This is a genomic window from Actinomadura sp. 6N118 (assembly GCF_044326415.1).
GTDB lineage: Bacteria > Actinomycetota > Actinomycetes > Streptosporangiales > Streptosporangiaceae > Spirillospora.
In genome coordinates, this window is record NZ_JBIRAZ010000006.1 from 115,344 (window position 1) to 334,232 (window position 218,889).

A 218,889-nucleotide genomic window follows, 5' to 3' on the forward strand; every position below is an offset into this window, starting at 1 on the left:
CGTCACGACCGTGACGTGTACGTGCGGCAACACCTTCGAGACCCGCAGCACCGCCGACAACGGCGTGATCCACGCCGACGTGTGCTCGAACTGCCACCCGTTCTACACGGGCAAGCAGAAGATCCTCGACACCGGTGGCCGCGTGGCCCGCTTCGAGCAGCGCTTCGGCAAGGGCAAGAAGGCCGACAGCAAGTAAGACCTCCGCTTTGCAGCGTTCGAGGCCGGCCCGGGGACCGAGGTCTCCGGGCCGCTCGAAGTTGACGAAGCGGCCGCCGCAGCGGCGGCCGGAGCCGCACCGCGGACACCGGAGCAGGGAAAAGACGTGAATCTCGACGATCTGATCAGCGAATACGCCGACATTGAGGGCAGGCTCTCCGACTCGGCCGTGCATGCCGACCAGGCCCTGGCGCGCCGACTGGGCAAGCGCTATGCCGAGTTGCGGCCGATCGTCGAGACGTACCGCGAGCTGGGCACCACCGAGGACGACCTGGCGACCGCGCGCGAGCTGGCCGGTGAGGACGAGACGTTCGCCGCCGAGGCCACCGAGCTGGAGAAGCGCCGCGAGGATCTCGAAGAACGGCTGCGCCACCTGCTGATCCCGCGTGATCCGTCCGATGACAAGGACGTGATCCTGGAGATCAAGGCGGGCGAGGGCGGCGAGGAGTCGGCGCTCTTCGCCGGCGATCTGCTGCGCATGTACCTGCGGTACGCCGAACGTGTCGGCTGGAAGACCGAGGTCATCGACGCGCACCTTTCCGACCTGGGCGGATACAAGGACGTCACCGTCGCCGTCAAGGCGAAGGCCTCCCAGGAGGAGGGGGTCTGGACGCGCCTCAAGTACGAGGGCGGCGTGCACCGCGTCCAGCGCGTGCCCGCCACCGAGTCGCAGGGCCGCATCCACACGAGCGCCGTCGGCGTCCTCGTCACCCCCGAGGCCGAGGAGGTCGACGTCCAGGTCGACCCCAACGACCTGCGCATCGACGTCTACCGGTCGTCCGGCCCGGGTGGCCAGAGCGTCAACACCACCGACTCGGCGGTCCGCATCACCCACGTGCCCAGCGGCGTGGTCGTCTCGTGCCAGAACGAGAAGAGCCAGCTCCAAAACAAGGAGCAGGCGCTGCGCATCCTGAGGTCCCGCCTGCTGGCGATGGCGCAGGAGGAGGCCGAGGCCGCCGCCTCCGCCGAGCGCAAGAGCCAGGTCCGCACGGTCGACCGCTCCGAGCGCGTGCGCACCTACAACTACCCCGAAAACCGGATCTCCGACCACCGGGTGGGCTACAAGGCGTACAACCTCGACCAGGTCCTCGACGGTGACCTTCACAACGTGACGCAGTCGCTGGTGGACGCTGACATGGAACGACGCCTGGCGGAGGCCCAGCAGTCGTCATGAACCTGCTGCTCGACGAGATCGCCCGGGCCACCGCGCGGCTGGCCGACGCCGGGGCCGCGTCTCCCCGTGCCGACGCCGAGGAGCTGGCTGCCGCCGTGCACGGCGTCAAGCGGGCGGAGCTGCACACCGTCTGCGACGGCGCGTTCGATGCCCGCTTCTGGGAGTACGTGGCGCGCCGGGAGGCCGGCGAGCCCCTCCAGCACATCACCGGGCGCGCCTTCTTCCGCTACCTGGAGCTCAAGGTAGGACCGGGCGTCTTCGTGCCCCGCCCCGAGACCGAGGTCATGGTCGGCTGGGCCCTTGACACCCTGCGCGACATGGACGTCCAGGATCCCCTGGTCGTCGACCTCGGTACGGGCTCGGCGGCGATCGCACTCTCCATCGCTCAGGAGTCTCCTCGCGCCCGTGTGCACGCGGTCGAGAAGGACCCGACCGCGTTCGTGCACGCCACCCGCAACATCGAGGACCTGGACGAACGAGGCCAGGTCCGCCTCCGCCTCGACGACTTCGGGGCCGCGTTGAACGAGCTGAACGGCACCGTCGACCTCGTTGTCAGCAATCCCCCGTACATCCCCATGAGCGAGTGGGAGTACGTGCCACGCGACGTCCGTGACCACGACCCCGCCGACGCGCTCTGGGGCGGCGGTGACGACGGCCTGGACGCCATCCGCGTGGTCGAGCAGACCGCCCGGCGACTCCTCCGTCCCGGCGGTTACGTCGCTGTCGAGCACAGCGACCTGCAGGGCAACGCCGTCTACTGGGTGTTCGCCGAAGAGCACGGCTGGCGCGACGTCCGCAACCGCCGCGACCTGACCAACCGGGACCGCTTCGTCACGGCCCGGCTGGGGACGGACTGATCCGTGGAAGGATGGCCATCGTGAGCCGACGTTATGACTGCTCCGAGCCGATGGAGCGCACCCGCGGGATCGCCGAGTCCGTCTCTGCCGTACGGCGTGGCGAGCTCATCGTGCTCCCCACGGACACCGTCTACGGCGTTGGTGCGGACGCCTTCACCCCGCCCGCCGTCACCGCCCTCCTGGACGCCAAGGGCCGTGGCCGGGAGATGCCGCCGCCCGTCCTCGTGGGCTCCGTACGCGCCGCGACCGCGCTCATCGAGGACCTCGGCACGTACGGCCAGGACCTGATCGACGAGTTCTGGCCCGGCGCGCTCACCCTCGTCTGCCGGGCCAACCAGAACCTCCTCTGGGACCTCGGCGAGACCAAGGGCACCGTCGCCGTCCGCATGCCCATGCACGAGCTCGCCGTCGAGCTCCTTAAGGAGACCGGCCCGCTCGCGGTCAGCAGCGCCAACGCCACCGGCAAGCCCGCCGCCCGCACGGTCGACGAGGCCGAGGAGATGCTCGGCGATACGGTCTCGGTCTACCTCGACGCGGGTCCCTCCGGCCACGCCGAGGCTTCTACGATCGTCGACCTGACAGGCTCCATCCCGCGACTCCTGCGCGCCGGCGCCATCCCCGAGGACAAAATCCGTTCCGTCGTAGGCGTCCTCCTCACCGACGAGGACGAAGACGAAGACCTCACGGCAGAGACGCCCGAAGAGGAGCCCGAGAAGCCGTCCCTGACCAAGGAGGAGCCCGAGAAGCCGTCCTTCACCAAGGACGAGCCCGCTCCCGCCGAGGAGCCCGGCCTTTCCCTCCGCAAGGACGACAACGCCTCCTGAGGCGGCTTTCCCTTCCTCTGACCTAGCCGTGGACGACCATCCTCGGTCATGTTGACCTGCGCTGGAGACGAGGGCTGATTGCATCCCTGCTCAGGGAGTTAGATGCGTGCGACGACGTATGAATCGCGCGCACGATCAGTGAGAAGTGCTCGCTGTGTCCCCGTGGCCAGCGGGTAGCAACCGATAGCGCCGTTATGGGTCGCTGGGCAATAGCGTCATGGGAGTGTCCATATGATCAATGGAAACGAAATGCCAGCGGACCTGGGCTAGCATTTAGGGGAGAACTCGTTGCGTGACAGGCGTTTTGTGCGGTGCGAAGGTGGGTCTTCATGGGCTACGTAGCCAAGTATGGGCGAACTCACCCTATCGTATTGATCGCCTCTAGTCTCGGGCCTCCTTTGTGGCTCCTATTTTTGGCCATAGACCCGCATGATCGCGGCGGTCAGTTCGTTGTGCCGCTGCTTTTGCTGTTTTCAGCCACCCCTGCCCTCATTGTAATGGCGATCATCTATATCGTACGGGCGCGTAGAAGTGCGGGCCATGCGTTGAGAGTGGATGCTGATGGCGTTTACTTCGGTGCACATGGGGAGGTCGGCCCGAGGCTGTTTCCTTGGGATGAAGTGAGCGCGCTGGTGCTGTTCACTCGACGAACCCTTGTGCTGCGGGGAATTGTGAGATGTATCGGCCTGCGCCTTCATCCATATTCTATGGATTCGCCTGAACGACATCTTGACGACTTGCGTAAAGCGTTGCGGCGCGAAGATCTTGAAGATGCTGAGTGTGCAGATATTCGACGACTGATCGATCAACTTTCTCAAGGTCGGCTTGAAATGGCCGTAAGTTGCTATGTGGAGGCACGTGGTTGGCGGTATCGCTCGGACGGATTGCGTCGTGCTTTTGAGACCTATGCCCCAGGTGTTCCGGTCGCTGTCTACTCGGACAAGGCATACTGGGATTTGGTTGGCTGGACAGCCGGCCGGGATAAGTTGGCCGAAATATTGGAGTCAGTCGAATTGCGGAAATGGCGTTAGCGGTAGCAGTCGAAGCAGCACCAATTGAGTCTTTTTACCTGTAGTGCGAGTGCTCGTCGATCACGGCGTGATCGCGGGTGGTGTCGGCCGGAATCGTGACGAAATCCTGGTGGGAGGGGTGATCATCACAACCTCCGCCATCCACACCAGGGGTTTCGCATGCTTGTGCATCGTGCTTCGCTATCGTTGTCGCCGCTCTCGGCCGCGTAAAGGGTCGGCAGCGGGATTCGGCGGCAGCGAACCGCTAACCATGGCCGTCAATGCCGGACACGAGGGTCTCGGTCACGTCGTACAGGTCGACGACGGGTCGACGGATGCGTACGCCGTTCAGCGAGGTGTAGGTGAGATGCCCCGGCTCGACCCATACGTTGATGTCCTCACCGGCAGGAACTGGGACGCTCACGAGTGAGACCCCCCTGCCATGGCGGTGAGAGACGTTCGCGATTCCACGTCCGGTCAGTGTGGAGGTCAGGTGCCTGGCGACGATGACCGGCGGGGCGGTCGTGCTGGCGTTGGGCCAAGGGCCGGGAAGGGAGAAGGCGCACCATACGACCTTCCCGCGAACGTCCTGGCCGCCCAACCAGGACCGTGTCGGGTGAGCGCCCCAGGCAGCGGCGAGCATGCCAACGATCCCGATGCCCTTCCCATGTTCGTCAAGCAGATCGCGGGGAGCGGTGTCCGGCCAGGAGGACCGACAGGTGTCGAACACCGACACCACGAGCTGCGGCGCCGGCGTGGCTCTGGCCCACACCCACAGCTCGAGCGTGCCGATCTGGACACCGGGGCCAGCGCCCAGCCCGTGGTTGAACGCATTCGTGGCGAGCTCGCTGGCGGCCAGGACCGCGTCACCGGCCGTGTCGCCTCTCAGGCCCAACGTCGTCAGGGCGATACCGAGGAGCGAACGAGCCACAGACGCGCAACTCGCGTCCGCAGGGAGCCGCCACGCACACATGCCGCCGAGCGTGATATCGGCGACACGCCCTATTGGCATTTGTCCGGACTGCGCGATCTGCGCCATTTTGGAATCATCCTCGCCGGTCAGAGGTTTTTCGCTTCGCGCCCCAGCTTGCGCTCCTTGACCTAGGCTTTTGTTGTTCCGATGGAACTTCGGAACTTCGCGAATGTGGAGGCGGTTCGATGAACATCAACGAATCTCCAGATCCACGGTCCTCAATGTGGGCGTGGATCGCCTACTCGCTGCGGTTCCATCGAATGCAGCGCGGCCTCACGGGAGACGCCGTGGGCAAGCTGCTCAACTGCGCACGCTCATCAATTTCCAGACTTGAGAACGGCGAGGCGAAGCTGGACGAGAAGCAGGCCGCCATCCTGGACGAGGCATGGAACACGGGCGGCCACTTCGGGATCATGGTCTGGTACGCCCGCCAGGGCCACGATCCGACGTGGTTCAAGAGCTTCACGGAGTTCGAGGCCCGTGCTTCGAGCATGAAGATCTACAGCGGCCAACTCATCCCCGCCCTGTTCCAGACGCCCGCGTACGCACGAGCACTTCTGATCGAAGGCCGTGAACCCGGCCTCGACCTCGACCTCGCAGTGAGCGCTCGGATGTCACGTCAGAGCATCTTGACCAGGAAGAGTCCACCCGACGTGTGGGTGTTGTTGGCCGAGACAGCCCTGGGTTGCCTGGTCGGAGGCGCAACCGTGATGCGTGAACAACTCGGCAAGCTCCTCGAATTCTCGGAACTACCGAACGTGTTCCTCCGCGTCGTTCCCAACTCGGCCGGCGCAAACCCCGGTCTCGACGGCTCATTCAAGATCATCAAAGTCAAGGAGGGCCAGGTCGGATACGTCGATGCCTTCCATGGAGGACGGCTGGTGGCCGACCCCGCAGAGGTTGAGAGGTTTGCAGTAAAGTTCGATCAGATCGGTACGGTCGCCCTCCCCATCGACGCCTCCCGAGCTCTGATCAAGCAACTGATGGAGACCTTGAAGTGACAACTCCGATGTGGCGTAAGAGCAGTCACTCCTCGGATGGGACCACTTCCCAGTGCGTAGAGGTTACCCAGCTCACAGGCACGATCGGCATACGAGACAGCAAGGACCCGGATAGCGGACACCTCGCCCTCTCGCCTGCGAGGTTCGCCGACCTTGTACGGCAGATCAAGGACGCGTCCTGAGCCGCAACACTACCCATACTTGCCTCGGGCTTTCATCAGCGCTGGGATGGCGTGGTCTGTATAGACAAGTAAAGCGTCTTCGAGCTGGAACGATAGGGCTTGTCGAGAGTCCTGGCCGTGCCAATCCAGAAGGCACTTTTCGCGTGAAAACTACAGCCCGGTATACCAAGGTAGGCGTGTCCGCGGACGGATTGCGGATCGTCGACCAGGCCGGGGCCGATCCTGCTGCTGGACGCGCTGCCTGACGGGACATGACTAGGCGCCTTCGGTCGGGCTGGAACGCTGGCGCAAGCCGCGGGCGCTGTCGGTGTTCAACACCTGTCGGTAGCAGTGGGCGGCGACGTTGGGATCATGGAGGCGATCAGGTGACGGCCAAGTGGCGTAAGAGTAGCCGCAGCGAAGGCAGCCAAGACGGCGCTTGCGTAGAGCTAGCCAACCTTGGCGCTGTCGTGGGCGTCAGGGCCTCCAAGGCCCCTGAGAGTGGACACCTGCCCCTGTCCACTGGGAGCTTCGCGGCTCTTGTGGCCCGCGTGAAGCGGGCAGAGCTGGATCTGTAGAGAACGAAATGAGCCCATGAGCCCCCGGCATGTGTGCGGGGGCTCTGCTATGTCTGGGGCGTAGACCAGTCGCCACCTCCCTCAATCCCCACGGATGGGGTCGAATGGGGCTCCAGAAGGCTCCAACAGGCCTGAGTCTCTGATTGACGAATCTAGCTCTCTACCTGCACAGACAGGTGCCATGCCGGATGATGCTGATCTAGTCAGCACTAGGCCGAAACTCCTGTTCGTTACCTTGCGATGTTCCAGCACCCGAGCTGCTCGGCCTGTTTCGCGTTGCCCGATGCGTTTGGCCATTTCGAGAAAACCTTCGTCGCCCTGAACACTGCCGGAGACGGTACGGAGACGGGGCGGAGGCGTTTCCACGACGGCGCGGAGACGTCCACGAGGTTGTCTTTCCTCTGGAAAGCAACCGCGAGATGAGAGGAATTTCTTGAGCTCCAGGATTCAGCATGCCTGCGGCGCAGCGGCGGCAATTATGGCTGTGACGACGATCGCGCTAGCTCCCGTTTCATCGGCAAGCACGTCCGACGCCTCACGACTCTCTCGAACCGAGGGAATCATCACCTCCACAGTCGTTGGAAAATCGACCGCGAATACCTCGGCGAGGCCATGGAAGGCTGGTTGTTACTTCAAGCCCGTTAAGCCCTTCCGGCTGCGGAAGGGAGGGCCATTGCACGGTCAAACCAAGATCACAGGATGCTTCGGCAAGCCGGACAACTGCAAGATGTATACCATCCTCCAGGACTGGAATCCGGGCACCAAGAAGTGGGTGAACAAGTCGGTCAAGCGTGAGGGCTGGCGCAACTGCAAGGTCAATCGGACGCAGACGGCCAAGTACAAGTGCAAACCGGATGTCCGCAAGCACTATTGGCGCAGTTGGTCGCTGGCGGTAATTCGCAAGAACGGGATTACCGGTACCGTAGGGAGTAAGGGAAGCCCGACCATCGGCGACTACTGCCGGTAGGAGTACCGGGGGCGGTGGGTTTTGATTCACCGACCCCGGGCGCGGTAGTCTCCTGTTGACCATCGCGAGTGGTTCTGGTCATATCCGCTGATGTGTCAGGACCCTCGGAGACGCGGGTGTGGGGTGTGGGATGATGGGGCAGGATGACGGAGTCTTCGGCACGGTAATCGTCGGGAAAGTCATCGCCGAGACGAACGGCTTTTTGCTCAGGTTGGACCGCGTCATGGTCAGCCCAACGGAGCTGACTTTGCGACTGAACCATCGGTGTGACGAGGATTTCGCCCCGGATCCGTTTATGGATGACTTCACGTTGACTCTCGCTGGAGGTGTCCGGATGGGATTTAAATATCCGGACGGGCGATCTGTTCACTTGGCAGGGGGAGAGGGTTTTCCTGGCCGGAGTGGCGCTCAGGGAGATGCGTCGGATCCCGAGTTCCTTGAACTGAGGGCAGAAGGGAACTTTTTGGCGGGATCTGCTGACTATTCGGTCAGACCGTTGCCGGAGGCGGGCGGAACTTTCTTTGTTGAATGGCGGCACCTACCTTCCGGTCGCGTGGAGTGGAGGGTCTCTGCCGAAATCATCGAAGCTGGCATGGCTGCTTTCACGAGACTTTCTGGGCTGAGCGATGGGGCATTCAGTGAATTCATCGGTGACTTGGGCGCGGTCGCCGCGCAGCTGGCCGATCGCGGTGCCGTCGTCGTCGGTCCCGAAGCGGGATACGACCCCCACGTGAGCGTGCCGGTCGCCAGCGGGGCGATCGACGTGCATCGGGTGACAGAGAGCGATGTCAGGAAGATCACCGACCTGCTGCACGACGCGTATCTGGTCGAGGTCAGTGGGAATCTAGACGCGACGATCATCATTCTCGGCGACGGCGACGAGGCGTCTGCCACGGTGCGTGCACTCGCGGCCTGGATGGGGACTCGTTAAGCAACTCCCTGCCGCGGCGCGGCGTGCCACAGCAGACCTCCAAGCAAGGCCTACGTCACGGTCTGCAGCAGCGTGAAGAAGCGCGGATACTGCGGCCGTTCAGGCTGCTTGAACACCTCCGCAACACCTCGTGCCAGTCGCCCTCGGAGCCAGCCCCCAGGCTCCGGGGGCGCCGTGCGTCCGCCCCGCCCGGCCGTCGGAGATTTCTTCAAATTTCTCGATTTCGGAAGCAGCAGGGGCGGGGCCTCGTGCATCTACTTTGCGTACGGGGTTCCAGAGGCCGGAGTGCTGCGGAGGAAACGATGTCGACGGGATGTCAGAGTGACGGGGGTTCACTGGAGCTCATGCCGTCCGTGCGGTGTCACCTCGACGGGTTCGAGGTGCCGTTGACGGAGGGGATGCGTTCTCTGGTCATCACGGTGGCGCTGGAGGGGGATGGGTTGCCCCGACGGGCGTTGCAGGTTCGGATGTGGCCTGACCTGGAGAGCTGCAGCGCGGCCAAGCGGCTGCGTCAGCTGCTCTGGCGGGTGAAGCGCGAGACGGGTGACCGGCTGCTTAACGCCGCGTCGGGATGTGTACGGCTGGCCGAGACGGTCTCAGTGGACCTGCGCTCGGCGGAACGTCGGGCACGGGGGATCGTCAACGGGGAGATATGCCCGTCCATCGACCCGGCCGAATGGTCCTTTCTCGGGGAGGAGCTCCTGTCCGGGTGGCCGGATGAGAGTGTGTGGGAGGCGCAGGACCGCTGGAATCGCCTCCGGCTGCTCGCGCTGGAACGGCTGGCGGAGCGGGCGCTGCAGGCGGGGGACTTCCCGGCCGCCATCGAGCTCGCGAGCGTGGCGGTGAGTGTGGACGAGTTCAACGAGGTGCCGCACCGGGTGATAGCCGCCGCTTATCTCGAGCGGGGGGATCTGGCGAGTTCCTGGCGGGTCTTCACCAAGTTCCAGCAGTTGCTCCGGCGGGAGATGGGGCTGGAGCCGAGCGCCTCGTTCCGCGATCTGGTCGGGCGGGGGCGAGTAGCGCGCAGTGCTTAGCTGCTCTCTGCCCGGCTTCTTTACCCCGGGTCATTAGCCATGTGTGGACATAACGCGACTTGGGGTGCGGCGACCCCTATGATCCCCACGTGGTCCGTGAGCCTGCCCGCCGTTCTCCGCTGGGCTTCCAAGACAGGCGCGGGCGCGTCGTTTCCTGCCTGGCGGTGGGGCCGCGGTGACGTCCGATGTCGTCGCGACGTCCGCCCTGGCAGCCCTTTACCGGGAACACCAGGTCGGGCTCATCCGCATGGCCGTGCTTCTCGTCGGTGACGAGGCGACGGCCGAGGACGTGGTCCAGGACGTCTTCCTGCGCATGCAGGACAAGGCGCCTCGGCTGGACGATGAGAAGAAGCTCCTGGCGTACGTCCGCGCCGCGGTGCTGAACGGCTGCCGGATGACCCTCCGGCGCCGCAAGAGGATGTGGCAGAGGACAGAGCCGCATCAACCGCCGGTATGGTCTGCCGAGTCGGCGGTGATACTCAGCGAAGACCGCCGTGAAGTGATGCGGGCGCTGTCGCGTCTGCCCCGCCGGCAACGCGAGGCGCTCGTTCTTCGTTTCTATCTTGAGCTCTCCGACGACGAGGTCTCCCAGGCGATGGGCATCCGGCCGGGAACCGTGCGTTCGACCATGACTCGGGCGCTCGCCGCGCTGGCTCGCGAGATGGGAGAGGAGGTCGGGGCATGAGCATCGAGGACAAGCTCCGCGACGCGCTGCAGGCCACTGCGAACACGGTGGACGACCAGGTGCACCGGCCTCTGCCCGAGCAGAGACCGCGGCCCTCGACGCTGAGACTCCGCCTCGTGCCCCTCGGCGCGGTTGCCGCCGTCCTGATCCTCCTCGTCGGATTCCTGACCGCACAGCGACTCTGGGACGATCCGGCGGAGCGCCTCCAGCGGACGCCGGTCATGCCCAAGTTCATCTTTGCGAGCACCGTAGACGGCGGTGACACTCCCAATGATTCGTCGTTCAGCCTGGAGGTCCGCGAATCGGCGACGGGGCGGCTTGTGGACCGGCATAAGGCGCCCAAGGGCTTTGAGTTCGACGGGGTGGCGGCTCTCAGCGACAACCGCACGTTCTACGTCACCTCGGGGCCGCAATCGGAGAAACCGTGCCGGACGACGATCCAGCGGGTGCGGGTCAGTGACGCCGGAAAGATCATCGGGATGGAACCGATCGCCAGCGGACCGGTCGCGGGCGTCGGGCCGGACAACGGAAACGGACCACTCGCCGTCACACCGAACGGCACGAAACTGGCATATGCCGTTCTGGACTGCAGCGCGAGGTCTAGCGAGGAGGCGGCGGGGGAAAGAGCGCGTATCGTGGTCGTTGATCTGGTGACCAACACGCAACGAGAATGGCATGATTCGGGGCAGGGAGATGGTGCGAGCCAACTTTCCTGGACGGCCGATGGAAGTCAGCTCTTCTTCGTGCGCCGGGTTCAGTCCAGGGACTCAAGCGTCAGATATACCGAAGAACTACGAAAGATCAAATCCTCCGTGTCTGGCGGGGCACAGTTGGCTGGTAACAGCAATCTCATCCAGACAGTGACGTCGCCTTCCGTCTACGTGTCCGCGTTGGCCAGTCCAGATGGCCGTTCTGTGCTCACCTCTGCAATGGAATTGCAGCTGGGAGCCGAGTCTGGAGGCCCGAACAGCGTTCCGGACCCGTCGAGTGAGGCCCAGGGCCCGGTGGAGCTGCTTGAACTCTCGGCTCAGGACGGCCGTATGCTGCGCCAGATCCGGTTGGCGAGCGCGTCGTGGCTGGAAATCTTCGCTTTCAAGAATGATGCTTCAGGCCTTTACCTGCTGACTAGCGGCGGGATCGTCGACCTGCACAAGGGAGGCCCGGCACATCCGCTGAAAGGCCTCGGCGGTGTCGCCGACTTCGACTGGTGACGACTTGACTCAGTAGACCCTCTGCCATCTGCCGCACTCGGTCTTGTAGCGCTTCTTTGGCGTCAGTCCGCATTCCCGGATGTACAGGTGGCTCGTATAGTCTGAAGTGAAGAATTGCTTTATTTTCTTCTTCTTGTAGACCGTGTAGTAATCCTTCTTGTAAGGAAGGTCCGCCGGTACACCGGAGCTCTTGAAGAAGTACACCTTGCTGGTGTGCTTTCCGCTGCCTTCGGTGGCTCGGAACTGAACGGCTGCAGCAAGGCCATTCTTTTTCAGATCCTGTAGCCAGCCCCTGATAGTGACTCTCTTCGAAGTACGCGTGTACGTGCCGCCTACCTTGATGCTCGTGTAGCTGGCCTTCGTCGCCCACTTGCGCCCGGCGGCGGCGTTCGCCTCGCTCGTAACGGCGCTGATCGTGCTGACGGAGACTGCGGTCACGGATGCGACGGTCGCGGCGGCGAGACGGCGGCGCATGGCGTTCCCTTCGATGCGAGCCTGGCGGAACGATCCGAACCTAGCACTCCCAAATGACAAGGGCCCGACCTCTGAGAGGCCAGGCCCTTGCATGGTCCGCGATGGGAGCGGGACAGGGATCAGAAGAGCTTCTTACCCTTGCCGTAGTAGAACTTTTTGGTCTTCGAGCTGCGGCCGCACTCCTGCACCCAAAGGTGGCTGCTGTAGCTGGAACTCGTCCGGATCGTGATCGTGCCCTCGCCGTCGAAGAAGTAGCGCGTGCCGTTCGGTCGGACGCCGACGATGTGGTGGCGTGACCAAGTAGCCCTCTTGCCCTCCTGGAAGAGGAATCGGACGCAGGCCGTGTAGTAGTTCGCCTTCGTGTCCTGCAGGTAGGCCTTCACATAGGTCTTGCCGCCGCTACGGGTGTAGGTGCCCCAGGCGTTGATCCTGGGGTAGGAGTTGATCGCCTTCCAGCTGCGCGCGGCTGCCGAGGCCGTGGGGGCGGCGGCCGTCGAGGCGGCCGTCGAGGCAGCGGAGTCCACCAGCTTGGCGGAGTCGGCCTGGGCGGGGGCGCTGATGGCGGCCATGCCGGCCATCAGGGTTCCGGCGGACAGAGCAACGGCTGCAAAACGCCGCATGAATCCCTCCATGCACTGAAATCTCGGAGATAAAGCCAGGTCAACGTAGCAGTCGCAGCAAGATCATTTTTATGGTCGGCTTAGGGGTTGACCAGGGGTGGTCGGCTGTGCGAACAAATCCCCCGCAATGGACGTCCAACAGTCTTGGGAGACGCCTGAGACTCGTGTGCCAAGTCTTCAGAGCGCCTGCCGAGGGGGCGTCGTCACTCCAAAAATCGGACAGAAGATGACAAATTTCCCGACGCTTGCTTGGGTTGTTTCAGTGGCGTGAAGTTGATCACATCTCCACCCTGGGATTGAGTCTGAGGGCTATCGAAGGGCTGATACGGGTCCATTCCGGCGTATGACGCGCGGAGAGCGGCGACACGGTTCGCTTGGTACATGGCCGAGAACGAGAAGGACGCGGGCTCCGAGCAGCAGGGCGAGAGCGGCTGGCTGGCGTGGTTCCGTGGGGCGTACGAAGCCCTCATCACGGTCGTGGTCGGCCTGGCCTTCTTCGTAGCGTTTGCGTACGCCAAAGGGGTGTTCTGAGCCATGGTCGCCAACGAAGAGAACGAGACGGACGACTTCTCGCTTGACGCGTTGTGGGTCGTGGCGGCCGTCCCCGCTGGCGCGGCGTGGGCTGCGTTGAAGTTCTCCGACCATGGTGTGTGGCGCTGGCTGGCCTTCGGCCTGGTCATCGTGGCGCTGAGCGTCGCGCTCTGGGGCGTGGCCGGGGCCGTACGACGGCGCCAGTGGAAGAAGCTCGCTGGCTTCTGGACGATCGGCGCCATCGTCGTGCTGGCCAAATGGCTGGTCTTCTAGCCCCTTTGACCGGGGCGTACGAGGCCGGCGTCGTAGGCGAAGATCGTGGCTTGGACGCGGTCGCGGAGGTCCAGCTTCGTGAGGATCGCGTTCACGTGGGTCTTGACGGTGGCGGTGCCGATGCCGAGCGTCGCGCCGACCTCGGTGTTGCTCAGTCCTTGGGCCACATGGAAGAGGACGTCGCGTTCGCGCTGGGTGAGCAGGTCGAGGCGGTCGTCCGCCGGTGAGGGCGGGGCGACGGTCCCGCTGACGAACGCGTCGATCAGGCGGCGGGTGACGGCGGGGGCGAGCATGGCCGCGCCCTCGGCGACCGTGCGGATGGCGTCGACGAGTTCCTGCGGGTCGCAGTCCTTGAGCAGGAAGCCGGACGCGCCCGCGCGGAGCGCGCCGTACACATACTCATCCCGGTGGAACGTGGTGAGCACCAGGATGCGGGCCGTCGCCTCCGGGCCGCCGGTGAGCTCACGGGTGGCGGTCAGCCCGTCCATGCCGGGCATGCGGATGTCCATGAGAACGACGTCGGGCCGCAGCTCGCGTACGGCACGCAGGGCCTCCGCGCCGTCCCCCGCCTGTCCGACCACCTCCAGGTCGGGCTCGCCGTCGATGATCGCGGTGAAGCCCGCGCGGACGACATGCTGGTCGTCCACCACCAGCACCCGGATGCTCACGTCTGTTCCTCCATCGCGTCCAGCAGCTCACGCATGTCGACGAGCGCCGCCCGTGCCTGTTCGGTGACGACCTCGAGGGCCGCCTGTGCGTCGGCGGCGGTGCCGGCGAGGCCCGCCTCGGCGGCGCGTACGAGCCGGGAGGTGTGGTCGAAGACCGTCCCGCGCAGTCCCATCGCGATGCGGTGGCGCTCCGCCAGCACCGCCTCGCCCGTACGGGCGGCCATGGTCTCCAGGGCGTTGATCTCCCAGCCCCTGCTCCGGGCGGCGACGGCCTTCCCCCAGGCCCAGAACGGCAGGAGCGTCAGCGCCGAGAACATGCCGCCCGCGACAAGCCCGAACATGAGCGCGAAGACGGCCGCGCCGGGCTCATCGGGCTCCGGATCCACCGCGAGCGCGGCTCCGATCGCCACTGCCCACGGGATGGGGCCGATGAGCACGGCGGGCCAGGTCGGTCTGCCCTTGCGGGCATAGCAGGCCACGGAATAGACCGCGATCAGCTCCGCCGGGAATCCCACCGCGAGCACACCCAGGAGCGGCTCGGACAGCCGTGCCGCGACCGCTGCCCAGATCGAGTCCACGACGACCAGGGCGATGAGCGTGCCGTACGGGTTGCGCCGCCGCCACCACAGCGGGAGCGCGCGGCCGAACAACGCCACCGTGATGAGCATCATCGCGCCGACCGACCAGCCTTGCACGATCGACTCTTCCTGGAGCGCGAAGGCCAGGATGGCCGGCGCTCCCACGCAGAACGCGATGGCGGTGGCATCGAGGACCTCCGGCCAGTCCAGGCCGCGCCGTGGCCCTGCCGGGGTGGTCGGCAGGATCGCGTCGACCGACCAGCCGCCCTTCGGGCACGGGCCCGCGTCGAGCGTGCCCCCGAGTCCGGCTGCCCGTTCCCGCATGCCGGTGATCCCGCGGTTGGTGCCGAGGACGGGCACGGCGCCGTCCTCACCGGGAGGGTCGTTCGCGACCGTCACCTCCAGGGCCGCCGAGGTGTAACGGGCCTCCACCCGCACCGGCGCGCCCGACGCGTACCGCATCGCGTTGGTCAGGGACTCCTGAACGATGCGGTACGCGGCGGTGGTGACCTCGGGGGGCAGCTTCCGCGGCCGGCCCTCGACCGTCAGCGAGACCGGGATGCCCAGCCGGGTCAGGCCGTGGCACAGCGGCGGGAGCAGCGACTTCAGCTCGCCGTCTCCGGCTTCAGGCCCCACGACGTCCACGAGCTTGCTCAGCGATTTGAGGACATCGCGGCCGGTCTCCGCGGCGACCGTCAGTGCTCCGGTGGTCAGTTCCGGATCGTCCAGGCGCGCGGCCGCGCCGCTGTGGACCACCACGGCGCTGAGATGGTGCCCGGCGACGTCGTGCAGGTCGCGGGCGAGCCGCTCGCGTTCTGCCTCCGCAGCCGCACGACGTTCCTGCTCGGCTTCGGCCAGCCGGGCGGTCAACTCCAGCCGCCGCGCCTTGCGCTGGCGCCGGATCTGCCCCAGCGCGGTGATCGCCACATAGAAGAGCACGTTCGCGAGCGTGTCCAACCACAGGTCCGTCCCGCCGTTCAGATGGGGGGCGGACGCCAGGCTGACCACGGCGCAGGCGGCGAAGCCGCCGATCATCGCGTGCCGGGGGCCCCGGTGCACCGCCAGCGAGTAGAGGGCGATCGCGTCGGTCACCCCGTCGACCAGCGTGTCCCCGGTGCCGACTGCCAGCTGGCCGATCCCGTTGATCAGCACCACCACCGCCAGCACCTGGACGGGGGCCACGCGCCGCCAGATCAGCGCGACGCACGAGCAGGCGACGGCGACGTTGAACACCATCCACTGCCGCTTGTCCAGGGGCTCTTCCAGCGCGATCAGGTAGGTGACGCCCAGTTGGAAGGCCGCAGTGATCGCGGGCACGGCGAAGTCCGCCACGCTCGGCCACCGCTGGACGCCCCCGTCAGTCCTCACGGGAATGACCTTATGGGGCCATTACCCAACTTTCAGCTAACTCCCAGGGCTCAGTCAGGAAGGCAGGGGGTGGCGCCGTCCAAGGTCATCCTGGGGCGTCGGTTGCCTTCGAGGCGGACTGTGAACGTGACGGCCGGGTTGTCGCGGGTCATGGCGAACGAGCGGTGCTCTCCCTTGCCGCGGGGTGGTTCGGCGAGGCGGTAGTCGCGGTCGCTGATCAGGCCGAGCATGATGCCGGTCGCCTGGTCGACGAGCACGACGGGGGACGGGCCGGGGCGGAGCGGGAGTTCGGCGCGCAACGTTCGCCGGGCTCGTCCATCCCCGCACGGGTCCGTCCGGTCGCTGAGCGTGCGGGGGCGGGCGCCCGGTCCGCTGAGGCGTTCGGCGCCGTCCCGCAGAACGTGGGAGGCGTCGGCTTCGAGGCGATCGGAGGATTCCGAGAGCGCGGGCCCCCAGGCGCAACCTGTGATCAGGGCGGTCCCGATGAATCCCCCGAGAAGGCCGAACCCGGCAGTGGACACGGCACGTAGCTTAGACGCAGAGTGCCGTTGCACTTCGCAGGGTAATCACTTCATTACGTCAAGCACGCGGCGACGGTGGGGACATGCCTGAGGTGCGTGGCTGGTTCCGGGGCCCGGTGGTCACCGCGGGGATGCTGCTGCTGACCACCGTTCTCGGCCTGCCCATGTTCGCTCTGCCCGCGCATGCCGCGCCTGAGCCGCCGCCGGTGGCCGAGAGCATTCCGACCTACGACGTGGTGCTCACGATCCGGTCCGACGGGCTGCTGCACGTCCGCGAGACCATCACCTACGACTTCGACCTGGGCGGCGAGCACGGGATCGTACGACGCGTCTCGTACCGCAAGAAGAACCGGCTGTTCGACATCCGCGACGTCCGCACCAGCTCCTCAACCGGCGCGCCGGCCCGTGCCCAGACCGCCAAGCTGCTGCACGACGTGCAGATCAACGTCGGTGATGACCGGCGCCGGGTGCGCGGGCGGCAGGCGTATGTGATCGAGTACGACGTGGCCTGGGCGTTCACGCCGTACGAGGGTCATGACGAGCTGCTGTGGGACGCGCTCGGCAGCGACTGGGACGTGCCGATCGGCGAGGCGGCCGTACGGGTGGAGGGGCCTGTCCCGCTCAAGCGCGTCAAGTGCCAGGCGGGGACGGCCGAGTCCGCCACCCGGTGCCTGCGCGATCGCGACGGCCCGTACGCGGTCGACTTCACGCAGAGCGGGCTGCGGCCGCGCGAGACCATGACCATCCGCGTCAGCCTGCCCAAGGGCGCGATCAAGGTGCCGCCGCCGCACTATGCCCGTCCGCACTGGCAGGGAACGTGGGTGGGCACCGCCGCGCTCGCGCTGGCGCTCGCCGCCGTCGTCCTGCTGGCACGCCGTCCGGCGCCGCGCCCGTACGCCGGGGAGACGCTGATGGCGGTGGGCACGGTGCTGATCGTCGCGGATCTCGCCGATGACATCATGGTCCGCGGTTTCTGGGCGTTCTCGCTGGGTGACGGGTGTCTGGCGGGCCTCGCGCTGGTGATCACCGGGGCCGCTGCCGTCGGAACGCGGCGATCTCGGACAACGGAACACGCAGCGGTGACCGGATTGGGAGATTAGAGTTGGTCGGAACGCCGTCAGGATGAACACATCGTCCCCGGTGTACTTCTGATTAACAGACGGCGACGGTGAGGGGAGGCGCAGGGCGTGCGCGAGTACCTGCTCACCATCCTGGTCGCCGCCCTCGTCACCTACCTGCTGACTCCGGCCGTGCGCAGCTTCGCCGTGTGGTTCGGCGCCCAGGCCGAGCCCCGCGACCGCGACGTCCACGTCATCCCGACGCCGCGGTTGGGCGGGCTGGCGATGTTCGGCGGCCTGGCGGCGGCGCTCGTGCTCGCCCACGGGCTGCCGGTCATGGGCCAGGTCCTGGCCAACGCCGACATCGGCACCGGCAAGGCGCTGCTGCTCTCAGGCGGGCTGATCGTGCTGGTCGGCATCGCCGACGACCGCTGGGGCGTGGACGCGCTGACCAAGTTCGCGGGCCAGGTCGCGGCGGCCGGCATCTTCGTCATGCAGGGCATCCAGCTCTACCAGCTGCCGCTGCCCTCCGGCGAGGCGATGTCGCTGCCTCCGGCGTACGGCGTGCCGCTGACCGTCTTCGTCGTGGTCGCCACGATCAACGCGGTGAACTTCATCGACGGCCTCGACGGGCTGGCCGCGGGCGTGGTGGGGATCGCCGCGATGGCGCTGTTCTCCTACGCCTACCTGCTCTCGTACACCAAGGGCCTGACCACGCTGGCCGGCTCGACCCTGACGGCGGCGGTGCTGGTCGGCGTCTGCGCGGGGTTCCTGCCGCACAACTTCAACCCGGCGCGGATCTTCATGGGCGACACCGGGTCGATGCTCATCGGCCTGCTGCTGAGCGCTGCGACGATCATGCTGACCGGAACGTTCGACCCCGCCGTCATCGGCGCCTACGCCCAGATGCCGTTCTGGGTGCCCATCCTGCTGGTGCCCGCGGTCGCGGCCGTGCCGTTCATCGACATGTTGCTCGCGGTCTGGCGCCGTACGAACCAGGGACACTCTCCGTTCGCCCCCGACAAACAACATCTCCATCACAGATTGCTGGAGCTCGGCCACTCGCACCGGCGCGCTGTCCTGATCATGTACTTCTGGGTCGCGCTGATCGCGTCCAGCCTGGTCGGGCTCTCGACCACCAACTCGGTGGCGCTCGTGTCCTCGGTCACCATCGTGGTCGCGATCGCGGGAGTCGTGGTGATGCTCGGCGTCCCGCGCATGCGCCGCCGCAACCCCCGTCACGCAGGCAGCCCGGCTCCCGCCCCCCGCCCCCGCCAACCCGTCTGACGGGGCGAACCCGTCTGACGGGCGGAGAAGCGGAAGGCGCGGCATCTCCACGGGAGACTGTGGGAGATGCCGCGCCCATGAGAGGCCTGCTGAGATGTCGTCGACGGCTAGCTCAGCGCCACTTCGAGTCGCACGAGGACCTCAGCTTGTTCCTGGTGCAGGCCTTGATGTAGAACTTCTTGACTCCCTTGGAGCTGAAGCTCCAACCCTCGGTCTTGCCAGGCTTGCTCTTGTCGATGCAGTCGAGAATCGACTCTCGGACGTACTTCTTGACGTAGCGGACCTTGATGCAGGCGGAGCGGTTGTCGCCCTTGAGGTCGTACATCTTCCCGGACGCCCAGACCTTGGAACCGCTCCAGCAGATACGCCCGGTGACCGAGGCGCCGGAGATCTTGCTCCACGTGTTCCGGCAGGCGGCGGTCGAAGCCTGTGGGTCGGCCGGAGCCTGCTGGACGGCGGGAGCCTGCTGGACGGCGGGAGCCGCCACCTGGGTTGTCAGGGCAGAGGCCGGAGAGCTGGTCAACGCTCCGATGGACAGCGCCGCACCGGCGCAGGCCGTCATCGCCGCGATTTTCGCCGCAGGAGCCATGATGGTCCTTTCCTGGGGGATCCGCCTGTCTGGGCGGGGGCTTCGTTGAGCCCGGCGCGAGCGAACCAGAGGGATGTCTCCAGGATGTCTTCGAGCTGTCTCCGGCGCCGGTCAGCGCAGGTGCCTGTCTCCGGCCAGGGGCTTTCCGGGGAACGACGTGATGACCTGGGCTACAGTCCGTGTGGGGAGAGTGACGAGCGCGATCGTCGATGCGTTACCTCTAGGGTAATTGCGGACGTTCTGGACGCTTGTGATACCTTTCACGAACCAGAAAGAACACTGAAAGTGACCAGCCGGAGCCCACATGCAGCCTTCCGACGCCCGGATTCTCCGCGGCGCCGCGATCCCGTCCGCCCTTGCGGGTGCCGTCGCCATCGTGGCCGGCCTCCTGCTCGGCGGAGCCAAGGGGGCGCTGGGTGCCGCAATCGCCACCGTCGTGGTGATCGCATTCTTCAGCATCAGTGTGGTGGCTGTCAGCTACGCATCCAAGATCTCCGCGCAGATGATGTTCGCTGCCGCCGTCTTCAGCTACATCTTCAAGATCCTCGGCATGTTCGTGCTGATCTCGGTCTTTGAGGATGTGACCGCCTGGAACAACAAGGCCTTCGCGTGGGCGGTGATCGCCCTGACCCTGGTGTGGATCAGCGCTGAGATCCGCCACACCCTCACGACCAAGACGCTCTATATCGACGAGCCCGCAGAGCCCGCCGACGGCCCGAAGGCCCCCGCTGACCGGAGTCCGTGATGGCCTCGTGGGCGGCGTTGGCACGAGTGGACTACTCCAATATGACCACGAGGGGGGTGGCCTGCTATGGTCCGTCCTGCGATGAGCGAGGAGGGGCATCGGCCCGATCCGGGGTCCGAGGATTCGGATCACCGCAACTTCGCCAACGCCGCCTGGTCCATTCCCAGCTACGTGCTGAGCGGAATGGCCGTCTACGGCGGCCTCGGCTGGTTGCTGGATCGCTGGCTGGGCACTTCGGCGCTGTTCCCCATCGGAGTTCTGGTGGGCCTCGGTCTCGCGCTCTACCTGGTCTACAACCGCTACGGGCGCTGACGCTCCCGCCTGCGGAGAAGACCACCACCGTCTTTGGAATCAAGTCGCGCCTCTCGGGCACGCACAAGCAAGCACCGACCGAACAGTTGGTCACTGACGAAGGGACTGCCGCGTGAGCGCGCCGCGCCTCCTCGCCGCCGAGGGTGAGACGTTCCAAGACCACGTCCCCGGGCTCAACATCTTCGACTGGCCGCCGCTGTTCGAGAACGGACCCGCGTGGCTCGACTGGCTGACGAAGCCGACCCTCATCGTCCTGCTGTCCGCCTTGGCGATCATCGTCTTCGCGTGGCGTGCGTTCCACGCGCCGCAGCTGGTGCCGAAGGGCGTACAGAACGTCGGAGAGGTCGCCTACCTCTTCGTTCGTGACCAGGTCGCCCGGCCCATGATCGGCGCGGACGGCGACCGGTGGATGCCGTTCCTCTTCTCCACCTTCTTCTTCATCCTCTTCATGAACGTGTCCGGCGTGATCCCGGTGCTGCAGTTGCCGGCCACGTCGCACATCGCGATCCCGATCGTCCTGGCCCTCGCGGTCTACGTGATGATGTTGTTCCTCAGCATCAAGAACCAGGGTCTGGTCGGCTACTTCAAGAACATGATGTTCCCGCCCGGCCTGCCGGGGCCGATCTACGTGATCCTCGCGCCGATCGAGCTGCTGTCCAACATCATCCTCCGGCCCTTCACCCACGCGGTCCGGCTCTTCGCCAACATGTTCGCCGGTCACCTGCTGATCGCCTTCTTCGCGAGCGTCGCATGGTGGTTCCTGGCCGAGAAGCTCACGGTCCTGGGCGCGGGCATCGGCATCGTCGGATTCCTGATGTCGATCATCATGACCGCGTTCGAGATCTTCGTGCAGAGCCTGCAGGCGTTCATCTTCACCCTGCTGGCCGCCTCGTACATCGGCGGCGCGCTGCACCCAGAGCACTGACCCGATCTTCAACTCCGCAACCACAAGCTCCGGTGGCCACAACCCCACCGGCCGACTGAGAAGGAAATCAGAATGGGCACTCTCGCTGCTGTCAACGGCGACCTTGGCTCCATCGCGTACGGTCTCGCCGCCATCGGCCCCGGCGTCGGTGTGGGCATCATCTTCGGTCAGGGCGTGCAGGCCATTGCCCGCCAGCCGGAGCTGACCAACGTGATCCGTCAGAACATGCTGCTGGGCTTCGCGCTCACCGAGGCGCTGGCCCTCATCGGTTTCGTTGTGGGCTTCGTCCACAGCGCCTGACCCTCCTGGCACTTTCCTGACAGGAAGGCGGAACTCTCATGTACAACCTCCTCGCCGCCACGGTGGCGCAGGAAGAGACGAAGTACGAGCCGCTGCTCCCCGAGACCGGTGAGCTGGTCGTCGGCACCATCGCCTTCGCCATCGTCCTGATCCTGGTCGGCAAGTTCCTGGTCCCCAAGATCCAGGAGACGCTCGCCGAGCGTTCCAACCAGATCGAGGGTGGGCTTAAGCGGGCCGAGGAGGCGCAGGCGGAGGCTCAGGCCACGCTGGACGACTACAAGGCCAAGCTGGCCGAGGCCCGGCACGAGGCGTCCCGGTTGCGCGAGGAGGCTCGCGAGCAGGGGGCGCAGATCGTCGCCGAGATGCGCGAGCAGGCGCAGGCCGAGTCGCGGCGCATCGTCGAGGCGGCGCAGTCGCAGATCGAGGCCGAGCGGCAGCAGGCGTTGCAGCAGCTCCGGGCCGAGGTCGGCACGCTGTCGGTCGAGCTGGCCGGCCGCGTCGTCGGCGAGTCCCTGGAGGACTCCGCCCGGCAGAGCCGCGTGGTCGACCGGTTCCTCGAGGAGCTTGAGGGCCGGGCTCGTACGCAGGAGCAGATCACATCATGACCATCACGGGAGCGGTGAGCAGGGCGTCGCTGGCGGAGGCCAGGGAGCGGCTGGAGGCGGTCATCCCTTCCGCCGACCTGTCCGTCCTCGGCGGCGACCTGTTCGCGGTGCTGAACCTGATCGACCGCGAGCACGGTCTGCGGCGGGCGGTGTCCGATCCGGCGCGGGACGGTGCCGACAAGGCGCGGTTCATCCAGGGGCTGCTGGAGGGCAAGGTCTCGCCGGCCGCTCTCGGGCTGGTCGCCGATGTCGTCCGGCTGCGGTGGTCGAAGCCGTCGGAGTTGTCCGACGGGATCGAGTTCCTCGCGGTCAACGCCGAGTCCGCCCGGGCCGAGGCCGACGGGCGGCTGGACGATCTGGAGGACGAGCTGTTCCGGTTCTCCCGGGTCGTCGAGGCCGAGCCGCAGCTGCGCGGCGCGCTCTCCGGGCCCGGACTGCCGGAGGACCGCAAGGAAGGGGTGGTGACCACGCTCCTGGAGGGCAAGGTCACCCCGTCCACGCTGACGCTGGTCACCGAGCTGGTGCTACGGCCGAGAGGACGTAGCCTGGAAGGCGGGCTTGCCGAATACGGCAAGCTCGTCGCGCAGCGCCGGGAGCGCCTGGTGGCACTCGTGCGCACGCCGGTGGAGCTGTCCGAGGCGCAGCGGACGAGGCTCGCCGCGGTCCTGGCGACCGCGTACGGCCACGAAGTACACCTGAACATCGAAATCGACCCCACGGCGATCGGCGGACTGTCGATCCAGATCGGGGACGAGATCATTGACGGCACGGTCGCCGGACGGCTGGATGATGTCCGGCGGCGGCTCGCGAGCTGAGGCGGGGTCTGGGGGTCGCCCCCAGATGAGTTGACGATGCCCGGAGCGGAGCGCCAGCGGAGTGACAAGCTTCGTCAGGCCGCTTGCGGGGGACTGGGGGTCGCACCCCAGATGAGAACAGAGCTGACCCCTAAGGGAGCAAGAGAGGAATCATGGCGGAGCTGACGATCCGTCCGGATGAGATCCGGAACGCGCTGGAGCGCTTCGTCCAGTCGTACGAGCCTGAGGCCGCCGCGCGCGAAGAGGTCGGCACCGTTGTCGATTCCGGCGACGGTATCGCCCACGTGGAGGGCCTGCCCTCCGCGATGGCCAACGAGCTCCTCGAATTCGAGGACGGCACCCGTGGCCTGGCTCTGAACCTGGACGCCCGTGAGATCGGTGCTGTTGTCCTGGGTGACTTCAGCACGATCGAGGAGGGCCAGAAGGTCCGCCGCACCGGCGAGGTCCTGTCGACCCCGGTCGGCGACGCCTTCCTCGGCCGTGTCGTGGACGCGCTGGGCAACCCGATCGACGGCAAGGGCGCGATCGAATCGACCGAACGGCGCGCGCTGGAGCTGCAGGCTCCGTCCGTCGTTCAGCGGCAGTCGGTCAAGGAGCCGCTGCAGACCGGCATCAAGGCCATCGACTCGATGACGCCGATCGGCCGGGGCCAGCGGCAGCTGATCATTGGTGACCGGCAGACCGGCAAGACCACGGTCTGCATCGACACGATCATCAACCAGAAGGAGGCCTGGCTCTCCGGCGACGAGCAGAAGCAGGTTCGCTGCATCTACGTCGCGATCGGCCAGAAGGGCTCCACGATCGCCAACGTGCGCCGCACCCTCGAAGAGGCCGGCGCGCTGGAGTACACCACGATCGTGGCGGCGCCCGCCTCCGAGCCCGCGGGCTACAAGTACATCGCTGCCTACACCGGGTCGGCGATCGGCCAGCACTGGATGTACCAGGGCAAGCACGTCCTGATCGTCTTCGACGACCTGTCGAAGCAGGCCGACGCCTACCGCGCCGTGTCGCTGCTGCTGCGCCGCCCGCCGGGCCGTGAGGCCTACCCGGGTGACGTCTTCTACCTGCACTCGCGGCTCCTGGAGCGTTGCGCGAAGCTGTCGGACGACTTGGGCGCCGGTTCGATGACGGGTCTGCCGATCATCGAGACCAAGGGCAACGACGTGTCGGCGTTCATCCCGACCAACGTCATCTCCATCACCGACGGCCAGTGCTTCCTGGAGACCGACCTGTTCAACCAGGGCGTCCGCCCGGCGATCAACGTCGGTATCTCCGTCTCCCGAGTCGGTGGCTCCGCGCAGGTCAAGGCGATGCGCAAGGTCGCCGGCACGCTGCGGCTGGCGCTGTCGCAGTACCGCGACCTGGAGGCGTTCGCCGCCTTCGCGTCCGACCTGGACGCGGCCTCCCGCGCCCAGCTGGACCGTGGTGCCCGCCTGGTCGAGCTGCTCAAGCAGCCGCAGTTCTCCCCGTTCCCGGTGGAGAAGCAGGTCGTCTCGGTGTGGGCCGGTACCACCGGTCAGCTCGACGACGTGCCGGTCGAGGACGTCCGCCGCTTCGAGACCGACTTCCTCGACTACATCGAGCGCAACGAGAGCGGCCTGCTCACCTCGATCCGCGAGACGGGCCAGCTCGACGACGACGGCCTGACCGCCCTCAAGGACGCCATGACGGAGTTCAAGAAGGGCTTTGAGACCAGCGGGGGCGACTTCCTCGGCGAGGACGAGTCGATCGAGCCGATCGACGAAGAGGACGTCGAGCAGGAAAAGATCACCCGCGTCACCAAGAAGGTCTGATCGGCGATGGCTGCACAACTTCGCCAACTCCGGCAGCAGATCAGGTCGGTGAAGTCGACTGCGAAGATCACCCGGGCCCAGGAGATGATCGCGACCTCGCGCATCGTCAAGGCCCAGAACGCGGTGGCGGCCTCCAAGCCGTACGCCGACCAGATCACGCAGGCGATCACCGCCCTGGTCAGCCACCATGTCAGCATCGATCACCCGCTGCTCAAGGAGCAGCCGGAGGACAAGCGGTCCGCCGTGCTCATCGTCACGAGCGACCGCGGGTTCTGCGGCGGCTACAACGCCAACGTCATCCGCGAGGCGGAGTCGCTGATCAAGGCACTGCGGGAGCAGGGCAAGGAGCCGCTGCCGTACCTGGTCGGCAACAAGGCCCTGACCTGGTACCGGTTCCGCGACCGCGGCATCGAGGCCGAGTGGACGGGCTTCAGCGACCGGCCGGCCTTCGCCGACGCGGAGCGGATCGGGCAGCGGCTGGCGGCCGACTTCCTCAAGACCGACGCCGAGGGCGGCGTCGGTGAGATCCACGTGGTCTACACCGAGTTCGTCTCGATGCTGACCCAGGCGGTGCAGGTCCGGCGGCTGCTGCCGCTCGACATCGAGGAGACCGCCAGAGAACAGGTCCCCCCGGCGTACGAGTTCGAGCCGACCGCCGAGACCGTGCTCGACCGGTTGCTGCCGGGCTACGTCGAGAGCCGCATTTACCACATGCTGCTCCAGTCGGCCGCGTCCGAGCACGCTTCGCGCCGCCGGGCGATGAAGTCGGCGACCGACAATGCCAATGAACTGATCGGGGTCTACACGCGCCAGATGAACCAGGCGCGGCAGGCGGCGATCACCCAGGAAATCAGCGAGATCGTCGGTGGCGCTGACGCGCTCGCCGATTCTGGCGGGGAGTAAGAATGACTGCACAGGTAGAAACGGCGACCGCCACCGGGCGCGTCGTCCGGATCATCGGCCCGGTCGTCGACGTGGAGTTCCCCGCCGACGCCATTCCGGGCATCTACAACGCGCTCAAGGCCGAGGTCACGCTCGGCGAGGACACCAAGACCCTGACGTTCGAGGTCGCTCAGGACCTCGGCGACAACATGATCCGCGCCATCTCGATGCAGCCGACCGACGGTCTGGTGCGCGGTGCTCCGGTCCTCGACACCGGCGGCCCGATCGCGGTGCCGGTCGGCGATGTGACCAAGGGCCACGTGTGGAACGCCCTCGGCGAGACCCTGGACGTTCCGACGGCCTCGCTCGAGGTCACCGAGCGCTGGGGCATCCACCGCAAGGCCCCGGCGTTCGACCAGCTGGAGTCGCGGACCGAGATGCTGGAGACCGGCATCAAGGTCATCGACCTGCTGTCCCCGTACGTCAAGGGCGGCAAGATCGGTCTGTTCGGCGGCGCGGGTGTGGGCAAGACCGTCCTCATCCAGGAGATGATCCGGCGCGTCGCCCGCAACTTCGGTGGCACCTCCTGCTTCGCCGGCGTCGGCGAGCGCACCCGTGAGGGCAACGACCTCTGGGTGGAGATGGACGAGGCGGACGTCCTCAAGGACACCGCGCTGGTCTTCGGCCAGATGGACGAGCCCCCGGGCACCCGTCTGCGGGTCGCGCTGTCGGCGCTGACCATGGCGGAGTACTTCCGGGACGTCCAGGGCCAGGACGTGATGTTGTTCATCGACAACATCTTCCGTTTCACCCAGGCCGGTTCCGAGGTCTCCACCCTGCTGGGCCGCATGCCGTCGGCGGTGGGCTACCAGCCCACCCTGGCCGACGAGATGGGTGTGCTGCAGGAGCGGATCACCTCGACCAAGGGTCACTCGATCACCTCGATGCAGGCGATCTACGTGCCCGCGGACGACATCACCGACCCGGCGCCGCACACCACGTTCGCGCACCTCGACGCGACCACGGTGCTCTCGCGTGCCATCTCCGAGAAGGGCATCTTCCCGGCGGTGGACCCGCTCGACTCCACCTCGCGGATCATGGACCCGCAGATCCTGGGTGCCGAGCACTACGCGGTCGCCCAGGAAGTGATCCGGATCCTGCAGAAGTACAAGGAGCTGCAGGACATCATCGCGATCCTCGGTATCGACGAGCTCTCCGAAGAGGACAAGGTCACCGTCAACCGGGCGCGGCGCATCGAGCGTTTCCTGTCGCACCCGATGTACGTGGCCGAGCAGTTCACCGGCCAGCCCGGTGTGACCGTGCCCAAGGACGAGACCGTCGCCTCCTTCAAGGCGATCGCCGAGGGCAAGTACGACCACATCCCGGAGCAGGCGTTCTTCATGTGCGGCGGCATCGAGGATGTCGAGAAGAAGGCCAAGGAGCTGGAGAAGTAGTCCGCTCCGGCGGGCCGGGCCCTGAACTCGCATCAGGCCCGGCCCGCCGGACCCGCTCCAGTATTCGGAGGATTGATACGTGGCAACCCTGAAGGTCAGCCTGGTCTCACCGGAGCGTGAGATCTGGTCCGACGAGGCCAAGATGGTGGTCGCCCAGACCATCGAGGGCCAGCTCGGCATCATGCCGGGTCACGCCCCGGTGCTGGGCATCCTGCTCGACGGCAGCGTGGTGAAGATCGAGCCCGCCGACGGCGGCGAGTGGATCAGAGCAGTGGTCGGCAGCGGCTTCTTCTCCGTTGCCGGTGACGAGGTATCGATCCTGGCCGAGCACGCCGAGCGGGGCAGTGAGATCGATGCCACGGCCGCCAGTCAGGACTTGGAGGCCGCCCGGGCAAGCGGTGGAGAAGGCTCGACGGCGGAACGGCGGGCCCGTGCGCGGCTGCGCGCGGCGGGCCTAGAGGCTTAGCCGGAACGGCGGGGGACTTGGGCGGGCACCTGGCACTGGACGTGGGCGGGGTGCTCGCCGCCGTCGTTCTCCTGGTCGCACTCCTGTTCGTCGCGATGTCGGTACGGCGATGGTTGTTCGTACGCGGCGGCGGCGCGGTGGAGTGCAGCCTGCGCGTGCTCGCGCAGGACGGCACCACGAGCGCCTGGCGGCTGGGCATCGGCCGCTACAAGGGCGATGTGCTCAACTGGCACCGCGTCTTCGGTTTCCGGCGCAGGCCCCGGCAGGTGATTCACCGCCGGGGCCTTGTCATAGCCGGGCGCCGCGTGCCCGAGGGGGAGGAGGCCGCCGGCCTGCTCCCGGACGTGACCGTCATCGAGGTACGGGACGGCGACCTGACCGCGGAACTGGCGATGAGCAGTTCCGCGCTGACCGGATTTCTCGCGTGGCTCGAAGCCGCGCCACCCGGCTTCCCGGTCGACCTCCCACAACACGAACCATAATTCGCGCGCCCGCGGCATTCGCGGGCGGTGGCGAGTCATTCACGGGCGACGAGTCATTCACGGGCGGTGCGTCATTCACGGGCGGCGACGAGCGCGACCGGTGACGGCCTGGTGGCCGACCATGAGGAAAGGACGCTCGCCGCCCCGGTCACCACGAACGACGCGACGGCCAGCAGCCCGAGCAGGCCCCACGGGACCGCCAGGACCTGCACCCCGCCAGGCCCCGGCCGGAATCCCGCCAGCGCGCCCGCGGCCACCACGGCGCCCAGGAACAGCCCGATGAACGTGACGGCCGCCGACTCGATCAGCGCCATCCGGACGACCTGAGTCCGGCTCAGCCCGGTCACGCGGGCGACCGCGAACTCGGTCCGCCGCTCGGCACCGGCGATCACCACCGCGTTGATGACGGCCACCGCCGCGTAGAGGCCGGACAGGCCCATCAGGACCGCCATGATCCCCATCATCCCGCGTTGCTGGACCGCGACCCTGTCATCGGCCCACTCCGCGACCGTCCGGACGCTGCCGATCCCGGCGGCCCGAATCCGTTCGCCGACATCCTGGGACGATTCCCCCTCCGCGACTTTGACCAGGGTTTCGGCCGGTGCGTTCGCGGTGAGCTCGGCGGGGATCAGATCGAGGGGCACCAGGAAGGTGTCGCCCCCGTTCTCCAGGGTCTCCGGGAGCCGGGCGACGATCCGCAGCCGCAGCGTCCGCCCGCCGATCCGGGCGGTCACGCTGTCGCCGCGTACGCCCTGAGCCGCCAGCCGAGGCCCGACCGCGACCGTGTAACCGCGCAGTCCGCCCAGCGACCCCGACCGCGGTACGAGGCGGTGCGTGCGCTGGTAGGCCGCGGGATCGATCGCTGAGATCCCCGAATGGTGCGTCCGCCGGTACGTCCGGTGTCCCACGCGGTGCCGGGACGTCACCGAGATCTCCACCGGCACCTGCGGGGAGGCGACGGCCACACCCTGGATCCGCGCGAGCCGGGCGGCGTCGGTGCCGGTCGAGCCGACGACCAGGTCCGCGTCCGTGATCCGCCGCAGGTCGGCTCCGGTGGCGCGGGCCAGCGAGCCGAGCGCGCCGCTGAGCCCGATGAGCAGCGCGACGAGCACGATGAGGGGCGCGGCGGTCGAGGCGTTGCGCCGTACCCCGTCCCGCAGGTTGGCCTGGGCGAGCTCGCCCAGCGGGGTGATCCGCAGGGCGGCACCGAACAGGCGCCCGACGAGCGGCACGGCCAGCGGGCTCAACCGGCTCAGCGCCACCGAGCCGAGCACCGAGACGGCCATCGCGATGAGCAGTGCGCCGAGCAGATCCGCGGACTGGCCCGCCGCCACCAGCAGGATCGTGAGAGCCAGCGCGCCCAGTCCGACGAGCCAGCGGCCCGCGGTCATCACCCGACCGGCCCCCGGCCCGTGCCGGACGGCGTCCAGGGGCCGGAGCCGCGCCGCGTTCCAGGAGGCGGTCAGCACGCCGAGGACGGCGACCCCGATCCCCACGCTCAGCGACACCGGCACGATCCCGAACGACCATCGTGCGGCGAAACCGCCGGGCAGCAGACCGATCTTCACCAGTGACCACGACTGGACCCACGTCGCGGGCAGCCCCAGAACGATGCCGAGCAGGCTGCCGGTCAGGCCGAGCAGCACCGCCTCCGACAGCAGCAGCCGGACCAGTTGCGACCTGCTCCCGCCGACCACCCGCAGCAACGCCAGTTCCCGGCGCCGCTGCGCCACCGTGAAGGCGAACGTGGAGCCCACGATGAAGACCGCGAGGAACACGGCGAGCGGCACGGCCATGCCCAGCAGGGTCGCGGCGCCCACGTACCCCTCCCGGATCTGCTCGGCCTCCTTGCCCGACACCCCGGGCGGGATCTCCGGCTCACCGGTGGACAGCAGCACCAGGATCGAGGACTGGACGAGGGCCACGCCCAGCGTCACGGTCAGGATGGCGCCGGCGAACAGCGGCCAGCGTTCGCGGAACGTGCTCAGCGACAGCCGCACCATCGGCTCAGCCCTCCAGCCGGGCGAGACGGTCGGCGACCTCCAGCGCGGACGGCCGGACGATCCTGTCGACGATCCGGCCGTCGGACAGGAACAGCACGGCATCCGCTTTGGCGGCGGCGCCCGGATCATGGGTGACCATGACGATGCACTGGCCGGCCTCGTCCACCATGCGGCGCAGCAGCCCGAGCACCGTCCGGGCCGAGCTCGAGTCCAGCGCTCCGGTCGGCTCGTCGGCGAAGAGCACGGCGGGCCGGGTGGCCATGGCCCGGGCGAGCGCCACGCGCTGTTGCTGGCCGCCGGACAGCTCGCGTGGCCGGTGCCGCACCCGGTCCGCCAGCCCCACCTCGGTGAGGACGGCGTGCACGTCCTGCCGCGATGCCCTGCTCCCTGCCAGCTTCAGCGGGAGGGCGACGTTCTGCTCGGCGGTGAGGGAACCGATGAGGTTGAAGTTCTGGAAGACGAAGCCCATCGTGCGCCGCCGCAGTGCGGTCAGGACGCCGTCGGATGCGGCGGTGATGTCCTTTCCGGCGAGCAGGACCCGTCCGGAGCTCACCCGGTCGAGACCGGCCGCGCAGTGCAGCAGGGTGGACTTTCCGGAGCCGGACGGCCCCATCACGGCTGTCCACGAACCGCCGGGGAACGTCACACTGACGTCGTCCAGCGCCCGGACGCGGGAGGTGCCCGAGCCGAACTCCTTGGTCACGCCGTGCAGCTCTGCCGAATGCCGGAGGGGATGAGGAGGAGTCGCGATCGCCATACCTCGCATCCCACTCCGTCGGGGGCCGCCCCGGCATCACGGTGGTCACCCGACTTCGGGTATGCCTGGCCCTACCCGAGGATCATGTCTGGGGCCCATTCCGGCACATCCGCGCTGGTAGGTAACGTACGCCTGTGCCGATCACCACCGGGACCGATCCTGGGACCGATCCCGCCCCCACGCCCGCGCGGGCTCCGCGGACCGCGTTGGAGGCGGCCCGGCGGCGGCGGTTCCCGCTGGGGTCCTGGCCGTGGCGGTCGGCGGCCTACCTCCTCACCGGCGGGCCGATGGCCCTGGTGGCCGCGCCGCTCCTCCTGCTCGGCCTGCCCTTGGTCATCGCGGCCTCCGGGGGCGGCCCGGCCCGCATCACGATCTTGATCGCGCTGGGGACCGTACTGCTCGCCGGCGCGGGACCGCTGGTCGCGATGCCTGTGGCGTCCTGGGAACGGCGGCGCCTCCGCCTGGTGGACGTACGGCCGATCCGTTCGGGACACCACAGGCCTCCAGCGCCCGGGGCGTGGGCCTGGCTCCGGACCCGTTATACCGAGCCCGCCACCTGGCGCGAGCTCGGTCACGCCCTCCTGCTGGCCACCGTGGCGCCCGTGCTGGCCTCCGTTCTGGCGCTGGCGCTGCTGGTCCTCGCCATGTTCCTGCTGAGCCCGCTGCTGGTGCTCGGGAGCGACCGCCCGCTGGCGCTGGGCGCGGGCAAGGCCGCCACGGTCGCGGAGACCGTCCCGTACGCGGCCGGCGCGGCCGTGGCGGTCGCCGTGTTGCCATACGGTCTCGCGTTGCTGGCGGGCGCCTGCGCGTCGGTCGCCCGTGTGCTCCTCCAGGGCGGCTCCAGCGAACGGCTGCGTACCGAGCTCGTCGAGGTGTCACGGTCCCGGGCCAGGCTCGTCGACGCCTTCGAGGCCGAACGCCGCCGCATCGAGCGCGATCTCCACGACGGCGCGCAGCAGAGCCTGCTGGGCCTCACCCTGCAGATCGGGCTGGCTCGACTGGACCTGCCGCCCGGCTCCGCGGCCGCGGAGAACCTCGACTCGGCGCACAGGCAGGCGAAACAGCTCATGGTGGAGCTGCGGGAGCTCATCCACGGCATTCACCCTCGGGTGTTGACGGACCGCGGCCTGCCCGCGGCCCTGGGAGAACTCGCCGACCAGTCGGCCCTTCCCGTGGCGGTCGAGGGCGAATTGCCCGGGCGGTTGCCGGCGCACGTGGAGGCGACGGCGTACTTCGTGGTCGCTGAAGCCCTCGCCAACGCCGCCAAGCACAGCGAGGCGACGCGTATCGGTGTGGGGGCGCGCTGGCGGGACGGCCTGCTCACCGTCGAGATCCAGGACGACGGGAAGGGCGGTGCCGACCCGGCCGGGGGCACCGGGCTGACCGGCCTCGCCGACCGGGTCGCCGTGATCGACGGCAGAATGCTGGTGTCGAGCCCACTGGGGGGACCGACGTTGCTACGCGTGGAGCTTCCGTGCACTCTGATCTGACCGCCCGGGTCGTACTGGCTGAGGACGGCGTCCTGCTGCGCGAGGGACTCGCCGGGCTGCTCGCGCGGTTCGGGTTCGAGGTGATCGCCGCCGTGGGCGACGCGGAGGCGCTCACGGCCGCCGTCGCCGAGCACGCCCCCGACCTGGTGGTCACCGACATCCGGATGCCGCCCGGCTTCACCGACGAGGGACTGCGTGCCGCGGTGGAGCTGCGCCGGACCGACCCGGAGCTGGCGGTGGTCGCGCTGAGCCAGTACGTGGAGCTCAGCTACGCCGCCGACCTGCTCGACTCGGGTGACGGACGGCGCGTGGGTTACCTGCTCAAGGACCGGGTGGTCGACATCGAGGACTTCATCCGCGCGCTGCGGGCGGTGCTGGACGGCGGCACGGTGGTGGACCCGCAGGTCGTACGCCAGCTGCTGCGCCGCCGCGGAGACCCCCTGTCGGCCCTCTCGCCGCGCGAGCACGAGGTGCTCGCGCTCATGGCCGAGGGCCGTTCCAACACCGCGATCGCCCAGGAGCTCGTGGTGTCCGACGCGACCGTGGGCAAGCACGTGGGCAGCATCCTGGCCAAGCTAGACCTGCCGCAGACGGACGACACGCACCGTCGGGTGCTCGCCGTCCTGGCCTTTTTGCGCGCCGAGTCCACCACCCGCTAGACCTGGGTCCGCTAGACCTGGGGCCGGGAGATCTGGGTCAGGCGGGGCGGATGCGGATCGTGCCGTCCTGGGTCGAGGCCTTGATCTTGCGCTGGGCGTGGGACTCATTGCGCAGGGTCGGGTCGATGTGGCGGCCGCCGGTGTCGGTGGAGAGGCTGATCGCGTACGGCTGCGTGCTCGGGACCGACAGCTCCACGGCGCCCGTGTCGGTGCGGGCGTCGACCGTGGCCGGCGGGGTGGTGAGCCGGATCCGGATGGCCCCGTCCTGCGTGCGCGCCACGAGCCGGTCCGCCTGCAGCCCGGCGGAGCCGATCGCCCCGGTGTCGGTGGTGAGTTCGGCGGTGGTGGCCTGCCCGGACACCTTGATCATCCCGTCGCTCGTCTTGGCGAACAGCGAGGTGGTCTTGACGTCGTCGACGGTGATCCTGCCGGTGTCGGTGGTCACGCGGACCGTGCCCCGGAGCCCGGCGACGTTGACGGCGCCGTCGTCGTTGTGGAGGTTGAGCGCCATGCCGCGCGGGACCTGGATGCGGTACGAGAGGCCGCAGCTGCTGAAGCCGATCACGTTGCCGTCGCACCGGGACCGCAGCTTGAGCGTGTTGCCCTCGGTGACGTGCTCCGGCTTGGGCTTGCGGCGCTCGCTCGACCAGGTCAGCCGCTCCACCACCTTCACGCCCGGTGAGTCGGAGCCGACGACCTCCACACTGCCGTTGTCGGACTTCAGATCGATCGTGGTGACTGCGCCGGTGACCGTGTACGACCGTTCCTCATGGTGCTTGGCGCCGTCGACATCGAGGCTGCAGCCGCTCAGTGCGGCGGCCGACACCACCGCGCCGGCTGCCAGCGCCGTACCCGTCATGGTCTTCACGTCGTCTCCCACCGCTCTTCGGACTCCCCGTACTGCCCAAAGCTTCGCTTGTGGAGCCGGGACCGGCCAGGAGGCAGCCGGGAGTCTTCATGGTGGGGTTAGCCCCACCCTGGGCTCAGCGTTCGCCGCCGGGCTTCCACAGGACGTCGCCGTGCTTTGCGTTGGCGACTCGGCAGAGGATGAACAGCAGGTCCGAGAGCCGGTTGAGGTAACGCGCGGTGAGCGGGTTGACGCCGCCCTCGACGTGCGCCTCCTCAGTCGCCGCGCCGTGGGCCTCGATCGCCGCCCAGGCGCAACGTTCGGCCCGCCGTGACACGGTGCGGGCGACGTGGAGCAGGGCGGCCCCGGGCGTGCCGCCGGGAAGGATGAAGCTGCGCAGCGGCTCCAGCTCCGCGTTGTGCTCGTCGCAGGCGGCTTCGAGGAAGTCGACGTACGAGGCGTCCACGCGCAGTGGTGGGTACGCGGGCTCCGCGACGACCGGGGCGCACAGGTCAGCGCCGACATCGAAGAGATCATTCTGGATCCGGGTCAGGAGTGCGACGAGCGGCTCGGGCAGGGAACCGAGGGCGAGCGCGGTGCCGATGGCGGCGTTGGCCTCCTCCACGTCGGCGTAGGCGGCCAGCCGCGGATCGGTCTTGCTGGTACGTGACGCGTCGCCGAGAGCGGTTGTGCCGTCGTCTCCGGTGCGGGTGTAGATGCGGGAGAGCACGACCGGGGTCTCCCTGTTCTTCGCCATGAGGGCCAGCCTACGACGGACATGCACAAAATGATGTTCGGTAGGGTTTCGCTTACTTTCTCGGGTGGGCATGACAGTTCGGAGGCGGCCGTGTACGACCACATCATCGTGGGGGCGGGCAGCGCGGGATGCGTGCTCGCCGCTCGGCTGAGCGAGGATCCCGGCACCAAGGTGTTGCTGCTGGAGGCCGGGCCGCCTGATGACGCCCCCGAGATCCACATCCCGGCCGCGGTCGGTTCGTTGATCAGGGGCCCGTACGACTGGAACTACGACACCGTCCCGCAGGAGCACGCCGCGGACCGCAGGGTCTACTGGCCGCGGGGCCGCACGCTGGGCGGCAGCTCGTCCACCAACGCGATGATCTACATCCGCGGGCACCGGTACGACTACGACACCTGGCGCGACTCGTACGGCTGCGACGGCTGGGGCTTCGACCAGCTGCTGCCGTACTTCCGGCGTGCCGAGGACCAGCAGCGCGGCGAGTCCGACCTCCACGGCGTCGGCGGCCCGCTCCGGGTCGAGGACCTTCGCTACAAGCACCCGCTCAGCCAGGCCTGGGTGCGGTCGGCCAAGGCGTACGGCCTGGCCGCCAACAACGACTTCAACGGCGCCGAGCAGGACGGCGTCGGCTTCTACCAGGTCACCCACAAGCGCGGGAAGCGCTGGTCGACTGCTGACGGCTACCTTCGCCCGGCGCTGTCCCGGCCCAATCTGAGCGTGGTGACCGACGCCCTCGTGACCCGTGTACTGATCGAGAACGGCCGCGCCACCGGCGTCGCCTACGAGGTCCGCGGCGAGACGGTCGAGGCGCGCGCCGAGGGCGAGGTCGTGCTCTCCGGCGGGGCGATCAACAGCCCGCAGCTGCTCATGGTGTCCGGCGTGGGCCCGGCCGACCACCTGCGTGAGCACGGCATCGACGTGCTTGTCGACGCGCCGGTCGGCCAGGGCCTGCAGGACCACGCGTTCGTGAACGTCATGTTCGCGACGCCCCGGCACAAGGCGCTGTGGGAGCTCGCGAACGCCCGCAACTTCGCGCTCTACCAGGCGCTGGGCCGCGGCCCGTACGCCTCGAACATCGCCGAGGCGGGCGGCTTCGTCCGCACCGTCGAGGGTCTGCCCGCCCCCGACCTGCAGTACCACGTGCTGCCGACCCCGTTCGTCAAGCAGGGCCTGGTCGAGTCGTCCAAGCGGGCTCTCTCGGTCTTCGTCACCACCCTCGCGGTCGCGAGCCGCGGCACGCTGACGCTCCGTTCGGCCAGCCCGTACGCCAAGCCCCTGATCGATCCGGCCTATCTCGCCGACAAGGCGGATCTGGACACCATGGTCGCGGGCGTCCGCCAGGCCCGGGAGATCGCCGCGACCGGCCCGCTGGCCGGGCTGGTCGGGGGCGAGTGGTCGCCGGGCGAGCAGGTCGACGACGACGCCTCGCTCCAGGAGTTCGTCCGCAAGGAGTGCGCCACCCTCTTCCACCCGACCAGCACGTGCGCGATGGGCGGTGGCGGCGCCGTGTGCGACCCCGAGCTCCGGGTACGCGGCGTCGAGGGACTGCGCGTCGTCGACGCCTCGGTCATGCCGGCCGTTCCGCGCGGGAACACCAACGCCCCCACCATCGCCATCGCAGAACGCGCCGCCGACCTGATCAGGGGCCGCGTCGCCCTCAGCTGAACCGGCGGCTGGCCCTCCTCACCCGGACCGGCGGCTCCACTCAGCGCTTGTAGTGCTTGCCGTGGAGCATGGTGACCATCTGGAGGATCCGCGCCATCTCCTTCTCGGTACGCGAGAACGAGGCGAGGTTGCCCGGGATGGCGAAGCGCTGGCGGGTGATGGCCTTGGCCCGGGCGAACTCACGGAGGCCGTCGGCGCCGTGGATGCGGCCGAAGCCCGACTCGCCGACGCCGCCGAAGGGCAGCGCGGCGACCTGGGCGAACGCGGCGAAGGCGTTGATGGAGGTCATGCCCGAACGCATCCGGCGGGCGACGTCCATCGCGCGGGCCTTGTTGCCGGAGAAGATCGTGCCGGCCAGGCCGTAGCTGGTCCCGTTGGCCTTCTCCAGCGCCTCTTCGAGGTCCTTGACCCTGTGCACGGTGATCGTGGGGCCGAAGGTCTCCTCGCACACCGCGGCGGAGTCATCGGGGACGTCGGTGAGCACGACGGGCTCGACATAGGGCTTGCGGACCGACGCGGCGCCTCCGACGACGGCCCTGCCGCCCTTGTCGAGGGCGTCCTTGATGTGCCGTTCGATGATGTCCAACTGGCCGGGCATCGTGATCGGCCCGTACGCGGCCTCGCGGTCGAAGCCGGGCCGCAGGTCCTTGGCCTTCTCGGTGAGCTTGCCGAGGAACGCGTCGTAGGCGGAGTCGACGACGTAGATGCGCTCGACGCCGATGCAGGTCTGCCCGGCATTGGACATCGCGCCCCACAGCGCGGCGTCGGCGGCGGCGTCGAGGTCGGCGTCCGCGTCCACGATGCAGGCGTCCTTGCCGCCGCACTCGGCGACGAGGGGAGTGAGGTTCTGCGCGCAGGCGGCCATGACCTTCTTGGCGGTACGGGCCGAACCGGTGAACGCGATCTTGTCGACGCCCGGGTGGGCGGCGAGTGCGCCGCCGGTCTGGCCGAGCCCGGTGATGGTCTGGAACACCGGGCGCTCGGGCACCACGGCCGCGAAGAGCTCGGCCAGCAGGACGCCGACGCCGGGGGTGAACTCCGACGGCTTGAAGACCACCGCGTTGCCGGCCGCGAGCGCGTACGCGATCGAGCCCATCGGCGTGAAGATCGGGTAGTTCCACGGGCCGATGACGCCGACCACCCCGAGCGGCTGGTACTCCAGCACGCACTTCTGGTTGATCGCGATCATGCCGGGGAAGACGTTGCGCGGGCCGAGCACCTTCTGCGCGTTGCGGGCGGCCCAGTCCAGATGCGTGATGGCCATGATCGTTTCGAGCTGGGCGTCCTGCACCGGCTTGCCGGTCTCCTGGTGGATGAGCTCGGCCATGCGGTTGAGGTTGCGGGTGAGGGAGCCCTTGACGTTGAGCAGCCGGAGCCGCCGTTCCTTCCAGCCGAGGGCCTGCCACCATTCGGCCGCGTCGCGGGCCTGCGCGACGATCTCGGCGACCGCCTTCTCGTCGTGGACGGGATGTTCGGCGACGACCTCGCCGGTCGCCGGGTTCAGCGACTCGAAGCTCGTGCTGCTCTCCGTGGCGACGGACATGAGGAACCTCCCGGGAACGGGCCGACTCGGCAAGCGCAGTAAGTATCCACTTGCAGCGGATACCGGCTAGTAAAGCACCTTATGCCCGCAGGTGGCGATGGTGTCTCAGACGTCCGGGATCCAGCTGCCGTGAAAGCCCGCCGGAACGCGGCGGGGCAGCCGCACCGAGGCGGTCCGGGAGAGATCGGACGCGTCGAGGACGAGCAGCTCGGAGCGGGTCCCGGCGAGGTCGGAGACGATCGACAGCAGCCAGCCCTCGTCCTCGGCTCGCGCGCCCTGGGCGGGGACGAAGACGGCCTCGCCGGGCGTCAGGTCCGGTCCGAGCTCGAGCGCCTCCGACGACCCGGTGCGCAGGTCGTACTTCACGATCGCGTCGTCGGCCGCCGTGTAGAGGAAGCGGTGCGGACGCCCCGTACGCGAGTCGTCGTGCGTCGGGAACTCCACGCCGCGATCGTCCAGCGTCTCCTCGGCGACCTTGCCGGACGCCGGGTCGAGCGTCCAGCGGTGCACCCGGGCATTGCCGGTGGACGCCGCAGCCTGCGCAGGTCCCGCTGTGGCCTGCGCAGGTCCCGCCGCGGCAGCGGTCTCCTGCCCGGGACCTCCGATGGTCGGCCAGAACGCGGTGAACTCCTCCGGCCGGTACCGGGCGGCGTCGAGCACCACCCGGCCCTGGGCGTCCTCGTGCGCGTTGCCGACGTGGAAGACGTAGCAGGGGTCCACGTCGAACCAGCGGACCGCGCCCGCCTGCGATCCGGTGTGCGTGTCGCGGGGCATCACACCGATCCGGGCGCCATACGTGTCGTCCCAGCGATAGGGCATGCCGCCGGTCACCAGCTCCAGGTCGAACACCACCGGCAGGTCGAGCCAGACCACGTGGTGTTCGGTGATGGCGAAGTCGTGCATCATCGTCGGGCCGGGCACCTCGATCTCCCGGCTCTCGACCAGGCGCCCGTCCGCCGACAGCCGGTGGTAGGTCAGGTACGGCGGCATGAAGCCGTACCCGAAGAACAACAGCTCGCCGGTGACCGGATCCTGCTTGGGATGCGCGGTCATCGCGCTGGTCAGCCGCCCGTCGAAGTCGCACGGCCCCACCGTCTCCAGCTCCGGCGTCAGCTCGTACGGGAACCCGACCTCGACCAGCGCGAGGATCTTGCCGGCGTGCGGGATGACGTGCGTGTTGGCCAGCACGGCCGTCCGGTCGATGGTCAGGTCGTCGGCGATGAACGGGGTGCCGTCGGTGAACGGGCGGGTGCGGACCCAGCGGTTGCGGTACCACTCGGCGCGGCCGTCCCGCAGCCGCACGCCGTGGACCATGCCGTGACCGGTGAACCAGTGGCTGGAGTCCTGGCCGGGCAGCGGGTTGGGCCCGTTCCGGAAGTAGCGGCCGGTGAGCTCGTCTGGCAGCGTGCCGGTGACCTCCAGGCCGATGGCGTCGATCTCGTCGGGCACAGGTGTCAGGTGTCCGGCCAGCCAGGCGGGCCTGGCGGCGGTCTGCTGCTCGGTCTGTCGCTTGGCCTGTTGTTCTGTCTGCTGCTTGGCCTGTTGCTCGGTCTGCTCGCTCACGCCGGCGCTCCCCGATCTTCCAGCCTCGACATGTCGAACGTAAGTAGGGCTGAAGCGACATGTCAAAGCTGGAAGCCCGATCAGCTGAAGGCGGGGGCGTGGTCGGTCGCCCACTCGGCGAACGTGCGGGCCTTGTGACCGGTGATCTGCTCGAACTCCGGATACACCTCCGCCGGGGTGTCCACGAAGTTCGCGAACATTCCCAGCATCGCGTCCGCGAAGGGCGCGGGGATGCCCTTGCCGAGCATCGCCTCGCGGGCGGCCTCGGGGGCGAGCTCCTCGTAACGCACAGGCTTGCCGATGGCCTCGCCGATGATCCGGGCCTGGTCGGCATGGGTGAGCGACTCGGGGCCGCTGAGCACCGGCTTGGCGCCGACGAGGTCATCGGTGAGGAAGGCCTGGGCCGCCGCTTCGGCGATGTCCCGTTCGTGCATCGGCGTCGTGTGCGCGCGGGCGTACGGGCCGCGCACCACTCCGTCCTCGCGGATCTGCCCGGCCCAGTCGAGCGTGTTGGCGGCGAACGCGCCGGGCCGGAGGAACGTCCATTCCAGGCCGGACGCCTCGATTTCGCGTTCACCCTCCAGGTGGTGCTGGCCGATCAGGTTGGCCGGGTCGTCCTCGCCCAGGCAGGACATCGACGACAACATCACGACGCGGCGGACGCCGTTCGCCTTGGCCTTGGCGAGCAATTCGCCGGGACCACTCCAGGACGTCGCCGGGTTGAAGAAGACCGCCTCGACGTCGTCCATGGGGGCCTCGTCGGCGCGGGCGACCTCGGCGCCGCTCGGCAGCTGGGCGGTGGCGGGGTCGCGGCTGAGCGCGCGGACCTTCTGGCCCGCAGTGAGCAACTCGGCGACGAGGTGCCGGCCGACGTTCCCGGTGGCACCGGTAATCAAGATCATCTGTTTCTCCTCAAGGTTGGACGGAGCCAAGCTTCAACCAATTGGATGAGATTGTCAAACAGTCGGTTGGATGAATACTTCACCCGTCCGGCTACCATGACGTCATGAAGGAGACGCCATGAAGGAGACGGCGAGGCGCCCGCGACGCGCGCCCGCACCAGGGGAGCGCAAGGTGGACGCCGAGCGCTCCCGGCGGCTGCTGCTCGACGCGGCGCTGGACGAGTTCGCCGCCAAGGGCTACGCGGGGGCCCGGGTGCAGGACATCGCCGATCGGGCCGGCGTCAACAAGCAGTTGATCAACTACTACTTCGGCGGCAAAGAGGGGCTCTACGACGAGCTGGGCCGGCAGTGGCTGGAGGAGGAGGCCGAGTTCAACAAGGCCGGGCTGCCGCTGGAGGAGCTGGTGATGCGCTACCTCCGGCCGACGCTGGACGATCCGCGCAGCTCACGGCTCCAGGCCTGGCGGAGCCTGACCGAGGATCCCGACGACATCGCCGACCCGGGCCGAGAGGACCTCTCCGACCTGGAACGCCGTCAGAAGTCAGGCGAGCTGGCCGAGGAGCTCGATCCGGCCACCGTCATGCTGGTCCTGCACGCGGCGGTTTCCGCGCCGGCCGTGATGGGGCTCACCGTTCGTCGGATCTACGGCCTGGATCCCGACTCACCCGAGTTCAAGGAACGGTACGAGGAGCAGCTCTGTCGCATCATCCGCCGCCTGGCAGCCGACCTCAAGCCGGAAAGCCCTGGAGCGTGACTCGCCCTAGCGGCGCCCTAGCCGGGCAACTCCACGGTGACCGTCGTGCCGCCGCCTGAGGCACCGCCGTTGGTGACGGTGACCGTGCCGTTGTGGCGTGCCGCCCGGCGGCGCAGGCCGACCAGTCCGAAGTGCTCGCCCGTCTCCGCGTCGGGCCCAGCGGCCGTGCCGGGGGAGAACCCGGTGCCGTCGTCGGTCACCGTCAGCCGCACCAGCGCGTCCTCGTAGACGAGCCGCACGGTGACCGAGGTCGCGGCTGCGTGCTTGCGCACGTTCGTCAGCGCCTCCTGCGCGGCACGCAGCAGCACGACGTCGAGGTCGGGCGCGAGCGTGCGCGGCGTCCCGTCGATCTCGTAGGACGCGGTGGCTCCGGTCTGCTCGCCGAACGTCCGCGTCAGGTGGCGCAGCGCCTCCGACACCGGGGCGGCGTCGAGCGCCACCGGAGGCCGCGCCGCGATCAGCGCCCGGGCCTCGGCGAGGTTCTCGCGCGCCGTCCGGATCGCGGGCTTGAAGATGGTCTCCCGCATCGGGTCGTCCGGATCGAGCCGCCGCTCCGAGGCCTGCAGCAACATCAGGATCGCGAGGAAGCCCTGGGCGAGGGTGTCGTGGATCTCGGCGGCGAGCCGGTCGCGTTCGGCGACGACCCCGGCGGCGTGCGACAGCCGTGCGACCTCGGCCTGACTGGCCTCCAGCCGATCGATCAGATCGGCGCGTTCCCGGCTCTGCACCAGGATCCGTTCGATCCAGAAGCCGATGAACAGCGCGAACGTGGTCGTGAGGACGCCCGTGGCGATGAGCCCCGGCACCATCTCGGCAGACTCCTGCCGGTCCATCAGGACCGTGGCGAGAGGGAGCAGATTGACGGCGACCACGGCGACCACGGCCCGCCGCAGCGGCAACAGCTGGAAGCAGTGCGGCACCAGGGCGAACGCCGCGAACCATGCCCCGTTCACCAGGAACGCGGCGGTGCCGTAGAGGCCCAGCATCGCGGTGATGTAGGCGTATCCCCGGGCCGTTCCCACGTTGTCGGCCTGGATGGGCTCCCGCGCGACCAGGAAGTAGAGCGGGAGGATCGCGGCCAGCAGCCCGGCCGACCACCAGCGTCCGGTGCCTTCTGGGATCCCGAACGCCACCAGCACGATCGTCGCGACCAGCACGACGACGGTGTAGATGTCCCAGACGGCCTGCAGCCGCTCCCAGACATGCCGGGTGTGCTGCTGAGAGGGAGTCACCCGGTCAGTATGTCCCGGCCGCCGGGGCGCCTGGCCACATCTCGATCAGCCGCGCCAGAACTGGAAGAGGTAATGCCCCAGCTGGATCGGGATCTGGTCGAACTCCAGCGACACCCGGAACGGGAATTCACCCAGCCCGAGCGCGTCGGTCACGTTGTAGATCACGTCGAAGAACGCCTCGTTGATCGGCCCGATCCAGAGCAGTGCGATCAGGGCCAGGAAGACGTAGCCGCCATAGGCGTTGGCCTGGTCCACCCAGCGCCGCGGCAGGTAGGGCTCGATGATCCCGAACCCGTCCAGGCCGGGGATCGGCAGCAGGTTGAGGATGGCGGCGGTGACCTGGAGGAACGCAAGGAAGGCCAGCGCCGACCAGAACACCCCATGGCCCTTGTCGGCGAAGTTCTTGAAGACGACCGCCAGCATGATCGCGAACAGCACGTTGGACAGCGGCCCGGCGGCCGAGATCAGGCTGTGCCTGATCCTGCCCGGGATCACGTGCCGGTCGATCCAGACCGCGCCGCCCGGCAAGCCGATGCCGCCGAGCAGGATGAACAGCACCGGGATGAGAAAGCTCAGCGTGACGTCGGCGTACTTGGTCGGGTTGAGCGTCAGGTAGCCGCGCGTGGCCACGCTGTGGTCGCCCGACCGGTAAGCCAGGTAGGCGTGGCCGAACTCATGCACGCACAGGGTCAGGATCCACGCGGCGATGACGAAGCCGAACACCGACAACCGTGCCGGGCGGTCCATGACGTTGCCGTACCGCCATGTCATGAGGCCGAACAGGATCGTCGCCCCAACGATCGCGAGGAACACCGGGCTCGGTGAGACCGCGGAGCGCCCCCGCATCTGGTGTACCGATCCCATACTTGGTCCCTCTCGTTCCCGCGTGCCGGCGCTCATGCCCACCACGTCATTTGCTCGATCTTGACGCTACCGTCAAACGGGTGTGGCCCGTGTCAAGCCCCAACGATCACGGGCACCACGTACGTCCGGAGGAAGTGGCGCGTGCTCTCGCCCGGCCGGTCGCGATCCATGACGATCAGTGACGTGATGATACGGAAGAGGAACTCCACCGTGCCCTCCACCTCGATGTCCGGCCGCAGGCGCCGTTCGCGCTGGGCCAGGTCGAAGTAAGGCCGTACGTAGTCGCAGCACAGGTTGAGCACGTGCTCTGCCGCGGCCGCCACCACCGCCTGCATGTGCCCTGCGGCCTCCGGTACCAGGAACTGCGCCACCGTCGGTTGCCCGCGGACGAACGCGACCGCGTCCATGGTGCCCTCGACGATCGCGTCGGGCACCGACTTCTCGTGCCGTAGCCGTTCGCTCAGCGCGTCCAGGAACCGGCCGAGATCTCGCAGCACCACGGCGAGGATGAGCTCGTCGCGGCCACCGGTGATGCTCCGGTAGACGGTCGCCCGCGACAGTCCGGCTGCGGCGGCGATGTCCTCGACCGTGGTCTTGGCCACACCGAACCTGCCGAAGCACTCCTCGGCAGCGTCGATGATCCGCTCACGCGTGGAGTCAGTGGTCGCCGGGGGCATGCCTGAAGATTATCCGGAGGCCCCGATCAGTCCAGCGTGTAGTCCAGAGTCCAGGAGTGGCCGCCGTCCGGCATGACCTCGATGGTGCCCTGGCCCTGGATGCCGGTGAGCTCGCCGGTGCCCGACGTCGCCACGATCTCCCAGCGCAGCCATTGGCCCTCCGCGCCGCCGCCCGCGCTTTGCTGGAGGACGAAGGTGCCCTCCCGGCCGTGCAGGATCGCCCGGACGGTCTCCAGTCCCACGTACGCGGCGGGGCCGGCCTGTGTCTCCACGGTCAGGAGCTCGGCCGTGCTGGTGCCCACCATGTCGCCGTGGAAGGTCTTGCCGACCTGGACGCGGGACAGCTTGGTGCCGTTCTCCTCTTGGTACGGCTTCTCCGCGTCCCAGCCGTCGATATCGAACGTGCCACCGGCGTGAAGGCTCATGGACGCCATTTTGCCGGACGAGCGCTGGACGATGGGCTCAGAAAAGTGTGCCCTCGTGCTCGATTCCGCGCAGCGCGTCATAGTCGAGCGTCACGCAGTCGATGCCGCGGTCGGTCGCCAGCACCCGGGCCTGGGGTTTGATCTCCTGCGCTGCGAAGATGCCCCGGACCGGCGCCAGATGCGGGTCGCGGTTGAGCAGCTCCAGGTAGCGGGTGAGCTGCTCGACGCCGTCGATCTCGCCGCGCCGTTTGATCTCGACCGCGACCGTGGCGCTGCCTGCGTCCCGGCAGAGGATGTCGACCGGGCCGATCGCGGTCGGGTACTCCCGCCGGATCAACGTCCAGCCGTCGCCGAGCGTGGTGATGTGCTCGGCGAGCAGTTCCTGGAGGTGTGCCTCCACACCGTCCTTCTGCAGGCCCGGGTCGAGCCCCAGCTCGTGGCTGGAGTCGTGCTGGATCTCCTCGATGGTGAGGATCAGCCGTTCGCCCGACTTGGTGTGCGTGACGGTCCAGCGCGCGATCGCGCCGTTCTCCTCGTGCGGCTCCTCACGCAGCGAGCACGGGGGGTTCATCCAGTTGAGGGGTTTGAAGGCGCGGTCGTCGGCGTGGATGCTCACGCTTCCGTCGGCCTTGATCAGGATCAGCCTGAGCGCCATCGGGAGATGGGCGGTCAGCTTTCCGGCATAGTCCACACTGCAGCGGGCGATTACGAGACGCACGGTGCACCACCTTAGTGAGCCCGCCGGCAACGCGTACCCCACCCGCCGGACTCCGCAACAATGATCGGCGTGACCGAGATCCGCACCGCGCGCCGGGAGGACGAGTCGGTGCTGGCCGACCTCGACCGCCGCACCTGGTCGCCGCTCCACGCCGTGCTGCCGGAACCCCCGCCCGGCAAGCCGTTCTTCGATGTCGCGCATCCGCCGGGGCAGCACCTGGTCGCCGAACGCGGTGGCCGCGTGGTCGGTTACGTCCGGCTTGTGCAGCCGGTCCCCGAGCCCTGCGGCGATCATGTGCGCCAGATCCAGGGCCTCGCCGTCGACACCGCCGAACGCGGCGCGGGCGTCGGCCGGGCGCTGATCGAGGCGGCGTGCGCCGAGGCCGCGCGCCAGGGCGCCCGGCGCATCACGCTCCGCGTCCTCGGCTGGAACTCCGCGGCCCAGCAGCTCTACGAGCGGGCCGGCTTCAAGATCGAAGGTGTGCTCCGCGAGGAGTTCCATCTCGACGGCCAGTACGTGGACGACATCCTCATGGCCCGCTCGCTCAGAGCCGGTGACCTCCCTGAGACGAGTCCGCCTCTTTAGACGAGTCCGCCGCTCTAAGACGAGTCCGCCTGCCTAAGACAAGTCCGCCTGGGGGCGACGTCGATCTAAGGCGGCAGAGCGCCGGAAGTAAGGCGACGTCCCAATGTGAGGATGGGGGCCTTAGGCCGAACCTTGAGGATGTCGGGCCAGGAAGAACGGCCCGCACCACAAGGAGGGGTCATGTTCCACCACGACATCATGGACTCGGTGATGCAGGAGCGCGCTCGGGACCTCCGGGCCCAGGCCAAAGCCGACCGTGACGCCACCATCGTTCGCCGGGCCCGCAAGTTCTGGGAGGACCGGACGCTGCGCGCGCCCTCCGGCCGTTCGCGCGAGATCCGCCTGGCGGCCGAGGGCCGCTGACCAGCTAGGATCTCCCAGGTGAGCGGGACATCGCTGGAGGCAGCCGTCGACCACGGGACCGTCGTGCTCGACGGAGGGCTTGCGACCCAGCTGGAGGCCCAGGGGCACGACCTGTCCGACCAGCTGTGGTCCGCTCGCCTCCTCGAGGACGCCCCCGAAGCGATCGTCGATGCCCATCTCGCGTTTTTCCGGGCGGGAGCCCAGGTGGCGACCACGGCCAGCTACCAGGCCACCTTCGAGGGGTTCGCCGCTCATGGGCATACCGCCGAGCAGACCGCCGAGTTGCTGCGCCGCAGCGTCACGCTGGCCGCGACCGCACGTGAGCGCCTACACGCCGAAGGGGACGGGCGCCCGCTGTGGATCGCCGCCTCGGTCGGCCCGTACGGTGCGATGCTGGCCGACGGGTCGGAGTATCGCGGGCGCTACGGGCGGTCGGTGGCCGAGCTGACCCGCTTCCACCGGCCGCGCCTGGAGGTGCTGGCCGAGGCGGGCGCGGACGTCCTCGCGCTGGAGACCGTGCCCGACATCGACGAGGCCACGGCCCTCATGGCGGCGATCGACGGACTGGGCAAGCCCGCCTGGTTGTCGTACACGATCGAGGGTGACCGCACCCGGGCGGGCCAGCCCCTCGACGAGGCGTTCTCCGTGCCCAAGGGCATCGACGCGATCATCGCGGTGGGCATCAACTGCAGCGCCCCCACCGACCTCACCGACGCGATACGGCTCGCCCACGACATCACCGGCAAGCCGGTGATCGTCTACCCCAACAGCGGTGAGGGCTGGGATCCGGTGGCCCGGTCCTGGACCGGCACCTCCGATTCCACCTTCGCGCCCGACCGGCTCCATGCATGGCTGTCAGCCGGGGCCGGTCTGGTGGGCGGCTGCTGCCGTGTGCGGCCCGCCGACATCGCCGCCCTCACCGACCTGATCCCAGCTGAGAGCTGAGGGCCAGGTACAGAGGGCGGGTTGTCAAGCCTGGAATTCTCGGAGAACCGGACCTAGCGTCACAAGTGGTATGTGTTCGTCACGGCTGGTGAAAGGAACACGCAATGTCCCTTGACGTGACTCCGGAGCTCCTCGACACGGCGCAGCGGGGCGAGATCGACGACGCGGCCTTCGTCGACTGCATCCGTACCTCACTCCCGTACGCCTGGGAGATGATCAGCGGCCTGGTGGCCCGGCTGCAGGTGGACGGCGGCGACTTCGCCGACAACCACACGCCCCCGCCGGACGAACAGGCGCGCGGCCAGCTGCTGAGGGTACTGGCGAGCGACTCCATGCGCGGGACCCTGGAGCGTTACTTCGGGATGAAGCTGGCATTCCAGAACTGCCATCGCGTCGCGGTCTTCCCGACAGGCGACTCCGAGGCCTACCGCCGGTTCGTCACCCCGCGCGAACAGATCCTCAACCAGTCGCCAGAGCTCCGCGACTGCTGAAGGTGCTGCGCCGGAGGGCGCGTGTCGCCCTCCGGCCGCTCGTTACTCGTCTCGTTCGTCGCCTCGCCTCGCCTCGTTCCTCGTCACCGCCTGGAGGTCGCGGCGCGCACTTTGGGAAGGACCTCGCTCCCCAGGCGGGCGATGTTGTCGAGGGTGGCCGTGCGGGAGCCGGCCGCCTCGACGTGAAGGATCATGTGCTCAATGCCCGTCTGCTCGGCCGTGGCAAGGATCGCCTCCACGCAGTCGTCCGGGGAGCCGATCGGGTGTTGCAGGTCGCACAACCGGCGTGCGTACGCAGCGGGATCTGGCCGGGGACGCGGACGGTCGTCCACCGCGACGTAAGCGTCCAGGCCCGGGCCGAGCCAGCGGGGCATCTCGCGCAGGAGCGTCTCGACGGCTTCGGCTCGCGAGTCGGCGACCTGGGCAAGGTGAGTGGAGATGTGCGGCGCGGGCTTGCCATAACGATCCACCGCCTTCGCCTTGTCGGCGTTGCCCACATGCATCCCCAGCAGCATGGGAAGGTCGCGTGCGGCGGCCAGCGCCTCGGTCGGGGGCGACGTACAGGCCACCGAGACCGGAGGAGGGACGGCCGTACGCGGGACGACCGGCACCTCGCGGAACTGGAACTGCTCACCTGACCAGCCGAGCCGGTCGGAGCGCAGCCAGGCGAGCAAGAGATCCAGTGACTCCGCGAAGCCGTTCTCGTAGCGGGGCAGGCCTGTGCCGAAGACCTCCAGTTCGCGCCACGGGCCGCCGCGTCCAACCCCCAGATAGAAGCGGCCACCGGAGACCAGGCTCAGGAGAGCGGCCTGTTCGGCGAGCGCCACGGGGTGCTGGCTGGAGAGGACGCTGACGGCCGTGCCGACGTGGATCCGGCTTGTACGGCCGAGGAGGACGCCGGCGAGGGTCGGTGCCGACGGGCAGACGCCGTACGGCATGAAGTGGTGTTCGGCGATCCACACGTCGTCGAAACCGGCCCGTTCTGCGGCGAGGGCGGCCTCGACGGTCCGGGACAGGGCGTCGGCGTCGGACTGGCCGGGGTAGCGGGTCGCGAGGAGGAAGATTCCGAAGCGCACATGGACGTCGTACCCGTGCTCGGGGCCCCGCGCGCCGCCGCGAAGCAAGGCGTGATGGGGAAATCGCGGGGGTCTGGGGGTCGCCCCCCAGTAGAAACAGTGCCACCTGCAATTCAGGAAAGCGGCTCTGGGAGACTGCCAGGCATGAGTGGTGGTTCGTTCAGCAGGGTCGGAGTCGTCGGACTGGGCACGATGGGCGCCGGCATCGCGGAGGTCCTCTCCCGCGGCGGCCTGGCCGTCGTCGGCATCGAGATCAACCAGGAGGCCCTCGACCGGGGGCGCGGCAACCTGGAGGGCTCGACGGGGCGCGCGGTGAAGCGCGGGAAGCTCACCGAGGAGGCACAGCGCGAGATCCTCGACCGGATCACGTTGTCCACCGACTTCGCGGACCTCGCCGAATGCGACCTGGTCATCGAGGCCGTGCCGGAGCGGCTGGACCTCAAGCGGCGCGTGTTCGAGCAGCTGGACCGGGTCTGCCGGGCCGACGCCGTGCTCGCCACCAACACCTCCTCGCTCTCGGTCACCGACATCGCGGTCACCACCAACCGGCCCGCCGCGATCGTCGGAGTGCACTTCTTCAACCCGGCGCCGGTCATGAGGCTGGTCGAGATCATCGGCACCGTTCTCACCGAGGACGGTGCCGTCGCGCGGGTCGCGGGCCTGGTGAGGAGCCTCGGCAAGACGCCGGTCACCATCGGCGACCGGGCCGGGTTCGTCGCCAACCGGCTGCTCTTCGGATACCTCAACCAGGCCGCGACCATGCTGGAGTCGGGGCACGCGACGCGCGACGACATCGACGCGGCCATGAAGACCGGCGGCGGCCTGCCGATGGGCCCGTTCACGCTCATGGACCTCATCGGGCTGGACACCTGCCTGGAGGTACTGGAGGCGATCTACCAGGAGTCGCGTGACCGGCGGCATGCGCCCGCCCCGGTGTTGCGTGAGCTGGTCACGGCCGGGTTGCTCGGCCGCAAGACCGGCCGCGGCTTCTACTCGTACGACAAGACGGCATCGGCATCCGCATCGGGTACCGAGACAGAGGCTCCGGCAGCCGAGGCACCACAGCCGGTCGTGGGCGTCGTGGGCTCCGGCACACTCGCCGTCGCGATCATCGCGGCCGCCGCGCGGGCGGGCAGCGAGGTCCGGTCCGAGTTGTCGGAGCTGGCCGGCTGCGAACTGATCATCGAGGCGGCGGCCGAGGACGTCGCCGTCAAACGATCGCTGTTCGCGGCGGTCGCCGACGTCGCCGCGCCGGGGGCGGTGCTGGCGACCACGGCCTCGACGGTGCCGGTCATCGACCTGGCCATGGCGACCGACCGGCCCGGTGACGTGGTCGGGCTGCACTTCCCCGAAGCCGGTGGCGGCCTGGTGGAGATAGCCGGAACGGTCGTGACCGCGCCGGGCGTCACCGACAAGGCGGCGACGCTGGCCGGGAGGCTCGGCCTGACGGCCGTCCGCTGCCGTGACCGCGCCGGGTTCATCGTGGACGCGCTGCGCTTCCCCTACCTGAACGACGCCGCGGCCATGCTGGAGGCCGGTTACGCCGACGCCGACTCCATCGACGCCGCGATGACGCTCGGATGCGGCTACCCGACCGGCCCGATCGCCGACCTGGACCGGCTCGGCCTCGAACGGGCCGTCGCGGTGTTGCGCGCCCTCCACGCCGAGAGCCGCGAGCCCGCCCTGGCGCCCGCGCCGCTCCTGGAGGAGCACGTCACCGCCGGACGCACCCTGCGCTGAGCCGTGACATGCCGATCCGCCAATATCCTGGTCATCATGAGCCCGCGTAAGAACCGCCGCCCCGCCCCCGGTCCCAAGCCGGAGGCGGGCGGCGGTTCCTACTGGGACCAGAGCACCGAGGAGGGGGCGGACGGCGACTGGATCGTCCGCACGATCGCCGGGGCCAACGCGGTGAAGGCGTACCGCTGCCCGGGCTGCGATCAGGAGATCCCGTCCGGGGTGGGCCATCTGGTCGTGTGGCCCGCCGACGAACGCGGCGGCGCGGACGACCGGAGGCACTGGCACCGCCCGTGCTGGAACGCCCGCGGGCGCCGGACCCCCAGGATCCAGCGGTCGCGCAACGCGCCCCGCTACTGACCCGGCACCCTTACCGACCCGACAGCGAGCGAACCCCTTTACCGACAGCGAGGAGACCAGGCGCATGGCGGAGATCAGGGCTGCGACGGTGCTGCCTGCCCGGCGGGAGGACATCACCCTCCACACTGCAGACGGGCTGGAGCTGGTGGGCGAGCTCGCGTTGCCCCCGGAGCGGCCGCCGGTGGCGACCCTGGTCTGCCTGCACCCCTTGCCCACGGCCGAGGGGATGATGGACAGCCACGTGCTGCGCAAGGCTTCGTTCCGGCTGCCCGCGTTGGCGGACGTGGCGGTCCTGCGGTTCAACACCCGGGGGACCACCTCGGCGAGGGGGACGAGTCAGGGCGAGTTCGGCGGGGGCGAGGCCGAGCGGTACGACGTCGCGGCGGCGATCGAGTACGCCGAGTTCCACGATCTGCCGCATCCGTGGTTGCTCGGCTGGTCGTTCGGAACGGAGCTGGCCTTGAAATGGGGCTGCGATCCGCTGGTCGAGGGCGCGATCCTGCTGTCGCCACCGCTCCACCGGGCTGGGGACGCGGACCTGGACGCCTGGGGCGCGGACGGGCGGCCGGTCGTGGCGCTGGTCCCGGAGTTCGACGACTATCTCCGGCCGGCCGAGGCACGGGAACGTTTCAAGCGGATCCCGCAGGCGGAGGTCGTCGCGGTGGACGGCGCGAAACACCTGTGGGTGGGCGAGCCCTATGTGCGCATTGTGCTCAACGAGATCGTGAAGCGGGTCGCACCCCAGGCCTCTCCGCTCCCCACCGAATGGGATGAATCGGACAACTAAACCGGGGCGGCCGGACACGGCCACTCCTCTCTGGGAATCGCGCCATCGGGGTGACGATTGCCTAGCCGCCGTGTGCACGGCGGTTTCGGGCTGATGACCCGGGGAGGTCTGCTCCGCCATGACCGTGCAGCTTTACGCCAGGGATGTGGGCTCCGGCACGCCGCTCGTACTGCTGCACGCCTTCCCGCTGTCCTCGGCGATGTGGCTCAACCAGCGGGAGGGGCTGGCCGGGCGCTTCCGTGTGGTCACCCCGGACCTGCGTGGATTCGGCGGGTCGGTACTGGGCGACGACGAGCCGTCGATCGACGAGATGGCCGACGATGTCGCCCGGTTGTTCCGGCGGCTCGGCATCGCACGGGCGGTGGTCGGCGGGTTGTCGATGGGCGGGTACGTGGCGATGGCACTGTGCCGCCGCCACCCTGACCTGGTCATGGGTGTGGTGCTGGCCGACACCCGGGCCGACGAGGACTCCCCGGAGATCCGCGCCACGCGGCTCGCGCAGGCGGAACGGCTGGAGAACGAGGGCACCGTGCAGGTGCTGCTGGACGACGTGCTCCCGCACCTCGTCGGCCCGACGACGTTCCGGCAACGCGCGCTGGTGTACGGGCGGGTGCGCGGTCTCGTCCAGGCCACCCCGGCGCGTGCGGCCGCGTGGGCGCAGCGTGCGATGGCCGCCCGCGGCGTGAGCTTCGAGACATTGCGCACACTCAAGGTGCCCGCGCTCGTCATCGTGGGCGCCGAGGACACGCTGGCCACCGAGGCGGACGCGCGCGCCATGGCCGACACGATCCCGAACGCCGAACTGCTGGTCATCGCGCGGGCCGGCCATCTGTGCCCGGTCGAACAGCCCGATCTCTTCAACCAGGCCGTCGCCGAGTTCACCGCCGCGATCGCCCGCATGACGAGCTGAGTAGCGATATCGGGATATCGCGGGGCCTGATCTCTAGTTCATGACATGTCTGATAGGACTCTTTAGGCATGTCCTGAATCAGGAGGCTCAATGAACACACACATAAAGGGCCGTCGCGGTGCCGTCGCGATCGCCACGCTGGCCGCCGCGGGCGTCGCCGTTCCGGTGGTCATCACCCAGACCGGGGGCGCAACCGCCGCCGAGCAGCGCGCCGCCGCCCCCGTGGCCGCCGTCGCGAAGGCACCCGCGTACGTCGAGTACCACGCCAAGTCCAAGGCCTATCACCTGGCGACCGGCAAGAAGCTCGCGGGCAGCGGCTACCGGCCGATCTCGCTGAACGTGTCGAACCGGGCGAACCCCAGGTACGCCGCGGTGTGGGTGAAGCGGTCGGGCCCGGCGTTCACCCAGGTCGTCGGCCAGTCGCGCGCGACGTTCCAGAAGTCGTTCAACAACCTGCGCAAGAAGGGCTACCAGCCGATCACCATCACGGGGACCGGCTCGGGCGCCTCGGGGATCTACGCGGGCATCTTCGAGAAGAAGAAGGGCGCCTTCTTCTCCTGGGGTGACCTGACCGCCGCCAAGCTCGCGCAGCACAACAAGTACGCGGTGAGCAAGGGCTTCATCCCGATCTCGATCGACGCGTACGGCACCGCGAAGGCGCCGCGCTACCTCGCGGTGTGGGTGGCCAACCCGCGCAAGGTGAAGTGGAGCGTGTCGCTCAACAAGAGCTTCGCGGCGCACGACAAGCTCTTCAAGGCGCAGGTCAAGAAGGGCTGGCGCCCGTCGTTCGTGGCGGTCGGCAGCGGCTACACCGCCATCTGGCGCAGCGACAAGATCGGCCCCTGGGTCGAGCAGACCGGCATGACCTCGGCGCTCCTCACGACCCGGCTCAAGCAGGCCAAGGCCAAGGGCTACTACCCGATCCAGATCGCGGGCGGCGGCACGGGTGCGTCCTCCCGCTACGCCGCCATCTGGCGCAAGTAGCAGGCCCTGCCTCGTGGCCCGGCGTCCCGCCGGGAGACCTGCGACCTCCGGTCACAGGGTCTCCTGGCGGGGCACCACCACCTCCCTGATGAGCAACGAGATCGAGGCGGCGGTCGGGATCGCCAGGAGCGCCCCGACGACGCCCAGCAGCGCGCCGCCGATGAGCGCCGCCACGATGGTCACCGCGGGCTGGACGTCGACCGTGCGCTTCATGACGCGCGGATAGACCAGGTAGTTCTCCACCTGCTGGTAGATGATGTAGAAGACGATGCAGATGATCACGTCGGTCAGGGACCCGGTGAGGAAGGCGACCAGGGTCACGACCACCGCGCCGATGGTGGCGCCGATCAGCGGGATGAGGTCGGTCACCGCGACGATCAGCGCGAGCGCGAGCGCGTACTTCAAGCCGAGGATTTCCAGGAAGACATAGGTCGTCAGGCCCGCGATGAACGCGATCGTGAACTGCCCGGCGACGTACCCGCCGATCCGGTCCAGGATCTCATCGCCCAGCAGCGCCACCCGGGCTCTTCGCGAGCGTGGCGCCAGCCGGTAGAAGAACGTCTTGATCTGCGGCAGCGAGCTCAGGAAGTAGAGCGTCAGGATCAGGATGGTCAGCGTCTGGAAGATGCCGTTGACCGCGACCTTGCCGATGCCGGTGGCCCAGGAGGTGAGCTGGTCCTGGAACCCCTCGCTGTTGACGGTCTTCTCGGCGCGGTCCAGCAGGCCGTAGCGCTTGTCCCACTCGGCGAGACGGTCGGTTTTCTGGAGCTTCTCCACGTACCCGGGGATGCTCTTCCGGAGCTCGGTGGTCTGTTCCGACACCGGTTGCACGAGCGAGGCGACGAACCCCGCAAAGAACAGGATCACGCCCAGGAAGACCATGGCGACCGCCAGGCCGCGCGACAGGCCGATCTTGCGGAGTCGCTCCACGGCCGGATTGAGACCGACCGCGAGGAACATCGCCACGACGATCATCACCAGTACCGACTTGGCGTTCAGCGCGGCGTTGAACAACTGCCAGGCGGTGATGACGCCGAGCGCAGCGATGAACCCGAACATGAACGGGTGCGCCTTGCCCAGCGGCTCTCCGGGCCGGCCGAACGGGAACCGGTGGTCGACGCCCGCCTCGATCTTGCGCTGTTCGACATCGAGCGCGGGGTCGGGAGCCGCCTCGGTGTCGCCCGGCACGGTGGTCTTCTCGATGACGGTCCGCTCGACCGTGGCGGGAACGCGTGCCGGCTCCGCGGCCGTGCCCTTGGTGCCGCCCTCACCCGTGGCGCTGTCCGCGCCCGTGCTGTCGGTGTCGCCGGCGCGGACGCCCCCTGCGCCGGCGGTGCCGTTGTCGCCGGGGCCATCGTCGTCGCGGGAGTGGTCATCGGCCGGGGAGGGCGAGGGCTCCGTACCGCCTGCGGCACCACCCGTAGCGCTGGACGTCTCGTCGTCGCCGGGTGACGGCGACGTGTCCTTCCGGGGGGTCTCCTCGGCCACGTCGTACTCCTTTTCCGTTCCCTGTCCGTAGCGGCCGGACCTTGCCGTTCATGGGCCCGCCCGCATCCGGTGCAGATGACGAAAAGCCTAGAGGTAGTTGCTACCTCTAGGCTTTTCCGCCTCGCACGGATTGAGTCAGATCGTGTTGGCCCGGCCCACACGGTCGGTGGCGGGTGCCGCTACTCCTGCCACCAGTCTTCGTCATCCTCGTTCTTCTTGCCCTGCGCGTTGCCCTGCGCGTTGCCCTGGCCGCCCTTGGCCGGCCCCGCCTTGGCAGCCGCGGCCTGCTTGGCCTGCTGCTGCGCCTGGCCGCCCTGCGGCTGCGCCTGCGCCTGCGCGGCGGGCTTGGCCTCCAGCGCGGGCTTCTCCGCGGTGGGAAGCTCCTCGATGCCGCCCATCGGCGGCTGCATGCCACCGATCAGCTGGCGCAGCTGGTTGAGGTGGCTGGTGATGCTGTCGCGCTGGCGCGTGAGCTCGTCCACCTGGCGCTGCGCGGAGGTGCGGACCCGGTCGGCCTCGGACTTGGTCTCGGCGAGCAGCTGCTCGGCCTGGGACTTGGCCTCGGCGATGACCTGGTCGCTGTTCTTGCGCGCGTTGGCCATGAGCTGCTTGGCGTGCGAGTCGGCCTCGCGCCGGGTCTGCTCGGCCTGCTGGGTCGCCTTGGCGGCCCGCTGCTCGGCGGACGCGGCCCGCTGCTCGGCCTCGGCGACGAGCTTCTGCGTGGCGGCCTGCGCGGCGGCGTGCCGTTCGGCGTCCTGGCGGTCGGCCTCCTCGCGGCGGGCGGCCAGCTGGATCTCGAACTCGGCCTCGGCCTGGGCGCGCTGGGCCTCGCTCTCCTCGAGGATGCGCTGGGCCTGCGCGCGCATCTCGTCGGCCTGCCGCTTGGCGGTGGTGAGGATCTCGTCGCGCTCGCGCTTGGTGGACGCCCGGAGCTGGGCGACCTCGCGCTCGGTCGTGGTGCGCAACTTGGCGATCTCACGCTCGGCGGCGGCGCGCTTCTCGGCGACCTCGTGGTCGGCGGTGGCGCGCAGCTTGGCGACCTCGCGCTCGGTCGTGGAGGTCAGCTCGTCCGACTCACGCCGGGCAGAGGTGCGCACCTCCTCGGCCTCACGTTCGGCGGCGTTGCGCATGTCGTCGCCCTCGCGCTGGGCGGTGGCGCGCAGCTCGGAGGCGTCGTTCTCGGCGGTGGCGCGGTGCTCGGCCGCGTCGACCTTGGCCGCCGCCTTGATCTCATTGGCCTCGGAGCGCGCCGCCTGGACGAGCTCGGTGGCCTGCTCCTCGGCGAGCCGCAGCAGCTGCTCGATGCGCGCGCCCAACCCGGAATAGGTGGGGCGTTCCTGCTCTTGGAGCTGCCGATGGGCGTCCGACAGCTCGCGCTGCAGCGCCTGGGTCGACTCACGGGACTGCCGGACCTCGTTGTCGAGCTGCTTGATGTGCTCGTCGACCTGGTGGCGGTCGTAGCCGCGTAGCACCACGTCGAACTCGCGCGGGGGCGTGTCTTCAAAGAAGTTGCTGAGCTGGGCGTCGATGTCGGACTGCATGTGGCTCAATCCTGATGTGACGGGGCTGCGGTTTTTTGGTTCCGGGGACCGGTTGATCGCCTGGCTGACGGGCGCGCGGCCCCAGACCTTCTACCGGCGAGTGAAGCGTACTCCGGTGGCTGCCGTGTTGGGGGCTCATCTTGACGCGCTGCGCACTTTGTCGTTTTTGTCAGCTTGCCCGTCGACACCCCAGGTGCGCACGTGTGCGGGCCCCAAAACCACCATTCGCGCAGGAACGGCTACAGAGCGGCGAGTCCTGCGACTCCCGGCGCGGGTGTGATTTCAAACACGTCACAATCTGCGCAACGGGGCCGAAGGGCCGCGATTACAAGATCACCTAGCTGCCTGGGGGATCTCGCGGCCCGTCACGGCACCCTTACGCCTTTTGGACGAGCTCAGTCAGGACGCCATGGCAGTCCTTCGGGTGCAGGAAGGTGATACGGGATCCCATCGAGCCCCGCCGCGGCTCCTCGTACAGCACCCGGACGCCCTTGCCGGCGATGCCGTCGGCCTCCTCCTGGACGTCGCCGTCGGCCCCGAACGCGATGTGGTGCACGCCCTCGCCGTTCTTGGCCAGCCACTTGGCCACCGTCGAGTCCTCCCGGATCGGCGTGATCAGCTGGATGTAGGAAGCCGCCCCGTCCGCCGTCTCATTGATCTTGAGCATCGCCTCGCGCACGCCCTGCTCCTCGTTCACCTCGAAGTGCACGTCGGTGAAGCCGTAGGTCTCCCTGTAGAACTCCACGGTCGCCTCCAGGTCGTGGCAGGCGATGCCGATGTGGTCGATGCGCGTCAGCATGGGTGTTCTCCCGGTCGAGGCGGCGGAATGAGATTCGGGTCGTCCTGGGTATCGTGGCAAATGTCGCCGCCGGACCCATGTGGAGGCCCCTGCCAATGAGCACCAACCCGTCCGTGATCGTCGCCGGAGCCCGCACGCCGATCGGCCGCCTGCTCGGCTCGCTCAAGGACCTGTCGGCCGCCGACCTCGGCGCCCATGCCATCGCGAACGCGCTGGAGCGCGCGGGGATCACGGGGGACCAGGTCGAGTACGTGATCATGGGCCAGGTGCTGCAGGCGGGCGCCGGGCAGATCCCGTCCCGGCAGGCCGCGGTCAAGGCCGGCATCCCGATGAGCGTTCCGTCGATCACCGTCAACAAGGTCTGCCTGTCCGGCCTGGACGCGATCGCGCTCGCCGACCAGCTGATCCGCGCGGGCGAGTTCGACATCGTGGTGGCGGGCGGCATGGAGTCGATGACCCAGGCGCCGCACCTGCTGCCCAAGTCGCGCGGCGGCTACAAGTACGGCTCGGTCGAGGTCCTCGACCACATGGCCCACGACGCGCTGACCGACGCCTTCGACGGCGTCTCGATGGGCGAGTCCACCGAGGGCCACAACGCCAAGCTCGGCATCTCCCGGGAGGACCAGGACGAGTTTTCCGCCCGCTCGCACCAGCGCGCCGCCGAAGCGATCAAGAACGGCGTCTTCGCGGACGAGATCGCCCCGGTCGAGATTCCGCAGCGGAAGGGCGACCCGATCGTCTTCGACACCGACGAGGGTGTGCGCGGCGACACCACCGCCAAGTCGCTCGCCAGGCTGCGGCCCGCGTTCTCCAAGGAGGGCACTATTACCGCCGGCTCGTCCTCGCAGATCTCCGACGGCGCCGCCGCGGTCGTCGTGATGTCCAAGAGCAAGGCCGAGGAGCTCGGCCTCACCTGGCTGGCCGAGATCGGCGCGCACGGCAACGTCGCGGGCCCCGACAACTCGCTCCAGTCGCAGCCGTCCAACGCGATCAACCACGCCCTCGGCAAGGCGGGGCTGACCGTTGACGACCTGGACCTCATCGAGATCAACGAGGCGTTCGCGTCGGTCGGCCTCCAGTCGATGAAAGATCTCGGCGTCGGCCCGGACAAGGTCAACGTCAACGGCGGCGCGATCGCGCTCGGCCACCCGGTCGGCATGTCCGGCGCCCGGATCGTGCTGCACCTCGCGTACGAGCTGAAGCGGCGCGGCGGAGGCCTGGGTGCGGCCGGCCTTTGTGGCGGCGGTGGTCAGGGAGATGCTCTGATCCTCCGCGTGCCGTAACCCTCCGCGTGCCGTGACACGGACGCCGTCCACGATCACTGGGTGGCGGGTTCCACCTTGACGGTCTTGAAGCCCAGTGACTTGAGCAGCTGCTCCATCATCTGCTTGGTGTTCTGGTCGGCCCGTCCGGGCAGGCCGCTCTCGTTGGCGGCGGTCTGGATCTTCTGGGCGGCCAGCACGTAGAGCTGCTGCTGGTTGTTGGGGTTGTTGCCGAAGAAGTCCCCGAAGCGGTTGATCAGGCCACGTTGCGCGGAGAACACGTAGCTCTTCTGGGTGTCGAGGTTGGTGGGCTCAAGTTGCGCCTTGGGCAGCCTGACCGTCACCGCCGTGCGATCGGCGTTCACGGTGAGCGCGCCGTTGGCGATCTTGCTGAAGTCGACATAGGCGTCGACCGTGCCGTGCCCGACGAACAGCGTCCGTGAGCCGCGCACCGCGCTCGGCAGGAACTTGGCGTCCTTCTCCAGGTCCACGATGACCTGGAAGTTGCCGCTGGCCGCCTCGTACCGCGAGAGGTCGCGGATCGACTGGAGCAGCACCGGGCCGCTGCGGTCCTTGGGCTTCTCGTCGAACGGGTTGATCCAGTCCGGGAGCATCCGCAGCGTCTGCTGCGCGAGCAGCACCAGCGCGATGGTCGCGACGATCAGCAGGAGCGAGACGCGCAGGCCACCGCCACGGCGGCCGGCGGGGGCGGGGGCCTTGGCCGGGGCGGCGGGGGTCGGCTCGGGCTTGGACTCGTTCCCACGGGTCTTTGCTTCGCGTTCGGATCGGGCCATGTAGGAGGCATGCCCGGCATTGCCCCCTCCTTACCTCACCGCGCGGTACCGGTGGTCATTCTGGATGTGATCAGGGTCATGGCCATGGCGGAAACACGGCCGGGGTACCGGTACGTTGGTCGACCGTGGACACCGTGCGCATCCTCCGGTACGTCTCGATCGCCGAGGCGACCTCGTTCCTGATCCTCCTGCTCTGCTCCGTGCTCAAGCGCACGGTGGAGTTCGAGGCGGGCGTGCAGATCATGGGGCCGATTCACGGGGTGCTGTTCCTCGCGTTCGTCGCCCTGGTCTTCATGGTCCGGGGGCCGCTCGGCTGGGACGTCAAGCGCACGGTCCTCGCGCTGATCGCGTCCGTCCTCCCGCTCGCCCCGTACTTCGTGGAGCGGAGCTGGCTCAGGGAGCCGGTGGCCGCGCACGGTAAGGCTTCTGCATGATCACGGCGGATCTGGGGGGTTCCGTCGTGGTCATGCAGGGGATGCTCGGAAGGCGCGCGCGGTCAGCGCGCAGCGGTGGTACGCGCTGAAGTTCGTACGCAGCCAGGCACGGCGCTGCTGCTCGGTCCAGGCGGCGAACACGCGGGCGCCCCGCAGGTCGGAGATGTCCGGCTGCTCGGTGCCCAGGAGCCAGGCGTCGACCATGGCCCGATACTCGGCCCCCCGCCGCCGCTGGGAGGAACAGGCCCGGGCGTCCACCAGCCCGTCCCGGATCTGCCGGACGACCTGGGCCTCATAGCCGGGGGTCAGACCGTCGAGATGGATGCGGGCCACGCCCTTCGACAGCCCGGCCGGTGCCGTGCCGGGACGCTGTTCGATCTTCGTGAACGCGCCGGGCGTCCCGTTCAGCCGGGCGGCCAGCGGCGTCGTGGCGGTCATCAACGCGGGCAGTGCGCCGCGCAGTGCCGGATGCACGCAGATCGTGAGCGGCCACTCGCGGCAGGACGGACTGATCGGCGCCGGGCCCACGGCGCGCCCGTCCGAGGCCTCCAAGCGGACCGTCGCCAGCACCGTCAGCGAGAGGGCTGCCAGCAGCGGCACGATCATCCAGAAACGCCGGTTCAGCCACCACACGTACGCCAGGATCAGCGCGGTGGTCAGCCCGGCCGACCACAACACCCCGTCGGCCAGCACCTGGCTGCGCAGCCCCATGAACAGCTCCACCTCGTTGAGCGCCGCCGGCGGTAGCAGGCTCCACCAGGAGGTGCTCGGCATCCGCACGGCCGCCCACAGCCAGGTCGCCACGACCACCACTGCGGCGGTGGCGCGCCGTGGCACGAGCCGCCCGGCCAGATAGCCGAAGACGACGTGCATGACCAAGGCCGTCCCACCCGCCAGGATCCCCATCATCTGCGCCCGGCCCGCCTGTTCGCGGAGCACGGTGTCGACGACCACCACGGCCGCGACCGTCCCGTACGCGGCCAGCGCCGCCGCAGAGAGCAGCGCCATGTCGACGAGCGCTCCGGTGGCGGGGGACCGGGGCGTCAGATCGCGCAGGTAGTCGAGGCGGCGTTCGCGCACCGCGGCCCAGGCCGCCAGCCCGGCCGCCAAAGGCCCCAGCACCCGCACCGTGTTGACCAGCGCGACCACCGTGTTGTCCCAGTAGGCGACGTCGGGCACCAGCGAGAGCCAGGCCGTCACCACACCGACGGCCGTGAGCAACGGCACCGCGACGAGCGGCGCCGTCCGGCGGGCCTCCACCCGGAGCACCCGCCCGAGCTCAGACACTGGCGCAGTATTTAATGTGCTTCTGTGGCCTCAGGTCCTCGCCTGGCGGCTCGGACCTGAACCACAAAAGCGGCGAGCGCGACATCGCTTCGCGATCTTCGCGGGGAACTTCGCCTCCGGCTCGTTCCCCGCTCAGCGCCGCGCGCTCGCGGTGCGGGCTGGGCGTTGCGAAGTCGAAAGTACTCCCGTCAGCGGGCGCCCCCACCCGCCTGTCCGTTGAACGTGCGGGCGCTGACCTGGTGGTGCGTTCGGTCAATCTGCCCCTGGCCAGGGTGAACACGCGGTCGCACCAGCCGGTGAGGGCTTGCGCGGTGGGAGCGGACACGAGGACTGTCGGCGCCAGCGCTCGGATGAGGGGGAGCAGCTCGCTCGCCTCGACGTCACTCACACCGTGCAGCGGATCGTCGAGCAGCACCAGCTCCGGCTCGTGCACGCACGTCGCCGCCAGGCCGGCGCGCAGCCGGACGTCCGGCGGCACCAGGCTCATTTCCGTCGATTCGGATTCGAGGAGATCGAGCCTTTTCAGGGCCGACCGGGTCGCATCGGAACGTACGCGTTTGTAATAGGCCGCGTAGGAGACGAACTCCCCGACCGTCAGGTTGTCCGCCGAGGTGAAATTGCCCGGCAGATAACCGATCCGAGCCCGCACCGTACGCAGGTCGGTGGTATTTCCAGTGTCGTATCCGAGAATCTTCAGTACGCCGACATGTGGCCGGCGCAATGTCGCGAACGTGGCCAGCAGAGTGGATTTACCGACACCAGGTGGACCGGCCAGGCCGGTCACGCCTTCGGAGACACCGAAGGCCACCGGGCGTAGGAGCCACCGCCCCCCGCGGCGGACACCCATCCCTCGGGCCACGATCGCGGATTGCTCCGCGATCACTATGAACCCCCCATTGTTGCGTCATGCGTCACGCGACAGGCGATGAACGCCGGTGACTTTTCCCCCGTCACCGCGGTGTTCGTCCCTGGCCATCCGATCGCCCTCCCCGGACCTTCGGACAGCACCCCCTTTTGCCGTCGCACCATGCATCGACATCGCGACTATAACCAGGCTTGGTGATCGCTGTCAGCAGTCTTTCTCCTCTTACGGCCGATGGTCTGAATCCTTTGCCCGTCCAGTGAAGGGGCGATTTCTTGGGAATATTCGGCTCTGTCCGGAAGCGGGCAGGGACACGCGCCGGACGCCGGGCGCTCCGCTGGGAGCGGACGAGAGTACGGTCGTGGCGCGTCATGAGGCAGGATGGACCCATGTCTTCTCGGGACTTTTCCTTGTACGGGGCCGTCGATCTCGGCGCCCGCCAGGCTGCCGCGAAGAAGCAGCAGGAACGCCGGGTGGCGGCCGAAGCGTCCCCGGGAACGGGTGCGGCCGGTGGCCCTTACGTCGTGGACGTCACCGACCAGACCTTCAACACCGAGGTGGTGGAACGGTCTCGGACCGCTCCGGTTCTGGTCGACTTCTGGGCCGAGTGGTGCGGGCCGTGCAAGCAGCTGAGCCCCATCCTCGAAAAGCTCGCCACCGAGGCGGCGGGCAAATGGGTGCTGGCCAAGGTCGACATCGACGCCAACCCGCAGCTCGGCGCCTACATGCAGCAGATGGGCATCCGCGGGATCCCGTTCGTCGCGGTCGTGGTGGCCGGGCAGCTCATGCCGTTCCTCAACGGCGCGGCACCCGAGGCGCAGGTCAGGCAGGCCATCGACCAGCTCTTCGAGGCGCTGCGGCAGGAGGGCATCCTGCCCGACGCCTCCGGCGCTCCCGAGGACGACGAGATGCCGGCACCCCAGGCGCAGCCCGAGGTCGACCCCGTGTACGCGGCCGCCGAGGAGGCGCTGAACAGCGGCGACCTCGACCGTGCCGCCACCGCGTTCCAACGGATCCTCGACACCGACCCGCGTGACGAGTACGCCAAGACCGGCCTGGCGCGCATCGAGCTGGGCCGCCGGATCGGCGACCTCGACGCGCAGAAGGCCATCGCCGAGGCGGACGCCGATCCCGCTGACGTGCTCGCGCAGACCCGCGCCGCCGATGTCGAGGTCGTGACGGGCGGAGTCGAGGCCGCGTTCGACCGGCTCATCGGCACCGTCAGGCGCACCGCCGGCGACGACCGCGACGTCGCCCGCAAACACCTGCTCAAGTTGTTCGAGATCCTGCCCTCGGACGACCCCCGCATCAGCAAGGCCCGCCGAGCCCTCCAATCAGCCCTCTTCTGACGTCGCGAAGGTAAAAGTCGCCTGAACGGGCATAAAAGTGGTGTGAGTGCTCGTGTGGTGACGATTTCGGCCACGTTCGGTGCCGGAGGAGGGTCGATCGGGCCCGCCGTCGCGGAGCGGCTGGGGTTGCCCTTCGTCGACCGCGCGATCCCGGTCACGGTGGCGGCTGAGATCGGCTGCACGCTGGAGGAGGCGCTGGCCCACGACGACCGGGCCGAGAGCGGGATCGGCCGGATCCTGGCCGGTGCGGCGCGGCTGCCCAACGTCACGCTCGGGGGCATGGACGTCTACCTGCCCGATCGCACGATCCTGCCCGAGGAGGAGTTCGTCGTCCGGACCGAGCAGGTGATCACCAGGGCGGCGGAGGCGGAGGGCGGCGTGCTCCTCGGCCGGGCCGGGGCGGTGGTGCTCAAGGACCGGGTGGACGCCCTGCACGTACGGCTTGACGCACGCAAAGAGCGACGCCTCGCGCGAGCCCGCGTGGAGCTGCTGCGGGGCACGTCCGGTGCGGCCGGGATTTCGGGTGAACCTCCAAACGAGCAGGGAACCGTCCGGAGCGGGACGTCCCAGCGCGATCTGGAGCGTATGCTCGACGACAATGACCGCGCCCGGGCGGCCTACGTGAAGCACTTCTACGGGGCTGATCCCGCCGATCCGCGGCTCTACCACCTCGTGATCGACAGCACGAGGCTTCCCGAGCCGGCCGTGGTGGACCTGATCGTCGCTGCGGCCCGGGTGGTCTGAGCCGCCCGGAGAGGCCGGGCGGCGGCCCCAATACAGGTCGTAGCAAGGGAGCCAGTGACGTGGCCAGCGTGCCCAGTGTGTCGTACTCCATCACCGTCCGGCTGGAGGTTCCGGCCGGCGGCAAGGCCGTCAGCCAGATCACCCATGTCGTCGAGAACGCCGGCGGCATCGTCACCGCTCTCGACGTCAACACCGCCGGGCACGAGACACTGCGCATCGACGTCACGATCGCGACGCGCGACACCGAGCACGCCGAGTCGATCTCGGCGGCGCTCGAGACGATCGACGACATCAGCATCCACAAGGTCAGCGACCGGACCTTCCTCATGCATCTCGGCGGCAAGATCGAGATGATGTCCAAGGTGCCGCTGCGCAACCGCGACGAGCTGTCCATGGCCTACACGCCCGGCGTCGCCCGGGTCTCGCTGGCGATCGCCCGCAACCCCGAGGACGTCCGGCGGCTGACCATCAAGCGCAACAGCGTCGCCGTGGTGACCGACGGCTCGGCCGTGCTCGGCCTGGGCAACATCGGCCCCGAGGCGGCGCTGCCGGTCATGGAGGGCAAGGCGGCGCTGTTCAAGCGGTTCGCCGGGATCGACGCCTGGCCGATCTGCCTGGACACCCAGGACACCGACGAGATCGTCCGTACCGTGCAGATCCTCGCCCCGGCGTTCGGCGGCATCAATCTCGAGGACATCTCGGCCCCGCGCTGCTTCGAGGTCGAGGCCCGGCTGCGCGACCTGCTGGACATCCCGGTGTTCCACGACGACCAGCACGGCACCGCCATCTGCGTGCTCGCCGCGCTGACCAACGCCCTGCGCGTGGTCGGCAAGGACATCGGCGACGTCCGCATCGCCATGTCCGGCGCGGGCGCCGCGGGCAGCGCCATCCTGCGGCTCCTCCTGCACGCGGGCGCCCGCGACGTGGTGGTGTGCGACTTCCACGGCGCCGTCCACCAGGGCCGCGAAGACCTGGACGACTCTCTTCGCTGGATCGCCGAGAACACCAACGCCGAGGGCTACGCGGGCGACCTCAAGGGCGCGGTCAAAGACGCCGACGTGTTCGTCGGCGTGTCCGCCCCCAACATTCTCACCGGCGACGACATCGCCACCATGAAGGACGACGCGATCGTCTTCGCGCTCGCCAACCCCGAGCCCGAGGTCTCGCCGGACGAGGCGCGCGAGCACGCCGCCGTGGTGGCCACCGGCCGCAGCGACTACCCCAACCAGATCAACAACGTGCTGGCGTTCCCCGGTGTCTTCCGCGGCCTGCTGGACGCGCAGGCCGACGGGGTCTCCCAGGAGATGTTGCTGGCCGCGGCCAAGGCCCTGGCCGAGGTCGTGACCGACGGCGAGCTCGGCCCCAACTACATCGTGCCGAGCGTCTTCCACCCGGACGTGAGCACCCGCGTCGCGGGCGCCGTTCGCGAAGCCGCCGGAGGCCGGCCGCGGACCGAGGCCTGATCACCGGTCCGAGGCCTGACCACCGTCCTGGTCACTTCTTTTCGAAGAGCTCCGCGCGGCGGCGGGGCCAGATGCCGCCGTACCAGAAGATGATGATCCCGGTGACCATGGCTGCGCCACCGGTGACGGCGCGGGCCCACAGGACGGTGTCGTCGGCTCCGGTGACCGGCAGGTTCTCGGGGGGCGGGGCGGCCTTGCAGTTGGCCTTGCGGGTCCTGACCAGCACCGAGTCGTTGTCATGGGTGACCTCGATGCGGGTGCTGCGGTCTTCGCGCAGCGTGATGGTGCTCTCCCGGGTCGCGCCGGCGGCGATGCGGCTCGGGATGGACGCCGAGCCGTCGTCGCGTTCGATCGCGTAGTCCTCGGCCTGCGAGCTGGTGTTGCGTACCGTGATCGTGACCTTGCGGCTCGGGCAGGAGGGCGTGCCGATGGTCGCGTTGAGCGGCCGTGCCGGGGGCGCGGACGTCGTCCGGGTCGGCGTCGGGGAGGGAGTGGTGCGGGTGGGGGTCGGCGGCGGCGTGCGCGTCGGGGTCGCGGTGCCGGTGCGCGTGGTGGCCGTCGGGCTCGGGCTGGTGCCCGTCGGCGATGGGCTCGTCGTCGACCCGGCCGGGGTGGTGGAGGCGTTGGAGTCCCCGGTGGTCTTGATGATGGCAGGGATCGCGATCAGCGCCCCGATGACGAAGAACACGGCTGCGATGACGACCCTGGGCAACTGCATCGCAGTTCCTTCCGTTCGCCGGTCTGCACCCGGTGTACCCCGGGGCTACCTAGATCATTTTTTAACGGAGAGACCGTATTCTGTCGATTTCCCCAGAGATAGGGATGCATAACAGGTTAACGAGCGGCGGTACGTGCCGCCGGAGGTATGAGCAACGCATCATGGAACCCATGGACGACGGGATCAGGGTCGGTCTCCTGCTGGTGGCGACGCCGCAGCTGGACGACCCCAACTTCAAGCGGAGCGTGGTGCTCGTGGTCGAGCACGACCTCGAAGGCGGCACGCTCGGAGTCGTCCTCAACCGGCCCACCGAGGTCCCCGTCGACCGCGTGCTGCCGCCCTGGGCCGAGCTTGTGACCGGGCCCTCCGTGGTCTTCCAGGGCGGTCCGGTGGCGCTCGACAACGCGCTCGCGCTCGCCCGGCTGCCGGGTGACGACGAGCCGCTCGGCTGGCGGGCCCTGGACGGCGACCCGTCGGTGGCGCGGGTCGGTCTGGTGGACCTGGACGCCCCGCCCGGGCTGCTCGCGCCCGAGCTCCTCCAGCTCCGTGTGTTCGCCGGATACGCGGGCTGGTCGGCTGGCCAGCTCCGGTCAGAGGTCGAGGACGGTGCCTGGTACCTCGTGCCGGCCGAGGCGGGCGACGTCTTCGCCGGAGACCCGGACCGCCTGTGGCAGGAGGTGCTCCGCCGCCAAGGCGGCGACCTGGCCTTCGTCTCGACTTTTCCCGAGGACCCGACGCTCAACTAAGGTGATGCTGTGAGTACGAAAATTCTTCCCGACAGCGATACACAGAGTGATGTCAAGCCGGATCTGTCGCACGGCGACGGTGATCACGAGCGGTTCGCGCACTATGTGAAGAAGGCCAAGATCACCGAGAGTGCCGTCAGCGGTACTCCGGTGGTGGCGCTGTGCGGCAAAATCTGGGTGCCCAACCGCGACCCGAAGAAGTTCCCGGTCTGCCCGGAGTGCAAGGAGATTTACGAGTCCATGAAGGCGGGCAAGGGCGCCGGGGACGAATAACCGCCGGGCGCGCGGGGGCACCACACTGTCATGATCTTGTAGCCGCCGATCCGGCGGCTACAAGGGCCGAGCGCGGCCCGCCCTGGGGTTGGCAGGCGGGCGGAGCCGCGAGGCGGCGTTACGGTTCTTGTACGGGGAGCCATGGGGCGGGGTATCGGGGTTTTGGCGTGCGCACTGTTGGTGACAGTGTGTGTCACGTCGAGTTCGGTAAGTGTTGGCACGGTGTCAGGAGCAGGTCGTTTAGAGCCGACACGGGGTCCTTCGGGGGAGCGTGCCTCAGCTGCCGCTGCTCTATGCGCGTCTGGCGGAGGATCGGCCAGACGCGCCCGGGGCGGGCCGGAGGGGGACCACGCGGATCTCGGGCGCGAGCAGGTGATGTCGATGCTGGCAGACCTGGACCGGACCCTGCGGGCGCGTTACGGGGTGGATGAGCGCACTCTGGACTCCACACGAATCTCCACACGCAGGCGGGCCGTGAGGATCGTGGTGCCGGTCCGGCTCCATGTCATCACGAACGGGAACCGGGGCCGGCTGAGCGCGGAGGTCGTCCGGCGGTTGATCGCCACGTTGAACGAGGCGTACGGCGGCAAGAAGGGCGGGGCCGACACCGGCGTCTCGTTCCGGCTGGAAAAGTATGGCGTCCGAGACAACGCGTTGTGGTTCCGCGCACCTGAGCGGTACGAGGCAGCGATGAAGAAGGCGCTGCGGCGGGGTGGTGCCGAGACCCTGAACCTCTACACCGCCGCGGTCGGCTCGGACATGCTCGGCTTTTCCACGTTCCCGCAGTGGTACCGCAAGGAGCCGCACAACGACGGAGTGGTGGTCGACTACCGCAGCGTGCCGGGCGGGTCGTTCCGGCACTTCAACTTCGGTTACACGGCCGTGCACGAGATCGGGCACTGGCTCGGGCTCTTCCACACGTTCGAGAACGCCTGCGACAACCCCGGCGACGGCGTCGCCGACACGCCGTTCGAGGCGGGGCCGACAGAAAAATGCCCGCTGCTCAGGGACACCTGCTGGCAGCTCGGGACCGACCCGGTTCACAACTTCATGAACTACGGGTGGGACGACTGCATGCGCGAGTTCACTCCTGGTCAGGGACTGCGCATCCGTGCAGCGTGGGCGGCGTTCCGAGCGCCGGGTCAGGAGAGTGAACGTCGGCACAGTGCGCGTACTGGGGCGCGTTCTGTCTCTGGGGCTCGGTAGCCTTCGATGACCGTGAGCACTTTTGCCGCATCGAGCATGCCCCCCGCCTTCCCCGAACGGGCCGCGTGGGGGACCGCGTCGTCCCTCCGCGCCTGGCAGCAGCAGGCGCTGGAGGCGTACTTCGGGCCGAGCGGGGAGGATCCCGGGCCGCGCGACTTCCTGGCGGTCGCGACGCCCGGCGCCGGTAAGACCACGTTCGCGCTGCGGCTCGCGCGTGAGCTCCTGGAGCGCCGGATCATCGCGGCCATCACCGTGGTGTGCCCCACCGAGCACCTCAAGCGGCAGTGGGCGGAGTCGGCGGCCCGCGTCGGCATCAAGATCGACCCCGAGTTCCAGAACGCGCAGGGCCGGGTCGGCAAGGACTTCCACGGCGTCGCCGTCACCTACGCGACCGTGGCCGCGCGGCCGGCGCTGCACCGCAACCGCACCGAGGCCCGCAAGACTCTGATCGTCTTCGACGAGGTGCACCACGCGGGCGACGGCCTGTCGTGGGGCGACGCGGTGCGCGAGGCGTTCGAGCCCGCGACCCGGCGGCTGGCGCTGTCCGGCACGCCCTTCCGCACCGACATCAACCCGATCCCGTTCGTGCAGTACGAGGAGGGGCCGGACGGCATCCGGCGCAGCCGCGCCGACTACACCTACGGCTACGGCCCGGCCCTGGCCGACGGCGTCGTCCGGCCGGTGATCTTCCTGGCCTACTCCGGCGAGATGCGCTGGCGCACCAGGGCGGGCGACGAGCTGGCCGCCACCCTCGGCGAGCCGCTCACGCAGGACCAGACGGCGCAGGCCTGGCGGGCCGCGCTCGACCCCAAGGGCAACTGGATCAAGCAGGTGCTGGCCGCCGCCGACCGGCGCCTCACCGAGCTGCGCCGGGCCATCCCGGACGCGGGCGGCCTGGTCATCGCGAGCGACCACGAGTCGGCGCGCGCCTACGCCAAGATGTTGCGCGAGGTCTGCGGCCAGGGCGCCACGATCGTGCTCTCCGACGACCCGACCGCGTCCAAGAAGATCAAGCAGTTCGGCGACTCCGAGGATCGCTGGATGGTCGCGGTCCGCATGGTCTCCGAGGGCGTCGACATCCCGCGGCTGGCGGTCGGCGTCTACGCCACCTCGACCAGCACGCCGCTGTTCTTCGCGCAGGCGGTCGGGCGTTTCGTGCGAGCCCGCAAGCGCGGCGAGACCGCGTCGGTGTTCCTGCCGTCGGTGCCGACCTTGATGGGCCACGCCAACGAGATGGAGACCGAGCGCGACCACGTCCTCGACCGCCCGGTCCGCGAGGACGGGCTGGACGACGAGCTGCTCGCCGAGGCCAACCGCAAGCAGGACAACCCGGACGTGGGGGAGGAGCTGCCGTTCGAGACGGTCGAGGCGTCCGCCACGTTCGACCGGGTTCTCTACGACGGCGGCGAGTTCGGCATGCAGGCCCAGCCGGGCTCCGCCGAGGAGGAGGAGTTCCTCGGCATCCCGGGCCTGCTGGAGCCCGAGCAGGTGACCGCGCTGCTGCGCAAGCGGCAGGCCGATCAGATCGCCAACGAACGCAAGCGCAAGACCGGCGATCCCCGGGAAGACCGCACGGCCGCTGAGGACATCGCCGCCCTGCGCAAGGAGCTCAACGGCCTGGTCGGCGCCTGGAACCACCGCACCGGCAAGCCGCACGGCGTCATCCACACCGAGCTACGGCAGAGCTGCGGCGGCCCGCCCATCGCGCAGGCCTCCGCCGACGACGTGCGCAAGCGCATCACCAAGATCCGCGAGTGGGCCGCCAAGCGCCGTTGACGCCTCAGGACCCGTGCGGACTGGCCTAGACCCGTGCGGACTGGCCTAGGGCCTTGGGGAGAGGCCGAGGGCCTTGACGATGAGTTCGGCGATCTCGTCGGGCGTGCCGGTGATGGGGACGTGGACGGCGATCTCGTCCGGCGTGGGCGGCTCCAGATCGCGAAACTGGCTGTCCAGCATCTCGGCCTGGAAGAAATGGCCCTTGCGTTCCCGCATGCGGCCCGCGATCAGGTCGCGGTCGCCGTCGAGGTAGGCGATGTGCACCTCGGGATGGCCGCCGGTCAGCAGGTCGCGGTACGAGCGCTTGAGCGCCGAGCAGGAGACCACGCCCGGGGTCCCCGATTCGAGGTGCCCACGGATCCATTCGGCGATCGCCTGGAGCCAGGGCATGCGGTCGGCGTCGTTCAGCGGGTGCCCGGAGCTCATCTTCTCGATGTTGGCGGGCGGGTGGAACGCGTCGGCGTCGGCGTACTCCCAGCCCAGAAGCTCCGCCACCTTGGTGCCGACGGTCGTCTTTCCGCTGCCGGAGACACCCATGACCACGACGACATGCGGCCCTGCGTTCGCCACGTGTTCCTCCTCTGCCTGACCGCTCGTCAGCTCTGATCGTCCGTCAGCTCTGGACGGACGTCACCTCTGGACGACACGCCCGTCAGCTCTGGACGACCGGCGTGCCCGTCAGTTCGACGCCTTCGGCGCGCAGCATGCTCAGGGCGCGCTCGGCGGTGTCCTTGGAGACCGCCGCGGTGAGGTCGAGCCGGACCGTGGTGCGCAGGCCGGCGTGCGCCGCGTCCACCGCCGTGGCCCGTACGCAGTGGTCGGTGGCGATGCCGACGATGTCGACCGCGTCAACATGGCGGCTGCGCAGCCAGTCGGCCAGCGGCGTCCCGTCGTCGGCCTGCCCTTCGAAGCCGCTGTAGGCGGCGGTCTCCCTGCCCTTGCTGAACACGGCCTCGATCGGGGCCAGCTTCAGGTTGGGGTGGAAGTCCGCGCCCGGCGTGCCGATGACGCAGTGCGGCGGCCAGCTGTCCACGTAGTCCGGGGCCTCGGAGAAGTGGTCACCGGGCTCCAGATGGAAGTCCCGGGTGGCCACGATGTGCGCGTAGGCGGACCGGTTCTCCGTGACGTAGTCGGAGATCGCGGTCGCCACGTCGGCGCCACCGCTCACCGCCAGCGAACCGCCCTCGCAGAAGTCGTTCTGCACGTCAACGATGATCAGAGCCTTGTCCATGACGCTCGCTCCTTGATCCGCTTCCCCGTACGTCCCCGGACACCAGGGACGCTAACCCGTCCGCCGGCCCTGCCCCTTATTGTCTCAGCGCCTGGGGCCCCCGTTGACGAACTCGGTCGCCAGCGCGGGCTCGCCCCGGGACAGCTGGAGCGCCGTGGTCGGGAGCTCCCGTACGGTGCGCAGGTGGCGTTCGCGGGCGGCCTCCAGCGGCTCGCGGCCCACGATCATGCCGTCCTGGACGAGCGGCACCTGCAGAACGCGGTCGCGGGCACCCGGCGCCGGCTCGCCCGTGGTGACGACCTCGGCGCACGCGGTGCCGTGCGCGTCGATGCGGCGCACCGCGGTCTTGCGGCCGCCGCGGGTGGGCTTGCCCGTCGAACGTTTGGCCACCGGGCGCATCGGGTCGGTGTCCGCCGGGCCGTCCGCGCGGGCGACCAGCTTGTAGACGAGCGAGGCGGTGGGCGCCCCCGATCCGGTGACGAGCGAGGTGCCGACCCCGTAGCCGTCCACCGGCGCGGCGGCGAGCGCCGCGATGCCGTACTCGTCCAGGTCGCCGGTGACCACCACGCGGGTGTCGTGGGCGCCCAGCGAGTCCAGCTGGGCCCGCACCTCCCGGGCCACCACGCCGAGGTCACCGCTGTCGATCCGTACCGCGCCGAGGCCGGGCCCGGCGAGCTCGACCGCCGTCTTGACGGCCCGTTCGACGTCGTAGGTGTCGACCAGCAGCGTGGTGCCCGCGCCGAGCGAGTCCAACTGCGCTCCGAAGGCGTGCCGCTCGCTGTCGTGGAGCAGTGTGAACGCGTGCGCGCTGGTCCCGGCGGTGGGCACGCCGTAGGAGCGGCCCGCCTCCAGATTGGAGGTGGTGGCGAATCCCGCGATGTACGCGGCGCGCGCGGCGGCGATGGCCGCCTTCTCGTGCGTGCGCCGGGAGCCCATCTCGATCAGGGGCCGGTCGTCGGCGGCCTGCGCCATGCGTGACGCGGCGGAGGCGATCGCGCAGTCGTGGTTGAGGATCGACAGGACGAGCGTCTCCAGGAGGACGGCCTCCGCGAATGTGCCTTCCACCACCAGAATCGGCGAGTTCGGGAAGTAACAGTCGCCTTCGGCGTAACCCCAGATGTTCCCGGAGAAGCGATACTCCTCCAGCCATTTCGCCGTCGGCTCGTCGACGATGCCACGGGAGGTCAGGAACTCCAGCGCGGGCGCGTCGAAGGTGAAGGCCTCGATAGCGTCCAGCAGCCGTCCCGTACCTGCCACGACGCCGTAGCGCCGCCCTGCCGGGAGTTGCCGGGCGAACACCTCGAAGACCGCTCGCCGGGTGGCCGTGCCGCTACGGAGCGCAGCCTGGAGCATGGTCAGCTCGTACTGATCAGTGAGCAGCGCGGTGCCGTAACCAAGGTCCACAAGTGGAACCCTAAGGCCCGGTGTGTGCACCATGGGACGTGTGGCCCGCCACACGCACCGGTGGACGGGGTGAATACCATCGGTGTCGTGGGCGGCCCGGCCCCGCGGAGAGGCTTCGCGGGGAGACGCTGTGGGGAAGAGGGGATACGCGGCGATGACTGCGCCTGCGCCGGTCGAGCTGGAACGGCCGGACGTCGAAGAGGACCTGAGCTCCGACCGGCCCTGGTTGGCGATCGTCTGGAACGACCCCATCAACCTGATGTCGTACGTGACGTACGTGTTCCAGACCGTCTTCGGCTATCCCAAGACCAAGGCCGAGAAGCTGATGCTGGACGTGCATCACAAGGGCCGTGCCGTCGTGGCCAACGGGACCCGCGAGGAGATGGAGCGCGACGTCGAGATCCTGCACTCCTACGGGCTGTGGGCCACAGTGAAGCGAGACGATTGAGTGAGTGACCGGGTGAACAGCAACCGGGTGAACAGCGAGTGAGCGCCGTCAAGAGGACCCGGAAGGGCGTCGTCCTGCGGCTGGAGCCGGAGGAGGCCGCGCTCGTGCGAGCGCTGATGGAGCAACTGCTGGAGCTCATCGGCGACCCGCCCGGCGGCGATGACGAACTGGCCGCGCTGGGCATCTCCGATGGCGCCAAGAAGCCGGACGACCCCGTGCTGGCACGGCTGTTCCCCGACGCGTACCGCGAAGACGGCGACGCGGCGGGGGAGTTCCGCCGCTACACCGAGATGGGCCTGCGCGACGGCAAGCGCGAGGCCGCCGGGACGGTGCTGTTGACGCTGGGCGCCATTGAGGGCGTCGCCGCCACCGGGGTGGACACCATCCTGGACGAGGACCAGGCGCAGGCCTGGCTGCGCGCGCTCAACGACGTGCGGCTGGCGCTCGGCACTCGGCTGGACATCTCCGAGGAGTGGTACGAGGAGGCCGCGGGGATGGACCCCAATGATCCCCGCATGGCGATGTTCGCCGCGTACGACTGGCTGACCATGCTGCAAGAAAGCCTCGTCCGAGCCGTGTTTTAGGCTTTCGCGGCGTTTTTAGGCTTCGCGGCCTCGGGGCTGGGGTGTCGCGGTGGTGGCCGCGTCCGGCCAGATCGAGTGGCGCGGTCCTTACACAATGTCGATGGTACGTCGCGTTCAGTGTTGATACGTTGACGGCGAGAGCTCGACGGGGGTGCTCTCCGGGGGTGCACGGGCCCGCCCGTGGCGGGCCGGAGACCTGCACGGGAGAGACGCGAATGCCTTCTTCAACCGCAGGCAAGACGGTCGGGACGATGGAGTTCGGCGACCATCTCTGCCTCTCGTACGACAACGCCGAGGAGCGCCTGGCGATCCTGCTCTCGTACGTCCGGGACGGGCTCGCCGCCGACCACAAGATCATCTACCTGTCCGACCAGGATCCGCCGGACAAGGTGCTCGGCTGGATGGGCACCGTGCCCGGGGCGGAGGGCCTCGATCTGGCCGGCGCGCTGGACGAGGGCCGGTTCGTGGTGCGGACCGCCGAGGAGGCCTACATGGCCACCGGCCGGTTCGACCCGGACGAGATCATCGCCCTGTTCGCCACCGAGATCGAGCTCGCCCTCGTCCAGGGCTACAAGGGCGTCCGGGTCACCGGCGAGGAGACGTTCTCGCTGCGCGGCTGGCCCGGCACCGAGCGGTTCGCCGAGTTCGAGCGGAAGATCGACGAGGTGTTCCGCACGTCGCAGGTCAACGCGATGGCCATCTGCCAGTACGACCGGCGCTGGTTCGACCAGGCCCATCTGGAGCAACTGGAGTCGTACCACGTCGACCGGGTCCGCGCCGACGACCTGCACGACGACGGGGTTCTGCGCGTCGCGCCCCTGTTCGCACCGCCGGGGCTGGCCCTGGCAGGTGTCATCGACGGCTCCTCCCGCCCGACGCTGACCCGCGCGCTGGACGGGTTGCCCGAGCAGGGCGGCACTCTGTGCCTGGACCTGTCGGAGGTCGAGTTCAGCGACACCGAGGGCCTCCGGCTCCTCGCCAGCGCACGCGAGACCCCCGCCGGGGCGCAGCGGCAGCTGCTGCTGCGCGGCGTGTCGCCCCGCATCGCCGGGGAATTGCACGAGCTCGGACTCGACGCGATGCCGGGCGTCTCGGTCGAGGAGAGCGCACAATAGGGGTCACACAAGTCTTACGCGGGAGAGAGCCAACCGTCTCTCTGGGAGGCTCCTGATGTCCTCCAGCTCCACCGCCGTCGGCGAGATGACGTTCGGCGATCATCTCTGCCTGCCGTATGACAACGACGCGGAACGTTATGCGGTGGTGCTCACCTACATCCGCGACGGCCTGCGCTCCCGGCACAAGATCGTGTATCTGGCGGGCGAACGGCGGCCGGACGAGACGCTCGCGCGCCTGATCCGGGCCGCATCCGACCCGGATCAGGCGGCTGTGCTGGCGGGCGCGGCCGAAACCGGACAGCTGGCGATACGGCCGCTCGCCGAGGTGACCGGCCGGTTCGATCCCGGCGAGTCGGTGGCCCTGCTCGGCATGGAGATCGAGCTGGCGCTCGCGCAGGGGTACGCCGGGGCGCGCATCACCGGCGAGACCTCGTTCCCCCTGCGCGGGCAGTTCGACGAGTTCGAGGACAAATGCCAGTGGACGTTCGGTGCGCCGGGCGTGCGGGCGATGGCCGTCTGCCAGTACGACCGGCGCTGGTTCGACGACGCGCAGCTGCGCCGGCTGGAGGCGCGCCATGACGGCCGCGTCGGGGTGAACGCCGTCTACGCCGATGACGTGCTGACCATCACGCCCCTTTACGCGCCTCCCGGCCTGCGTCTCGCGGGCGCGATCGACGAGTCGACGCTGTCCGCGTTGCGACGGGCGTTGCGCGAGGTCGGCGGGCGCGGTTCGCATCTGTGCCTCGACCTGTCGGCGTTGGAGTTCTGCGACATGGAGGGCCTGCGGGTCCTGACCGGCGCGAGCCAGAGCGGCACGGGGATGGAACGGCAGGTGGTGCTGCGCGGAGTGCCCGGCTATCTCGGGCTGATGATGCGGATCTCCGGCTGGGAGGGGATGCCCGGCGTCTTCGTTGAGGACGCGGCGCGATGAACGGCCTCCAGGGTTTTACGCCCGGCGCCGAGACCAGGAGCGAGCGCGGCATCCTGCTGCACCGGGCGCTGCTGTACGGGTCGGAGCGTGATTTCGCCGACGTCACCGTGCCGTACTTGCACGAGGGGGTGAAGGCCGGTGACGCCGTGGTGGTCATCACCTCGGCCGCCCGCACCGCGCTGCTGCGCGAGCAGCTGGGCGCCGAGCCGGCCGCGCGGATCGAGTTCATCGGCCAGGGTGACTGGTTCAAGGGCCCGATGCAGACGCTCGCCGACTACTACGACCGCACCCACCGGGACTGGTGGCCCCGCGGCCGGCTGCGGCTGCTGACCGAGCCGGTGTGGACGGGCCTCACGCCGCTGGAGGTCCGGGAGTGGAAACGGCACGAGGCGATCCTGAACGTGGCGTTCGCTGGCACCCCGAGCACGTTCGTGTGCGCCTACGACACGTCCGCGCTCGACGGGCACATCATCGTCGACGCGGCCCACACCCATCCCGAGCTCGTCGACCCCGAGGGCGTGCGGGCGAGCGAGCATTTCGTCGACCCGGCCGAGTTCTACGCCGGGTGCAACGCGCCGCCGCTGGCCCCGCCGCCCGCCGGTGCGGCGCGCCGCGCGTTCGCCAGCGGGGAACTGCCCGGCCTGCGCGCGTTCCTCAGCGTCGAGTCCATGCGGCTCGGGCTGCCCGAGGAGCAGGTCCTGCCGTTCGTGCTCGCGGTCAACGAGGTCGCCACCAACATCATCCGCCGCGGTGGCGGCCAGGGCGGGGTCTGGCTGTGGGCGGAGGGCGGCGAGCTGATCTGCGACGTCGCCGACCCCGGACGGCCGATGGAAGACCGTTTCCTCGGCTATCTGCGCCCGCGCCCGCACCAGCCGGGTGGTGCCGCGATGTGGGCCGTGCGGCTGCTCTGCCACATCGTGGAGATCCGTTCCGGCGAGCACGGCGTCCTCGTCCGCATGCACCTCAAACTGCCACGGCACCCGACCGGTGGCTCCTGACCCCTGGGCGCCGGGACGGGCGGCGCCTCCGGGTAGCCTTCGGGCATGCTGACGATCGAGCGTGCCCTGGTTGACAAGATCGTTGCGCATGCGCGCGCCGACCACCCCGACGAGGCCTGCGGTGTGATCGCCGGCGCGGCCGGGTCCGACCAGCCCACCCGGTACGTGGCCATGATGAACGCGGAGCGCTCGCCGACGTTCTACCGGTTCGACTCCCTGGAGCAGCTCAAGGTCTGGCGGGAGATGGACGACCGGGACGAGGAGCCGGTGGTGATCTACCACTCGCACACCGCGACCGAGGCCTACCCCTCGCGCACCGACATCTCCTACGCGTCCGAGCCCAACGCGCACTACGTGCTGGTCTCCACCCGCGACCCCGAGGAGATCGAGTTCCGCTCGTACCGCATCGTGGACGGCACGGTGACCGAGGAAGAGGTCAAGATCGTCGACGGCTACGCCTGAGGGACGGCAAGGTACCCCGCATGGGTACGGCCGAGGCGCGCTCGGAGAACCTCGCCGGGATCGGTAAACTGGTGGTCATGTGGACGATCGAGCAGCGGACGGGCGCGCGTAGGCGCCGTGACCCCGTTCTCGTGATGTCTCCCGTACAGAGCTTCCTGTTCGGGCATTCGCGCGCCGAAGTCGTCTACGACTGTCGCTGACGCGCCGACCCTGCCTGGAATTCCCCCACGCCCCGCCCTGTTGTGACGCCGTGGCGGACAAGCCCGTACGAACCCTAAGGAGACCATCGCGATGGCGATCGAAGTCCGGATCCCCACGATCCTGCGCACCCTCACCGACGGCGCCAAGGCCGTCGAAGGCAAGGGCGGCTCGCTGGACGAGCTCTTCGCCGACCTGGACGTCCGCCACCCCGGCCTGCGGGCGCGGCTCGTGGACGACAAGGGCCTGCGCAAGTTCGTCAACGTCTATCTGAACGACGAGGACGTGCGATTCCTCAGCGGCCTGGAGACCGAGGTCTCCGACGGTGACAACGTCACCATCCTCCCCGCCGTCGCCGGCGGCTGAGCCGGAACCCGTATCCATGCGTTTCGACTCGCTGCTGGACTCGCTCGGCCGCACCCCGCTGGTCGGCCTGCCCAGGTTGTCGCCCGGCCCCGAGGTACGGCTCTGGGCCAAGCTGGAAGACCGCAACCCCACCGGCTCGGTGAAGGACCGGCCCGCCTTCTTCATGATCGACAAAGCGGAGAAGGAGGGCCTCCTCACCCCCGGATGCACCATCCTGGAGCCCACCTCCGGCAACACCGGCATCTCGCTGGCCATGGTCGCCAAGCTGCGCGGCTACAAGATGATCTGCGTCATGCCGGAGAACACCTCCGAGGAGCGCCGCCAGCTGCTCCGGATGTGGGGTGCGGAGATCATCTCCTCACCGGCCGCCGGCGGTTCCAACGAGGCCGTCCGCGTGGCCAAGAAGCTGGCGGAGGACAACCCCGACTGGGTGATGCTCTACCAGTACGGCAACGAGGCGAACGCCCTCGCCCACTACGAGACCACCGGGCCGGAGATCCTCGCGGATCTGCCGACCGTGACGCACTTCGTGGCCGGCCTCGGGACGACCGGGACGCTCATGGGCGTCGGCCGCTACCTGCGCGAGCACAAGCCCGACGTCAAGATCGTCGCCGCCGAGCCGCGGTACGGCGAGCTGGTGTACGGGCTCCGCAACATCGATGAGGGCTTCATCCCGGAGCTCTACGACGACTCGGTGCTGACCACCCGGTTCTCGGTCGGCTCGGCGGACGCGCTCCGGCGCACCCGGGAGCTGCTGGAGCAGGAGGGGATCTTCGCCGGGATCTCCACCGGCGGGGCCCTGCACGCCGCGATCGGCATGGCCAACAAGGCGGTCAAGGCGGGCGAACGCGCCGACATCGCCTTCGTGGTCGCCGACGGCGGCTGGAAGTACCTGTCCACCGGCGCCTACGACGGCACCCTCGACGAGGCCGAGGAGCGCCTGGAAGGCCAGCTCTGGGCCTAGAAAGGCCAGCTCTGGGCCTCGCCCGTGCCTAGCCCACGCCTCGGCCGTGCCTGGCCGCGTCCTGGGGGTAGGGTTCGTACTCGAACGGGATTCTAGAAGGCGGGCGGTCCGGGAGGGCGCGGATGAGCAGGTTCGGCGAGGCGACCGCGGTTGAGCGGGTGGCTGATGGGCGCTACAACGTCGAACTCGACCAGGTGTTCGGGTACGCCGAGGCGCTCAACGGCGGCTATCTGATGGCCGTGCTGGCCCGGGCCGCCGTCGACGCCTCGCCGCACGAGCACCCCGTCTCGACGGCCGCCAGCTTCCTGCGGGTGGCCAAGGTGGGCCCCGCCGAGGTGCTGGTGGAGTCGCGCAAGACCGGCCGCACCGCCGCCATGTCCCGCGTGACGCTCGTCCAAGGCGGCGAGCCTGTCGTGGACGCGCTCATCACCACCGGAACGCTGGACTCCGGCCAGGAGCCGCACTGGACCGGGGAGGCGCCACCCGCGATGCCCTCGCCTGAGAAGTGCTCCACGTTCGACTCCGGCAAGGGTGACCGGGGCTTCGCCGACAACGTCGAGATGCTCTTCGACCCTGCCACGATGGGCTGGCTCGACGGCCGGCCGAGCGGGCGGCTGGAGGCGCGGGCATGGCTGCAGATTCCGGGTTACGAGAACGACGGGTACGCGCTCGCCCTCGCCGTGGACGCCCTGCCGCCCGTGGTCCTGAACGTGGGTGCCAAAGGCTGGGCGCCGACGGTCGAGCTGACTTGGCACATGCGCGCCGTCCCGCAGCCCGGCCGGCTGGCCGTGCACGGCGGCGGGCGGCTGGTGGCCGGCGGCTGGTTCGACGAGGAGGTCGAGGTCTGGGACTCGGCCGGGCGGCTCGTCGCCCAGAGCCGCCAGCTCGCCCGGGTGGGCCGCGGCCTGCCGGAATGAACGTGCGCTTGGTCACATAGGCCGTGGTGACCTGCCGCGTTTCGGGTATGTGACCATGTGATGTACAACGCATGACGCGTTGCCAGGTCGAGAGTTCGCTTAGCCTTGAGGACCATGTCAGACGCGCCGATCGGGATCTTCGACAGCGGGTTCGGCGGCCTCACCGTGGCCCGCGCCATCCTGGACCAGCTGCCGAACGAGCCGATCCTCTATCTCGGCGACTCGGGGCGCCAGCCGTACGGTCCGCGGCCCATCGCCCAGGTGCGCGCCTTCGCCCTGGAGATGCTGGACGAACTCGTCGCCGAAGGGGTGAAGATGCTCGTGATCGCGTGTAACAGCGCCAGTTCGGCGATGTTGCGCGACGCGCGCGAGCGCTACGACGTCCCCGTCATCGAGGTGATCCACCCGGCGACCCGGCGGGCCGCCCGTGCCACCCGCAACGGCCGGGTCGGCCTGATCGCGACCCAGGCGACCGTCACCAGCCGGGCCTACGAGGACGCCTTCACCGCGGCCCCGCACATCGAGCTCACCAGCGCCGCCTGCCCGCGCTTCGTCTCGTTCGTCGAGGAGGGCGTGACGATGGGCGACGAGGTGCTCGACGCCGCGCACGGCTACCTCAAGCCCATCATCGACCGCGGATGCGACACCCTCATCCTGGGCTGCACGCACTACCCATTGCTTACCGGCGTCATCTCGTATGTCGTCGGCGACGGAGTCACACTGGTCTCAAGTGCCGATGAGACAGCCAAGGACGTCTATCGAGTGCTGAACGACCAGGGGCTGGCCCGTGCGGAGGCGCATCCCCCTCCCGACCACCGGTTCCGCGCGACCGGTGATCCCACCGTGTTCGCCGACCACGGCCGCCGGTTCCTGGGGCCGGAGATCGGTCTGGTCGAGACGACGGCAGGAGGGGGCGGGGGCCATGGGGGCGGAATGCCGAGCAAGGCTCTGACCACCTGATCCTCGGGACACTGGAGGAGGAGTGAGCGTGCGGGTCACTGTGATCGGCTGTTCCGGCAGCTTTCCCGGACCGGAGAGCCCCGCGTCCTGTTATCTGATCCAGGCCGACGGCTTTTCCATGCTGCTCGACCTGGGCAGCGGCGCGCTCGGTTCGCTGCAGCGGTTCCACCCGCTGTACGGCATCGATGCGATCTGCCTGTCGCACCTGCATCCCGATCACTGCCATGACATGTGCGGTTACTGGGTGGCGCGGCGCTACCGGCCCGAGGGGATGGCGCCGCGGATCCCGGTGCACGGGCCCGCGGTCACCCCGCGCCGGATGGCCGAGGCGTACGACCTCCCGCCCGACCCCGGCATGTCCGAAGCGTTCGACTTCCAGGCCCTGCGCGCCGGTCCGTACGAAATCGGACCGTTCCGGGTGACGACCGCGCTGATGTCGCACCCGATCGAGGCGTACGGCTTCCGGATCGAGCACGAGGGCAAGGTGGTCGCCTACTCCGGCGACACAGGGGAGTCCGACGCGCTCGTCGAGCTGGCCCGCGACGCCGACCTCTTCCTGTGCGAGGCGTCCTTCCTCGACGCCCCCAACCTGCCGCCCGACCTGCATCTCACCGCCCGGGAGGCGGGCGAGCACGCCGCCCGTGCCGGCGCCGACAGGCTCGTGCTCACCCATCTCGTCCCTTGGAACGATGCCGACCAGTCGCTCGTCGAGGCCAAGGGCAGCGGCTTCGGCGGCACGATCGACCTCGCCCACGTCGGCGCCGTCTACGAGCTCTGATCCGCCCGGGCCCGCCAGATCAAGCCGGCCGGCTCGATAGGGTGAGAAGCATGGCTCGCCCTGACGATCGTGCACCTGACCAGCTCCGTCCCGTCCGCATCCAGCGCGGCTGGCTTGACCATGCCGAGGGATCGGTGCTCATCGAGTTCGGCGGCACCCGGGTGCTGTGCGCCGCGTCCGTCCAGGACTCGGTGCCCCGCTGGCGGCGCGACAGCGGGCTCGGCTGGGTGACCGCCGAGTACGCGATGTTGCCCCGCGCCACCCACACCCGTGGTGAACGCGAGTCGGTCAAGGGCCGGCTGGGCGGCCGTACCCACGAGATCTCCCGCCTCATCGGCCGGTCCCTGCGGGCCGCCATCGACTTCAAGGCCCTCGGCGAGAACACCGTCCAGCTCGACTGCGACGTGCTGCAGGCCGACGGCGGCACCCGTACCGCCGCGATCACCGGGGCGTACGTGGCGCTTGCCGACGCGGTGACCTGGATGCGCGAGAAGGGCCTGGTCAAGGGCGACCCGTTCGTCACCTCGATTGCCGCGATCAGTGTCGGCGTGGTCGACGGCGAGGCGCGGCTCGACCTCTGTTACGAGGAGGACGTGGCGGCGGAGACCGACATGAACGTCGTCTGCACGGGCGACGGCCGTTTCGTCGAGGTGCAGGGCACCGCCGAGGGCCAGCCGTTCGACCGGGCCGAGCTGGACGCGCTCGTCGACCTGGCCGCGGGCGGCTGCGCCGACCTGGCCCGCCTGCAGGCCGAAGCCCTCGGCGCATGACCAAGGTCATTCTCGCCACCCGCAACGCAGGGAAGATCGCCGAACTGCACCGCATTCTCGCGAGCGGCACCGCCGGGGGGTCAGGGGGGTCGTCCCCCCTAGGGCAGGGCATCGAGGTCGTCGGCCTCGACGCCCATCCGGACGCACCCGACGTGCCCGAGACCGAGCTCACCTTCGAGGGCAACGCGCTGCTCAAGGCGCGCGCGATCTGCGCGCACACCGGGCTTCCGGCGGTCGCCGACGACTCCGGCCTGTGCGTGGACGCGCTGAGCGGCATGCCCGGTGTGCTGTCGGCCCGCTGGTCGGGCCGGTTCGGCACGGCGTCCGGCGACAAGGACCGGGCCAACCTCGAACTGGTGCTGGACCAGCTCGCCGACGTCGACGACGAGCACCGGGGGGCCTACTTCGTCGCGGCGGCGGCGCTGGTGCTGCCCACCGGCGTCGAGCACTGCGTGGAAGGCCGGATGTACGGCCGGATCATCAGGGCGCCCCGCGGGTCCGGCGGCTTCGGCTATGACCCGATCTTCGTGCCGGACGGCGAGTCGCGTACCTCGGCGGAGCTGACGCCCGAGGAGAAGGACGCGATCAGCCATCGGGGCCGGGCGTTCCGCACGCTTGCCGACATTCTCCCGGAGGCGCTCGCAAATATCCCGGCCGGATGACAACCGCGCCGCCCTCGACTGGGGTTGAAGGGGTGTACGGATCTTCACCTCCCGAGGAGCGACATGATCGATAAGGGTCGTACCGGCCGTCGCCGCATGGCGATCGTGCTGGCCGGCGTTGGCGGCGGCGGGGCGCTGGCCGTCGGTATCTGGGCCTCCACCGCATCCGGATCGGCGACGTTGGCACCGGCGTCGGCGAAGGACAAGGCGGTGGCAACGGCGAAGCCGTCGCGCACCCCGGCTCTCCCGCCGCCCACCGTCGCCCCCTGCCCGCCCAGCGAAAGGCCCCCCACGGTCAACCCGCGGCCCGCGAAGCCGCGACCCGTGCCGCCGACCGCCAAGCCGCGGCCCGGGAAGCCGCGTCCGAGCGTGCCGCCCACGGCCAAGCCGCGTCCGCCGCGTCCGAGCGTGCCGCCCACGGCCAAGCCGCGTCCGCCGCGCCCGGTTCCGCCGCCGACCGCCAAGCCGCGTCCGCCGCGCCAGATCGTGCCGCCGACCGCGGAGCCGCGGCCCGGAAAGCCGCGTCCGAGTGCGCCGCCGGCGGTCTGCCTGCCCGGACGTCCCACGCCGGCCCCGCAGCCGCCCGGCATGCCGGCGCCGCAGCGGCCCGCTGAGACGGCGCCGCGGCCGCCCGGCGTGCCGGTGGACCCGCCTGGCGCGCCGGTGCCGGGGGAGACTGTCCCGGCGACGCCCAAGTCCGTGGAGTAGGTGCGGTCTGTCCACGCTGAGCGCTCAGGAGATCCGCGGGGTGGAGGTCACGTTCGAGGAGTTCGTGGCCGCCACCGCGGGTCGGCTGCTGCGTACCGCCGTCTTCCTCGTGTACGACCGGCACCTGGCCGAAGACCTGCTCCAGATCGCGTACGAACGGGTGGCGAAGCGGTGGAAACGGCTCGCCAAGGACAATCCCGAGGCGTACGCGCGCCGGGTGCTGGTCAACCTCGCCATCGACGAGAAGAAACGGCGGGCGAAACGTGGTGACCTGCCGGTCGGGTCACTGGCCGACGTCGAACGGCTCGCGCGGCCACCCGAGGCAGGCGGCGTCCCCGCCGGGGACCTCGATGAGGTGCTCAGGACATTGCCGGCCAAGCAACGGGCGGTCGTCGTGCTCCGCTACTGGTGCGATCTGAACGAGCAAGAGATCGCACAGACACTCGGGATCTCCCGGGGGACCGTCAAGAGTCACACCGCACGGGCGATGGCCGCGTTGCGAGCGCACATGGAGGAGGGCCGGGCCGATGGACGATGAGCTCGAGACCCTGCTGCGCCGCCATTACCGGCGCGCGGCCAACGACATCCACGCCTCCCGGGACCTGGTCGAACGTTCTCAGGCCGCCGGTCGGACGGCCGGCACGCCGGGACGCGGGTCATGGCTCCGCCGCTGGACGATTCCGGCCGTCGCGGCGGCGGTCACGGTGGCCGTGGTCGTGGCCGTGACGATGGCCCTGTGGCCAGCCCCGGAACGCACGCGCCCCGTCGCGCCTCCGCCCAGCCCGGTCACCAGCGACCGTCCGACGCCCGCCACCGAGCCACCCGTGCCGACCAGCAAGCCGGTGCCGGCACCGCCGGGCACGCGGGCGCCGGAGGTATACCCCGCCCCGCCGGGCGTACCTCGGTCTGCCCAGCCGAGCGGGATGCCCGGCCGGAAGCCCGGTGAAAAGGCCACCCCCAGACCGGACGGCTCGGCGCCCCCGCCGGCCACCCCGGACCCCTCAGCGGAGCCTTCGGAGCCTCGCTGATCGCGGATCAGGCGTTATGCTCTCGCACGATGTGGAAGAAGAAAGCCCCTCAAGCGCGCGTGCCCGTGCCGCCGAACTATCATCTCGTTCCCGCCACCACGTACGCGGCCGTGCTCCGGCTGCTCCACGACCGGAAGGTCATCCACGCGGTCAAGCGGGTCCGTGAGGACACCGGCCTCGGTCTCAAGGAGGCCAAGGACTACGTGGACGGTGTCCGCGACGGCCATATCCAGGCGCCAGGTCCGGCCGGGCCTGCTGGTCCTGCCGGGATGCCGCTCTCGGATCGGGTGCGGGCGTTCAAGGCCGCGGAGGACTTCGAGTCAGCGATCGCCGTCGTACGCGCCGAGACGGGCATGACCCGGGCCGAGGCCACGCGTTTCATCGACGCGCTGGAATGAGCGCCCTGTCGCTCAGTGTTCGCCGGTGATGCCGCTCATTGTTCGTCGCTGAGGCGCAGACCCGGCAGCATGTGCCAGCCCACCGTCTCCATCACCGTGCGGAACTGCGGTGACATCCGGTCGAGCACCAGCGGGCCGCGACCGGCACGGCGCGCGGCCACGTCGGCCAGCATGTTGATCGCGCCGAGGTCGATGAAGCCGAGGCCGGACAGATCGAGGTGGATCTCGCTCCCGTTGAGCGATGACACCAGCCTGGCGAGCACGTCGTCCAGGACCATGTGCCGGGACGCGTCCAGCTCCCCGATCAGTGCGAGCCCGGTCGGGTCGAAGGTGCGGACGATCCGCAGCACCGAGTCCTCGAACTCGGGATCGGGCACCACCACGATGGCGTGCGCCTGGTGCAGCGCGCCGAGCTCCTCGGGACTGCAGCGGCGGCGGTCGTATTCACAGATCGCGATGACGCTCGTGCTCGGGCCGATGGCGTGCTCGATGCGCTGCTCACTGCCCAGCAGCAGCTCAAGGCCGTTGGGCCGGCGCACCGCCCAGGTCATGTCGGCGGTCACCCGGATGGTGCCGTAACCCTCGTCCTCGGCACGCCGGATCTCTGCCGCGAGCGCGTCGAGCACCGTACGCGGCTGGTACGGCTGGCCGTTGAACGCGTCCAGCGCCACCAGGCTGAGCCGGCCCGGCGGCGGCGGGATCGGCACACCGGGAATCTTGGCGTGCGCAGTCTCGGCCAGGTAGATGACCTTGTCACCGGCGGCCAGCCCGGCACGCACGAAGGAGCCGACGACGTTCCGCTGCTCCTCGTCGTTGGCGAACGTGAGCAGGGCGTGGTCACCGGGCCGCAGTTCGCGGACCGGTCGGCGGACGGATACCAGGGTCTCCATAGCGCCTTCCCTCAGCCCCCACCCAGCCACCCTGTCAACGGACAAGCTGCGCTTGAGGGCCTTCCCTCACCCCCGCCCAGCCACCCTGTCAACGGAGAAGCCGCGCGTGAAACCCTCCACGGCGGTCTCTGCGTCGAGTTCCAGCCTACGTCCAGCGCGCCACGGCGTGTAGCGGGACCCTCACGGCCTTTTACCGGTATTTGAGACGGCCGCACGATGATGTCACCGTCGTACGTGCAGGCGGACGAACGTGCCGTCCCAGCCGGCCTTCAACTCCACGAGGTCAACCAGCAGCCGGACGGTCCACAGACCGAACCCACGCTGGAGCGCCGACTCCGGCGGGAGGAATCCGGTCAGCGGATCGGCGCGCCAGAACCCGTTGTCGGCGATCTCGCAGATGAGGTCGCGGTCGTCACTCCACATCCACAACCCCATCGGCGGGATGCCGTGCCGGACGGAGTTGGCCGCCACCTCGTTGACCGCGGTCACCAGAGTGCGCGCGGCGTTGGTGTCGAGCCCGTGCTGGACGGCGCGTTCCCCGACGAAGGCTCGGATGTCGTGCAGGTCGTCGCTCTCGATCGTCCGGTATTCCGCGTGGGGTGGCCGGACCAGCTGGATCAGGCTGTTGCAGTCGTTGCCGAAATCCACGGGCGTGACATAGGAATCGTTGTCCCGCGTTCCGCCGTCCTGCGCGAACTTCGGGTGGGTCCGGCGAGCATGCTCGATGATCTCGTGCGGCAGCACGGTCTGGTCGTACGGGCACAACGCCGACGCGCCGGAGTGCTTGAACGCCTCGTTGATGAGCGACTCGTACCGCGCCCACTCCCGGGTCTCGCGCGGAGACCGGCCATGCCAGACCGGCTCGGCCAGCGCCCGCACGGTGCGGGGCCGAGCGCCCTGGACGATGCCCTGGTAGTCGCGCAGCGTGCGGACGGGATGTTGGTAGAACTTCTCCGAGGGAAAGAAGCCCACGCCCTTGCCGTCGTCACCAAGCACATCGCGCACCGCGTTCATCCCGGTCTCCCGGACGACCACGACGACCTCTTCGTCCTGCTCCAACCCCTGGCGCAGCCACGGTACGGCGGTGTCCAGGAGTTGCTGGAGCTCGCCGTACATGAACGCCCTGTGCTCCAGTGTCATGAGGCCATTCCTCCCGCGTCGGGGAAGGGGCGTTTTTGGCCGGGGGCCAGGCCGGGCAGCCGCTGCCAGCCCACCATCCTGATCACGTTCTCCACGTCGTGCGGCAGATGGTCCAGCACGAGCCCGTCCTTGGTGGGCAGGCCGGTCGCGTGATGGGTCAGCAGATGGAGCCCACCGAGGTCGATGAAGCGCAGCCGCGAGAAGTCCAGATGGATCCGTCGCCGTTCGTAGGTGACCAGCGACAACTTCTCCGAGAACACCGCGTGCCGCGCGGCGTCCAGTTCGCCCTCGACCCGCAGACCGTGTGGCTCGAATGTGCGGACGATCCGCAGGATCCCGTCGTCGAATTCGGGATTCACTTCCACGAGGACCTCGTGAGTGTCGCGTAGGGCGACGAGCTCGTCCGGGGGACACGCGTGCTTGTCCACCTGGCAGATCGCCATCGCCATGGTGCTGGGCGAGACCGTCTCGCCGAACTGGTGCTCGCAGCCCAGCATCTGGGAGAGATCGGACCGGCCGGGCTCGTTGATCACCCAGCTGAAGTCCGTGGTGAGACGCACGGCGCGGAAGCCCTGGTCGAACGCCTCGTCGACCTCCCGCTCCAGCGTCCGCAACATCCGGTCAGGATCGAACCGCCCACGTCCGCCGAGACATGCGCGCTCGCGCGGAATGACCCGCAGTTGCCTGGTATCGGCGAAGGCGCACAACTCGAAACCGTGCCTCGGTCGCACACCGGGCAACCGGTCGGGAGGAGCATCCGTCACGTAGACGACCTTCTCCTCCGTGGCGAGCCCGTCGTACACGAAGTCCCCAATGATGTGTGCGCGTTCTTCTTCGCCGGAGAAAGCCAGCCACGCGTGATCGCCAGGTCGTATGGCGTTCACAGATCGTCGTGCGGCGGGGAACCAGCTGTCCATGGCCTGCCCATCAAGGTTGGCGTGGATCTGTCCAGCGTACGCCGCCGGATAAGATTTGGAAGCCCTTTGCACAGAGTCCCTTACGCAGCGTTCCACCCCCATGGTCACACCCCTACTACTGCGGGCACGCTCGGTAGGCCCAGCCGAAGGCGCACGGTCGTCCCGCCATTGCCCGTGCGGATTTGCACGATCGAACAGAGCAGCCGCACCGCCCACAGACCAAAGCGGCCAGGCCCGTCAGCCCGCGGTGGAAGCAGCCCGAAACCGGAATTCTCCGTCCAGAACCCGTCGTCCTTGACCTCGCACACGAGCTCTCCGGGCTCCATCCACATACGGAGGACGATCGGTGGCGCGCCATGCCGCAGCGCGTTGGTCACGACCTCGGTGACCGCGACCAGCAACCGCTGCAAGTCCTCTTCGGCGAGCGGAGTGCGCCGTGCGTAGTCCGTCACCCAGGCCCGCAGCCAGAACAGATCGGGCCGCACGATGTCGAGCCTCTCGGCCCTCGCGGGCGCATCGGGCAGCGCCTCCTGGTCGCACATGGCGCTGTAGGTCCACGGGTCGACATAACTCGGGTTGTCGAGCGCCTGATCGCCGCGCAGCGTCTCCGGATGGGTCCGCCGCGCGGCCGCGACGACTCCGGCGGGCAGCGTGCGCGCGTACGGGCACAGGATCGCGGCGCCGGTCTCCGCGAACGCCACGTTGACGATCGCCTCGACCCGCTGCCACTCCAGGACCTCCAGCGGCCCCCGCCCGGTCCAGGCCGGCTCGCCCAGCACCCGCAGCCGCCGCCCCTGCTCGCGCAGCCGGTCGGCGTCACCCAGGCAGTCGGCGAGCGTCCGCGACGGATGCGCGTACCACTGGTTGGCCTCGACGAACTCCACCTCGCCCGCCGCAGGCCCCAGCGCATCGCGCAGCACCACCTCGCTGCCGAGACTGGTGACCACCAGCACCCGGTCGCCCGCATCGATTCCCGCAGTGAGGAACGGCACGGCTCCGGCCAGGAAGTCGTCTACCCCATCGTAGGGAAGCACGCGATGGGAGAAGGTTTCGCTCACGGTGCCCCACCTGCGTCGTGATCACAGTGCCACCGCCCGCTCACGGATACGAACGGACGAACCCAGCGTAAGCCGACCGCTCGACCGTCGCCGAGAGCGTTTTTCAGATGATGATGAGTAACCCCGCCCTATCCGGCGATACGCCGGGAACGGCTGTTTCGTGAGTGCGGACGGGGGGACTCGAACCCCCACGGTGTCTCCACCAACAGGACCTAAACCTGCCGCGTATGCCTGATTTCGCCACGTCCGCCAGCTTTCGGGTGTCTTGCGCCCGAAGCCTTGCCCTTAGATCTTAGAGGCCGAGATCCATCGAGGATGGACGTCAGAGGTCGAGGTCGCGGCGGAGGCGGTCGACGTGGCCGGTGGCCTTCACGTTGTAGTACGCCTTCTCGATCTTGCCGTCGCCGTCGATGATGAAGGTGGAGCGGATGACGCCGACGACGAGCTTGCCGTAGAGCTTCTTCTCGCCGTACGCGCCGTAGGCCTGGAGGACCTTGGCCTCGGGGTCGGAGAGGAGGGGGAAGGTGAGGCCCTCCTTCTCGCGGAACTTGGCGAGCTTGGCGGGCTCGTCGGGGGAGACGCCCACGACGGCGACGCCTGCGGCGTCGAGGTCGGCGAGGTTGCTTTGGAAGTCGACCGACTCCTTGGTGCAGCCCGGGGTCATCGCGGCGGGGTAGAAGTAGAGGATCGCGCGGCGGCCACGCAGGGAAGCGAGGGCGACGGGGTTGCCGTCTGCGTCGGGAAGCTCGAACTCGGGGGCGACGTCGCCTGGCTGCAGCCGCTCAGACACGGGGATCCGCCTTTCGCTTGGAGGTCAGGTCCACCGTACCGGCTGGGGTAGGGCGGCGTTCGCGCGGCAGACCTGACAAGATATGCGGATCATGCGTTGCTGACGATGGGAACACGGCATGGCTGACAGGCGCGACCCGGAGGCGCTGGAGCGGGAGATCGAGCGCACCCGCCTGGAGCTCGCACGCACGATCGACGAGCTTGCGGACCGGGTCAGTCCGCGGAACGTGGCGGAGCGGGGCAAGGCGCGCCTCAAGGAGGAGGCCGAGCAGGTCGCCAAGACCGCCCGGTCGTTCCTCTACACGGAGGAGCCCAAGGACGGCGAGCCCGGGCAGATCAACCCCAAGGTCGTCGTGATCGGCGTGGGTGTGGCGCTCACCTTGACGGCTCTTGCCCTCGTGAAGCGGCGCAAGCGCCGCTGAACCGCTTGGCGAAGGCGCCGGACCGCGATCTGCGGCCGGCGCCTTTGCGCGTCCGGGCGAGGACGCGGACGACGTCCTGCAGCTCGCTCAGCTCGGCCTGGCAGGACGCGCACATGGGCAGGTGCGCGCGCAGGTCGGCGGCCTCTGGGCCGGTGAGTTGGCCCAGGGCGTACACGCCGAGATCGAGCTGGTAGCCACAGATTCCTTGCACATCCTTGGGTACGGGGCGCGCCCGTGTCTTCGTTCAGCTGAATTGAGGAAGGTGTGCGCGGTGCGCGGCGAGACCTTCGTCGAGGATTTTCTCCGCGGTTTTCTTGCTGGTCACGAAGGGGTGCGCCATCAGGGCCTGGAGGGCGAGCTGGCGGGATCCGGTCACGGCGGCGTCGGAGGCCAGCCGCTCGTATTCGTGGATCGACTGGGTGAGGCCGCGGACGGCGCGGGGGAGCGGACCCTGCGCGAGTGGAACGGGGCCCGCGGCGGTGAGGAGGGAGGGCACTTCGACGATCGCCTCGGGCGGGAGGGAGGAGATCGCGCCGTTGTTGGTGGTGTTGACGATGACCCGGCGGCTCTCGTTCCGGTGGAGCGTGCAGATCACGTCGATGGCGAACTCGCCGTGCTTGCCGCCGCCGCGTTCCCGGCTGGGGTCGGGGTCGGGCTTGGTGGACTCCTCGGCGATCTGGGCGAAGAACCTGGGCAGCATCGCCTGGATGTCTTCGGAACGCGTGGTGCCTTTGGCGCGGAGCTCTTCGACCACCTGGTCGTGGAAGAAGTAGTACTTGGAGTAGGAGTTGGGCAGGAAGCCGAGGGCCTTGGCGAGCTCGGCCATGCGGGAGGGATCGCGCCACGGGGTGGCTCCGCCGCCGGGGATCTCCAGGTCGCCGAGGAGTGCCGGGAGGTCGATCTCCTTGCCGTCCAGGCGTACGCGTTCGGCCCAGGTGGCGTGGTTGAGTCCGATCCAGTCGACTTCGAGGCGTTCGTAGGGGAGGCCCAGCAGCTGGGCCCACATCTCGGTGTCGCCTACGAACTGGTCGCAGAGTCCGATGATGCGGATGCCGGTGTTGCGGGTGACGGCGTCGGTGACGATGTTCGTCGGGTTGGTGTAGTTGACGATCCACGCGCTGGGTTCGGCGTGCGCGGCGATCTCCAGCAGGACGGGGATGGAACGGCAAGCCATCATGAACCCGCCAGGGCCTGCGGTTTCCTGCCCGACCACGCCGTGCTTGAGCGGGATCGACTCGTCGAGGTGGCGGGCCGCCATGCCGCCGGGCCGGAACGTGGTGAGGATGTAGGCGGCGCCGTCGAGGGCGGGCTTGAGGTCGGTGTGGGTCGTGATGGTGAACGTGGCGGGTTCTGTTGTGGCGGAGCGTGCTGTGAACATGTTGGTCGCGAGGCGCGCCATGAGAGCCAGGTTGCCGGCGTCGATGTCGTGGAAGGCGAGCTCGGCCCCGGCCAGGTCGTCCGCGCGGTGCAGCAGGCCGCGGATGACGCCGGGCATGTAACCGCTGCCGGCTCCGATGATCGCGATCTTCATGGTCACCTCAGTGTCAGCCTCGGTGTCGGTCTACCTCAGTGTCGGTCTATCTCAGTGTCGGCTCGGCGCGGGTCACGGAGTCGGGCCCGCGCTCCAGCTCGGCCTCGGGGATGTAGGGGACGATGAAGGCGTACCGTTCCAGGACCTCCGCGGGCACCTCGCCGGTCTCGCCGAACGCCGCGATCTCGCCCCAGCAGGGTGCGCCGAGGGAGCCGCTGTAGTGCCGGACGGACAGTCCCGCGCAGAGGTTGGCGAACGAGAGCCGCTGGCCGAGGGGCCAGCCCGCGAGCGTGCCGAAGACGAAGCCGGCGGCGAACACGTCGCCCGCCCCGGTCGGGTCGAGGGCGTCGACGGGCAGGGCGGGTGCGGCGGCGCGTTCACCCGTCGTGGAGTCGATGGCGATGGCGCCGCGCGAGCCCTGCTTGACGACGACGACCGGCACGCGCGCGGCCAGCGCCTCCAAGGCTGCCTCGGGGGTGCGGGTGCGGGTGTAGGCCATCGCCTCGACCGCGTTGGGCAGGAAGACGTCCACGTGCCGGAGCCGGTCGAGCACGTCGGTGGACCAGGTCTCGGTCGGGTCCCAGCCGAGGTCGGCGAAGACGAGCGCGCCCTTGTCGCGCATCGCGAGGGCCCAGTCCGGGACCGCCCGGTCGATGTCGATGAAGCAGGTGGCGGCCTTGGGGAGGTCACTGACCAGGTTGTCGGCGGGCATCGGCAGCGGCTTGGTGTAGGTGACCATGCTGCGGTCGGCCGCGTACGCCAGCGAGACGGTGACCGGCGTGGACCAGCCGTTGACCTTGCGGGACCAGCTCAGGTCGACGTCCTCCTGCTCGGACAGCGTGCGCCAGAGGTACGCGCCGAACATGTCGTCGCCGAACGCCGCCGCGAGGCCGGTGCGGAGGCCGAGGCGGCTCATCGCCACCGCGATGTTGGCGATGCCGCCGGGTGCCGAGCCGAGCCCGTCGGTGACCAGCTCGGTGCCGGGAGGCGGCAGGCCGGGCAGCCCGGTGAAGATCATGTCCATGAAGACCTGGCCGGTCAGGAAGACGTCCAGATGCCCGGTATCGAGACCGCGCAGGCCGGGCGGGACGCCGGGACCCCGTTCGGCGCAAGGATCTTCCAGCGACGGCTCCGGAGGCGCGCCCGGCGCTCCGGTCGTCCCGGCCGTCATGGTGCCTCCAGGTCTGATGCGGCGCCTGGCGCCTCCAGATCGGGTGCGGTGGCACGGAAGCGCGCCTCGACGGCGGCGCGGACGGTCTGGGTCTCGGGCTCCAGATCGATCGCCTCCGGCGCGCCGGCGTCGGCCGCTCCGCCGAATCCCGGCCCGGCCGCCATCACCGCGTACTCCTGGGCGCCGCGGTCCCGGCCCGGATCTGTGGTGAGGCCCTCGTCCGCCAGCTCCACCAGCCCGGTGAGCCGGGAGCCGAGCGCCTCGGCGTAGCTGCGGGCCCGGGACACGGCCTCGTGCGCCGCCTGCCGCGCGGCGTCCTTGTAGACCTGGCTGTCGCGGCGGAGCTCCCAGTAGGGCCCGTTCACGTAGGTACGTTCCAAGTCGCCCAGGCGCGTCACCAGCTCGCCCAGGACGGTGAAGTCGACGACCGTGATCTTGATCCAGACCGTGCCCTGGTAGGCCCGGATGTCGCCCTCCCGCCGCCGGTACTTCAGCAGCGGCGTGATCGAGAGCCCGCCCGTTTCGAGCTTCTCGATCGCTTCCCCGTATGACTTGACCAGGTCGAGGCAGTGCTGGTTGCGCTCGACGAGCCGGTCCAGCGCCTTGCGCCGGTCGCTCTCCTGGGTCTGCACATGCACGTGGAGACGTGCGATCTCCGGCTCGACCTCCAGCACGGCCTCGCCACGCACGCTGATCAACGGTGCGTCGGTCATAAGGGCCAACTTAACCGGTCCAGCTCCGATCCGGTCATTGTCGGACGAGGTTAGGACGGGGTCGAAATCATCACAGGAAGGTGCGGCCCTCGCCGCGGTAGGTGGGCACGGTGCGGATATGCCGTTCGCCCTCGATCAGGTGCAGCGCGTCGAAGCGTTCGCACAACTCACCGGCCTTGGTGTGGCGGAACCAGACACGGTCGCCGAGCCGCAGGAGGTCGGCGGAGTCGCCGAGGAGCGGCGTCTGCACCTCGCCGGCGCCCTCGTTCGAGTCGAACGAGAGTCCCGTGGGCAGGTACGGCTGCGGCAGGCGGATCTCGTCACCGGGCCCGGACGCCAGATAGCCGCCGCCCAGGCACGTCACGACCCCTGGGCCGGGGCGCCGCACGACGGGCAGCGCGAACAGCGCGGCCGGCCGGCCATGGAAGTTGGAGTAGTAGTCGAAGAGGTGCGGCTGGTAGAGCCCGGAGCCCGCCGCGACCTCGGTGACTGCGCGTTCGGCGGCGGTCTTCTCGACGCTGCCGGTGCCGCCGCCGTTGACGAATTCGAGGTCTGTCAGTTCGCGTACGGCCTTGACGATGGCGGCGCGGCGGCGGGCCAGTTCCAGGCGCGAGCGCTTCTGCATGGCACGGATCGTGCGGGCCATGGCGGGCTTGCCGGGCGGGACGTCGCCGACGCCCGCGATCTGCGACTCGTACGCCATGAGGCCGACGAGATCGAGCCCGGGACGCTTGAGCACCGACTCGGCCAGCCCGCGGACCTGGTCGGGGCTGTGCAGCGGCGATCGCCGCGCCCCGACCCTGATCTTGCCGCCGAGCGCCCAATAGGAGGCGTCGATGTCGATGCAGACCCGGATCGGGCGACCCTCGGCACATTCCTCGATCAGGTCGAGATGATCGGCCGAGTCGACCATGATGGTGATCGTCGCAGCCGCGTGGTCGTCCGCCGCAAGGGTGCGCAGAGCGGTCCGGTCGGCGGTGGGGTAGGCGACGAGGATGTCGTCGCTGAGCCCGTGCTCCGCCAGCCAGAGAGCCTCGGGCAGGGTGAACGCCATGATCCCGGCGAAGCCGTCCATCGCCAGGACCTCGTCCAGGAGCGCGCGGCACCGCACGGATTTGCTCGCCACCCGGATGGGCTTGCCCGCGGCGCGGCGGACGAGATCGGCGGCGTTGGCGCGGAACGCCTGGAGATCGACGACCGCGAAGGGCGCCTCGAGGTCGGCGGTGGCGGCGTCGTAGCGCTCTCGGAGGTTCATACCAGCCAGGTTGCCACAGAAAACGCTAGATGTGAAAGTTCTTCATGTCTGGATCTGGGGTCAATCTGAGGTCAGTGGTGGACTAGCCCTGCGGATGGGCCGCGAAGAAGTCCCAGAGCGTCCGGCTCGCCCCTGCGGGCCAGCTGTGCGTGCCTCCCAGGATCTTGCAGAACGTCACCTCGGCCCCGCGGGTTCCCTTGCCGGTAGAACTGCATTCTGCCCCGCCTTGGGCGCGAACGCCCTGGCGCATCTCGGGCAGCCTTCCGGCCTTGCGCCAGAAGTCCACGGCGTACGAGACCGGCGGGAATCCCCGGCTGTCGTTGAAGTCCCGGCGCCCACCCCCGTTGAACGGCACGCTCCGGTCGGCGGTCCCATGGAGGATCATCGCCGAGACCGGGCGGCCGGGCTCGCACGAGGTGACCAGGGCGCCCTCGACCACCCCGATCCCGGCCACCTTGTCCGGCCGTTCGCAGGCCATCCGGTACGCCATGCCCGCGCCGTTGGAGAACCCCGATACGTACACCCGCTTGGGATCGGCCAGCCCGGCGTCGGTCAGCTTGTCGATCAGCTTGCTCAGGAAGTCCACGTCCTTGATGTCGCCGAGCTTGGCGGCGCCGCAGCAGCCTCCGGCGTTCCACGTGGTCATGAAGCCGTTCGGGTAGGCGACCAGGAAGCCCTTGTCGTCCGAGACCTTGTCGAATCCGGTCAGGGCCCTGAAGCCGTTCATGTTGGAGAGCCCTCCGTGCAGCGCCAGGACGAGGGGCAGCGGCTTGGCCGGCTTGCCGTTCCGCCACTTGCCCTTGGTGAGCTTGGGCGGGACGTGGAGGAGGTACTCGCGGTGGCCGGGCGTGCCGACCTCCAGCTTCTGCTTGTGCGTGCCCGTGGCGGTCGGGATGCCCGCGACCTCTGCGGGCCGCTTGTCGTCGGCGGCCTTCGTGCCCTTGCCGCCGCCGCCCTCCTTGGTCTTCTCCGTGCAACCGGCGAGCACGAGGGTGGCCGCGAGTGCGAGGAGCAGGATTCGCCGCATGGGTGCGAATTTAACCTCTTATGTCAATCGCAAACTACCGGCCGGTAGCCGACGGGCCTGGGTCTGGCTCTGGATCTGGTTCGGCGGGGATGGCGATCAGGACCTCGTGCAGCGCCCGGACGACATGGGCCGGCAGCAGGCCCTGCACGATCAGGTCCTCGGTGGAGGCGAAGGGCCCCTTGCCCTTCCGTACGGCCACGATGAGCATCGCCTGGTGCGGGCCGACCCCGGGCAGGTCCGCCAGGACCTCCCGGGGGGCGTCGTTGACATCCACCAGCCCGCCGTCGTCGAACATGCGCGACAGGTCCGGCCGCCCGACCCGGAGCCGCCGCGCGATCTCGGGATGATCTCGGATGAGCCCCCGCGCCTGCTCGCGACGCGTTCGCCGCTCCACGAGTTCGATCAGAACGGGATCGATGCGCCCGAGGTCCGTCGCTCGTTCCGGATCAGACGGGCCGTCCGGGCCGGACGACATCAGTCCCACGATGTGCGCCGCGGAGCCGAACATCGCCACAAACCACGCGACCATCATCGGCACGTCCCAGGGCGACGCCGCCTCGGCGTCTGTGTGCAGCGCCACGGCTAGGAAGACCGCCTGTGCGGCGAGGTAACCGGCCGCCGCGAAGCCCAGCGGCACGCTGCGGCGGCGGGCGGCGAAGTAAGCGATCACGGCCCAGCCGATGGTCCCGCAGGTGATCACCGGTATCGAAGCCACGAGCAGCCTCAGCGGCCAGGAGGGCGAGTCGCGCCCCGTCCGGGGCGGCCCCGAGGGCGCTGTGGCGTCTCCGTCGACCGGAGGAGGCCACGAGGCCGACGTGGGTGGCGCGTGGGCGGGCGTGGGTGGCGCGTCGGCGGGCGCGGGCCTGGACACCGGACCTGAGGACGCCAGGCCGGGGGACGCCGGACCGGACGACGCCGGACCGGACGACGCCAGACTGGACGACGCGGGACTGGACGTGGACGCGGCAAGGCGGCCGAGGGCCGGGTCGGAACGCAGGATGCCGAGCTGCAGTTGCTGGAGCCGCTCGCCGGGTTCGACGCCGAACTCCTCGGTCAGGAACGTACGCGCGTCGCGGTAGGCGGCGAGCGCCTCCGCTTGCCGTCCGCAACGGTAGAGCGCGAGGATCAGCAGATATCGCAGCTGCTCGCGCAATGGGAAGTCGGCGACCAGGCGGGTGAGCTCCGGCACCAGTTCCGCGTGGCGTCCCAGTTCGAGTTCGATCTCGGCGCATGCCTCCAGCGCGGACGCCCGCTCGTCGCCGAGGTGGACGCGGGCCGTGTCGAAGACCGGCCCCTTGAGCCCAGCCAGGACGTCCTCCCGCCAGATCGCCAGCGCCGCGCGTAACTGGGCGGCGGCCTCCGCCGCGTTTCCGCCGTCGCGGACGGCCAGCGCGTGCCGGACCTGGCGCTGGAACACCTCGGCGTCCAGGCCGCCCGGATCCACCTTCAGCGCGTAGCCGGCCGGGGTCAGGGTGAGTAACTCACCCGGCGAACGCGGCGAACGGCCCGGTTCGAGCACCCGCCGCAGGCCGGCGACGTACTTCTGGACGACGTTGGCGCCGTTGTCGGGCGGGTCGTCTCCCCAGACGGCGTCCACGATCGCCGGGACCGAGACGGGACGTCCGGCGTTCACCAGCAAAACAGCCAGGACGGCGCGTTGCTTGCCCGGGCCCAGCTCCAGTTCGTCGTCGTCACGCCAGGCGCGCAGCCGTCCCAGGATCTCGAAGCGGAGCGACCCGGCGGCAGCGGAGCCCTCGGTCACGAACAACCCCCCTCAGCGGCCCGACCGCAGTCGTCCGGCAGCGCGGGCGCAGTGACCGCAGCATATCGACAGTGATTGCGCACAGGGGTCCAGGACGCTCACCGGTGACGGAAAGCGGCCAAAACGCGCACAGGTCAGCAACGCGCACAGGTCAGCAACAGGGGGAAGCGATGCGCACTAACAGGACGTTCAGGTCGGCACTGGTGGTGTCGGCGGCACTCGGGCTCACGCTCACCGCCACGGGGTGCAACTCGGACTCGAAGGACGGCAGCGGCTCGGTCCGCCCGGCGAGCCCGGCGACTTCGGTGAGCCCGGCCGGAAGCCCGGCGGCGCCCGCGAACGGCATCGAGAAGCAGAGCGCGCAGAAGATTCTCGCCGCCGCCCGCAAGGCGACGGCGTCCGCCGCCAGCCTTCGCATCAAGGGCCAGATCAAGGAGGGCGGCCAGACCATCGGCCTCGACTTCAGCTACTCCGGGAAGCAGGCGGCGATCGGCGAGCTCAGCATGGACGGCCAGCGGGTGGCTATGACCCGCATCGGGTCGGCCGTGTACGTCAAGCCTGACGACAAGTTCCTGCAGAAGATCGGCGGGAAGGGCGCCGTGCAGACGCTGAGCGGCAAGTACCTCAAGACCAAGCCCGGCGACAAGGACTTCGCCGACATCGTCACTTTCACCACCCTGCCCAAGGTCGTCACCGGGATCCTGACGGCCGAGGGAACTCCGGCCAAGGGGGAAGTGGCGCAGCTTGAGGGGCGCCCGGCGATCGCACTCACCGACAGCGGCAGCGACAGCGGCAAGCTCTACGTGTCCACCGTTGGCGAGCCCTACGCCCTTCGCCTCGACGGCGGCGCGGAGGGCCGGATCGACTTCCTCGACTACAGCAAGGCGGTCACCGTACAGGCCCCGCCCAGCAACCAGGTCGTGGACATCTCATCCCTGAAGGGGGCCGGAGGCTAGGCGGGTACTGCGACTACGGCGGGCCCGCCGACTCGACTAAGGCGGGCCCGCCGAGTCAACTAGGCCAAGCTCGCCGACCGCACCCGCTGAGCGCAGAGGGCGCCGATCACGAGCAGCCCGGTGATCGCGGCCACGACGCGTACGAGGCCGTCGGCGGAGGCCGGCGCGGCGAAGTACACGCTGCCCAGCCCCGCGACCGCCGTCACGCTCGCCAGGAGGGGGCCGGTGGAGTTGAGCGCGGACACCGCCGAGGCGAACCGCGTGTCCACCAGGGACGAGACCTGGGCGATCAGCGGGCTGTACCCGGCGGCGTGGCCTGCCCCGGCGATCGCGAGGATCGGTACGGAGACCAGTCCCGGCCACTCCGTGCGTGCGAGCAACGCGATCGTGGCCGCTCCGGCGCCGAACGCGACAGGTCCGAGCAGAGGAAGCACGTTCTGCAGGCGGGGGTGGAAACGGTTCCAGCTCAGGCTGAGCGAGCCGAATCCCACGGCATAGGGAACGAACGCCACCCCCGCCTCGAACGGGGTGAAGCGCAGCGCCGACTGCAGGTGCAGGGTCAGCGTGAGCAGGAAGACGGTGTAGCAGCCCATGATGATCCAGCAGGCGGCCAGACCCGGCTTCACTCCTACAGGCCGTAGCGCCTTCGGATCGAGAAGCGGCTGCCGCGCCTTCGACTCGTACCGGACGAAGGCCGTGAACAGGATGGCGCCACAGCAGAGTGAGATCCACGCCCATACGGGCCAGCCGTTGTCCGGGCCGAAGATGAGCGGTGCGGTGAACGCCGTCATGGCGACGGTCAGCACGGCCACACCGGCGAGATCCAGCCGGGGTGTGTCGTCCGATCGCGCCCCGAGCAGGACGCGCGGCCCGATCGCCAGCAGCACGACGCCGATCGGGATGTTGATGAGAAAGACGGGTCGCCAGCCGAGGCCGAAGAGGTCGGCGCCGACGACGAGCCCGCCGACGATCTGGCCGAGCGCGACGCCGAGCGCGAGCACCATGCTGTAGATGCCGATGGCTCTCCGCCGGGCCGCGCCCTCCCAGTGCAACTGGATGAGCGAGAAGACCTGCGGCATCAACAGCGCGGCTCCGACGGCTTGGGCGACCCGCGCGACCACCAGGATGGCGGCGTTCGGCGCCAGGCCGCAGAGCAGCGACGCCACGGTGAACCAGCCCAAGCCGAGCAGGAACGCTCGCCGGTGCCCAAGGATGTCGCCTAGCCGGGCGCAGGTCACCAGGAGCACCCCGGTTGTCAGGAGGTAGCCGGACACGATCAGCTGGATCGCCGCACCGCCCGCGTCGAGATCCGCCCGGATGGTCTGCGCCGACACCGAGACGATCGACCCGTCCATGGACGCCATCACCTGTCCGGCGAGCAGCACGGCCAGCATCGGACCCCGGCGCACCGTCGCGGTCGCAAGTGTGATCATGCCCCAGAGCATCACCAGGTCCGGAGCCCCGGGTCTTGAAGAAATATGCGGCCCGCCGGAATGTCAGTGTCACCCCGTAGGGTCACGCTCGTGCGTACTGCCCAGGTGGTGGCCCAGACCCCGCACTTCGTGATCCACACGGTCGAGTGTGCGGACGACCATGCCCGGTGGTCCAAGCCGGAGCTGACGGTCGCCACGCAGATCATCCTGGTCCGCCGGGGACGCTTCCGGGTCTCCTCCCGGGGCGGCGAGGTGATGGTCGACCCCACCGTCGGCTACCTGCACGGCCCTGGAGAGGAGGAACGCTTCTCCCATCCGGCAGGCGGCGACAGCTGCACGTCCATCACGTTCACCGCAGGCGCCCTGATCGACGACCTTTGGCCAGATCCCTTCGGCGGCTCGCCCATGTCACCGGCCGTGCTGGTGGACCCGCAGCTGGAGCTCGCTCACCGGCTGTTGCCGCGCTCTCTTGACGACCCTGGGTTCGGCGGCGCCGAGGCGGTGCTCGACCTGCTCACGCTGGCGCTCCGCGGCCGTGGAGGCGCCCCTCACCGGCACGGGCCCGGCCGTGCCGGTCTGGCCGAACGCGCCCGCGAGGCGATCGTCTCAGTCGAGCCGCAGGCGGCCGATCTGGTGGGCCTGGCCCGGCTGCTGGAGACCTCGCCGTCGCACTTGAGCCGGACGTTCCGGCACCACATCGGCATGACCGTGAGCCGCTACCGCAACCGCGTGCGCGTCAGCCACGCGCTGGCCGCCATCGAGGCCGGGGAGACCGACCTCGCCGCCCTCGCGTTCTCTCTTGGTTTCAGCGACCAGGCACACTTCAGCCGAGTCATGCGCGACGAGCTCGGTCACACCCCCGGTCGCGTCCGGACGCTGCTGGCCGCCTGAGCTGGCCTTGACTGGCCAGGTTGGCCGGCGAATCGAGCCCTACCATCGACTCATGCTCACACAACGGAGTGGAACGGAATCATTCGTTCCGATATTACCGGAGCAAATCATTCCGTTCAACGAGAGGTCGTAAATGTCTGAGATCAAGCCGTTCCGCATCGAGATCGCGCAGGCCGACGTGGACGATCTGACCAGCCGGCTCGCCCGCACCCGGTGGGCCGACGAGCTGCCCGCCGAGGAGGTCGCGGGCAAGGTCGAGGGCGTGCCGGCACCGCCCGGCTGGGAGTACGGCGTCCCGCTGTCGTACGTCCAGCGGCTGGTCGCGCGCTGGCGTGACGAGTTCGACTGGCGCGAGCAGGAGGCCAGGCTCAACGAGTACCCGCAGTTCACCACCGAGATCGACGGGCAGAACATCCACTTCGTGCACGTGCGGTCACCCGAGCCGGACGCGACCCCGCTGATCCTCACGCATGGCTGGCCCAACACCTTCGTGGAGTATCTGGGTCTGGTCGCCGAGCTCACCGACCCGCGCGCGCATGGGGGCGACCCGGCCGACGCGTTCCACGTCGTGATCCCGTCGATCCCGGGCTTCGGCTTCTCCGGCCCGACCAGGAGCCGTGGCTGGAACGCCGCGCGCACCGCCAAGGCCTGGGCCGAGTTGATGAGCCGCCTCGGCTACGAGCGGTACGGCGTGCACGGCAACGACGCGGGCGCCATCGTGGGGCCGCTGCTGGGCGAGGCCGACAAGGAGCACGTCGTCGGCGTACACGTCAACCAGATCTTCTCGTTCCCGCGTGGGGACGAGGGCGAGTTCGAGGGGCTCGCGCCGGAGGACTACCAGGCGCTCCAGTTCGGGCAGGCCTTCGTCGAGCACGCGATTCACGACAAGTCGCAGCAGGCGCAGCCGCAGACGCTCGCGCACGCCCTGTCCGACTCGCCTGCGGGCCAGCTCGCCTGGATCGGGCAGTTGTTCGGGGACGCCCTGGATCCCGACGACGTCCTGATCAACGCGTCGATCTACTGGTTCACCAACACCTCGGCCTCGTCGGCGCGGTTCTATTACGAGAACCACCACTCGGAGCTGCCGTCGGAGCCGACGACCGTTCCGATGGGGCTGGCCGCGTTCGCCTACGACTTCAAGGCGCCGCGCAAGTTCGCCGAGCGCGACCACTCCAACATCGTGCACTGGAACGAGTACGAGCGCGGCAGCCACTGGGCCGCGCACGACGCCCCCGACCTGCTCATCGGCGACCTCCGCGAGTTCTTCCACAAGCTCGGCTGAGAATGCCTGTCGCTGAGGCCCCCCGGTTTCGGAGGGCCTCAGTGGCGGTCAGGCGGTCTTGATGGTGCCGCCGTCGATGCGCACGTCGGTGCCGCTGATGCTCGCGGCCTGTGGTGAGGCCAGGTAGGTGACGAGTGAGGCGACCTCTGCGGGCTCGATGAGTCGGCCCGTCGTCATGCCGATGGAGCCGGGGAGTGCGGCGAGCAACTGCTCCTGTGTCAGCCCCATCGACTTGGCGAGCTCGGCCCCGTAGCCTGCGGGGTCCTCCCACATCGAGGTACGGACCACGCCGGGCGAGATGGTGTTGACCCGTACGCCCTGCGGCCCGAACTCCTCGCTGAGGGCCTTGCCGAACGCGGTGAGCGCGGCCTTGGCGGTCGTATACGTGACGGGCCCGGAGTGCGGCATGCGGGCACCGGCGGACGACACGTTCACGATGCTCCCGCCGCGTTCCAGCAGGCTCGGCAGGGCGGCGCGGGTGGTGCGGACCGCGCTGAGGAAGTTGAGGTCGAACGACTGCGTCCACTGCTCGTCGTCGAAGCCGAGGAAACCGTCGAGCTGGCCCTCGCCGCTGTCACCGCCGCCGACGTTGTTGACGAGCAGGTCGATGCCGCCGACCTCGCCCGCCGCGCGGGCGACGAGCTCCACCGGGCCTTCCGGTGTGGAGAGGTCGGCGGGCACACAGACTGCTCCGGTGGCCGTCAGCTCGGCCGTGACCGTGCGGGCGCCGGCCACGACGCGCATGCCCTCGCCGATCAGTGCGGTCACGATCGCCAGCCCGATGCCGCGGCTGGCCCCGGTGACGACGGCGGTCCGGCCCTTGAGTGCCATGTCCATGATCAATCCTCGCTATCTGCATCGTTGGCGATGCGGCGAATCTAATACTTGCAACAGTGCTGACGCAAGTAGCGAGGAAAAGGGGACGCTGCTGTAGGGTCTGACCATGAAAATCGGAGGGCGTGCGCTGCGGTCCGATGCGGAACGCACCGTTCGGACGATCCTCGAAGCGGCCGAACGGGTGCTCAGCAAAAACCCGGCGGCGAGCATGGAACAGATAGCCGAGGCCGCAGGCGTCGCCCGGACCACCGTCCACCGCCGGTTCGCGTCACGCGAGGCGCTGGTGGACGCGATGACGGCCTGGGCCACCGAGCAGTTCGCGGCGGCCGTGCACGCCGCGAATCCGGTGACGACCCCGCCCCTGGTCGCGCTCTACCAGGTCACGGCCAACGTGCTGCGGGTGAAGATCGACTGGGGCTTCGCCATGAGCCGGGCCCGGGAAGCAGACCCCGAGGTCGCCCGCGTGCACGCCGAGGCCCTCGAACGCTGCGACGAGATGTTCCGGCGAGCCCAGGAGTCCGGGCTGCTCCGCCCGGACGTCGATCTGACCTGGGCACGCCGCGTCTATTACGCGCTCATCCATGAGGCTGCGCAGGAACGCGACGAGGACGCCGACGCGCTCGCCACCCGCCTGGTGGACACCCTCCTGCGCGGCATCGGCAGCGCTGACCAGCGCCTCAGCTGAACTTCAAAGTTTCTTCACGCAGGCGGTCACACCGTTCCTCCGAGGTTCGTCAGTGCAGTGACCAACCAAAATGAAGGAGCGCAGTGATGGAAGCTCGCATGAAGAACCCCGCCTACGTTCTCCCCGACGCCCTCAAGGGCATCCAGAACATCTTCAAGGGCATCAACTCCAGCGGCCTGTCGCAGGAGATGCAGGAACTGGTCGGCTTGCGGGTCAGCCAGATCAACGGTTGCAGCGCCTGCGTCTACGCCCACGTGCAGAACCTCAACAAAGAGGGGACGAGCGCGGACAAGGTCGCCACGGTCGCAGCCTGGCAGGAGTCACCCTTCTTCGACGACGCCGAGCGCGCCGCCTTCGCCCTCGCCGAGGCCGCCACCCGTATCGCCGACCGTTCAGGTGAAGCCGTCCCGGACGACATCTGGGACGCCGCCGCCGACCACTTCGACGAGCAGGAGCTTTCGGCGGTCATCCTCGTGGTCGCGGTGACCAACATGTTCAACCGTTTGAACGCCACCATCAAGGAGCCCGCAGGCGTTGCCTGGTAGCCCGCCGCCCGGGTCCGCCCCTCGGCGGACCCGGCCGGAGGACTTGCCCGACCGCGCCGCGCCCGGTCCACCAGCCCCTCACACTCAATGATCCCCGGACGATCGGTGGGTACCGGGTGCTCGCTCGGTCGGCGCCGGCACTCCGCACGCGCGACGGGCCATCTGGGCCATGCTCAACCAGGTCGTTGGCGACTGAAGGAACGCGGAATCGCATACAGCGAGGCTCATCTCGGTGGTCGGCTGATCGAGGATCCCGAAGAGATGAGAAAGCTCGACGTGCGCTATGACCTAATACGTGCCAAGGCGCTCTCACAGGAGCAGTCCTTGGAGCTCATCACGGGTGTGAGGGAGCGGATGAGATGACGGTCGAGTGGCGTAAGAGCAGCCGAAGCGCAATCGGGGAAGATTCGAGCTGTGTTGAGCTGGCTCGCGTACACGACACCATGGCCGTTCGTGACAGCAAAGCGCCGAAGGGCGGCTACATCTCGATTGTGGCGGCGGACTGGCGGCGGTTCGTTGGTGCGGTGAAGGTGGATCGGTACGACCTTCGCTAAGGCAGCTCGACCAAGGTTTGCAGGGCTCCGATGAGGCGTGCCGTGTCTTGCTTGCCGAGGGGATCGAGGAAGCGGCGCTCCACGTCCTTGCGTGTTCGTTCGCCTTTGGCGAGTGTGGCTCTGCCCGTGTCCGTCAGCGTCACGATGTTTCTGCGGCGGTCGTGTGTGCTGCGGCGGCGCTGGAGGAACCCCTTCTCCTCCAGAGCGTCGACGAGCGTGACCATGGTGGTCGGGTCGACGCCTAGCTGGCCTGCCGCCTCCATCTGCGAGAGCGGCTCCGGACCTCCGAACAGCGCCAGCAGGGCGAGCTCGCGGCCGTCGATCCCGAGTGGGGTCAATGCTGCGGCTGACTCCTCGACGTGCCGGAGATACGCGTGCTTGAGGAGAAAACCGAGCCGGTCGGCGAACGCCGGTGGGGATGGATCCGAACGGAAAGTCTCTTTCTGATTGGCTGTGGACCTGAAGATCTCGACAAGGTCGTCCCAGGAGACATCGGGAGGCGACAGGTGGAAGTGTGCTCCGGGCGCCCATGCCTCGATCTCCGGAGTGCGGCCGGTGCACACGACGTGGACTGCATCGTCGATGGAGAGGCGCAGCGCGACGGCGCGGTGCGGGGGCTCCAGGTAGAGGCCCGCGAACTCGACGATCCGCGCGTCCAGGCGTGGGGTGGTGGCGAACGTGAGCGGCTTCTCCAGCCATGGCCGCAGCCCGTACCGGCGCCAGACCTCTAGGACGCTGGCCGGTGACAGGTCCAGTTCGCTTGCGAGCAGCCGGGACGAGCAGCGGGATCGGAGTGTGCGCAGGACGATCTCCACGTCGCTGACCGTTCGCGGACGGCCTGTGCGTTCCTGGTCGGCCAGCGCCGCGAGGCCACCCGCCCTGTAGCGGCCCCGCCACAGCCGGACGGTCGGCACGGATGTCGCCGTGCGTTCTGCGATCACTGTGTTGGGCAGGCCGGAGGCCGCCAGGAGCACGATCCTGGCGCGGCGCGCGGGCGTGCCGTCGCCGGGCGCGCCGGCCATCTCTTCGAGCCGGACACGATCTCCGTCCCGCAAGGGGAGGGGAGGCGAGACACGCATGGGTCGAGCATCGCAAATGGAAGAGGTTTTTTCCATCGAGAAATATGGTCGATCAGCGATTTAACCTGGCGGCATGCGAGTGACCTTTGGCGTGAAGACCACGCCCATGCATGTCGACTACGCCGACATTCTGCGTGTCTGGCAGGAGGCCGACGGGATTCCGCAGATCGAGGACGCGTGGTTGTGGGACCACGTGCTTCCCCTAGCCGGGCCGAGGAACGGACCGATCTACGAAGGCTGGACATTGCTCAGCGCGCTGGCCGCACAGACGAACCGCCTGCGCTTCGGGCTGCTGGTGACCAGTAACCGCATCCGGCAGCCCGCCGTTCTGGGCAAGATGGCCTCCACCCTGGATGTGATCTCCCAGGGTCGCCTCATCATGGGCATCGGCGTCGGCGGGACCCACCAGCCGTCAGGCAGCGGCGGGATCGCCGGTGAGAATCCCGCCATCGCCGAGTACGCCGCGTACGGGCTGAGTCTGGTCCCACCGGCAGAGGGGATCGCGCGCCTGGCCGAGACCGTCACGATCCTGAAGCGCATGTGGACCAAAGAGGTCTTCGACTTCGATGGTCGCCACTATTCGCTTAGCGGCACCCGCAACGAACCCAAGCCGGTGCAGAGGCCGGGCCCGCCCATTCTGATCGGCGGCTGGGGAACCAGAACCCTGCGGCTGGTCGCCGAGCACGCCGACATATGGAACATCCCCGGCCCGCCGCACAACAGCGTCGAGCATCTGGCCGAGCGCGCCCGGATACTCGACGCTCACTGTGCCGACCTCGGCCGTGATCCGCACGAGATCACGCGTTCGGTCCAGACGATCGTGTCGTTCGACGACACCCCCGCGGCCGTGACGACAGTGCTCGATCTCATCGACGCAGGCTTCGGGCACATCGTCCTGAGCCTGCGGCCGGGATACCCCAAGGGTGCCGCCCACCGCCTGGCCGACGAGATCATTGACCCGGTCCGTGCCTGCCTCGGCTAAGGGGACCTCCTGGCCGGGCTCGGCCGGGTGCTGCTGGAGCGGCTCATGCGTGCTCGGGGGCTGGCTCTGCGGTTGCCACCGCATCCTCCTCGGCCACGGGTGGCTTGAGGAAGGCGGTGGCCCAGGCGACCACGATGCCGAGCACGGCGATGATCAGGCCGGTGAGCACCGCGGCCGAGGCGGTGGAGCCGCCGATCGCCACGCCGCCGGCGACCGAGCCGAACGCGATGCCCATGTTGGCCGCGGAGGCGGGCAGCGACTGGGCCAGCGTGCCGCCCGGTCCGGCCAGGCTGATCACGCGGTACTGGAGTGAGGGCACCATGCCGAAGCCGAACACGCCATAGACCAGCAGCACCAGCGCCACGAGGAACGCCATCGAGCCGACGAGGTAGAGCGCGAGCAGGGAGCCCGCGAGACCGAGGGACGCGATGATCAGGGTGCGTGCGGCGTTCTGATCGGCGAAGCGGCCGCCGCCGAACGAGCCCACCGCCGTGGCCACGCCGTACGCCAGCAGGAACACGCTGATCATCACACCGGAGATGCCCGTGACGGTTTCCAGGAACGGCACGATGTAGGTCAATGCCGCGTACAGCGCCGCGAACACCAGGAAGGTCAGGAACAGCACGGCGAGCACCCGCGGCGCGAACGCGTGCCTGGCCTGGTCGCCCGCGCCGCCGCCGCTGCCGGGCGCGGAGGGGACCAGCGCCACCGTGGCGATGAGCGCGATCACGCTGAGGACGACGATCGCGGTGAACGAGCCACGCCAGCCGAGCGCTTGGCCGACCAGCGTGCCCAGCGGCACGCCCAGCGCGGCCGACACGGCGACCCCGGAGATGATGATGGAGATCGCCCGGCCTATGCGCTCCGGCGGGACGACCGAGAGGCCCGCGGCGAACGCGGCGGCGATGAACAGGCCCTGCACCGCGCCGGTGACGACGCGCGCCGTGAGGAACAGGGCATAGTCGGCGGTCAGGACCGCGACCAGGTTGCCCAGGATGAACAGGACGAGCGCGCCGACGAGGACGGTCCGCTTGTCCAGTTTGATCGTCAGTGCCGTCAGGATCGGGCCGCCGATGGCCAGCCCGAGCGCGTAAGCGGTCACCAGCGTGCCGGCCGTGGGGATGGAGATCCGGAGGTCGTCGGCAATCAGGTTCAGCACGCCGACAACGAGTAGTTCGGCGCTGCCCAGTACGAACATTCCTACGAACAATGTGGCCAGGACCAGGTTCGCCCTGCCCCGGCTCAGTGTCGCGCTCATATGAATCTTCCTTGCATGGGTGGATGGGCCGCTTGCCCGCGGCCTCTTGTCGACGGTTGGTTCAGGCGGCGAGCGCGGGCGCGAGACCGAATGCCGGTACCAGGCTCGGGTCGTGGAACGCCGTGATGCGGCTGATCCGGTCCCCGATCAGGGTCAGGACCTCGACGCCGTGCGCCTCGTACCGGCCGTCGCCAGCGCGCTTGTAGCCGACGAAGGCAGGCTGGCCGTTCGCGCGGGTGGTCACGATCCGCCACCGGTCCCTGCGCAGGACCCGGCCGGCCAGGAACCCGACGACGGCGTCGCGCCCGGTGAACCAGGTCGGGATCGGCGGCATCTCCAGCTCGACGTCGGCCCGCAGCAGGTTCACCAGCGCGCCGGGATCGGCCCGGGTGAACGCGTCGACATAGGCGTCGAGGAGCGTTCGCTGAGTTTCCTCGTCCGGCTCGGTCAGATCGTCCGCCACCGGCCCGGCCTCGGCCAGGCGCGCCCGGGCGCGGCGGAGGGCGCTGTCGACGGCGGTGGTCGTGGTGTCCAGTATCTCGGCGACCTCGGCCGCCCGGAACGCCAGGACGTCGCGCAACGTGAGCACAGCCCGCTGCCGCGCTGGCAGGAACTGGAGCGCAGCGATGAAGGCGAGCCGCACCCCGTTCCTCGCCGCCACGACCGTCGCCGGGTCGTCGGCGCCCAACAACCGGTCAGGCACCGGCTGAAGCCACGCCACCGACGGCTCGGAGAGAGCCACCGCCACCCGGTGATCGTCCGAGGGCGCGCCCAGCCCCGATGGAAGCGGCCGCCGGGAGCGCGTCTCCAACGCCGTCAGGCAGGTCATGGTGGCGATCTTGTAGAGCCACCGCCGCACCGAGGAGCGGCCCTCGAACCGGTCGAACGCGCGCCACGCCCGCAGGTAGGTCTCCTGCACCAGGTCCTCGGCATCATGGATCGAGCCCATCAGCCGGTAACAGTGCGCGAGCAGCTCAGGCCGGAACGGCTCAGCCAAGGCGGCGAACTCTGCGTTCGTTGGCATCGCGGCTTCTCCTGGGAGTCCGGTGAGGTTCACAGTAGGCGGCGGCTCAGCCGACCGGGCTCAGCCCGGCGACGCGGACCAGCACGTCCCGCGCGAGGGCTTCGTTGGTGACGACGGTGGTCTGGAAGGGATCGGACATTGGGCACTCCGGAGGAGATGGTCGTATCGGTCCGCATCAAGACCATCCGCCGGAGGAAAAACCGTCGCGACAAGGGCTGTGATGTGAGTCACAGACGCCGTGCGGCAGCTTCGACGTCAGACGCGGATGCGCATGAGGTCGTTGCCGACGATGACGCGGCCGTCGTAACCCTTGCGGGCCTTGTGCTTCCAGATGGCGTCGGGCACCAGGCGCTTGTCGCCCGGGGCCAGATGGTTGAGGACGAGCGTCTTGACGCCCGCTTGCTGGGCGAGGGCACCCACCTTGGTGACGTCGGTGTGGCTGTTCTGGTGGTGCTGGATCTGGCCGGGACTCAGGTTTCCAGCGAGCTTGACGATCTGCATGTCGATGACCTCGTGGACGAGCACGTCGGCGCCGCGGGCGAGGGTGACGATGTTCGGGGTGACGGTGGTGTCGCCGCTGAAGACGACCGACCCGTGGGCGGTGTCGAATCGGAAGGCGAACGACGGGAAGACCGGCGGGTGCCGGACGAGGATCGCGCTGACCCTCACCTGATCGTTTGACATCACGGTGAAGGGCCGCATGGCCGGTGCGAGGTCGCCTGTCGGGCTCGCGCCCACGTCGGGGAGCGCGATGTCGTGCGGGCGCACCAGCGTGCGGAGATCGGGCCAGCCTTCGTCGCGCATGCGCAGGTTGAGGTCGTAGGCGGTGGCGGCGATCTGCGCCTGGATCAGGTCGGTCAGGCCAGGTGTGGGGTTCTCGGGGTGGACGACGGGGACCTGGCGTCCGGGCGGGTACGGCGTGGGCAGCGCGCCCGCGCGGCCGGGTCCGTACACGTCGACCGGGTGGGTCATCGGCTTGATCCCGCCGAACCGCAGGAACGGCAGGGTGTACAGGTCGGCGATGTGGTCCGAGTGCAGGTGCGTGATGAAGATCGCGTCGAGGTTCTTGATGGCCAGCCCGGCGCGGTCGAACTGGTCGAACGCGCCGTGACCCAGGTCGATCAGGTGGACCCGCCCGTCGACGACCAGGGCGGAGGAGATCCCTGTCCGGCCCGCCATCGGCACGGGTCCGGCGGCGGTGCCGATGAGCACCAGTTCGGTGCCCTTGCCGAAGGTGGTGGCGCGGGCGGCGGGTGCGGCCGCGGCGCCGACCAGAGGCGTGGTCGCGGCGGCTGCGGCCAGGCGCAGCACCTGGCGTCGATCGGTGTGCGGGCGCTCGGGCATGGGCCTGCCTTTCCCGGAGGGAGAAGTTGATGAGATCATCAGTAATGATGAAGTCATCTGTCAAGGCGGCATGCTGCATCGCCCATCGCCCATCGCCCGTTGCCGCCAGCCGGGGGCCGGCTCAGCTGGCGGTGCGAAGCTTGACGCGGTCGAGCCCCGCGATGCGAGCCAGTCGCCGGTGCGAGTCGAGACGGGCGTCGCGGTCGTACGTGCTGGTGTGCACGAGGATCTCGTCCGCTCCCGTGCGTTCGATGAGGCCTTCGAGCTGCTCGGCGACCTCGTCCTCGGTGCCGTGGACATGGCCGCGCATGGAGTCCTCGAAGACGCGCCGTTCGCGATCGGTCATCTCGCGAGCGAGGATCTCGTCCGGCGGGGAGAGCGGCGGGAACTCGCCGCGCGTCCGGGAGTAGGCGTTCGACCAGGCCTCCGGGACGAGCAGCCGGCGCGCCTCCTCGGTGGAGTCGGCGATCGCCACGGTGCCGGACACGATGACGTACGGGATGCGGCCCTGGAAGTTCGCCCGGTATCTGCGGATCGCCTCGATCATCCGTTCCTCGCCACGCGCGGCTGCGATCACCAGCGGCAGCCCGAAGGCGGCGGCGAGGTCGGCGCCGGATCCGGTGGCCAGGATGTACGCGGGCACGCGCAGGTCGTCGGCGGGCCATGCGTGCACGCCCGGGTGGGCGTCCTGGTCACCGGAGAAATAGCCCAGCAACTCGGTCAGCTGATCCCCGAAGTGGTCGGCGTCGTCCTTGCCGTGCCCGAGCGCGCGCCGCACCCCGCCGGTGAAGCCGACCGATCGGCCCAAGCCCATGTCGATCCGCCCCGGATACAGCGCCTCCAGCACCCCGAACTGCTCCGCGACCACCAGCGGGCGGTGGTTGGGGAGCATCACGCCGCCGGTGCCGACCCGGATCCGCGAGGTGGCCGCCGCGACGGCAGCGGCGAGGACCGTGGGCGCCGAGCCTGCGACGCCGGGGACGCTGTGGTGCTCGGAGACCCAGAAGCGGTGGTAGCCGAACTCCTCTGCCTGTTGCGCGAACTCGACCGTGGCGCGCAGCGCCTCCGGATGGCCCTCGCCCACCCGCGTCCGTGACCGGTCGAGGATCGAGAACCGCGTCGAGCTCAGCGCTGAGGTCATGGTCATTTCAACGCCTCAGAGTCTCCGTCATTCCACCGGTGATGCAGGTCACGCCCTTCATTCGGGGTTGGTCAGGCGGGCCAGCACGACGCCGCCGAGGATGAGGCCGAGGGCGATCGTGCGGCCCACGGTGACCGGGTCCTTGTTGACGACGATGCCGAGGCCGATCGCGCCGACGGCGCCGATGCCGGTGAAGATGGCGTACGCGGTCCCGACCGGGAGGGTCTGCATCGAACGCGACAGAAAATAGACGGCGATCGCGGCGAGCACGAAGCAGAGGAGGGTCGGGAGGGGGCGGGTGAAGTTCTGTGTGGGTTTGATGCTCTGCGACCAGGCGATCTCGACCAGCCCGGCCAGCGCGAGGAAGACCCAGGCCATGTCAGTAGTCCTTTCCCAGGTCGTGCGCGGCTTGCAAGGCGGCGGAGAGGGATTCGTCGTGGGCGGTACGCAGATGGGCCAGGGCGGGGTCGAGACGTGAGTTGGCCAGTTCGGCGTTGATGAACGTGGTGTCCTCGACCGCGAAGTGACCGGCGAAGAAGTCGCGTAGGAAGCGCTCCTGGTAGTCGAACCTCGCCTTCGGCGCGCCGGGGGAGTAGGACCCGCCGCGCGCGGTGGCGACGACGAAGCGGCGGCCGGCCAGGGACATCTTGGGGAACGTCACCTGGTCGAGCCACGCCTTGAGGGAGGCGGGGATCGAGTAGTTGTACATCGGCGTCGCGATGAGGATGACGTCCGCCGCGACGAGCTCGTTCAGCAGCGGTTCGAGGACGGTCCAGGCCTCGGCCTGCGCGGGCGTCCGCACCGCCTCCTTGTAGCGGTCGATCTCGGTGATGGTGTTCGCCAGGACGTAGTCGCAGAGTTCGGTCCACGCCTCGCCGATGAACGGAACGGGGTCGAGAGCGAGATCGCGGTGCAGGTAGGTGCCGTCGGGGTGGGCGGCCCGCCAGGACGCGGCGAACGCCTCGCCCACCTCGCGGCTGATCGAACGGCGGCGGGCGCTGGCTTCCAGGTGCAGCAACGTGGCCATGGGACTCTCCTCGTTAAGTGGACGCCATGTCCGCTTGAACGATAGAGATAACCGGACATGCTGTCCAGTTATTCCGTTCTCGGCTACAGTCGCCGCATGGAGAGCCGAAGGGATCTGCTGGCGGAGGGGCCGGCCCGGCCCCGCGAGCGGGCGGACGCGGCGCGCAACCGCGCGAAGGTGCTGGCCGCGGCCGCCGAGCTGTTCGCCGCCCGGGATCCGCGCGAGGTCACGATGGATGACATCGCCAAGGCGGCGGGGGTCGGGCGCGGCACGCTCTACCGCCGCTATCCCGACACCGCCTCCATGGCCCGCGCGCTGCTCGACGAGCATGAACGCGAGCTCCAAGGGCGGCTCCTGAGAGGCGAGCCGCCGCTCGGACCGGGCGCCCCACCGGCCGAGCGGCTCGCCGCGTTCTTTGCCGCGATGGTCGAACTACTGGAGACCCACGCCCCGCTGGTGCTCGGCGCCGAGAGCGGGCGGCTGCGCTACTCCACCGGGGCGTACGGCTTCTGGAGCGCGCACGTACGCGCCCTCGTGGTGGAGGCGGGCATCGCCGAGCCCGAAGCGCTTGTGGACGTGCTGTTGGCGCCGCTCGCGTCAGAGTCGTACCTGCATCAGCGCGAGCAAGGACGCACGCCCCGGCAGATCACCGCTGCCCTGTCACATCTGGCACGCAGCGTCCTGACCAGCTGATCACCTACCGCACTGATCACTTGCTGCACAGGGCCTTGGTCGCGGTCTGCTGGATCGCGTCCCAGATCTTCGGAAAGCCCGGGCCGTAGAACTCGGGGAGCGTCACCGAGAGGCTGATGTGGCGGCGGCCGTCGGCCGAGTGCAGCGACTGCGTGGAGAACCCTTGGATACCGCCGTCCTTGCCCCACGCCGTCACTCCGCAGGACAGCCGGATCTTGCCCATGCCCAGCCCGTCTGCGGAACCGTCCGGGCTGGGGGTGGGCACGGTCGTCCGCATCTGAGCGAGCTGGGCGGGCGGCAGGAGCCTCCCGCCGAGCAGCGCGTCGAAGAAGCGGTTCAGGTCCCCGGTCGTCGAGACGATCTCGCCCGCCGCCCAACCCCAGGACGGGTTGAGCCGCGTGACGTCCACGGTCTTGGCCTGGCCATTGGAAACAAACCGCAGGTAGCCGTGCGCGTGTGGACCGCGAATCCCCGTCCGAGTGCCAGGCAGGTAGGTGTGCCGCAGCCCAAGCGGTTGCACGATGCGGCGACGGACTTCGGTGGCGTACGACCTGCCGGTCACCTTCTCGATGATGAGCCCGGCCAGCACGTAGTTGGTGTTGGAGTAATGCCAGTCGGTCCCCGGCGGGAAGTAAGGCGGCCGCTTGGTGCTCAGACGCACCAGATCCTTGGGCGCCCACGTCGCGTAGCGCACCTTGGCCAGGAAGGCGTCGCCGTCCATGGGGAGCGTCTCGGTGTCCTCCAGGTATTCGCGCAGCCCGGAGGTGTGGTTGAGGAGCTGGCGCACCGTGATGTGATCCCCGTTCGGGACCAGGCCGGGCAGATAACGTTCGATCGGAGCATCCAAGCCGACCTTCTTCTCCGCGACGAGCTGAAGGAGGACGGTCGCGGTGAACGTCTTGGTGGTGCTGCCGATGCGGAACCGCCCTTGCTCAGGGACGGGCTTCTGCTCACCGAGCCGCGCCGTGCCGGCGACGCCACGCCACCGTCCGTGCGGCCCGACCGCCTCGGCCTGCGCGCCGACCGCCCCCGCCGCCACGATGGCGTCCAGCGACCGTTGCAGATCCGACCGATGATCCACCGCCGCCGAACCCGGCACCGCTGGTGCGGCCAGGACCGCCGTCGCGACGGTGACTGCGACGAAAGCCGTTCGTACACGCATAGAAAATCCTCCAGAAATCGCACGAGCCGCTTGGGAACGAGTCCATCGGCCGTGCTCTTCTGGCACCTCCCGCGCTCGGGTGAACGGCCTAGCCCGAACGGGTGAAGGTGGCGCCCAATCCGTGAGGGCCCCCGCGAGCACGGCGTAAGCTCGTGGCCACCCCCAAAGGCCTGTACGTCCCGACTGCAGTGAAAGTGAAATCGTGACCGAATACGTGCTGACGCTCTCGTGCCCGGACCGGCCGGGCATCGTGGCCGCGGTGTCCGGGCTCCTGGCCGAGCGCGGGTGCAACATTCTCGAGAGCCAGCAGTTCAGCGACCTGGACACCGGCACGTTCTTCATGCGCGTGCAGTTCGCGGCGCTGGCCGGCACCGACGAGGACGCCTTGCGCGGCGCGTTCGGGGCACTCGCCCCCGAGCTCGGCCTGGAGTGGCGGCTGGACGCCACCTCCACCCGCGAACGTGTGCTGATCATGGTCTCGAAGGGCGGCCACTGCCTGAACGACCTGCTCTACCGGCAGCGTTCCGGCCTGCTCGCCATCGACATCGTCGCGGTCGTCTCCAACCACCCGGACCTGCGCCCGCTGACCCAGTCGTACGGCATCGACTACCACCACCTGCCCGTCGGCCCGGGCGGCAAGGCGGCGCAGGAGACCGAGGTGCTCACGCTGGTCGAGCACTACCGCGCCGACGTGGTGGTGCTGGCCCGCTACATGCAGATCCTCTCCGACGAGTTCTGCGCCAAGCTGCCCGGCCGTGTGATCAACATCCACCACTCGTTCCTGCCGAGCTTCAAGGGCGCCAAGCCCTACCACCAGGCGCACGCCCGCGGGGTGAAGGTGATCGGCGCGACCGCGCACTACGTCACCGCCGAGCTCGACGAGGGGCCGATCATCGAGCAGGAGATCGCCCGCGTCGACCACACCCAGAGCCCCGAGGACCTCATGGCCGTCGGCCGCGACATGGAGTGCCTCGCGCTGGCGCGCGCCGTACGCTGGCACGCCGAGCACCGCATCCTCCTCAACGGGTCGAAGACGGTCGTCTTCCGCTGATTTGGGGTCGGCGAGAGCCCTCCACTGGGCCCTAGGGCCCTGGGACGGGGCCGCCCTCCGTTCGTACCGTTCCTGCTGATCAGTCGGATATATGACGCCAGCAAGGAGCGAGTTCATGCGCAAGCCGGTGATGTTGATCGGTCTGTCCACTGCAGCGGTCGTGGGCGCGGGCGCCCTCGGCGTGGCGGCCTGGACGCCCCAGTCGTCGAACCTGGTCACGGCTTCGGGCGACGAGGTCGTCGTCTACGTGAGCCCGCCCGGCGAAGGCGCCGGAGGCGCGGCGGGTGCCGGTGGTACGGAGATGGCCGCCAAGTCGTCGGGAGGCGGCTCGTCGAAGGTGAACGTGACGTCGTTGGACGAGGCGGAGGAGGCTCTGCGCCAGAAGGGGGCGACCAAGGGCACCGTGCTGGTCAAGGGCGGCAGGTACAAGGGCCAGTCGTTCACCTGGAGCTACATGCCGGCCGGTGGGGAGTTCACGATCAAGCCCCAGCCGGGCACCGGGCGCCCGGTCTTCGATGGTGGCGGGCAGGACGGCTACTGGACCAGCGTGGCGGCGGGTGACGCGAAGCTGCACTTCCGCGGCATGACCGTCCGCAACTACGTCACCGGCGGGATCCACTTCGACGGCAGCAAGGGCGGGGGAGGGTTCTCCGGCGGCTCGGTCCGCAACATGATCTTTGAGCGCATGGGCACGATCGCACGCGGCGAGAGGGGTTACGCGGCGCTCCACCTCCAGAACGTCAAGAACATCGACATCGCGAACAACGACTTCTGGGACCTGCGCAACCGCTTGGACAAGGCGGCCAAGACCAATCCCGGCCAGGTCCACGGCATCTACTTCTCCGAGGGCGGCGGCAAGGGGAGCACGGTCTCCGGCAACACGTTCCACAAGATCACTGGGGACCCGGTACGGGCGAGTGACGGCGCGGGCGGGATCAGGGTGACCGGCAACACGTTCAAGAGCACCGGCTGGTACGGCGTCTTCACCTTCTGGCGCTTCCCCCGCGACCGCGACTGCAGCACGGGCAGCACGTTCTCCGGCAACACCTACGGCAACGGGCACCCGCGGCGCTCCCCAGCGACCGGCAAGATGCAGACAAAGAACTTCAAGGGCGCACCCACCAGGTCGGGCCAGGATTTCAAGGGGCTCGGCTGCAAGCCCGAGCCCATCCGTAACGGCAGCAACCGTTACGCACCCAACGCCGGCATCAGCATGGTCAACAAGGGCTGATCATCCAGGGTGTGTCTGCGGGCATGGCACCGCGCACCCGGCGCACGGGGTACGCCGGGTGCGCGGCCGTTCGGGCATGCGCGGTCGTTCGGGCCGCGCAGCTAGGAACGGGTGGCGGTCAGGGGACTCTGTCCGTCGGTGATGGTGTCGGCCGGCGGCGTGGTGGCCGCCGGTGGGTTGGCGTCGACGGGGGCCGTTTCGTCCACGAGGGTGGCCTCGTTGAACGGGTCCTCACCGGCGAGCACCACGCGGGCGCGTTCGGCGTCGAACTCCTTGGTCCAGGTACCGATCAGGACCGTCGCGACGGCGTTGCCGGCGAAGTTGGTCAGCGCCCGCGCCTCGGACATGAAGCGGTCGATGCCGACGATGAAGCCGACGCCGTCGACCAGTTCGGGCTTGTGCGACTGGAGGCCGCCCGCGAGCGTGGCCAGCCCGGCGCCGCTCACGCCCGCCGCGCCCTTGGACGCGATGATCATGAACAGCAGCAGCGGGATCTGGGCGCCGATCGACAGCGGGGCGTCCTGTGCGGACGCGATGAACAGCGTGGCCATGGTCAGGTAGATCGCGGTGCCGTCGAGGTTGAACGAGTAGCCGGTCGGGACGGTGATGCCGACCACCGGGCGGCTCACGCCCAGGTGCTCCATCTTCGCGATCAGGCGGGGCAGCGCCGTCTCGGAGGACGAGGTCGACAGGATCAGCAGGAACTCCCGGGCAAGGTAGCGCAGCAACGTCAGGATGTTGATCCGTGCGACGAGCCACAGCACCGTGCCGAGCACACCGAAGACGAACACCACGCAGGTCACATAGAAGCCCAGCATGATCACTGCGAGGCTGCGCAGAGCGTCCCAGCCGGTCTCGCCGACGACCGCGGCGATCGCGCCGAACGCGCCGACCGGCGCCGCCCACATGATCATCGCCAGGATCCGGAACACCCAGCGCTGGATCACTTCGACGCCGCGCCGGATCGGCTCACCGGCCGGGCCGAGCTTCTGGAGCGCGAACCCGGCGAGCAGCGCCACCAGCAGGGTCTGCAGGACCTCTCCCTCGGTGAGTGCAGACAACATCGAGGTCGGGATGATGCCGAGCACGAAGTCGGCCAGGCTCTCGGCGCCCTTGGCCTGCTCCTGCGCCTTGGCTGCGGACGCCGGGTCGAGGTGCATTCCCGCGCCGGGGTGCAGTAGGTTGCCCACGACAAGCCCGATGAGCAGGGCGAACGTGGACATCGCCGTGAAGTAGGTCAGTGCGATCACACCGACCTTGCCGACCTTCGCGGCCTTGGCCACCGAGCCGATGCCCAGGACGATCGTGCAGAAGATGATCGGCGAGATCATCATCTTGATCAGGTTGACGAAGCCGGTGCCGAGTGGCTTGAGCTCCTTGGCGAAGTCGGGGGCGACGAACCCGACGATGACGCCCAGCACGACCGCGACGATCACTGAGACGTAGAGGTAGTGCATTCGGTCCCGGCGTGGTGCCGGTTTGCCGTCGGTGTGGGGGGTGGACGCGGCGTGACCGTCCGTGTGCGGGCTGGATGCCACGGGGGGTCGCCTCCTTTGGGGGTCGGGGTGGGCTGTGGTGTTCCTGTCCGCGAATATCGAGGTTTCTGTGACCGGGGTCACCCTTGTGTACATTTCGTTCACGACCGAGATATGCAGGTAAAACCGAAGGTGAGCGCGGATGCGGTGGATATGGGCGCCAGTGCGGCACTGGCCGGTGCGGCACTGGAGCGTCGCCCGGCAGCTGCTGGTCCTGCAGGCGGTGGTGGTCGGCCTGCTGGTGGTCGCGGGCACCGTGCCCGCCTATGTGGACGCGCAGGACGCGGCCGGCGACAGGGCCCGGGAGACCGTTTCCGCCGTCGCCGCGACGGTCGCCGACGCCCCGAGCGTGCGCGCCGCGCTGGCCGCCCGGGATCCGAGCCGCACGCTCCAGCCGTTCGCCGAACGGGTCCGCGCCGACACCCGGGTCGACTTCATCACGATCATGAATCCGGCGGGCATCCGGTACACCCATCCTGACCCGGCCCGGATCGGGCAGCCGTTCATCGGCAACACGTCCACCGCGCTCGCCGGCCGCCCGTTCACCGAGACCTACACCGGCACCCTCGGGCCCTCCGTCCGGGCCGTCGTCCCCGTCTTCGAGGGCAAGCGCGTCGTCGGGCTGGTGGCGGTCGGCATCACGGTCCGCGCGATCACCTCTGAGCTGCGCGGGCGCCTGCTGTGGCTGGCCGCGATCGCCGTCGCCGTGCTGGCCGCCGGGATCGCCGGCAGCTACCTGGTGAGCGCGCGCCTGCGGCGGCAGACGCGGGGTGTCGCGCCGGACGAGCTCCGCCACATGTTCGACTACTACGAGGCGATCCTGCACGCGGTCCGGGAGGGCTTGGTGATCCTCGACAGGGACGGCCGGGTGGTCCTGTGCAACGACGCCGCCCGTGAACTGCTCGACCTGGATCCCGGCCCGGACGCCGATCCCGCCGGGACGCCCGCCGGCGCCCTCGGGATCCCGGCCGGGCTGGCGGACGCGCTGGTGTCGGCCGAGCCGAGGTCGGACGAGATCCATGTGAGCGACACGCGCGTCCTGGTGGTCAACACCGTGCCGGTGCGTTCGCGCGGGCGGGCGATGGGCACCGTGGCGACCCTGCGCGACCACACCGACCTGCAGGCGCTGATGGGCGAGCTCGACACCGTGCGCGGATTCGCCGAGTCGCTGCGCGCGCAGGCGCACGAAGCCGCCAACCGGCTGCACACGGTGGTGTCGCTGGTCGAGCTGGGCCGTACCGAGCAGGCCGTCGACTTCGCGACCGCGGAGCTGGCCACCGCCCAGGCGCTCACCGACCGGGTGGTCGGCGCGGTGAGCGAACCGGTGCTGGCGGCCCTCCTGCTGGGCAAGTCCGCCGAGGCGGCCGAACGGGGCGTCGAGCTGCGCATCACCGAGGACACCGCGATCGACGACACGCACGGGGCGATCGATCCGCGCGACCTGGTCACCGTGCTGGGCAACCTGATCGACAACGCCGTCGACGCGGCGGTGGCCGGGGACGGCCCGCCCCGCGTCGAGGTGAGCGCCCGTACCATGGGCACCGAGCTCGTGCTGCGGGTCGCCGACACCGGGCCCGGGATCGATCCCGATCTCGTTCCGGCGGCGTTCCGGCGCGGCTGGACCACCAAGCCGCCCGACGGGCCGGTCGGACACGGCCTCGGCCTCGCGCTGGTCGGCCGGGCGGTGCGGCGCTACGGCGGCGACATCGCGGTGGAACGGGACGTCGGCGCGGTGGTCACCGTTTCCCTTCCGATCAAGGCCCTGCCCATGAACGCCCTGCCCATCGGCCGCCCGGACGGTGAGTCATGATCCGCGTGCTGGTGGTGGAGGACGACGCGGTGGCCGCCGAGGCGCACCGGCGGTACGTGGAACGGGTCGCGGGCTTCGCGGTCGCCGGTGTGGTGCACTCGGGCGCCGACGCGCTGCGGTTCTGCGAGCAGCAGCGCGACGCGGTCGACCTCGTTCTCCTGGACTTCTACCTGCCGGACACGCACGGGCTCAAGGTCTGCCGGGCACTGCGGGCGGCCGGGGTACCGGTGGACGTGATCGCGGTGACGTCCGCGCGGGATCTGACGGTGATCAGGTCGGCCGTCTCAGTCGGGGTCGTCCAGTACCTGCTCAAGCCGTTCACCTTCGCCTCGCTCCGGGACAAGCTGGACAGCTACGCGCAGTTCAGGCACCGTGCGGGGCTGCCCGGCGAGGTGACCGGCCAGGCCGACGTGGACCGCATGCTGGCCGCGCTCCGCACCCCGGAGCTCCGTTCGCTGCCCAAGGGCATGAGCGGCGAGACGCTGCAGACGATCACCGAGGCGCTGACGAGCTCGGCCGAGGGGCTCTCCGCGGCGTCGGCGGCCTCGCTCACCGGGGTGTCCCGGGTGACCGCGCGCCGCTACCTGGAGTACCTCGCGGACAACGGCCTGGCGCAGCGCCGTCCGCACTACGGTCAGGTGGGGAGGCCTGAAGTCCGGTTCTATCCGTCGGCGGGCTGAGCACCGGCCAGGAGACCATCACCCCTGAGCTTGGGGAGGGCTTTGATGGTTATTGGTCTATCGGATCCACAAATCTCCTGGTCACTGGGCTACTGTCCGGAGTAACCGCTCTGCACGTCGAAGGGATGGGGGGCACCGCTTGAGAGAGACTCCAGAATCCGCCGGCTCCATGTCGGAGCCCTTCGACGCTCGGGGGGATATGACAGGCAACTACTCGGGCCCCTTCCACTAGCGGCCCGTCCCACTCGAAGGCCGTGGCACCCAGCGCCACGGCCCTCGAGCTTTTTTATGGGCCAGTGGGTTGTATTTTCCAACTTACTTCGATTACGGTCGGGCGTGGTGTAGTTAGTTGGTTTTTCAAACCCACTTGGGTTTCCACACCCACAAGGAGCAGTCATGCGGGACGCGGTGATCGTGGAGGCCGTGCGCACGCCGGTCGGCAAGGGCAAGCCGGGCGGGGCGCTGCATGCCGAGCATCCGGTGGACCTGCTGGCCCGGACGCTCCAGGCACTGGTCGAACGCAGCGGGATCGACCCCGCGCTGGTGGACGACGTGATCGGTGGCGTGGTGACCCAGGTGGGCGACCAGGCGATGAACCTCACGCGCTCGGCCGTGCTCGCCGCAGGGTTCCCCGAGAGCGTGCCCGCCACGACCGTCGACCGGCAGTGCGGCTCGTCCCAGCAGGCCGCGCACTTCGCCGCGCAGGGCGTGATCAGCGGCGCGTACGACGTCGTCATCGCGTGCGGTGTGGAGTCGATGTCGCGCGTGCCGATGGGGTCGGGCGTCCTGCCGGGCAGCGATCCGTTCGGCCCCGGCGTGCACGCCCGTTACCCGGAGGGCCTGGTCGGGCAGGGCATCAGCGCCGAGCTCATCGCCGCCCGCTGGAAGCTCTCCCGCACCGACCTCGACGCGTTCGCGTACGAGTCGCACCGGCGTGCCACCGCCGCCTGGGAGCGCGGCGAGTTCGACCGCGAGGTCGCCTGGACGGGCCAGCGCGACGAGACCGTGCGGCCGGGCACCTCGATGGAGGTCCTCGCCGGGCTCAAGCCCGCCTACTACCACCCGTCCTACGCGGAGCGTTTCCCGGAGATCGGGTGGCAGGTCACCGCGGGCAACGCGTCCCCGATCAACGACGGCGCCGCCGCCCTGCTCATCATGAGCTTCGACGCCGCCATCCGCCTGGGCCTGCGGCCGCGCGCCCGCTTCCACACGTTCGCCGTCGCCGGGGACGACCCGCTGCTCATGCTCACCGCGATCGTCCCGGCGACCGAGAAGGCTTTGGCCCGGGCAGGGCTGGCCCTTTCCGACATCGACCTCTTCGAGGTGAACGAGGCGTTCTCCCCGGTCGTCCTGGCCTGGCAGCACGAGACCGGCGCCGACCTCGACAAGGTGAACGTCCGGGGCGGCGCGATCGCCATCGGCCACCCCCTCGGCGCCAGCGGAGCCCGCATCATGACGACGCTCCTGCACACCATGGAGGACCGCGCCGCACGCTTCGGCCTCCAGACCATGTGCGAGGCCGGGGGCCTGGCCAACGCCACCGTCCTCGAACTCCTCTGACCCGACCCTCCACTGCGCGCGAGGTCGGTCGGAGAACCCAACCGACCTCGCCTAGGCTGGCTGCCATGCCCACCCACCCGTCGAAGCCCGCCCACGCATCGAAGAAGGACGCATCGAAGAAGGACGCGCAACCGCGTGAGTGTTCCGTCGCCGATGCCCTGCAGATCGTGGGTGAACGGTGGACGCTCCTGGTGATCCGCGAGTTGCTCTACGGCGTCCGCCGCTTCGACGGGATCGCGCGCAACACCGGGGCGTCCCGCGACATCCTCACGGCGCGGCTGCGCAAGCTGGAGGGCGCGGACATCATCCGCCGCGAGCTCTACAACGAGCATCCTGCCCGGTACGAGTACCACCTCACCCCGGCGGGGCGTGAGCTGAGCGATGTCCTGTCCGTGCTCATGAAGTGGGGGGACCGTCACGTCAACGCCGCGGATCCACCCGTCCGCTGGATCCACACGTGCGGCGAAGTGCTCGATCCGGTCGTCGTCTGCAGCCACTGCGGAAGGCCCGCTCGTGACGGCGGCACCCCGACCGGGCGCGGCGCGCTAGCTCAACTCACATAGCTGGCTCAACTCACATGAAAGGTGAACGTCACGTCCTGCGGAGAGCCCTTTGACTGCGGCAGTCCTTGGATGTGGACCGTAGCCTTGCCCGCCCGCACGGGGGCCACAGCCCACTCCGTGTAGCCCGGATCGACGATGTAGTTGACCTGGTTCAGCCGTACGGATCCACCGAGGACCCTCGGCTCCTGCCAGACCCACCCATGGCTCAGCCGGATGCTCAGCCCAGGCGAGCGAACGGTCACCTCCCGCCCGCTATCCCGCTCAGTAAGGACCGTGCTGTTAGGCGCAGAGGTGCCTGGTGCAGAGCTGCCCGGTGCGGAGCTGCCCGGTGCGGAGGTGGCGGGAGCCGGGGTAGTGGGAGCAGCGGTGGCGGGCGCCGAGGCGGCGGGCGCGGACTGGGGTGTGGTTGCGGTCTCGTCCCCGCCAGAACAGCCCAGAACGCCAGCGCAAGCGATGAGCAGTACTGCTGGAAGCGGGGACCGCATGGCGCCCAATGTAATCCCTGGACGAGATGACCACCACGCTCCGACCCGGCCGTCCTGATCCCCTCGCAATGCAAATGCCGTGGTTAAACATACCAAAATGGTATCGCTACCAATTGGCCGATGCCGGGATAAAAAAATGATCTTGGGTCTTGTATTCTCAAGAATGCCGCTCCTAGACTCGCCACAACCGGCAAGATCATCAACACGGCGAGAGGATGCATTCATGAATTACCGCCGTCTCAGCCTTGTGACCATGACGTCAATCGCGGTTGGTGCGGCCACCATCGTTCCGGCCGTTCAGGCCAGTGCGACGCCGGCCGCTCCCCATACGACAGCCAAGAGCTCCGCCAATAGCTCCGCCAAGAGCTCTGCCAAGGCCAGTGCAGATTCCACGGTCAGGATCCAGCAGAGGTCCAGCTCCAAGTGCAAGTCGCCCAAGGGCAAGAAGATCAACGTCTCCTACCAGCCGGGCTGGTTGAGCACCACGTTCTACTTCAACAACCACTGCAAGCAGAGGCGCGCATTCAAGGTCATGGGCGTCACCGGCCAGAAGCCTCCCAAATTCGGCACGGTTGCGTGTATTGCGGTGAACGCCAAGACGAAGGGGCGCAAGAAGGTCCGGCACCCCGGATACTCCGTCACGCACATCAAGTTCATCAAGAAGTGCTAGCGCACTGACGGGCTCGCCTGTCCGAACGCGCTCATGGCCGCCTTCAAGCAGTTGAAGGCGGCCATGTGGCGTCTATCCCGCGGTCAGCACTCGATGACGTTTACTGCAAGGCCGCCTCTTGAGGTCTCTTTGTATTTGTCGAGCATGTCGCGGCCGGTGTCGCGCATGGTCTTGATGGCCTTGTCCAGGGAGACGAAATGGCTGCCGTCGCCGCGGAGGGCTATGCGGGTGGCGCTGATGGCCTTGTTGGCGCCTACCGCGTTGCGTTCGATGCAGGGGATCTGTACCAGGCCGCCGATGGGGTCGCACGTCAGGCCCAGGTTGTGCTCGATGCCGATCTCGGCGGCGTTCTCCACCTGGGCAGGGGTGCCGCCCATGACCTCGGTGAGGCCGGCGGCGGCCATGGAGCAGGCGGAGCCCACTTCGCCCTGGCAGCCGACTTCGGCGCCTGAGATCGAGGCGTTCTGCTTGAAGAGGACGCCGATGGCGCCGGCGGTGAGGAGGAAGCGGACCACTCCTTCGTCGGACGCGCCGGGGACGAACTTCGCGTAGTAGTGCAGGACTGCGGGGATGATCCCGGCGGCGCCGTTGGTCGGGGCTGTGACGATCCGGCCTCCGGCGGCGTTCTCCTCGTTCACGGCCAGGGCGAAGAGGGTCACCCAGTCCATGACATGGAGGGGGTCGGAGGGTTCCTCGCAGGTGAGCTGGCGGTGCAGTTGGGGCGCGCGGCGGCGGACCTTGAGTCCGCCGGGCAGGAGACCCTCTTGGGTGCAGCCTCGGGTGACGCACTGCTGCATGACGCGCCAGAGAACGATGAGGTTCTGTTTGATTTCCTGCTCGGTGCGGCCGAAGGCCTTCTCGTTCTCCATCATGAGGGCGGAGATGGAGAGGCCTGTTTCGTGGCAGCGGTCCAGGAGCTCGACGGCGGTGTCGAACGGGTGGGGGAGGGCCGTGTCGTCAGACTTGATGCGGTCGGCGCCGGTGGCGTTCTCGTCCACGATGAAGCCGCCGCCGACCGAGTAGAAGACCTTGCTGCGGAGCTCGTGGCCGTCCTGGGAGTACGCGGTGAAGCGCATGCCGTTGGGATGGCCGGGGAGCGATTTCTTACGTTCGAAGATCAGGTGCTCGTTGACCACGAAGGGGATCTCATGGTGCTTGAAGAGGGTCAGGGTGCCGCTTTCGCGGATCGCCTTCAGGCGGGCGTCCACTGAGTCGACGTCTACCAGTTCGGGTTTGTCGCCCTCCAGGCCGAGGATGACGGCCTTGTCGCTGCCGTGGCCCTTGCCGGTGAGGCCCAGCGAGCCGTAGAGGGTGACGTGGACGGTCGCCGTCTTCTCCAGGATGCCGTCGCGGTCGAGGCCGCGGGCGAAGCGGTGGGCGGCGGCCATCGGGCCGCCGGTGTGCGAGGAGGACGGGCCGATCCCGATTTTGAAGAGGTCGAAAACGCTGATCGCCATGGGTGCCACCTCGTTGTAGCGGCTCCCCGCCGGGTGGCCCGGCGGGGAGTCTGCGCACTACAGGTTGGGATACAGCTACAGGTTGGGGTACAGGGGGTGCTTGCCTGCCAGCGCCTTGACGCGGGCCGACAGCACCTCGGAGTCGAACGACGGCTGGAGGGCCAGGGCGATGACGTCCGCCACTTCGCGGAAGTCGTCGGAACCGAAGCCCCGGGTGGCCAGCGCGGGTGTGCCGATGCGAAGACCCGAGGTCACCATCGGCGGGCGCGGGTCGTTCGGCACCGCGTTGCGGTTGACGGTGATGCCGATGGAGTGCAGGCGGTCTTCGGCGTCGCGGCCGGTCAGCTCGGATTCCACCAGGTCGACCAGGACGAGATGGACGTCGGTGCCGCCGGTGAGGACCTGCACGCCTGCCTTGGCCGAGTCTTCGGCGAGCAGGCGGTCGGCCAGGATCTTGGCGCCGTCGATGGTGCGCTGTTGACGGGCCTTGAACTCGGGTGAGCCGGCGAGCTTGAGGGCCACGGCCTTGGCTGCGATCACGTGCTCCAGCGGCCCGCCCTGCATGCCGGGGAAGACCGCGGAGTTGACCTTCTTGCCGTACTCCTCGCGGGCGAGGATCAGGCCGCCCCGGGGACCGCCGAGGGTCTTGTGGGTGGTGGTCGTCACGATGTCGGCATGCGGGACGGGCGACGGGTGCAGCCCGGCGGCGACGAGGCCGGCGAAGTGCGCCATGTCGACCATCAGGAGGGCGCCCACGGAGTCGGCGATCTCGCGGAAGGCCGGAAAGTCGAGCTGGCGGGGGTACGCGGACCAGCCTGCGACGATCATCTTGGGGCGGTGCTCGGCGGCCAGGGACGCGACCTCGTCCATGTCGACCAGGCCGTCCCCGGAACGCACGTGATAGGGCACCACGTTCAGGGTCTTGCCCGAGTAGTTGAGCCGCATGCCGTGCGTCAGGTGCCCGCCGTGCGCCAGGTCGAGGCCGAGGATCGTGTCGCCCTGCTGCAGCATCGCGAAGTAGACCGCGGTGTTGGCCTGCGCCCCGCTGTGCGGCTGGACGTTGGCGTGCTCGGCGCCGAACAGCTCCTTGGCCCGGTCGATGGCCAGCTGCTCGGTGACGTCGACGTATTCGCAACCGCCGTAGTAGCGCTTGCCGGGGTATCCCTCGGCGTACTTGTTGGTGAGAACGGAGCCCTGGGCTTCGAGGACGGAGACCGGGGCGAAGTTCTCCGAGGCGATCATCTCGAGGGTCGACTGCTGCCGGTGCAGCTCCTGGGCGACCGCCTCGGCGACCTCGGGGTCGACCGCTGCCAGCGGGTCGTTCAGGATGGTCATGCTCAGCTCTCCTCGATCAGCTTGGTGTAGGCCTCGGCGTCGAGCAGGTCGCCCGGCTCGTCGCTGACGCGGACCTTGAAGATCCAGCCCTCGCCGTACGGGTCGTCGTTGATGACCTTGGGCTCGTCGATCACGGCGGAGTTGATCGCGGTGATCTCGCCGCTGACGGGGGAGTATAGATCGCTGACCGACTTGGTCGACTCGACCTCGCCGCAGGCCTCGCCCGCCTCGACGGTGTCGCCCTCGCCGGAGCTCAGCTCCAGGTAGACGATCTCGCCGAGCGCGTCCGCGGCGTGCTGGGTGATGCCGACCGTGACGATGCCGGCCTCGCTCTCAAGGCCGGACACCCACTCGTGCTCTTCGCTGTAACGGAGCTGCTCCGGAACGCTCACGATGTTTCTTCTCCCAGATTCAGGTCTCAGTGAGGACTCGGGTCTACAGGTCTCAGGAACGCTTGTAGAACGGCAGGGTGACCACGTCGACAGGTTCCTGCCGGCCGCGGACGTCCACCGCGAGTTCGGTCTCCGTGACGCCGCTGTCGACGTACGCCATGGCGATCGGCTTGCCCAGTGTGGGTGACGGCGCCCCGCTCGTCACGACTCCGCACGGCGTGCCGTCGGACGTGACGACCTGGTAGCCCTTCCTGGGTGCTCGCCGGCCGCGCGCGACCAGCCCTACCAGCGTACGACCCGGAGGTGTCTGGGCCTGCGCGGCCAGGGCGGCCTTGCCGACGAAGTCGCCCGGCTTGTCCAGCTTGACGACTCGGCCGAGGCCCGCCTCGTACGGCGAGGTCTCGGCGGTCAGCTCGTTGCCGTACAGGGGCATGCCCGCCTCAAGCCGCAACGTGTCACGCGAGGAGAGCCCGCACGGAACGACCCCTTCGACCTCGGCCAGCGCCCGCCAGAGAGCGACGGCGTCCCCGGAGTCGACGAACAGCTCGAAGCCGTCCTCGCCGGTGTAGCCCGTCCGCGCGAGCAGCGCGTCGACCCCCGCCACCTTGGCCGCGAAGATCGCGTAGTACTTGAGCTCAGGCAGCGGCGCGTCGGTGAACCCGGCGAGGATCTCCTGCGCCTTGGGTCCCTGCAGGGCGATGAGGGCGTACGCGTCGGAACGGTCGTCGACCCGCGCCTCGAACCCCTCCGCCCGCTCGACCAGCGCGTCCCGGACCACCGCGACGTTGGCCGCGTTGGCAACGACCATCCACGTCTCGTCCGCCAGCCGGTAGACGATCAGGTCGTCGAGCACGCCGCCGTCCGGCGCGCAGATCATCGTGTAGCGCGCCTTGCCCACCGCCATCGGCGACAAGTTGCCGACGAGCGCGTGGTCCAGGGCGGCCCCGGCCTGGGGCCCGCTGAGGAAGATCTCGCCCATGTGGGAGAGATCGAAGAGCCCCGCGCCGGTGCGCACCGCGGCGTGCTCGGCCGTCTCGCTCGCGTACCGCAGCGGCATGAGGTAGCCGGCGAAGTCGACGAGGTTCGCCCCGAGGCCGGAATGGACGTCGAAGAGCGGCGTCTTCTTGGGGTTGGCGGACATTGGGTCGGCTCCTTGTTCGCGGGCGCGCGTGATCTCCATGGTCCCACTCGCGCACCGGGCTCGGCGGTGCCTCCCCCTCTGTCATCGGCGCCTGAGAGCTTCACCCCGAGGGGCTTTCACCTTCGGCGGGGGACCAGGGGTCCCCGCTTTCCAGAGGTCGCCTCGTCCGTGCGGTCCGTGGGCCTGAGAGGTTCCGGGGAGGATTTGCTCCTTCGGCGTCCCTGGCCGGCTGCCAGGGCACTCTCCCGCACGGGATCATCGGCTGCGCCCCAGGCTAGCAGCGCTTTATGTCCCGGACCACTGGTCAGACCGGGGTGACGTAGGCGCCAGAGATGCCGCCGTCCACCAGGAACTCCGAGGCGGTGATGAACGAGGCGTCGTCGGAGGCCAGGAAGGCCACGGAGGCGGCGATCTCGGTGGCTTCGGCGAAGCGTCCGGCAGGGATGTGGACCAGGCGGCGCTCGGCGCGTTCGGGGTCCTTCGCGAAGAGCTCCTGGAGAAGGGGAGTGTTGACAGGGCCCGGGCAGAGGGCGTTCACGCGGATGCCCTCACGGGCGAACTGGACGCCCAGCTCGCGCGACATGGCCAGCACGCCGCCCTTGGAGGCGGTGTAGGAGATCTGCGAGGTGGCCGCACCCATGACCGCCACGAACGAGGCGGTGTTGATGATCGAGCCCTTGCCCTGCTCGCGCATGTACGGGATCACGTGCTTGCAGCACAGGTAGACACTCGTGAGGTTGACGTCCTGGACGCGCTTCCAGGCGTCCAGGCCGGTCTCCAGGATCGAGTCGTCGTCCGGCGGGGAGATGCCGGCGTTGTTGAACGCGACGTCGATGCGCCCGTAGGCGTCGTGGGCCGCCTTGTAGAGCGCCTCCACCTCCGCCTCGGACGTGACGTCCACCTTGACGAAGAGGCCGTCGATCTCGGTCGCGGCGGCCTTCCCCGCGGCCTCGTCGAGGTCGGCGATCACGACCTTGGCGCCCTCCTCGGCGAAGCGCCGGGCGGTCGCCAGGCCGATCCCGCTGGCCCCGCCGGTCACGACGGCCACGCGGTCCTGCAAGCGCTGCATCTCTCTCCTCGGTCTATAGGGATTCAGGGTGGCGGTTCAGTCTGTGGCGATGAAGACGTTCTTGGTCTCGGTGAAGGAGTCCAGGGCGTCCGGGCCGAGCTCGCGGCCGAGGCCGGACTGCTTGAACCCGCCGAACGGGGTCCAGTAGCGGACGGCCGAGTGGGAGTTGACCGACAGGTTCCCGGCCTCGACGCCGCGGGCCATGCGGATGCCGCGGCCCAGGTCGCGCGTCCAGATCGAGCCCGCCAGGCCGTACGGGGTGTCGTTGGCGATCCGGACGGCGTCGGCCTCGTCGTCGAACGGGACGACGGTCACGACCGGCCCGAAGACCTCCTCGTGCCAGGCGGGGAGGGTGTCGTAGGCGGGCGTGGCCAGGACGGTGGGCGGGAACCAGAAGCCGGGGCCGCCGGGCGCCGTCCCCCGGAAGGCCACGGCGTCCTCGGGGACGTACGAGGTGACCTTGGTGCGGTGGGCTGCGCTGATGAGCGGGCCGACCTCGGTCTTCGGATCCCCCGGATCACCGACGACGACGTTCTGGACGGCGGGTTCGAGGAGCTCCATGAAGCGGTCGTAGGCGGTGCGTTCGACCAGGATGCGAGAACGCGCGCAGCAGTCCTGCCCCGCGTTGTCGAAGACGGCGTACGGCGCCGTGGCCGCGGCCTTCTCGAGGTCGGCGTCGGCGAAGACGATGTTGGCGTTCTTGCCGCCGAGCTCCAGCGTCACCCGCTTCACCTGGCGGCCGGCGGCCGCCATGATCTGCGTGCCGACGCGGGTGGAGCCGGTGAAGACGATCTTCTGGACGTCCGGATGCTCGACCAGCCGGGCCCCGGCGACCGGACCGGCGCCGGGCAGGATCTGGAGGACGCCCTCGGGGATGCCCGCCTCCAGAGCCAGCTCGCCGATCCGCCGGGCGGTCAGCGGGGTCAGCTCGGCGGGCTTGACGATGACGGCGTTGCCCGCCGCGAGGGCGGGCGCCATGCCCCACGCCAGGATCGGCATGGGGAAGTTCCACGGCACGATCACGCCGACGACGCCGAGCGGCTCGGCGAACGTCACGTCCAGGCCGCCCGGCACGGGGATCTGCCGCCCGAACTGCCGTTCCGGCGCCGCCGCGTAGTACGTGAGGACGTCGCGGACGTTGCCGGCCTCCCAGCGGGCCTGGCCGATCGGGTGTCCCGCGTTGGCGACCTCCAGCGCGGCGAGCTCGTCGACATGGGCGTCCACGGTGGCGGCGAAGGCACGAAGGAGCCGGGCCCGGTCGTCCGGTGCCACGGACCGCCACATCTGAAATGCCCGTTTGGCGCATTCCACAGTGGCGTCGGTCTCCGCGGCCGACGCCAGCCGCACGGTCTCGACGATCTTCTCGGTCGCCGGGTTGATCACATCGAAGTCGGTCATGGTCCCTCGGTCGCCCTCCCGATCAGCTGCTCGTCCCGATCACAGGCGTTCGAAGCCGCGGCGCAGCTCCCAGTCGGTGATCGCCCGGTCGTAGGCGTCCAGCTCGACCCGGGCGTAGTTGGCGTAGTGGTCGACGACCTCCTTGCCGAAGGCCTCCTGGGCCAGCGCGCTGCGGTTCCAGTCGTCGGCCGCGTGGCGCAGCGTCCCGACGACGGTCTCCGCCTCGCTGGCGTAGGCGTTCCCGGTGTACGCGTCCTCAAGCGGCAGCTCGTTCTCGATGCCGTGCAACCCGGCGGCGATCAACCCCGCGACCGCGAGGTAGGGATTGACGTCGCCGCCGGGAACACGGTTCTCGATGCGGAGGGACGGGCCGTGGCCGACGAGCCGGAGCGCGCAGGTGCGGTTGTCCACCCCCCACTTGATCGCCGTCGGCGCGAACGAGCCCGGCTGGTAGCGCTTGTAGGAGTTGATGTTCGGTGCGTACAGCAGGGTGAAGTCGCGCATGGCCGCCTGCTGGCCGGCGATGAAGTGCTCGCCGATCTTGGACAGCCCGTACGGGCCGTCGCCCGCCATCACCAGTTCCCCGTCCGTGCCCCTGATGGAGATGTGGATGTGGCAGGAGTTGCCCTCACGCTCGTCCGGCTTGGCCATGAACGTGATCGACATGCCCTCCTGCGCGGCGATCTCCTTCGCGCCGGTCTTGTAGAGCACATGGTTGTCGCACGTGGACAACGCGTCGGTGTAGCGGAACGCGATCTCGTGCTGCCCGAGGTTGCACTCGCCCTTGGCCGACTCCACGTACATCCCGGCGCCCGCCATGCCGTTACGGATCCGCCGTAGCAGCGGCTCGACCCGCGAGCCGCCGAGCAGCGAGTAGTCGACGTTGTACTGGTTGGCCGGGGTGAGGTCCTTGTACGACTTGCTCCAGGCTTGCTCGTACGAGTCCTGGTAGACGATGAACTCCAGCTCCGTGCCGATGTACGCGCCCCATCCCCGTTCGGCCAGCCGGTCGAGCTGGCGCCGCAGGATCTGCCGGGGCGAGGCGAGCACCGGGGCGCCGTCCTCCCAGACCAGGTCGGCGAAGACCAGCGCCGCGCCCTCCTGCCAGGGGACGCGCCGCAGCGTGCTCATGTCGGGCCGCATGACGAAGTCGCCGTAACCCCGGTCCCAGGACGACATGTCATAGCCGTCCACGGTGTTCATGTCGACGTCCACGGCCAGCAGGTAGTTGCACCCCTCCGAACCGTGCCCGGCGACCTCCTCCAGGAAGTAGCGCGCCGACAGGCGCTTGCCCTGGAGCCGGCCCTGCATGTCGGTGATCGCGATGATGACGGTGTCGATCTGGCCTGCCTCGGCCTCGACCCACAGTTGTTCCAGGCTGAGCGATGGGGGCACGGAGCCACCTTCCGTTAGTCGGCCAGCCGGCTAGCTGACTAACTGTCTAGCCGACGGACTTCAGATCTTCCTCGATGGCGGCGAGCTCCGCCGCGCTGCCCTGCACCTTCGGTCCCGTGAACCAGCGGCGCGCCGAGACCAGCCACCACACACCCGCCCCGCCCAGCACCACCAGGACGGCGAGAGGCGCGTAGTTGAAGGTGTCCTTGGTGATCGGGTTGACGGGCGGCAGCATGAACAACACCGAGATGAACACGACCCAGACCACCGCCACGATCCCGATCGGCCGTCCCCACTTGCCGAGGTGCCAGGGACCGCGCTGGAACCGGTCGCCTTGCAGCAGCCGCAGGAACGTCGGGATCACGTACGCGATGTACAGGCCGATCACCGCGACGGACGTGACGGCCAGATAGGCGGTCTTGTTCCAGATCGCCGGCAGCGCCAGCACCCACGCGCCGCCCGCCGCCAGCCAGATCGCGTTGGTGGGGGTACGGGTGCGCTTGTTGATGGCGTGCCAGATCCTCGAGAACGGCAGCGCGCCGTCCCGCGAGAACGCGTAGATCATCCGGGAGTTGGCGGTGACCGAGGCCATGCCGCAGAAGAACTGCGCCACGAACGAGACGAGGATCAGCAGCTTGCCGGTGGTCTCCCCGGTCGCCGCGACGAAGATCTCCGCCGGGCCGCCGGTCAGCGACTTGTCGTAGTCCTGGATCGCGAACGTCACGCCGAGCAGCAGGATCCAGCCGGCGACCACCGACACCAGCACCGAGTTGACGATGCCCTTGGGGCCGCTGCGCGCGGCGTCCCGGGTCTCCTCGGTCATGTGCGCGGACGCGTCGTACCCGGTCATCGTGTACTGGGCGAGCAGCAGGCCGATCAGCGCCGCGTACCCGCCGTACTGCCAGCCGGTGCCGTTGACGAACTCGGTGAACACGAATTCCGCCGACTGGTGCTTCGCCGGTTTGACCACCAGCACCCCGACGACGACCGCGACCCCGACGACGTGCCACCAGACGCTGACGTTGCCGAGCAGCGCCACCAGCTTCACGCCGAACTGGTTGATCAGCGCGTGGGCCGCCAGGATCACGGTGAAGAGGATGAACGTGTGCCCGAGCGACACCGAGTACCCGAACTGCAGGTCGAGCAGCGGGTTCAGGAACGCCGCCGAGCCGTAGACGATCGCCGCCGTGACCGCGACCTGGCCGATGAAGTTGAACCAGCCGGTGAACCACGACCACGCCGCGCTGTTGGACGGCGCCAGCTTGGCCGCCCAGTAGTAGAGGCCACCCGCCGTGGGATAGCTGGAGCACACCTCGGCCATGGCGAGCGCCACGAGGAGCGTCATGGCGCCGACGAACAGCCAGCCCCAGGTGATCACGACGGGCCCGCCGCCGGACAGGCCGATCGTGTACGAGGTCAGGCAGCCGCTGAGCACCGAGATGATGGTGAACGAGACCGCGAAGTTGGAGAAGCCGGACATCGAGCGGTTGAGCTCTTGGGCGTAGCCCAGCTCGTGCAGCCGCTTTTCGTCATCGGATAGGGAATCGGGCGTGGGCGAGGACGCCTTGTGCTCGTCGATGCTCACGAGCGCCTCCTAGCAGTCCGTACGAAGCCGTGCGGGGGATTGGGCTAATGTCAGACCATTAGTGGTTAAGAGCACGTTCGCGTCAAGACCTCTGACCACGCGAAACAGACATGTAACGTGGCTCCCGACGTTCGGGGGCGGCGGAGGGCGGCGATGCTGGGCGACACCGGGGAGTCCTCACCCGCACCGGGCGCCGTGGGGATCAGTGCCGTGTTCCGTCCCGTCCGGGCCGGGAACGCCTTCGAGGAGACCGTCGAGCGGCTGCTCCAGGTCATCAAGCTGGGCGTGGTCGGCCACGGCGAGCGGCTGCCCCCCGAACGTGAGCTCGCGCCACGGCTCGGCGTGAGCCGGGTGACGCTGCGGGAGGCGATCCGGGCGCTCCAGCAGGAGGGGTACGTGGAGTCGCGGCGCGGCCGCGCGGGCGGCACGTTCGTGACCTACCGGCCGCCCCGGCCACGCCGCGGTGATCTCGCCCGGGTCGCGGCCGGGCACGGCGAGCAGCTCACGGACGCGCTCACGTTCCGGATGGCGGTCGAGACCGGGGCCGCCATCCATCTCGCCTCCACCGGCCTGGAGCCCGCCCAGGCGGCTCGCCTGCGCGCGGCTCTGGAGGCGGTCAACACGGCGAACGAGGCGGACTACCGGCGGCTGGACACCCTCTTCCACCTCACGGTCGCCGACCTGACCGGCTCGGAGCTGCTGTCGGCCGCCTGCACCGACGCGCGGATGCGGGTCACCGACCTCCTCAACGCCATCCCGGTCCTGCAACGCAACATCGAGCACGCCGCCGGCCAGCACGCCGCGATCGTCGACGCCGTCCTGGCCGGCGACCCCGAAGCCGCACGCCGGGCCGTCGCCGAGCATCTGGAGGGCACCGCGGCCTTGCTCCGCGGCTTCCTCGCCTAACCTCAGCGGGCTCCATCGGGTGTTGTGCTCCGCGCCTTCTTGCCCAAGTTTGTGGGCCGCAAAGTGAACTCGTACGCGGTCGCCGTGCGTTTCCCATAACGTACGCTGAACGGGTCGTTGGAGATCACGAGCCGCCGGAAACTCACGAGGGGGACGCGCACGCATGGAGTGGCTGCTCTGGGTGGCAGGTGTGCTCGGGTTCTTCCTGTGCCTCATGGGGTCCATCGCGCTGCACGAGCTGGGGCACTTCACGTTCGCCAAGAAGTTCGGCGTGCGGACGACCCAGTTCATGGTCGGCTTCGGGCCGACGATGTGGTCCAGGACCAAGGGTGAGACCGAGTACGGGATCAAGTGGATCCCGCTGGGCGGCTACATCCGCATGATCGGGATGCTGCCGCCGCGCAAGGGCGACGCTCCCGGCCAGGTGCGCCAGATCAGCACTGGCCCGTGGCAGGGGCTGATTGAGTCCGCCCGCGGCGCCGCACTGGAGGAGGTCCGCCCCGGCGACGAGGACAGGGTCTTCTACGCCAAGAAATGGTGGCAGAAGCTCACCATCATGTTCGGCGGCCCGGCCATGAACCTGCTGCTCGCGGTGCTCTTCTTCGCGATCCTGATCATGGGCATCGGCCAGGAGAACCGCGTCGCCAGCCCCGTGGTCAGCGCGGTCAGCGAGTGCGTCGTCCCGGCCGCCCAGGCGACCGCGCAGTGCCCGGCGGGCGCCACGCCCACCCCGGCCGCCAAGGTCGGCATCAAGCCCAACGACCGCTTCGTCTCGTTCGCCGGTCAGAAGATCGAGAACTACCCGCAGTTGCAGACACTGATCCGCGACTCGGCCGGCAAGACCGTGCCGGTGGTGGTCGACCGCGGCGGCCAGCAGGTGTCCCTGCAGGTCCCGATCATCAAGAACCAGATGCCCGACCTCAAGGACGAGACCAAGACCGTCACGGTCGGGTTCCTCGGCATCACGCCGCTGCAGCAGTACACCTACGACCGGCAGGGGCCGGTCGCGGTGGCCGAGCAGTTCGGCTCGATGACGGCGCACACGGCCGGTGCGCTGGTGCGCATGCCGCAGAAGATGGTCGGCGTCTGGCACGCCGCGTTCGGCGACGAGAAGCGCGATCCCAACGGGCCGGTCGGCGTCGTCGGGGTCAGCCGCCTGGGCGGCGAGGTCGTCGCCGCCGAGTGGCCCACCAAGCGCAAGATCGCGATCTTCATCGGCCTGCTCGGTTCGATCAACCTCGCGATCGGGATGTTCAACCTGGTGCCGCTGCTGCCGCTGGACGGCGGCCATATGGCCGGGGCGCTGCTGGAGGGGTTGAAGAAGTTCTTCGCCAGGCTCTTCGGCCGCCCCGACCCCGGCTACGTCGACGTCGCGAAGGCACTGCCCCTGACGTACGTGATGGCCGCCATCATGATCGTCATGGGCGGACTGCTGATCTACGCCGACCTGGTCAATCCGATTAAGCTCACGGGCTAGCCGTCCGGCGGGCCGGCCAGCCGAGCCGTCCGGCCCTTCCTCAGGCTTCCACCGGCATCTCGCCGGTCTTGTGGAAGGCCCGCAGGCTCTCCAGGTACGGCCCGACGACCAGGCCCTTCTCCGCCAGCCAGGCGTCCGAGCCGTACGTGTGGGTGTAACGTTCGGCGCCGTCGCAGATCAGCGTGACCACGCTGCCGCGTTCGCCGCGCGCCAGCATCTCGGCGATGAGCCCGGCCACACCCCACATGTTGGTGCCGGTCGAGCCGCCCACGCTGCGCCCGGTGACCTCGCTCGTCCAGCGCATCGCCGCGATGGACGCCGCGTCCGGCACCTGGACCATCCGGTCGATCACGGTCGGCAGGAACGACGGCTCCACCCGTGGCCGCCCGATGCCCTCGATGCGCGAGCCCACGGCCGTCCGGGACCGGTCGTCGTCCGCGAACCCGCCGAAGAACGCCGAGCCCTCCGGATCGACCACGGCGACCCGGGTCTGGAAGCGCCGGTACCGCGCGTACCGCCCGATCGTGGCCGAGGTGCCGCCGGTGCCCGCGCCGACCACGATCCAGGACGGCTCGGGGAACCGTTCCAGCGACAGCTGCTCGAAGATCGACTCGGCGATGTTGTTGTTGCCGCGCCAGTCGGTGGCCCGCTCGGCGTAGGTGAACTGGTCCATGAAGTGCCCGTCGCACTCCTGCGCCAGCCGCCGCGACTCGTCGTAGATCGACGACGGGTCGTCCACCAGATGGCAGCGGCCGCCGTAGAACTCGATCAGCTCGATCTTCTCCGGGCTGGTCGTCGCCGGCATCACCGCGACGAACGGCAGCCCGACCAGCCGGGCGAAGTACGCCTCGCTGACCGCCGTCGAGCCGCTGGACGCCTCGATGACGGTCGTGCCGGCGTGGATCCAGCCGTTCGCCAGCCCGTACAGGAACAACGAGCGCGCCAGCCGGTGCTTCAGCGATCCGGTCGGGTGGACGGACTCGTCCTTGAGGTAGAGGTCGATGCCCCACTCCGGCGGCAGCGGGAACACGTGAAGGTGGGTGTCGGCGCTGCGGTTGGCGTCGGCCTCGACCTTGCGGATGGCCTCGGAGATCCACGCACGGCCCCCCGGATCGCAGCGGTCCACGATGCGGCTCATGTCCGGACTCTCCCTCGTTGTCCCCAGGTAACCCGAGATCGGGACCCTCTTAACGATATCCCCGCACGTCACAAGGCATGATGAGGGGACGGGGGTGTCATGTTCGAGTTGTTCACGCACCGGATCGTGGAGACGGGCAGGTTGCCGCTCTTCTCGTTCTTCACCGCGTTCATCGTGATGTTCGTCGTGACCAGGGTGAACGTGCGGCTGATCCGGGCCGAGATGCGCTGGTGGTTCAAGAACGTCCAGACCGGCGATATCCATATCCACCACGTCGTCTTCGGTGTGGTCCTGATGCTCGTCGGCGGTGTCGCGAGCATGGCCATTCCCGACGACTACGGGGGCTTTGACGTCGGCGCCGCGATCATCTTCGGCATGGGCTCCGCGCTCGTGCTGGACGAGTTCGCGTTGATCCTGCATCTCAGCGATGTCTACTGGACCGAGAAGGGTCGGGCCTCGGTGGACGCGGTCTTCGTCGCGATCGCGGTGACCGGGCTGCTCCTGCTCGGCATCCGGCCGCTCGGCTTCGAGGGGATCCAGCCCGACCCGGAGGAGGGTGGGATCAGCCATACCGGCCTGGTCATCATCTACTTCGTCACGCTGGCCGCCAACCTGGGCCTCGCGGTGGTCACGCTCCTCAAGGGCAAGATCTGGACCGGGCTGCTCGGGCTCTTCGTCCCGTTGATCCTCATCATCGGCGCGATCCGCCTGGCCCGCCCCGGCTCGCCCTGGGCCCGCTGGAGGTACGTGCCGGGCTCGCGCAAGGCGCGCCGCGCCCTGCGGCACGAGGAACGGTTCCGGCGTCCCCTCATCAGAGGGAAGATCTGGGTCCAGGAGTTCATCGCGGGACGCCATGATCTCGACCTTCGCCATCTCCGCAAGGGGGTGTCAGAAGCGCGCGGCGCGCGGTCACAACCAAGTGATCAGGTCCGTCAGTCACATGACGGCACCTGACGAAGGGGTTGCGACCGATGAACGACCGGCTGATCAACGACACCGGCTTCCTGGCCGAACGCTTCGAGGCCGACCGAGGGCACCTGCGGGCCGTGGCCTACCGCATGCTCGGCTCCCTCAGCGAGGCGGACGACGCGGTGCAGGAGGCGTGGCTGAGGCTCAGCCGTTCCGACGCGAGCCGGATCGACAACCTGTGCGGCTGGCTCACCACGGTCGTCGGCCGCGTGTGCCTGGACATGCTGCGTTCCCGCAACGCGCGGCGGGAGGATCCGCTGGACCAGCGCCTGCCGGATCCGATCGTGCGAGATCAGGAGGGCGCCGATCCCGAGCATGAGGTGTTGATCGCCGACTCCGTGGGCCTCGCGCTGCTGGTGGTCTTGGAGACGCTGGCCCCGGCCGAACGGCTCGCGTTCGTCCTGCATGACATGTTCGCGATGCCGTTCGAGGAGATCGCCCCCATCGTGGAACGCACCCCGGCCGCCACGCGCCAGCTCGCCAGCCGGGCCCGCCGCCGCGTCCAGGGCACCGCCCCGGCTCCCGATCCCGACCTCGCCCGCCAGCGCGAGGTCGTCGACGCCTTCCTCGCCGCGTCCCGGGGCGGCGACTTCGACGCGCTGGTCGCCGTCCTCGATCCGGACGTCGTGCTGCGTTCGGACGCGGGCAAGGGCGGCCGCATGACCGTCGTCCGCGGCGCCACGACGGTGGCCCGGGGCGCCATCACCTACGGCCGGATCGCGGATGCCGCCACGCCCGCGCTGGTGAACGGGGCCGCGGGCGTCGTCTCCACCGTGGGCGGCCGGCCGTTCTCCGTCCTGGCCTTCACCGTCACCGACGGGAAGATCGTCGAGCTGGACATCCTCGCCGACCCCGACCGGCTCAGCCGCCTGGACCTGCGCTTCCTCGGCACGTGAGCCAGATGATCAAATGAGACCGCCAGATCAGTCGATGACCGGGGCGATGGCCTTCACCGTGTCGATGGTGTCGGCCTCGGCGGCGGACTTGTCGGGACGGTAGCGGAGCACGCGGGCGAAGCGGAGGGCGATGCCGCCGGGATAGCGCGGGCTGTGCTGGACGCCGTCGAAGGCGATCTCGACCACCAGCTCAGGGCGGACGTGGACGGTCCAGGAGTCTTCGCTGACGGCCAGCTCCCGCAGCTTTTCGGTCTGCCAGGCGAGGAGCTTGTCGGTGAGGCCCTTGAACGTCTTGCCGAGCATCACGAAGCCGCCCGTCTCGGGGTCGCGGGCGCCCAGATGGAGGTTGGACAGCAGGCCCTGGCGTCGGCCGTGGCCCCATTCGACGGCCAGCACGACGAGGTCGAGGGTGTGCCGTGGCTTGACCTTGATCCAGCCTGCGCCGCGGCGGCCGGCGGTGTAGGGGGTGTCGAGCGACTTGACCACGACGCCCTCATGGCCCAGCGCGACGGACTCCTTGAAGAACTCGGTGGCCTCGCCGGGGGATGCCGTGACGACCCGGGGCATGCGGAGGTCTTCGGGGGCGACCCGGGCCAGCGCAGTGTGGCGCTCGGCGGACGGGGCGTCCAGCAGGTCGTCGCCGTCGAGGTGGAGGACGTCGAACAGGAAGACCGAGAGCGGCACGGAGCCGGTGCTGTGCGTGCGGGTCGCGGTGCGGGCCGCGGTGACCTGGAACGGGTGAGGGCGGCCGTCGGGCCGGAGCGCGATGAGCTCGCCGTCGAAGACCGCGGTCTGGACCGGGAGCGTGCGCATGGCCTCGACCACCTCGGGAAGACGGTCGGTGATCTCGTCGAGGGTGCGGGTGAAGACGCGGACGCCGCGACCGTCTGAGGCCGGGGTGACGTGGATCTGGGCGCGGATGCCGTCCATCTTCCACTCAACGGCGACCTCGTCCTTGAGCTTGTCGCCGTCTATGAGTTTGTCGAGGGCTTCCTCCATCGTGGGCGCGGCGGCGGCCAGCATCGGCTTGATGGGGCGGCCCACCTCCAGACCGAACATGCGGAGGGCGTCGACGCCGTCGGCCAGCGCGGCGGTGGCGACGGGGCCCAGGGCGCCGCGCAGCATCACCGCGCGCCGAACCTCAGTGGCCGGGACCTCCGCCGCGGCCGCGATCGCCTCGGCCATCACGCCGTCGAGGGCGCCTTGGCGCAGCTCGCCGGCCAGGAGGCGGATCAGGAAGTCCTGCTCGGCGTGGGTGGCGCGGGCGAGGAGGGCGGAGAGCAGCTCGCGGCGGCGGGCGACCGAGCCCTTGCCCGCCACGGCGCCGATGTCGGTGAACGCGGCGTCGATCTCGGGGACGTTCAGGGACGGGGTCGCCGCGGGCTCGGGCACCTCGCGCAGCGAGGCGTAACCGACGCCGATCTGGCGCTGGGGAAGGTCTCCGGACAGGTAGGCCACCACGATGGCGGCCTCGTCGGGACCGGCGGCGCGCAGGCACTCGGCGAGCAGCCCCACCTTGGTCTTGCGCCCCGACGTGCCGGCCACCGCGTCGGACGTACGAGCGATCTCCGCGAGCAGCACATCTCCCATTGTGTCTGTAAGGTCTGACACTTGCCGCTACCGGGGCCTCTGGCCAGAGGCACGTTCGCCCGATTACCTTTTCGGGCATAGGGGCCGTTGGGGCAGTTGTCGGGTGAGTAGGGAGCGGGGAGTGGGGCGTCCACGTCCGCCTGAGCCTTTCCAACGCGTCTATTCGGCGCCGGACCCGCCGGCGCGGGCGCGCCGCCCGCGGGTCGCCGCCGTGGTGACCGCGGTGGTGTCCTTCGCCATCGCCGCCGCCGTGGTGTTCGTGGTCGTGTCGGGCGGTGGCGAACGGGAGAAGGCCGGGCGGTCTCTGGCTCCCGCGCCCCCGGGCGGAGGGGGAACGGAGACCTCCGGGCCGCCGTCGCCCTCGGACACACCTTCGGAGAAGCCGTCCTCGCCGTCGCCGAGCCCCAGCGACGCAGGCGCGCCGCCGATCACCGCGTTGCCCGAGCCCTGCAGCACGGTCGGCCAGGGCACGGTCCGTCGTCTCATCCCTGGCGCGCGCCGCCAGGAGCAGAGCCGCAACAGCACCCTGACGACATGCACGTACGCCTCGACCGGGGCGGACTCGCGCTGGCTGCGGGTGGAGGCCCATCTCTACCCGCCGGACAAGTCCACGTCGCCGGTCGATGACGCGAAGGGCTACTACAACGCCCAATGGACCCAGGCGCAGAAGCCCACGCTCGAGCGGACGGTGAGCCTCAAGCGGAACTCCGGGCTCGGCGACGAGGCGTTCCGCTGGTTCAAGGTGGACAAGGGGCAGCCGACCGTCGTCGGACAGGTCACCGTGCGACTTCGCAATACGGTGATAGCCGTCAGTTACAGCGAATATGCCGAGAGTAAAAATGAAACGGATTCGCGTGAGCAAACGTGTCTCGCCAAAGCCACGGACGTCGCGCGAGAAGTGCTGGCCGGTATCAGTTGAATCATTTCTGACCGAATTCGGCCGAACGCGGGATAAGGGCTGTCATTCGCTCCTAAGGTGTTTCGGTATAGGGGAGGGCGGTACCGGCCCGCCCGGTGGGAGGGCGATGCCCGGTACGGTCGGCCCGTGGGGAGGAGGAGGTCGACGGCGTGTATGCGCAATTGGTAGGAGTGTCCTGGGTGTAGCAGTCCCCGGGGGCAAACCGGAGATCCTCAGAAGGCGGGCCGCAGGATGGACCATCACCCTGCGGCCTGCGGCGTTCTATTAGGTGTACCAATTGAATTGCCGTGGCCGACGCCGCGTGGCCATCGCCTAATGTGAAATCGGACGGCCAAGCGGACCTTGTCCGTCGATTGATGGGAGTTGATGGTGGAACCGGTTGCAGTTTGGTGGGCGACCCTGGGAGATGTGCGTCCTGTCCACACCGAGCTGCTCGACGCGGTCGAACGCGGGCGCCGGGAACGGTATCTGCGTGACGCCGACCGGAATCGCTTCACCCTGGGCGTCGCGATCACCCGGATCGCCGTGGGGAGGGCACGCGACCTCGCTCCAGAACACGTTCTCATCGACCGGGCGTGCGACGACTGCGGCAAGCCGCACGGGCGCCCGGTCATCGAAGGCGGCCCGCACGTCTCGGTCTCCCACTCCGGCGACCGGGTGGCGGTGGCGATCTCGCCCTACGGTCCGCTCGGCGTGGACGTCGAGGAGGCCGGGCGCCCGACGGAGTCCATCGCGGGGCACCTGCTTGCGCCCGCCGAGAAGGCCGACGCCGCGGCCGCCGGGATGAGCCCCGGCACGCTCGTCGCGTACTGGACGCGCAAGGAGGCCGCCCTCAAGGCGACCGGCGACGGCCTGCGGGTCGCACTCACGCACCTGCACATGTCGCCGCCCGCCGAGCCCCCGCGGCTGGTGGCCTGGGAAGGCAAACCGGACCTGCCCGGCCGCATGGCCATGCACACCCTCGACCCCGGCCCCGGCTACGCCGCCTGCCTCGCGCTCATCGACCATCCCGCCGATGTGCCGCTGGTCGAGCGCCCGGCCGCGGACATGCTCGCCTAGCTCCACCCGCTCAGGCCCCTCGACCCACACAGCCCACTGACCCACGCAGTCCGCTCGACCCGCTCAGCCGGCCAGCAGGCCAGCCTTGATCCAGATATTGCGGGCGGCGCCGTCCAGGTAGCCGACCTCCTTGAAGAACTCCGTGCACTTGCGGAACGACCACGCCATCGTGGCGCGGCGGTGCGGGCTGCGCAGGGCGACCCGGCGGGCGAACGCCGGGTCCAGCCCGACCGCCCGGTAGCAGGACGGGTGGATGACCTGGCTGCTCATCAGGCGGATGCCCTGCGCGAGGCCGTAGGCGGCGAGCCGCCGCTGCACCGCCGGGGCCCTGGCGACCAGCCGCTTGAGCTCCTCCCGCGCGTACTTGATGTGCCGGGCCTCCTCGATCACGTGGATCCGGGTGACCTGGCGGATCAGCGGCTGGATCTCCTCGTCCGGGAACGTCAGCCGCTGGAAGGCGTCGGTGAACTCCTCCACGGCGAGCACCCCGGCGAACATCGGCATCGGGTCGTACACCGCGTTCACGGCCTTGCCGATGGCGAACGGGATGCGGTGCACATGGTGGGTCTTCAGCCCGCAGGTCTTCACCATCTGCCCGAACATCTTCGAATGCCGGCATTCGTCGGCGACCTCGGTCAGCGCGTACGCGAAGTGCCCGCTGTCGTAACGGTTACGGTAGGCATGCTGGATCAGCCCCTGCATCAGCAGCAGCTCTGACCAGATCCCGAACGAGGCGATGCTGCACATCTCCCGTTTGCTGAGCTCCACCCGCTGCCGGTGCGTCAGCCTCTCCCAGAGCGGCGTCTCGTAGAGCGACACGAGCTGCGGCGGCATATAGAACCGGTCCGGATCCTGCGGGGCATCCCAATCCACGTCCACGTCGGGGTCGAACGAGTGTTTCCGGGAGGTCCTGAGGAGCCGGTCGGCGACCACCTCGCGGTCGGTCAGTTCGAGCGTGTGGTTCCCGTCCTTGCAGCGGATCTGCGCGGTACGGGGACGGTCGGTGACGGTTCCGGAGGTGGGCATGGAGGCCTCCTAACGGAGCGGTGCAGGTATCCGGGCTAGCAGGCGCAGCGAGGCGGGGGAGACGCGGGAGAGCGCGTGCAGCAGGTGGCTCTCGAAGTTGACGGGCACGAGCGGCTTGTTCTTCGCGATCGCCTCCACGATCCTCTCCGCCACCTTCTCCGGCGGGTAGCGGCGCATCTGGAGCGCCCGCTGGCCGCGTTCGCGCAGCCGCTCCTGCTCAGCCTCGTTCACGCCGACGAACGTGGCGTTGCGCACGATGTTGGTGTTGGCGAAGCCGGGGCACACGGCGGTGACGCCGATGCGCGATCCGGCGAGCTCGGCCCGCAGGCATTCGCTCAGCATCACCACGGCGGCCTTGGTCGTGCAGTACGCGGGCAGCTCGCGCGACGGGGTGAACCCGGCGGCCGAGGCGATGTTGACGATGTGCCCGCCCTTGTTGGGCTTGTCCGGCTTGTTGGGCAGGTTGTTGACGCGCTCCACCATCTGCTTGCCGAACAGCCGCGAGCCGTGGATCACGCCCCAGAGGTTGACGCCGACGATCCGTTCCCAGTCTTTGAGGCCGGTGTCGAGGAACGGGCCGGCCACGGCGATCCCGGCGTTGTTCACCACGATGTCCGGGACGCGGTGGGTGCTCCGCACTTCGTCGGCGAACGACTCCATCGCGCCGGCATCCGCGACGTCGACCTGGTAGGCGGTGCCGTCCGCGCCCAGCGACTTGGCCAGGACGATCGTGCGTTCGGCCGACTCCAGGTCGATGTCGGCCGCGATGACCTTCGCGCCGCGTTCAGCCAGGGCCAGCGTGGTGGCGCGGCCGAAGCCGCTGCCGGCCCCGGTCACGACGGCGAGCGCTCCGTCGAACTGCGCGATGGGCATGGGGTACCTCCCGGGGGATACGGATCTCAGCAAGATGCGGATCTCAGGAAAAGGTACTCAGGATGCCGCCTCCGCGGCGATCACGGCGTCCACCTCGGCCTTGCGATCGGCCTCCTCGGCGGCGAATCGTTCGGCGTCGAGCTTCTCGGCGATCTCCTCGTCCTGCCCCATCAGCGCTTCGAGGTCGCCCTTGGACATGTCCAGCACGCCCATGTCGTCGTAGGTCTGCTGGATGCGCTCGCTCCAGAGCCCGATGTCCTTGACGCAGGGCACGATGCGGCTGAACAGCAGGCTCTGGAACATCCGCATGTACGGGGAGTTCTCGACCATGTGGTCGACCTCCTTCGGGTCGATCCCGAAGTTGGTCCAGATCTCCCGGCCGCGGATGCGGTCGCGCATGAGGTAGCAGCCCTCGATGACGAACTCCTCGCGCTCCTTGAGTTCGGCGGCCGACAGCTGCTTGTAGTAGTCGCGCAGCGCCAGCCGCCCGAACGCGACGTGCCGCGCCTCGTCCTGCATCACGTACGCCAGGATCTGCTTGGGCAGCGGCTTCGTGGTGATGTCGCGGATGACGCCGAACGCGGCAAGCGCGAGCCCCTCGATCAGCACTTGCATGCCGAGGTACGGCATGTCCCAGCGCGAGTCGGTGAGCGTCTCGTTCAGCAGGTCCTGCAGCTTGGTGTTGATCGGGTAGACCATCCCGATCTTCTCCTGGAGGAAGCGCGAGAAGATCTCGACGTGCCGCGCCTCGTCCATCGTCTGGGTCGCCGAGTAGAACTTGGAGTCCAGATCGGGCACCGACTCCACGATCCGCGCGGCGGTGATCATCGCACCCTGCTCGCCGTGCACGAACTGGGAGAACTGCCATGAGACCGAGTGCCGTCGCAGCTCACCGATCTCCTCGGGGCTGAGCATGTCCCAGTATTTGGTGCCGTAGATGGCGAGCGACTGGTCGGGCACGCCGAGCGCGTTGTGCGGGTCGACCTCCAGGTCCCAGTCGATCCGCTTCTCCGAGTCCCACTGCTTGTCCTTGCCCTTCTGGTAGAGGGCCAGCAGCCGGTCCCGCGCGTCGTCGTACTCCCAGGTGAACCGGGCATCCCCGGTCATCGGAACCTGCCAGGTGGACTTGTCGACGGGCTCGGTGTAGAGGTCATGAGTCGACACGGGTACACCCTCCGCGTTGAGGTGCTGACGTACGTTGTACGTCAGACGTACGATGTACGTACCGTGTCACGAGCCACTTACAGGCGTCAACGGTGGGAAAGGGACGGGCCGATGGGCAGCAAAGTGAGTTCCGTCACTCCTGCGGAGGCCGTGCCCGGAGCGGCACGGCCGGTGCTGACGCGTGAGCGCATCGTGCGCGCCGCCGTCGAGCTGATCGAGCGCGACGGCGCGGACGCGCTCTCCATGCGGGGGGTGGCCGCAGAGCTCGGCGTCGCGGTGATGTCCCTCTACAACCACGTGCCCAACAAGGCGACCCTTTTCGAGGGCGTCGCGGAGCACGTGGTGGCCGGCATCGATCTCGCCGACGACCCGGACGAGCCGTTCACTGAACGGGCCCGCGCGCTCGTACGGGCCTTCCGCAAGGTCGCGCACGACTACCCGCGCAGCATGACGGTCGTGTTCACCCACAAGATCGACACTCCGGTGGGCCTGCGCCCCGCCGAGCGCGCGCTCGCCCTGGCCGACGCCGCGGGCTTCGACGGCGAGACGTCCGTCCGCATCATGCGCGCGCTGATGGCCTACGCCCTCGGTGCCCAGATGCGCGAGATCGGCCAGGCCAAGGCGCTCGACTACCAGCCCGCGGTGGCCGAGTCGCTGTCGCGCCTCGACCCGGACGAATTCCCGCACGTCATCGCGTTCGCCCCGGACTTGGCCCGGCACGACCCGGAGACCGACTTCGAGTTCGGCCTCGACATGCTCATCTACGCGCTGGACGCCCTGCACAAGGGGCTCATGGAGCGTACGGAGCTCACGGAACGTACGGACTGAGGCCCTGCCAGCAGAAGTCGGTCATGTGGCTCGCGGCCTCCTCGACGCTGAGCCGGTCCGGATGGCGTGCCCGCCACAGGGACAGCCGTTCGCAGCCGCCGATGATGATCTCGGTGAAGGCGTGCAGGGCCGCATCCGGCGCGTTCGGGGCGAACGACTTCAGCACGCCGGCGATGAGGGAGCTCTGCTGCTGCCGGGTCTCCTCGACCAGGTCGGCGCTCTCCGGCGGCACCGTCAACGGCTCGGAGAGCAACATCGTGAACGAGCCGCTGTGCGAGTCGACGAACTCGAAGTAGGCGAGCATCCCGCGCCGCAGGATGTCCTGGGGTGTGGTCGCACCCGCCATCGCCTTCTGCGTGACCTCGTAGAGCTCCGCCTTCGAACGGGCCATGGCCGCGTGGAACAGCCCGTCCTTGGAGCCGAAGTACTCGTACAACATCGGCTTGGAGACACCGCAGCGCTCGGCGATCTCGTCCATGGACGAGGCCCGGTAACCGCGGTCGGCGAACACCTGCTCGGCCACCTCGAGCATCTGCCGCTCCCGCTCGGCACGGGACATCCGGCGGCGGCGCGGTGTGGCGGTGCTCACAGCGGAATCCCCTCTGTTGGACCTATCGTCAGTAACCTACTCCCGGTAACTTACCCAGAGTAGGTCAGTGTGGGAGGGAAGCGCATGAGCGAACGGGCGGCGATCGTCATCATCGGCTCCGGATTCGCCGGGCTCGGCATGGCGATCCAACTGAAGAAGCACGGCTTTCACGACTTCGTCGTCCTGGAGAAGAGCGAGGCCCTCGGCGGTACCTGGCACGACAACACCTATCCCGGCTGTGCCTGCGACGTCCCATCCCACATGTACTCGTTCTCCTTCGAGCTCAACCCGGGCTGGTCGCGGATGTTCGCCCCGCAGCCGGAGATCCGCTCGTACATGGAGAAGACCGCGGACAAGTACCGCGTCCGCGAGCACATCCGCTTCAACAGCACTGTCGACGCGCTCGAATACGACGACGAGGCCAAGCGTTGGAACGTGACGCTCGCCGACGGCACCGTCTTCACGCCCAAGGCCGTCATCTCCGGGACCGGCGCGCTGCACGTCCCGTCGTACCCCGATCTGCCCGGCATGGAGACGTTCAAGGGCAAGGCCTTCCACTCCGCCGACTGGGACCACTCGTACGACCTCAGGGGCAAGCGCGTCGCCGTCATCGGCACCGGCGCGTCCGCGATCCAGTTCGTCCCGCAGATCGCCGAGCAGGTCGACGAACTCGTTCTCTTCCAGCGCACCCCGCCATGGATCCAGCCCAAGCCGGACCGCACGTTCCCCGCGCCCGTCCGCAAGGCGTTCGAGAAGGTGCCGGGCGCGGCGCGCGCGTTCCGCAGCGGCATCTACTGGACGCTGGAGGCCCGCGCCGTTGGCTTCACGATCGACCCGCGACTGTCGGGGCCGATGGAGAGGCTCGCCCGCTGGCACATCGAGCGGCAGATCTCCGACCCCGAGTTGCGTGCCAAGGTAACCCCGGACTACACCATCGGCTGCAAGCGAGTGCTGTTGTCGAACGACTACTATCCGGCGCTAGCCCGCCCCAATGTGGAGGTGGAGACCGCTGGCGTCGCCGAGGTACGCGAGCACTCGATCGTCACTGGGGACGGCCGGGAGTACGAGGTGGACGCCATCATCTACGGCACCGGCTTCAAGGTGACCGACGCGCTCAACGAGCAGACCATCGTCGGCCGGAACGGGCTGAAGATCCAGGAGCTCTGGGCGAACGGCATCGAGGCCTACAGGGGCACCAGCTATCCCGGCTTTCCCAACTTCTTCACGCTGCTGGGCCCCAACACCGGCCTGGGGCACAACTCGGTCGTCTTCATGATCGAGGTGCAGATCCAGCACGTGCTCAGCTGCCTCAAACTGCTCCAGGACACTGGCGGCGACGCCATCGAGCCCAAGCCCGCCGCGCTGCGTTCGTTCAACGACCGCATGCACAAGCGACTGCGCAAGGCGGTGTGGAGCGAGGGCGGCTGCCAGAGCTGGTACCTCGACGAGAACGGCGTCAACCGGACGCTCTGGCCTGGGCACACCTTCGAGTTCTGGGCGGGCTCGCGCAAGGCCAAGCCCGAGGACTACCTGATCACCAGATAGTCCCCGGGCTGTCATGAGGCCGGATGGCGAACGGCCTCAAGGCGCGGCGCTCAAGGACGAGCGATGGCTCAAGGACGAGCGATGCGGGGAGCCCGCAACGGCACCCACACCACCCGTACGGCGCGCTCACGCTTGGCAGGCCGCGTGGACTGCGAGGGTTGCGGCGGTAGAGCGCGCAGGCGGGCGGCGGTGAGCTTCTTGCCCTTCGGCAGCTTCACGCCGTCTGGGAGCTTCACGCCGTCGGGCAGCTTGGTTTTGTACGGCAGGAAGAGGACGCGCCGGGCCTGCCGACCAGCGGTCCGGCGCCGGTGAAGCAACTGCAGCCTGGCGAGGAGCAACGCCACAGAGGTCACCAACCCAGCGAGCCATCCAGCTTGCAGGGCGGCGAGGGTCGTCGCCTCGAAGGTCGGCTCGGCGCCCGCCCGCAGTGCGGCCATGGAGAGGATCGGCTGGGCGTCCGGGGCGATCTGCGGTGAGGCGACCGGCGGCAGCGCGACCTGGCTGGGCGGCAGGCTGAACGGGCTGTACCCGCCTCCTGGAGCCGAGCCGCCTGGGGATCCGGGCGAGCCGGGGCCGAGGCCGGGCGGCGGCGTGATGTTCTCCGGCGCGGTGACGACGACGGTGGCACGCGCGGACGTGCTCGCCGCCTTGTTGGCCGTCACGGTGGCCACGATCGTGATCACGCCGTGCTTGGCGGTCGCCGGGATCTTCACGGTGGCCAACGCGCCCATACCGGACGCGGTCACCGTGCCAAGGCTCTGCGACCCGGGACTGATGGAGACACCGGCGCCGGAGAGGCTCACCCTGGTGCCGCTGGCGTTCGCCTTGCTCGCCGTCACGCGGACCGTGGCGGTCACCGTGCCGCCGGGAGCCGCGACCGGGTAACTCATCGTCAACCCCGCCGACAGTTGAGGCGCGGGCGCCGGGTCAGGCTTGCCGGGTGGCTTGCCAGGAGGTTTGGTGGGCGAGTCTGTCGGAGGCTTGGAAGGCGGCGGTTTGGTGGGCGGATCCGTCGGGGGCTTGGTCGGCGGGTCCGAGGGCGGGTCAGTGGGGGGATCCGTCGGCGGCTTGGTCGGTGGATCCGTGGGCGGATCGGTCGGCGGGTCCGTCGGGGGATCGGTGGGTGGGTCGGACGGCGGGTCCGAGGGCGGATCTGAGGGCGGATTCGACGGCGGGTCGGACGGCGGATCGCTGGGAGCCGGATCCGAGACCGTTCCCGACGGGCTGGGCGTCGGCTCGGCGGCCACCGGGGCCGCCGAGCCCGCGGCCAGGATCGCTGCAGCGCCGAGCCCTGCCAGGACCGCGCCGCGTGCCGTGCGCAGGGGCACTTCCTCCACACCTCCGGACCAGGCAGAAATATCAAATAAAAGAAGCGTCTGATTTGATATCAACATGGACCGGAGGTGTTTATCAACCCTTGCCTGCAGAGTTCTTGCCGAAGGTGAAATCGCCGTTCTCGATGATCGATAAATTGTCATCGAGTGAGTGTTTCAGTGATCCTCCGGCTGGTCTTGGGGCTCGGGCTGGACGCGGTCCCGCAACCACATCGCACGCAGCACGATCTCGATCGCGAAGCGTGCGTCGGGGTCGGTGAGGCGGCCGCCCAGCTCCTTTTCGAGGCGCTTGATGCGGTGCCGGACGGTCTGCGGGTGGACGTGCAGTTCATCGGCCATTTCCGCGGCCGTTCCGCGGGTCGTGAGCCAGGTGTGCAGCGTCGCCACGAGCCGTTCTCGCTGGCCGTGTTCGAGGTCGTTCATCCCGCCGAGGTGCCGGCGCGCGAGCTGGTCGACCAGGGCGCAGTCGGAGAGCAGCCACAGCGTGACCATATGGTCTTCGCACGAGGTCACCGGCCCGTCGTCGAGCACTCCGGCCTCGATCAAGGTGAGCGCCTGCCGGGCCCATCGGAGTGAGTCCGCGGCGTGCTCCAGGGGCACGGTGAGCCCTGCCGCGACACCGCCGTCGGGGAACGCCTCGGCGAGCATCTTGCGGCGTTCGGCGGGCAGCGGCTCGGGCTGCCCGCCCGGGGCGCGGCCCGGGACGAGGAGCCGCGGCTCATCCGCGGTGAGATCGACCAGCACGTCGTCGTCGAGGGCCTCGCGTACGCAGCGCGCGCCGGGCGGGACGGTGACCAGCGTCACCTCGTCAGGCACGTTCCACTCAGTGAGCTCGGCGAGTTCGGCGATGGCGCGGCCTGCGCCCGGGCGCCTGGACAGGATCAGGTGCAGGAGCCGCCGGCGCTGGTCGTCCATCTCGGTCGGGCGCGCGTCCATGTAACCGGCGAGAGAGAGCGACGCCAACTCGTTCATGAAGCCGAACAGCGCGTCGGCGAGCTGCGCCATCACCGACGACGACAGGTCATGCCGTGCGGCGATGGCCATCAGGCGGCGCCAGGCCACCTGCGCACCGATCCGGTACGCGGCCTGAAGGCTGTCGAGGGAGCGGCCCTCATGCGCCTCGAAGCGGCCTAGACGGCGGTAGGTGTCGGCATGTCGGCCGGGATCGGGAGCGGCGTCCGCCACCCGCGCGACGAATTGGTCGAGAGCTCGTTCGACGCCGATCTGCAGGGCCGTCACGTACGGGCCCTGCATCGGCCGGTCGTATTCGGGGAGCGCTCGGGGGATCTCTTCGATGATCTCCTCGGCCAGGCTGGGCAACTCCGGCCGCAGGATGGTGAGGAGCCGCCGCGGGAGCGGCGGCGGCGCTGATTCCAGCGTCCCCGTCTCGAGCGTTCGGGGCATCGGTGGGCACCTCCAGGAAACACCGTCGGCACGGCCGGACCGAGACCTGGCGGGGTCACCCGGTCTCATGCGGCCGTGTGTCAGTACGGCATCTGGTCCCGGAAGGGACGCGCCGAGCGGGGGACCCCTGCGCGTCCCCCGAGCGCTGGTTGTGAGTTGGAGCACACTGACATTAAGTGGGATACCACCGCCAGAAGTTAAAGCAAACGTAAAATCGTCGCTCGTGATCACGGCGTGGCGGTCCGTAACGAGTGATCAGTCCTGGCGGGTACTCACTTTCGACAATCGCGAGTTGATAATCCACTGAGTCTACCCAAGCGCTTGTTCGCAACACCGTTCTCTGATGTCACTCGCCACGGTCGCCGGGGGTTCCGCGTCGTCCCAGGTGACGCCGCCTGTGCAGGCTGGCTGCCCGCAGAGTGACGTCCAAAGAGAAGCGTGTGTCCGGGTCGGCGAGACTCTCGCCGACGTAACTCTCCAGTTGCCGGAGCCGGTAGCGGACGGTCTGCGCGTGGACGTTCATCCGTTCGGCCAGCTCGACCGCGTTGCCGCGCGTGGTGACCCACTCGGCGAGCGTCTCGGTGAGCTTCCTGCGGTGGCCGTCCGACATGTCGTCGAACGGGGCCAGGTGCCGGCGGGTGAGCTCCTCGATCAGAGTGACGTCGGAGAGCAGCCACATCGTCATCAGATGTTGCTCGCAGGGGATCAGAGAGCCGTCCCGGATGATGCCCTCTTCGGCGAGCTCCAGCACCCGTCGCGCCCAGCGCAGCGAATGCGTCGCCTTGTCGAGCGGCATCGTGAGACCCAGCACCGAGCTGGCCTCAGACAGCGCCGCTTCCAGCATGCTCTTCCGGTTGCGGTTCAGCGGCCCGGGCACAAGGAGGCATGGCGCGGCGGCATCAAGATCGATCAGCACGTCGGCGTCCAGCGCGGAGAGCGTGCACGGCGCGTCCGGATGGATCGCCACCATCGTGACCTCTTCCGGCAGGGGCCACGACGCGGTCCGTGCCAGGTCCTCGATGGCCTCGGGCACGACCGCCGGCTGCTGCAGGATCAGATGCAGCAACTGCCGCCGATGCTCGCGGCGCCGCAGGTCGGCGTGCTCCATCGCCTGCCGGTGACCGTGCCGGGTCTGGGTGATGGCCTCGTCCATGTAGGTGAGCATCGACTCGACCATCGTGGTGACGATGACCGACGGAATCTTCTCCCGTTCGGCGATGGCCGCCGTCCTCCGCCAGGCGATGTGGAATGCGATCCGGTAGGCGGCCTGCATGTGGTCGAGACCGCGACCCTCCACGGCCTCGAAATGACCGAGCGCGCGGCAGGTCTCGTCCCGTTCGGTCGTCGGAACCGTCGGGTCGGCGATGCGCTCGATGTACGCGGTGAGGAGTTTCTCGGCGCCCAGCCGCAGGATCTGGTCGTACGCGGAGTTCTCGGGGCGGTCGTACTCCGGAATGGCGCGCCGGATCTCCTGCACGACCTCGTTGATGACGTCTTCGAGCTCCGCCCACATCAGCTGGGCGAACTGCGGCGGGACCTGCACGGGGTCGGGCTCCGCCGAACCGGGGAGCTCGAGCGCCTGCGTCATGAAACACACCTCTCCGCGTCGGGGCCGCTGAACGCGTACGACCGGTCACCAGGCCCTCGGCGGCGACCGGGCAGCAACGACGGTAGGGAGCGCGCCATGCGGGGGGAGCTCACACCCGAAACCGTGCACTGGAGCACGTGAAACATAGGTCTACTCGCGAGTTCTGACAAGGGTTTAGGCAGACATTACCCGCGAGTACTCGGATTCGGATAACACAAATGTTTGGCGGCGCTGAGTTAGTGATAACGACCCGCCATGGGTGCCTCTGAGCTGCAATTACTGTCCAGTACTCGTTGGCGACGAGTTCAGAAAGATCGAATGCTCAGCATTCGACAACGAGGAACTGCAGGTCAGGGCCGTTCGGCGAGAATCCTGCCGATTCCTATTGAGTGTTGTTGGTCTTGGTCGTAATGTCCTCGCGTACAGCCGGGCCGACCAGGAAGGGAGTCACGTGCTCAGAACAACCGGCACGCGGACCCTTCTGGCCGTCCTTGCTGCGATTACCTCACTCATGCTCGCGTTCCCCGCATTCGCCGGCGAGCCCGAGCCGACCCCGAGTGGCGAGCCCGAAGGCAAGTTGTCCATCAGCGTGTCGGCCACGGAAGCCAGCGCCAAAGCAGGCACACCGGTCGCCATCACCGCGACCCTCAGTGCCACCGGCGGAACAGTCACCAAGGCCCGCATCACCGGAGCCCGCGTGACCGGAGGCTCCGTCTCGGGCCAGTGCCGTACGGGCTGCACTCTCGGCAACCTGACCGATCCACAAACAGTCGCCTTCGTCGTCTCGGTCCCCTCGGACGCCCGCAAGGCCCGCGTTGTCACTCTCAGAGTGAGCGCTGCCTCGGCAACCGGCACGGTGTCCGACTCCACCTCGGTCAGCTTCGTCCCGAAGATCGTGAAGCTCCCAGGCAAGCCCGGCGAGCCGAAGTCGTATCCGACTCCGCCGAAGCCGCCGGTCAAGCTGCCATCGCCCAAGGCGCCCAAGACTCCGCTCCCGAACACGAGCCCACAGGCGCTCCCGTTCCAGCGGCTCCCCGGCAAGCAGGTGCAGCTACCGCAGGTCGCGCCCGGCCAAAACCCGCAGGTCGCACAGCAGATGAGCCTGGGCCCGACCGCCCACCTCACCGCCGGAACGGACGACGCCGTCGACGTGTTCGGCCTGCTCGCCAGCGCCCAAAGTGCCTGGCTCGCTGCACTCCTGGGCATGGTCGCCGCCGTCTTCATGCGCACCCGCCGAGCCCTGAAGCCCGCGACCGTCCCCGCCCTACGCCGCCGGCCGAAGCAGGCAAAGCAGTCGCGCGCACGGCGTGCTCCGAAGCCCCAGCTCCCGAGCCTCCCCAAGCGCCGCGAGCCTCGCTCCGGACCGCGCTCCTTCCTGGGCTTCTCCATCCGTCTTCGCTGATCACAGCGCTTATCGGCATAGGGCCTTACGGATGCCCTAAAAGGGTCCAGGTGGCCCTATCCACACGTGACTACCCTCCGGTGTTTACCAGTTCGTTATCTGTGTTACTCGCCAGTACTCGTTCTCGTACGTTTTCGCGTCGATCGAACACTTAACTTGTGACAAAGCGCGAGAACATCGCCTGGTTTTCCCCTTGGTTTCTGTCAAATAGGTATTGCTGAGGGGGGCTACTCGGCCGTAACGTACGAGCCGTACCACCGCATCCGTGGGTGCTCACCTGGACAAGGGTGGTCCCAGGTGAGAAGGCACCCCATGCCTCCGGCACGGCGGCCCGAGAAAGCCGCCCGCCGGAGTGAAGGAAACAGTTCTCGCAGTAAGGAGAAGCCGCCTCGCGCAACACCACCCCACCGTTCCCTACTCCGCGTCCCTCATTTAGAACAAGCGCGTTCCACCCCGAGAAGGGAAATCCCTTGCGTAAGCTCCTCCGTACCTCTGTACTCGCCACCGCCGCCACTGCCACCGTCCTCTCCCTGGCCGTCGTACCTTCGGCCAGCGCTGAGGACGCGACCTGGACCAGCACGCCCGGCGGCGCCGTCACCGGCACCAACGTCGGAAACCTCATCGGCCGCAACGTGACTCGCGGCGCGATCGTGTCCTGCTCCGACGCCGAGGCCTCCGGCACCGTCAAGTCCGGCTCCGGCCTCGACGGCACGGGAATCGCCAGCGTCGACACGTTGCGCTTCGGCGGCTACACCGGCGACCCGGAGATCTGTGAAGGCCCGTCCGGCCTTGCCGTCCAGATCGTCGTCAACGACCTTCCGCTTGAACTCGACGCGGTCTCCTACAACCCCACCACCGGCGTGACCACCGGTGCGCTCACCAACGCCGACGCGGGCGGCATCACCGGCAAGCTGATCGGCCTCGACGACGGCTGTGAAGCCGACTTCGTCGGCGCGAACGGCCAGCCCGGTGCGATTCCCGGCACGTTCACCAACAGCACCGACAGGTTGGCCACGACGAGCGGCGGCAACCTCGTGGCCACCAACGTCAATGGCAACTGCCCCTCGAACTTCATCCAGAACGGCGACGTGGTCGCGCTGGAAGGCACCTTCCAGCTGAACTCGGACCAGACCCTCACCAGCCCGTGACCTGACGGGACCGCACTGCGACGGCCGTGTTCCCCACTCCTCCGGTGGGGAACGCGGCTCTCCCCGTATCCGACTCCTCCCTAAGCAGAAGGTGCTGAATGCATCTGACAGCAAGGCGTACCGCACGGATCGCTGTGGTCTCCACTGCGATCACATTCACCGGCCTGATCGTGGCGGTGCCCGCGGAGGCGAAGGTGTTCGGCAGGACCATCTCCTACACCTGTCAGATGAGGGGCGCGGTCGACCAGCGGGCCGATGAGAGGATCAAGGTACGGCTGGCTGGCGCGGCCACATCGCGCGGCAGTGCGGGCAAGGCGATAGGACTCGGCCGGATCTCGATGCAGGTCGAACTCCCCGGCACACTCAGCGAGGCCGTCACCGGTCCGGTGGACACCGCGATCAGCGGCACGGCGATGCTCACGGTCAACGCCCGGCAGGGCGGACGCACCGTCAACGCCGGATGGCCGGCCGCGGAACTCACCCAGGCACCCTCCGCGCCCGGACGGCTCAGCGGCTCCTTCCCCGTTCCGGGACTGCTTCCAACGGCGGGCGGTGCGATCAAGCTCGATGCCGGTTCGCTCGCCCTGGCGCTCCGTAGCGAGACCGCCGGTGCGAGCGTCACCCAGCTCGTGTGCGAACCCAATGGAGAGACGTCCATCGCCTCGATCGCGGTCCAGGAGAGTCCGGCTGACGGACGCCCCACGCCGCAGCCGAAAGCCGCACAGGCCGAGCCGGTCGCCCGGTGCAATCCACCGGAGACGGGGTTCAACCCGGCCAAGGAACTGGAGTTCGACAAGCCCACCGACCATCCCACCCGCGAACAGATCGGCTCGCCAAACCCGTACTGCGGCCAATTGGTCGGTTACACCAACGTTCGCAAGCTGGGAGCGGCCGCGCCAGTCGGAGGGAAACTCGCCGCCCAGCTCAGCCAGCGTGACCTCCAGAGCCCGGAAGGGGACTGGATCAGAATCGACAGCTATGGCGTGACCGACCTGCATCCCGGCACCGCCACCATGCTGGGCTTCGGTTTCATGCCGACCACCGTGGTCACCGAGGTCGGCCAGGACGGCGTGGCGAACATCGCGAGCTTCTCCGACTATGATCCGCGCGACCCGCCAGGACCTTTCCGAGGCAAAGTCCATAATGTCGCCAAGAGCCTGATCACCGTCGGCGTGTCGAGCATCAGCGTGAACGGTGTGCCCGTGGACCCGGGAGGCAGGTGCAGGGCCGACGGGAAAGTCTTCCTCCAGCTTGAGGGCGACTTCCCCGGTGGCACGCCGGTCTACGCGGGTGGCACTTACAGAACCCCTAAGGACAAACTCCTGCGAATCCCGCCGTTCACCGGGTGCGGTGTGGGAGAGGACCTGAGTCCGCTCATCACGGCCAGTACCTCTGGGGAAGGGAACATCGCGTCCATCTTCCAAGGCCAGCTCTGCAAGAAGTTCGACGAACCGCAGAACTGCAACGAGACACCGCTCCGGTGGATCGTGTCGCCGCTCGGCACCGTCTGGCAGATCGCCGCGGGCAGATTCACCATTAGGGGCGCGAAGGGCGCGGTCATCCAATGCGAGTCCTTCAACGTGCGGCTGAACACCGTCGAGGAAGTGATCAGCGGGACCTTCGGCAGAATGACCATGTCCGGCGCCAAGACCTGCACCGCTCCTGAGGGCGCGATCACCGGAAGTGGAAACGTCACGGGGATGCCCTCGCTGACGCTGTACACGCAGGACTACGACCGGGCCACCGGAGTGACCCGGATCTACAGTCCCTTGGGCCAGATCAGGTTCTCGTTCCGCTTCCTCGATGGCGCCGTGACGCGGACCTGCAATATCAGCACGACGGCCGCCTCCTCGTGGGACACCTACTTCAAGAACAGGGCCAACCCGCCCACCTTCACCGTCAAGCCCAGAAGCCTCGTCGTCGCCACGACGAACCCCGGCTGTGACCGGTTCTTCGCCAAGGACGACGTGATCTCGCTCGATTTCTCCGACATCGCGGTCCCCGAACCCCGGCTGTCGATCACCGGCGAGAGAGCTTAGGAGATCGCCGATGAGAAGCCTCAAGCGGTCGGCCATCGCCGTGGGCGCGGCCGGAGCGGTACTCGCGTCGATCGTCGCCAATGCGTCCGCCGCGACCGCCGACGCTGGATGGACAGTAAGCCCCGGCGGCCAGATCGCGTCGGTGAACACCACTCAGAATTTCATCGTCCGTAATGTCACCCGTGGTCTGCTGGCTTACTGCCAGGAGACGGAGGTCTCCGGCACGGCCCAGTCAGGGACGGGTCTGCCCGGGCAATCGCTGATGGCGTTCGACTTCGTCAGGTTCGGTGGCTGGACAGGTGATCCGGAGATCTGTCACTACCCCTTCGGCGCTCTTCAGGTCTTCATGAACGACATGCCGGTGGAATTCGACGCCGTTTCCCACGACACGGCGACCGGCGTCACGACGGGATTCCTGGTCAACGGTGACGCTCCAGACGGAGTCGGAATCACTGGATCTCTGGTCGGGCTCGACGACGGCTGTGAACTCTCTTTCGGCGGTTCGGGTTCCGAGCCCGGCAAGATCGGCGTCACGTACACAAATCCGAGCGGCGGCTCCAAGGGCAGGCTGGTCGCGACGGCGACGGGCAACATCGTCGCCAAGAACGTGAACAATAAATGCCCTGCGAACTTCTACCAGAACGGCGACAGGCTGACTTTCGAAGGTCCTCTACTCATTGGTTCAGATCAGGTGGTGACGAGTCCGTGAGCCATGACGACCATCGTGGAATGAGCAGGACCGCCCGGGGCGTCCTGGGCGGATCCTTCGCTGTCGCGGCGACGTTCGTCGCCGCCTCCGTAGCGGTTGCGAGTTCTCTGACCTGGACGTTCTCGCCAGGTGGGCAGATTGTGGCCACCAACGTGGGAAACATCATCCCTCGAAATGTGACCCGAGGATCGCTCATTACGTGTTCGGCAGCCGAGGTGAAGGCCACGGCTAAAACGGGTTCGGGTTTGTCTGGTATCGGCCTGGTGTCGGTCGATGAAGTCCACCTAGGCGGATATGTGGGAGATCCGGACATCTGTGAGGGGCCTTCTCATTTGGCCATGCAAGTCGTCATCAATGACTTGCCCCTTGAATTCAATGCTGAGTCCTATGACGCCTCCAGTGGGACGACGCGCGGCAAGTTGATCAATGATTCCCCCGGAGTGACTGCCAAGGTGATCGGACTCGATGACGGCTGTGAGGCGGACTGGACCGGCCCTGCGGGGACGCCTGGCCATATCGATATCTCCTACAGCAATCGCACCGGCGAAGTCACGATCGAGGACACCAATCTGGTGGCAGTAAACGTGAATGCCCTCTGTCCCGCTGTTTCTCTTCAGGCCGGCGACCGGCTCGGCGTGACGGGAACATTCAAGGCGGACCCGATTCAGACGGTGACTGCTCAGTGATGGGGGTGTGCTGAATGGGGTTTGAGGTCACGGTCGAGGGTCTGACTATGTCGTTTGGCAAACAGACCATTTGGCGGGATGTGTCGCTCACGCTGCCGGCGGGGGAGGTGAGCGTGATGCTGGGGCCTTCAGGGACGGGGAAGACCGTCTTTTTGAAGTCGCTGATCGGGTTGTTGAAGCCTGAGAAGGGACGGGTCCTTGTTGACGGCGTCGACATGGTTGGGGACTCGGACCGGAAGGTTTTTGCGGCGCGCAAGAAGTTCGGGCTGATGTTCCAGGACGGCGCGATGTTCGGGTCGATGAACCTCTTCGACAACATCGCGTTCCCGCTGCGGGAGCACACGCGGAAGTCGGAGAAGGAGATCCGGCGCATCGTGCTGGAGCGGATGGACATGGTCGGGCTCGGGGGCGAGGAACGCAAGCTGCCTGGGCAGATCTCGGGTGGCATGCGCAAGCGGGCTGGGCTCGCGCGGGCGCTGGTGTTGGACCCACAAATTATCTTGTGCGACGAGCCGGACTCGGGGCTTGATCCGGTGCGGACGGCTTATCTGTCGCAGTTGTTGATCGACGTTAATACGCGCACCGATTGCACCATGTTGATCGTCACGCACAACATCGAGATCGCGTCGACCGTGCCGGACAACATGGGGATGCTCTTCCGGCGGGATCTGGTGACGTTCGGGCCGCGGGAGGTGCTGCTGACGTCGCGGGATCCGGTGGTCGCTCAATTTTTGCGCGGCAACCGGCATGGGCCCATTGGGATGAGCGAAGAGAAGGACGCGGCCACGTTGGCGGCTGAAGCTGAGCGGTTCGGGTCTTTGAAGGTGCGTGAGATGGAGCTCCCGCCGCAGCTGGAGCCTTCCCCTGGCCTGCCCGAACGTATGGGCGCCGTTCGCCGGAGCCAGCGGGTGATGGCGAACCTGCATCTGCTTCCGGCGGAGGCGCAGGAAGCCATTCAAAACGCGCACAGGAGGCGATCCATGGGAGGACCACCGCCGCCCGTTCCATGGGCCTCGGCCTAGCAACCTCACCTACCCCCTTTTTTTTCGAGGCAGCAGATGTTGAAGAAGACAATGGTCGGCCACCTGGCAGGTGGGGCGTGACTGCCCCGCCGCAGGGGCCGCCGCCCCCACCGCAAGGGCCACCGCCGCCGCCCGCGGCGCCCGAGCCCGTGCGGTCGCGGGTGCAGCCAGTGAAGGTGAATCCGTCCGACTACATGCCGCTCGCTGGGGGCTTGCGGCAGACCGGGCAGATGTTCGCCCTGGCCGCGAGTGTGCTGCGGATGACGTTCAAGCGGCCGTTCCAGGTGCGGGAGCTGATCCAGCAGTTCTGGTTCATCGCGTCCGTGACGATCCTGCCTACTGCTTTGGTGTCGATTCCGTTTGGCGCTGTCATTGCCCTGCAGGTCGGGTCGCTGGCCAAGCAGCTGGGCGCGCAGTCGTTGACGGGTGGCGCGTCGGTGCTGGCCGTTGTGCAGCAGGCCTCGCCGCTGATCGTGGCGCTGCTGATCGCGGGTGCGGCGGGGTCGGCTATCTGCGCCGATCTGGGGTCGCGGACGATCCGCGAGGAGATGGACGCCATGGAAGTCATGGGCGTCTCGCCGATCCAGCGTCTGATCGTGCCGCGAGTGATCGCTTGTATGGCGGTGGCGTTCTGCCTGAACGGGCTGGTGTCCGTTGTGGGCGTGGCCGGTGGCTACTTCTTCAACGTTGCTCTTCAGGATGGGACGCCTGGGGCCTATCTGGCTTCGTTCTCGGCGCTGGCGCAGCTTCCGGATCTTTATGTGGGGCAGACGAAGGCGGTGATCTTCGGGTTCATCGCGGGGGTCGTCGCGGCTTATCGGGGGCTTCACCCGGGGGCCGGGCCCAAGGGGGTCGGGGACGCGGTCAACCAGTCGGTGGTCATCGCGTTCCTGCTGCTGTTCATGGTCAACCTGGCGATCACGGCGATCTACATCCAGGTCGTCCCGCCGAAGGGGGCATGACGCATGGCGTCGACCACCTTCCGCGACTACGCGCGTAATCCGTCGAGATTGTTCCGGTGGCTGGATCAGCCGGGTGACCAGCTCGGCTTCTACATCAAGGCGCTGCTGTGGACGCCGCGCGCGATCCACCGCTACCTGAAAGAGGCGCTGCGGCTGCTGAGCGAGGTGGCGTTCGGGTCGGGCGCGCTCGGCGTCATCGGCGGCACGATCGGCGTGATGATCGGCATGACGCTGGCGACCGGCACCGTGGTGGGCCTGCAGGGGTACGCGGCGCTCGACCAGATCGGGTCGTCGGCGTTCACCGGCTTTGTTTCCGCTTACTTCAACACGCGTGAGATCGCTCCGCTCGTCGCTGGGCTGGCATTGTCGGCGACGGTCGGCGCGGGATTCACTGCCCAGCTGGGCGCGATGCGGATCAACGAGGAGATCGACGCCCTGGAGGGCATGGGCATCCCCTCGCTGCCCTATCTGGTGACGACGCGGATCATCGCGGGCGTGGTGGCGATCATCCCGCTGTACGGGATCGGGTTGCTGTCCTCTTACTTCGCGTCCAGACAGGTGACGGTGCTGCTGAACGGGCAGTCGGCCGGCACCTATGACCACTACTTCAACATCTTCCTCGCGCCCGAGGACGTGGTGCTGTCGTTCGTCAAGGTGCTGATCTTCAGCGTCATGGTGATCCTGGCGCACTGCTACTACGGCTACCGCGCGGTCGGCGGACCGGCTGGGGTAGGCGTCGCCGTCGGCCGCGCGGTCCGCACCGCGATCGTGGTGATCTCGGTGACGGACTTCTTCGTCTCCCTGGCGATCTGGGGCGCCACGACCACGGTGAAGGTGACCGGCTGATGGCCAGGGTGAAGCCGTACGAGACGCTCCGGCGCCGGCTGCTGGGCGTCGTGTTCCTGCTCGTCCCGGTCCTGCTGGTGACGTTGTCGGTCGCGTTCTACCAGAAGCGGTTCACGGACGTGACGTTCGTGACGCTGCGGACGTCCACGGCCGGGTTCGAGATGCACCGGGGTGCGGACGTCAAGCTGCACGGCGTGGTGATCGGGGAGGTCCGGTCGATCACGGCGGACGGCTCCGGCGCCCAGTTGCGACTCGCGCTGCGGCCGGACCAGGCGAAGCGTGTCCCGCAGGACGTGGCGGCGCAGTTGTTGCCGACGACGGTGTTCGGTGCCCGTTACGTCGCGCTCGTCCCGCCTGCGGGCCGGGGGATGAACCCGCAGGCCAATGTGGTCGCCGCAGCGCTGCGGGACGGGTCGGTGATCTCCGAGGACAACACCCGCAACGCGATCGAACTGCGGGACCTGCTGAAGAGCACCATGCGACTGCTGAACGCGCTGAAGCCCGCGCAGCTCTCCGCCACCCTCACGGCGATGGCGCAGGCCCTCGAAGGCAGAGGCGACCGGCTCGGCCGGAACCTCGTCACCCTGGAGGCGTACCTGAAAGAGCTCAACCCGCACCTGCCCGCCCTCAACCAGAACCTGGTCGAGGTCGCGCAGTTCGCCGACAACTACAGCGAGGTGACGCCCGACATCCTGGACGGGCTGAGCGACTTCGTCAGCACCTCGCGCACCATCGCCGACCAGCGCGCCAACCTCGCCGCATCGCACGAGTCGGTGACCCGGGCGGCGCGGGACCTGACGAACTTCCTGCGCCGCAACGAGGACAACCTGATCCAGCTTCCCCGGGTCTCGCGCGACTCGCTGGAGACGCTCGCGAGGTACTCGCCGGAGTTCCCCTGCACGTTCGCGTCGATCGCCAAGTTCGTTCCCCTGATGGACAAGGCCCTGGGCAAGGGCACGAAGAAGCCCGGCGTGCACGTCAACATCAACACCGTCCAGCACAAGGGCCGCTACCTGCCGGGCGTGGACCGGCCGCGCTACACCGCCGACGCCGGCCCGCACTGCTACGGCGTGCCCTTTGATCCCGGCGGCGGCTCGACGCCGAAACTCACCAAGCCGGGCGTCCTCCCGGTGGGCACGCTCGCCGGATCCCCCGGCGAGACCCGGCTGATCAACGAGCTGACCGCGCCCGCGCTCCGTGAGGCGCCCGAGGAGCTGCCGGACTGGTCCGGGGCGCTGCTCGGTCCGATCTACCGGGGCACCCGCGTCACCTTCCCGGGCATGGACACCTCCGGTGGGAAGGGGGCGGGCCAGTGAGCGTGTTCGGCAATCTGCGGGGCAAGACGCGCGGCACGATCTCCCCGCTGATCAAGTCTCTGATCTTCATCGCCACGACGCTGGCGGCCACCGCGCTGCTCGCCGCCTCGATCATGAACACCACGACCGGCGACCGGGTCGCCTACAGGGCCCGGTTCACCGATGTCGCCGGGCTCTACCCGGCGCACTCGGTGCGGATCGCCGGAGTGCAGGTCGGGCAGGTCAAGAAGATCGAGATCACGAACCGGCGGCTGGCCCTGGTGACGTTCACCGTGGACCGGAACCGGCGGCTGCCCAATTCGGTGACCGCCTCGGTGAAGTACCTGAACCTGGTCGGCGGCCGTTACATCGACCTCGACCCCGGGGCCCCAGGGGCCGCGCCCGGCGCCTACCTCTCGGTCGGCAGCACGATCCCCGAGCAGCAAACGCAGGGGCCGCTCAACCTGACCCAGCTGTTCAAGGGTTTCCAGCCGCTGATGCAGGCTCTGTCGCCCGGCGACGTCAACAAGCTCAGCGAGTCGATCATCAAGGTCCTGCAGGGGGAGGGCGGCACCCTCGAATCCCTGATGCGCACCGTCGGCTCCCTCACCTCGACGCTCGCCGACAAGGACCAGGTCATCGGCGATCTGATCAACAACCTCAACGAGGTGACCGTCACGATCAACAACCGGGACCGCCAGGTCGTCGACCTGATCCGCACCCTGCGGGCCCTGGTGTCGGGCCTGTCCTCCGACCGGCAGCCGATCGGTGAGGCGATCGCCGCACTGGACGACCTGACCAATTCCACCGCCAACCTGCTGAAGGTGAACCAGGAGCCGCTGGCGCGCTCCATCACCCAGCTCCGGCGGCTGACCGGCAATCTCGAAGCCGACAAGCCGCTGCTCGAACGGTTCCTCCAGCGAACCCCGACCAAGCTCGAAGTCCTCGGCCGGGCCGCGTCGTACGGCTCGTGGGTGAACTTCTACCGATGCGAGGTGAGGCTCACCGGCGTCCGCTACAACGACGGCAGCCCCGCGCCCACCGGCATCCCTCTCACCGACGACCGGTGCAAAGGCTGATCCATGACTCGACCCCACCCCAACGCCACGAACCAGCTGCCCCGGCTACTGCCGGCGAAGCGGAGGCTGTTGCCGCACATCAAACCGGTCCGCGACCGCAACCCGATCGGGGTTGCGATCATCGGGCTGCTGCTCATCGCGTTGTTGCTGGGCGCCGCGTACCGTGCCGGCGACCTGCCGGTGATCGGCGGCGGCACCGCCTACACCGCGTACTTCACCGAGGCGGCCGGGCTGAAGTCCGGTCAGGAGGTACGCGTCGCCGGGGTCAAGGTCGGCAAGGTCACCTCGGTGAAGCTGGCGCCCCGCGAGGCGAAGGTGAAGGTCGAGTTCCGCGTCAAGGACACCTGGATCGGCAACGCCACCACCGCCACGATCATGATCAAGACGTTGCTGGGCTCGAAGTACCTCGCCCTCGACCCGCTCGGGTACCGAGCACAGAATCCCCGCGAGCCCATCGGCGTCGACCGCACCATCGCCCCGTACGACGTCACGCAGGCGTTCGACGATCTCGGCGCCACGATCGAGCAGATCGACTCGCAGCAGGTCGGCGAATCGCTCACCGTCGTCTCGCAGGCGTTCTCCGGCACCCCGCAACACTTCCGGAGCGCGATCGACGGGCTCTCCGCGCTGTCCCGGACGATCTCCAAGCGGGACGCGCAGCTCGCCGAACTGCTGAACGGCACGCGGCGGTTGTCGGGCACCATCGCCTCCCAGAACGACCAGTTCCGCGCGCTGCTCAAGGACGGCAACCTGCTCCTGGCCGAGTTGCAGCGCCGCCGAGAGGCCATCAGCTCGCTCTTGGTCGGCATCATCCGCATGTCGCGCGAGCTGTCGGAATTCGTCGACAGGAACGACGGCGAGCTCCGCCCCCTGCTCGACTCACTGGACGCGGTCACCGAGGTGTTCAAGAACAACCAGCGCAACCTGGACAAGGCGCTCTCCCTGGCCGGTCCCTACATCCGGCTGATCGCCAACGCGTCCGGCAATGGCAGATGGGTCGACGGCTACCTGTGCGGCGCCGTGCCCAAGGAGTACGTGAGCGATCCCAAGCCGCCCAACTACACGCCGCCCGACAAGTGCACCCCCACCCGCAAGGGAGGCAGCTGATGGCATCCGGACCCTCCTCACCGCGGACGGTGCGCTGGATCATCGCCGTCGGACTCTCGCTGATCATCGTGGCGGGCGTGCTGGTGACGATGCCGGACGGTGGCGGCCGTACGATCACCGCCCACTTCGTCAACTCGCAGGGCATCTATCCCGGCTCCGACGTACGGGTGCTGGGGGTGAAGATCGGGACGATCACCTCGATCAAGCCGACCGGCCAGAGCGTCACCGTGCGGATGGAGATCACCGACGATGACGCGCGGATCCCCGCCGAGGTGACCGCGGTCGTGATCGCGCCCAACCTCGTGTCGGACCGGTACGTGCAGCTGTCACCGGCGTACACCGGCGGGCCGACGCTCGCGTCCGGCGGCCAGATCCCCGTCGCCCGCACCGCCACGCCGATGGAGCTCGACCAGCTGTACGGGGCGCTGCGCAAGTTCACCGCCGACCTCGGCCCGCAGGGCGTCAACAAGAACGGGGCACTGTCGGAGTTCCTCAAGGCCAACGCCGCCAACCTGAAGGGCAACGGCACCAAGCTCAACCAGATGATCGAGGACCTCGGCAAGGCCTCGGCGACGCTCAACCACTCGGCCGACGACTTCTTCGGCACCATGGCCAACTTCAACAAGTTCACCGGGATGTTGCGCGAGAACGACACCGAGGTCAGGCAGTTCCAGCGCCGGCTGGCCGACGTCTCGGCGTTCCTCGCGGCCGACCGGGGCAATCTCCAGCGCGCCCTGCAGGATCTCGGCCTCGCCCTGATCAAGGTCAAGGACTTCATCGCCAAGCACCGCAAGAAGCTCAAGGGCAACATCGACAAGCTCGCCGACATCACCAAGGTCCTGGTCGACCGGCGCAAGGAGCTCTCCGAGTTGTTCGACGTCGCTCCGCTGGCCGCGTCCAACGCGCTCAAGTCCTACGACCCGAACAGCCAGACGATGATGTCGCGGGGCAACCTCCTGGAGATCACCGCCGCGTACGGCAAGGGCGCCGGGAAGGGGCAGGCCGCGGTGTCGGTCCCGATTTGCACGGCCGGTCCGCGCTCGAAGGCCCTGAAGAAGGCCTGCGAGGCCGGTCCCGGCGGCCTGAACCCGTCCGAGCGGCCGCCCGCCGACTCCCCACCGTTGCCGCTCCCGGCGGCCGGACCGGTCTTCACCGGCGCCGTCAACCTGGGCGGAGGATCGCGATGAAGCGTCACGCCCTGGTCGCCGCGCTGATCGCCGGATCGGCGCTGGCCGCCGGATGCTCCGGCCAGCAGGGGCTTTCCCTGCAGGAGATCCCATTGCCGGGCGGCGCCGACCTCGGCTCGCATCCGTACACCCTCACCATCGAGCTCAACGACGTGCTGTCGCTCGTGCCGCAGGCGTCGGTGAAGGTGAACGACGTCCCGGTCGGCCGGGTCACCGGCATCCGGCTTCCCGACGGCAAATGGACCGCCGAGGTGACGGTCAAGGTGAACGGGAAGGTGCGGCTGCCCGCCAACGCCACGGCGAACATCGAGCAGTCAAGCCTCCTCGGCGAGAAGTACATCCAGCTCGCCGCCCCGGCCCCGGCGCCGGGCGCGCCCAGCGGGACGCTGGCGAACGGCTCGCGCATCCCGATCGAACGCACCGGCCGCGACCCGGAGACCGAGGAGGTGTTCGGCGCGCTGTCGATGTTGCTGAACGGCGGCGGGCTCCCGCAGCTGCGCACCATCACCCGCGAGCTCAACTCCGCGCTGAACGGCAGGGAGCCGCAGATCAAGAACTCGCTGCGGCGGCTCAACGAGCTCACCTCCTCCCTTGACGGCAACAGGACGAACATCGTGCGCGCGCTGGAGTCCCTGAACCGGCTCTCGGCCACGGTCGCGTCCCGGAAGGGGCAGGTCGACACGATCCTGACCGACCTGTCTCCCGGCCTGAAGGTGCTGGAGGCGCAGCGCGCCGACTTCGTCCGGATGCTGGAACAGCTCGACGAGCTCTCCGAGGTCGCCACCCGGATCTCGAACGCGTCGCGCGACGACATCGCCGCCAGTCTGCGGGCACTGGAGCCGTCGCTGCGCAAGCTCGCCGACGCCGGTCGCGATCTGCCGAAGTCACTGGAAATCCTGATGACGTTCCCCTTCACCGATCAGGTGCTGACCGGTGCACGCGGCGACTACCTCAACGTCTACGCCACGGTCATCGCCAAGCCCGGCAGCAACTGCGTCAACGCACCGGTCAAACCCGAGACGACCGTTCGCCTGAAAGCGCAGGATCCTGCACCGCAGGGTCCGGTGGGCGCTTGCCCGCCCGCAGGCACCGGCGGGCAGACGGGCCCGTCGCAGACCGGCACGCCGCCATTGCCGCTGCCGGCGGTCACCATCCCACCCGGCATCGACGCCAGGTCCGGCGGAGGCGGCGTCCTCCCCGACATCGACGGGGGGAACTGAACGATGCTGACCACGTTCACCCGGATCAAGATCGTCGCATTCGTGATCATCTCGCTGGTCACGATCTCCTACATCGGGATGACCTATGCCGACCTGGGGCGGCACGTCGGCCTGCGCGACTACTACACGGTCAAGCTCCAGCTGCCCGAGACCGGTGGGCTGTTCAAGGGATCGGCGGTGTCCTACCGCGGCGTCACCGTCGGCCGGGTCGACGCCCTCGACCTCGCCGAGAGCGACGGGCAGAACGGCACGCGGGTCGTCGCCGACCTGCGGATCACCTCCGACGCGAAGATCCCGGCCAACACGAACGCCATCGTCGCCAACCGTTCCGCCGTGGGTGAGCAGTACGTGGACCTGCGGCCGGCCACCGCCGGCGGCCCGTACCTGAGCGCGGGGTCGACGATCACCCGCACCGCGGCGACCACCCCGCCGCCGGTCAGCGAGACGCTCAAGGCGATCAACGACTTCAACGCGTCCGTTCCGACCGACTCGCTGCAGATCACGCTGGACGAACTGGGCAAGGCGTTCACCGGGCAGGGACCGCACCTGCAGAGGCTGCTGGACGCCTCGGACCAGTTCATCAACACCTCCTACGAGAACATCGACACCACCACCACATTCCTGGAGAACGGGAACGCGGTCCTGCGCACCCAGAACCAGGAGGCCGCGTCGCTGCGGGAGTTCGCCCGCGAGGGCCGCAAGTTCGCGGCGGCGCTCAAGGGCTCGGACGCCGACATCCGGCGCCTGATCACGGCGGCCCCGGCCTTCTCCACGGAACTGTCGGAGTTCCTGCGCGGCGTCGATCCGGGGTTGCCGAGGTTGCTGGCGAACCTGCTCACGGTCTCCCGGATCACCGACACCCGCACGGCGGGCATGCGGCAGTTCTTCTCCGACTTGCCGGCCGTCGCCGCGATGGGCAACACCATCGTGCGTGGCGGAAGCCTGGAGATGGGACTCATCAACACCTTCTTCAACCCGCTGCCGTGCGTCTCGGGATACAGCGGCACCTTCTACCGCGACGGCCTGGACGTCCATGGCGCCAGCCGTCCGTTCAACGCCGGAGCCCGATGCACGCTCAGCCCCTCGACCGGAGTGAACGTGCGCGGTGCCGCCAACGCCCCGCGCGGCGGCGTTCCGGCTCCCGCCAAACCCGGGGTGGCCAGTGGCGCCGCGGGTGTCATGGCGGCCGTGGGCCTGTCCGGCGTCTGGCCGGCGACCACGGGCGCTTCCGGCCAGGGCCCCGCCGCGTACAGCGACCTCGAACGGCTGCTGGGACTGCGGAAATGACCGCCGACAGCAAGGTCCGGAACGCGGCCGTGGCGCGGGCGAAGGCCCGGAGCGCCACGGAGAGAGACGGCGGCGGGAAGCGCCCAAAGCGGCGCAAGCTCATCGTCGCGGCCGCGATCGTCGCCGTGGCCGCGTCGGCCTGGGGAGGGTGGCAGCTCGTCCCGAGCGAGGACGGCGGTTCCCCGCCCCTCACCGAACGCGACAAGGTCACCGCTGCGGCGAGCCGGCAGCTGGCCGCGCTGAGCTCGATGGATCCTGCCCGCGTCGACGAACGCCTCGGATGGTGGGAGCAGGCCTCGACCGGCATGCTGCGCGCGGAGCTCACCCGGGAGCGGGCGGCCAACCGCAAACGATTCGCCGCGATCAGCGCCGCCGCCACCGGCACGGTCGGCTCGCTGGCCGTGACCGCGCTGAACGGGGAGTCGGCCACGGTGATCGCTTCCGTCCGCGTCAAGTTCGTCGGCACGGCGGACTGGCGCACTGAGCAGAGCCGCCGTTACCAGGCCGGGCTGACCAGAACGCCGCAGGGCTGGCGGACCAGCTCGCTCTTCCTGCTGCCGGTGCCGGCGAGCGCCGCGCAGAAGCCGACCGGTGCCCAGCAGACCGGCCGCGCTCCGGCGCCGCCCGCACCGGCGGCCGAGGACGCAGCGATCCTCACCGACGTGACGAAAGCGGCCGAGGCGGTCTTCAGCTACCGGTACCAGGACCCGGCCGCCACCCAGCAGGCGGCCCGTGACGCGCTGGTCGGAACCGCGGCCGGGCAGTACCAGAAGATGTTCGGCATTGTCGCCGACCAGGCGCCCAAACAGCGGCTCACCGTCACGAGCAAGGTCCTCCGGATCGGCGTGATCAAACGTGCGGCGAGCACCGCCACGGTGCTGATCTTCCTTGACCAGACGTCCACGCGGCAGGGCGGCCGCCCGTCGTTCGCCGCGACCGCGTTGAAGGCCACCGCCCGGGTGGAGAACGGGCGGTGGCGCATCAGCGACCTGCGTTCGACGTGACCCGCGTTCCACCGATGACGAGCAAGGAAGCCCAGATGGCAGATATCAAGCTCGCGGCCGGCGCACCGGAGCAGTCCGGCGAGACGGCGGAGCCGAACGAGCCGACCGGACAGGCGGAGGAGCCCGAGCTGCCGGAAGAGCCCGAGGCGACCAAGAAACCGGACGAGGAGCCGGACGAGACGCCGGATGAGAATTCGGCCAAGACACCGGCCAAGCCGTTGGCTAAGGCTTCGGCCAAGGAGCCGACCGAGAAGCGGGCCAAGGAGCCGGTCAAGGCTTCGGCTAAGAAGTCCGCCAAAGCACCGGACGAGGCGCAGGAAGAACGGGCCGTGCGGATCCGGATCCCGGTGATCGTCATCACGGATCCGCTGAAGGCGGCGCTGACCGTGCTGGCGCTCGTCGCCGTCGTGACGGCGGGCTGGTTCGTGTACGACTGGAACGCGGCCAAGGACGACCCGGCCCGCGACGTGGCGGCGGCCCGGGACCAGGCGCTCGCGCAGGGACGCCAGGCGATGGTGAATCTCAACACGCTCGACCACCGTGCCACCGACCGCGATCTGAAGGTCTGGCAGGACTCCTCGACCGGCGAGCTCTACAACCAGATCGCGGCCGGGCGCGAGGGCCTGGCCGCCGACGTCAACCGGAACAAGACCGTCACCTCAGCCAAGATCCTCGAAGCCGCGATCACCGAGCTCGACGCGGCCGCCGGAAAGGCCACGATGATCGCGGCCGTCCGCGTCACCGTCACCCCTCCCACGGGGGCGGCGACCACGAGGACGAGTCGGCAGACCGGGCAGCTCACCCGGACCGCCGAGGGCTGGAAGCTGGCGTCGCTCGGCCAGGCACCCAGCGGCGGCTGAGACGCGTGACGACACAGAGCAGGGGTGTGCAATGAAGAATTCAAAAGAGGCGACACGCGGTGACGAGAAGAGTGCGGAATCGAATTCCGCCCGTACCTCGTCCGGCCGCGGCCGGTTCAGTTTCAGCATGCTGGTGTTGGCCGCTCTTGTCATCGGTGGCGGCGGCACGACGGCATGGGCGGCGAAGGCCAAGAACGACCTGTCCGCCACGGGTGCGTCGCAGAATCTTGCGTTGACCGATACCGCGCGTACCAGCGATGTGAAAGGCCAAGTCGCCAGCGCGGTGTCCACGGTGTTCTCGTACAGCTACGCCGATACCGCCAAGACGGAACGGGCGGCACAGAAGCTCCTCACGGGCAAGGCGGTGCAGCAGTACAACCAGATGTTCGCCCGGGTCCGCCAGCAGGCTCCGCAGATGAAGCAGGTCCTGACCACCACCGTCACCGATGCGGCCGTCGTCACGCTCAGGCCGGACTCGGGGCGTCTGCTGGTGTTCGCGGACCAGCGCAACACGACCGTCGGCGACACCGGGAAAAAGGACGCCAAGAGCAAAACCGAAGGGGGTGGCAACACTGCTGCCTCGGCCGCCGTGTTCGCGGTCGAGGTCGTCCGGGACGACGGAATGTGGAAGATAACCGGCATCGATACTTTCGGCGCCTGACAATCACCTGACTAACTGCCTGACAAATCGCTCTTGATAAATTCCCGCACACACTTTGTCACTTCGAGGGAATTGTTGTCCACCTTCGGCCAGCAATCCTAATTGGGGGCCTTGTGGCACTTTGTTGTGCCGGGTTTCAATGAATTACCCGCAGGTAACACGAGAAAAACGGAGGACCGCCCCCATGAAACTCCGGACGAAGAGAACCGCCACTGTTCTGTTCGCCGCCGGCGCCGCGGCCGCCTTGACCGCCGGCCTGGCGCCCGCTGCCTCAGCAGCCCCCACGGCGCCCGTCCGGGCCGCCGACGACCCGATCCCGACGTTCGACTTCTCGGACTGCCCGAAGCTGCCGGACGGTGCCAAGAAGGAGGCGTCGTACTGCATCAACGTCGTCGTCACCAGCGGGAAGCTCGTCACGGGCAACATTGCCAACGACGTCACCGAGCCGATCAAGCTCACCTATTCGAGCGTCGTCATGGCCGACAACACCTACAAGACGGTCTTCGGCGCCATGCGGACCAAGGAATCGAAGATGAAGGACGGGATCTTCAAGGACCCGTTCACCGAAGTGTGGGGGAAGCCCGAGTACGTCGGCGGTTTCACGGTCCAGCGGTTCAACATCACCATGGACATCAAGATGAACCTCACCCGGCCGTTCCTCCTCGTGGGCGGATGCTCGATCGGCAACAACACCGTCCCGATCAAGCTGAAGCTGATCACCGGCACCACCAACCCGCCGGCGCCGAACACGCCGATCACCGGGAAGAAGTACACGGTCCTGTCGACCAACCCGCACGTGGCCAGCCTGACCCACGTTGACAACTCGTTCGACGTGCCCGGTGCCGGCGGCTGCTGGCTCGACACCCCGCTGCGCCTGGTCAGCGGTCTGGTCAACAGCCAGGGTGGCCTCCCGTCGGTGGCCGGCAAGAACACCGTGATCTTCAACGAGTACCTGAGCCAGCGGAGCTACTCCGAGCTCAGCTGATCCGCGACTCCGGCCGCTGTCCGCGGCGGCCGGTCCGGCCCTGAATCCGCGCGCACGCACACACCCCCGTGCCTGCCAGGGCCGGCTGGCCGGGCGGCGGAGGAGAAGGGCAGATGACGGGGCCCCCGTCCGTTCATCCTCGCCCCTCCTCCGCCGCCCGGCCTCCGCCATGCCCCTGGACTGGGCCGCGCCTTCGCTTGACCACCCCGAAGGCGCGGCCCTTTGCGATGCCGGTTCAGGACATGGCCGATGTAGGCCCGGGGAAGCGGCCCTGGTGATGTTTGACTCACATGCTGATGGAGCGTCATTCCCTACGTAAGGAGAACGGAATGCGGCACGTGAAAGCCGTCGCGGCGCTCGCCGTGGTCGGGGCGGTCGCCCTGGCCACTCCGGCGAATGCGTCCACCGCGCTGGCGAGCCGGCTGACCCTCAGCATCACACCCGAGTCGTCGACCGGCGGCCCCGGCAGGACGGTGACTCTCATCTGCGAGCCGACGGGTGGCACCCACCCCGACGCCGCGGCCGCCTGCGCGGACCTGATCAAGGCGAACGGTGACATCAAGAGGATCCCACCGGCGAAGGGCAACTGCCTGCCGGTCGAGATCCGTGTCATCGCCAAGGCCTTCGGCAACTGGCAAGGCAGGCAGGTCTCGTACAGCCAGTCCTTCACCAACGACTGCTACGCCAACCTGGGCACCGGCGGGCACGTCTTCCACTTCTGATCGCGCCATTGCGGCCCGAGCCCGCACTCGGGCCGCGAACCGTGGCCGGCCCTAGGCGTCACGGTCCGGTGTGGCGACGGGAAGGTCGCCGGACCTCCAGACGGGGGTCACCGCGACGCTGGAGAACCGCCACCCGGCCGGTGTGCGGACCGCGCCGAAGCGGTAGCGCTCGCCCAAGGTCAGGTCCGGCTCAGGGGAGGCGGCGGCGCGGACGAAGGTGGCGACGAGGTTCGCGCGGACCGAGGCCTCATCGCCGTCCAGGTCGATGAGGACGTTCGAGATCACGTGCTGCGTCCGCTCGTACCGGCCATGGACACGGCGTGCCCGGGCGGCGAGCGCTTCGAGTCCCTGCGACCGCCCGCTCTGCGTCTCGACCGTCGCGTCCGCAGTAAAGATCGTGCCCGCGTCGTCGAAGCGCTGCTCGTCCAGCCACAGGCCCTGCCGGGTGATCAGGTCGGCGAGCTCAGCACGGTCGGCCAGTTCCTGGAGTTTCATGGGGTGCCTCCCAACTCGTTAGTCTTATAAACGTTCGTGACACTAACGAACTTACTTCGTTAGTCGGACTAACGCAAGAGATAGGATTGCCGTCATGAGTGCCGTACACGAGGCGCCCGCGCGGTTGCGCGGCCTGCCGAGCAGGCTCCTGACGCAGGCCGCGATGCACGCCGACCGGCTGACGGCCGACGGGCTCGCGCGCGAGGACGCGCACAAATGGCACTACGCCGTGCTCGCCTCGCTTCAGGAGTTCGGATCGGCAAGCCAGGCGGACCTGAGCCGCCGCACCGGCATCTACCGGAGTGACCTGGTGGCCGTCATCAATGAGCTCGCCGGACGAGGCCTGGTCGAACGTGCCCCGGACCCCGAGGATCGTCGCCGCAACGTCATCACGATGACCGGCGAGGGGGGTGCGCACCTCCGCAAGCTTGACGGGCTGATCGCGACCCTCCAGGACGAGCTGCTCGAGCCGTTCAGTGAGATGGAGCGCGAGCAGTTGATCCGTCTCCTGGAGCGCCTCAATGACCACCACGCCAAGGATCGTCAACCACAGGTTGACGATCGGGGTGCGTCAACCTAGGGTTGACGCATGGCGAATCAGGTACGTCTCGACGAGCTGATCGAGGCGATCAAGAGCGGGCGTTCCCAGGACGCCCTGGGACAGCTGTCGGACGCGGTGCTCCTCGCGGAACACCTCGGCGAGGTCTCCGACCATCTCATCGGCCACTTCGTGGACCAGGCGCGCCGTTCCGGCGCCTCCTGGACCGACATCGGCAAGAGCATGGGCGTCACCAAGCAGGCCGCCCAGAAACGCTTCGTGGCCAAGACCACCGATGTCGAACAAGGTCTCAACCGCTTCACCCCCCGCGCCAAGAGCTGCGTGAAGGCCGCACACCGGGAGGCCGCCGAAGCACGGAACGCCGAAGTGCTGCCGGAGCACCTGCTCCTCGGCCTGCTCAGCCAGCCGGAGGCGCTCGCGGCCAAGGCGATCGTCGCGCAGGGAGTGTCGCTGGACGCCGTACGGGAGGCCGCGGTGCTCCCGGACCCGGGCGACGAGGCACCCGAGCCCATCCCCTACAGCGCGCAGGCGACCAAGGTGATGGAGCTGACACTCCGCGAGGCGCTCCGCCTCGGCCACAACTACATCGGAACCGAGCACATGTTGCTCGCGCTCCTCGAACTGGAGGACGGCACCGGACCGCTCTCCGGCCTCGGCATCGACAAGGCGGCCGCCGAGGACTTCTTCACCGCCGCCCTCGCGAGCCTGTGAGCGGGGCGCCGCTCCCCGGCGCGATCCAGTTGCCCGACGGCACCTGGGTACGCGGCCGGGGACTACGCAAGCCGCGCCCCGACGGCCCGGCGCCCGACCTCGGCCTCTACCTGGGGTCGGACCGCCTCCGCCGCCGCCACGAGGCGGCACTGTCGTGGTCTCACACGTGGATCGACTGGCCCGACTTCCTCCTGCCGCGCGACCGCGAGCAGGCGATCGAGGACATCCGGGCGCTGTACGAACGGGCACGCGCGGGCGCGGCGGCCGAGGTCGCGTGCGGCGGCGGGGTCGGCCGGACCGGCACCGTCATCGCCTGCCTGGCCGTGCTCGCCGGAACGGACCCGGCGGAAGCCGTCGCCTGGGCCCGTGCCGCTTACAACCACCGGGCCGTCGAGACTCCGTGGCAGCGCCGATGGGTGGCCCGCTTTCCGTCGGCTCAGAGCGCGAGCGAAGGCGCCTAGGACCCTTCCAGGTGCTGCTTGGCGAGCCGCACCTCCTCGCGCACGTCCGCGTTCAGGCGGCGGCGGAGGAGCGGCTCGGCCAGCCAGCCCAGCCAGGGTTTGAAGCGGTAGTTCAGCGTCCGGACCAGCCTGGTCCCGTCCTTGACGGGAGTGCAGACGAAACTGGCGTCGAAATCCGTCGTCAACCGGGACAGCCGGTTCGCCGGCGGCGGCGCGAGCCGGATGTCGATGCGCTCTCCGGGCGTCCGCCGCATCTGCGAGACCGTGGGCGGCCCGGGGAGCCCGGCGACGCTCGGCCGGAAGCCGAACTCGGTGAAGTCGCCGTCGCGGCGCACCCACCGGATCGGCCTGATCTTCTTGTCGATCTGGGCGTATCTCTCGACGTCCATCACGAACTCCAGGAGCTCGTCGGGCGTGCACGAGATCGTCTCAGTGACCGTCACCTTGAGCATGTCTCCAGCCTAGGAAGGCCTTCCGCCAGACGGTTTGGGCCCCCGGGTCACGACCGCAGGCCGCGGAAGAACGCGCGGATGTCGGAGACGAGCAGGTCCGACGCCTGCAGCGAGGCGAAGTGCCCGCCGGTGTCGTACTCCGACCAGTGCGTGATCGTGTTGGAGATCTCGGCGAGCCCGCGGATCGCAAGGTCGCCCTTGAAGCAGGCGATACCGGTCGGGACAGGTGAGGGCGCGGGCCGTTCACCCCAGCCTTCCTCGCCCGCCTCGCGGTAGAGGCGCGCGGCCGAACCGGCGGTACCGGTGAGCCAGAGGATGGTGACGTTGGTCAGGATGACGTCGCGGTCGATGGGGGTCTGGTCGGTCTTGGCCGGGTCGTGGTCTACGTACCATTCGATGTTCCAGGCGAGTTGCCCGGCGGGGGAGTCGTTGAGCGCGTACGCCAGGGTCTGGGGCCGGGTGGCCATCTGCGTGGCGTAGCCCGAGATCCCCTGCCATGCCGCCTCGGCTTCCTGCGCGAGTTTTCGTTCGGCCTCGGAGAGCCGGTCCAGATCGCCCGCCACGGTGGGCACCGAGGCGTTGGCCAGCGCGTTCACGTGCACGCCGATGACGTGTTCCGGGGCGAGGCGGCCGATCTCGGGGGAGATGATGCTGCCGAAGTCGCCGCCCTGCGTGCCGTACCGCTCGTACCCGAGCCCCCGCATGAGCTCGTCGAGGGCGCGCGCGATCCGGCGGGAGCCCCAGCCGGTCTCGCGGGTCGGCCCGGAGAACGCGAAGCCCGGCAGGGGGGCACGACGACATGGAACGCGTCGGCGGGATCCCCGCCGTGCGATCGCGGGTCGGCCAGCGGCCCGATGATGTCCAGGAACTCGTACACCGTGCTCGGCCATCCGTGCGTGATGAGCAGCGGGGTCGCGCCGGGCTCCGGCGACCGTGCGTGCAGGAAGTGGATCTGCTGCCCGTCGATCGTCGTGGTGAACTGCGGCACCTCGTTGAGCCGCGCCTCGTGCTCGCGCCAGTCATAGCCGGTGCGCCAGTGCTCGACGAGCTCGGTGAGGTAGCCGCGTTCGACGCCGTACGACCAGCCGACGTCTGGCAGCTGGTCCGGCCATCGTGTGCGCGCCAGCCGTTCGGCCAGCTCATCGAGGTCGGCCTGTGCGATGTCGATTCGGAAGGGTTGTGGTTCGTCCATACCACCCACTCTCCGGCGCAGCTAGGACAACCTCGTTCCTACATCGATGGCAATCTAGAGAAATGTTGGAAACCTCGGCCCGCCTTCTGCGGCTGCTGTCCCTGCTCCAGATGCACCGCGACTGGTCCGGCACGGAACTCGCGGAACGCCTCGGAGTCACGACCCGTACCGTGCGGCGGGACGTCGACCGGCTCCGCGAACTGGGTTACCCCGTGCACGCCGCGATGGGGTCGCTGGGCGGCTACCGGCTCGGTGCAGGAGCCGCGCTGCCGCCGCTGCTCCTGGACGACGACGAGGCCGTGGCGGTCGCGGTCGGCCTGCGGACCGGGGCGTCGGGCGGCGTGTCCGGCATCGAGGAGCCCTCGCTCCGCGCCCTCAACAAGGTCGAGCAGGTCCTTCCCACCCGCCTGCGCCACCGGCTCTCCGCGCTGGAGAACGCGATGGTGGCGATCCCGCCCCGCAACGCGCCCACGGTCGACGCGACCGTGCTCACCACGATCTCGGCCGCCATCCGCGCGGCCGAGACACTCCGTTTCGACTACGTCCGTCACGACGGCGCCGAGACACGCCGGGACGTCGAGCCCCACCGCCTCGTCGCCTGGGGCCGTCGCTGGTATCTGGTCGGCTGGGACACCGAACGGGCCGGCTGGCGCACGTTCCGGGCCGACCGCATGGCCCTCCGCACGCCCAACGGCCCGCGTTTCACCCATCGTGAGCCGCCCGACGGCGACGTCACCGCGTACATGCGGCGGACGATGGGCCGCGACATGTGGCCCTACCACTGCCGCGTCATCCTGCACGCACCGGCCGAACGGTTCGCCGGTCAGATCGACGGCACCGTGACGCCGATCGACGAGCAGCGGTGCCGCGTCGAGATGGCCACCGACTCGTTCGACCTCGTCGTGTTCGTCATCGGCATGCTCGACGTCGGCTTCGAGGTGGAGTCGCCACCCGAGCTGAAGGCCCACCTCCGCAAGCTCTCCACCCGCTTCGCCACGGCGGCGGACGATATGGAGACCCGCGAAAGTGGGAACCATGACGCCGCGTCCGGCTGAGTAGGGGTGAACCCACGTGGATGAGCCCACACGGAGGACCCTTATGACTGGACGTGGTTCATGTTGACCGCGCCTCTCGATACCCCCGCCGCCTCTCCGGAGGACGAGAGCGACGCCGCGCTGCTGCGGCAGTCGTTGTCGCAACCGGAGAGATTCGCGGCGCTGTTCGACCGCCACAGCGACGAGATCTACGGGTACGTCGCCCGGCGGCTCGGACCGGAGACGGCCGAGGACGTCGTGGCCGAGACGTTCCTGACGGCGTTCCGCAAGCGCGGCCGCTACGACCTGGCCCGCCCCGACGCCCGGCCCTGGCTGTACGGGATCGCGACCAACCTCGTCCGCGCGCACCGCCGCACGGAGGTTCGCCGCAACCGCGCGCTGGCCCGCAGCAGGGAGCGGGAGGCGGCCGAGTCGTTCGACGAACGCAGCGCCGCCCGGGTCACGGCCGAGCGGCTGCAGCCCCGGCTCGCCGCCGTGCTCGCCCAGTTGACGGCGGCCGACCGTGACCTGCTGCTGCTCATCGCCTGGGCGGACCTGACCTACGAGGAGGCGGCGCAGGCGCTCGGGGTGCCGCTGGGCACCGTCCGCTCGCGGCTGCACCGCATCCGCAAGAAGCTGCGCCGCGCGCTGGGCGGCGACAACCCGATGGCGACGAACGAGGAGTCCCTGGCATGAACGACGACGAGATCACTGTCTTCCGGAAGGCACGTCCCGAGGTGCCGCCCTATGACGACGCCGCCAAGGCCCGCGCCCGTTCCCGGCTGCTGGACGCCCGGACGCGACGGACCGGCCGCTCGTTCCGCCTGCCGCGGCTGACCTCCGCCCAGGGCCTGCTCGCCGTGGGCGCCGCCACGGCCGTTCTGATCGCCGGGCCGACCCTGCTCATCAAGAACCTCGACGGCAAGACGCACCGCACGACGGGCACCGGCAACAGGACCAACGCCCTCGGGCCCGGCGCCACCGATGACCGCCCCCGCCCCGGCCAGTGGTCGTACACCAAGTCCCTGCACGCCTCGTCCTCCAAGGGCGCCGGTGGATCGCTCTTCGGCCCGCCCGACCGCCGCGTCACCCGCGAAGAGTGGCGCAGCGTCGACGGCAAGCAGACGGCGTTCATGGACAAGGGCAAGCTGCAGACCCAGACCGGGGCCGTGGGGGCGGTGCCGTCGGCGTCGCCGCGTTCGGACTACCCGTACCTGCTGTCCCTGCCGGCCGAACCCGCCGCGCTGCTCGCCGAGGTCGGCCGGAACATCGACAAGGAGAACGGTCCGACCAAGGCGACCGCCGAACAACGCGCGTCCCGGATGTTCCAGATCATGGAGATCTGGATGCGGGATGTGGCCCTGCCTGCGAAGCTGCGGTCCGCGATGTACCGCGCGCTCGGGCAGATTCCCGGCGTCAAGTACGAGGGGAAGGCCGCGGACATCGCGGGTCGTTCCGGCGTGACCTTCTTCCGCATCGAGGAGGGCTACCTGCGGAACGAGATCATGGTCGACCCGGTCACCCACCAGTACCTCGGCTTCCGCGCCATCGCCGTCCGCAACCACCTCAGCAAGGCGGACGACGGGAACATGCCCCGGAAGAGGGGAGACATCCTCGGCTGGGGCGGCCTGGTCAAGGTCGGCTTCGTGGACAAGCCCGGCCAGCGCCTCTGATCGCCGCTTCCGGCCACGTCCCGCTTCTCGTCCCGAATGGCAGCCGACCATAGAATTGTCATTCGTGAGAATGGAGCAGCCAACTCGATTTGAGAGGCTGCTCCATTTCCCTTGAAGTGAGTATTCGAGGGCGTAGGTGACGGACATTATTGTCATCCGTTGAGCCGAGGTGGTCGCGTGGCACAGGACGTGCCGACCCAGGACGTGCCGGCCCCGGACGTGGGGCGCTTCTTGATGATCGGCGCCGTGCTGCTCTGCTCGATAGGCACGCTCGGCGTGGTGTCGAACGCCTCCGCTCCCCTGGACAAGGGCGGCCGCGCACCGGGTATCGCAGACCTCTTCCGGATTAACGCGGGGCGGATCTCCGTGGCGGCCGCGGTCGCGATGGCGCTGGCGGCGGTCCTCGGCCTCCTGGCCCTGCGCTGGTCGGTGCGGCGGACCTGGCCGTGGCTGCTGCTCGCCGGAGTCGTTCTGACTCTGCCCAACGAGTATGCCCATCTGATCGCGCCGTACGACCTGCCGCCCGGCGGCGCCCTCTACCGGACGGTTTCGGCGCTGGCGACCGGCGCCGCGCAGCTCGTGCTCATCGGCACGCTGGGCGCGGGCATCCGCCTCTGCCACATCGGAGAACGCGGCGTCGGAGCGGCTCTGATCGGCGCGGGATTCGGCGCGCAGATATTCGGTGCGAGCACGGACGTGTGGTTCGCGCGCATTCTGATCCTCGGGCCCGGCGGCAATCTGCCCAATGCGGGGGAGGCCCTCAAACAGCTCGTGCACGACGGGATGATCCTCGCGGCGATCGGCGGGGCGTTCCTCCTGGTGATGCTGCACCGCAACTATGGCGACCGGCCCGAACTGGCCGGCCCCGACAGGGATCCCGGCCTTCGCGTGACGCTCGCCGGATCGGTGGCCATGGTGTCCCTGATTCCGGCCGCCCTGCTCGCCGACTACCGCACCTACACCGTCACCGGCTCGCTGGTGCTGCTCGCGACCGCCATCGTCTGCGCGATTGCCGCAGGCGTGCGCGCCGCGATAGGCACCGCCATTGCCACGGTGGCGCTCATCGGAATGTCGAGCCCGGCGGCGAAACTCATCAACGTCGAGAGCTTCCACTCTGTCCGGATGTGGTTCTGGGTCGCGTTCGGCGTCGTGGCCGGCGGTGTCGCCGTCTACTTCTCCCGGCGCAATTGGTCGGCGGCCGTCGGGTGCGGGGCCGCCGCGCTGCTCCTGCCGCTGATGGCCGAGCGGACCAACCCGGCGAACGCGCTGCTCCTCGGCCTTCTCGTCGCCGGAGTCACGGCCCTGATCGCCTCCGTCGGCGTATGGGCGGACCCGTCCTCACCGGCCGTCCTCGGCGCGCTGGTCGTGCCCGCGGTCCTCGGCGGACACGGCCTGCTGACCGCCAAGGTGGAGACCGTCATCCGCAACGATCAGGGAACCGAGCCACTCGAAAACCTGTGGGTCCATGTCGTGCTCCTCCTGCTCGCCGCAGCCTCGATGGCCGTGCTCGCTTTCCTGGAGACCAGAACCCGCACGGAACCGACCACCGTCTCATCGTGATCCGCCCCGCCGCCGGCGGAGCGGCCCTAAGCTGCGGTTATGGGGGACGAGACGGAGTTGCTCGAAGCGGGACGCCGTGGCGACGAGGAGGCGTTCGGCCGGCTTGTGGCGCCCTACCGGTCTGAGCTCCACGCGCACTGCTACCGGATGCTCGGCTCGGTCCAGGATGCGGAGGACGCCCTCCAGGACGCATTGCTCGGGGCGTGGCGCGGACTGGCGACGTTCGAGGGGCGTAGCTCGCTGCGTACGTGGCTCTACCGAATTACCACGAACGCCTGCCTGCGGTTCCAGGACAAGCGGCCCCGTCGCATCCTCTCCGCCGATTACGGTCCCGCCATCCCGCCCGATGGCGACCTTGGTGAGCCCGTGACCGGCCCGGTGTGGCTGGAGGCCTATCCCGACGAGGAGACACGGTACGAGCTGCGGGAGAGCGTGGAGCTCGCGTTCGTCGCCGCGCTCCAGCACCTGCCCGCCAACCAGCGCGCCGTGCTCATCCTGCGCGAGGTGCTCGGGTTTTCCGCGGCCGAGGTCGCCGAGTCCCTCGACACGAGCGTCGCCTCGGTCAACAGCGCGCTGCAGCGGGCCCGCAAGACCGTTGACGAACGTGTGCCCGCCCGGAGCCAGCAGGCGACGCTGCGCGCTCTCGGTGAGGAGGCCGAACGAGAATTCGTTGACGCCATGGTGGTCGCCTGGGAACGCGCGGATGTGGAGACGATCCTCGGGATGCTCACGCGGGACGTAAGGTTCACGATGCCGCCACTGCCCGCGTGGTTCGACGGCCGGGACGACGTCGGCGCCTTCCTCAGGGAACGTGTGTTCGCCACGCCCTGGCGGATGGTCCCCACACGCGCGAACGGTCAAATCGCCCTGCTGTGCTACCAGAGCGACGAGAACGGCCGCTTCAACCTCGGCGCCCTCAACGTCTTCACGCTGAACGAGGACAACCTGATCACCGAGATCACCGCGTTCCTCGATCCCGCGGTCGTCGCCCGCTTCGCTCAGGGCTCCTGAGGGCCTCGGTAGGGGAGCGTCTGGCTGTAGACCACATTGGTCGTCGTGCTGCCGAACTGCGCCAGCTCGTCCATGATGTTTTCGAGGTGCGGCATGGAGGTCGCGGCGACCTTGAGCGTGTAGCAGTCGTCACCGGTGGTGCGGAGGCATTCGAGGATCTCGTGCCGTTCGTCCAGGAGCCTGTGCAGGGGCTGGTGCTGGTTGCCGGGGTACTTTAGCCGCACGACGGCGAGCACGCTGTAGCCCACCTTCGCCAGGTCGACCTCGGCCCGGTAGCCGGTGATGACGCCCTCCGACTCCAGCCGCTTGACCCGTTCGGTCACAGCGGAGGCGCTGAGGTTCACCCGGCGCCCCAGCTCGGTCAGCGGGAGGCGGCCGTCGCGCTGGAGCTCGGCGAGGATCGCCCAGTCCGTCGCGTCGAGATTCTCGGCCATTTCTCGAATTTACCGGCAGATTCACGGCCGGCAGCGAAGCCGACCGTGAGAAAACCCTTCAATCCGTGTGGATCACCTGGATAGCCTGAACGGGTGCTTCTTGGAGTGAACGTCCCGAATTTCGGTCCCGGCACCGACCCCGCCATGCTGCGCAGCTGGGCGCAGACGATTGAGGGGATGGGCTTCGGGCTGCTGATGGTCTCCGACCACGTCGCGGTGACGCCCGACGTGGCCGAGCAGTATCCGGCGCCGTTCTACGAACCCTTCACGACCCTCTCCTACCTGGCCGGCGTCACCTCGCGGGTCCAGCTCGGCACCACCGTGCTGATCGTCCCGTACCGCCATCCGCTGCTCATCGCCCGCATGGCCGCCAACCTCAACCAGCTCAGCGGCGGCCGGCTGATCCTCGGCGTGGGCGTCGGCTGGGCCCGGCAGGAGTTCGAGGCGCTCGGCGTGCCGTTCGAGCAGCGCGGACGGCTGACGGACGAGTACCTCCAGGCCGTGCGCGCCGCCTGGGACGACGAGTACGACTACCGCAGCGGACCGCTCCCGATCTGGGTCGGTGGCAACAGTGACGCCGGCCTTCGCCGCGCGGTCCGGCTCGGTGACGCATGGCACCCGCTGCGCTTCACGATTCCCTGGCTGAAAGAGGCGCTGGAGCGGCTGGAGGCCATCGCGGACAAGGAAGAGAAGCCCGTCCCGCCGCTGGCTCCCCGCATCTGCCTGCGGCTCACCGGCACGCCGGTCACCGGCGCCGACCGGAAGGCCGGTGAGGGCACGATCGACCAGGTCATGGACGACCTGGAGCACCTGCGCCGACTCGGCGCCCGGACCGTCCTGCTCGATCCGTTCAACGGCGACCCGGACGAGACCCTCCACCCCGAACACGCCTGGCAGGCCCTCGCGACCGTGGCCGCCAACGTACGAACGGACACGACGTGATCGACGAGAAGCTCCTCCGCCGTGCCATCGCGCTCGCCGCCGAGGCCCGCGCGTCCGGTAACCCCCCGTTCGGCTCACTCCTCGCGGCGGCGGACGGCACGATCCTCAAGGAAGAACGCAACTCGACCATCACCGACGCCGACATCAGCCTGCACCCCGAGCTGAAGCTGGCCAAGTGGGCAGCCCGCGAGCTCGACGCCGAAACCGCGGCGGCCGCCACGCTCTACACAAGCTGCCAGCCGTGCAACATGTGCACCGGCGCCATCGAACGGTCCGGCCTCGGCCGTGTCGTCTTCGCTCTTTCCAACGAGCAGCTCTCATCCCTCAAGCCCGGCGGCGGCTTCCCGTCCGTACCCCAGGAAGGCCCGGCCCTGTTCGACGAGGCCCGCGTCCCCGTCGAGGGTTACTACTGACCGGCCTCATCTAGGAATTGGTCGGCGACGCCCGCGTTCCTCCGGCTGTACGTGCCGGACGCGCATGCCGTGCACCGGCAGGCGCGCCGACCGTCAGTCGTAGGAGGCGGTCAATCGTGGGCGGCGGCGTCCGGGTGGACGGCGTCGCGGATGACACGCAGGCCGGTGAGCAGGCCGTCGAGCTGTTCGGGTGTCAGCAGCCCGGTGAACCACCGCTCGATCGTGGCCAGATAGTCGGGGAGGACCTGCTCGAGCCGTTCGGCGCCGTCGGGCGTGAGGACGGCGTAGGTGGCCCGCCGGTCGCCGGGGAACGACTCGCGGCGTACCAGCCCGGCGCGCTGGAGCCGGTCGACCAGCCGGGTGATGCCGCTGGTGGACAGCGCGGTCTGCGCGGCGAGGTCGCTCATGCGCAGCCGCTGCTCAGGCGAGCGGCTGAGCCGCATCATCGCGTTCAAGTCCAGGCCTGACAGCCCGCTCTTCTGCCAGACGGGCTCGAGCTTGCCCACCAGCCCCTCGTGCGCCTCGAAGAGCAGGCCCATCGTGGTCAGGCGCGGGTCGTCGAAGAGGTCCTCGGTCACGGGATGAGCCTACTTGATGCGCGGATAGTTGACGCGAGGAATATATCTAAGATATTCATCTGTTCAGTAGATATTCCTCACGTCAACTAACTTGGAGGACTGATGTTCGCCATCACGCAGCACTCGTTCGGCGGCCCGGAAGTGCTCGTCGGCACCGAGATCGAACGCCCACGGCCCGGACGTGGGGAGGTGCTGGTCCGGGTGCGCGCGGCGGGGATCAACCCGGTCGACGCGGCCGTCCGCGCCGGGTACTTCCCGCCCTTTCCCGAGCCGCCGTCCGTGCTCGGCTGGGATTTGGCAGGAACGGTCGAGGAGATCGGGGAGGGCGTCACCCGGTTCGAGGTGGGAGACGAGGTCTTCGGCCTGGCGAGCTTCCCCGCAGAGGCAGGTGCATATGCGGAGTACATGACGGCGCCGGACAAGGACCTCGCACCCAAGCCGCGCGCGTTGTCGATGGCCGAGGCCGGGGGCCTGCCACTGGCAGGGCTCACCGCCTGGCAGGCGCTGGTGGGCATCGCGGCCGTCCAGCCCGGGCAGCGGGTCCTGATCCATGCCGCCGCCGGCGGGGTCGGTCACCTGGCAGTGCAGATCGCCAAGGCGCGCGGCGCCCACGTCATCGCCACCGCGCGCGAAGCCAACCACCCGTTTCTGAAGGATCTCGGCGCCGACGAGCTGATCGACTACACGGCGGCCGACTTCGCCGCCACGGCCGGTCCGGTGGACGTGGTCTTCGATCTGGTGGGCGGCGAGTACGCACCCCGTTCGCTGCGCGTGCTCCGTCCCGGCGGTCTTCTCGTCACCGCCATCGGCCACAACCCGGGCCTGACCGCGGACGAGGCGGAGCGCCACGGAATGCGCTTCGAGACCGTGTCCGTCACACCCTCCGGCGCCGACCTGGTCAGCCTCGGAGTGCTGGCGGAGGCGGGCAAGCTGCGCGTCCACGTTGAACGGGAGTTCCCGCTAGCCGAGGTCGCCAAGGCCCACACACTCGCCGAGACGGAGAGGGCCAAGGGCAAGACCGTTCTGATCCCCTGAACGAACGAACGCGGATGCCGGGTCGCCCTAGGGCGACCCGGCATCGGCCTGTCCGGGCCTCAGGAGGATGCGCGGCCGACGCGACGCAGGAGTTGCTCGGTGTTGCGGCGGCGGCCCCAGGCGAGCAGGGCGATGGGGATCAGGTAGGCGGCCGGGATCAGCGCGGTGGCGGGCTCATCCACGATCAGCTGGGTGATGACCGCGCCGACCAGGAGGGCGGACAGGCCCGTCGCGGCCAGGCCGCACAGGACGGGCACCAGCAGGCCGACCGCACCCGCCAGCTCGACCGTGGCGATGAAGTACATGAACCACGAGCCGAATCCGATCTTCTCGAATCCCTCAACGGTTTGGGCGTTCGCGCTGAACTTGGTGAACGCGGCCATCAGGAACACGAGGGCCATCAGTACCTGCAGGACCCAGAGCGCGATGTGCGCCTTGCGGCCGGCGGTCTTCGTCGTGGCGGCGGAGTGCGTCGCGGTCATCGTCGTCTTCCCTTCGGGGTGGCCCCCCGGGCGGGTGCCTTTACCTACTGGTCGGAGCCGACGACGCCGATACGACATGCTCGCGGAAAAATCTCGCAGGACTCTGGAACGGCCGCGAGCAGGGAGAACGAGCAGGGCTGCTGCGGCACCTCGCCTGCCGGGCTCGGCTAGAACGCTGCGATCGTCTCGGGTGCTCGTTCGGCCCGGCTGAGCGCGCGCAGCACCGGTGTGAGCCCGTGCTTGCGCACCGCCAGCCGGGTCAGGAGCACCGCCACCACATCGGCCGCCTCGGGGGAGGCGGGCGGTGTCGGCACGCCGACGCTGACCGCGAGGTCGTCGGAGTGAACGGTGAGCTCCATGGTCCGGGTGACGAGGAAATCGTCGAGGAACAACGACCAGCCGTTCCACGGCAGTAGCACGGCGCGGTCGGCGGGCTCGTCCGCCAGCACGTCCCGGAGGTCCGCCACCGTTCTCTCCGCGCGTGCGGTCGTCTGCTCCGCGCCGTCGGCGGCGAGCTCCTCACCCCGCCTGCGGAGCGCCACGTTCGGCTCGTCGTCCAGGCCGGCGTCGACCCAGGCCGCGCGGGCGTAGTGGTCCAGCAGCCCGATCGGCTCCTCGTCGCCGGGCGCCTCGGCCAGGACGGACGGCACGCAGAAGATCTGGAACGCCAGGTGCGCGGCGAGGCCGCCCACCGTGAAGTCCGCAAGTGCGCTCGGCTCCTGCCATTCCGCGGCGACCGCCGGGTCGGCCAGCAGGCCCACGGCGCTCTCCGCCGCCCCGAGATAGGTCTCTCTGATCGTCATCATCGGTCCAGAAGTAGTGAGGGAGGGGATGAAGTGTTAGGGAGGGGATATGAGCAGAGTATTGCTGCCAAGATCGGTGGCCCGGTTCAACAAAGCCGTCAACAACCGCGTCCAGGGGATCTGGGCCCCCTACCTTCCGCCATGGGCGGTCATCGTGCACCGGGGCCGCCGGTCGGGACGCGAGTACCGGACGCCCGTCAACGCGTTCCGGAGCGGCGACCGGCTCGTGATCGGCCTGCCGTACGGCGCCGACAGCGACTGGGTGCGCAACCTGCTCGCGGAAGGCCGCGGCGGCGTCGAACGGATGGGGCGCGTCAGCCGTATCAGCAACCCGCGTGTGCTCGACGAGTCCGACGCCGATGAGCTTCCAGGGCTCGCCCAATACGCCGTCCGCTACATGGACGTGCTCGTCGCCGATATCGACCGGGCTATTTGACCGGCGCGTAGAGCGGCCGGAGCCCGGCGATGAACTGGCGTATCACCGGACGCTGCTCGGCGGGCGTACGGCCGCGCAGGTCCATGATCGGATCGAGTCCGTCGTAGTAGGGCGCCAGCGCCAGAAAGGGGAGTGCCATCAGCATCAACGTCGCCACCACGTCCAGGTCGGCGTCCTCGCGTATGTCGCCGCGTTGCTGCCAGAGCTCGAACGTCGGGTGCAGGACCTGGAGGTAGTGCTGGTTGGCCGTGTCGCGCACGACCGATCGCACCGCGTTGTCGAGCTCGAAGTTGGTGGCGGCGGTGACGGCCCGTTCGAGCGGGTGGTCGGCCATGTACTCGGTCCACTCGCACAGCACGTCGAACAGCCACTCCTCGAAGGACTGGTCGAAGTCCAGGCCGGCGATCCGCCGTTCCATCTCCTCCCGGATCCGCCGGGAGGTCTCGTCGCAGACGAACGCGAAGAACTCCAGCTTGTCGGAGAAGTACTGGAACAGCGAGCCCTTGGCGATGCCGGCCTCGCGGGCGATCGTGTTGAGGCTTCCGGTCGAGTAGCCGTGGTCCCCGAACTCGCGCATCGCGACCTCGAGCACGCGTTCCCGTTTGGCGACGTTGAGACGGAACCAGGTGGACGTCGGCATGGGAGCGGGGATTCTCCGTTTGTCTGGGAGCGTTCGGGTAACGAGCCTAGCGCGCGAGGCGGATGAGGATGCGGCAGACCTCGTCAATGATCTCTGTCGCCTCCCCTTCGTCGTCCGCCAGGGCGATCTCCCGCCCTGCCTCGCCGATGACGGTCGTGAGCACGAGGCTCAGCACCTGCGTGGCACGGTCACCGTCATGGCCCCGCAGGAGTTTGGTGTTCTGCCCGATCCACTGGCGGGCGCGGCTGCGGCGCATCAGCGAGAACCCGGACGGCCCTTCGCCGCCGTGGAACAGCCGGGCCGCCTCCCGTTGCTCCCAGCAGACCTCCAGGTATGCGCGGGCCCCGGCGATGAACAGCGTGATCGGGTCGGTCTCGCCCTCCTTGCGGGCGGCGGCCACCGCGCTCGCGGCGCTGCCCTCCTGCTCGCTGGTGAGCTCCTCCCACAGCGCGAGGTAGAGCCCGGCCTTGCCGCCGTAGTGGTGGTAGAGGCTGCCGACGCTGATCCCGGAACGTTCGACGATCTCCGCTATGCCTGCGTCGGCGTAGCCCCGGTCGGCGAAGACCTCCTGCGCCGCGGCCAGCAGCGCCTGCCGGGTCGCGTCCGCCCGTGCCCACTGCCGCCCGCCGGACGCCTCACCTGCGCTGTTCGGCTGGCCCGTCTTGCTGGTCCGCATCTCTCCATCGTCTCGCATGAGCGGCGGCATCAGCGCCACATCCGCGTGGCCATGTCAGTACGCAAACATCTCAGTACGCACGTCAGTACCAGTTGTGCGACTGCCAGAAGGCCCAGGCACCGCACGGGTCCTTGTAGCGGGCCTTGATATAGCCGAGACCCCAGGCGATCTGGGTGGGGGAACTGGTGCGCCAGTCGGAGCCCGCGCTGGCCATCTTGTCTCCAGGGAGGGCCTGCGGGATGCCCCATGCGCCGCTGGACGGGTTTTCGGCACGCTCGTTCCAGTTGCTCTCGTGCTCCCAGAGCGTCTTGAGCGAGGGCCAGCAACGATCCCAGCCCTTGAGCGCGTTCATCTTCTTGCCGAAAGCGCGGTTCTGGGCGGCGCTGGGGTTGGACTTGGCGAGCCGTTCGCGCTCCCGCTGGGCTTCCAGCTTCTTGCGGGCGGCGGCGTCGCGCTTGGCCTTCTCCTTGAGCTCCTTGAGTTCCTTCTGCTGCTGCTCGTACGCGCGCTTCTTGGCCATGGCGATCGCGTCGGCGGCGATCGGGTCCATGTCGGAAGAGCTCAGCTTGGCGAGCATGTCGTTGGCGGTCAGGCCGTCGGCCGCCCCCTTCGGGGTGCTCTTTTGGCCGCTCAGCTCTTCGAGGTCGACCAGCAGCACCGCCGCGAGGATGACGCCGAGGGCCACCACGGTGATCGTGATGTTGCTGGTGAGCACGCGGCGGACCACGCCGGGCCCCCGGGGCTCCGAGGGCATCGGCTGGGAGCGCCGCCGGGAGGAGGACGCCGGGGGGCGTCCACGGGTGCGGTGACTCTGAGGCATGGGAATAGAGTGCCTTATCGCCGGAAATGTGATGCCGTCGACGACTTGATACGCATGCGACGTCACACACGGTTCACACCCGAACGCAGATGCTCACACCCGTGTCGGCACTAGAACTCGGAATCGCTGATCGCCTAGAGCTCGGAATCGCCGATCGCGAGGCGCGCCGGTTGCAGTGCGGTGAAGACGTCCTCATGCATCCCCCCGAGTGCGGCGAGCGCGCCGTCGGGAGCCTCCAGTGCCTTGTTGACCGCTCCCGCACGGTCGAGGCCGGCGTCGGTGATCTGGACCAGCGTGGCGCGGCGGTCATGCGGATGCCGGGCGCGGGTGACAAGGCCCGCTGCCTCAAGCTGGTCAACGGTCAGCTTGACCGACGTGGGGTGCATCATCAGGATCCGCCCGAGTGAGCTCAGCCGGGCCCGGCCGTTGGTGGTGAGCGCCAGAGTCGTGAGCAGGAAGTAGCCGGTCCTGGTCAGATCCAGCTTCTTCAGCTCCGTGTCGAGGGCCTTCTTCACGAGCTGGTTCAGGCGGCTGAGGGAGCAGATGGTCATGAAGGCCCAGGGTTCTCCGGGGAGCCCCTGGCCTTCCCAGCGGTCATGTATGCCCTCGACCAGGGGATCTACGTGGCCTCGCGTCTCGGTTCGCACTGGCTGATCGTAGCTTCGGACAAATCAGGATGTAAGTACTCGCTTCCTAGACCTTCTTCCAATAGAGTGCTCCAGATCACAGGCAGCGCCTGAAGTTGTCAAGCGATGCCAAAGTGCGGCCTGTGGTAATCGGATGGGCGCCAACGTCCGAGACAGAAGGAGGCTGGAGTGACCCTTCCACCTGCCCCCGATGGGGAGGGTTCCGGCTGATGGCCCCGCCTGCTGTTAAGCCTGTTAAGCAGGGCCTTAACAAGGCCCCGGATCTGGCACGCAGACGCGTCGAGCGCACGCTCGACGAGACCGGCCTGCTCGCCGTGACCTTCCTGGAGGGCATCCGCAGGACGTGGGACATCCGCCAGTGGTGGGGCGAGTTCATCGAGCAGTGCTGGTTCCTCGCCCGGGTGACGAGCGTTCCGGTCATGCTGATCGCCGTCCCGCTGGGCGCCACCATCTCGCTTCAGGTGGGCGACATCGCCCGCCAGCTGGGCGCCGCCTCCGGCACCGGCGCGCTGCTGGTCGCCGCGATGATCCAGCAGGTCGCCCCGCTCGCCGCCGCGCTCCTGGTGTCGGGCGTCGGCGGCTCGGCCATCACCTCCGACATGGGAGCCCGCAACATCCGCGACGAGCTCGCCGCGATGGAGGTCATGGGCATCAACCCCGTCCACCGCCTGGTGACCCCCCGGCTGTGGGCGGCGAGCACGGTCTCGATGTTGCTCTGCTCGGTCGTGATCCTGGCCGGGGTCATGGGCGGCTTCTACTTCAACGTCATCCAGCAGGGCGTCAGCCCGGGCGCCTTCTTCGACGGCGCCACCTCCCTGCTGCAGTTCTCGGACCTGCTGATCACCTTGTTCAAAGCCTGGATCTTCGGCTTCATCGCCGCGGCGGTGGCCTGCTACATGGGCATGAACTGCGACTACGGCCCGGTCGGCGTCGGGCGCGCGGTCAACCAGGCAGTGGTGGTCACCTCGATCGTGGTGTTCGCGACCAACTACGTGCTCACCATGCTCTACCAGGTCCTCTTCCCCCCGAGGTTTTGATGGTCGCCATTTCCCCCGTACGCAAGCTCGGCCGGGCGGTCTCGAACCGGTCGGCGGGCCTGATCGCCTCGGCCAACCTCCCGATCTTCCTCGGCCGGGTGCTCTACCACCTGTTCTTCGACATCATCCTGCGGCGCAAGTACGGCAAGACGCTGATGAAGCACGTCAGCGACATCACCATCGGCGTCGGCGCGCTGGTGATCGGCGGCGGCATGATCTTCGTCGTCTCGACGATGTCGCTGGCCACCGGCGCGATGGTCGGCCTGCAGGGGTATCCGGGCCTGGAACGCATCGGCGCGGAGGCGTTCACCGGGCTGGTGGCCAGCTACTCCAACCTCCGCGAGGTAACCCCGATCATCGCCGGGGTCGCGCTCGTCGCCCAGGTCGGCACCGGATTCACCGCCGAACTCGGGGCCATGCGGATCTCCGAGGAGATCGACGCGCTGGAGGTCATGGGCATCAACTCCCTGGCCTACCTGGTGTGCACCCGCGTCGCGGCGGGGGTCATCGCGCTGGTGCCGCTCTACCTGGTCTCGCTGTTCATGGCCTTCTGGGCCACCCGGTTCATCACCATCCAGTACTTCGGCCTCTCGCCCGGCATCTACGACTACTACTTCCACCTCTACCTGCCGCCGATCGACGTGTTCTACAGCGTCATCAAGGTCGCGGTGTTCGCGTTCATCATCATGTTCGTCCACTGCTACCGCGGCTACTACGCGGTGGGCGGGCCGGTGGGCGTCGGAGTCGCGGCGGGCCGGGCGATCCGGGAGTCGACCATCCTCATGATCCTCATGAACCTCGTCCTCTCGTACATCTTCTGGGGGCACGGCAGCACAGTGAGGTTGACCGGATGAGCGAGGAAGCACTCTCCAATACCTCCCGGCTGGCCTTCGGCCTGGTCGGCGGCGGAGTCATCGCCGCCGCCGCCATCTTCGTGGCCGTCGGCTCGCAGCCCGCCACGGGGGGCTCCACCTACTACACCGCGACCTTCGGCCGGGCCGGGCAGGGCCTGGACCCCGGCAAGTCGGACGTGAAGATCCGCGGCATCACGGTCGGCACCGTGCAGAGCGTCCAGCTCGACAAGACCGGCAAGGTCGCCGTGCGGCTGCGGGTCGACAAGGGCGTCAAGGTGGCCGACACGACCAGCGCCCGGATCGAGCCGGTCTCGGTGTTCGGCCCCAAGGACCTGGCGCTGGATCTCGGCGCGCACGAAGTCAACGGACCCTATCTGCGCGACGGCGGCACGATCGCGCAGACCAAGGACCCCCAGGAGCTCTCCGACACCGCCTGGCCCGCCTACCGGCTCACCAAGGCGATCAACGCGCAGGAGGTCGCCGCGATCGTGCGCACGTTCGGCGCCGGGTTGTCCGGGCAGGGACCGGCGCTGCGCCGCACGATCGACAACGGCGGCAAGGTGATCGACGCGGCGCACGCCAACCGCGCGGTGATCCAGGGCCTGATCAACGACATCGGGCTGCTGGGCGGGACGCTCGGCGGCCAGGGCGGCACCTGGACGACGTTCACCCGTGACTTCAACCAGCTCGCACCGGCGCTCAACGGCCGGCCCGACAAGGTCTCGCAGCTCCTGGACGAGTCGGGCGAGCTCGCCGACCGGGTCGGCACGTTCGCCGACCAGCACGGCGGCAACCTGGGCACCTTCATCGACGGGGCGAGCGACGCCGCCCGGGTGATGGCCCGGGAACGCCGCAACGTGCCGGTCCTGCTCGACAGCCTGAACGGGTTCTTCGGCCTGCTGGGGCAGATCATCCGGGTGCCCGGGCCGGAGGGGTCGCTGCTGGCGCAGGCCAGGACGTCGCTGCCGCTGGACCTGTGCGGGATCTTCGTGGACGTGTGCCCGCAGAAGCCGGCGAAGACCGCGTTCGACCAGAGAACGAACCCGAACGCGGCCAACGGCGGGGCGGGAACGGGGGGCCGGCCATGAGCCTGTTCAGCCGCAAGACCGGGCGCGGACCCCAGTGGGGCGTGACGGCCAAGTTCGCCGTCTTCGTCGCGTTCACCGGGCTGCTGACGTTCTTCATCGGCCAGCAGATCCTCGGGACCAGCTTCAACAAGCGCTACGAGCTGACCGCGACCTTCGACGACGTCACCGGGCTGCTGGAGGGCGACATCGTCAAGGTGGCCGGCACGCCGGTCGGCCAGGTCAAGAGCATCAAGGTCGAACGGGGCAAGGCCGTCGTCGGGATGGAGATCGACGACGACGTCCGGGTGCCCGACGACTCGACCGCCGCCATCCGCTGGCGCAACGTGGTGGGCCAGCGGATCGTCTACCTCGAACCCGGCGACAGCCAGGCCAAGCTGACCCCCGGCGCGCGGGTGCCGAAGACGCGGTCGGTGGTGGACCTCGGCGACATCGTCAACAGCCTCGGCCCGATCACCCGCAACCTCGACCCGGTCCAGATCAACAAGATCCTCTTCTCGTTCTCGCAGGCGCTGGACGGCAACGAGCAGAACATCAACCTGATGATCCAGAACCTGGACGGCCTGCTGAAGACGTTCGCCGCCCGCAAGGCGACCATCCGGTCGATGATCGACGACTACGAGACGGTCAGCGGCGCGGTGGCCGTGCGCGACCGCCAGATCGCCGCGAGCGTCGACAACCTCGCCGAGCTGACGAAGGTGTTCGCGAACAACCACAAACTGCTCGAGAACGCGGTCGTCGAGGTCGCCGGCGTCACCACCAACCTCAACCAGGTCCTCGGCGGCAACGACGCGCAGCTCGCCCGGATCGTGGGCAACCTCGGCAAGTTCGCCGAGACGTTCCGGATCAACGTCGACAACCTGGAAAAGATGGTGCAGAACCTCCCGCTGACACTGCGCCAGCTGTTCGCCGCGGCCAACGGCGGGCACTACCTGCGCACGAACGCGCTGTGCCTCAACATCGTGCAGGGACCGTGTCCCTTCCCGATGGAGTTCCCCAAGTCGGATACCGGCTCGCAATCGCAAGGCCCGTCCCAGGCGGACCTGGCCAAGCTCAAGGCGATGCTCACGGGCAAGGGGGGCAGCTGATGGCGCTCAAGTCCCTCCGCGACGTCAACCAGAAGCTTGTCGCCATTGTCTCGCTGTCGGTGCTGGCCGCGGCCTGCGTGTTCGCGTTCGCCGTCGGGCAGCTGCACCTGTTCGAACGCGGCTACACGATGAGCGCGGTGTTCGCCGACACCGCCGGCCTGAAGAAGGGCCAGGACGTCCGGGTCGCCGGCGTCAAGGCCGGCCGGGTCACCGCGGTCGAGCCGGACTTCAAGAACGGCAACGTGATCGTGGAGTGGCACGTGAACGCCGGGATCGACCTCGGCCAGGCCACCCAGGCCGAGATCGCGACCACCACCCTGCTGGGCGGCCGTTACCTGCGGCTCAGCGGTCCCGTGGCCAAGCCGTACATGGCCGATGTGCCCGAGCCGCGGCGGCGGATCCCGCTCAACCGCACCAAGGTCCCGTTCACCGTGCCGGACGCCCTGGAGGGCGCGCAGAACATCGTCGGCAAGCTCGACCAGAGGAGCATCGACAAGCTGCTCACCGAGATCACGAAGATCCAGTCGCCGAGCGCGCCGAAACTCCGGCAGATGCTCGTCAACGTGCAGTCCCTCAGCCGGACCCTGAACGACGCGACGCCCGAGATCCAGAAGCTGATCGAGAACAGCAAGAACATCACCGGCGTGCTGGCGGCCAAGGACGAGAAGCTCAAGCAGATCATCACCGACAGCCAGATCCTGCTGCGGACGCTGATCGAGCGGCGCAACGAGCTGGCGGCCACGATCGGGCAGGGCAGCAGCACGGTCCGCACGTTGTCGAACGTGATCTCCAAACACCAGACCGACCTCAACAGGCTGCTGGACAACCTGCACCTGCTGACCACCCGGCTGGCGCCCAACCTGGACGCGCTCAACACCGACTTCTCGCTGCTGGGCCCGACGTTCACCCAGGTCGCCAACCTCAAGGGCAACGGTCGCTGGATCGAGGGCCTGCTCACCGGGCTCGGGCCGATCCAGCCGCCGGGGCCGATCTCCACCCGGCGTGGCTCGGGCGGCCAGGGCGGAGGCAACTGATGAGATTCCGCAAGCTTGGGATCGTGGGGCTGTGCGCGGTCCTGACGACCTCGCTCGGCGGCTGCTCGGCACTCCCCGGCGCGTCCGGCGGCGACCGGAAGATGACCGTCTACCTGCCCAAGGCCCGTTCCTTCTACAAGGATTCCAAGGTCAAGGTGATGGGCGCCGACGTCGGCCTGGTCGACTCGGTCGAGAACCAGGGCGACAAGGTCAAGGTCACCTTCCACATCCGCGGCGACGTCCCGCTCCCGCAGGGCGTCCAGGCCTCGGTGGTGCCGCTCAACCTGGTCGGCGAGCGCAACCTGGTGCTGCACCCGGCGTGGAAGCCGGGGCAGGCGAAGGAGACCTCGAACGAGATCCCGATCACCCGTACCAGCGTGCCGATCGAGGTGGACGACGCGCTCACCTCGTTCACCAATCTGGCGAACGCGCTCGACCCGACCAAGATGCAGGACGCACTCGGCCAGGCGGCGGACTCGTTCCGGGGCAACGGCAAGGAGTTCAACGCGACGCTGGAGCAGAGCGCGCGGCTCGTGGAGAACGTCGCCGGGCAGGACAAGCAGCTCATCGAGGTCGCGCAGAACCTCGACCGCCTCGCCGGCGTGGTCCGCGGCCGCGAGCAGGTGCTCGGCCAGCTGATCCGCAACTTCGGTGAGGCGACCCGGGTGCTGAGCGCCGAACGCGGCGACATCCAGGACCTCATCACCGGGATCCTGGAGCTGTCCAAGAACGGCGACAAGCTCATCCAGAAGTACAAGGGCCAGCTGCCGTACGACCTGGCGGTGCTCACCAAGGTCGCGCTCGTGCTCAAGGGCAACTCCAAGCAGCTGGCACTCCTGCTCAACGCCCTTCCGGGGATCGGTGAGGCGCTCATCGGCGGTTACAACCCCGGCAACAAGTCGCTGCAGATCCGCTTCGCCACCGACGCGTTCCTGCGCACCTGGCTCAAGGGCCTGCTCAAGACGGACGACGTGAACTGCCCGCTGCCCAAGCCCAACTCGAACTGTCCCTGGCAGAACGGGCAGCAACAGAACGGGCAGCAGCGGAACGGAGGCAACTGATGAGGCGGCCGTTCACACGCAGGTTGCCGTTCGTCGTGCTCGCCGCCGTGCTGGTGCTGACGGGCTGCTCGTACAAGACGGCCGGTGCGCCCAGCGGCGGGCTCACCCTGCACGCCACGTTCACCGACGTCCAGGGTCTGGTCGCCGGGCACAGCGTGCAGATGGCGGACGTCAAGGTCGGCAGCGTCACCAAGGTCGAGCTCGACAAGGCGACCTACCGGTCCCGCGTCACCCTGTCCATCAAGGACGGCATCCAGGTCCCGCGGAACATCAACGCGGAGATCAAGGTCACCTCCCTGCTCGGCGAGAACTTCGTCGACCTGCAACTCCCGCCGGGCGGCAGGCTCGACCAGGGCCCGTACCTGGCCAGCGGCAACGACATCGGCCGGACCAGCGTCCAGCCCGCGTTCGAAGAGGTCGTCGGGCAGACCGGCCCGCTGCTCAAGGCGCTGGCCGGCAACGACGTCGCGACCGTGGTCAACGCCGGGGCGACCGCGCTGGACGGCAACGGCCAGAAGCTCAACACCCTGATCGCCAAGTCGGGAGACCTGCTGAAGGTCTTCGCCGACCAGCGGCAGCAGCTGGGCACGGCGGTCGACCAGTTCGCCAAGCTCGGCAACTCGCTGGCCAAGGGCAGTGACGATCTGGAACGGGCACCGGTGGAGCTGGAGAAGACCACCCGGCTGCTGCGCGAGAACAAGGAGAAGATCCTCAGCGTCGTCGCGCGGCTGACCCGGATGGCCCGCGAGCTCAACGACAAGGTCCTCGAAGGCCGCGTGCTGCGCCTCAAGGGCCTGCTGCGCGACCTGGACCCGGTGCTGGCCCAGCTGGGCAACAACCGCAAGCGGCTGACCGACCTCGTCAACGGCCTGGTCGTCTTCACCGACAAGCTCCCCAAGGCGAGCTACGACGGCCAGCTGCTGCTCTATCCGCTGCTACGGCTCGTGTGGCCGGACGGGAGCCCGGTCATTCCAGGGCTGCCCGGCAACAACGAGAACACCGGGGCGACCAAGGTGCCCAAGGAACTGCGGGGCGCCCTGCCGGACCTCGACAAGATGCTGAGGACGCCGCGATGACCAGACGCCTCACGATCAACCTCGGCGTGTTCGCCCTCCTCGCCGTCGTCATGGTGGTCTGGGCGTTCAACAACGTCATCCGGTTCGACTTCATCGACCGGCCGTACCACATCACCGTCGAGTTCCAGTCCTCGCCCGGCCTGCATCCCAACTTCGAGGTCGACTATCTCGGCACCCGGATCGGCAAAATCGACTCGGTCAAGCTGCAGAAGGACAAGGTCGTCGTCAAGCTCGACATCGAGAAGGGTGTCGAGATCCCGCAGGGCGTCACCGCGCAGGCGGCGCGCAAATCGGCCGTCGGCGAGCCCGTCGTCGAGCTCACGCCGCCGGCCGGGGTCAATCCGGACGGGCCGAAGATGAAGGCCGGCACCGTCATCCCGGTGTCGCAGACGAAGGTCCCGCCCAAGTACGGCGACCTCTTCGGCGCGGTCATCGACACGCTGAAGGCCATCAAGCCCGAGGACGCCCAGGTCCTCACGCACGAGCTGGCCGAGGGCTGGTCCGGCCGCGAGAACTCGCTCCGCCAGATCATCGCCGGCAGCGACCAGCTCTCCGCCACGTTCGCAGAGAACAGCGAGCTCCTGGACGGTCTCACCAAGGACCTCGGCAGGGTCACCCGCGTGCTCGCGCAGAACCGCGGCAGCCTGGCCGCCGGCATCGACAACGTCGCCGCCCTGACCGCCGCCCTCAGCGAGGTTCGCGGCGAGCTCACGCAGCTGCGCGACGATGGCCCGCAGCTGCTCAGAACCTTCAACGCCCTGCTGGACGAGTCGGGCAACGACCTCGAATGCTCCATTGACTCGCTCGGTACCCTCGGGATCACCAAGCACAACCCCACCGCGCTCCCCGACCTGCGCGACACCCTCCGCCAGGCGCCCGCGCTGAAGAACGTGCTCGACAACATCATCGGCACCGACCAGGGCAAGCCGGTGCTCAACGTGGTCTTCCTGGTCACCCTCAGGAAGACGGCCACGCTGGAGTACAAGTACCCGCTGCCGCAGCCCACCGTGAACAAGATTCCCAACTGCCCGGACGGGCGGGACCCGATCAAGACCAAGCAGAAGCCCTACAAGTCCAAGAACCCCGGCCAGACGATCCCGACCCATGACCCGTCGGTGCAGAAGGCGGCGGACATGAAGGCAAAGAATGCCGCGAATCAGTCGGCGGACTCTGACGGCGGGCCGCCCGCTTGGCTAATCTACGTCCCCCCGCTCCTTGCGCTCTTGGTGCTGATCAAGGTCATGATGGGCTCGGTGCCCGTCGTGTCCCGCATCGGCAGACTGCGCCGCCGCGGTGACCAGGACGACTGATTCCGACCTGAGACGACTGATTCCGACCCGAGGAGTACCCCAAGTGACAGCCAAGACCTCCAAGGACGTCACCGAGGAGAGCGACGGCACCGGGGCGGACGAGACCGTGGCCGGCGAGGTCGAGGAGACCGAGGAGACCGAGGAGACGGCCCCCAAGCCGGCCGCCAAGCGCAAGCGCCGCGTGCGGGTCATCGAGGTGCTCGAGGACGAGGATCTGGACGAGGTGCTCGAGTCCCTCGAGAACGAGGACGAGGACGAGGACGAAGAGCCCGCCCCCAGGAAGAAGCCCGCCGCCAAGACGACCACGGCCAAGAAGGCGACCACGGCCACGAAAACGGCCACGGCCAAGAAGGCCAAGCCGCCGGTCGAGATCATCGAGGCGGAGGACGAGGAGGCCGAGGAAGCCGAGGAAGAGCCCGAGCCCAAACCCGCCCGGCGCACGTCCGCAGCGGCGAGCAGTGCAGAGCCGGCCCTTCTCGGCCTGCCCCGCAACGCGGCGATCGTGGTCGTCGTCCTGGTGGCGCTGCTGGCGAGCGTGGCCATCTGGCAGTGGCGCAGCGCGAGCGGCGCGGCCGGGGAGAAGGACGAGCGCGCGGCCGTCGTCGCCCGGGCATCGGCCTTCGGGGACCTCGCGACCTCCTACAACGCCACCAACTACCAGAGCCAGATGGACAAGATCCAGAAGCTCATGGCGGGCGACCTGCTGGAGAGGTACAAGAGCTCAACGGCCCAGACCCTGCCGCAGGCGTTCAAGACCAGCCCCCAGGCCGCCCTCACGTCCAAGACCAAGCAGGTCTATGTGGGGAGCGTCGACGGCAAGTTCGCGACCGTCGTGGTCGCCGTCGACATCACGGTGAGCGACGGCAAGAGCCAGAACTCGGCGCCGCAGAGCCTCATCCGGCTGTCCCTCGTCAAGGAGGGCGGCGAGTGGAAGGTCAGCCAGATGAGCGCCTCGGGTGACGACGGCTCGGGATCCGGCTCACTGCCAGGCGTGCCCAGCGGGCAGCAGACCCCGCAGCCCAAGAGCGAACCGACCGAGAAGCCCAAGAACTGATCGCCCGGCGCGGCGAGTTCTGACCTCGAAGCGGCGCCCCGTACGGCATAACTGGAAGCCGTACGGGGCGTTCGCACGTTCCGCTCAAGGGGGTGGCGCATGGAGAGCGTTGGTTGGGACCCCGTGGTCCACGAGTTCGGCGAGCTCCTGGGCGCCACGGCGGCGCTGGAGCGGATCGCGGCCCGCGAGCTCGAACGGCGCTGCGGGCTCAGGCACGCCGCGTTCGAGGTGCTCCTGAACCTGTCCAGGGCCGGCGCGGACCTGCCCACCATGGGCGAGCTGGCCGACCGGCTGATCCTGACCAGCGGCGGCATGACACGGCTGATCGACCGCATGGAGAACGCAGGCCTCGTCCAGCGGTCTCCCGCGCCGGACGACCGCCGCCGCCAGCTGGTAGGGCTGACCGAGGCCGGGCATGCCAAGTTGGCGGAGGCCGTCCGCGTCCACACTGAGACGCTCCGGCGGCACTTCTCAGGACCGCTGGAAGACGACGCCTACCGCCACCTGGTTGACGCCCTCACCACCCTCCGCCGCCACGCGCGGGACGAACTCGGCACACTCCACTAAGCCCTGGCCGACTACAGATAGCCGCCAACTACAGATACCGAGCTGCGGCGGCTTCGGCAGGCGCGTCGTCGCCGGTGACGCCGTTCGGGCCCGTTGGGACACCGCTGTCGATAGAGGTGGGGGCCATGAAGGTGACGCGGTGCATCTTGCGGCGCTGGGTGTAGTCGGCGACCGCGTAGTGCTGGGTGGGCCGGTTGTCCCAGAAGGCGAGGGTGCCGACGCGCCACTTGAGGCGCACCTGGAACTGCGGGTCGCGGACGGCGTCGAACAGCAGGGGCAGGATCGCCTCGTTCTCACGGCGCGACAGCCCGATCAGGCGGGTCACCGAGGAGCGGTTGACGTACAGCGCCTTGCGGCCGGTCTCCGGGTGGACGCGGACGACCGGGTGGACCTGCGGCGGATTCTTGTCCTGCATCTCGCGCAGGTCGAAGCGGTGGCCCTTGTCGATGGCCTTGGAGATGGACATCGTCAGGTCGTGCTCGGCGTACAGCTCGTCGCACAGGCGCTGGAGCCAGGGCGCGAGCGAGTCGTACACCATGTACATGTTGGCCCAGTTGGTGTCGCCGCCGACCTCGGGCAGGATGACCGCGCGCAGCAGCGAGCCGGTCGGCGGGCGCCTCATGAAGGTGTTGTCGGAGTGCCACTGGTCGCCGCCCTCGCCCTTGGGCGCGGTCTGGTCGAGTATGTGGATGGCGCCGCCGTCGAGGTTCATCTTCGGGATGTCGAGGGTCCCGAAGTTCATCGCGAACGCCTCGTGCTGCGCGTCGTCGATGTGCTGGTCCCGGAAGAACAGCACGCAGTGGTCGAGCAGACCCTGGCGGACGATCTGGACCTGCTCCTCGTCGAGGGGCTTGGCCAGGTCGATGCCGGTGACCTCGGCGCCGATGTTCGCGGTGACGGGGTGGAATTCGATCATTGTCCTGAGGCCTCCATCGGATGCAGCCAAGCAATCGCTAGGTTGATGCTAACCGATGGAGGCCCGCCCGCCACACCCCCACCCAGCACCCTGCCCGTCGTTACCGGGAGTAGTGCTCGACGACGAGCTGCTCGTCGCAGATCACCGGGATCTCCGAGCGCTCCGGCAGGCGGGTGAACTGAGCGGCGAGGGCGTCGTGGCGCACGTCCAGGTAGCCCGGCACCTTCTCGGTGTGGACGCCGGTCGCGGCCACCTGGAACGGCTCCATGGAACGGCTGCGCTCGGCGATCGTGATGACGTCGCCCGGGCGCAGGCGGTACGAGGGGCGGTCCACCCGGCGGCCGTTCACCAGGATGTGCCGGTGCACGACGAACTGGCGGGCCTGGTAGATCGTGCGGGCGAAGCCGGCGCGCAGCACCAGCGCGTCCAGGCGGCGCTCCAGGTCGACGATCAGTGCCTCGCCGGTCTTGGCGCCCTTGACCTTGGTGGCCTTGGCGAACGCGTTGCGCAGCTGCACCTCGCGGATGTTGTACTGCGCGCGCAGGCGCTGCTTCTCGCGCAGACGGATCTTGTAGTCGGACTCGTTCTTGCGGGCCCTGCCGTGCATGCCGGGCGGATACGGGCGGGCCTCGAAGTACTTGACGCTCTTCGGGGTCAGGGGGATGCCGAGGGCCCGGGACAGCCGGACCTTCGGGCGGGGGTTGTTCATTGTCCTCCTTTGATGGTTAGGTGAACCTTAGTTAGGTGAGCCTAACCTACAATCTCAGGTCATTCAGCGGCAGGGAGGCGCGCGTGAAACGCTCGATGGGACGGCCGGGCGCAGGACATTCGGGCGCAGGACGTCCGGGGGCGGGACGTCCGGGCGCGGCGGAGAGGGCGCGAACCCTGGCCTATGGGGTGGCCGACGGGGTGCTGGCGGTGCCCGGCGTGCCGTATGCGCCGGTCACGGCGCACGCCACCGATGAGAACGGCCGTCCGCTGCTGCTCATTCCCGCGAACTCGCCCGTCGCCGTGGCGTTGCAGGGAGAGCCGGACCTGCCCGCGACCCTCCGGATCTCCGACGTCGCCCCGGTGGCGCTGCCCGACCGCGTGCGTGGCCGGGCATGGCTGCACGGCTGGCTCACCGAGATCCCTGCGGAGGGGCGCCGGGACGCGGCACTCATACTGTCCAGACTGCATCCCCGCCCTGAACTCCTCGATCTGGCCGGCAACAAGGAGTGGACCGTCCTGGCCCTGGAGATCGCCGAAGTCGAGATCGACGACCCGTGGGGAACGGCGACTCTGGAGCCGGAGGAGTACGAGGCCGCCGCGCCCGACCCGTTCGTCGCGATCGAGGCGGGCATCCTCGAACACCTCGACGAGGCGCACCGGCCCGAGCTCGCGGCCCTGGTCGGCGACCGGGTCGGCACCGGAGGGCCGACGCCGGGCCCCGGCGGGCAGACGCCCGTCATCCGGCCGCTCGCGCTGGACTCTTACGGGATGTGGCTCCGGTGTACGTATGTCGCCCGGCCGGACACCGGCGAGCCGTTCGATCTGCGCGTGGTCTTCCCCGAGCCTGTCCGGGACCTCCACACCCTCCGATGCGTCTACCGCAGGATGCTCGCGCCCCAGGCGTCGTGAACGATGCCGGACGGCGGTCCGGTTGCGTGGTGCGATGCCGTGGTCTCCCGGATGTGGAGACGGCGCGTTCCGCGCGATGCTCGGGTTTCGGCTGTGGGCCGCCTCTGCTGCGGGGTGCGGAGGCGGCCCCGGTCCCGTTCAAGGCCCCGGTCCCGTTCCAAGCCACATTCCGGAATTGGACCTGTGCGGTTTCCCTGACCTGGCCGAGGGTGGAGCCATGAGCACCGAACACGCAGATACCCGTGTCGTCCACACCTCCGTCGTCCAGCCCGTAGGCAGCCGTCCGCTGAGCGTGCCGATCTACCAGGGTCACCTGTTCGCCTTCGACTCCGCCGACGACATGGCCGCCGCGTTCGACGGGCCTCAGGGAGCCTTCTTCTACAGCCGCCTGGGCAACCCCACGGTCCGCGCGTTCGAAGACGCCATCGCCGAACTGGAGGGCGGCGCAGGTGCGCTTGCCGCCGCGTCCGGGATGGGCGCGATCAACGCCGTCCTGATGTCGTTGCTGCAGTCCGGCGACCATGTGATCGCGCAGTCGTGCCTGTACGGGGGCACGTACGCCCTCCTGAAAGACCTCACCGAGCGCTGGGGCGTCGAGGTCACCTACGTGACCGGCGAGGACCCCGCCGAGGTACGGGCGGCGCTGCGGCCCGAGACACGGATGCTCTACCTGGAGACGATCGCCAACCCGACCACCCAGGTCGCGGACCTGCCCGCGCTGATCGCCGAGGTGCGCGACGCCGCGGACGTGCGCACGGTCGTCGACAACACGTTCGCCACCCCGCTGCTCTGCCGCCCGATCGAGCACGGCGCGGACATCGTCGTGCACTCCGCCACCAAGTTCCTGGGCGGTCACTCCGACATCGTCGGCGGCGTCTCGGTCTTCGCCGACGAAGCCGTGCACCGCAGGGTCTGGGACCACGCCACCGAGCTGGGCGCCACCGCCGACCCGTTCGCCGCCTGGCTGGCGATCCGCGGCCTGGCCACCGTGGCGCTGCGCGTCGCGAGGCAGAACGAGACGGCGCTGGACCTGGCCCGCCGCATCTCGGCCCACCCCGCCGTGACGCAGGTCAATTACCCCGGCCTGGCCGAGCACCCGCAGCACGAGGTGGCGCAGCGGCTGCTGGGCGGACGCGGCGGCGGAGTGTTGTCGTTCGAGCTCGCCGGTGGGCGCGAGGCCGGCCGTACGTTCATCGAGGCCGTACGGCTGGTGTCGCTCACGCCCTCACTCGGTGACGTCAAGACGCTGGTGATGCACCCGGCAAGCACCTCGCACCGGCAGCTCGACGCCGAGGCTCTGGCCGCCGCCGGAATCGGCGAGGGGACGGTGCGGATGGCCGTCGGCATCGAGCACGCCGACGACCTCTGGTCCGACGTCGAGCAGGCCCTCGCCAAGCTCGGCTGATCCGCCGACCAGAGAAACCAGGTCAGAGAAAACAGGTCAGAAACAGCCGGTCGGAGACAGCCGGTCGGAGACAGAAGCCGGTCAGAGATAGAAGCCGGTTACAGATAGAAGCCGGTCGCAGAGGTGGGAGCGCTTTCGGTGACGGGGCGCTTCTCACCCTTGCGCAGGGCGGCCACCTCGGCCAGGGTCGCACCGCCGCTGCCGATCTCCGACGCATGGTCGGCGTCGTCGCCGCCGAGCCAGGAGACGGCCTCGGCCTGGGTCAGCGACCCGACCTCGATCTGCGCGAGGCAGCGTCCTGGACGGACGACCGCCGGGTGCAGCCGCGCCAGGTCCTCGTTGGTGGTGATGGCCACCAGCACGTCACGTCCCTGGCCCAGCATGCCGTCGGTGAGGTTGAGCAGCCGGGACAGCCCCTGCCCGGCCGCGTCCTTGGCCTCGCCGCGGATCAGCTCGTCGCAGTCCTCCAGGATGAGCAGCCGCCAGCGCCGGTTGTCCTCGTCCTCGTCGTAGCCGACGGCGACCTGCATGAGGTAGCTGGGCGTTCCGAACAGCGACTCGGGGTCGAGCACGCAGTCGGCCTGGCACCACTCGTCCCACGACCGCGCGAGCGCCCGCAGCGCCGTGGTCTTGCCGGTGCCGGGCGGGCCGTGCAGGAGCAGCAGCCGGCCCGCGACCTCGTCCCGGCGCAGGCTCATCACCTGGTCGAACGCCTCGGCCACGCGACGGGTGTAGTTGACCCGGATGTCCTCCCAGCGGTCGGCCGAGATCGCCCGCTCGGTACGGACCGGGCCGCGCTGCCCCGTGTGCCAGAAGCCCATCTGCACGTTGGTGTCGTCGGTCTTGGGCGGCTCGGTGGCGTCGAGCGTGCACTCGGCCATGATGGACTCTGCCAGCTCGGCGGAGACGGCCGAGACGGCGAGGTAGGCGGAGCCGTGCTTCCACCGGTTGGTGAGCAGCGTCCAGCCGTCACCCTCGTACAGCACGGACTCCTTGCCCTTCTCGTGGGCGACGCGGATCACCTTGCCCTTGGCGGCGGGGCGCAGCGGGGCGTCGGCCTTGACGTGGTCCAGCTGGAGGGACCGCGAGCAGGGCTGCACGCCGGACGCGAACGGGCGCAGCGACAACACGTCCATGACGTCGGCGGGCGAGTTGCTGTCGGAAAGATTGAGCACTACGGGCAGCGTCAGGTCGGCCCCCGGGGCGGTCTGCTCCTCGTGGGGCTCGACGAGATGCAGGATCTCCTGCGGCCTCTCCCGTGACGTGGTCATGCATCGATGATCAGGCGAGGAGGAGGCGCGCGTCCAACGAATTACCTGCCGTTCAGGAGCCGGACTCCTCGACCTTGCCCTTGGGGCCGCCAGCCTCGGCGGCCTTCTGCGCCTCGCGGGCCTCGCGGGCGGCCTGCCGGTCGGCGGCCTCTTTGGCGTCGAGCTCGGCGGCCTCCTCCGGGGTGGGGGCCGAGCCGCCCAGGTAGGCCGGCTGCCACCAGGTCTCTTCGGCCTTGGGGACCTCGGGATACTCGCGCTGCGCCTTCTCCAGGAGCTCCGACATCCGGGCGTGCAGCTCCTCGGTGACCTTGTCGTAGTCGTCGCCGCGCTTGGGATACATCGGCTCGCCGACGAGGATGGTGACCGGCACGTTGCGCTGGAACAGCCGCTTCTTGTGCCCCTTGGTCCACAGCCGCTGCGGCCCCCAGATGGCGATCGGGATGAGCGGCACCTTCGAGGCGACCGCCATCCGTACCGCGCCGCTCTTGATTTCCTTGACCGTGAACGACCGGCTGATCGTGGCCTCGGCGAAGACTCCGATGATCTCGCCGCTCTTGAGCGCGGTCAGCGCCGCCTTGTAGGAGGCGGCCCCGGCCTGCCGGTCGACCGGGATGTGATGCATGCCGCGCATCAGCGGCCCGGCGATCCGGTTGTCGAAGATCTCCTTCTTCGCCATGAACCGGACCAGCCGGCCCGCCGGGTGCGTCGCCAGCCCGGCGAAGATGAAGTCGAGGTAGCTCACGTGGTTGCTGACCAGCACCGCGCCACCGGTGCTCGGGATCTTCTCGGTCCCCTCGAGGCGGAACTTCAGATTCAGCGCCTTGAAGAAGCCCAGCGCCGCCTTGATCACCGGTGGATACACGATTTCGGACATGGATGAACCGTACCCGTGCACACGATGATCAGCGAGCAGACGCGATGCATCCCACATCGGGCCCGATCTCTGAGAGGCTTAGGGCGGCTCCCCGCCGAAGCCGGTCCTTTGAAAGGCTGGTTGGGCGGGGGCTGTTATCGCCAGGAATGTGATCTGTGATCCGGTGAGGAGAGGGGATGAGCATGGAACCGTTGGACGCGGCCGTGGACGTGCATGCGCTCATCCGGGACCTTCTGCCGGTGGTGGCGCCGAGCGCCTGGTTCGACCCGGGCACCTCCGAGGTCGTGCTGCCGGTGGGCCGGTCGGAGGCGCGCGCGTCCAGCTGGACCGTGCTGGAACGATGCGCCCGGGAGCCGCGCGAGATCTGGCCCCGGGTGATCGATGACTGGCTCCGCGAGGTCGGCGACCGGGCCTTCCTGGCGGTCGGCGAGATGGAGCTGTTCGGTGACGTGCGCGAGCTGCTGCGGCTGCGCATCGTGCCCAAGCTCGCGCCGCGCGACCGCGAGGGCCTGGTGGTGGTCCCGGCAGGCGACCACTTCGACGCGATGGTCATGATCGAGCACCCGCGCTACGGAGGCCCGCTCACCAAGGCCCGCGCGGGCCTGCTGGGACTGCGCAAGCTGGGCTACGTGATGACCAACACGCACGACCGCGAGCTGGCCGACGTCGAGGTCCGCGACCAGCCGCTGCTGCCCGGCGAGAACGTGCGCGTCGTGACCAAGCCGGGCAGCCGGTACGTGTCGGCGTTGCTCAGCGAGGTCGAGCAGTTCCTGCCGCGCCACAACGAGAACGGCGCGCTAGTGGGGGTGCCCTGCCACAGCACCCTGCTGCTGTACCCGATCACGTCCACCGCCGTCCGGGACGTTCTGCCCATCTTCGCCGACGTGGTCGCCGAGATGCATGCCGACGCCGAAGACCCGTGCGCGAACGGCGTCTACTGGAGCCACGGCGAGCGCAGGCTCACCCCGCTGCCGCCCCTGGAGCAGACCAACGGCTCAGGCGAGTTCGCAGCGCTGCTCCGCCGCCTCCCCGAGGCCTGACCGAGCGAGGGCACTTCCCAGCTAGAGCAGTTTTCAGCTAACCAGTTAAGGCAATTTCCAGTCGACCGGCGGAGCGCCTTGTTGCTCCAGGAGCTGGTTGGCGCGGCTGAACGGGCGGGAGCCGAAGAAGCCGCGGTCGGCTGACATCGGGCTCGGGTGTGCGGACTCGATGCACGGGACGGCGCCCAGCATGGGCTTGAGGTTGCGGGCGTCGCGGCCCCACAGGATCGCCACCAGCGGGCGGCCTCGGGCTGCGAGGGCGCGGATGGCCTGCTCGGTGACCTCCTCCCAGCCCTTGCCGCGGTGCGAGCCGGGCTTGCGCGGCGCCACGGTCAGCGACCGGTTGAGCAGGAGCACGCCCTGCTCGGTCCAGGGGGTCAGGTCGCCGTTGGACGGCTCGGGATGGCCGAGGTCGGCGCAGTACTCCCGGTAGATGTTGATGAGGCTGCCGGGCAGCGGCCGTACGTCGGGCGCCACCGAGAAGCTGAGCCCGACCGGGTGCCCGGGGGTGGGGTAGGGGTCCTGTCCGACGATCAGCACCCGCACGTCGTCGAAGGGCTGGGTGAAGGCCCGCAGGATGCGGTCCCCGGCGGGGAGGTAGCGGCGGCCGGCCGCGACCTCGCCGCGCAGGAAGTCGCCTGCGGCGGCGATCCGGTCGGCCACGGGCTCCAGCGCCGTCGCCCAGCCGGCCTCGACGATTTCCGAGAGTGGTCGTCCCGTCATGGACGTCCACCCTAGTGCCGCGATCTTGGTGGCGTTCGCCGAACGGAGTCCGTTCCAGATGATGGAAGGTCATTGACCACAAGCGGACGGTAAGTGGGGAAAGCTTCCAACGTTCCACCAGTGGGCCGTGCTGATGACGGCGGTGAAACGCCCTGTTAAGTCGCAGTTACTTCCTTACAGCCTGCATTGACCTACTTCACGGTATTTCTTACTCCTTGGGGGAGAGGCATCGCAGGCGGAGCAGAAATGGGGACGGACGAGCATGACACAGCTGACCGCGATGGACGCCAACTTCCTGTACGCGGAGACGAGCACCACGCATGTGCACATCGCCGGGCTGGGGGTAGTGGACGCGAGCACGTGCCCCGGCGGGCGGCTGACCGTCGACGCCATGGTCGAGCTGATCAGGGATCGTTCGCACCTCGCCGCACGGCCTCTGCGCCAGCGGCTGGTGGGGGTGCCCCTCGGCCTGGACCGTCCGTACTGGGAGGATGATCCGGACTTCGATCCGCGGCGGCACATCTTCGAGATCGCGCTACCGGCCCCGGGCGACGACCACCAACTGGCGGACGCGGTGGCCATGCTGCACGAGCAGCCGCTGGACCGGCACCGCCCGCTCTGGGAGCTGGTCATCATCCAGGGACTGTCGGGCGGCCGCACCGCCGTCTACGTCAAGGCCCACCACGCGGCGATCGACGGCGTGATGGCCGCCGAGACCCTCGCCGCCCTCCTCGACCTCACGCCGGAACCGCGCGACCTCCCCGCCGACGACCTCGAACCCGCCCGCGCGCCCGGCCGTCTGAGCATGCTGAGCACCGGCCTCCTCAAGACTGCGACGTACCCGGTCCGCAGCGCCCTGTCGATGGCCCGGACCGCCCCGTACCTCGACGAGATCCCGGGCGTCTCGGGGATTCCCGGCGTCGGCCTCATGACGCAGGTCGTCCAGGGCGCGCTACGGCTGGACGACTTCCCCAAGGCCCTGCGGACGAGCGCGCCGCCCACCCCGTTCAACCTGCCGATCGGGCGGCACCGCTCGGTGGCCTACGGCGACCTGTCGCTCGCGGAGATCAAGGAGATCCGCCGTGGGCTGGGAGGCAGTGTCAACGACGTGGTCATGGCCCTCTGCGCCACCGCGTTGCGGCAGTGGCTCGACAAGCGCGGCGAGCTGCCCGACCGGCCCCTCGCGGTGGGGGTGCCGGTGTCGCTCCGCAAGGGCGACGACGCCGGCGACCCGGGCAACCAGGTCTCGCTGATGGGCGCGCCGCTGGCGGTCCACGTGGCCGATCCGGCCGAACGCTACGCCGCCGTCCGGAAGGACATGAACATGGTCAAGCGCCGGTTCGTGGCGTCGTCCGGCACCTGGGTGCAGGAGCTGAGCGGCATCTTCCCGGCCCCGGTCGCGGGCGCCCTCACGCGCCTGGCGATGAACGCGCTGCCGGCGCTGCAGTCGGTCCCCAACGTCAGCGTGCGGCCGATCAACCTCATCATCTCGAACGTGCCGGGACCGCAGTTCCCGCTCTACCTGGGCGGGAGCAAGGTGCTCGGCTACTACCCGATCTCGGCCATCTCCGATCTGAGCGGCGGCCTCAACATCACCGTCTTCTCGTACGACGGCCGCGTCTGCGTCGGGGTGGTGGCCTGCCGCGACCTCGTACCGAATCCCTCCGAGGTCATCGACCACCTCACGGACGCCATGGCGGAGCTGAAGGACCTCGCCAGGCCCGCCCCCACCCCCACCCCCACCGCCGTCGCGGAGCCCGAGCTCACCCCTGTCTGAGCAGTGCGTCCCGGTGCCGCCACGCCAGTTCGAGCGCGGCGGCACCGGCCGGTTGCATCGGCTGGGGCACCGTCCCGTCGAACGCGGCCATCGCCACCGTGCCCTCGTCGTTCTCCCGGACCAGCTCGCCGAAGAGCCGGTCGAACGTTCCCGGCGCGATGATCACCACCGTGAGCAGATCGAGGGCGAACGTCAGCGGGTCCACACCGAGTCCGAGGGCGTAGGGTCGCACCGCCCCGGAGTCCCGGGCCGCGGCGAAGGCCGTGGCGAACGACGCGAAGCCCGGCTCGTGCCAGTCGGAGACCTCGTCGCTCCCGAGGAACTCCTCGCGGTACTCGCGTTGCATGGAGCGCCAGAGATCGAGGTCGCCCACCTCGTCGGCCAGCGGCTGGAAGACCCCGACCGGCATGACGTGATGGAGCCCGCCCGCGTGCGCGACCTTCGCCGGGTCACGCCAGTGCAGCACGTACGACGCCGGATCCCCGTCCCGGATCGTGAGCGTCGTGATCGCGACCAGGGTGGTGCGCCGGCTGAGATCGCACGGATCGCCCACACGCGTCCTCAGCGGCAGGTCCGCGCCGTCCGCGACGTAGGCAACGTCCGGACCGTCCGCGACCCTCGCGGCCAGTTCGTGTGCCACCGCCTCGCCCACGTTGACTCCGTCGAAGTAATGCGCCGGGCCGAAGCGGAGCACCTGCCTGTCGGCGTCGAGCAGCCGGTAGGCCGGGCGGTTCTCGAAGACCGTCGGCGGTGCGAGGACCGCCATGGCCTCCGCGTACGTGCGGAAGCCCTCCGGAAGCCCCTCCGCCGGGTCGGCCACGGCGGGCGGCTCCGGCTCGGGCTCCCACTCCAGCCGTACGGAAGCCAGCGGGACCGGCTCGGCCATGACCCATCCCGGCCTGGTCAGCAGCGCGGTCGACCCGATCCTGCACGCCTGCGGATAGAGGCCGTCGGCGACCTTGCCCAGCTCGGCCCGGCTCGCGTTCAGCCTCTTCCGCACGTCCGCCCACATGGATCCCAGCCTACGAAGTTCCCTCCTGGGCGCGTCGCAGTTTTTGGCTTCCGCGATCAAGCCGTGCGGAGCTCCAGGGTGCAGCACTTGGGCCCGCCGCCCGCCTTGCGCAACTCCGAAAGGTCGACCGGGACGGGACGGTAGCCGCGCTCGTCCAGGAGCTTGATCAGCCCTGTGGCCTCGGCGTTGACGACGACGTTGAGGCCGTCGCCAACCGCGTTGAGGCCCAGCACCTCCGCGTCCCTCTCGTCGGCGATGATCGCGTCCGGGAACAGCCGCTCCAGTACGGCGCGGCTGCCGGTGGAGAAGGCGCCGGGGTAGTACGCGACGTTGTCGCCGTCGAGCGGGAAGAGGGCGGTGTCCAGGTGGTAGAAGCGCGGGTCGACCAGGCGGAGCGTCACCACCGGCCTGCCGAGGTACTCCTGGGCCTCTTGGTGAGCGGCCAGGTCCGTACGGAAGCCAGTGCCGGCCAGGATCACGTGGTCGAGGGTGAGGAAGTCGCCCTCGCCCTCGTTGGTGTGGGCGGGCTCCAGCAACTCGGGGAACCCGTTGGCGCGCAGCCACGACGCGTACGCCGGACCCTCCGCCGCACGTTCGGCATGGGTGAAGCGCGCTCCGTACGCCCGGCCGCCGACCACCAGCGCGCCGTTCGCCGCGAACACCATGTCGGGCAGACCCGGGAGCGGGTCGATCAGCTCGACCTCGTGGCCGAGCGCGAGGTACGCCGACCGCAGCGCCTCCCATTGCTCGACCGCCCGCGCCGCGTCGGCGCCCGCGGCGGGGTCCATCCACGGGTTGATCGCGTACGTGACGGCGAAGTGCTCCGGGCGGCACATGAGGTATCGGCGCCGCAGGGCCTCGCGCGCCGGGATCGGCCGGACGGCGGTGGCGGTGGCGGTCGGCTCGATGGCCGAGGACACGGTCATTCGGTCTCCTGAAGAGGCTTCCCAAAAGGTGATCGGTGATCGAAAGCCTAAGGAAGCCACGGCCGCGTAACCAATACGCCGATCTTGCGCTGACCTGGTGTTTCGTTGCTTCTCCGAGGCGGATTTCAGCGAATCGTTGCGCGTTCATCCGCCCGAAACAGCGGCGCCCGGAACATCCCGAAATCGGCGTGCCAGGGAACGCCCGAAGCCCCCGTTCTGTCACAGAACGGGGGCTTCGTCAGGGATTCAGGGGTTCCTGGGGTCAGAGGTTGATCATGTGGCCGGCCAGCCCGTGCACGGCCTCCTTCATGGCCTCGCCGAGCGTGGGGTGGGCGTGCACGTTGCGCGCGACCTCGTCCACGGTCAGGTCCCACTGCTGGGCCAGCGTCAGCTCCGGCAGCAGCTCGGTCACCTCCGGGCCGATCATGTGCGCACCGAGGATCTCGCCGTACTTGGTGTCGCTGATGATCTTCACGAAGCCGTCGCCCTCACCCATGCCCAGCGCCTTGCCGTTCGCGCTGTAGGGGAACTTGGCGACCTTGACGTCGAAGCCCTGCTCCCTGGCCTGCGCCTCGGTCCAGCCGAAGCTGGCGATCTGCGGCTGGCAGTACGTGGCGCGCGGGATCATGATGAAGTCGATCTCCATCGTCTCCGCCTCGGCGATGGTCTCGGCGGCGATGATGCCCATCGCCTCGGCCGCGTGCGCGAGCATCAGCTTGGCGGTCACGTCGCCGATGGCGAAGATGTGAGGGACCGAGGTCCGGCCGCGGCCGTCCACGTCGATGGCGCCGCGCTCGGTCAGCCGCACGCCGGTCTTCTCCAGGCCGTAGCCCTCCACGTTCGGCGCGAACCCGATCGCCTGCAGGACCTTGTCGGCCTCCAGCACCGTCTGGGCGCCGTCCTTGCCGGTCACCGTCACCTTGACCTTGTCGCCGGAGTCGTCGATGGCGTCGACCCGGGTCGAGGTCAGCACGTCGACGCCGAGCTTGCGGTAGCGCTTGGCGAGCTCCTTGGAGACGTCGGCGTCCTCGTTCGGCACCATCCGGTCCAGGAACTCGACGACCGTCACCTTGACGCCGTAGTTGTGGAGCACGTAGGCGAACTCGACGCCGATCGCGCCGGCGCCCGCGATCACGATGCTGTCCGGCAGCTCGGCGCTGAGGATCTGCTCCTCGTACGTCACGACGCGCTCGGAAAGCGAGGTGCCCGGCAGCAGCTTGGTGTGCGCGCCCGCGGCGATGATGCAGGAGCCGAACGTGACGGACTCGGTCGATCCGTCCGCCTTCGCCACCTGCAGGGTGTTGGGATCGGTGAACGTGCCACGCCCGTCGAAGGACGTGATCTTGTTCTTCTTCATCAGGAACTGCACGCCCTTGACGAGCTTGTCCGACACCTCACGGCTGCGCTGGAACGCCTTGCCGTAGTCGAAGGAGACCTGCCCCTCGACCTTGATCCCGTACTTCTCCTGCTCCGTGGTGAAGATGTGCGCCAGCTCGGCGTTCCTCAGCAGCGCCTTCGAGGGGATGCACCCGACGTTGAGACACACGCCGCCCCAGTACTTCTCCTCGATGATCGCCGTCTTCAGCCCGAGCTGCGCGGCCCGGATCGCGGCGACATATCCACCAGGGCCGGAGCCCAGGACCACGGTGTCAAAGTGAGTGCTCATAATCAATGACGATATTCGGCGGCAGGGCGTGCTCGCATCTCGCCCCTACCTGCGAGCCTGTACCGTTCGGTAGCAGGTACAGGGCGTGACGGACAGGCGTCCGTTCGAACGTTTCTGTCACTGCCTGTTATGGTTTGAGGATCTTCCTGGCGGCAACCACTGGGATGCGGCGGACGTGCGCGGAGTGACCGCGCGGGGTGACGGAGACCTCGGCGCTCCCCGGAACAATCTGAGTCGCCCGCGTCGTTAGTTGCAGCGTCGATACCAACCGTGGACACCAACCCCCGCCGGTCCGGGCCGGGCCGCGGTGATCGAGGAGAGGGACGAGTGCGGATTCCCAAGCGCGTCAATGTGGCTCTCGACTGGGCGGAGCAGCACTTCGGCGCACTTGCGGTGGTCGTCACCTTGGTCGCAGCCGCCGCGGCGGCGCTGCTCGCGCCGCCGGCGATCGGGCTGCCCGTGGCGGGCTTCATCCTCGGGGTCGCCGCCGGCGGCTTCGCGGTGCACATGCGCATGGTCAAGCGGATCGCCCGGGTGCGGGCCGACGTCGACGACCTGCTCCGGGAGAACGGGTCGCTCCGGCACCGCAACACCGTCCTCAGCAGCGGCGTGATCACGCGCGAGTCGCAGGTGACCCAGGCGCTCGTGGCCATCCCCGAAGAGCTGCCCGAGGACGACCCGCAGCGCACGGAGCAACTCCCGGAGCTCCCTGACTCCGACGAGACCGACGAGACCGACGAGACCGGCGGCCCGGCGGGCAAGACCCAGCCGGTCGACGACGCACGGGCCGCGCGAGAAGCCCAGTCCGCGCGAGAAGCCCAGTCCGCGAGCGAGGCCGAGTCCGCGAGCGACGTCCGGCCGGTCAACCAGACCCAGCCGCTGGACGACACCCTGGTAGAGCAAGCCCGATCGGAGACCGGCGCCGGCAAGAGCGTGGGCACCGGCGGCAACAAGACCGTCGGTCACAAGCCGGGCGGTGCCAAGCCAGGCGGTCCCAAGCCAGGCGGCAACAAGCGCGCCGGTGGCAAGACGGGCGCGGGCAAGACGGCCGGTTCCAAGACCCGGACATCGGGCAACTACCCGGGCAAGAACGCCTGACCCCTCCTCGGGCCCAGGCGCCCGCTAACGCCTGACCCCTTCCTCGTGCCTAGGCGCCCGATGGCGCCGCCGCCGGTCTGTCGTCGCAGTTCAACGAGGCCATTCTGATTGCTGCCTGCCGGTGTAGCGGCCGCTACACCGGCTCTGCCATCCCCCTCGGCCGCTCGTGGTGTAGCGGAACGGTTGCAGAAGGTAATGCCAAGGTAAGCCTAGTCTCATATTGCGATCACGTGACTACGCTATGTAATCTCACTGCGAGTGAGGGCGAATCAATGAAAGGAGTTTTTGGTCCGGAAATGCCGACGCCCTCTCCTGGTACCTCCATTCACTTTTTCATTTCCTGAAGCCGGCCTCTCCCGGGCGATACGAAAAAACCGATTGGTGGTGTGTGGATCGTGACTGAGCAGCAGCTGAGCCTCGGTACGGCGGCGGCGCGCAATCTCGCGACGACGACCAAGTCCGTTCCCCAGATGCAGGGCATCTCCTCCCGTTGGCTGCTGAAACTCTTGCCGTGGGTGCAGGCGTCCGGCGGCGCGTACCGCGTCAACCGGCGGCTGACCTACACGGTCGGGGACGGGCGCGTCACGTTCGTCAACACCGGCGCCGACATCCAGGTCATCCCGCGTGAGCTGGGCGAGCTCCCGGCGCTGCGCGGCTTCGACGACGAGGAGGTGCTGACGGCGCTGGCCGGCCGCTTCGAGCAGCGGGAATACCGGCCCGGCGACGTGATCGTCGAGGCGGGCACCCCGGTCGACCGCGTCTACCTCGTCGCGCACGGCAAGCTGAACGAGGTCGGCCAGGGCGAATTCGGTGACGAGACCGTGCTGCGGGTGCTCGCCAACGGCTCCTTTTTCGGCCACGAGTCACTCGTCGACTCCAGCCGGGAATGGGACCAGTCGCTGCGCGCGGTCACGGCCTGCACGCTGCTCGTCATGCCGGTGACACAATTCCGTGAGGTGGCTGAGCGTTCCGACGAATTGCAGGCCCACCTGGAGGAGTTCCGCAGTCGGCCTGAGCGCGCCCAGAACCCGCACGGCGAGGCCAACATCGAGGTCGCGTCCGGGCACGCGGGCGAGCCCGACCTCCCCGGCACCTACGTCGACTACGAGGGCGCACCCCGCGAGTACGAGCTGAGCGTGGCGCAGACCGTCCTGCGGGTGCACACGCGCGTCGCCGATCTCTACAACGAGCCGATGGACCAGGTCGAGCAGCAGCTCCGGCTGACCATCGAGGCCCTGCGCGAGCGCCAGGAGCACGAGCTCATCAACAACCGCGACTTCGGGCTGCTGCACAACGCCGACCTCTCCCAGCGCATCCACACCCGCACCGGCCCGCCGACCCCCGACGACATGGACGAGCTGGTGTCCACGGTGTGGAAGGACCCGGCGTTCTTCCTCGCCCATCCGCGGACGATCGCCGCGTTCGGCCGCGAGTGCAGCCGCCGCGGTGTCTACCCGGACTCGGTCGAGGTCCAGGGGCACCGGCTGCCGGCCTGGCGCGGCCTGCCCCTCTATCCGTGCAACAAGATACCGATCAGCCCGACCCGGACCAGCTCGATCCTGCTGATGCGCACCGGCGAGTGCGCGCAGGGCGTGATCGGCCTGCACCAGACGGGCATCCCGGACGAGTTCCAGCCGAGCCTGTCGGTGCGTTTCATGGGCGTCGACGAGAAGGCGATCATCTCGTACCTGGTCAGCGCCTACTACTCCGCCGCCGTCATGGTCCCGGACGCGCTCGGCATCCTGGACAGCGTCGAGATCGCGCAGGGCGGTGACCGTGCCTGAGGGCCCCGGCACGCCGGATTCCGCCCGCCCGCAAGCTTCCACGCTGAGCCTCAGCACGGCGGCGGCGCGCAATCTCGCGACCACGACCAAGTCCGTCCCGCAGATGCGGGAGATCACACCGCGCTGGTTGCTGCGGATGCTCCCGTGGGTCCAGACGAAGGGCGCCTACCGGGTCAACCGGCGGCTCACCTACCAGCTCGGCGACGGGCGCCTGACGTTCCTGTCGACCGGCGCCGAGGTGCGGGTGGTTCCGCAGGAGCTGAGGGAGCTGCCGCCGCTGCGCGGCCTGGACGACAACGAGGCGCTGGAGGCGCTGGCCGACCGGTTCGTCCAGCGCGAGTACCGGCCGGGGGATCTGCTCGTCGAGGCCGGGCGGCCGGCGGACGAGGTCGTCCTGATCGCGCACGGCAAGGCCGCCCAGCTGGGCGCGGGGGAGTACGGCGGCGACACCGAGCTGGCGGTGCTGGACGGCGGCGACTTCGTGGGCGCCGACCTGCTGGCGCATCCGCCCGGTGCGGACCCGCCGGCCGACTGGGAGTTCGGGCTCAAGGCGCTCACCCCGTGCACGGTGCTGGCGCTGTCCCGCGAGGCGGCCGACGAGCTCATCGGGCGCAACGAGAGGCTGAGCGCGCATCTGGAGGCGTTCCGGTCGGCTCCCGTCCACCCGAGCAACCGGCACGGCGAGGCGTCGATCGACCTTTCAGCCGGGCACGAGGGTGAGGCGGAGCTCCCGGGCACCTTCGTCGACTACGAGGCCGCGCCGAGGGAGTACGAGCTCAGCGTGACGCAGACCCTCCTGCGGGTGCACACCCGGGTCGCCGACATCTACAACGGCCCGATGAACCAGCTGGAGCAGCAGCTCCGGCTGACCATCGAGGCGGTGCGCGAGCGGCAGGAGCGCGAGCTCCTCAACAACCGGGAGTTCGGCCTCCTCCACAACGCCGATCTCAAGCAGCGCATCCAGACCCGGGGAGGCCCGCCGACCCCCGACGACATGGACGACCTGCTGTGCCGGCGCCGGGGCACGAAGTTCTTCCTCGCCCATCCCCGCACGATCGCCGCGTTCGGCCGCGAGTGCAACCGCTGCGGCATCTACCCGGCCACGACCGAGGTGGACGGGCGGCGCGTGCACGCCTGGCGCGGCGTGCCGCTCCTGCCGAGCGACAAGGTGCCGATCAGCTCCGCCGGCGTCACGTCCATCCTGGCGATGCGCACCGGCGAGCAGGACAACGGCGTCGTGGGGCTGCACCGCACCGGGATCCCGGACGAGGTCCGGCCCGGCCTGTCCGTCCGGTTCAACGGGATCGATGAGAAGGCGATCCTCTCCTACCTCGTCAGCGCCTACTACTCCGCAGCCGTACTGGTCCCCGACGCCCTCGGCGTCCTCGAGAACGTGGAGATCGCACGACGATGACCGCCGCACAGGAGGAGACCGTGTCCGCCCGGACCGCGACCGAGGTGCTGGCCTGGAGCCGCTGCCTGGTCGAACCCGCGCTCCGCGACGCCATCGCGGAGCTGCCCGGCGGCATGCGGCGCATCGCCGCCTACCACTTCGGCTGGGAGGACGAGGAGGGCAGGCCGACCCGGGTGGGCGGCGGCAAGACCATCCGGCCGGCGCTCACCCTGCTCGCCGCCGAGGCGGTCGGCGGCGCGGCGGCCACCGCGATGCCGGCCGCGCTCGCGGTGGAGCTGGCGCACAACTTCTCGCTCCTGCACGACGACGTGATGGACGGCGACCACACCCGGCGGCACCGTGCGACCGCCTGGCGGGTCTTCGGCGCCAACTTCGCGATACTGGGCGGCGACGCCCTGCTGGCGTTCGCGTTCGAGATCCTCGCCGCCGACGCCCATCCCGCCTCGCTCCTCGCCGTCGCCGACCTCTCGCGGGCCGTCGTGCAGGTCGTCGAGGGGCAGAGCCGGGACATGGACTTCGAACGCCGCGCCGACGTCGACCTCCCCGAGTGCGTTGACATGGCCCAG

At 68.9% G+C, this 218,889-nt stretch carries 235 protein-coding genes, 1 tRNA gene and 1 riboswitch (2 of these 237 running past the window's edge); of the genes, 141 read left to right on the forward strand and 95 right to left on the reverse strand.

What is annotated here, in order from left to right:
• From rpmE to ACH34W_RS16840, 5 genes are all read left to right on the forward strand, one after another.
• Window positions 1–196, forward strand: partial view of a 50S ribosomal protein L31 gene (gene rpmE, locus ACH34W_RS16820; protein ID WP_395961817.1) — the 3' portion only. The gene continues 29 nt to the left of window position 1, outside the view; the window shows 196 of its 225 coding nt (coding positions 30–225); the start codon falls outside the window, past its left edge; it ends in the stop codon at window positions 194–196.
• A gap of 126 nt (window positions 197–322) precedes the next feature.
• A complete protein-coding gene (gene prfA, locus ACH34W_RS16825; protein ID WP_395961818.1) occupies window positions 323–1,390 on the forward strand; it encodes a peptide chain release factor 1 in 1,068 nt (355 codons plus the stop codon).
• Window positions 1,387–2,247 carry a peptide chain release factor N(5)-glutamine methyltransferase gene (prmC, locus tag ACH34W_RS16830; RefSeq protein ID WP_395961819.1) on the forward strand — a complete coding sequence of 287 codons (861 nt, stop codon included), beginning with the start codon at window positions 1,387–1,389 and terminating at the stop codon, window positions 2,245–2,247. The genes prfA and prmC overlap by 4 nt, the downstream gene beginning before the upstream one ends.
• A gap of 20 nt (window positions 2,248–2,267) precedes the next feature.
• Window positions 2,268–3,071: an L-threonylcarbamoyladenylate synthase gene (locus ACH34W_RS16835; protein WP_395961820.1), complete on the forward strand. Its 804-nt coding sequence runs from the start codon at window positions 2,268–2,270 to the stop codon at window positions 3,069–3,071.
• Window positions 3,072–3,400: 329 nt separating this feature from the next.
• Entirely contained in the window at window positions 3,401–4,102 is a 702-nt protein-coding gene (locus ACH34W_RS16840) for a hypothetical protein (protein ID WP_395961821.1), read from the forward strand.
• 244 nt (window positions 4,103–4,346) lie between these two features.
• Here the strand turns inward: ACH34W_RS16840 and ACH34W_RS16845 are convergent, their stop codons facing one another.
• Window positions 4,347–5,012 (reverse strand): ATP-binding protein, encoded by a 666-nt coding sequence (locus ACH34W_RS16845; protein WP_395961822.1) that lies wholly within the window; start codon window positions 5,010–5,012, stop codon window positions 4,347–4,349.
• 227 nt (window positions 5,013–5,239) lie between these two features.
• Here ACH34W_RS16845 and ACH34W_RS16850 point away from each other — a divergent pair, with 227 nt between their 5' ends.
• The 8 genes from ACH34W_RS16850 to ACH34W_RS16885 all read left to right on the forward strand — a co-directional run bounded on the left by ACH34W_RS16850 (window position 5,240) and on the right by ACH34W_RS16885 (window position 11,622).
• Window positions 5,240–6,055: a helix-turn-helix transcriptional regulator gene (locus tag ACH34W_RS16850; RefSeq protein WP_395961823.1), complete on the forward strand. Its 816-nt coding sequence runs from the start codon at window positions 5,240–5,242 to the stop codon at window positions 6,053–6,055.
• Between the two features lie 8 nt (window positions 6,056–6,063).
• Entirely contained in the window at window positions 6,064–6,237 is a 174-nt protein-coding gene (locus ACH34W_RS16855) for a DUF397 domain-containing protein (RefSeq protein ID WP_395962231.1), read from the forward strand.
• Window positions 6,238–6,488: 251 nt separating this feature from the next.
• Window positions 6,489–6,794, forward strand: coding sequence for a DUF397 domain-containing protein (locus ACH34W_RS16860; protein WP_395961824.1), 306 nt, complete (start codon window positions 6,489–6,491; stop codon window positions 6,792–6,794).
• Between the two features lie 673 nt (window positions 6,795–7,467).
• Window positions 7,468–7,761 (forward strand): hypothetical protein, encoded by a 294-nt coding sequence (locus ACH34W_RS16865; protein ID WP_395961825.1) that lies wholly within the window; start codon window positions 7,468–7,470, stop codon window positions 7,759–7,761.
• Window positions 7,762–7,891: 130 nt separating this feature from the next.
• Window positions 7,892–8,692: a hypothetical protein gene (locus ACH34W_RS16870; protein ID WP_395961826.1), complete on the forward strand. Its 801-nt coding sequence runs from the start codon at window positions 7,892–7,894 to the stop codon at window positions 8,690–8,692.
• 344 nt (window positions 8,693–9,036) lie between these two features.
• Window positions 9,037–9,726: a BTAD domain-containing putative transcriptional regulator gene (locus tag ACH34W_RS16875; protein WP_395961827.1), complete on the forward strand. Its 690-nt coding sequence runs from the start codon at window positions 9,037–9,039 to the stop codon at window positions 9,724–9,726.
• A 175-nt stretch (window positions 9,727–9,901) separates the two neighbouring features.
• Window positions 9,902–10,411, forward strand: coding sequence for an RNA polymerase sigma factor (locus ACH34W_RS16880; RefSeq protein WP_395961828.1), 510 nt, complete (start codon window positions 9,902–9,904; stop codon window positions 10,409–10,411).
• Complete coding sequence (locus ACH34W_RS16885; protein WP_395961829.1) at window positions 10,408–11,622, forward strand: hypothetical protein; 1,215 nt, start codon at window positions 10,408–10,410, stop codon at window positions 11,620–11,622. The genes ACH34W_RS16880 and ACH34W_RS16885 overlap by 4 nt, the downstream gene beginning before the upstream one ends.
• 9 nt (window positions 11,623–11,631) lie before the next feature.
• On the opposite strand, the gene ACH34W_RS16890 is transcribed toward ACH34W_RS16885, so the two are convergent.
• Both ACH34W_RS16890 and ACH34W_RS16895 read right to left on the reverse strand, forming a co-directional pair.
• Complete coding sequence (locus tag ACH34W_RS16890; protein WP_395961830.1) at window positions 11,632–12,096, reverse strand: hypothetical protein; 465 nt, start codon at window positions 12,094–12,096, stop codon at window positions 11,632–11,634.
• Window positions 12,097–12,215: 119 nt separating this feature from the next.
• Window positions 12,216–12,716, reverse strand: a complete 501-nt coding sequence (locus ACH34W_RS16895) for a hypothetical protein (protein WP_395961831.1) — start codon at window positions 12,714–12,716, stop codon at window positions 12,216–12,218.
• Between the two features lie 381 nt (window positions 12,717–13,097).
• On the opposite strand from ACH34W_RS16895, the gene ACH34W_RS16900 reads away from it, so the two are divergent.
• The gene (locus tag ACH34W_RS16900) at window positions 13,098–13,247 is read left to right on the forward strand and encodes a hypothetical protein (RefSeq protein ID WP_395961832.1); all 150 of its coding nucleotides are present in this window, start codon (window positions 13,098–13,100) and stop codon (window positions 13,245–13,247) included.
• 3 nt (window positions 13,248–13,250) lie between these two features.
• Window positions 13,251–13,520: a hypothetical protein gene (locus ACH34W_RS16905; RefSeq protein ID WP_395961833.1), complete on the forward strand. Its 270-nt coding sequence runs from the start codon at window positions 13,251–13,253 to the stop codon at window positions 13,518–13,520.
• On the opposite strand, the gene ACH34W_RS16910 is transcribed toward ACH34W_RS16905, so the two are convergent.
• From ACH34W_RS16910 to ACH34W_RS16920, 3 genes are read right to left on the reverse strand one after another with little or no spacing between them, the layout of a single operon-like run.
• Window positions 13,517–14,188: a response regulator gene (locus ACH34W_RS16910; RefSeq protein ID WP_395961834.1), complete on the reverse strand. Its 672-nt coding sequence runs from the start codon at window positions 14,186–14,188 to the stop codon at window positions 13,517–13,519. The genes ACH34W_RS16905 and ACH34W_RS16910 overlap by 4 nt on opposite strands.
• On the reverse strand, window positions 14,185–16,134 hold the full coding sequence (locus ACH34W_RS16915) for a sensor histidine kinase (protein WP_395961835.1): 1,950 nt from the start codon (window positions 16,132–16,134) through the stop codon (window positions 14,185–14,187). Before ACH34W_RS16915 ends, ACH34W_RS16910 begins: the two co-directional genes overlap by 4 nt.
• 50 nt (window positions 16,135–16,184) lie before the next feature.
• Entirely contained in the window at window positions 16,185–16,655 is a 471-nt protein-coding gene (locus tag ACH34W_RS16920; RefSeq protein WP_395961836.1) for a hypothetical protein, read from the reverse strand.
• A gap of 83 nt (window positions 16,656–16,738) precedes the next feature.
• On the opposite strand from ACH34W_RS16920, the gene ACH34W_RS16925 reads away from it, so the two are divergent.
• Together ACH34W_RS16925 and ACH34W_RS16930 are read left to right on the forward strand one after the other, a co-directional pair.
• Window positions 16,739–17,755: a DUF2207 domain-containing protein gene (locus ACH34W_RS16925; RefSeq protein ID WP_395961837.1), complete on the forward strand. Its 1,017-nt coding sequence runs from the start codon at window positions 16,739–16,741 to the stop codon at window positions 17,753–17,755.
• An 87-nt stretch (window positions 17,756–17,842) separates the two neighbouring features.
• Window positions 17,843–19,000, forward strand: a complete 1,158-nt coding sequence (locus tag ACH34W_RS16930; protein WP_395961838.1) for a glycosyltransferase family 4 protein — start codon at window positions 17,843–17,845, stop codon at window positions 18,998–19,000.
• Window positions 19,001–19,112: 112 nt separating this feature from the next.
• Here the strand turns inward: ACH34W_RS16930 and ACH34W_RS16935 are convergent, their stop codons facing one another.
• Window positions 19,113–19,589 (reverse strand): hypothetical protein, encoded by a 477-nt coding sequence (locus tag ACH34W_RS16935; RefSeq protein WP_395961839.1) that lies wholly within the window; start codon window positions 19,587–19,589, stop codon window positions 19,113–19,115.
• Between the two features lie 304 nt (window positions 19,590–19,893).
• Between ACH34W_RS16935 and ACH34W_RS16940 the strand changes: the two genes are divergently transcribed.
• The 11 genes from ACH34W_RS16940 (at window position 19,894) to ACH34W_RS16990 (ending at window position 28,368) form a co-directional block, all read left to right on the forward strand.
• Window positions 19,894–20,334 carry a hypothetical protein gene (locus tag ACH34W_RS16940; protein WP_395961840.1) on the forward strand — a complete coding sequence of 147 codons (441 nt, stop codon included), beginning with the start codon at window positions 19,894–19,896 and terminating at the stop codon, window positions 20,332–20,334.
• An 81-nt stretch (window positions 20,335–20,415) separates the two neighbouring features.
• Window positions 20,416–20,646 (forward strand): AtpZ/AtpI family protein, encoded by a 231-nt coding sequence (locus ACH34W_RS16945; RefSeq protein WP_395961841.1) that lies wholly within the window; start codon window positions 20,416–20,418, stop codon window positions 20,644–20,646.
• 112 nt (window positions 20,647–20,758) lie between these two features.
• Window positions 20,759–21,571, forward strand: a complete 813-nt coding sequence (atpB, locus tag ACH34W_RS16950) for a F0F1 ATP synthase subunit A (protein ID WP_395961842.1) — start codon at window positions 20,759–20,761, stop codon at window positions 21,569–21,571.
• Between the two features lie 72 nt (window positions 21,572–21,643).
• Window positions 21,644–21,871, forward strand: a complete 228-nt coding sequence (gene atpE, locus ACH34W_RS16955; protein ID WP_395961843.1) for an ATP synthase F0 subunit C — start codon at window positions 21,644–21,646, stop codon at window positions 21,869–21,871.
• 38 nt (window positions 21,872–21,909) lie between these two features.
• A complete protein-coding gene (locus ACH34W_RS16960) occupies window positions 21,910–22,476 on the forward strand; it encodes a F0F1 ATP synthase subunit B (RefSeq protein WP_395961844.1) in 567 nt (188 codons plus the stop codon).
• Window positions 22,473–23,291: a F0F1 ATP synthase subunit delta gene (locus ACH34W_RS16965; protein ID WP_395961845.1), complete on the forward strand. Its 819-nt coding sequence runs from the start codon at window positions 22,473–22,475 to the stop codon at window positions 23,289–23,291. Before ACH34W_RS16960 ends, ACH34W_RS16965 begins: the two co-directional genes overlap by 4 nt.
• A 152-nt stretch (window positions 23,292–23,443) precedes the next feature.
• A complete protein-coding gene (gene atpA / locus ACH34W_RS16970) occupies window positions 23,444–25,084 on the forward strand; it encodes a F0F1 ATP synthase subunit alpha (protein ID WP_395961846.1) in 1,641 nt (546 codons plus the stop codon).
• Window positions 25,085–25,090: 6 nt separating this feature from the next.
• The gene (locus ACH34W_RS16975; RefSeq protein WP_395961847.1) at window positions 25,091–25,987 is read left to right on the forward strand and encodes a F0F1 ATP synthase subunit gamma; all 897 of its coding nucleotides are present in this window, start codon (window positions 25,091–25,093) and stop codon (window positions 25,985–25,987) included.
• Window positions 25,988–25,989: 2 nt separating this feature from the next.
• Window positions 25,990–27,420, forward strand: a complete 1,431-nt coding sequence (gene atpD, locus ACH34W_RS16980) for a F0F1 ATP synthase subunit beta (protein ID WP_395961848.1) — start codon at window positions 25,990–25,992, stop codon at window positions 27,418–27,420.
• Between the two features lie 79 nt (window positions 27,421–27,499).
• Window positions 27,500–27,886 carry a F0F1 ATP synthase subunit epsilon gene (locus ACH34W_RS16985; RefSeq protein ID WP_395961849.1) on the forward strand — a complete coding sequence of 129 codons (387 nt, stop codon included), beginning with the start codon at window positions 27,500–27,502 and terminating at the stop codon, window positions 27,884–27,886.
• Window positions 27,887–27,903: 17 nt separating this feature from the next.
• On the forward strand, window positions 27,904–28,368 hold the full coding sequence (locus ACH34W_RS16990; protein ID WP_395961850.1) for a DUF2550 domain-containing protein: 465 nt from the start codon (window positions 27,904–27,906) through the stop codon (window positions 28,366–28,368).
• Between the two features lie 71 nt (window positions 28,369–28,439).
• On the opposite strand, the gene ACH34W_RS16995 is transcribed toward ACH34W_RS16990, so the two are convergent.
• Complete coding sequence (locus tag ACH34W_RS16995) at window positions 28,440–30,371, reverse strand: FtsX-like permease family protein (RefSeq protein WP_395961851.1); 1,932 nt, start codon at window positions 30,369–30,371, stop codon at window positions 28,440–28,442.
• A 4-nt stretch (window positions 30,372–30,375) separates the two neighbouring features.
• Window positions 30,376–31,128 (reverse strand): ABC transporter ATP-binding protein, encoded by a 753-nt coding sequence (locus ACH34W_RS17000; protein ID WP_395961852.1) that lies wholly within the window; start codon window positions 31,126–31,128, stop codon window positions 30,376–30,378.
• A 134-nt stretch (window positions 31,129–31,262) separates the two neighbouring features.
• Between ACH34W_RS17000 and ACH34W_RS17005 the strand changes: the two genes are divergently transcribed.
• The gene (locus ACH34W_RS17005; RefSeq protein WP_395961853.1) at window positions 31,263–32,618 is read left to right on the forward strand and encodes a sensor domain-containing protein; all 1,356 of its coding nucleotides are present in this window, start codon (window positions 31,263–31,265) and stop codon (window positions 32,616–32,618) included.
• A complete protein-coding gene (locus tag ACH34W_RS17010) occupies window positions 32,603–33,277 on the forward strand; it encodes a response regulator (protein WP_395961854.1) in 675 nt (224 codons plus the stop codon). Before ACH34W_RS17005 ends, ACH34W_RS17010 begins: the two co-directional genes overlap by 16 nt.
• A gap of 37 nt (window positions 33,278–33,314) precedes the next feature.
• Here ACH34W_RS17010 and ACH34W_RS17015 read toward each other — a convergent pair whose 3' ends face one another.
• A complete protein-coding gene (locus ACH34W_RS17015) occupies window positions 33,315–34,136 on the reverse strand; it encodes a DUF4097 family beta strand repeat-containing protein (RefSeq protein ID WP_395962232.1) in 822 nt (273 codons plus the stop codon).
• Window positions 34,137–34,260: 124 nt separating this feature from the next.
• Window positions 34,261–34,881, reverse strand: coding sequence for a cob(I)yrinic acid a,c-diamide adenosyltransferase (locus ACH34W_RS17020; protein ID WP_395961855.1), 621 nt, complete (start codon window positions 34,879–34,881; stop codon window positions 34,261–34,263).
• 90 nt (window positions 34,882–34,971) lie between these two features.
• On the opposite strand from ACH34W_RS17020, the gene ACH34W_RS17025 reads away from it, so the two are divergent.
• The gene (locus tag ACH34W_RS17025; protein ID WP_395961856.1) at window positions 34,972–36,546 is read left to right on the forward strand and encodes a GMC family oxidoreductase; all 1,575 of its coding nucleotides are present in this window, start codon (window positions 34,972–34,974) and stop codon (window positions 36,544–36,546) included.
• 40 nt (window positions 36,547–36,586) lie between these two features.
• Here ACH34W_RS17025 and ACH34W_RS17030 read toward each other — a convergent pair whose 3' ends face one another.
• From ACH34W_RS17030 to ACH34W_RS17040, 3 genes are all read right to left on the reverse strand, one after another.
• On the reverse strand, window positions 36,587–38,089 hold the full coding sequence (locus tag ACH34W_RS17030) for an aldehyde dehydrogenase family protein (RefSeq protein WP_395961857.1): 1,503 nt from the start codon (window positions 38,087–38,089) through the stop codon (window positions 36,587–36,589).
• A 105-nt stretch (window positions 38,090–38,194) separates the two neighbouring features.
• Complete coding sequence (locus ACH34W_RS17035; RefSeq protein ID WP_395961858.1) at window positions 38,195–39,652, reverse strand: carotenoid oxygenase family protein; 1,458 nt, start codon at window positions 39,650–39,652, stop codon at window positions 38,195–38,197.
• An 80-nt stretch (window positions 39,653–39,732) separates the two neighbouring features.
• Complete coding sequence (locus ACH34W_RS17040) at window positions 39,733–40,554, reverse strand: NAD(P)H-binding protein (protein ID WP_395961859.1); 822 nt, start codon at window positions 40,552–40,554, stop codon at window positions 39,733–39,735.
• Between the two features lie 118 nt (window positions 40,555–40,672).
• On the opposite strand from ACH34W_RS17040, the gene ACH34W_RS17045 reads away from it, so the two are divergent.
• The gene (locus ACH34W_RS17045) at window positions 40,673–41,308 is read left to right on the forward strand and encodes a TetR/AcrR family transcriptional regulator (RefSeq protein WP_395961860.1); all 636 of its coding nucleotides are present in this window, start codon (window positions 40,673–40,675) and stop codon (window positions 41,306–41,308) included.
• A gap of 17 nt (window positions 41,309–41,325) precedes the next feature.
• On the opposite strand, the gene ACH34W_RS17050 is transcribed toward ACH34W_RS17045, so the two are convergent.
• The 5 genes from ACH34W_RS17050 to nucS form a co-directional block, all read right to left on the reverse strand.
• Window positions 41,326–42,540 carry a sensor histidine kinase gene (locus ACH34W_RS17050; RefSeq protein ID WP_395961861.1) on the reverse strand — a complete coding sequence of 405 codons (1,215 nt, stop codon included), beginning with the start codon at window positions 42,538–42,540 and terminating at the stop codon, window positions 41,326–41,328.
• Between the two features lie 45 nt (window positions 42,541–42,585).
• Complete coding sequence (locus ACH34W_RS17055; RefSeq protein ID WP_395961862.1) at window positions 42,586–43,404, reverse strand: site-2 protease family protein; 819 nt, start codon at window positions 43,402–43,404, stop codon at window positions 42,586–42,588.
• A 92-nt stretch (window positions 43,405–43,496) separates the two neighbouring features.
• On the reverse strand, window positions 43,497–44,081 hold the full coding sequence (locus tag ACH34W_RS17060) for a TetR/AcrR family transcriptional regulator (RefSeq protein ID WP_395961863.1): 585 nt from the start codon (window positions 44,079–44,081) through the stop codon (window positions 43,497–43,499).
• Between the two features lie 26 nt (window positions 44,082–44,107).
• Entirely contained in the window at window positions 44,108–44,506 is a 399-nt protein-coding gene (locus ACH34W_RS17065) for a DUF3224 domain-containing protein (protein WP_395961864.1), read from the reverse strand.
• 37 nt (window positions 44,507–44,543) lie between these two features.
• Window positions 44,544–45,224 (reverse strand): endonuclease NucS, encoded by a 681-nt coding sequence (gene nucS, locus ACH34W_RS17070; RefSeq protein WP_395961865.1) that lies wholly within the window; start codon window positions 45,222–45,224, stop codon window positions 44,544–44,546.
• Window positions 45,225–45,293: 69 nt separating this feature from the next.
• Here nucS and ACH34W_RS17075 point away from each other — a divergent pair, with 69 nt between their 5' ends.
• The 4 genes from ACH34W_RS17075 (at window position 45,294) to ACH34W_RS17090 (ending at window position 47,608) form a co-directional block, all read left to right on the forward strand.
• A complete protein-coding gene (locus ACH34W_RS17075) occupies window positions 45,294–45,809 on the forward strand; it encodes a GNAT family N-acetyltransferase (protein WP_395961866.1) in 516 nt (171 codons plus the stop codon).
• 180 nt (window positions 45,810–45,989) lie between these two features.
• Window positions 45,990–46,172 (forward strand): hypothetical protein, encoded by a 183-nt coding sequence (locus ACH34W_RS17080; protein WP_395961867.1) that lies wholly within the window; start codon window positions 45,990–45,992, stop codon window positions 46,170–46,172.
• Window positions 46,173–46,190: 18 nt separating this feature from the next.
• Window positions 46,191–47,117 (forward strand): homocysteine S-methyltransferase, encoded by a 927-nt coding sequence (mmuM, locus tag ACH34W_RS17085; protein WP_395961868.1) that lies wholly within the window; start codon window positions 46,191–46,193, stop codon window positions 47,115–47,117.
• A gap of 104 nt (window positions 47,118–47,221) precedes the next feature.
• The gene (locus ACH34W_RS17090) at window positions 47,222–47,608 is read left to right on the forward strand and encodes an SCO5389 family protein (protein WP_395961869.1); all 387 of its coding nucleotides are present in this window, start codon (window positions 47,222–47,224) and stop codon (window positions 47,606–47,608) included.
• 83 nt (window positions 47,609–47,691) lie between these two features.
• Here ACH34W_RS17090 and ACH34W_RS17095 read toward each other — a convergent pair whose 3' ends face one another.
• The gene (locus ACH34W_RS17095; protein ID WP_395961870.1) at window positions 47,692–48,684 is read right to left on the reverse strand and encodes an LLM class flavin-dependent oxidoreductase; all 993 of its coding nucleotides are present in this window, start codon (window positions 48,682–48,684) and stop codon (window positions 47,692–47,694) included.
• 144 nt (window positions 48,685–48,828) lie between these two features.
• Here ACH34W_RS17095 and ACH34W_RS17100 point away from each other — a divergent pair, with 144 nt between their 5' ends.
• The 5 genes from ACH34W_RS17100 to ACH34W_RS17120 all read left to right on the forward strand — a co-directional run bounded on the left by ACH34W_RS17100 (window position 48,829) and on the right by ACH34W_RS17120 (window position 53,462).
• The gene (locus ACH34W_RS17100) at window positions 48,829–50,424 is read left to right on the forward strand and encodes a 3-hydroxyacyl-CoA dehydrogenase family protein (protein ID WP_395961871.1); all 1,596 of its coding nucleotides are present in this window, start codon (window positions 48,829–48,831) and stop codon (window positions 50,422–50,424) included.
• Between the two features lie 36 nt (window positions 50,425–50,460).
• Window positions 50,461–50,781, forward strand: coding sequence for an ATP/GTP-binding protein (locus ACH34W_RS17105; protein ID WP_395961872.1), 321 nt, complete (start codon window positions 50,461–50,463; stop codon window positions 50,779–50,781).
• Window positions 50,782–50,845: 64 nt separating this feature from the next.
• Window positions 50,846–51,568, forward strand: coding sequence for an alpha/beta hydrolase (locus ACH34W_RS17110; RefSeq protein WP_395961873.1), 723 nt, complete (start codon window positions 50,846–50,848; stop codon window positions 51,566–51,568).
• 118 nt (window positions 51,569–51,686) lie between these two features.
• Window positions 51,687–52,478, forward strand: a complete 792-nt coding sequence (locus tag ACH34W_RS17115) for an alpha/beta fold hydrolase (protein ID WP_395961874.1) — start codon at window positions 51,687–51,689, stop codon at window positions 52,476–52,478.
• A gap of 90 nt (window positions 52,479–52,568) precedes the next feature.
• Entirely contained in the window at window positions 52,569–53,462 is an 894-nt protein-coding gene (locus ACH34W_RS17120) for a hypothetical protein (protein WP_395961875.1), read from the forward strand.
• Between the two features lie 51 nt (window positions 53,463–53,513).
• Here the strand turns inward: ACH34W_RS17120 and ACH34W_RS17125 are convergent, their stop codons facing one another.
• The 3 genes from ACH34W_RS17125 to mce form a co-directional block, all read right to left on the reverse strand.
• Window positions 53,514–54,950 carry an AI-2E family transporter gene (locus ACH34W_RS17125; protein ID WP_395961876.1) on the reverse strand — a complete coding sequence of 479 codons (1,437 nt, stop codon included), beginning with the start codon at window positions 54,948–54,950 and terminating at the stop codon, window positions 53,514–53,516.
• A gap of 179 nt (window positions 54,951–55,129) precedes the next feature.
• Window positions 55,130–56,491: a DivIVA domain-containing protein gene (locus ACH34W_RS17130; protein ID WP_395961877.1), complete on the reverse strand. Its 1,362-nt coding sequence runs from the start codon at window positions 56,489–56,491 to the stop codon at window positions 55,130–55,132.
• 376 nt (window positions 56,492–56,867) lie between these two features.
• Window positions 56,868–57,290, reverse strand: coding sequence for a methylmalonyl-CoA epimerase (mce, locus tag ACH34W_RS17135; protein WP_395961878.1), 423 nt, complete (start codon window positions 57,288–57,290; stop codon window positions 56,868–56,870).
• A 95-nt stretch (window positions 57,291–57,385) separates the two neighbouring features.
• Here mce and ACH34W_RS17140 point away from each other — a divergent pair, with 95 nt between their 5' ends.
• Window positions 57,386–58,573: an acetyl-CoA C-acetyltransferase gene (locus tag ACH34W_RS17140; protein ID WP_395961879.1), complete on the forward strand. Its 1,188-nt coding sequence runs from the start codon at window positions 57,386–57,388 to the stop codon at window positions 58,571–58,573.
• A gap of 35 nt (window positions 58,574–58,608) precedes the next feature.
• Here ACH34W_RS17140 and ACH34W_RS17145 read toward each other — a convergent pair whose 3' ends face one another.
• Entirely contained in the window at window positions 58,609–59,346 is a 738-nt protein-coding gene (locus tag ACH34W_RS17145) for a DUF4230 domain-containing protein (protein ID WP_395961880.1), read from the reverse strand.
• A 125-nt stretch (window positions 59,347–59,471) separates the two neighbouring features.
• On the opposite strand from ACH34W_RS17145, the gene ACH34W_RS17150 reads away from it, so the two are divergent.
• On the forward strand, window positions 59,472–59,780 hold the full coding sequence (locus ACH34W_RS17150; protein WP_395961881.1) for a DUF3817 domain-containing protein: 309 nt from the start codon (window positions 59,472–59,474) through the stop codon (window positions 59,778–59,780).
• 30 nt (window positions 59,781–59,810) lie between these two features.
• Here the strand turns inward: ACH34W_RS17150 and ACH34W_RS17155 are convergent, their stop codons facing one another.
• The gene (locus ACH34W_RS17155) at window positions 59,811–61,067 is read right to left on the reverse strand and encodes a hypothetical protein (protein ID WP_395961882.1); all 1,257 of its coding nucleotides are present in this window, start codon (window positions 61,065–61,067) and stop codon (window positions 59,811–59,813) included.
• Entirely contained in the window at window positions 61,060–61,875 is an 816-nt protein-coding gene (locus ACH34W_RS17160; RefSeq protein ID WP_395961883.1) for an ATP-binding cassette domain-containing protein, read from the reverse strand. Before ACH34W_RS17160 ends, ACH34W_RS17155 begins: the two co-directional genes overlap by 8 nt.
• A 443-nt stretch (window positions 61,876–62,318) precedes the next feature.
• Here ACH34W_RS17160 and ACH34W_RS17165 point away from each other — a divergent pair, with 443 nt between their 5' ends.
• The 3 genes from ACH34W_RS17165 to ACH34W_RS17175 are packed head-to-tail and all read left to right on the forward strand — an operon-like array spanning window position 62,319 to window position 65,485.
• The gene (locus tag ACH34W_RS17165; protein WP_395961884.1) at window positions 62,319–63,278 is read left to right on the forward strand and encodes a tetratricopeptide repeat protein; all 960 of its coding nucleotides are present in this window, start codon (window positions 62,319–62,321) and stop codon (window positions 63,276–63,278) included.
• A gap of 42 nt (window positions 63,279–63,320) precedes the next feature.
• Window positions 63,321–64,022, forward strand: coding sequence for an AAA family ATPase (locus ACH34W_RS17170; protein ID WP_395961885.1), 702 nt, complete (start codon window positions 63,321–63,323; stop codon window positions 64,020–64,022).
• A 59-nt stretch (window positions 64,023–64,081) separates the two neighbouring features.
• Window positions 64,082–65,485, forward strand: a complete 1,404-nt coding sequence (locus tag ACH34W_RS17175; RefSeq protein WP_395961886.1) for an NAD-dependent malic enzyme — start codon at window positions 64,082–64,084, stop codon at window positions 65,483–65,485.
• A gap of 31 nt (window positions 65,486–65,516) precedes the next feature.
• Here the strand turns inward: ACH34W_RS17175 and ACH34W_RS17180 are convergent, their stop codons facing one another.
• Window positions 65,517–66,203, reverse strand: coding sequence for a hypothetical protein (locus ACH34W_RS17180; protein WP_395961887.1), 687 nt, complete (start codon window positions 66,201–66,203; stop codon window positions 65,517–65,519).
• Window positions 66,204–66,373: 170 nt separating this feature from the next.
• Between ACH34W_RS17180 and ACH34W_RS17185 the strand changes: the two genes are divergently transcribed.
• The 4 genes from ACH34W_RS17185 (at window position 66,374) to ACH34W_RS17200 (ending at window position 70,204) form a co-directional block, all read left to right on the forward strand.
• Window positions 66,374–66,949, forward strand: coding sequence for a YqgE/AlgH family protein (locus tag ACH34W_RS17185; RefSeq protein ID WP_395961888.1), 576 nt, complete (start codon window positions 66,374–66,376; stop codon window positions 66,947–66,949).
• Window positions 66,950–66,958: 9 nt separating this feature from the next.
• The gene (locus tag ACH34W_RS17190) at window positions 66,959–67,222 is read left to right on the forward strand and encodes a DUF3039 domain-containing protein (RefSeq protein ID WP_395961889.1); all 264 of its coding nucleotides are present in this window, start codon (window positions 66,959–66,961) and stop codon (window positions 67,220–67,222) included.
• Window positions 67,223–67,603: 381 nt separating this feature from the next.
• On the forward strand, window positions 67,604–68,428 hold the full coding sequence (locus ACH34W_RS17195; RefSeq protein ID WP_395961890.1) for a zinc metalloprotease: 825 nt from the start codon (window positions 67,604–67,606) through the stop codon (window positions 68,426–68,428).
• 36 nt (window positions 68,429–68,464) lie between these two features.
• Window positions 68,465–70,204, forward strand: a complete 1,740-nt coding sequence (locus tag ACH34W_RS17200) for a DEAD/DEAH box helicase (RefSeq protein WP_395962233.1) — start codon at window positions 68,465–68,467, stop codon at window positions 70,202–70,204.
• Between the two features lie 45 nt (window positions 70,205–70,249).
• On the opposite strand, the gene ACH34W_RS17205 is transcribed toward ACH34W_RS17200, so the two are convergent.
• The 3 genes from ACH34W_RS17205 to ACH34W_RS17215 form a co-directional block, all read right to left on the reverse strand.
• Entirely contained in the window at window positions 70,250–70,774 is a 525-nt protein-coding gene (locus ACH34W_RS17205; protein ID WP_395961891.1) for a gluconokinase, read from the reverse strand.
• Between the two features lie 82 nt (window positions 70,775–70,856).
• Window positions 70,857–71,435, reverse strand: a complete 579-nt coding sequence (locus tag ACH34W_RS17210) for an isochorismatase family protein (RefSeq protein WP_395961892.1) — start codon at window positions 71,433–71,435, stop codon at window positions 70,857–70,859.
• 84 nt (window positions 71,436–71,519) lie between these two features.
• Window positions 71,520–72,872, reverse strand: a complete 1,353-nt coding sequence (locus ACH34W_RS17215) for a nicotinate phosphoribosyltransferase (RefSeq protein ID WP_395961893.1) — start codon at window positions 72,870–72,872, stop codon at window positions 71,520–71,522.
• A 121-nt stretch (window positions 72,873–72,993) separates the two neighbouring features.
• Here ACH34W_RS17215 and clpS point away from each other — a divergent pair, with 121 nt between their 5' ends.
• The 14 genes from clpS (at window position 72,994) to rdgB (ending at window position 82,992) form a co-directional block, all read left to right on the forward strand.
• On the forward strand, window positions 72,994–73,287 hold the full coding sequence (gene clpS / locus ACH34W_RS17220) for an ATP-dependent Clp protease adapter ClpS (RefSeq protein ID WP_151564032.1): 294 nt from the start codon (window positions 72,994–72,996) through the stop codon (window positions 73,285–73,287).
• 38 nt (window positions 73,288–73,325) lie between these two features.
• Window positions 73,326–73,871, forward strand: a complete 546-nt coding sequence (locus tag ACH34W_RS17225; protein ID WP_395961894.1) for a DUF2017 domain-containing protein — start codon at window positions 73,326–73,328, stop codon at window positions 73,869–73,871.
• 215 nt (window positions 73,872–74,086) lie between these two features.
• The gene (locus ACH34W_RS17230) at window positions 74,087–74,986 is read left to right on the forward strand and encodes an MEDS domain-containing protein (protein ID WP_395961895.1); all 900 of its coding nucleotides are present in this window, start codon (window positions 74,087–74,089) and stop codon (window positions 74,984–74,986) included.
• A gap of 55 nt (window positions 74,987–75,041) precedes the next feature.
• Window positions 75,042–75,917, forward strand: coding sequence for an MEDS domain-containing protein (locus tag ACH34W_RS17235; RefSeq protein ID WP_395961896.1), 876 nt, complete (start codon window positions 75,042–75,044; stop codon window positions 75,915–75,917).
• Window positions 75,914–76,915 carry an anti-sigma factor RsbA family regulatory protein gene (locus ACH34W_RS17240; RefSeq protein WP_395961897.1) on the forward strand — a complete coding sequence of 334 codons (1,002 nt, stop codon included), beginning with the start codon at window positions 75,914–75,916 and terminating at the stop codon, window positions 76,913–76,915. The genes ACH34W_RS17235 and ACH34W_RS17240 overlap by 4 nt, the downstream gene beginning before the upstream one ends.
• A 45-nt stretch (window positions 76,916–76,960) precedes the next feature.
• On the forward strand, window positions 76,961–77,377 hold the full coding sequence (locus tag ACH34W_RS17245) for a Mov34/MPN/PAD-1 family protein (protein WP_395961898.1): 417 nt from the start codon (window positions 76,961–76,963) through the stop codon (window positions 77,375–77,377).
• Window positions 77,378–77,397: 20 nt separating this feature from the next.
• Window positions 77,398–77,577 carry a hypothetical protein gene (locus ACH34W_RS17250; protein ID WP_395961899.1) on the forward strand — a complete coding sequence of 60 codons (180 nt, stop codon included), beginning with the start codon at window positions 77,398–77,400 and terminating at the stop codon, window positions 77,575–77,577.
• A gap of 91 nt (window positions 77,578–77,668) precedes the next feature.
• Window positions 77,669–77,941, forward strand: coding sequence for a MoaD/ThiS family protein (locus tag ACH34W_RS17255; protein ID WP_395961900.1), 273 nt, complete (start codon window positions 77,669–77,671; stop codon window positions 77,939–77,941).
• Between the two features lie 16 nt (window positions 77,942–77,957).
• Window positions 77,958–78,905, forward strand: coding sequence for a PLP-dependent cysteine synthase family protein (locus tag ACH34W_RS17260; RefSeq protein WP_395961901.1), 948 nt, complete (start codon window positions 77,958–77,960; stop codon window positions 78,903–78,905).
• 122 nt (window positions 78,906–79,027) lie between these two features.
• Entirely contained in the window at window positions 79,028–79,822 is a 795-nt protein-coding gene (locus ACH34W_RS17265; RefSeq protein WP_395961902.1) for a thioesterase family protein, read from the forward strand.
• Window positions 79,823–79,936: 114 nt separating this feature from the next.
• The gene (gene murI / locus ACH34W_RS17270; RefSeq protein ID WP_395961903.1) at window positions 79,937–80,782 is read left to right on the forward strand and encodes a glutamate racemase; all 846 of its coding nucleotides are present in this window, start codon (window positions 79,937–79,939) and stop codon (window positions 80,780–80,782) included.
• A 28-nt stretch (window positions 80,783–80,810) separates the two neighbouring features.
• Window positions 80,811–81,560, forward strand: coding sequence for an MBL fold metallo-hydrolase (locus ACH34W_RS17275; RefSeq protein WP_395961904.1), 750 nt, complete (start codon window positions 80,811–80,813; stop codon window positions 81,558–81,560).
• 50 nt (window positions 81,561–81,610) lie between these two features.
• Window positions 81,611–82,330 carry a ribonuclease PH gene (rph, locus tag ACH34W_RS17280; RefSeq protein WP_395961905.1) on the forward strand — a complete coding sequence of 240 codons (720 nt, stop codon included), beginning with the start codon at window positions 81,611–81,613 and terminating at the stop codon, window positions 82,328–82,330.
• On the forward strand, window positions 82,327–82,992 hold the full coding sequence (gene rdgB, locus ACH34W_RS17285; RefSeq protein ID WP_395961906.1) for an RdgB/HAM1 family non-canonical purine NTP pyrophosphatase: 666 nt from the start codon (window positions 82,327–82,329) through the stop codon (window positions 82,990–82,992). Before rph ends, rdgB begins: the two co-directional genes overlap by 4 nt.
• A 44-nt stretch (window positions 82,993–83,036) precedes the next feature.
• Here the strand turns inward: rdgB and ACH34W_RS17290 are convergent, their stop codons facing one another.
• Window positions 83,037–83,687: a hypothetical protein gene (locus ACH34W_RS17290; RefSeq protein ID WP_395961907.1), complete on the reverse strand. Its 651-nt coding sequence runs from the start codon at window positions 83,685–83,687 to the stop codon at window positions 83,037–83,039.
• Window positions 83,688–83,740: 53 nt separating this feature from the next.
• On the opposite strand from ACH34W_RS17290, the gene ACH34W_RS17295 reads away from it, so the two are divergent.
• From ACH34W_RS17295 to ACH34W_RS17305, 3 genes are read left to right on the forward strand one after another with little or no spacing between them, the layout of a single operon-like run.
• The gene (locus tag ACH34W_RS17295; RefSeq protein ID WP_395961908.1) at window positions 83,741–84,238 is read left to right on the forward strand and encodes a SigE family RNA polymerase sigma factor; all 498 of its coding nucleotides are present in this window, start codon (window positions 83,741–83,743) and stop codon (window positions 84,236–84,238) included.
• Entirely contained in the window at window positions 84,228–84,728 is a 501-nt protein-coding gene (locus tag ACH34W_RS17300) for a hypothetical protein (protein ID WP_395961909.1), read from the forward strand. The genes ACH34W_RS17295 and ACH34W_RS17300 overlap by 11 nt, the downstream gene beginning before the upstream one ends.
• A gap of 29 nt (window positions 84,729–84,757) precedes the next feature.
• Window positions 84,758–85,126 carry a ribosomal protein L7/L12 gene (locus ACH34W_RS17305; protein WP_395961910.1) on the forward strand — a complete coding sequence of 123 codons (369 nt, stop codon included), beginning with the start codon at window positions 84,758–84,760 and terminating at the stop codon, window positions 85,124–85,126.
• Window positions 85,127–85,161: 35 nt separating this feature from the next.
• Here ACH34W_RS17305 and ACH34W_RS17310 read toward each other — a convergent pair whose 3' ends face one another.
• From ACH34W_RS17310 to bcp, 6 genes are all read right to left on the reverse strand, one after another.
• Window positions 85,162–86,016, reverse strand: a complete 855-nt coding sequence (locus tag ACH34W_RS17310) for an MEDS domain-containing protein (RefSeq protein WP_395961911.1) — start codon at window positions 86,014–86,016, stop codon at window positions 85,162–85,164.
• A gap of 222 nt (window positions 86,017–86,238) precedes the next feature.
• Window positions 86,239–87,156 carry an anti-sigma factor RsbA family regulatory protein gene (locus tag ACH34W_RS17315; protein ID WP_395961912.1) on the reverse strand — a complete coding sequence of 306 codons (918 nt, stop codon included), beginning with the start codon at window positions 87,154–87,156 and terminating at the stop codon, window positions 86,239–86,241.
• Window positions 87,153–88,073 carry an MEDS domain-containing protein gene (locus ACH34W_RS17320; protein WP_395961913.1) on the reverse strand — a complete coding sequence of 307 codons (921 nt, stop codon included), beginning with the start codon at window positions 88,071–88,073 and terminating at the stop codon, window positions 87,153–87,155. Before ACH34W_RS17320 ends, ACH34W_RS17315 begins: the two co-directional genes overlap by 4 nt.
• A gap of 104 nt (window positions 88,074–88,177) precedes the next feature.
• Complete coding sequence (locus ACH34W_RS17325) at window positions 88,178–89,131, reverse strand: anti-sigma factor RsbA family regulatory protein (protein WP_395961914.1); 954 nt, start codon at window positions 89,129–89,131, stop codon at window positions 88,178–88,180.
• 165 nt (window positions 89,132–89,296) lie between these two features.
• Window positions 89,297–89,381, reverse strand: a tRNA-Leu gene (locus tag ACH34W_RS17330).
• A 72-nt stretch (window positions 89,382–89,453) separates the two neighbouring features.
• Window positions 89,454–89,921 (reverse strand): thioredoxin-dependent thiol peroxidase, encoded by a 468-nt coding sequence (bcp, locus tag ACH34W_RS17335; RefSeq protein ID WP_395961915.1) that lies wholly within the window; start codon window positions 89,919–89,921, stop codon window positions 89,454–89,456.
• Window positions 89,922–90,039: 118 nt separating this feature from the next.
• Between bcp and ACH34W_RS17340 the strand changes: the two genes are divergently transcribed.
• Window positions 90,040–90,342: a DUF3618 domain-containing protein gene (locus tag ACH34W_RS17340; protein ID WP_395961916.1), complete on the forward strand. Its 303-nt coding sequence runs from the start codon at window positions 90,040–90,042 to the stop codon at window positions 90,340–90,342.
• Here the strand turns inward: ACH34W_RS17340 and ACH34W_RS17345 are convergent.
• The 7 genes from ACH34W_RS17345 to ACH34W_RS17375 form a co-directional block, all read right to left on the reverse strand.
• On the reverse strand, window positions 90,296–90,553 hold the full coding sequence (locus ACH34W_RS17345) for a zf-HC2 domain-containing protein (RefSeq protein ID WP_395961917.1): 258 nt from the start codon (window positions 90,551–90,553) through the stop codon (window positions 90,296–90,298). The genes ACH34W_RS17340 and ACH34W_RS17345 overlap by 47 nt on opposite strands.
• 33 nt (window positions 90,554–90,586) lie before the next feature.
• Window positions 90,587–91,873 carry a glycoside hydrolase family 4 gene (locus ACH34W_RS17350; protein WP_395961918.1) on the reverse strand — a complete coding sequence of 429 codons (1,287 nt, stop codon included), beginning with the start codon at window positions 91,871–91,873 and terminating at the stop codon, window positions 90,587–90,589.
• A gap of 46 nt (window positions 91,874–91,919) precedes the next feature.
• Window positions 91,920–93,044 carry a carbohydrate kinase family protein gene (locus ACH34W_RS17355; RefSeq protein WP_395961919.1) on the reverse strand — a complete coding sequence of 375 codons (1,125 nt, stop codon included), beginning with the start codon at window positions 93,042–93,044 and terminating at the stop codon, window positions 91,920–91,922.
• Window positions 93,041–93,757 carry an SIMPL domain-containing protein gene (locus ACH34W_RS17360; RefSeq protein WP_395961920.1) on the reverse strand — a complete coding sequence of 239 codons (717 nt, stop codon included), beginning with the start codon at window positions 93,755–93,757 and terminating at the stop codon, window positions 93,041–93,043. Before ACH34W_RS17360 ends, ACH34W_RS17355 begins: the two co-directional genes overlap by 4 nt.
• Before the next feature lie 70 nt (window positions 93,758–93,827).
• Window positions 93,828–95,012 carry an amino acid deaminase/aldolase gene (locus ACH34W_RS17365; protein WP_395961921.1) on the reverse strand — a complete coding sequence of 395 codons (1,185 nt, stop codon included), beginning with the start codon at window positions 95,010–95,012 and terminating at the stop codon, window positions 93,828–93,830.
• A gap of 82 nt (window positions 95,013–95,094) precedes the next feature.
• Window positions 95,095–96,039, reverse strand: coding sequence for an alpha/beta hydrolase family esterase (locus tag ACH34W_RS17370; protein ID WP_395961922.1), 945 nt, complete (start codon window positions 96,037–96,039; stop codon window positions 95,095–95,097).
• A 34-nt stretch (window positions 96,040–96,073) separates the two neighbouring features.
• The gene (locus tag ACH34W_RS17375; RefSeq protein WP_395961923.1) at window positions 96,074–97,801 is read right to left on the reverse strand and encodes a BTAD domain-containing putative transcriptional regulator; all 1,728 of its coding nucleotides are present in this window, start codon (window positions 97,799–97,801) and stop codon (window positions 96,074–96,076) included.
• Between the two features lie 170 nt (window positions 97,802–97,971).
• Between ACH34W_RS17375 and ACH34W_RS17380 the strand changes: the two genes are divergently transcribed.
• Window positions 97,972–98,757, forward strand: a complete 786-nt coding sequence (locus tag ACH34W_RS17380) for a hypothetical protein (protein ID WP_395961924.1) — start codon at window positions 97,972–97,974, stop codon at window positions 98,755–98,757.
• Window positions 98,758–98,816: 59 nt separating this feature from the next.
• Here the strand turns inward: ACH34W_RS17380 and ACH34W_RS17385 are convergent, their stop codons facing one another.
• Window positions 98,817–100,190, reverse strand: coding sequence for an MFS transporter (locus tag ACH34W_RS17385; protein ID WP_395961925.1), 1,374 nt, complete (start codon window positions 100,188–100,190; stop codon window positions 98,817–98,819).
• A 90-nt stretch (window positions 100,191–100,280) separates the two neighbouring features.
• Between ACH34W_RS17385 and ACH34W_RS17390 the strand changes: the two genes are divergently transcribed.
• Window positions 100,281–101,081, forward strand: a complete 801-nt coding sequence (locus ACH34W_RS17390) for a helix-turn-helix domain-containing protein (RefSeq protein WP_395961926.1) — start codon at window positions 100,281–100,283, stop codon at window positions 101,079–101,081.
• A 133-nt stretch (window positions 101,082–101,214) separates the two neighbouring features.
• Window positions 101,215–102,363 (forward strand): epoxide hydrolase family protein, encoded by a 1,149-nt coding sequence (locus ACH34W_RS17395; protein ID WP_395961927.1) that lies wholly within the window; start codon window positions 101,215–101,217, stop codon window positions 102,361–102,363.
• Window positions 102,364–102,411: 48 nt separating this feature from the next.
• On the opposite strand, the gene ACH34W_RS17400 is transcribed toward ACH34W_RS17395, so the two are convergent.
• Window positions 102,412–103,200 (reverse strand): oxidoreductase, encoded by a 789-nt coding sequence (locus tag ACH34W_RS17400; protein WP_395961928.1) that lies wholly within the window; start codon window positions 103,198–103,200, stop codon window positions 102,412–102,414.
• Between the two features lie 106 nt (window positions 103,201–103,306).
• On the opposite strand from ACH34W_RS17400, the gene ACH34W_RS17405 reads away from it, so the two are divergent.
• From ACH34W_RS17405 to ACH34W_RS17420, 4 genes are all read left to right on the forward strand, one after another.
• Entirely contained in the window at window positions 103,307–103,885 is a 579-nt protein-coding gene (locus ACH34W_RS17405) for a TetR/AcrR family transcriptional regulator (protein ID WP_395961929.1), read from the forward strand.
• Window positions 103,886–103,971: 86 nt separating this feature from the next.
• On the forward strand, window positions 103,972–104,430 hold the full coding sequence (locus ACH34W_RS17410) for a carboxymuconolactone decarboxylase family protein (RefSeq protein ID WP_395961930.1): 459 nt from the start codon (window positions 103,972–103,974) through the stop codon (window positions 104,428–104,430).
• 87 nt (window positions 104,431–104,517) lie between these two features.
• Entirely contained in the window at window positions 104,518–104,793 is a 276-nt protein-coding gene (locus ACH34W_RS17415; RefSeq protein WP_395961931.1) for a Scr1 family TA system antitoxin-like transcriptional regulator, read from the forward strand.
• The gene (locus ACH34W_RS17420) at window positions 104,790–104,984 is read left to right on the forward strand and encodes a DUF397 domain-containing protein (RefSeq protein WP_395961932.1); all 195 of its coding nucleotides are present in this window, start codon (window positions 104,790–104,792) and stop codon (window positions 104,982–104,984) included. Before ACH34W_RS17415 ends, ACH34W_RS17420 begins: the two co-directional genes overlap by 4 nt.
• Here ACH34W_RS17420 and ACH34W_RS17425 read toward each other — a convergent pair.
• On the reverse strand, window positions 104,981–106,063 hold the full coding sequence (locus ACH34W_RS17425; protein ID WP_395961933.1) for a helix-turn-helix domain-containing protein: 1,083 nt from the start codon (window positions 106,061–106,063) through the stop codon (window positions 104,981–104,983). The genes ACH34W_RS17420 and ACH34W_RS17425 overlap by 4 nt on opposite strands.
• A gap of 73 nt (window positions 106,064–106,136) precedes the next feature.
• On the opposite strand from ACH34W_RS17425, the gene ACH34W_RS17430 reads away from it, so the two are divergent.
• Complete coding sequence (locus ACH34W_RS17430; RefSeq protein ID WP_395961934.1) at window positions 106,137–107,045, forward strand: LLM class flavin-dependent oxidoreductase; 909 nt, start codon at window positions 106,137–106,139, stop codon at window positions 107,043–107,045.
• Window positions 107,046–107,088: 43 nt separating this feature from the next.
• On the opposite strand, the gene ACH34W_RS17435 is transcribed toward ACH34W_RS17430, so the two are convergent.
• The 6 genes from ACH34W_RS17435 to ACH34W_RS17460 form a co-directional block, all read right to left on the reverse strand.
• On the reverse strand, window positions 107,089–108,303 hold the full coding sequence (locus tag ACH34W_RS17435) for an MFS transporter (RefSeq protein ID WP_395961935.1): 1,215 nt from the start codon (window positions 108,301–108,303) through the stop codon (window positions 107,089–107,091).
• A 61-nt stretch (window positions 108,304–108,364) separates the two neighbouring features.
• Window positions 108,365–109,327: a sigma-70 family RNA polymerase sigma factor gene (locus tag ACH34W_RS17440; protein ID WP_395961936.1), complete on the reverse strand. Its 963-nt coding sequence runs from the start codon at window positions 109,325–109,327 to the stop codon at window positions 108,365–108,367.
• Between the two features lie 255 nt (window positions 109,328–109,582).
• A complete protein-coding gene (locus ACH34W_RS17445; protein ID WP_395961937.1) occupies window positions 109,583–110,671 on the reverse strand; it encodes an MBL fold metallo-hydrolase in 1,089 nt (362 codons plus the stop codon).
• A gap of 121 nt (window positions 110,672–110,792) precedes the next feature.
• Window positions 110,793–111,818 carry an LLM class flavin-dependent oxidoreductase gene (locus ACH34W_RS17450; RefSeq protein ID WP_395961938.1) on the reverse strand — a complete coding sequence of 342 codons (1,026 nt, stop codon included), beginning with the start codon at window positions 111,816–111,818 and terminating at the stop codon, window positions 110,793–110,795.
• 51 nt (window positions 111,819–111,869) lie between these two features.
• Window positions 111,870–112,190, reverse strand: a complete 321-nt coding sequence (locus ACH34W_RS17455) for a DMT family transporter (protein WP_395961939.1) — start codon at window positions 112,188–112,190, stop codon at window positions 111,870–111,872.
• Between the two features lies 1 nt (window position 112,191).
• Complete coding sequence (locus ACH34W_RS17460) at window positions 112,192–112,839, reverse strand: FMN-dependent NADH-azoreductase (RefSeq protein ID WP_395961940.1); 648 nt, start codon at window positions 112,837–112,839, stop codon at window positions 112,192–112,194.
• Between the two features lie 96 nt (window positions 112,840–112,935).
• Here ACH34W_RS17460 and ACH34W_RS17465 point away from each other — a divergent pair, with 96 nt between their 5' ends.
• The gene (locus ACH34W_RS17465) at window positions 112,936–113,532 is read left to right on the forward strand and encodes a TetR/AcrR family transcriptional regulator (RefSeq protein WP_395961941.1); all 597 of its coding nucleotides are present in this window, start codon (window positions 112,936–112,938) and stop codon (window positions 113,530–113,532) included.
• Between the two features lie 16 nt (window positions 113,533–113,548).
• On the opposite strand, the gene ACH34W_RS17470 is transcribed toward ACH34W_RS17465, so the two are convergent.
• Complete coding sequence (locus ACH34W_RS17470) at window positions 113,549–114,694, reverse strand: serine hydrolase domain-containing protein (RefSeq protein ID WP_395961942.1); 1,146 nt, start codon at window positions 114,692–114,694, stop codon at window positions 113,549–113,551.
• 202 nt (window positions 114,695–114,896) lie between these two features.
• Here ACH34W_RS17470 and purU point away from each other — a divergent pair, with 202 nt between their 5' ends.
• Complete coding sequence (purU, locus tag ACH34W_RS17475; RefSeq protein ID WP_395961943.1) at window positions 114,897–115,745, forward strand: formyltetrahydrofolate deformylase; 849 nt, start codon at window positions 114,897–114,899, stop codon at window positions 115,743–115,745.
• A gap of 115 nt (window positions 115,746–115,860) precedes the next feature.
• The gene (locus ACH34W_RS17480; protein WP_395961944.1) at window positions 115,861–116,976 is read left to right on the forward strand and encodes a right-handed parallel beta-helix repeat-containing protein; all 1,116 of its coding nucleotides are present in this window, start codon (window positions 115,861–115,863) and stop codon (window positions 116,974–116,976) included.
• 101 nt (window positions 116,977–117,077) lie between these two features.
• On the opposite strand, the gene ACH34W_RS17485 is transcribed toward ACH34W_RS17480, so the two are convergent.
• Window positions 117,078–118,514 carry a cation:dicarboxylate symporter family transporter gene (locus tag ACH34W_RS17485; RefSeq protein WP_395961945.1) on the reverse strand — a complete coding sequence of 479 codons (1,437 nt, stop codon included), beginning with the start codon at window positions 118,512–118,514 and terminating at the stop codon, window positions 117,078–117,080.
• 139 nt (window positions 118,515–118,653) lie between these two features.
• On the opposite strand from ACH34W_RS17485, the gene ACH34W_RS17490 reads away from it, so the two are divergent.
• From ACH34W_RS17490 to ACH34W_RS17505, 4 genes are all read left to right on the forward strand, one after another.
• The gene (locus tag ACH34W_RS17490; protein WP_395961946.1) at window positions 118,654–120,321 is read left to right on the forward strand and encodes an ATP-binding protein; all 1,668 of its coding nucleotides are present in this window, start codon (window positions 118,654–118,656) and stop codon (window positions 120,319–120,321) included.
• Entirely contained in the window at window positions 120,318–121,001 is a 684-nt protein-coding gene (locus tag ACH34W_RS17495) for a response regulator (protein ID WP_395961947.1), read from the forward strand. Before ACH34W_RS17490 ends, ACH34W_RS17495 begins: the two co-directional genes overlap by 4 nt.
• A 396-nt stretch (window positions 121,002–121,397) precedes the next feature.
• The gene (locus tag ACH34W_RS17500; RefSeq protein ID WP_395961948.1) at window positions 121,398–122,561 is read left to right on the forward strand and encodes a thiolase family protein; all 1,164 of its coding nucleotides are present in this window, start codon (window positions 121,398–121,400) and stop codon (window positions 122,559–122,561) included.
• 65 nt (window positions 122,562–122,626) lie between these two features.
• A complete protein-coding gene (locus tag ACH34W_RS17505) occupies window positions 122,627–123,124 on the forward strand; it encodes a winged helix-turn-helix transcriptional regulator (protein ID WP_395961949.1) in 498 nt (165 codons plus the stop codon).
• Window positions 123,125–123,129: 5 nt separating this feature from the next.
• Here ACH34W_RS17505 and ACH34W_RS17510 read toward each other — a convergent pair whose 3' ends face one another.
• Both ACH34W_RS17510 and ACH34W_RS17515 read right to left on the reverse strand, forming a co-directional pair.
• On the reverse strand, window positions 123,130–123,366 hold the full coding sequence (locus ACH34W_RS17510) for a hypothetical protein (protein ID WP_395961950.1): 237 nt from the start codon (window positions 123,364–123,366) through the stop codon (window positions 123,130–123,132).
• A gap of 37 nt (window positions 123,367–123,403) precedes the next feature.
• Window positions 123,404–123,574: a hypothetical protein gene (locus ACH34W_RS17515; RefSeq protein ID WP_395961951.1), complete on the reverse strand. Its 171-nt coding sequence runs from the start codon at window positions 123,572–123,574 to the stop codon at window positions 123,404–123,406.
• Between the two features lie 288 nt (window positions 123,575–123,862).
• On the opposite strand from ACH34W_RS17515, the gene ACH34W_RS17520 reads away from it, so the two are divergent.
• Window positions 123,863–124,279: a hypothetical protein gene (locus tag ACH34W_RS17520; protein ID WP_395961952.1), complete on the forward strand. Its 417-nt coding sequence runs from the start codon at window positions 123,863–123,865 to the stop codon at window positions 124,277–124,279.
• Between the two features lie 83 nt (window positions 124,280–124,362).
• Here the strand turns inward: ACH34W_RS17520 and ACH34W_RS17525 are convergent, their stop codons facing one another.
• The 8 genes from ACH34W_RS17525 to ACH34W_RS17560 all read right to left on the reverse strand — a co-directional run bounded on the left by ACH34W_RS17525 (window position 124,363) and on the right by ACH34W_RS17560 (window position 134,051).
• On the reverse strand, window positions 124,363–125,736 hold the full coding sequence (locus tag ACH34W_RS17525; protein WP_395961953.1) for an L-serine ammonia-lyase: 1,374 nt from the start codon (window positions 125,734–125,736) through the stop codon (window positions 124,363–124,365).
• Window positions 125,737–125,811: 75 nt separating this feature from the next.
• The gene (gene glyA, locus ACH34W_RS17530; protein ID WP_395961954.1) at window positions 125,812–127,071 is read right to left on the reverse strand and encodes a serine hydroxymethyltransferase; all 1,260 of its coding nucleotides are present in this window, start codon (window positions 127,069–127,071) and stop codon (window positions 125,812–125,814) included.
• Window positions 127,072–127,073: 2 nt separating this feature from the next.
• Entirely contained in the window at window positions 127,074–127,463 is a 390-nt protein-coding gene (gene gcvH, locus ACH34W_RS17535; RefSeq protein WP_395961955.1) for a glycine cleavage system protein GcvH, read from the reverse strand.
• A gap of 52 nt (window positions 127,464–127,515) precedes the next feature.
• A complete protein-coding gene (gene gcvT / locus ACH34W_RS17540; protein WP_395961956.1) occupies window positions 127,516–128,604 on the reverse strand; it encodes a glycine cleavage system aminomethyltransferase GcvT in 1,089 nt (362 codons plus the stop codon).
• Between the two features lie 161 nt (window positions 128,605–128,765).
• A riboswitch (glycine riboswitch) is annotated at window positions 128,766–128,862 on the reverse strand.
• Between the two features lie 46 nt (window positions 128,863–128,908).
• Window positions 128,909–129,673 (reverse strand): 3-oxoacyl-ACP reductase, encoded by a 765-nt coding sequence (locus tag ACH34W_RS17545; RefSeq protein ID WP_395961957.1) that lies wholly within the window; start codon window positions 129,671–129,673, stop codon window positions 128,909–128,911.
• A 36-nt stretch (window positions 129,674–129,709) separates the two neighbouring features.
• Complete coding sequence (locus ACH34W_RS17550) at window positions 129,710–131,071, reverse strand: aldehyde dehydrogenase family protein (protein WP_395961958.1); 1,362 nt, start codon at window positions 131,069–131,071, stop codon at window positions 129,710–129,712.
• Between the two features lie 39 nt (window positions 131,072–131,110).
• Window positions 131,111–132,466 carry a glutamine synthetase family protein gene (locus ACH34W_RS17555; protein ID WP_395961959.1) on the reverse strand — a complete coding sequence of 452 codons (1,356 nt, stop codon included), beginning with the start codon at window positions 132,464–132,466 and terminating at the stop codon, window positions 131,111–131,113.
• 46 nt (window positions 132,467–132,512) lie between these two features.
• Entirely contained in the window at window positions 132,513–134,051 is a 1,539-nt protein-coding gene (locus ACH34W_RS17560; RefSeq protein ID WP_395961960.1) for an amino acid permease, read from the reverse strand.
• A gap of 153 nt (window positions 134,052–134,204) precedes the next feature.
• Between ACH34W_RS17560 and ACH34W_RS17565 the strand changes: the two genes are divergently transcribed.
• Together ACH34W_RS17565 and ACH34W_RS17570 are read left to right on the forward strand one after the other, a co-directional pair.
• Window positions 134,205–134,957, forward strand: coding sequence for a FadR/GntR family transcriptional regulator (locus tag ACH34W_RS17565; RefSeq protein ID WP_395961961.1), 753 nt, complete (start codon window positions 134,205–134,207; stop codon window positions 134,955–134,957).
• Between the two features lie 163 nt (window positions 134,958–135,120).
• A complete protein-coding gene (locus ACH34W_RS17570; RefSeq protein WP_395961962.1) occupies window positions 135,121–136,434 on the forward strand; it encodes a M50 family metallopeptidase in 1,314 nt (437 codons plus the stop codon).
• Window positions 136,435–136,474: 40 nt separating this feature from the next.
• On the opposite strand, the gene ACH34W_RS17575 is transcribed toward ACH34W_RS17570, so the two are convergent.
• Window positions 136,475–137,572, reverse strand: a complete 1,098-nt coding sequence (locus ACH34W_RS17575) for a PLP-dependent cysteine synthase family protein (RefSeq protein ID WP_395961963.1) — start codon at window positions 137,570–137,572, stop codon at window positions 136,475–136,477.
• A gap of 99 nt (window positions 137,573–137,671) precedes the next feature.
• Here ACH34W_RS17575 and ACH34W_RS17580 point away from each other — a divergent pair, with 99 nt between their 5' ends.
• The gene (locus tag ACH34W_RS17580) at window positions 137,672–138,526 is read left to right on the forward strand and encodes a hypothetical protein (protein WP_395961964.1); all 855 of its coding nucleotides are present in this window, start codon (window positions 137,672–137,674) and stop codon (window positions 138,524–138,526) included.
• A gap of 32 nt (window positions 138,527–138,558) precedes the next feature.
• On the forward strand, window positions 138,559–139,437 hold the full coding sequence (sigJ, locus tag ACH34W_RS17585; protein ID WP_395962234.1) for an RNA polymerase sigma factor SigJ: 879 nt from the start codon (window positions 138,559–138,561) through the stop codon (window positions 139,435–139,437).
• Window positions 139,438–139,464: 27 nt separating this feature from the next.
• On the opposite strand, the gene ACH34W_RS17590 is transcribed toward sigJ, so the two are convergent.
• Together ACH34W_RS17590 and ACH34W_RS17595 are read right to left on the reverse strand one after the other, a co-directional pair.
• Entirely contained in the window at window positions 139,465–141,018 is a 1,554-nt protein-coding gene (locus ACH34W_RS17590; RefSeq protein WP_395961965.1) for an ATP-dependent DNA ligase, read from the reverse strand.
• A gap of 168 nt (window positions 141,019–141,186) precedes the next feature.
• On the reverse strand, window positions 141,187–141,498 hold the full coding sequence (locus ACH34W_RS17595) for a hypothetical protein (protein WP_395961966.1): 312 nt from the start codon (window positions 141,496–141,498) through the stop codon (window positions 141,187–141,189).
• A 106-nt stretch (window positions 141,499–141,604) separates the two neighbouring features.
• On the opposite strand from ACH34W_RS17595, the gene ACH34W_RS17600 reads away from it, so the two are divergent.
• Entirely contained in the window at window positions 141,605–141,946 is a 342-nt protein-coding gene (locus ACH34W_RS17600; RefSeq protein ID WP_395961967.1) for a hypothetical protein, read from the forward strand.
• 408 nt (window positions 141,947–142,354) lie between these two features.
• On the forward strand, window positions 142,355–143,005 hold the full coding sequence (locus ACH34W_RS17605; RefSeq protein ID WP_395961968.1) for a 4'-phosphopantetheinyl transferase family protein: 651 nt from the start codon (window positions 142,355–142,357) through the stop codon (window positions 143,003–143,005).
• Window positions 143,006–143,068: 63 nt separating this feature from the next.
• On the opposite strand, the gene ACH34W_RS17610 is transcribed toward ACH34W_RS17605, so the two are convergent.
• From ACH34W_RS17610 to ACH34W_RS17620, 3 genes are read right to left on the reverse strand one after another with little or no spacing between them, the layout of a single operon-like run.
• Window positions 143,069–144,031, reverse strand: coding sequence for a diiron oxygenase (locus ACH34W_RS17610; protein WP_395961969.1), 963 nt, complete (start codon window positions 144,029–144,031; stop codon window positions 143,069–143,071).
• Window positions 144,032–144,040: 9 nt separating this feature from the next.
• Window positions 144,041–144,904, reverse strand: a complete 864-nt coding sequence (locus ACH34W_RS17615) for an SDR family NAD(P)-dependent oxidoreductase (RefSeq protein WP_395961970.1) — start codon at window positions 144,902–144,904, stop codon at window positions 144,041–144,043.
• A gap of 57 nt (window positions 144,905–144,961) precedes the next feature.
• Complete coding sequence (locus ACH34W_RS17620; RefSeq protein WP_395961971.1) at window positions 144,962–146,068, reverse strand: ferritin-like domain-containing protein; 1,107 nt, start codon at window positions 146,066–146,068, stop codon at window positions 144,962–144,964.
• A gap of 111 nt (window positions 146,069–146,179) precedes the next feature.
• Here ACH34W_RS17620 and ACH34W_RS17625 point away from each other — a divergent pair, with 111 nt between their 5' ends.
• Window positions 146,180–146,896, forward strand: coding sequence for a TetR/AcrR family transcriptional regulator (locus tag ACH34W_RS17625; RefSeq protein WP_395961972.1), 717 nt, complete (start codon window positions 146,180–146,182; stop codon window positions 146,894–146,896).
• Here ACH34W_RS17625 and ACH34W_RS17630 read toward each other — a convergent pair.
• Window positions 146,877–147,485 carry a TetR/AcrR family transcriptional regulator gene (locus ACH34W_RS17630; RefSeq protein WP_395961973.1) on the reverse strand — a complete coding sequence of 203 codons (609 nt, stop codon included), beginning with the start codon at window positions 147,483–147,485 and terminating at the stop codon, window positions 146,877–146,879. The two genes, ACH34W_RS17625 and ACH34W_RS17630, sit on opposite strands and share 20 nt — an antisense overlap.
• Before the next feature lie 84 nt (window positions 147,486–147,569).
• Here ACH34W_RS17630 and ACH34W_RS17635 point away from each other — a divergent pair, with 84 nt between their 5' ends.
• Complete coding sequence (locus ACH34W_RS17635; RefSeq protein WP_395961974.1) at window positions 147,570–149,030, forward strand: flavin-containing monooxygenase; 1,461 nt, start codon at window positions 147,570–147,572, stop codon at window positions 149,028–149,030.
• Between the two features lie 68 nt (window positions 149,031–149,098).
• On the opposite strand, the gene ACH34W_RS17640 is transcribed toward ACH34W_RS17635, so the two are convergent.
• The 3 genes from ACH34W_RS17640 to ACH34W_RS17650 form a co-directional block, all read right to left on the reverse strand.
• Window positions 149,099–150,358 (reverse strand): hypothetical protein, encoded by a 1,260-nt coding sequence (locus tag ACH34W_RS17640; protein ID WP_395961975.1) that lies wholly within the window; start codon window positions 150,356–150,358, stop codon window positions 149,099–149,101.
• A 162-nt stretch (window positions 150,359–150,520) separates the two neighbouring features.
• Entirely contained in the window at window positions 150,521–151,768 is a 1,248-nt protein-coding gene (locus ACH34W_RS17645; RefSeq protein ID WP_395961976.1) for a helix-turn-helix domain-containing protein, read from the reverse strand.
• A 346-nt stretch (window positions 151,769–152,114) separates the two neighbouring features.
• Entirely contained in the window at window positions 152,115–153,356 is a 1,242-nt protein-coding gene (locus tag ACH34W_RS17650) for a PucR family transcriptional regulator (RefSeq protein WP_395961977.1), read from the reverse strand.
• Between the two features lie 451 nt (window positions 153,357–153,807).
• Between ACH34W_RS17650 and ACH34W_RS17655 the strand changes: the two genes are divergently transcribed.
• From ACH34W_RS17655 to ACH34W_RS17745, 19 genes are all read left to right on the forward strand, one after another.
• A complete protein-coding gene (locus tag ACH34W_RS17655; protein WP_395961978.1) occupies window positions 153,808–154,758 on the forward strand; it encodes a hypothetical protein in 951 nt (316 codons plus the stop codon).
• Window positions 154,759–155,228: 470 nt separating this feature from the next.
• Window positions 155,229–155,906 (forward strand): hypothetical protein, encoded by a 678-nt coding sequence (locus ACH34W_RS17660; RefSeq protein ID WP_395961979.1) that lies wholly within the window; start codon window positions 155,229–155,231, stop codon window positions 155,904–155,906.
• 98 nt (window positions 155,907–156,004) lie between these two features.
• A complete protein-coding gene (locus tag ACH34W_RS17665) occupies window positions 156,005–157,945 on the forward strand; it encodes a hypothetical protein (protein WP_395961980.1) in 1,941 nt (646 codons plus the stop codon).
• Window positions 157,946–157,955: 10 nt separating this feature from the next.
• Entirely contained in the window at window positions 157,956–158,654 is a 699-nt protein-coding gene (locus ACH34W_RS17670; RefSeq protein WP_395961981.1) for a hypothetical protein, read from the forward strand.
• Between the two features lie 20 nt (window positions 158,655–158,674).
• Window positions 158,675–159,340 carry a hypothetical protein gene (locus ACH34W_RS17675; RefSeq protein ID WP_395961982.1) on the forward strand — a complete coding sequence of 222 codons (666 nt, stop codon included), beginning with the start codon at window positions 158,675–158,677 and terminating at the stop codon, window positions 159,338–159,340.
• Window positions 159,341–159,354: 14 nt separating this feature from the next.
• Entirely contained in the window at window positions 159,355–160,362 is a 1,008-nt protein-coding gene (locus ACH34W_RS17680; RefSeq protein ID WP_395961983.1) for an ABC transporter ATP-binding protein, read from the forward strand.
• 194 nt (window positions 160,363–160,556) lie between these two features.
• On the forward strand, window positions 160,557–161,324 hold the full coding sequence (locus ACH34W_RS17685) for an ABC transporter permease (protein WP_225993535.1): 768 nt from the start codon (window positions 160,557–160,559) through the stop codon (window positions 161,322–161,324).
• A gap of 3 nt (window positions 161,325–161,327) precedes the next feature.
• Entirely contained in the window at window positions 161,328–162,170 is an 843-nt protein-coding gene (locus tag ACH34W_RS17690; protein ID WP_395961984.1) for an MlaE family ABC transporter permease, read from the forward strand.
• Window positions 162,170–163,486, forward strand: coding sequence for an MCE family protein (locus ACH34W_RS17695; protein ID WP_395961985.1), 1,317 nt, complete (start codon window positions 162,170–162,172; stop codon window positions 163,484–163,486). The genes ACH34W_RS17690 and ACH34W_RS17695 overlap by 1 nt, the downstream gene beginning before the upstream one ends.
• Window positions 163,483–164,544: an MCE family protein gene (locus ACH34W_RS17700; RefSeq protein WP_395961986.1), complete on the forward strand. Its 1,062-nt coding sequence runs from the start codon at window positions 163,483–163,485 to the stop codon at window positions 164,542–164,544. The genes ACH34W_RS17695 and ACH34W_RS17700 overlap by 4 nt, the downstream gene beginning before the upstream one ends.
• A 3-nt stretch (window positions 164,545–164,547) precedes the next feature.
• On the forward strand, window positions 164,548–165,651 hold the full coding sequence (locus tag ACH34W_RS17705) for an MCE family protein (protein ID WP_395961987.1): 1,104 nt from the start codon (window positions 164,548–164,550) through the stop codon (window positions 165,649–165,651).
• Window positions 165,651–166,838, forward strand: coding sequence for an MCE family protein (locus ACH34W_RS17710; RefSeq protein ID WP_395961988.1), 1,188 nt, complete (start codon window positions 165,651–165,653; stop codon window positions 166,836–166,838). Before ACH34W_RS17705 ends, ACH34W_RS17710 begins: the two co-directional genes overlap by 1 nt.
• Window positions 166,835–168,058 carry an MCE family protein gene (locus ACH34W_RS17715; RefSeq protein ID WP_395961989.1) on the forward strand — a complete coding sequence of 408 codons (1,224 nt, stop codon included), beginning with the start codon at window positions 166,835–166,837 and terminating at the stop codon, window positions 168,056–168,058. Before ACH34W_RS17710 ends, ACH34W_RS17715 begins: the two co-directional genes overlap by 4 nt.
• 3 nt (window positions 168,059–168,061) lie before the next feature.
• Window positions 168,062–169,345, forward strand: coding sequence for an MCE family protein (locus ACH34W_RS17720; protein WP_395961990.1), 1,284 nt, complete (start codon window positions 168,062–168,064; stop codon window positions 169,343–169,345).
• On the forward strand, window positions 169,342–170,349 hold the full coding sequence (locus ACH34W_RS17725; protein WP_395961991.1) for a hypothetical protein: 1,008 nt from the start codon (window positions 169,342–169,344) through the stop codon (window positions 170,347–170,349). Before ACH34W_RS17720 ends, ACH34W_RS17725 begins: the two co-directional genes overlap by 4 nt.
• 35 nt (window positions 170,350–170,384) lie before the next feature.
• On the forward strand, window positions 170,385–171,209 hold the full coding sequence (locus ACH34W_RS17730) for a hypothetical protein (RefSeq protein WP_395961992.1): 825 nt from the start codon (window positions 170,385–170,387) through the stop codon (window positions 171,207–171,209).
• 31 nt (window positions 171,210–171,240) lie between these two features.
• Window positions 171,241–171,870 (forward strand): hypothetical protein, encoded by a 630-nt coding sequence (locus tag ACH34W_RS17735; RefSeq protein WP_395961993.1) that lies wholly within the window; start codon window positions 171,241–171,243, stop codon window positions 171,868–171,870.
• Between the two features lie 184 nt (window positions 171,871–172,054).
• A complete protein-coding gene (locus ACH34W_RS17740; RefSeq protein ID WP_395961994.1) occupies window positions 172,055–172,855 on the forward strand; it encodes a hypothetical protein in 801 nt (266 codons plus the stop codon).
• Window positions 172,856–173,184: 329 nt separating this feature from the next.
• Window positions 173,185–173,577 carry an SSI family serine proteinase inhibitor gene (locus tag ACH34W_RS17745; protein WP_395961995.1) on the forward strand — a complete coding sequence of 131 codons (393 nt, stop codon included), beginning with the start codon at window positions 173,185–173,187 and terminating at the stop codon, window positions 173,575–173,577.
• Between the two features lie 51 nt (window positions 173,578–173,628).
• Here ACH34W_RS17745 and ACH34W_RS17750 read toward each other — a convergent pair whose 3' ends face one another.
• Window positions 173,629–174,072 (reverse strand): nuclear transport factor 2 family protein, encoded by a 444-nt coding sequence (locus ACH34W_RS17750; RefSeq protein WP_395961996.1) that lies wholly within the window; start codon window positions 174,070–174,072, stop codon window positions 173,629–173,631.
• A gap of 94 nt (window positions 174,073–174,166) precedes the next feature.
• On the opposite strand from ACH34W_RS17750, the gene ACH34W_RS17755 reads away from it, so the two are divergent.
• The 3 genes from ACH34W_RS17755 to ACH34W_RS17765 are packed head-to-tail and all read left to right on the forward strand — an operon-like array spanning window position 174,167 to window position 175,803.
• Entirely contained in the window at window positions 174,167–174,652 is a 486-nt protein-coding gene (locus ACH34W_RS17755; RefSeq protein ID WP_395961997.1) for a MarR family winged helix-turn-helix transcriptional regulator, read from the forward strand.
• Window positions 174,653–174,661: 9 nt separating this feature from the next.
• Window positions 174,662–175,342, forward strand: coding sequence for a Clp protease N-terminal domain-containing protein (locus ACH34W_RS17760; protein ID WP_395961998.1), 681 nt, complete (start codon window positions 174,662–174,664; stop codon window positions 175,340–175,342).
• Window positions 175,339–175,803: a protein-tyrosine phosphatase family protein gene (locus ACH34W_RS17765; RefSeq protein ID WP_395961999.1), complete on the forward strand. Its 465-nt coding sequence runs from the start codon at window positions 175,339–175,341 to the stop codon at window positions 175,801–175,803. The genes ACH34W_RS17760 and ACH34W_RS17765 overlap by 4 nt, the downstream gene beginning before the upstream one ends.
• On the opposite strand, the gene ACH34W_RS17770 is transcribed toward ACH34W_RS17765, so the two are convergent.
• Genes ACH34W_RS17770 through ACH34W_RS17780 form a run of 3 tightly spaced genes read right to left on the reverse strand, consistent with a single transcriptional unit; the run spans window position 175,800 to window position 177,447 of the window.
• A complete protein-coding gene (locus ACH34W_RS17770) occupies window positions 175,800–176,255 on the reverse strand; it encodes an SRPBCC family protein (protein WP_395962000.1) in 456 nt (151 codons plus the stop codon). The genes ACH34W_RS17765 and ACH34W_RS17770 overlap by 4 nt on opposite strands.
• 47 nt (window positions 176,256–176,302) lie before the next feature.
• Window positions 176,303–176,959, reverse strand: coding sequence for a hypothetical protein (locus tag ACH34W_RS17775; RefSeq protein WP_395962001.1), 657 nt, complete (start codon window positions 176,957–176,959; stop codon window positions 176,303–176,305).
• Window positions 176,848–177,447, reverse strand: coding sequence for an epoxide hydrolase N-terminal domain-containing protein (locus ACH34W_RS17780; RefSeq protein WP_395962002.1), 600 nt, complete (start codon window positions 177,445–177,447; stop codon window positions 176,848–176,850). The genes ACH34W_RS17775 and ACH34W_RS17780 overlap by 112 nt, the downstream gene beginning before the upstream one ends.
• Before the next feature lie 62 nt (window positions 177,448–177,509).
• Here ACH34W_RS17780 and ACH34W_RS17785 point away from each other — a divergent pair, with 62 nt between their 5' ends.
• The 5 genes from ACH34W_RS17785 to ACH34W_RS17805 all read left to right on the forward strand — a co-directional run bounded on the left by ACH34W_RS17785 (window position 177,510) and on the right by ACH34W_RS17805 (window position 182,725).
• Window positions 177,510–178,502, forward strand: coding sequence for a helix-turn-helix transcriptional regulator (locus ACH34W_RS17785; RefSeq protein WP_395962003.1), 993 nt, complete (start codon window positions 177,510–177,512; stop codon window positions 178,500–178,502).
• 60 nt (window positions 178,503–178,562) lie between these two features.
• Window positions 178,563–179,177 carry an RNA polymerase sigma factor gene (locus tag ACH34W_RS17790; RefSeq protein ID WP_395962004.1) on the forward strand — a complete coding sequence of 205 codons (615 nt, stop codon included), beginning with the start codon at window positions 178,563–178,565 and terminating at the stop codon, window positions 179,175–179,177.
• Window positions 179,174–180,154 carry a CU044_5270 family protein gene (locus ACH34W_RS17795; RefSeq protein ID WP_395962005.1) on the forward strand — a complete coding sequence of 327 codons (981 nt, stop codon included), beginning with the start codon at window positions 179,174–179,176 and terminating at the stop codon, window positions 180,152–180,154. The genes ACH34W_RS17790 and ACH34W_RS17795 overlap by 4 nt, the downstream gene beginning before the upstream one ends.
• A 177-nt stretch (window positions 180,155–180,331) precedes the next feature.
• Window positions 180,332–181,714 carry a hypothetical protein gene (locus tag ACH34W_RS17800; protein ID WP_395962006.1) on the forward strand — a complete coding sequence of 461 codons (1,383 nt, stop codon included), beginning with the start codon at window positions 180,332–180,334 and terminating at the stop codon, window positions 181,712–181,714.
• Between the two features lie 39 nt (window positions 181,715–181,753).
• Window positions 181,754–182,725 (forward strand): sigma-70 family RNA polymerase sigma factor, encoded by a 972-nt coding sequence (locus ACH34W_RS17805; RefSeq protein WP_395962007.1) that lies wholly within the window; start codon window positions 181,754–181,756, stop codon window positions 182,723–182,725.
• Here the strand turns inward: ACH34W_RS17805 and ACH34W_RS17810 are convergent.
• Window positions 182,713–183,159 (reverse strand): Lrp/AsnC family transcriptional regulator, encoded by a 447-nt coding sequence (locus tag ACH34W_RS17810; protein ID WP_395962008.1) that lies wholly within the window; start codon window positions 183,157–183,159, stop codon window positions 182,713–182,715. The genes ACH34W_RS17805 and ACH34W_RS17810 overlap by 13 nt on opposite strands.
• A 93-nt stretch (window positions 183,160–183,252) precedes the next feature.
• On the opposite strand from ACH34W_RS17810, the gene ACH34W_RS17815 reads away from it, so the two are divergent.
• Both ACH34W_RS17815 and ACH34W_RS17820 read left to right on the forward strand, forming a co-directional pair.
• Entirely contained in the window at window positions 183,253–184,101 is an 849-nt protein-coding gene (locus ACH34W_RS17815) for an LLM class flavin-dependent oxidoreductase (RefSeq protein ID WP_395962009.1), read from the forward strand.
• Window positions 184,098–184,514 (forward strand): nucleoside deaminase, encoded by a 417-nt coding sequence (locus ACH34W_RS17820; RefSeq protein ID WP_395962010.1) that lies wholly within the window; start codon window positions 184,098–184,100, stop codon window positions 184,512–184,514. The genes ACH34W_RS17815 and ACH34W_RS17820 overlap by 4 nt, the downstream gene beginning before the upstream one ends.
• Window positions 184,515–184,624: 110 nt before the next feature.
• Here ACH34W_RS17820 and ACH34W_RS17825 read toward each other — a convergent pair whose 3' ends face one another.
• On the reverse strand, window positions 184,625–185,092 hold the full coding sequence (locus ACH34W_RS17825; protein WP_395962011.1) for a MarR family winged helix-turn-helix transcriptional regulator: 468 nt from the start codon (window positions 185,090–185,092) through the stop codon (window positions 184,625–184,627).
• A gap of 102 nt (window positions 185,093–185,194) precedes the next feature.
• On the opposite strand from ACH34W_RS17825, the gene ACH34W_RS17830 reads away from it, so the two are divergent.
• Window positions 185,195–186,127, forward strand: a complete 933-nt coding sequence (locus tag ACH34W_RS17830; RefSeq protein WP_395962012.1) for an NADP-dependent oxidoreductase — start codon at window positions 185,195–185,197, stop codon at window positions 186,125–186,127.
• A 59-nt stretch (window positions 186,128–186,186) separates the two neighbouring features.
• Here ACH34W_RS17830 and ACH34W_RS17835 read toward each other — a convergent pair whose 3' ends face one another.
• On the reverse strand, window positions 186,187–186,609 hold the full coding sequence (locus tag ACH34W_RS17835) for a DoxX family protein (protein WP_395962013.1): 423 nt from the start codon (window positions 186,607–186,609) through the stop codon (window positions 186,187–186,189).
• Between the two features lie 167 nt (window positions 186,610–186,776).
• Window positions 186,777–187,415 (reverse strand): maleylpyruvate isomerase N-terminal domain-containing protein, encoded by a 639-nt coding sequence (locus tag ACH34W_RS17840; protein ID WP_395962014.1) that lies wholly within the window; start codon window positions 187,413–187,415, stop codon window positions 186,777–186,779.
• Window positions 187,416–187,461: 46 nt separating this feature from the next.
• On the opposite strand from ACH34W_RS17840, the gene ACH34W_RS17845 reads away from it, so the two are divergent.
• On the forward strand, window positions 187,462–187,848 hold the full coding sequence (locus ACH34W_RS17845) for a nitroreductase family deazaflavin-dependent oxidoreductase (RefSeq protein WP_395962015.1): 387 nt from the start codon (window positions 187,462–187,464) through the stop codon (window positions 187,846–187,848).
• On the opposite strand, the gene ACH34W_RS17850 is transcribed toward ACH34W_RS17845, so the two are convergent.
• The 4 genes from ACH34W_RS17850 to ACH34W_RS17865 all read right to left on the reverse strand — a co-directional run bounded on the left by ACH34W_RS17850 (window position 187,841) and on the right by ACH34W_RS17865 (window position 190,535).
• The gene (locus ACH34W_RS17850; protein ID WP_395962016.1) at window positions 187,841–188,488 is read right to left on the reverse strand and encodes a TetR/AcrR family transcriptional regulator; all 648 of its coding nucleotides are present in this window, start codon (window positions 188,486–188,488) and stop codon (window positions 187,841–187,843) included. The two genes, ACH34W_RS17845 and ACH34W_RS17850, sit on opposite strands and share 8 nt — an antisense overlap.
• A 46-nt stretch (window positions 188,489–188,534) precedes the next feature.
• The gene (locus ACH34W_RS17855) at window positions 188,535–189,164 is read right to left on the reverse strand and encodes a TetR/AcrR family transcriptional regulator (RefSeq protein WP_395962017.1); all 630 of its coding nucleotides are present in this window, start codon (window positions 189,162–189,164) and stop codon (window positions 188,535–188,537) included.
• Between the two features lie 82 nt (window positions 189,165–189,246).
• A complete protein-coding gene (locus tag ACH34W_RS17860) occupies window positions 189,247–189,984 on the reverse strand; it encodes a lytic transglycosylase domain-containing protein (RefSeq protein ID WP_395962018.1) in 738 nt (245 codons plus the stop codon).
• A 134-nt stretch (window positions 189,985–190,118) separates the two neighbouring features.
• Window positions 190,119–190,535 (reverse strand): MarR family winged helix-turn-helix transcriptional regulator, encoded by a 417-nt coding sequence (locus tag ACH34W_RS17865; protein ID WP_395962019.1) that lies wholly within the window; start codon window positions 190,533–190,535, stop codon window positions 190,119–190,121.
• Between the two features lie 305 nt (window positions 190,536–190,840).
• Here ACH34W_RS17865 and ACH34W_RS17870 point away from each other — a divergent pair, with 305 nt between their 5' ends.
• The 10 genes from ACH34W_RS17870 (at window position 190,841) to ACH34W_RS17915 (ending at window position 200,797) form a co-directional block, all read left to right on the forward strand.
• Window positions 190,841–191,668, forward strand: a complete 828-nt coding sequence (locus ACH34W_RS17870; protein WP_395962020.1) for an MlaE family ABC transporter permease — start codon at window positions 190,841–190,843, stop codon at window positions 191,666–191,668.
• A complete protein-coding gene (locus ACH34W_RS17875; protein ID WP_395962021.1) occupies window positions 191,668–192,522 on the forward strand; it encodes an ABC transporter permease in 855 nt (284 codons plus the stop codon). The genes ACH34W_RS17870 and ACH34W_RS17875 overlap by 1 nt, the downstream gene beginning before the upstream one ends.
• Window positions 192,519–193,610 (forward strand): MlaD family protein, encoded by a 1,092-nt coding sequence (locus tag ACH34W_RS17880; RefSeq protein WP_395962022.1) that lies wholly within the window; start codon window positions 192,519–192,521, stop codon window positions 193,608–193,610. Before ACH34W_RS17875 ends, ACH34W_RS17880 begins: the two co-directional genes overlap by 4 nt.
• Complete coding sequence (locus ACH34W_RS17885) at window positions 193,607–194,695, forward strand: MlaD family protein (RefSeq protein ID WP_395962023.1); 1,089 nt, start codon at window positions 193,607–193,609, stop codon at window positions 194,693–194,695. Before ACH34W_RS17880 ends, ACH34W_RS17885 begins: the two co-directional genes overlap by 4 nt.
• On the forward strand, window positions 194,695–195,729 hold the full coding sequence (locus ACH34W_RS17890; protein ID WP_395962024.1) for an MCE family protein: 1,035 nt from the start codon (window positions 194,695–194,697) through the stop codon (window positions 195,727–195,729). Before ACH34W_RS17885 ends, ACH34W_RS17890 begins: the two co-directional genes overlap by 1 nt.
• Window positions 195,729–196,790, forward strand: coding sequence for an MCE family protein (locus ACH34W_RS17895; protein ID WP_395962025.1), 1,062 nt, complete (start codon window positions 195,729–195,731; stop codon window positions 196,788–196,790). Before ACH34W_RS17890 ends, ACH34W_RS17895 begins: the two co-directional genes overlap by 1 nt.
• Window positions 196,790–197,866 carry an MCE family protein gene (locus ACH34W_RS17900; RefSeq protein WP_395962026.1) on the forward strand — a complete coding sequence of 359 codons (1,077 nt, stop codon included), beginning with the start codon at window positions 196,790–196,792 and terminating at the stop codon, window positions 197,864–197,866. The genes ACH34W_RS17895 and ACH34W_RS17900 overlap by 1 nt, the downstream gene beginning before the upstream one ends.
• A complete protein-coding gene (locus ACH34W_RS17905) occupies window positions 197,863–199,176 on the forward strand; it encodes an MCE family protein (RefSeq protein ID WP_395962027.1) in 1,314 nt (437 codons plus the stop codon). The genes ACH34W_RS17900 and ACH34W_RS17905 overlap by 4 nt, the downstream gene beginning before the upstream one ends.
• A 43-nt stretch (window positions 199,177–199,219) precedes the next feature.
• A complete protein-coding gene (locus ACH34W_RS17910; RefSeq protein ID WP_395962028.1) occupies window positions 199,220–200,230 on the forward strand; it encodes a hypothetical protein in 1,011 nt (336 codons plus the stop codon).
• A 99-nt stretch (window positions 200,231–200,329) separates the two neighbouring features.
• Window positions 200,330–200,797, forward strand: a complete 468-nt coding sequence (locus ACH34W_RS17915) for a MarR family winged helix-turn-helix transcriptional regulator (protein ID WP_395962029.1) — start codon at window positions 200,330–200,332, stop codon at window positions 200,795–200,797.
• A gap of 28 nt (window positions 200,798–200,825) precedes the next feature.
• Here ACH34W_RS17915 and ACH34W_RS17920 read toward each other — a convergent pair whose 3' ends face one another.
• Complete coding sequence (locus ACH34W_RS17920) at window positions 200,826–201,713, reverse strand: TauD/TfdA dioxygenase family protein (protein ID WP_395962030.1); 888 nt, start codon at window positions 201,711–201,713, stop codon at window positions 200,826–200,828.
• A gap of 100 nt (window positions 201,714–201,813) precedes the next feature.
• Window positions 201,814–202,422, reverse strand: coding sequence for a 30S ribosomal protein S4 (gene rpsD, locus ACH34W_RS17925; RefSeq protein ID WP_395962031.1), 609 nt, complete (start codon window positions 202,420–202,422; stop codon window positions 201,814–201,816).
• A gap of 83 nt (window positions 202,423–202,505) precedes the next feature.
• Between rpsD and ACH34W_RS17930 the strand changes: the two genes are divergently transcribed.
• Together ACH34W_RS17930 and ACH34W_RS17935 are read left to right on the forward strand one after the other, a co-directional pair.
• Window positions 202,506–203,333 carry a DUF2470 domain-containing protein gene (locus ACH34W_RS17930; protein WP_395962032.1) on the forward strand — a complete coding sequence of 276 codons (828 nt, stop codon included), beginning with the start codon at window positions 202,506–202,508 and terminating at the stop codon, window positions 203,331–203,333.
• A gap of 217 nt (window positions 203,334–203,550) precedes the next feature.
• On the forward strand, window positions 203,551–204,738 hold the full coding sequence (locus ACH34W_RS17935; protein WP_395962033.1) for a trans-sulfuration enzyme family protein: 1,188 nt from the start codon (window positions 203,551–203,553) through the stop codon (window positions 204,736–204,738).
• A 98-nt stretch (window positions 204,739–204,836) separates the two neighbouring features.
• Here the strand turns inward: ACH34W_RS17935 and ACH34W_RS17940 are convergent, their stop codons facing one another.
• Window positions 204,837–206,009, reverse strand: a complete 1,173-nt coding sequence (locus ACH34W_RS17940; RefSeq protein ID WP_395962034.1) for a DUF5925 domain-containing protein — start codon at window positions 206,007–206,009, stop codon at window positions 204,837–204,839.
• Between the two features lie 52 nt (window positions 206,010–206,061).
• Window positions 206,062–206,883 (reverse strand): 1-acyl-sn-glycerol-3-phosphate acyltransferase, encoded by an 822-nt coding sequence (locus ACH34W_RS17945; protein WP_395962035.1) that lies wholly within the window; start codon window positions 206,881–206,883, stop codon window positions 206,062–206,064.
• Window positions 206,884–207,059: 176 nt separating this feature from the next.
• On the opposite strand from ACH34W_RS17945, the gene ACH34W_RS17950 reads away from it, so the two are divergent.
• Complete coding sequence (locus ACH34W_RS17950; protein WP_395962036.1) at window positions 207,060–207,923, forward strand: hypothetical protein; 864 nt, start codon at window positions 207,060–207,062, stop codon at window positions 207,921–207,923.
• 45 nt (window positions 207,924–207,968) lie between these two features.
• Here ACH34W_RS17950 and ACH34W_RS17955 read toward each other — a convergent pair whose 3' ends face one another.
• Window positions 207,969–208,646 (reverse strand): uracil-DNA glycosylase, encoded by a 678-nt coding sequence (locus ACH34W_RS17955; protein ID WP_395962037.1) that lies wholly within the window; start codon window positions 208,644–208,646, stop codon window positions 207,969–207,971.
• A gap of 262 nt (window positions 208,647–208,908) precedes the next feature.
• Between ACH34W_RS17955 and ACH34W_RS17960 the strand changes: the two genes are divergently transcribed.
• On the forward strand, window positions 208,909–210,423 hold the full coding sequence (locus tag ACH34W_RS17960) for a wax ester/triacylglycerol synthase family O-acyltransferase (protein WP_395962038.1): 1,515 nt from the start codon (window positions 208,909–208,911) through the stop codon (window positions 210,421–210,423).
• On the opposite strand, the gene ACH34W_RS17965 is transcribed toward ACH34W_RS17960, so the two are convergent.
• The 3 genes from ACH34W_RS17965 to lpdA form a co-directional block, all read right to left on the reverse strand.
• Complete coding sequence (locus ACH34W_RS17965) at window positions 210,410–211,435, reverse strand: hypothetical protein (protein WP_395962039.1); 1,026 nt, start codon at window positions 211,433–211,435, stop codon at window positions 210,410–210,412. The genes ACH34W_RS17960 and ACH34W_RS17965 overlap by 14 nt on opposite strands.
• Before the next feature lie 56 nt (window positions 211,436–211,491).
• The gene (ddaH, locus tag ACH34W_RS17970; protein ID WP_395962040.1) at window positions 211,492–212,361 is read right to left on the reverse strand and encodes a dimethylargininase; all 870 of its coding nucleotides are present in this window, start codon (window positions 212,359–212,361) and stop codon (window positions 211,492–211,494) included.
• Between the two features lie 262 nt (window positions 212,362–212,623).
• Window positions 212,624–214,030 carry a dihydrolipoyl dehydrogenase gene (lpdA, locus tag ACH34W_RS17975; RefSeq protein WP_395962235.1) on the reverse strand — a complete coding sequence of 469 codons (1,407 nt, stop codon included), beginning with the start codon at window positions 214,028–214,030 and terminating at the stop codon, window positions 212,624–212,626.
• 324 nt (window positions 214,031–214,354) lie between these two features.
• Between lpdA and ACH34W_RS17980 the strand changes: the two genes are divergently transcribed.
• The 4 genes from ACH34W_RS17980 to ACH34W_RS17995 form a co-directional block, all read left to right on the forward strand.
• Window positions 214,355–215,125: a hypothetical protein gene (locus ACH34W_RS17980; protein ID WP_395962041.1), complete on the forward strand. Its 771-nt coding sequence runs from the start codon at window positions 214,355–214,357 to the stop codon at window positions 215,123–215,125.
• A gap of 395 nt (window positions 215,126–215,520) precedes the next feature.
• Entirely contained in the window at window positions 215,521–216,909 is a 1,389-nt protein-coding gene (locus ACH34W_RS17985; protein WP_395962042.1) for a family 2B encapsulin nanocompartment shell protein, read from the forward strand.
• Window positions 216,902–218,323 carry a family 2B encapsulin nanocompartment shell protein gene (locus ACH34W_RS17990; RefSeq protein ID WP_395962236.1) on the forward strand — a complete coding sequence of 474 codons (1,422 nt, stop codon included), beginning with the start codon at window positions 216,902–216,904 and terminating at the stop codon, window positions 218,321–218,323. The genes ACH34W_RS17985 and ACH34W_RS17990 overlap by 8 nt, the downstream gene beginning before the upstream one ends.
• Window positions 218,320–218,889, forward strand: the 5' portion of a protein-coding gene (locus tag ACH34W_RS17995; protein ID WP_395962043.1) for a family 2 encapsulin nanocompartment cargo protein polyprenyl transferase. The gene runs 474 nt beyond the window's last position; the window shows 570 of its 1,044 coding nt (coding positions 1–570); it begins with the start codon at window positions 218,320–218,322; the stop codon falls past the right edge of the window. Before ACH34W_RS17990 ends, ACH34W_RS17995 begins: the two co-directional genes overlap by 4 nt.

Excerpts from the sequence above, each read along its gene's own strand:
- ACH34W_RS17305 (WP_395961910.1), top strand. The coding sequence starts at position 84,758 with ATGTGGAAGAAGAAAGCCCCTCAAGCGCGCGTGCCCGTGCCGCCGAAC.
- ACH34W_RS17895 (WP_395962025.1), top strand. The coding sequence starts at position 195,729 with ATGAGATTCCGCAAGCTTGGGATCGTGGGGCTGTGCGCGGTCCTGACG.
- ACH34W_RS17920 (WP_395962030.1), bottom strand. The coding sequence starts at position 201,713 with ATGATCGAATTCCACCCCGTCACCGCGAACATCGGCGCCGAGGTCACC.
- ACH34W_RS17945 (WP_395962035.1), bottom strand. The coding sequence starts at position 206,883 with ATGTCCGAAATCGTGTATCCACCGGTGATCAAGGCGGCGCTGGGCTTC.
- ACH34W_RS17565 (WP_395961961.1), top strand. The coding sequence starts at position 134,205 with ATGCTGGGCGACACCGGGGAGTCCTCACCCGCACCGGGCGCCGTGGGG.
- ACH34W_RS17715 (WP_395961989.1), top strand. The coding sequence starts at position 166,835 with ATGAAGCGTCACGCCCTGGTCGCCGCGCTGATCGCCGGATCGGCGCTG.
- ACH34W_RS17425 (WP_395961933.1), bottom strand. The coding sequence starts at position 106,063 with ATGCGTGTCTCGCCTCCCCTCCCCTTGCGGGACGGAGATCGTGTCCGG.
- ACH34W_RS17230 (WP_395961895.1), top strand. The coding sequence starts at position 74,087 with ATGCCTTCTTCAACCGCAGGCAAGACGGTCGGGACGATGGAGTTCGGC.
- ACH34W_RS17020 (WP_395961855.1), bottom strand. The coding sequence starts at position 34,881 with ATGGCGAAGAACAGGGAGACCCCGGTCGTGCTCTCCCGCATCTACACC.
- ACH34W_RS17105 (WP_395961872.1), top strand. The coding sequence starts at position 50,461 with ATGAGCCCGCGTAAGAACCGCCGCCCCGCCCCCGGTCCCAAGCCGGAG.
- ACH34W_RS17505 (WP_395961949.1), top strand. The coding sequence starts at position 122,627 with ATGCCCACCCACCCGTCGAAGCCCGCCCACGCATCGAAGAAGGACGCA.
- ACH34W_RS17415 (WP_395961931.1), top strand. The coding sequence starts at position 104,518 with ATGATCCCCGGACGATCGGTGGGTACCGGGTGCTCGCTCGGTCGGCGC.
- ACH34W_RS17130 (WP_395961877.1), bottom strand. The coding sequence starts at position 56,491 with ATGCAGTCCGACATCGACGCCCAGCTCAGCAACTTCTTTGAAGACACG.
- ACH34W_RS17410 (WP_395961930.1), top strand. The coding sequence starts at position 103,972 with ATGGAAGCTCGCATGAAGAACCCCGCCTACGTTCTCCCCGACGCCCTC.
- ACH34W_RS17110 (WP_395961873.1), top strand. The coding sequence starts at position 50,846 with ATGGCGGAGATCAGGGCTGCGACGGTGCTGCCTGCCCGGCGGGAGGAC.
- ACH34W_RS16960 (WP_395961844.1), top strand. The coding sequence starts at position 21,910 with ATGTACAACCTCCTCGCCGCCACGGTGGCGCAGGAAGAGACGAAGTAC.
- ACH34W_RS16925 (WP_395961837.1), top strand. The coding sequence starts at position 16,739 with ATGCCTGAGGTGCGTGGCTGGTTCCGGGGCCCGGTGGTCACCGCGGGG.
- ACH34W_RS17705 (WP_395961987.1), top strand. The coding sequence starts at position 164,548 with ATGACTCGACCCCACCCCAACGCCACGAACCAGCTGCCCCGGCTACTG.
- ACH34W_RS17445 (WP_395961937.1), bottom strand. The coding sequence starts at position 110,671 with ATGCCCGAGCGCCCGCACACCGATCGACGCCAGGTGCTGCGCCTGGCC.
- ACH34W_RS17060 (WP_395961863.1), bottom strand. The coding sequence starts at position 44,081 with ATGCCCCCGGCGACCACTGACTCCACGCGTGAGCGGATCATCGACGCT.
- rpsD (WP_395962031.1), bottom strand. The coding sequence starts at position 202,422 with ATGAACAACCCCCGCCCGAAGGTCCGGCTGTCCCGGGCCCTCGGCATC.
- ACH34W_RS16945 (WP_395961841.1), top strand. The coding sequence starts at position 20,416 with ATGAGCGAGGAGGGGCATCGGCCCGATCCGGGGTCCGAGGATTCGGAT.
- ACH34W_RS17625 (WP_395961972.1), top strand. The coding sequence starts at position 146,180 with ATGGGCAGCAAAGTGAGTTCCGTCACTCCTGCGGAGGCCGTGCCCGGA.
- ACH34W_RS17675 (WP_395961982.1), top strand. The coding sequence starts at position 158,675 with ATGAGCAGGACCGCCCGGGGCGTCCTGGGCGGATCCTTCGCTGTCGCG.
- gcvT (WP_395961956.1), bottom strand. The coding sequence starts at position 128,604 with ATGTCCGCCAACCCCAAGAAGACGCCGCTCTTCGACGTCCATTCCGGC.
- ACH34W_RS17340 (WP_395961916.1), top strand. The coding sequence starts at position 90,040 with ATGGCTGACAGGCGCGACCCGGAGGCGCTGGAGCGGGAGATCGAGCGC.
- ACH34W_RS17435 (WP_395961935.1), bottom strand. The coding sequence starts at position 108,303 with ATGAGCGCGACACTGAGCCGGGGCAGGGCGAACCTGGTCCTGGCCACA.
- ACH34W_RS17875 (WP_395962021.1), top strand. The coding sequence starts at position 191,668 with ATGGTCGCCATTTCCCCCGTACGCAAGCTCGGCCGGGCGGTCTCGAAC.
- murI (WP_395961903.1), top strand. The coding sequence starts at position 79,937 with ATGTCAGACGCGCCGATCGGGATCTTCGACAGCGGGTTCGGCGGCCTC.
- ACH34W_RS17065 (WP_395961864.1), bottom strand. The coding sequence starts at position 44,506 with ATGAGCCTTCACGCCGGTGGCACGTTCGATATCGACGGCTGGGACGCG.
- ACH34W_RS17840 (WP_395962014.1), bottom strand. The coding sequence starts at position 187,415 with ATGATGACGATCAGAGAGACCTATCTCGGGGCGGCGGAGAGCGCCGTG.
- ACH34W_RS17550 (WP_395961958.1), bottom strand. The coding sequence starts at position 131,071 with ATGACCGACTTCGATGTGATCAACCCGGCGACCGAGAAGATCGTCGAG.
- ACH34W_RS17180 (WP_395961887.1), bottom strand. The coding sequence starts at position 66,203 with ATGCAGTTGCCCAGGGTCGTCATCGCAGCCGTGTTCTTCGTCATCGGG.
- ACH34W_RS17835 (WP_395962013.1), bottom strand. The coding sequence starts at position 186,609 with ATGACCGCGACGCACTCCGCCGCCACGACGAAGACCGCCGGCCGCAAG.
- ACH34W_RS16850 (WP_395961823.1), top strand. The coding sequence starts at position 5,240 with ATGAACATCAACGAATCTCCAGATCCACGGTCCTCAATGTGGGCGTGG.
- ACH34W_RS17450 (WP_395961938.1), bottom strand. The coding sequence starts at position 111,818 with ATGACCATGACCTCAGCGCTGAGCTCGACGCGGTTCTCGATCCTCGAC.
- ACH34W_RS17790 (WP_395962004.1), top strand. The coding sequence starts at position 178,563 with ATGTTGACCGCGCCTCTCGATACCCCCGCCGCCTCTCCGGAGGACGAG.
- ACH34W_RS17940 (WP_395962034.1), bottom strand. The coding sequence starts at position 206,009 with ATGACCACGTCACGGGAGAGGCCGCAGGAGATCCTGCATCTCGTCGAG.
- ACH34W_RS17090 (WP_395961869.1), top strand. The coding sequence starts at position 47,222 with ATGTCCCTTGACGTGACTCCGGAGCTCCTCGACACGGCGCAGCGGGGC.
- ACH34W_RS17385 (WP_395961925.1), bottom strand. The coding sequence starts at position 100,190 with ATGATCACACTTGCGACCGCGACGGTGCGCCGGGGTCCGATGCTGGCC.
- prmC (WP_395961819.1), top strand. The coding sequence starts at position 1,387 with ATGAACCTGCTGCTCGACGAGATCGCCCGGGCCACCGCGCGGCTGGCC.
- ACH34W_RS17905 (WP_395962027.1), top strand. The coding sequence starts at position 197,863 with ATGACCAGACGCCTCACGATCAACCTCGGCGTGTTCGCCCTCCTCGCC.
- ACH34W_RS16975 (WP_395961847.1), top strand. The coding sequence starts at position 25,091 with ATGGCTGCACAACTTCGCCAACTCCGGCAGCAGATCAGGTCGGTGAAG.
- atpD (WP_395961848.1), top strand. The coding sequence starts at position 25,990 with ATGACTGCACAGGTAGAAACGGCGACCGCCACCGGGCGCGTCGTCCGG.
- clpS (WP_151564032.1), top strand. The coding sequence starts at position 72,994 with ATGACTGCGCCTGCGCCGGTCGAGCTGGAACGGCCGGACGTCGAAGAG.
- ACH34W_RS17400 (WP_395961928.1), bottom strand. The coding sequence starts at position 103,200 with ATGGACATGGCACTCAAGGGCCGGACCGCCGTCGTCACCGGGGCCAGC.
- ACH34W_RS17720 (WP_395961990.1), top strand. The coding sequence starts at position 168,062 with ATGCTGACCACGTTCACCCGGATCAAGATCGTCGCATTCGTGATCATC.
- ACH34W_RS17610 (WP_395961969.1), bottom strand. The coding sequence starts at position 144,031 with ATGCCCACCTCCGGAACCGTCACCGACCGTCCCCGTACCGCGCAGATC.
- ACH34W_RS17145 (WP_395961880.1), bottom strand. The coding sequence starts at position 59,346 with ATGGCCCGATCCGAACGCGAAGCAAAGACCCGTGGGAACGAGTCCAAG.
- ACH34W_RS17810 (WP_395962008.1), bottom strand. The coding sequence starts at position 183,159 with ATGGCCGAGAATCTCGACGCGACGGACTGGGCGATCCTCGCCGAGCTC.
- ACH34W_RS17650 (WP_395961977.1), bottom strand. The coding sequence starts at position 153,356 with ATGACGCAGGCGCTCGAGCTCCCCGGTTCGGCGGAGCCCGACCCCGTG.
- atpA (WP_395961846.1), top strand. The coding sequence starts at position 23,444 with ATGGCGGAGCTGACGATCCGTCCGGATGAGATCCGGAACGCGCTGGAG.
- ACH34W_RS17580 (WP_395961964.1), top strand. The coding sequence starts at position 137,672 with ATGTTCGAGTTGTTCACGCACCGGATCGTGGAGACGGGCAGGTTGCCG.
- ACH34W_RS17770 (WP_395962000.1), bottom strand. The coding sequence starts at position 176,255 with ATGCTCAAGGTGACGGTCACTGAGACGATCTCGTGCACGCCCGACGAG.
- ACH34W_RS16860 (WP_395961824.1), top strand. The coding sequence starts at position 6,489 with ATGACTAGGCGCCTTCGGTCGGGCTGGAACGCTGGCGCAAGCCGCGGG.
- ACH34W_RS17795 (WP_395962005.1), top strand. The coding sequence starts at position 179,174 with ATGAACGACGACGAGATCACTGTCTTCCGGAAGGCACGTCCCGAGGTG.
- ACH34W_RS17430 (WP_395961934.1), top strand. The coding sequence starts at position 106,137 with ATGCGAGTGACCTTTGGCGTGAAGACCACGCCCATGCATGTCGACTAC.
- ACH34W_RS17690 (WP_395961984.1), top strand. The coding sequence starts at position 161,328 with ATGGCGTCGACCACCTTCCGCGACTACGCGCGTAATCCGTCGAGATTG.
- ACH34W_RS16855 (WP_395962231.1), top strand. The coding sequence starts at position 6,064 with ATGTGGCGTAAGAGCAGTCACTCCTCGGATGGGACCACTTCCCAGTGC.
- ACH34W_RS17755 (WP_395961997.1), top strand. The coding sequence starts at position 174,167 with ATGAGTGCCGTACACGAGGCGCCCGCGCGGTTGCGCGGCCTGCCGAGC.
- ACH34W_RS17735 (WP_395961993.1), top strand. The coding sequence starts at position 171,241 with ATGAAGAATTCAAAAGAGGCGACACGCGGTGACGAGAAGAGTGCGGAA.
- ACH34W_RS17860 (WP_395962018.1), bottom strand. The coding sequence starts at position 189,984 with ATGCCTCAGAGTCACCGCACCCGTGGACGCCCCCCGGCGTCCTCCTCC.
- ACH34W_RS17140 (WP_395961879.1), top strand. The coding sequence starts at position 57,386 with ATGAGCACCAACCCGTCCGTGATCGTCGCCGGAGCCCGCACGCCGATC.
- ACH34W_RS16895 (WP_395961831.1), bottom strand. The coding sequence starts at position 12,716 with ATGCGGCGTTTTGCAGCCGTTGCTCTGTCCGCCGGAACCCTGATGGCC.
- ACH34W_RS17855 (WP_395962017.1), bottom strand. The coding sequence starts at position 189,164 with ATGCGGACCAGCAAGACGGGCCAGCCGAACAGCGCAGGTGAGGCGTCC.
- ACH34W_RS17805 (WP_395962007.1), top strand. The coding sequence starts at position 181,754 with ATGGGGGACGAGACGGAGTTGCTCGAAGCGGGACGCCGTGGCGACGAG.
- ACH34W_RS17000 (WP_395961852.1), bottom strand. The coding sequence starts at position 31,128 with ATGGCGATCGCGACTCCTCCTCATCCCCTCCGGCATTCGGCAGAGCTG.
- ACH34W_RS17775 (WP_395962001.1), bottom strand. The coding sequence starts at position 176,959 with ATGCGGGGGCTCGGGTACGAGCGGTACGGCACGCAGGGCGGCGACTTC.
- ACH34W_RS17960 (WP_395962038.1), top strand. The coding sequence starts at position 208,909 with ATGACACAGCTGACCGCGATGGACGCCAACTTCCTGTACGCGGAGACG.
- ACH34W_RS17865 (WP_395962019.1), bottom strand. The coding sequence starts at position 190,535 with ATGACCATCTGCTCCCTCAGCCGCCTGAACCAGCTCGTGAAGAAGGCC.
- ACH34W_RS17405 (WP_395961929.1), top strand. The coding sequence starts at position 103,307 with ATGAAAATCGGAGGGCGTGCGCTGCGGTCCGATGCGGAACGCACCGTT.
- ACH34W_RS17380 (WP_395961924.1), top strand. The coding sequence starts at position 97,972 with ATGCGCACTAACAGGACGTTCAGGTCGGCACTGGTGGTGTCGGCGGCA.
- ACH34W_RS17965 (WP_395962039.1), bottom strand. The coding sequence starts at position 211,435 with ATGTGGGCGGACGTGCGGAAGAGGCTGAACGCGAGCCGGGCCGAGCTG.
- atpE (WP_395961843.1), top strand. The coding sequence starts at position 21,644 with ATGGGCACTCTCGCTGCTGTCAACGGCGACCTTGGCTCCATCGCGTAC.
- ddaH (WP_395962040.1), bottom strand. The coding sequence starts at position 212,361 with ATGACCGTGTCCTCGGCCATCGAGCCGACCGCCACCGCCACCGCCGTC.
- ACH34W_RS17185 (WP_395961888.1), top strand. The coding sequence starts at position 66,374 with ATGGACGACGGGATCAGGGTCGGTCTCCTGCTGGTGGCGACGCCGCAG.
- ACH34W_RS16840 (WP_395961821.1), top strand. The coding sequence starts at position 3,401 with ATGGGCTACGTAGCCAAGTATGGGCGAACTCACCCTATCGTATTGATC.
- ACH34W_RS17245 (WP_395961898.1), top strand. The coding sequence starts at position 76,961 with ATGCTGACGATCGAGCGTGCCCTGGTTGACAAGATCGTTGCGCATGCG.
- ACH34W_RS17440 (WP_395961936.1), bottom strand. The coding sequence starts at position 109,327 with ATGCCAACGAACGCAGAGTTCGCCGCCTTGGCTGAGCCGTTCCGGCCT.
- ACH34W_RS17520 (WP_395961952.1), top strand. The coding sequence starts at position 123,863 with ATGACGTCAATCGCGGTTGGTGCGGCCACCATCGTTCCGGCCGTTCAG.
- ACH34W_RS17460 (WP_395961940.1), bottom strand. The coding sequence starts at position 112,839 with ATGGCCACGTTGCTGCACCTGGAAGCCAGCGCCCGCCGCCGTTCGATC.
- ACH34W_RS17665 (WP_395961980.1), top strand. The coding sequence starts at position 156,005 with ATGCATCTGACAGCAAGGCGTACCGCACGGATCGCTGTGGTCTCCACT.
- ACH34W_RS17240 (WP_395961897.1), top strand. The coding sequence starts at position 75,914 with ATGAACGGCCTCCAGGGTTTTACGCCCGGCGCCGAGACCAGGAGCGAG.
- ACH34W_RS17080 (WP_395961867.1), top strand. The coding sequence starts at position 45,990 with ATGTTCCACCACGACATCATGGACTCGGTGATGCAGGAGCGCGCTCGG.
- ACH34W_RS17890 (WP_395962024.1), top strand. The coding sequence starts at position 194,695 with ATGGCGCTCAAGTCCCTCCGCGACGTCAACCAGAAGCTTGTCGCCATT.
- ACH34W_RS17850 (WP_395962016.1), bottom strand. The coding sequence starts at position 188,488 with ATGCCGACGTCCACCTGGTTCCGTCTCAACGTCGCCAAACGGGAACGC.
- ACH34W_RS17255 (WP_395961900.1), top strand. The coding sequence starts at position 77,669 with ATGGCGATCGAAGTCCGGATCCCCACGATCCTGCGCACCCTCACCGAC.
- ACH34W_RS17915 (WP_395962029.1), top strand. The coding sequence starts at position 200,330 with ATGGAGAGCGTTGGTTGGGACCCCGTGGTCCACGAGTTCGGCGAGCTC.
- ACH34W_RS17710 (WP_395961988.1), top strand. The coding sequence starts at position 165,651 with ATGGCATCCGGACCCTCCTCACCGCGGACGGTGCGCTGGATCATCGCC.
- ACH34W_RS17350 (WP_395961918.1), bottom strand. The coding sequence starts at position 91,873 with ATGAAGATCGCGATCATCGGAGCCGGCAGCGGTTACATGCCCGGCGTC.
- ACH34W_RS17955 (WP_395962037.1), bottom strand. The coding sequence starts at position 208,646 with ATGACGGGACGACCACTCTCGGAAATCGTCGAGGCCGGCTGGGCGACG.
- ACH34W_RS17210 (WP_395961892.1), bottom strand. The coding sequence starts at position 71,435 with ATGGACAAGGCTCTGATCATCGTTGACGTGCAGAACGACTTCTGCGAG.
- ACH34W_RS17740 (WP_395961994.1), top strand. The coding sequence starts at position 172,055 with ATGAAACTCCGGACGAAGAGAACCGCCACTGTTCTGTTCGCCGCCGGC.
- ACH34W_RS17495 (WP_395961947.1), top strand. The coding sequence starts at position 120,318 with ATGATCCGCGTGCTGGTGGTGGAGGACGACGCGGTGGCCGCCGAGGCG.
- ACH34W_RS16885 (WP_395961829.1), top strand. The coding sequence starts at position 10,408 with ATGAGCATCGAGGACAAGCTCCGCGACGCGCTGCAGGCCACTGCGAAC.
- ACH34W_RS17685 (WP_225993535.1), top strand. The coding sequence starts at position 160,557 with ATGCCGCTCGCTGGGGGCTTGCGGCAGACCGGGCAGATGTTCGCCCTG.
- ACH34W_RS17470 (WP_395961942.1), bottom strand. The coding sequence starts at position 114,694 with ATGCGTGTACGAACGGCTTTCGTCGCAGTCACCGTCGCGACGGCGGTC.
- ACH34W_RS17785 (WP_395962003.1), top strand. The coding sequence starts at position 177,510 with ATGTTGGAAACCTCGGCCCGCCTTCTGCGGCTGCTGTCCCTGCTCCAG.
- ACH34W_RS17250 (WP_395961899.1), top strand. The coding sequence starts at position 77,398 with ATGGGTACGGCCGAGGCGCGCTCGGAGAACCTCGCCGGGATCGGTAAA.
- ACH34W_RS17100 (WP_395961871.1), top strand. The coding sequence starts at position 48,829 with ATGAGTGGTGGTTCGTTCAGCAGGGTCGGAGTCGTCGGACTGGGCACG.
- ACH34W_RS17310 (WP_395961911.1), bottom strand. The coding sequence starts at position 86,016 with ATGGAGACCCTGGTATCCGTCCGCCGACCGGTCCGCGAACTGCGGCCC.
- ACH34W_RS17885 (WP_395962023.1), top strand. The coding sequence starts at position 193,607 with ATGAGCCTGTTCAGCCGCAAGACCGGGCGCGGACCCCAGTGGGGCGTG.
- ACH34W_RS17480 (WP_395961944.1), top strand. The coding sequence starts at position 115,861 with ATGCGCAAGCCGGTGATGTTGATCGGTCTGTCCACTGCAGCGGTCGTG.
- ACH34W_RS17015 (WP_395962232.1), bottom strand. The coding sequence starts at position 34,136 with ATGACGGGTACGGCGCTGGCAGCCGGCGCGGTGGTGTCGGCCGCCGCA.
- ACH34W_RS17465 (WP_395961941.1), top strand. The coding sequence starts at position 112,936 with ATGGAGAGCCGAAGGGATCTGCTGGCGGAGGGGCCGGCCCGGCCCCGC.
- ACH34W_RS17365 (WP_395961921.1), bottom strand. The coding sequence starts at position 95,012 with ATGAACCTCCGAGAGCGCTACGACGCCGCCACCGCCGACCTCGAGGCG.
- ACH34W_RS16870 (WP_395961826.1), top strand. The coding sequence starts at position 7,892 with ATGATGGGGCAGGATGACGGAGTCTTCGGCACGGTAATCGTCGGGAAA.
- ACH34W_RS17780 (WP_395962002.1), bottom strand. The coding sequence starts at position 177,447 with ATGGACGAACCACAACCCTTCCGAATCGACATCGCACAGGCCGACCTC.
- ACH34W_RS17645 (WP_395961976.1), bottom strand. The coding sequence starts at position 151,768 with ATGCCCCGAACGCTCGAGACGGGGACGCTGGAATCAGCGCCGCCGCCG.
- ACH34W_RS17760 (WP_395961998.1), top strand. The coding sequence starts at position 174,662 with ATGGCGAATCAGGTACGTCTCGACGAGCTGATCGAGGCGATCAAGAGC.
- ACH34W_RS17635 (WP_395961974.1), top strand. The coding sequence starts at position 147,570 with ATGAGCGAACGGGCGGCGATCGTCATCATCGGCTCCGGATTCGCCGGG.
- ACH34W_RS17195 (WP_395961890.1), top strand. The coding sequence starts at position 67,604 with ATGCTGGCAGACCTGGACCGGACCCTGCGGGCGCGTTACGGGGTGGAT.
- ACH34W_RS17370 (WP_395961922.1), bottom strand. The coding sequence starts at position 96,039 with ATGCGGCGAATCCTGCTCCTCGCACTCGCGGCCACCCTCGTGCTCGCC.
- ACH34W_RS17870 (WP_395962020.1), top strand. The coding sequence starts at position 190,841 with ATGGCCCCGCCTGCTGTTAAGCCTGTTAAGCAGGGCCTTAACAAGGCC.
- ACH34W_RS16995 (WP_395961851.1), bottom strand. The coding sequence starts at position 30,371 with ATGGTGCGGCTGTCGCTGAGCACGTTCCGCGAACGCTGGCCGCTGTTC.
- ACH34W_RS17360 (WP_395961920.1), bottom strand. The coding sequence starts at position 93,757 with ATGACCGACGCACCGTTGATCAGCGTGCGTGGCGAGGCCGTGCTGGAG.
- ACH34W_RS17420 (WP_395961932.1), top strand. The coding sequence starts at position 104,790 with ATGACGGTCGAGTGGCGTAAGAGCAGCCGAAGCGCAATCGGGGAAGAT.
- mce (WP_395961878.1), bottom strand. The coding sequence starts at position 57,290 with ATGCTGACGCGCATCGACCACATCGGCATCGCCTGCCACGACCTGGAG.
- ACH34W_RS17260 (WP_395961901.1), top strand. The coding sequence starts at position 77,958 with ATGCGTTTCGACTCGCTGCTGGACTCGCTCGGCCGCACCCCGCTGGTC.
- ACH34W_RS17745 (WP_395961995.1), top strand. The coding sequence starts at position 173,185 with ATGCGGCACGTGAAAGCCGTCGCGGCGCTCGCCGTGGTCGGGGCGGTC.
- ACH34W_RS17695 (WP_395961985.1), top strand. The coding sequence starts at position 162,170 with ATGGCCAGGGTGAAGCCGTACGAGACGCTCCGGCGCCGGCTGCTGGGC.
- ACH34W_RS17395 (WP_395961927.1), top strand. The coding sequence starts at position 101,215 with ATGTCTGAGATCAAGCCGTTCCGCATCGAGATCGCGCAGGCCGACGTG.
- ACH34W_RS17880 (WP_395962022.1), top strand. The coding sequence starts at position 192,519 with ATGAGCGAGGAAGCACTCTCCAATACCTCCCGGCTGGCCTTCGGCCTG.
- ACH34W_RS17845 (WP_395962015.1), top strand. The coding sequence starts at position 187,462 with ATGAGCAGAGTATTGCTGCCAAGATCGGTGGCCCGGTTCAACAAAGCC.
- ACH34W_RS16900 (WP_395961832.1), top strand. The coding sequence starts at position 13,098 with ATGGCCGAGAACGAGAAGGACGCGGGCTCCGAGCAGCAGGGCGAGAGC.
- ACH34W_RS17030 (WP_395961857.1), bottom strand. The coding sequence starts at position 38,089 with ATGTCCGTCGCCACGGAGAGCAGCACGAGCTTCGAGTCGCTGAACCCG.
- ACH34W_RS17455 (WP_395961939.1), bottom strand. The coding sequence starts at position 112,190 with ATGGCCTGGGTCTTCCTCGCGCTGGCCGGGCTGGTCGAGATCGCCTGG.
- ACH34W_RS17750 (WP_395961996.1), bottom strand. The coding sequence starts at position 174,072 with ATGAAACTCCAGGAACTGGCCGACCGTGCTGAGCTCGCCGACCTGATC.
- ACH34W_RS17215 (WP_395961893.1), bottom strand. The coding sequence starts at position 72,872 with ATGGTGCACACACCGGGCCTTAGGGTTCCACTTGTGGACCTTGGTTAC.
- ACH34W_RS17680 (WP_395961983.1), top strand. The coding sequence starts at position 159,355 with ATGGGGTTTGAGGTCACGGTCGAGGGTCTGACTATGTCGTTTGGCAAA.
- ACH34W_RS17670 (WP_395961981.1), top strand. The coding sequence starts at position 157,956 with ATGAGAAGCCTCAAGCGGTCGGCCATCGCCGTGGGCGCGGCCGGAGCG.
- ACH34W_RS16875 (WP_395961827.1), top strand. The coding sequence starts at position 9,037 with ATGCCGTCCGTGCGGTGTCACCTCGACGGGTTCGAGGTGCCGTTGACG.
- ACH34W_RS17115 (WP_395961874.1), top strand. The coding sequence starts at position 51,687 with ATGACCGTGCAGCTTTACGCCAGGGATGTGGGCTCCGGCACGCCGCTC.
- ACH34W_RS17950 (WP_395962036.1), top strand. The coding sequence starts at position 207,060 with ATGAGCATGGAACCGTTGGACGCGGCCGTGGACGTGCATGCGCTCATC.
- ACH34W_RS17235 (WP_395961896.1), top strand. The coding sequence starts at position 75,042 with ATGTCCTCCAGCTCCACCGCCGTCGGCGAGATGACGTTCGGCGATCAT.
- ACH34W_RS17200 (WP_395962233.1), top strand. The coding sequence starts at position 68,465 with ATGCCCCCCGCCTTCCCCGAACGGGCCGCGTGGGGGACCGCGTCGTCC.
- glyA (WP_395961954.1), bottom strand. The coding sequence starts at position 127,071 with ATGACCATCCTGAACGACCCGCTGGCAGCGGTCGACCCCGAGGTCGCC.
- ACH34W_RS17045 (WP_395961860.1), top strand. The coding sequence starts at position 40,673 with ATGAAGGAGACGGCGAGGCGCCCGCGACGCGCGCCCGCACCAGGGGAG.
- ACH34W_RS17040 (WP_395961859.1), bottom strand. The coding sequence starts at position 40,554 with ATGATCTTGATTACCGGTGCCACCGGGAACGTCGGCCGGCACCTCGTC.
- ACH34W_RS17615 (WP_395961970.1), bottom strand. The coding sequence starts at position 144,904 with ATGCCCATCGCGCAGTTCGACGGAGCGCTCGCCGTCGTGACCGGGGCC.
- ACH34W_RS17490 (WP_395961946.1), top strand. The coding sequence starts at position 118,654 with ATGCGGTGGATATGGGCGCCAGTGCGGCACTGGCCGGTGCGGCACTGG.
- ACH34W_RS17545 (WP_395961957.1), bottom strand. The coding sequence starts at position 129,673 with ATGCAGCGCTTGCAGGACCGCGTGGCCGTCGTGACCGGCGGGGCCAGC.
- ACH34W_RS17315 (WP_395961912.1), bottom strand. The coding sequence starts at position 87,156 with ATGACACTGGAGCACAGGGCGTTCATGTACGGCGAGCTCCAGCAACTC.
- ACH34W_RS17055 (WP_395961862.1), bottom strand. The coding sequence starts at position 43,404 with ATGGGATCGGTACACCAGATGCGGGGGCGCTCCGCGGTCTCACCGAGC.
- ACH34W_RS16965 (WP_395961845.1), top strand. The coding sequence starts at position 22,473 with ATGACCATCACGGGAGCGGTGAGCAGGGCGTCGCTGGCGGAGGCCAGG.
- ACH34W_RS17725 (WP_395961991.1), top strand. The coding sequence starts at position 169,342 with ATGACCGCCGACAGCAAGGTCCGGAACGCGGCCGTGGCGCGGGCGAAG.
- ACH34W_RS17900 (WP_395962026.1), top strand. The coding sequence starts at position 196,790 with ATGAGGCGGCCGTTCACACGCAGGTTGCCGTTCGTCGTGCTCGCCGCC.
- rdgB (WP_395961906.1), top strand. The coding sequence starts at position 82,327 with ATGACCAAGGTCATTCTCGCCACCCGCAACGCAGGGAAGATCGCCGAA.
- ACH34W_RS17500 (WP_395961948.1), top strand. The coding sequence starts at position 121,398 with ATGCGGGACGCGGTGATCGTGGAGGCCGTGCGCACGCCGGTCGGCAAG.
- ACH34W_RS17730 (WP_395961992.1), top strand. The coding sequence starts at position 170,385 with ATGGCAGATATCAAGCTCGCGGCCGGCGCACCGGAGCAGTCCGGCGAG.
- ACH34W_RS16935 (WP_395961839.1), bottom strand. The coding sequence starts at position 19,589 with ATGGCTCCTGCGGCGAAAATCGCGGCGATGACGGCCTGCGCCGGTGCG.
- ACH34W_RS17570 (WP_395961962.1), top strand. The coding sequence starts at position 135,121 with ATGGAGTGGCTGCTCTGGGTGGCAGGTGTGCTCGGGTTCTTCCTGTGC.
- ACH34W_RS16905 (WP_395961833.1), top strand. The coding sequence starts at position 13,251 with ATGGTCGCCAACGAAGAGAACGAGACGGACGACTTCTCGCTTGACGCG.
- ACH34W_RS17525 (WP_395961953.1), bottom strand. The coding sequence starts at position 125,736 with ATGGCGATCAGCGTTTTCGACCTCTTCAAAATCGGGATCGGCCCGTCC.
- ACH34W_RS17265 (WP_395961902.1), top strand. The coding sequence starts at position 79,028 with ATGAGCAGGTTCGGCGAGGCGACCGCGGTTGAGCGGGTGGCTGATGGG.
- ACH34W_RS17935 (WP_395962033.1), top strand. The coding sequence starts at position 203,551 with ATGAGCACCGAACACGCAGATACCCGTGTCGTCCACACCTCCGTCGTC.
- ACH34W_RS17165 (WP_395961884.1), top strand. The coding sequence starts at position 62,319 with ATGTCTTCTCGGGACTTTTCCTTGTACGGGGCCGTCGATCTCGGCGCC.
- ACH34W_RS17575 (WP_395961963.1), bottom strand. The coding sequence starts at position 137,572 with ATGAGCCGCATCGTGGACCGCTGCGATCCGGGGGGCCGTGCGTGGATC.
- ACH34W_RS17300 (WP_395961909.1), top strand. The coding sequence starts at position 84,228 with ATGGACGATGAGCTCGAGACCCTGCTGCGCCGCCATTACCGGCGCGCG.
- ACH34W_RS17320 (WP_395961913.1), bottom strand. The coding sequence starts at position 88,073 with ATGGACAGCTGGTTCCCCGCCGCACGACGATCTGTGAACGCCATACGA.
- ACH34W_RS17120 (WP_395961875.1), top strand. The coding sequence starts at position 52,569 with ATGAACACACACATAAAGGGCCGTCGCGGTGCCGTCGCGATCGCCACG.
- ACH34W_RS16890 (WP_395961830.1), bottom strand. The coding sequence starts at position 12,096 with ATGCGCCGCCGTCTCGCCGCCGCGACCGTCGCATCCGTGACCGCAGTC.
- ACH34W_RS17830 (WP_395962012.1), top strand. The coding sequence starts at position 185,195 with ATGTTCGCCATCACGCAGCACTCGTTCGGCGGCCCGGAAGTGCTCGTC.
- ACH34W_RS17355 (WP_395961919.1), bottom strand. The coding sequence starts at position 93,044 with ATGACGGCCGGGACGACCGGAGCGCCGGGCGCGCCTCCGGAGCCGTCG.
- ACH34W_RS16940 (WP_395961840.1), top strand. The coding sequence starts at position 19,894 with ATGCAGCCTTCCGACGCCCGGATTCTCCGCGGCGCCGCGATCCCGTCC.
- rph (WP_395961905.1), top strand. The coding sequence starts at position 81,611 with ATGGCTCGCCCTGACGATCGTGCACCTGACCAGCTCCGTCCCGTCCGC.